This window comes from Bacillus sp. F56 (assembly GCF_001748205.1).
In the GTDB taxonomy this organism is placed as follows: Bacteria; Bacillota; Bacilli; order Bacillales; family Bacillaceae; genus Bacillus; species Bacillus stercoris.
On the sequence record NZ_BDFC01000007.1, the window covers coordinates 1 to 227,483 of the forward strand.

The window sequence follows — 227,483 nt, forward strand, 5'->3', positions numbered from 1 at the left end:
AACTGGAGATTTAGCAAAACGAAAATTGTATCCGTCTATTCACCGTCTATATCAAAACGGACAAATCGGAGAAGAGTTTGCAGTGGTAGGAGTTGGAAGAAGACCGTGGTCTAATGAGGATCTTCGCCAAACTGTTAAAACATCCATTTCCTCATCTGCAGATAAGCATATAGATGATTTCACGTCTCATTTTTACTATCACCCGTTTGACGTGACAAACCCTGGTTCTTATCAAGAGCTTAACGTATTGCTTAACCAGCTGGAAGATACATATCAAATCCCTAACAACAGAATGTTCTACTTGGCAATGGCTCCTGAATTCTTTGGAACAATTGCAAAAACATTAAAATCAGAGGGTGTAACAGCTACAACCGGCTGGTCCCGCCTTGTCATCGAAAAGCCGTTCGGCCACGATCTGCCAAGCGCACAGGCATTAAACAAAGAAATCCGTGAAGCGTTTACGGAAGATCAAATTTACAGAATCGACCATTATCTAGGCAAACAAATGGTTCAGAACATTGAAGTGATTCGATTTGCCAATGCGATTTTCGAACCGCTCTGGACAAACCGCTACATCTCAAACATTCAAATTACGTCTAGCGAATCACTTGGCGTAGAAGACCGTGCAAGATATTACGAAAAATCAGGCGCCCTGCGCGACATGGTGCAAAACCATATTATGCAGATGGTTGCCCTCCTTGCAATGGAGCCGCCGATCAAATTGAACACAGAAGAAATCCGCAGCGAAAAAGTGAAGGTGCTGAGAGCACTGCGCCCTATTGCAAAAGATGAAGTGGATGAATACTTTGTGCGCGGACAATATCAAGCCGGTGAAATTGACGGTATGCCTGTTCCTTCTTATACAGAAGAAGATAATGTCGCTCCTGACTCCAATACAGAAACCTTTGTTGCCGGCAAGCTCTTGATCGACAACTTCAGATGGGCTGGTGTTCCATTCTATATCCGTACCGGAAAACGAATGAAAGAAAAGTCCACAAAAATTGTCGTTCAATTTAAGGACATTCCGATGAACCTGTACTACGGCAATGAAAACAACATGAATCCGAACTTGCTTGTCATTCATATTCAGCCTGAAGAAGGCATTACGCTTTACTTAAATGCTAAAAAGCTTGGCGGTGCAGCACACGCGCAGCCAATCAAACTCGATTATTGCAGCAATTGCAATGACGAGTTGAACACCCCTGAAGCATATGAAAAACTAATTCACGACTGTCTTCTTGGCGATGCAACAAACTTTGCACACTGGGATGAAGTTGCCCTTTCTTGGAGCTTTGTCGACTCCATTTCTGAAACATGGGCAGCAAACAAAACCTTATCTCCTAACTACGAATCAGGCTCAATGGGACCGAAAGAATCAGATGATCTTTTGGCGAAAGACGGCTTGCACTGGTGGAATATATAATAAGAAAAAAGCCGAAAATGCTCGCAAGCATTTTCGGCTTTTTTGCAGCTGTCACAGAGGTATAGCACTCTCTTTAATAACAAAACCCCCCGAAGCTCTTGAGGTTCGGGGGGTTCTATTGATTACTTCATCCATTCAGTATGGAAAATACCTTCTTTATCAGTACGCTCATACGTATGAGCGCCAAAGTAGTCACGCTGTGCTTGGATTAAGTTTGCAGGCAGTACGGCTGTACGGTAGCTGTCATAATAAGCTAATGCGCTTGAGAATGATGGCACCGGCACACCTTGGGCAACTGCAAGTGAAATCACCTGGCGAAGCGCTCCTTGGTAGCTTTCTGCAATATTCTTGAAGTAGCTGTCAAGAAGCAGGTTGTCAAGCTCAGGCTCGCGATCGTAAGCTTCTTTGATCTTCTGAAGAAACGCTGCACGAATGATGCAGCCGCCACGGAAGATCATAGCGATTTCACCATATTTCAGATCCCAGTTATATTCTTCAGAAGCAGCTTTCATTTGGGCAAATCCTTGCGCGTATGAGCAGATTTTACTCATGAACAACGCTTTTCTGACCGCTTCAATCAGCTCTTCTTTATTTTCCGTAACAGGCTTCACTTCCGGTCCTGAAAGAAGTCCGCTCGCTTTCACACGCTCTTCCTTCATAGCTGAGATAAAACGCGCGAATACAGATTCAGTAATAATCGGAAGCGGAACACCTAAGTCAAGTGCGCTTTGGCTTGTCCATTTTCCTGTTCCTTTTTGTCCTGCTTTATCGAGAATCACATCAACAAGCGGTTTGCCTGTCTCTTCGTCTTTTTTCGTGAAGATGTCAGCTGTAATCTCAATCAGGTAGCTGTCAAGCTCTCCTTTATTCCATTCAGCGAAAACTTCATGAAGCTCATCAGCTGAAAGGCCCAGCACCTGTTTCAGAATGAAGTAAGATTCAGAAATCAGCTGCATATCTCCATATTCAATACCGTTGTGCACCATTTTTACATAATGGCCGGCACCATCAGGACCGATATATGTCGTACAAGGTTCTCCGTCAACTTTTGCAGAAATGGCTTCAAGAATCGGTTTCACAAGCTCATGTGCTTCTTTTTGTCCGCCAGGCATGATAGAAGGCCCTTTAAGCGCCCCTTCTTCTCCGCCGGAAACGCCTGTTCCGATAAAATGAATTCCGCTTTCAGCGAGTTCTTTGTTACGGCGCTGTGTATCTTTATAATATGTATTTCCGCCGTCAATTAAAATATCATCCTTCTCTAGATGAGGAAGAAGAGATTGAATTGTCGCATCTGTTGCAGTTCCCGCTTTAACCATTAATAAGATTTTGCGCGGTGTTTCCAAGGATTGGACAAATTCTTCAATGCTGTATGTGCCAACAACATTTTTTCCTTTTGCCTCTTGCAAAAACTCCTCAGTCTTACTGCTAGATCTGTTGTAAACAGAAACAGAAAATCCCCGGCTTTCGATATTTAAAGCCAGATTTTTACCCATGACCGCAAGTCCGATAACGCCGATTTGTTGTTTTGACATATTCTAACGTCCCTTCTGCAAACGTTTAATCATTTTAAAATTTAAATTAAAATAAAATGATATTTATAATAAAGAAATTACCATACTTTCACCCTTTTTTTCAAGCGATTCAGCTTTTCTTTTCATCCTGAAAAAAATCTTTATTAAAGCTTGTTCCCTTCATTTTGCTCTCCTCTTTTTTTAACCTTGCACCTTTTCTGATCAGTTTAGATCCGTACTTTTCATTCAGCTTTTCCATTATCTGCTGAATGGGCTCATCCCTCGCATCCTCATTAAAGCTGAACAAATCGAGCTGCTTATAGGCCTGCTCTTTTTCTACCAAATCGGTTCCGGTAATGCCAAGCAGCCTGACAGGATTTTTATTCCAGTGCTTAAAAAAGAGGTGCTCTGCTTCTTTCAAGATTTCATTTTTTTGATCAATCGGATTTCTCAGCGTGATGCTTCTCGTAATGGTTTTCCAATCTGCATATCTAATCATAATAAATAGCTTTGAAGCCATGACTTCCTTGCGCTGTAAACGGTCACTCACGGAAGCGGCAAGTTTTCTGAAAACGCCTAACAGCTCCTCTTCATCACTGGAATCATGTGAAAGTGTCGATGAGTTGCCGACGCTTTTAAATTCGTAAATGCGCTCCGGGTCAACCGGCGCATGATGAATGCCGTTTGCTTTATTTTTAAGGCGCGGACCGTTGATGCCAAGCAGGCGCTTCAGCGAGTGTTCATTAGCTGCAGCTAGCTCTCCGATTGTATGAATGCCAAGTCCTTTCAGTTTTTCCGCTGTCTTATTGCCAACTCCGTGCATCTCTCCAACAGGAAGCGGCCAAAGGATGTCGGGCACTTGCCTCTTTCTTAAAATCGTGATTCCAAGCGGTTTTTTCATATCAGACGCCATCTTAGCGAGAAATTTATTCGGCGCGATTCCTATGCTTGACGGAAGCAGCAGCTCTTTTTGCAATCTGCTTTGGATTTCTTTTGCCGTCTCCAGAGCCTGGCTGCTGTATGGTGTATCGGTCATGTCCATATAGCCCTCATCAATGGAGACAGGCTCCACCAGGTCAGTATATTCACGGAGAATAGTAAACATGGCTCTGGAAGAGTTTCTATAGCGGTCAAAATTCGGCGGAAGAACGATGAGCTCTGGACAATGGCGCTTCGCTTGCCAAACCGGCATTGTTGTTTTGACGCCGCGCGCCCTTGCTTCGTAGCTGCATGTCACCACAATGCCCTTTCGCTCCTTTACGTTTCCGGCAACTGCGACCGGCTTTCCCCGGAGAGCCGGATCATATGCCATTTCAACCGATGCATAAAAGCTATTCATATCAATATGGAAAATAATTCGGCTCTTTCCCGGCATAAACAAATCTCCTTTTCGTTCATTAGACAACGGCTTGTACATATAGTAAAATGAAGGTACTGAATGGATGTGATTAAAATGTTTGTGGAATCGATAAATGACGTTTTATTCTTAGTCGATTTTTTCACAATTATTCTTCCTGCTCTGACGGCAATCGGGATTGCATTCCTCTTACGAGAGTGCCGTGCCGGCGAACATTGGAAATCCAAACGAACAGATGAACATCAGACAGTCTTTCACATTAACCGAACAGACTTTCTTATTATTATATATCATCGCATTACAACTTGGATACGTAAAGTCTTCCGCATGAATTCGCCTGTGAACGATGATGAAGACGCCAGTTCTCTTCTTTTATAAACCGCATTTATAAAAAGGAGGAGAACAAAATTGCTAAAAACATATCAAAAACTTATGGCTATGGGTATCTTTTTGATCATATTATGCTCGGGCAATGCTGCCTTCGCGGCGACGAATCAGGTGGGAGGCCTCAGCAACGTAGGGTTTTTCCACGATTATTTAATCGAACCGTTTTCCGCGCTGCTTAAGGGGGTTGCCGGGCTGTTTCATGGAGAGTACGGACTCTCTATTATTCTGGTAACCATTATTGTGCGTTTGGTTGTACTGCCCTTGTTTGTCAATCAGTTCAAAAAACAGCGTATGTTTCAAGAAAAAATGGCGGTTATTAAACCTCAGGTTGACAGCATTCAGGCCAAACTGAAAAAGACGAAGGACCCGGAAAAGCAAAAAGAGCTGCAAATGGAAATGATGAAGCTGTATCAAGAGAACAACATCAATCCGCTTGCCATTGGATGCCTCCCAATGCTGATTCAGTTTCCTATTGTGATTGGATTTTATTACGCGATTCGCTCTACACCTGAAATTGCGTCACACTCGTTTTTATGGTTCAGTTTAGGACAATCTGATATTCTCGTGTCTCTTAGTGCGGGAGCTATGTACTTTATCCAGGCCTATGTCGCCCAAAAACTGAGCGCGAAATATTCCGCTGTCCCGCAAAACCCTGCGGCGCAGCAATCCGCAAAATTGATGGTGTTCATCTTCCCAGTGATGATGACGATTTTCTCGCTTAATGTCCCGGCAGCGCTGCCGTTGTACTGGTTCACAAGCGGGCTATTCTTGACAGTCCAAAACGTCGTCCTTCAGATGACGCACCATAAAAATAAAAAAACAGCCGCTCTTACTGAGCCGGTGAAATAATGAAGCAACCCCGCGCGACAAGCCGGGGTTGTTTTTTTGTTACTTGCGAAGCATTCACCGCGCCAGGCAGCCTTTTTTGTCATGGCTGAAGCAGAAATGGCCATCCTAAAAAAACAGCGGTCTCGTTTAAAAAGAAGGAAATCGGGAATACCTTTACTCACCTCCAAATGAAAGGAGCATATACGTTGACGGAACGCTTTCAGCAAAAAAACATTTCTGTGCCTGAAGGAATCTGGATCATGAGACAAACCTGGAATGATGTCTTATTTGCCCACTGGCCTGTTGATGTTTCTATCCTTCGCGCTTTGGTACCGTCCGTATTAGAATTAGATACATACAACGGACAAGCTTGGATCAGCATGCTTCCCTTTATGCTCACGAACCTAAGGGCGCGTTACCTTCCCCCCATTCCCGGTGCGCGTGCATTTCCTGAGCTTAACCTCCGCACCTATGTCACATATAAAGGCAAGCCCGGCATTTATTTTTTCAGCTTAGATGCCGATCATCGGCTGGCGGTTCTGGGCGCTCGCACGTTCTTTCATTTGCCTTATGTTCATGCTGATATGAAAGCTGAAAAAAACGATGATGACATTGACTATGTCAGCAAGCGGAGAGACGGCAGAGAAGCAGCATTCCGTGCCGCATACCGGCCCGTTTCAGCTCCTTTTACAGCGGAAAAGGATTCACTCGATTATTGGCTGACGGAACGGTATAGACTCTACACCGTCTACCGAAACAAACTCTATTACGAAGACATCCACCATCATCCATGGCTGCTGCAAAACGCTGAGGCGGAAATTTCAGTCAATACGGTGACAGATGCTCACGGCATTACGTTGCCAGAGGCAGACCCCTTGCTTCACTACGCTAAAAAACAGGACGTGTTATTTTGGCCGCTTAGGAAATGGAGCTAAAAAAACCCGATGCGGGAAATCGCATTCGGGTTTTCTTTTTTTATTTTGCCGCCTCTTCAATAATGGCAACAACCATTTCTGCCGTTTTGACGAGTTCTTCGATCGGCATTTTTTCATTCTTTGTATGAATTTGCTCATAACCGACAGCAAGGTTGACCGTCGGGATGCCATGACCTGCGATTACGTTCGCGTCGCTTCCGCCGCCGCTTGTTTGCAGCTCGCTTGGACGTCCAATTTTAGCAGCCGCTTTTTTCGCGATTTCAACAACTTGGTCGCCATCTTGATATTTGAAGCCAGGATACATGACTTCAATTTCGACTTCTGCGCGTCCGCCCATATCAGCAGCTGCCTCTTCAAAAGCAGCTTTCATTTTTTGAACCTGAGCTTCCATTTTCTCAGGAACTAAAGAGCGTGCTTCAGCAAGAATATGGACTTCGTCGCACACAATGTTTGTTTGCGTGCCGCCTTCAAATCGGCCGATATTTGCTGTTGTTTCTTCATCAATACGGCCCAATGGCATTTTTGAAATGGCTTTGCTAGCGATTGTAATCGCAGAAATGCCTTTTTCAGGTTCAACCCCGGCGTGCGCGGTTTTCCCGAAAATTGCCGCTCTTACCTTTGCCTGTGTCGGCGCAGCCACAATGATATTTCCGACTTTCCCGTCTGAGTCAAGGGCATAGCCGTAGGATGCTGTAATCATAGAACGGTCAAGCGCCTTCGCTCCGATCAGGCCAGATTCCTCACCAACTGTGATGATGAATTCAATCGTTCCGTGCTCAATGTTTTCTTCTTTCAGCACCTTAATCGCTTCAAACATTGCAGCCAGTCCCGCTTTATCATCAGCACCTAAAATCGTCGTGCCGTCTGTTTTGACGTAACCGTTCTCTACAACCGGTTTTACACCGTTACCGGGTACAACTGTGTCCATATGAGATGTAAAGTAGATCGTATCTGTTTGCTTTGTCCCTTTTAATGTGCAAATCAGATTACCGGCTCCGTGGCCAGTGATATCCATTGTATCGTCTTCTTTAACGTCCACACCTAAATCAGAAAATTTTCGTTTCAGCACTTTGCAGATTTCTGCTTCGTGTTTTGTTTCTGAATCAATTTGGACAAGCTCTAAAAACTCTTCCAGCAGGCGTTTTTCATTCACCATTTGTAAGTCCCTCCATATTAAAGCGGTATGTTACCGTGCTTTTTTTTCGGTCTCTCTTCTGTCTTATGTGCAAGCATATGAAAAGCTTGAATCAGTCTTCCCCTTGATTCTTCCGGCAAAATAATGTCATCAACCATTCCACAAGCGGCCGCTTTGTATGGGCCGGCGTTTTGCTTTTTGTATTCAGCTGTTTTTTGGCGTTTCGTCTTTTGCGGGTCAGCTGAAGCTCTGATTTCCTTTTCATACAAAATCGATGCCGCACCTTCTGGACCCATCACCGCAATTTCAGCATTCGGCCATGCAAATACAAGGTCCGCTCCGATTGCTTTGCTGTTCATGGCCACATAGGCGCCGCCATATGCTTTTCTGATAATGAGCGTGATTTTTGGGACAGTCGCTTCTGCATAAGCAAACAATAATTTTGCTCCGTGTCTGATGATTCCGTTGTGCTCCTGCTGAATACCGGGGAGAAATCCCGGGACATCCTCAACAGTCAACAGCGGGATATCAAATGCGTCACAAAAACGGATGAACCTTGCTGCTTTATCAGCAGCGTCAATCGTCAGGCTTCCCGCCAGATGCTTTGGCTGGCTCGCAACAATGCCGATTGCTTTTTCACCCAGCCTTGCAAATCCGATGACAATGTTCTTCGCAAAAAATGGCTGAATCTCAAAAAAAGACTGTGGATCGGCCAGCTCCTTAATCACCGTCCGAACATCATACGGCTTTGTCGTGTCAGCAGGCACGAGACGGTTTAATAACGGTCTGGAGGCCTCTTTCTCTGGTCTCGGCTCTGTTGTCCGGCCATTCAGCGGCAAATAAGACAGCAGTTTTTTCACCCCTGTCAGAACCTCCTTCTCCGTATGTCCGGAAAAGTGGGCGTTTCCGCTGACGGCATTATGTATCCCCGCTCCGCCTAAGCTCTCCGCATCGACCTGTTCCCCTGTCACTTTTTCAATCACCTTCGGGCCGGTAATAAACATCCGGCCGGTCTGTTCAGCCATAAATATAAAATCTGTGAGTGCCGGAGAATATACAGCGCCTCCAGCGCACGGCCCTAAAATAACCGATATTTGCGGAATGACTCCGGAATATAAGACGTTTCGGTAAAATATGTGACCGTATCCATCTAATGATACCACACCCTCTTGAATTCTCGCACCACCTGAGTCATTCAGCCCGATAATCGGCGCCTTATTTTTTGCTGCCAGGTCCATCAGAGCGCAGATTTTTTTGGCATGGGTTTCGCCAAGCGCCCCGCCGAATACAGTGAAGTCTTGCGCAAATACATAAACTGAGCGTCCGTCAATTGTGCCGTACCCTGTCACGACCCCATCCCCTAACATGCGCTGTTCTCTTGTTAACACTTGACTTTCCATGAAGGGGTGTAATTCGATAAAGCTGTTCTGGTCAAGTAGAAATATGATCCTTTCCCGGGCGGTGAGCTTTCCCTTTTGCCGCTGCTGAGCCTGCTTTTCCAGTCCACCGCCCTCTTCTGTCTGTCTGCGTTTCGTGTATAAATGATCAATGTGCTCATTCATGTTCATTGTGTTGGTCTCCTTTCGGTTCACAAAGCTCTACAAGAACACCATTTGTTTCTCGAGGGGAAATAAACGCGATCTTTTTCCCGTTCGCTCCCTGTCTTGGATACCTGTCAATCAATTGAACTTGCTGGTCAGACAAAGCTTTGAGCTGTTCAGATAGGCTGTTGCACAAAAATGCAATATGATGCAGCCCCTGCCCTTTCTTCTCCAAAAATAAACGGATGGGGCTGTCAGCTGTCGACGGTTCTATCAGCTCAAGTTTGACACTTCCCGCTTGAAAAAAAGCAACTTTCACCTTTTGCTCTTCAACCGTTTCTTGATGAAGAAATGCAAGCCCCAATACATTTTCATAAAAGCGTCTTGCATCTTTTATCGAAAAAACGGCTATCCCGATATGGTCAAGCCTGTTCATTTGCATCCCTGCTTTCGCTAATAGATATCGCTTGTCCGTCCATTCAAAACACGCTAAAATATAGACAGATTGTGTAAGGAGTGAAAATCATGTCTCAAAAACTGATGAAAAGCGTTTTGATCGTGATTTTGGGAGTTTTTATTCTTTCAACTGTACTCTCAGGAATCATCATGTTTTTATAACGATAAAAAAGCAGGGCAGCCTTATTCAATGGGAACATCCTGCTTTTTTATCAGAGCTTTATGCTCGATGGCAATCTCCTCAAAAGAGCGATTGTCGTCTGTGATCAGCACTCTCGTTCCTACTGGTATCGTTTGAAACAAATGAACGACCTCATCGTTATGCATACGTATACAGCCGTTTGACACAAATTTCCCTACTGATTCCTCTCGGTTTGTCCCATGAATTCCATAAATCCGCCCGTCCGTTCCTTTCGCGTCAAATCCGATCCATCTTGCCCCAAGCGGGTTGTCAGGAGATCCTCCTTCAATATTTTTCTTTCTGTAGTAAGGATTTTCCGCTTTTACCGTTACCGAAAACTCTCCTTCAGGCGTCAAATCATCTGTTTTTCCAGTGGCCACACTGTACACGCCTTCTACTTTGTTGTCGAGGATAACAGCAAGTTCATTTGTTCGCTTGTTGACAATAACATACGGATCACCCGGCAGCGGATTTTCGCCGAGCGGCCAAATCGGTGAAATCATCATTAAAATCGAACATAAGAAAAAACGCATAAGCTCCTCCTTTTTCATTAGGTTGACCAATGAAGGAAGAGCTCATGCGAATCATCCGAGTGATTTTTGCGCTTTTATTCCTTTAAAATAACTTTTAATCACTAAATATTGTTCCATTTCGCCGAGAAGATGGAAGAGAGCGGCTCTCGCTTCAAATTCCTCTCTAGTCGCTGGAAGCGGCATCTCCTCAAATTCTTTTCTCATGTCAGCAAGTCTTTTCAGAAATTTATACGCCGTGTTCCCAGGGTGTATCGCCTCCCGCAAATCGTGAATAAATTCAGCGATCATTTTTCCCTGATCTACCGTGATGGAGATCGATGTCACTTTAGGGAGAAGGCGTTCAATAATTTCAAATTGCTTTTCTCTCATTTTAAAATAATGATAATGCAGATTTTCGTAACGCAAAATGTGGTTTTGCACATCTCGATAAGCCAGGTTTTTGGCCTCCGTAATGAGCTGGTGCGTTTCCGGAATTTCTTTTCCTGACCAATCTTGCTCACCAGTTAACAAATACCGTTCTATTTCTGCGAAAATGACAGCAAAGTTATCCTCTATCTTTTTGCGGTAAGCAATCAGCTTCCGGTCAAGACTCGGCATATACAAGTTCATCAATAGAGCGACGCCGATGCCGACCGTAATCAGCTGAACTTCATTCCAGATGAAAGCAGGCGTGATACCGCCGGACATGTATAAATGAAGGATAATAACAGAACTGGTGACGATACCTTCGTTAATTTTTAACAGAACCGTTATCGGAATGAATATCAGAAGAAGCGCTCCGATCACAAACGGGTGGTAGCCAATGAGCTCGAAAAAGAGATAAGAAAAAACAATTGCCAGACAGCATGCCGCAAAGCGGGCCCATGACGCCTGAAGCGACCGTTTTTGTGTGATTTGAATGCACAAAATGGTGATGATTCCTGCTGATGCGAAGTTTTGCAAATGCAATAGCTGGCTTATATAAATAGCCAAAGCTGTTCCTAGCGCGGTCTTTATTGTGCGGTAACCAATTTTAAACATGTCGGACTCCATTTCTATTTGTTTCTTCAATAAAAAAGAAGAAGCGATCAGCCTTCTTCTTTTTTTCTATATTCTATAATATTTTCTCTAAAAAGTCCTGCGCTCTTTTGGATTTTGGCGAAAGAAAAAATTCCTTCGGATTGCCGTCCTCGACAATCGTTCCTTGATCCATAAACAGCACGCGGTCTGCCACTTCTTTTGCGAAGCCCATTTCATGTGTGACAATCACCATGGTCATGCCGGTTTCGACCAGCTCTTTCATCACCTGCAGCACTTCTTTGACCATCTCCGGATCAAGGGCGGAGGTCGGCTCGTCAAACAGCATGATATCCGGATTCATCGCAAGAGCCCTGGCAATCGCGACACGCTGTTTTTGTCCGCCTGACAAACGGTTTGGATAGTCATTTCGCTTTTCAAACAAACCGACTTTGCGGAGCAGGTCCTCAGCTTTCTCCTGTGCGGCCTGTTTTGATTCTTTTTTCACATTGACAGGCGCGTACATGATATTTTCGAGAACCGTTTTGTGCGGAAAGAGATGAAAATGCTGAAAAACCATCCCGATGTTTTCCCGAACCTTTAATGTGTTGGTTTTCGGCTTCGTAATCTCTGTATCTTTTATTGTAATGGTTCCGCCGTTTGGCTTTTCCAGCAGGTTTAAACAGCGTAGGAACGTTGATTTGCCTGAGCCTGAAGGACCGATCACGGCAACAACCTCGCCATCAGCGATTGTTGTTGAAATATTTTTTAATACTTCGTGTTTCCCAAATGATTTTGACAGCTTTTCAACCTTAATCATTGGATTTCAGCTTCCTTTCTACAGCCTTGCCGATAAACGTTAAAATCAAGACAAGCACGTAATAAATCAATCCCGCGATAATGAGCGGCTCAAGATAATTGTAAGTGGCGGCGCCAGCTTGATATGCGCGTCTCATGACATCACCAAGCCCGATGACGGTGACGATCGCCGATTCTTTTGTTAACGTAATTAATTCATTCACAATTGCAGGTGATATATTTTTGAAGGCCTGCGGCAAAAGCAGATCCTTCATCATTTTGCCGTACGGGACACCCAGTGCGACAGCCGCTTCTTTTTGCCCTTTATCAATGGCGTTGATTCCGGCTCTGATAATTTCCGATACATAAGCGGCGGAATTCAAAGACAATGCGACAACCGCAGCCCAAAACTGGTCAATTTGAAATCCGAGCAGCTGAGGAAGTCCAAAATAGACAATCATAAGCTGCAGCACTAAAGGTGTGCCTCTGAACACTGATGTATAAAAATCAGCGATCCAGATCAGCGGGCGGAATGTGCTGATCTTGCATAAGCTTAGCACAATACCGAGTATAAGTCCGATAATAGCAGATACAACAACAATTTTTAATGTAATTGCCAAGCCTTCTAATATAAAAGGAATTTGGGGGATCGTTGCTGAAAAATCCAAATTCATAGCCTTTGTCTCCTTTTCTTACAGGAAAAAAGATTTCCTATTCAATAAAAAGGCTCAACGAAAAAGTTGAGCCGCTTTTTTTACTTCTCGTCAGTGAACCATTTTTTCTTCAATTTCTCAAGCTCTCCGTTATCTTTCATTTCCTTGAGCGCTTTATTGAATTTGTCTGTCAGTTCACTGTCCTTTCTGAAAGCAATTGCTGAACCGGCCTCTTCCGCTTTCGCATCAGGAATCACGAAGCCCTGCAGGTCATCATTTGATTTGAAATACCCTTCTGCAACAATGTCTTCAATAATCGCGGCATCGAAGCGGTCAGATTTGATTTCCTGCACCAAATCAGAAATTCTGTTGCGGTCTTCTGTTTTAAAACCATATTCCGGAGAAAGCTCTTTCCCCTTCTCTTCCTGAATAGAGCCAAGCTGAACGCCAACCGTTTTTCCTTTCAGGTCTTTCAAAGATTGAATGCCGCTGTCTTTTTTGCTGACAATCATATGGTTCGCTGTGTAGTACACCTCAGAAAAATCAACTTGTTTTTTACGATCAGGCGTTGGGGTCATTCCTGACAGAACGAGATCAACTTGTTTTGATTTAAGCGCTGTAATTAAGCTGTTGAAGTCCATATCCTGCACTTCAATTTCATAGCCAGCCTTCTTCGCCAGAGCTTTTGCCAACTCCACATCAAAGCCGACAATATCATCGCCTTCTTTATATTCAAACGGTTTGTAATCCGCCGAAGTACCCATAATTATTTTTTTCTTTCCGCTTTCTGAACCTGAATTGCTTGAACCGCATGCAGTTAATGCAAAGGTGATGCAGGCAGCTACAAGTAATAAGAGTATTTTTTTCATGATCCATTTCCCCCATATTCATTACTTTTGGTGTATCTGAATATTTATTCGTTAATTTGTATTTTAAACAGTTTCTTATTTTTATGCAATACTATTTTTAAAAATTATCTTCAAGCTTATCTTTCCAGTGATCTCTTTTGATATTACTAGATAAAAATAAAATCACTGTACAATCCGATTGAATAATTCGTTAATATTTATTCATATACCCTTGGAATTTTATGCACAAAAAAACCCGGGATACTTTGAGTATCCGGGTTCTTCGTCTTATACTTCTTCACAATATTCTTCAAAGGCTTCCTGCAGCTTTGCCACTACGGCCATCGGCTCATGGCCTTCAATTTCATGGCGCTCTACCATTTTCATGATCTTTCCGTCTTTCAAAATCGCAAAGGACGGAGAAGATGGCGGATATCCTTCAAAATAGTCGCGCGCACGCGCTGTCGCTTCTTTGTCCTGTCCGGCAAAAACGGTTACGAGCTGATCAGGTCTTTTATCATAGTGAACGGAGTGGTATGCTGCCGGTCTTGCAATTCCTCCGGCGCATCCGCAAACAGAGTTTACCATGACGAGCGTCGTGCCTTTTTTCGTAAGTGCCGCGTCTACCTCTTCGGCTGTTTTCAGCTCGGTGTATCCGGCAGCTGTTATTTCTTGTCTCGCTTGGCGTACAATATCATTCATAAATAAATTAAAGTCCATGTTCAATGAAGACCTCTCCTTTTTCATCATCTGTTCTTATGATAGCAAGGAAACGTCCAAATCGGCAAATGACTTTGCTTCGCCGTGCACTTTTTTTGCTTTTCGTTTACCGCTTACAGAAAAAGGGGATTATATAACCAGAAGTAAAATAAAGGAGCAGTTGTATATGAGCCAACGGAAAGCATTACTGATCCATAACGGAAATGCCGGCAACAAAAATATAGAAAAAGCACTTGGTGCTGTCGTGCCGGTTTTATCTCACCATTTAGATGAAGTGATTATTAAACAGACAAAGAAAAAGGATGATGCGTATTATTTTTGCCGATCCATTGATGATTCTGTCGACACCGTCTTCATTCTCGGCGGCGACGGCACGATCCACCAATGCATAAATGCAATCAGCTCTCTAGAAAGAAAACCCGCGGTCGGAATTTTGCCCGGCGGCACATGCAATGACTTTTCAAGAGTGCTTGGCATCCCTCAAAATCTTGCAAAGGCCGCGGAAGCACTTATGTCAGGAAAAAAAACCAGCGTAGACGTATGTCAGATGAACGACCGTTATTTTTTAAATTTCTGGGGGATCGGCTTAATTGCAGAAACGTCGAATCAAATCAATGAAACAGAAAAAGCATTATTGGGGAAAATCAGCTATTTTACTAGTGCCTTGCGAACCGTCTCATCCGCTGCATCGTTTCCGATGAGATTAAAAATTGATGGAGAAGAAATTAAAGAAGAAGCCGTTATGCTGCTTGTGATGAACGGCCAATACATTGGAACGAACCGAATTCCTCTGCCCGATGCCAGTATTGAAGATGGCTTACTCGATGTCCTCATATGCCGCAACACCAACCTCACCGCGTTGCGGGAGCTGATGAGCATGGAACAGGGCGCAATTGATCGTTTTACCGGAGAGCTGTCCTATGTCCAGGCCTCTCGAATCGAGATAGAGACAGACAATGCCAAAAAGGCGGATATGGATGGAGAAGTTTATACACATACACCCGCAGTCATTCAGGTCCTGCAGCAGCATATCGACATGCTTGTTCCCGCAAATGATTAACTGTCTTAAGGGCTTAGAAAGATTTTGCAAATCCGTTGACTCTCCCCTAGGAGGAGGTCTTACAGTATAAGGGATGCACACTTGAAAAAGGGGAAGTCATATGGAGAAGAAAAATATTACCTTAACGATATTATTAACCAATTTATTTATTGCTTTTTTGGGGATCGGGCTTGTGATTCCAGTAACGCCGACCATTATGAATGAATTGCATTTATCAGGGACCGCGGTCGGCTATATGGTTGCCTGCTTCGCTATTACGCAGCTCATTGTTTCACCAATATCCGGGCGCTGGGTTGATCGCTTCGGACGCAAGATCATGATCGTGATCGGCCTGTTTTTCTTTAGTGTGTCGGAGTTTTTATTTGGCATTGGAAAAACAGTTGAGATGTTATTTATCTCCCGTATGCTGGGCGGTATCAGCGCTGCCTTCATTATGCCTGGGGTCACAGCTTTTATCGCAGATATCACGACCATTAAAACACGGCCGAAAGCGCTCGGTTATATGTCAGCCGCTATTTCAACAGGATTTATTATTGGTCCCGGCATCGGGGGATTTTTAGCAGAAGTCCACTCCCGGCTGCCTTTTTTCTTTGCGGCCGCTTTTGCACTGTTAGCAGCCATTTTATCAATGCTCACGCTGCGCGAGCCGGAACGGAACCCTGAAAATCAGGAGATAAAAGGGCAAAAGACAGGCTTCAAGCGAATTTTTGCACCCATGTACTTCATTGCTTTTCTCATTATTTTGATTTCATCTTTTGGTCTAGCATCATTTGAATCTTTATTTGCATTATATGTGGATCATAAATTCGGATTTACGGCCAGCGACATTGCCATTATGATTACAGGAGGAGCGATTGTGGGCGCTATTACGCAAGTCGTCTTATTCGACCGCTTCACAAGATGGTTTGGCGAAATTCTTTTAATTCGGTACAGCTTAATTCTCTCGACGAGTCTGGTATTCTTGCTGACAACCGTAAATTCATATATTGCGATTCTGCTGGTTACAGTCACCGTTTTTGTCGGATTTGATCTCATGAGGCCTGCGGTAACGACTTACCTGTCAAAGATTGCGGGAAATGAACAAGGATTTGCCGGCGGTATGAATTCAATGTTTACAAGTATCGGCAATGTATTCGGGCCAATTATCGGAGGAATGCTGTTCGATATTGATGTAAACTATCCCTTCTACTTTGCAACGGTCACCTTGGCTATAGGCATTGCACTGACGATTGCTTGGAAAGCGCCTGCACACCTTAAAGCCAGCACATGATCAAAAGCGTATTCTTTGTGTACTGCAAAGAATACGCTTCTTCTTTATACTGATGATAAAAAAGGAGTGATGGCATGAAGGAATCGTATTACTCAATTGGAGAAGTTTCAAAACTGGCAAACGTGTCGATTAAAGCGCTCCGTTATTACGATAAAATTGATTTATTTAAACCCGCCTACGTCGACCCGGATACCAGCTACCGCTATTATACAGATTCTCAGCTCATTCATCTGGATTTGATCAAATCATTGAAATATATCGGCACCCCTTTAGAAGAGATGAAAAAAGCACAGGACTTAGAGATGGAAGAACTGTTTGCTTTTTATACAGAGCAGGAGCGGCAAATCAGGGAGAAATTAGACTTTTTATCAGCACTGGAGCAAACGATTTCGTTGGTGAAAAAACGGATGAAACGGCAGATGGAATATCCCGCGCTCGGTGAGGTGTTTGTTTTAGATGAAGAAGAAATACGGATTATTCAGACAGAGGCAGAAGGAATCGGGCCTGAAAACGTGCTCAACGCCTCCTACAGCAAATTAAAAAAATTTATCGAATCAGCAGATGGATTTACGAACAATAGCTACGGCGCCACTTTTTCTTTTCAGCCCTACACCAGCATTGATGAAATGACTTACCGTCATATTTTCACGCCTGTACTGACGAATAAACAAATTTCAGCCATTACGCCGGATATGGAAATCACAACGATTCCTAAAGGAAGATACGTGTGTATCGCGTACAATTTTTCGCCTGAACATTATTTTCTCAACTTACAGAAGCTTATCAAGTATATCGCAGACCGCCAATTAACAGTTGTCAGTGATGTATACGAGTTAATTATACCGGTTCATTACTCCCCGAAAAAACAAGAAGAATATCGGGTCGAAATGAAAATACGAATCGCAGAATAATACTGCATAGAAAAAGAGCATTTTTGAAACAAAACTTCAAAAATGCTCTTTTTGCTTATTTAGTAAACAGATGTCTTTTGGTCAATTGATTCTAAAATTTGTTTCACTCGTCCCAAGAATCGTCCGCACACGAGACCGTCAAGCACTCTGTGATCTAAGGACAGACACAGATTAACCATGTCTCTGACAGCAATCATGCCATTTTCCATGACAACCGGGCGTTTGACGATGGATTCTACTTGAAGAATCGCAGCCTGAGGATAGTTGATGATGCCCATCGACTGAACAGAGCCGAACGAACCTGTGTTATTGACGGTAAACGTGCCTCCCTGCATGTCATCTGCAGTGAGCTTTCCATCTCTTACTTTTTTGGCAAGGCCGGTAATGTCTTTCGCAATGCCTTTAATTGTTTTTTCATCAGCGTTTTTAATTACCGGAACAAATAAAGAATCCTCTGTGGCAACTGCAATTGAAATATTAATATCCTTTTTCTGAATAATTTTGTCCCCCGCCCACATGCTATTCATTTGCGGGAATTCTTTTAACGCCTGAGCGACTGCTTTGACAAAAAAGGCGAAGAACGTTAAATTAAAGCCTTCTGTCTTCTTAAAGGAATCTTTTATACTGTTGCGATATGCAACCATATTTGTGACGTCGACTTCCATCATCGTCCAAGCATGCGGAATTTCTGTTTTGCTGCGCTTCATATTGGAAGCAATTGCTTTTCTTACGCCTGTGACAGGGATTTCTATATCACCTGCTGCAGACGCAGGATATGAAGTCTCTTCTTTTGGCTCAGGTTTTGGTGCAGACTTCGGTGCAGGAGCTGCTATGTTCGGCTCCTCAGCCTTCCGTTCTTGCACGCCGCCTGTTTCAATTAAGCGCTGAATATCTTTTCGTGTGATGCGCCCGCCGGCACCTGTTCCCGTCACTTGATCAAGGTCAATGCCGTGTTCACCAGCTAAACGGAGTACAGCTGGCGAGTAACGCTTCTTATTGGGCTGATCGGTTGCTTCGGCACTATTTGCAGCAGGCGTCCCAGCGGCTTCTGGCGCTTCTGGCTGTTCTTGTTTTTGTTCGATCGGATTCGCGCCTTCTGTTTCAACTTTGCAAATCACTTCTCCGACTTGCAGGGTCTGGCCTTCTTCTCCCACAAGCTCTGTTATCGTTCCAGTAAAAGAAGACGGAACCTCTGCATTTACCTTATCTGTCATGACTTCCGCGATCGGATCGTATTTGTTCACTTTATCACCGGGGGCGACAAGCCATTTGCTGATCGTCCCTTCTGTTACGCTTTCTCCAAGCTGCGGCATCGTCATTTGTTCAATTGCCATGATTGTATCCTCCTTACGTCTTTAAAACTCCGCTAATTCTCTCATCGCCGCTTCCACTTTATCAGGGTTGACCATAAAGTATTTTTCCATTGTCGGCGCATAAGGCATAGCCGGAATATCAGGACCTGCAAGCCGTTTGATCGGCGCGTCTAAGTCGAACAGACAATGCTCGGATATAATTGCGGCTACTTCGCCCATGATGCTGCCTTCTTTTGTATCTTCTGTGACCAAAAGAACCTTTCCAGTTTTGGACGCAGCTTCGATGATGGCTTCTTTATCAAGCGGGTAAACCGTTCTTAAATCTACCACATGCGCTGAAATGCCATCTTTTTCGAGACGTTCTGCAGCCTGTAAGGCAAAGTGGACACACAGGCCATATGTGATCACTGTGATATCGTCGCCATCCCGTTTTACGTCCGCCTTTCCGATTGGCAGGACATAATCATCTGCCGGAACCTCTCCTTTTATCAGGCGATACGCCCGTTTGTGCTCAAAAAACAGCACTGGGTCTTCGTCACGAACTGCGGCTTTTAAAAGGCCCTTGGCGTCATATGGTGTTGAAGGCATGACAATTTTCAGTCCGGGCTGATTGGCGAAAATCGCTTCGACTGATTGAGAATGATACAGGGCCCCGTGCACACCTCCGCCGTATGGCGCTCTGACGACAATCGGACAGCTCCAGTCATTGTTGCTGCGGTAGCGGATTTTAGCCGCTTCAGAAATAATTTGGTTGACCGCCGGCATAATAAAATCGGCAAACTGCATTTCAGCAATCGGTCTCATTCCGTACATTGCCGCTCCAATACCAACTCCTGCGATCGCAGATTCAGCAAGCGGTGTATCCATCACGCGTTCTTCCCCGAATTGTTCATAGAATCCGGCTGTTGCTTTAAACACACCGCCTTTTCTCCCTACATCTTCCCCAAGGACGAAGACGCGAGAATCTCGTTCCATTTCTTCTTTCATCGCCAAATTGATTGCATCAATATATGACATTACTGACATTTGTTCTTCCTCCCTACTTCGCATACACATAATCAAGCGCTGACTCAGGAGCTGCATAAGGGGCGTTCTCCGCTTCATCGGTCGCTTCATTAACGATTGCCATAATTTCATCCAGCATGGTTTGTTCTGTCTCATCGGACAGCAGGCCTGTTTCCTTTAAGTAAGTTTGATAAGTAAGCAGGGGATCACTTTTTTTCGCTTCCTCTACTTCTTCACGTCCTCTGTAGCTGCTGTCATCGTCATCACTGGAATGCGGTGTAAGGCGGTAAGAAATCGTTTCAATTAATGTCGGGCCTTCTCCTCTGCGTGCCCGTTCGCGTGCTTCTTTAACCGCTTGATAAACTTCCAGCGGATCATTTCCATTCACAGTGACGCCAGGCATCCCATAGCCTACGGCACGGTCAGAAATGTTCTCGCATGCGACTTGCTTATCGTAAGGCACTGAGATTGCGTATTTATTGTTTTCACACATGAAAATCACAGGCAGCTTATGAACAGCGGCAAAGTTTGCCCCTTCATGGAAATCGCCTTGGTTTGAAGATCCTTCCCCGAATGTAACAAAGGCTGCGATATCCTTTTTCTCCATCCGTCCCGCAAGCGCAATGCCGACTGCGTGCGGCACTTGCGTTGTAACTGGAGATGACCCCGTCACAATACGGTTTTCCTTTTGTCCGAAATGTCCCGGCATCTGGCGGCCTCCCGAGTTCGGATCCGCCGCTTTGGCAAATCCGGACATCATTAAGTCCTTTGCTGTCATGCCAAACGCGAGCACGACACCCATGTCTCTGTAGTACGGCAATACATAATCCATTTCACGGTCAAGTGCGAAAGCCGCTCCTACCTGTGCTGCTTCCTGTCCTTGACAAGAGATTACGAATGGGATTTTGCCAGAACGGTTTAACAGCCACATTCTTTCATCGATTTTCCTTGCTAACAGCATGGTTCTATACATATCAACGGCTTCCTGATCAGTCAGCCCTAGTGCTTGATGTCGGTTTTTACTCATTCAAGCCCCTCCTTTATGCTTTTAAAAATGAATGGCTTTGCCATCTACGGCAAGCGCTGCTTCTCCAATTGCTTCAGAAAGTGTCGGATGCGGGTGAATCGTTTGCCCGACCTCCCACGGCGTAGCGTCCAGCACTTTGGTAAGACCCGCTTCAGAAATCATGTCAGTGACATGCGGGCCAATCATATGAACGCCGAGAATATCATCGGTATCTCGATCCGCCACGATTTTGACAAAACCGTCGCTTTCACCGTATACAAGCGCTTTTCCAATCGCCATAAATGGGAACTTACCGATTTTGACATTATGCCCGTTCGCCTTCGCTTCATCTTCTGTTAAGCCGACACTGGCAGCTTCAGGGCTTGAGTAGATGCACTTCGGTACCAGCGTCGGATCAAGCGGATGCGGATTGAGGCCTGCAAAATGCTCAACAGCAATGATTCCTTCATGCGAAGCAACGTGAGCTAACTGCAGGCCACCGATTACGTCTCCGATTGCATAAATATGAGACTCCTTCGTTTGGCAGCTTTCATTGACTGAAATCACGCCATTTTCAGTGATAATATCGGTGTTCTCTAGGCCGATGCCTTCGATATTTGCTTGTCTGCCGATGGAAACAAGCATTTTTTCAGCAGAGTAGGTGGCGGTTTCTCCGTCTTTTTCCGCTTGTATGCTGATATCATCTGATGTTTTTGTCATTGTGTCAGGCAGCACCTTTGCCCCTGTTATGAACTGGATGCCTTTTTTCTTAAGAAGACTTTCCATTTCTTTTGAGATCTCTAGATCTTCAGTCGGCAATATGCGATCCGCGTATTCGATAACTGTTACCTTCACGCCAAAATCATGAAGCATAGACGCCCATTCGATACCGATAACACCTCCGCCGACGATAATGATTGATTTTGGCAGCTCCTCCATTTGAAGCGCCTCATCTGAAGTCAGTACAGACTTACCATCCGCTTCAAGGCCTGGAAGCATTCTCGGTCTTGATCCTGTTGCAATGATCACTTGTTTCGGGATCAGCATGTCATTTTCTTCGCCATTTCCCCGTTCAACAGAAATTGTTCCCGGCAGCGGAGAGAAGATTGACGGTCCAAGGATACGACCGTAACCTTTGTACACGTCAATTTTTCCTTTTTTCATTAAATGGTTTACACCCGCTGCAAGCTTATCAACAACGGCTTGCTTACGCTGCTGCACTTTTTCAAAGTTGAGGGACACGCCAGCCGTCTCTACTCCGAACTGGTCGGCTTCACGCGCTGTCCGGTATACCTCCGCGCTTCTAAGAAGCGCTTTACTCGGGATACAGCCTTTATGCAGACATGTTCCCCCGAGTTTTTCCTTTTCAACAACGGCTGTTTTTAAGCCGAGCTGAGCGGCTCTGATGGCCGCAACATAACCGCCAGTACCGCCGCCCAGAATGACTACGTCATACTCAGTTGCCATGGTGACTCACTCCTGTCTGTCTATTCAATACGATATTGTTTGGATTGCTCTTCGCCCTGCAATACTCTGAGCGCCCCTTGGGCAAGAGACTGCAGTTCATTTTCACCCGGATAGACTAAAACGTCTGAAATCCAATCTATGTATGATCTGATAGTAGAAACAAAGCTTTTGCCGTACGCAAGGCCCCCCGTCAGCACAATCGCTTCAACTTCACCTTTTAAAACCGCGCTGGCTGCTCCGATTTCCTTTGCTATCTGATATGCCATGGCATCATAAATGAAGCGGGCTTTTTCATCGCCCCCCTGAATCATTTGTTCCACTTTTACGGCATCATTTGTACCGAGATAGCCTAAAAGCCCGCCGGTGCCCACCAGTTTTTTCATGATTTCTTCTTCTGTATATTCTCCTGAAAAACATAGATCAACAAGATCCCCCGCAGGCACTGTTCCTGCACGTTCAGGACTGAACGGCCCCTCTCCATGAAGGCCGTTATTGACATCCACGACTCGCCCGCGGTCATGGACGCCAATTGTAATACCTCCGCCCATATGGGTAATAATCATTTTCATGTTCTCATATCGTTTGCCAAGAGAGGCTGCCGCTTTACGGGCGACAGCTTTTTGGTTTAACGCGTGAAAAATGCTTTTCCTTTCAATTTCAGGCATGCCTGAAACTTTTGCGAGCACTGACATTTCGTCTACGACAACAGGGTCGACGATATACGAAGGGATATTCAGGCCGTCAGCAATTTCCCGCGCGATAATGCCGCCGAGATTAGAAGCATGCTGGCCGGCGTAGCCGCTTTTCAAGTCCTCAATCATGTCATCATTCACTACGTAAGTCCCGCCTTCAATCGGCCGGAGAAGGCCGCCTCTTGCGCAGACTGCATCAAACTTTGAGATATTGATTCCCTGTTCATGAAGCGTTTCGAGAATATGGTTTTTGCGAAATTCATATTGATCAATAATTTGGTCAAATCGCTGCAGCTCTTCTATGTTGTGTCTCAATGTTTTTTCAAAAATGCTTCGTTCGTTATGAAAAACACCGATTTTCGTTGAAGTTGAGCCTGGATTAATTGTGAGAATGCGTTTTTCGTCATGTAGCACTTTCATAACCTCCAGATCAATTTCTTAACGTCTGCTTAATACACTGTGGCCGTTTTGCAAAAACTGGCTTCTTGAGCGGCGCATGCGTTCAATCCGTTCCTCTGCCAAGCGGTCAGCCGCTAAATATGCCGGAATGCCGTGACGCTGAGAAATCTCGAGTACACGCTCGATATTGCTATAAATGCCTTCTACTTTTTTCAGTGCGCGTTCAGCATTATAGCCGTAAAGCTCATCTGCGACGTTGATGACACCGCCCGCGTTAATCACGTAATCCGGTGCATAAACGATGCCCATTTCGTGAATTTGATCACCATGGCGTGTTTCTTTTAATTGGTTGTTGGCCGCACCTGCGATCACCTTCGCCTTCAGCTGTTTAATCGTGTCGTCGTTAATAGTCGCACCAAGGGCACACGGCGCGTAAATATCGCAGTCTTGTGAATAAATATCATCCGGATCAACTGCACGGGCGCCAAAATCTTCAACTGCACGCTGTACAGATTGTTTGTTGATATCCGTAACGATTAAGTTTGCCCCTTCTTCATGCAGGTGGCGGCAAAGGTTATAGGCTACGTTCCCAACACCCTGTACAGCAATGGTTTTCCCTTCAAGAGAGTCGGTTCCGAAAGCAGCTTTAGCTGCTGCCTTCATTCCTCTGTACACCCCGTACGCTGTGACTGGGGAAGGATTTCCGGAAGAGCCGAACGCAGGAGAAATCCCTGTGACATAGTCTGTCTCATCATGAATGATATCCATATCCTCGACCGTTGTACCCACATCTTCAGCTGTGATGTATCTGCCGTTCAGCCCTTGAATATAGCGGCCAAACGCGCGGAACATTTCCTCATTTTTGTCTTTGCGAGGATCGCCGATAATGACTGTTTTTCCGCCGCCCAGGTTTAAGCCTGCCGCCGCGTTCTTATAGGTCATGCCTCTTGCCAGTCTGAGCGCGTCTTCAATTGCAGCTTCTTCATTTTCATATGTCCACATTCTCGTTCCGCCAAGTGCTGGACCGAGTGTTGTATCATGAATCGCGATAATCGCTTTTAAGCCTGATTGTTCATCTTGGCAGAATACCAATTGTTCGTAATCATATTTCTCCATATATTTAAAAAGTTCCATGTTCGTTCCTCCTAATGTGTGTATTCTTTGGATGCGCATATTGCCAACGCAATGGAATACAGTTTATTTTCGGCAGAGTCCGCTCTGCTTGTTAAGGCAATCGGTGCTTTGGCTCCTGTAATGACAGCCGCCACGCTGGCTTTAGCAAAATAAATCAGTGATTTATATAAAATATTGCCGGCCTCAATTGTTGGGACGAGAAGGATATCTGCGTTGCCCGCTACGTCTCCCGAAATTTTTTTCTGAGCCGCGGCAATTTGTGAAACTGCGTTATCCAAAGCAAGCGGTCCATCAACAATACAGCCTTTGATCTGGCCTCTTTTGAACATTTGAGCCAGAGCTGCTGCATTCACGGTCGCTTCCATTTTTGGGTTCACCGTTTCGACCGCTGCCAGAGCAGCTGCTTTTGGCATATTGTTCCCTACTGCATGGGCCACATGAACGGCATTTTGCAAAATCTGCCGAAGCTCTTCCAGCGAGGGAGCGATATTCATTGCCGAATCTGTCACAAACATCAGCCTGTCAAAATCCGGTATATCAAAGACAGCCACGTGGGAAAGGACACTTGATGACCGAAGCCCCTCCTGTCTGTTTAATACCGCTTTAAGCAAAACAGAAGTCGGCACATTTCCTTTCATTAAAACGTCCGCTGTTTTATGATGTACAGCACGAACCGCTAATTTCGCCGACTCCTCAGGTGTATCGGCATGGACGATTTCCACTTGATGACCTTGCATGGATGATGTCAGCTCGTTCAGTTTTTTGCTGTCGCCCGTTAACAAAAAACGGGCGGATAGGTGCTCGGCAGCCAGCTTTACAGCCCGGATCACTTCCTCATCCTCAGCATGAGCAACCGCAATGGTCTTGTTTTTGTGCATCGACGCTTTGCCGATTAAATCTTTCAGCTTCATCTGCTACCACCTTTCTTGTTTCGACTCCACCTTTTATTATGCAAGTTCCGTGCCAGCTCTTAAGGGTGCTGTCATACCTGGTATATTGACACATTCGTGCAGAAGTTTGCGTTTATTCTGCAGATTATTGCATGCCTTCATTTGCAAGGCCATATTTATCCATTTTGTAATATAAATTCCGAATGCTGACACCGAGGGCTTTCGCTGTTTTTGTCCGGTTAAAATGATGCTTTTCGAGCGTTTGCTGGATCAAATGCGCTTCAAATTTTTCTACTGCGACAGACAGCTTTTCGCCTTCAATATCTGGAAAATCAAAACCTGTCCTCTGATCTGTGTCATTTTCTTTTTGCTCAAGTTCAAATATAGGCAAATGATCTTTTTCAATCCATTCCATATGCGGATTGAGAAAAATCATGGCTCGTCCAAGGACATTTTCAAGCTCGCGGACATTCCCAGGCCAATGGTAAGCAGATAAGGCGCGTAAGGCTTGCTGCGAGAGCCCTTTTACATTCCTGCCGTAATCCCGGTTGATCTTTTGGATAAGTCTGACGCTTAATGCTTCAATGTCCTCCAACCGCTGCCGCAAAGGCGGAATGGAGATGGGATAGCGGTTGATCCGGTAATACAGGTCTTCGCGAAACTTTCCATCCGCCATCGCCTTTTCAATATTTACATTTGTTGCCGCAATCACTCTGACGTTGACAGGGAACGCTTTCGTGCCGCCCACTCTGACGATTTCCTTTTCTTGAAGGACGCGCAGCAATTTGGCCTGCATATTTTGTGTCAGCTCACCGATTTCATCTAAGAAAATACTGCCGTTATTTGCTTCTTCAAATAAACCCTTTTTACCGCCCCGCTTCGCCCCTGAAAACGCACCATCCTCATAGCCGAACAATTCTGATTCAAGCAGGTTTTCAGAAAGGGCTGCACAATTCACGCGAATAAATTTATTGTATTTCCGGTCGCTTTCGTTATGGATGGCATGGGCAAACAGTTCTTTTCCTGTTCCTGACTCTCCGCGCAACAAAATCGTTGCCGGCGTTTTCGCACCGAGCTTCGCCTGCTCAAGCGCAACCAGCATTTGCTCGCTTTTGCCGATAATGTCGTCAAACGTGTATTTCGCTTCAAGCGTGCGAATAATTTGCCTGGCGCGGTTAAGCTCCGCTGTCAGCATTTTAATTTCGGACACATCGTGAATCACACCGACGCTGCCTTTCAAAATACCGTCCACAATCACCGGTGCTACATTGACGATGACCTCTTTTTCATTCGGGCCGACCTTCATTCTGACACCGCGGACAGGGCGTCTTGTTTCAAGCACCTTTAAATGCATGCTTTCGCCTTCGGAAATATCCGTGTTTGCAGGCTTGCCGATAACTTCTTTTTCAGATAGCCCGGTCATTTTCGTATATGCTTTATTGATTAGGAGCCCGATGCCGTTTTCATCAACGACAGAAATCGCCTCATCGGAGGATTGGATAATCGCCTCCAGCATCGTACGGACCTGCTTTAAGTTGGTCACTTCCTCCGCCAGCTCGACCGCATCGGTGATATCTTTAAACACACAAAGAGCCCCGAGCAGACGTCCGCCTTCATCAATAATCGGCAGCCTTGTGGTCACAATTTGCAAATGATCGCCTAAAAGCTGCTTCTGGTTGTATTCAGGCACTCTTGTTTTTAAAATTCGCGGCATCTTAGTGCTCGGAATGACTTCTTTTATTGGCCGTCCGATGACTTCCTCGCGTTTTTTCCCGACCATTTTTTCGGCCATATGGTTAAAGAGAATGATCTCTTCATTGATATCAATAAAAATCATCCCGTCATGGGTGGAATTAAAAATTCTGTCGTGTTTGTATGTTTGCTCTTTTAGCATTTGAATCAGGTGCTGCTTTTCTTCCATCAGCTGAAAAACGATGTATGCCATTTTCCCCGGCATGACAATGGTATCTTCATGCTTTCTTTGAAGGAGTTCGTCAAACACGGCTTGATCGCCGGTGGTATGAATGACGATATCCGGTTTTTGTTGTATGTAAGGTTTCCAATCAGATGAAACGGCAATCCCATACTGTTCTGCTTCTTTCAATCCCGGCGCCTTGGGGTCTTTGTCAACTACGGCAATGATATCTATGATGGCTGTTTTGATCAGAATATGTAATAACGCCGTTCCCCTTTTGCCGGCACCTACTATCAGTACCTTTTGCATCCCGATACCCCTTTGTATGAAAAAATTTGCACACCTATTTATTCCGTTGCAATAATTTGCACAACCCTATGTTACCACGTTTTCTTCTCTTGACAAAATATTTTTTCCGCTGGACAATAAAGGAAATGAAAAGATAAAGGGGTTTTCTGAAGATGAGCCGACTTCTTGCGCTTTTGATATTAGTCATCCCCGGGGCCATTTCCGCTTTAGGCATTAAACTGATGAGAGATACACTTTTCGGCCATGCAATAAAGCCATTTTCAGCTCTATGGCTTCAGGGATTGTCAGGATTCATCTTTTTCGCGATCGGCCTCTATGTGCTGGCCGGGTTCATTCTATACAGAGACAGAAAACGCAACCAAGTCAGCCCGCGATTCAGAAAACGATAACTGCAAAAAAGCCGGAGAATGCTCCGGCTTTTTTTGTCGCACTATTCGTCAGGCAAAACGGTCTTGGCAATCGTTTTATCTAATGCTTCATAGTCATAATAAGAGATGGTATCGTATAGTTCTTTTCGTGTCTGCAAATGATGAAGTCCTTCTTTTTGTGAGCCGTGCTCCTTCATCAAACCAAATATCCGCTCATAAGCTTTTGCCGCCGCTCGAAGCGAGGTGACAGGATATATCACCATGCGAAACCCCATATCTTCGAATTCATCGGCACGATAATACGGCGTTTTCCCAAACTCCGTCATATTCGCAAGGAGCGGAACGGAGATATGCTCAGCAAACTGGCGGAATTCATTCTCTGCCTGGAGCGCTTCCGGGAAAATCGCGTCTGCTCCCGCCTCAATGTAGGCCTCTGACCGTTTTATTGCAGCATCAAGCCCTTCCTGCGCCCTGGCATCAGTGCGGGCAACAACAATCAGAGAGGGCGCCGCTTGTTTCATGGCTTTTATTTTTTGCGCCATTTCCTTGATCGGAACGAGCTGTTTGCCATTTAAATGCCCGCATTTTTTTGGAAGCTGCTGGTCTTCTATTTGAACGGCTGCTACCCTGGCTTCAAGCATCTCCCGGGCGGTTCGGGCGGCATTTAACACACCGCCAAATCCCGTATCGATATCCACAAGCAAAGGCAGATCAGCAGCACGCACAAGGTCTTTGGCCCGATCCGCCATTTCTGCCGACGTAATGATCCCTAGATCAGGAAGTCCCCTGCTGGCTGTATAAGCTGCACCAGACAAATATATAGCAGAAAAACCGGCCTCCTTCGCGAGCAACGCTGCCATCCCGTCATGGGCGCCGGGAATTTGAAGAATGTCCGGCGCCGACATCAGCTTGCGGAAACGCCCGGCAAGCTCTTCTTGTGACGATTGCTGATTGACGATCCACGACATGACACAAATCCTCCTTTTACATGCAGAACATGTCTACGAATTCATTTACGCGCATCGTTTGTAAAGTCTCGCTGGTACAGCGCTCATAAATGTGTTTGCACTGTTTATCAGGAAAATGGCTTTTGAGATTGTCAGAAAACTTTTCCAGCAGTTTTGGCACTGCCTCCTCTCTTCGAAAACGATGGCCAAGAGGAAACTCACATTCCACCATTTCCGTGCTCGTTCCGTCTTTAAAATGAACCTGAACGGCATTTGAAATAGAACGCTTATCAGGTTTCAAATAATCCTCGGTATATGCTTTATTTTCAGTCACCTCCATTTTATCACGTAATTTATCTATTCTCGGATCACTCGCAGTTTCAGCTTCATAATGCTGTGCGGTGATATCACCAAAAAGCAAACCGATTGCTGTAATATATTGGAGGCAGTGATCACGGTCTGCCGGATTGTGAAGCGGGCCTTTTTTATCAATGATTCGGATAGCGGATTCATGCGTACTGATGACAATACGATCGATCTCATCAATTCGGTCCTTTACCCGCGGATGTAAAATAACGGCGCACTCTGCCGCTGTTTGAGCGTGAAATTCTGCTGGATAAGACACTTTAAATAACACATTTTCCATGACATAAGCGTCGAGCGGACGGGCGAGCTTGATCTCTTTCTTATTGAATAGAACGTCCTGGAACCCCCAACCCGGTGCGCTCAATGCTGTCGGATACCCCATTTCCCCTTTTAACGACATCAGCGCCAAATGAACACCTCTGCTCGTTGCATCTCCTGCTGCCCATGATTTGCGAGAGCCTGTATTTGGTGAATGCCGGTATGTTCTTAATGCTGCATTGTCAATCCATGCATTCGAAAGCGCATTTTTGATTTCTTCTCTCCCGCCGCCCAAAAGCTTTGCTGCAACAGCTGTTGTCGCAATTTTAACAAACAGCACATGATCAAGACCCACTCGATTCAGGCTGTTTTCTAACGCAAGGACGCCTTGAATTTCGTGCGCTTTAATCATCATCTCGAGTACGTCGCGTACCGTTAAAGGCTCTTTTCCTTCAGACAGCCTCACTCTTGATACATAATCACAAACAGCAAGGATGCCTCCCAAGTTATCGGATGGATGCCCCCACTCCGCTGCCAGCCACGTATCATTGTAATCGAGCCAGCGAATCATGCAGCCGATATTAAACGCTGCCCTCACAGGATCGAGAACATAGGACGTTCCCGGCACTTTGCTTCCATTTGGCACAGTCGTTCCTGGAACAATCGGCCCAAGCAGCTTTGTGCACTCTGGATACCGCAGCGCCAAAATCCCGCAGCCCAGGGTATCCAGCAATACATGCCCCGCTGTTGTATACGCTTCGGAACTTGTAATCTCTTTCTCAAGCACATAGTCTGTGATTTCTTCGATAACACGATCCGTTTTCTGCATTCTGCCAGCTCCTTTCATGATTCTGTTTGATATCGCAGGCCCATGTAACTGACACGGGGACGGAAGAGTCGATTATTGGAATGCTGTTCAATCACATGAGCGCATAAACCGGATGTTCTCGCGCTGAAAAAGACAGGCGTATATAAAGGGATCGGTATGCCGAGCATCCAATAAACCGGGGCAGCATAGTAATCCAAGTTCGGGTAGAGCCCTTTTTCCTTCTCCATCAGCCGCTCACCTGCTTCACACATCTCATATAAACGATGGTCACCGGCTTTATCGCATAATTGCTGCAGCGCCTCTTTCATCATGAGTGCTCTCGGATCCATTTTTTTCATATACACACGGTGGCCGAAGCCCATGATTTTTTCTTTTCTTTTCAGTTTTGTTTGCAGAAGTTGCTCAAATTCAGACGTCGTTTTTGCCTCCAAAAGCATATACATTACAGCTTCGTTTGCCCCTCCGTGAAGATTCCCTTTCAGGGAAGCGACAGCTCCTGTCAAAGCGCCATAAAGATCCGAGTGAGTAGATGCGATCACTCTGGCCGCAAAAGTTGAATTCGGCATCTCATGCTCACTGTACAGGACGAGCGACCGGTCAAAAATCTGTTCTTCCAATGAGGACGGCAATTTTCCTGTCATCATGTATAGAAAATTCGCACTGTAGGACAAGGATTGAAGCGGAAGAATCGGCTCTTTTTTATTGATGATCCTGTAGCTGGCAGCAGTGAGGGCAGGCATTTTCCCAAGAAGCTGATATGCGCGCTCCTTGTTAGCGGAAGGAGACCGATCATCAATTTGCCGATCATAACCGGCAAGTGCCGACAGGCCGGTACGCAGGCTATCCATTGGATGCGTGTGCTCAGGGAGCAGCTCAAGCAGACGGAGATGATTAGCAGGCAGGCTTGACGCACTGTTTATTTTACTTTCCAGCGTCTCTCTTTCACTTTCTTCCGGCAGCCTCCCTTCCAGCAATAAATGGACAAGCTCCAGATAACTTTTTGTTTTAGAAAGATCTATTAAATCATAGCCTCGTATCAAAATCTGGCTGGACTGCGTGTCAAGATAAGAAATGTGAGTTTCTGCTGCAATCACACCATCCAACCCTGGAGAGTAGTGCTGTTTCTCCTCCATATCCTCAACCTCCGTTTTTGCGTTTTTTTGGTTATCAGGTCCCGCCAAGCAAATACTTGGAAATAATCAGTCTTTGAATCTCATTCGTCCCTTCATAGATTTGCGTCACCTTTGCATCGCGAAGCAGCCGCTCAACGGGGTAATCCTTCATATAGCCATATCCCCCATAAATTTGGACGGCGTCTAACGCCGCCTTCACCGCTGCATCGGAAGCAAATTGTTTAGCCATAGACGCCTCTTTTCCACATGCCAGGCCGCGGTTATGGAGGTCTGCGGCGTGGTAGACAAGATGCCTTGCCGCCTCAGCCCTAGTCGCCATGTCAGCCAGCTTAAATGATATGCCTTGATTGGCTGCGATCGGCCTTCCAAATTGCACTCGCTGCTTCGCATAAGCAACGGCATGCTCAAGAGCCGCCTCTGCAATACCGAGCGCCTGTGCCGCAATGCCGATCCGCCCGACATTTAAGTTCGCCATGGCAATGTTGAAGCCGTCACCCTCTTTGCCAAGCAAATTAGCTTCAGGCACTTCTGCGTTATCAAAAATCAGTTCCGTAGTATTAGAGCCATAAAGCCCCAGCTTTTTTTCTTTTTTCCCAACGGTAAAACCGGGTGTGTTTTTTTCAACAATAAAAGCCGAAATCCCGTGCCTGCCTTGATCCGGAGCCGTTAAAGCAAATGTGATATAGATATCAGCTGCTCCGCCATTCGTTATGAATATTTTCGATCCGTTTAATACGTATTTGCCGTTCTTTTTAATTGCCGTTGTGCGAAGGCTTCCGGCATCCGATCCTGAGTGAGGCTCCGTCAGCGCAAACGCCCCTAAATGGTCTCCTGAAGCAAGCTTCGGTATATATTTCATCTTTTGTTCCTCATTGCCGAAGTACAGAATCGGATTTGTGCCGACCGAGGTATGAACGGAGAGAATCACGCCGACAGCCGCGCTGATTTTTGAAATCTCATGAATCGCCAAAATATAAGAAACAACGTCCGCCCCGGCACCGCCGTACTGTTCCGGCACCGGTATTCCCATCAGCCCGTGTTCGCCCATTTTTTTGATCAGCTGAAAGGGAAATTCGTCCGTTTTCTCCATAATTTCCGCAGCGGGAGCAATTTCTTTTCGGGCAAAATCACGCACCATTTTTCGCATCATGACTTGCTCTTGGGTTATATGCAACTCGGCCACCCCCGATGGAATTGACTTCAGGAAGTCCTCTCCTCATATTCATAAAAACCGCGTCCGCTCTTTTTGCCAAGCCAGCCTGCTTTTACATACTTGCGGAGCAGCGGGCAAGGACGGTATTTAGAATCGCCAAGGCCCGAGTGAAGAACTTCCATAATGGATAAACACGTATCCAGTCCGATTAAATCCGCTAATGCAAGCGGACCCATCGGATGATTCATGCCAAGCTTCATCACCTCGTCTATTGCCTCTGGCTTCGCCACTCCCTCATACACGCAATAGATGGCTTCATTAATCATTGGAAGAAGCACACGATTGGAAACAAACCCCGGAAAATCATTGACTTCAACCGGTGTTTTCCCCATCTTTTCCGCTAATGCCATAACATCTAAGGCCGTTTCCTCTAATGTAGCCAAGCCGCGTATTACTTCAACCAGCTTCATCACAGGGACGGGATTCATAAAATGCATGCCAATGACCCGTTGAGGCCGATTTGTCACAGCAGCGATCTCTGTAATAGGCAAGGAAGATGTATTGCTGGCCAAAATCGTATGAGGCGGGCAAATGCGATCAAGTGTTTTAAACATCATAGTTTTCGCCGCCATGTTTTCAGCGATAGCCTCAATCACAATGTCCGCATGCTCTGCCTCCTCAAGCGTTTGAGAAATCGAAATGCGGCTGATGACACTCTTCACTTCCGCCTCGGTCCTTTTTCCTTTCTCAGCGTCACGGGCCAGCTGTTTCTTCAGCCGCTTCAATCCTGCCTCCGCAGCTTCCGAACTCACATCGTACATCCGCACATAAAAGCCTGCGTCAGCAGCTGCTTGTGCAATGCCGCTTCCCATCTGACCTGCGCCAGCTACCATGATTTGTTTGATTTCCATTTAAATCCCCTTTTTCATCATGTTTTAATGAACCTGCACTAAGACGGCATCTCCTTGGGCTGCCCCACTGCAAATGGCGGCAACACCCAGTCCCCCTCCCCGTCGCTTTAATTCGTAAACGAGCGTCATGAGAATTCTCGCCCCGCTCGCGCCGATCGGGTGGCCAAGCGCGATCGCACCGCCGTTCACATTTACTTTTTCAAGATCGAAACCTACGATTTTTTCACATGTTAACACAACAGATGCAAACGCTTCATTTACTTCAAACAAGTCAATATCTTGGGCAGTTAAACCGTTCTTTTTCAGGAGCTTATTAATGGCAAACCCCGGTGCTGCCGCCAGTTCATGCGCTGGCATTCCCATAGTTGAAAAACCAAGAATTGTAGCCAGAGGCTGTTTGCCAAGCTCAGCTGCTTTTTCCTCCGACATCAGCACGAATGCGCCAGCTCCGTCATTGACCCCGGGAGCATTGCCGGCTGTGATCGAACCATCACTTGTATAAATCGGAGAAAGTTTCGCGAGCTGATCCAGACTTGTGTCACGGCGAATCGCTTCATCCTTATCAACAACGTTTGATTTTCCTTTTCGACCGATCCAGTTGACGGGAACAATTTCATCCTGAAATTTCCCTTCATCGGCTGCTTTAGCTACCCGCGCATGGCTTCTCAACGCCCATTCATCCTGCTCTCTTCGTGAAATTGAATATTCCTTGGCCGCTGTATTTCCGTGAACAGCCATATGCACTTCGTCAAATGCGCACGTTAACCCGTCATACACCATTAAATCCCTTAGCTCGCCGTCCCCCATCCGTGCTCCCCAGCGTCCAGCGGGAATGGCATACGGAATATTGCTCATGCTTTCCATCCCCCCGGCAACAAGTATGTCCGCATCCTGCGCCCGAATCATTTGATCACATAAAGTGACAGCGCGAAGACCCGAAGCACAGACTTTATTCAGTGTTTCTGACGGCACACTCCAAGGCATTCCAGCAAGACGGGCAGCTTGACGGGAAGGGATCTGTCCTGAGCCGGCCTGGACAACCATGCCCATGACATTTCCTTCTACATCATCTCCAGAGACTCCAGCCCGTTGCAACGCCTCCTTCATCACAATGCCCCCAAGCTCGGCAGCTTTCACCTCTTTCAATACTCCGCCGAATTTGCCAAATGGCGTTCTTGCAGCACTTACAATGACTGTTTTCCTCATGGTTTCACCTCATTCAGAAGATAGACAGCGCTTACAAATTCTAGTTGTCTTCTATGAATGTATGCTTTGAAACGGGCACGAATGTATGAAAAAAGAAGGCTGTGTCAACAGCCTTCTTCTAAAGCAACTATTCATTTTTCAGCAATGCCGCAGCCTTTGCAGGAAAATCGGTAAACATGCCGTCTGCTCCCAGTTCAATGAGGCGCTTCATATCTTCCGGCCGATTGACTGTATACGGTCTTACCTTAATCGAACTGCTCCTCATTTTCTTCAGCACTTCATCTGTGACCCCGGGGCTGTTTAGCTTCGGGTGATAGCCGGTAGCTGGAATAGACGCGATATATTGATCCGGCTGATAAAGCACATCTGCAGTTAATACCGCCCGTTCGATATGGGGCGCAAGCTGAGCGCACAGTGCTACACTTTCATGATTAAATGTGGATAGGATGACTCTCTCCTCTATATTGAATCGCTTCACTGCCTCCAGCACTTTTTCTTCCATTCCCTCATAGCGGATCACGCTGTTTTTCAATTCAATGTTGATGAGAAAATCCTTTTTTACTGCCCACGAGAGCACGTCTTCTAATAGTGGGACTTTCAGATCGCTGTACGCCTGATCATGACCAGCGGCCGCATTCGCAGTCTTGATCACATCATAGGCTGTATCCTTCACGAATCCTTTAAGCGATGTCGTGCGGTTAAGCCTTTCATCATGAATCACAACAATGCGTCCGTCTTTTGTCAGCTGTACATCAAGCTCTATCCCGTCCGCTCCGGCTTCAATTCCTTTTTCAAATGCAAGCATTGTATTTTCGGGAAAGTGTCCTGATGCCCCCCGGTGGGCAAAAATCTTTGTCATCGTTTCACCTCAAACCCTAAGTTTTCTCCATTATACTTATTTTGTCGGATCCACTCTAGGATTAAGGCTATATTTATCTACTGATCATAATAAGAATCAATGCCGTTGACAATCGCATCTGCGGCCTTTTGCTGGTATTCTTCATTTCCCAGCTTGTCCGCGTCAGAGCTGTTCGTGATAAACCCAAGCTCCGCCAACACACTTGGCATTTGTGAATATGTAATGACGTAAAAGTCTGATTCTTTCACGCCCCTGTCTCTCGTTTGTAAGGATGAAACGAGCTGCGACTGAATATCGGCTGCCAGACGCCGGCTGTTTTCCCCTTCATAATCAGATTGAAAATACGTTTCTGTTCCTGAAGCTGAAGCAACCCCGGAATTTACATGAATGCTGACAAAAAGATCAGCGTGATTGGCACTTGCCTTAGTCACTCTTTCCTCCAAGGTCAGAAAATGATCGTCTGATCTGGATGCAACAGGATTGGCTCCCTCCTCTTTCAGCTTGTCCGTCACATGCTCTGAAACAGCCAAATTAATATCCTTTTCAAAGAGCCCGTTTCCGACTGCTCCACTGTCTTCACCGCCATGTCCGGCATCAATATACACGGTTTTCCCTTCTATCGGCTCTGCCGCCTGTGCACAAGGCGCGAGCGTCAAAGCCAATCCGCACAGCGCCAAACTCCTCCATAACATTCTCAACTTTCTCCCTCCGGTCTTTTTATGACGAATTCTTTCGCAGCTGAATATCTTCCAGCTGTAAAGTCCCATTATCCTTCTTTGTATATTTCACCAAAACTTTTGTCTGGTCTGGCAAGGATTCACATTCATCACGTTTATCCTTCGGAACTTGTATCATGGTTTCTTCTCCATTAAGAGAAACCGCAATCGTATGAGGATCAGCCGAGCCAATAAATTTTCCCTCTTCGGTAAACCTTGGTGCTGAGTCATCCGCACTTGCTACACTGCATCCCGAAAGAAAAAGCGCAGTAAATAGCAAAAGAACCGTTTGTTTCACACGATCACCTCTTCCTGATGTTTGGCTTTTATCTTTGACCAGAATGGCGGATTTGTAAAGACAACATGAATGCAGGCGATCAAGTTCCATGATTTTCAAAAGGGCTATACGACCCGATCATTTCCTGTTGTTAGAAAGATAACGAGCAGTTTTGTCTATGAGGATGGCTCTAAATGAGGCGCTAATTAGAAAAAATTAGCGGAAAGAAGCAACTTTTTATTCATTTTTAAAAATTTGTGAATTGGGTGAGCAAATGGTTTGACTGCTAGATCAGCCAGGCGTAACCTTTGAAAGGATATTTCCTTGAAAAAATTCGTTCTGCTGCTGGCGGCCGCTCTCATCACATGCTCCATCGGCCACCAAATCAACGGCGGCTACAAAGACCCTGAAAAAGAGCGGCGAAAATATCACTCTGCACTCAAGATATTCAGCCGATAAAGCAGATCAATTGCATTAATTTTTACATATAGGCTAGAATATGTGCGAATCCAAACGAAAGAAGATGATCAAATGAATCCTAAGTATAAGCCGCTGTTTGAACCCTTCACGTTTAAAAGCGGTGTTACAATCGACAACCGGATTGCAGTCGCACCAATGACTCATTACGCTTCTAATGAAGACGGTACAATTTCTGAAACAGAGCTTGACTACATCATCCCTCGTTCAAAAGAGATGGGAATGGTGATTACAGCCTGCGCAAATGTCACACCGGACGGAAAAGCTTTTCCTGGGCAGCCGGCCATCCACGACGATTCCAACATTCCGGGTTTAAAAACATTAGCACAAGCCATTCAGGCACAAGGCGCTAAAGCCGTTGTGCAAATTCATCACGGCGGCATCGAATGTCCGTCTGAGCTCGTTCCTCAACAAGATGTTGTGGGGCCAAGTGACGTGTTTGATAACGGCAAACAAATCGCCCGCGCATTAACAGAAGAAGAAGCTGAACACATCGTAAAGGCGTTTGGAGAAGCGACAAGACGCGCCATTGAAGCCGGCTTTGACGGTGTCGAAATTCACGGTGCAAACGGCTACTTGATTCAGCAGTTTTATTCTCCAAAAACCAATCAGCGCACGGACCGCTGGGGAGGAAGCGATGAGAAACGATTAGCCTTCCCGCTTGCTATTGTTGACGAAGTGAAAAAAGCCGCTTCAGAACATGCGAAGGGCGCGTTCTTAGTCGGCTACCGTCTGTCTCCAGAAGAACCTGAAACACCAGGATTGACAATGACTGAAACCTTTACGCTTGTTGACGCTTTAGGGGATAAAGAATTGGATTATCTTCATATTTCACTGATGGACGTGAACTCAAAAGCACGCCGCGGTGCAGATCCAACTCGCACACGCATGGACTTATTGAATGAACGTGTCGGAAACAAAGTGCCGCTGATCGCCGTCGGTTCCATCCATTCCGCAGATGACGCGCTGGCCGTCATCGAAAACGGTATTCCACTAGTCGCAATGGGACGAGAAGTTTTAGTTGACCCTGACTGGGCGGTAAAAGTAAAAGAAGGCCGTGAAAAGCAAATCGAAACAGTAATCAAAGGCACAGATAAAGAAAAATATCATTTGCCTGAACCGCTATGGCAAGCCATTGTGAACACGCCTGGCTGGGTGCCTTATAAAGATTAATATGAAAAGACTGCCGAAACGCATTCGGCAGTCTTTTTTCCCTTTATATAAATAGTTTATGTACACACCGAAACAGCAAAAGAAAGAGCTCCCCACCTACTTCAAAAAGAAAATCTAGGAAAAGCCCATCACGCTTTCTTGTTTTTTTCTTTTTCATTCGTACGTCTCCTTTTTACATCAATACGTTTTACTTACGATTTTGCAGGAGAAAGGTTTCAATTTGATCCTGATTGTTTGTTTTTGATAATCCAAGCAGCGAGAACACATGAAACCATGACTGTAAATGAGATAAAGTCAATCAGGGTGCCTAGTAAGCGTGAATCTGTAATGATGTTCGAATTGACGCAAAGCGCAAGAATAAATAAAGCAATCAGCAGACCATATTTTTCAAACACATACCTCACTCCTTACGGAAAATAAATTTTTCATATCCATCACCTATGATAACAAATGTCCCCAAAAACAAAACGCCTCCTATTTATCAGCGCAAACCAATAAATAAAAGACGTTTGATTTAATTATCACATAATATCCACATGTTTAAGAAGCCTTATGTTCTAATCTAAGCTTATCCGCAACCATTGCAATGAATTCGCTGTTGGTAGGTTTAGCTTTTGTCATGCTGACAGTATAACCAAACAGCGAGGAAATGGAATCAATGTTTCCTCTGCTCCATGCCACTTCAATTGCATGGCGGATCGCTCTTTCTACACGGCTTGCGGTTGTGTTGAATTTTTTGGCGATGTCCGGATAGAGGACTTTTGTAATGCTGCCGAGCAATTCGATGTCATTGTATACCATTGAGATTGCTTCACGCAGATAGAGATAGCCTTTAATATGGGCTGGGACGCCGATTTCATGGATAATGCTTGTGATGCTCGCGTCGAGATTTTTCTTCTTTGGTTCAGGCTGGCTGCTGCGTATAATGCTGCTTTGCGATGATGGCGCACGATGCGTCACACTGCTGGCATTTCCGCTGACTTGGCGGATATGACCGACAAGGTTTTCCATATCAAACGGTTTGAGAATAAAGTAGGACGCGCCTAAATCGACGGCCTTTTTCGTGACATCTTCCTGTCCAAAGGCTGTCAGCATGATGACATTCGGCTGTTTTTTCAGATCTGATTCCCTCAGCCTCTCTAAAACCGCAAGTCCGTCTAAATGCGGCATAATAATATCTAATACGAGCACATCGGGATCTTTTTCTTTAAACAACGACAGGCATTCCTGTCCGTTATAAGCAACGCCGATCACTTCCATGTCTTCCTGTCCTTCTATATATTCACTCAACAGGCTTACCAGCTCTCGATTATCATCAGCAACACAAACTTTAATTTTCTCCACGTTTCTTCCTCCCCAAATGTAGTTAACAGGATTCACCCTTGCTACATGTTTACATTCGACAAAACCGCTATATACCCTCTAAAAAAATCATAATCACCAATATTAGTGGCATATCTTTGTTATTCTATGTTTTTCTCTGTTTTTCGACTAAAAATGAAATTTGACAAACAAGGAAACGTGAATTTGTCGAAAAATCTTCTTTTGTATATTTTACCGTATGTATTCTGAGAAGTGAAGAGGGATCAAAACAAAAAAACTGCCGGAAACTCCGGCAGTCAGCTTGCTTTTTCTTTTCCGTAAATATCGATTCCTGCTTCTGACAGCATCCATTCAATATGAACACCGTAGCCGCTTGTCGGGTCATTTACAAACACATGGGTGACAGCGCCGATCACTTTTCCATTTTGAATGATCGGGCTTCCGCTCATCCCCTGTACGATGCCTCCTGTTTCTTTCAACAGCCTTGGATCAGTAATTTTCAACACCATTCCTTTTGTCGCAGGGAATTTTTGCGGCGTTGTGCTGACGATTTCAATATCAAATTTTTCCACCTTGTCATCATCAATAACCGTTAAAATTTCAGCCGGCCCTTTTTTGACTTCAGTAGAAAATGCAACCGGCAGTGCTTGATCTGAAATATTGTTTTGAATCGGCTGATGCAGCGTGCCGAAAATCCCAAATGGGCTGTTTCTGTTAATATCCCCGATCGTTTTGCGTTCTGAGGAAAATCGCGCCAGTTTTTCTCCCGGATTACCGCCTGTACCTTTTTCAATTGATGTCACAGTGGATTTAACGATTTCTCCATTCTCCACCACAATCGGTTTCTTTGTGTCCATATCGGAAATCACGTGGCCAAGTGCTCCGTATTTTTTTGTTTTCGGTTCATAAAAGGTCATAGTGCCAATGCCGGCAGCAGAATCCCTGATATATAATCCGATTCTGTATTTGCCTTCTTGTTCATCCTTTTGTGGAATCAGCTTTGTTTTGATTTTTTGTTTGTCACGTTTGATCAGTAAATCTAAAGATTCACCGGTTTTTCCGGCCTTTTGGATAAATGGGGCTACATCATTCATTTTTTCAATTTTCTGTCCATTCATTTCAATAATGATGTCGCCCGATTCAATTCCGGCCGTTTCTCCCGGAGATTTTTTGCCTTCACTTGTATTGATTTGATGAAATCCGACGACAAGAACACCGACGGAATGAAGTTTTACACCGATTGATTGTCCGCCAGGTATAACCTTTAAATCAGGAAGAACTTGCACTTTTGTTTTTTTAATTGGAAATCCGGCAAGATCGTATACTAATTCTGACTCACCTGACTTTTTGCCTGTCACCTTAATTTCGTGCGGATCTTTCTTTACTGTAAACGCTTCTGACGATTCTGATGTCTGAGCGTTTACCGATAAGCTTGTTTCAATCGCTTGTGTTTGGGTTTCAAATACTCTCATTTGCGTTGGAATCAGTAAATACTCTTTTAGCGGTTTGCATAAACCTACACTTAATAACGAAACAAGGAGAATTAAACCTACTGCTTTTCTGATGTTATCGGGCATTCACTACTTCACTCTCCTCGCTCCTATCCCACACCTTCTTTATGACTTGCTGCTACATCATTTAATTTTGCCTTTTGGAGGCTTATTTATAACTGTCATATGAAGAAAAACATTGGATATACTGATGAACGAATGGATGTAAACAAAAAAAATAAGCTGCGCTTTTCGCGCAGCTTACCCAGTTGTTTTGACTTGATCCGCTTGTTTTAAAAGTTCTTTCGCATGGCGTTTCGTTAAATCGGTTACCTCGACACCTGCAATCATGCGTCCGATTTCCACTATTTTTTCCTGCTTAGAAAGCGGCTTGACACGTGTCGTCGTTCTGCCGTCTTTTAACTCCTTCGCAATATAAAGATGCGTATCGGCCATGGCAGCCACCTGAGGCAAGTGTGTAATACAAAGCACTTGTGATCCTATTGACACTTTATGAATCTTCTCAGCAATTGCCTGTGCGACCCTGCCGCTTACACCGGTATCAACCTCATCAAAAATGATCGATGTCACATCCTGCTGTGAGGAAAAAATGCTTTTTATGGCAAGCATCACCCGTGACAGCTCTCCACCTGAAGCGACTTTCGAAAGAGATTTCAGCGGCTCGCCTGTATTGGTTGAAATTAAAAACTTCACCAGATCGATCCCTTGTTCAGTCAGCTGAACAGGCTGGCCGTTTACAACCGGTGCCTCTTCATTGCGTGACGCTTGTCTGATTTTGAATTCCGTATCAAACGTTGATTTTTCCATGTACAGGCTTTTTAATTCCCGATGAATCTCATCAGCCAGTTTTTTCGCCCATGTTTTCCGGATTTGAGAAACATTTGCCGCCTCCACTGCGACATCCTTGCCAACGGAGTCAAGCTCCTTTTTCAGGCTTTGGAGGTGGCTGTCCCTGTTTTCAATTTGGTCAATTTCTTCTTCAATTTTAGAAGCGTATTCCAAAATGTCTTCGACAGTGGCACCATATTTTCGTTTCAGCTGTTTGATTTCATTGAGCCGCGTCTCAATATAGTTCAGGCGTTCCGGATCATATTCAAGCTCATCCAGCATATTTCTCATCTGAAATGTAGCGTCCTCAAGCAGATAGTAGGAGTTCGAAACACTCTCAGACAGTTTTTTCAGCGGTTCGTTAATATCAGATATATCTTCAAGCTGGGCTGATGCCATTCCGACCCAGTCCAATCCGCTCTGTTCACTGCGAAGCGCATTATATGCATTTTGCAGCGATTCATATATCTTCTCAAAGTTTGAAATTTGCTGACGCTCTTCTTGAAGCTGTTCATCTTCGTTGATCTCAAGCTTTGCTGATTCGATTTCTTCGAGCTGAAATTGAATGAGATCAAGGCGGTGGGCCATTTCCTGTTCGCTTTCAGAAAGCTGTTTTAGCTTTTTGAGCAGCTTCATATACCGCTGGTACCCTTCCTGATACGCTTGGAGCGCGCTTTCCACTTCGGCTCCGGCAAACTTGTCCAAGAGCTGGAGATGATTTTCGTCTTCCATTAACAGCTGGTTATCGTGCTGCCCGTGAATATCTAATAAAAGCCTGCCGATCTCTCTTAGCGAGGCAATCGTGACAAGCTTGCCATTGACACGGCAAACGCTTTTCCCGCTCGTGCTGATATCTCTTCTCATGATGATCATTTCGTCTGAAACGTCGATTCCCTGCTCAGCGCATACGCCTAAAACGGGATGGCCGCTCTCCAAAAGAAACAGCCCTTCAAGTTCTGCTTTTGCTTCCCCATATCTAACAAATTCAGATGATCCGCGGCCTCCGACTAAAAGAGAAATGGCATCTATAATGATGGATTTGCCGGCTCCGGTTTCTCCTGTTAAAACCGTAAGCCCGCGTTCAAAAGAAACCGTCAGTTCCTCAATAATGGCAAAGTTTTTAATCGATAGTTCAGCTAACAAACAGCATTACACCTCTTATCTTTGTTAGTTTTTCTGTTACAGCAGTTCAAGCAGCCTGTTTTTTACGCCTTCTGTATCTTCAGGAGTCCGGCAAATAATTAAAATCGTATCATCTCCGCAAATGGTCCCCATCATTTCATCCCAGTCCAAATTGTCCATCAGCGCCCCGATTGCCTGGGCATTGCCCGGCATCGTTTTCAGCACAATCATATGGCTTGCTGAGTCTATTTTCACAAATGCGTCCATCAATGCCCGCTTTAGCTTTGAAAGCGGATTGAAACGCTGGTCCGCCGGAAGACTGTATTTGTAAGAACCATTATTCGTAGGCACTTTTACAAGGTGAAGTTCTTTAATATCCCGTGATACCGTCGCTTGCGTCACTTTGTAGCCATCCTGCTTCAGCATGTCGACCAATTCATCCTGCGTTTCGATTTCATTGCTCGTAATGATCTCTCTGATTTTAATATGCCTCTGGCCTTTGTTCATGTAAGCACCTCTATTTCCAGCTTATCTGTTCTTTTATGTTATATGATTCTCTGCACATTGTACATGAATGCAGAAAAAAGGAATAATAGCGCACTATTATTCCGGTACATCTGCTTTTTTTTCTTTTAACGTCGTATGTGCCTCTTCTACAACGCGCATGATCTCTTCTTCCGGCAGTTCCTGACCTGCCTGTCCCTCTCCCGGCCAATACAAATGAAGGAGAAACTCAATATTTCCGTCTCCTCCCGTGATCGGAGAAAATGACAGGCCTTTACAGATATAGCCTTCAGCGGCAGAAAAACTGATCATTCGCTTGAGCACATCAGCATGCACTTTAGGATCTCTGACAATCCCTTTTTTGCCGACCGATTCCCGTCCCGCTTCAAACTGAGGCTTAACAAGAGCCATGCAGTCGCTGCCCGGTACGAGCAATGTTTTAAGGACAGGAAGGATGAGCCGCAAGGAAATAAAGGACACATCTATTGTGGCAAACTCCGGCATGCCCTTTGTAAAGTCTGCCGGTGTTGCATAACGGAAGTTCGTCCGTTCCATCACGACGACCCGTTCATCCTGTCTGAGCTTCCACGCAAGCTGATTATAGCCTACATCCACAGCGTATGACTGTTTAGCTCCATTTTGCAAAGCGCAGTCCGTAAAACCGCCAGTGGAGGAGCCAATATCAATCATAATTTTATCTTTGACAGAGACGGGAAATTCCTTCAGCGCTTTTTCGAGCTTTAAACCGCCCCTGCTCACATACCTCAGCGGGTTTCCTTTTACGATTAACGGAAGGTCGCGGTCAATTTTTTCTCCAGGCTTGTCCAAGCGGTTTTCGTTTGAATAGACGATCCCCGCCATAATGGCTCTTTTGGCTTTTTCACGCGTTTCCGCCAGCCCTCTTTCCACTAATAATACATCTAATCGTTCTTTCTTTGACGTCATGATCCAATTCCTTTGTGTGTCTTTGGCGGCATAAGTAATCTAATACGGTTTGCCACCTGCTGTTTTGTCAGTCCAATTTCCTCTAGAAGCGCGGTTACGCTTCCGTGTTCAATAAACCGATCAGGGATACCCATTCTGTCGATCGGTGTATGATATTCACCTTGATCATGAGCGAATTCTAAAATCGAGCTTCCGAAACCGCCTTCTAAGACCGCTTCTTCAATTGTTAAAATTGGCAAGCCTTCTTTTAGGATACTCTTCATCATCTTTTCATCAATCGGCTTAATAAAACGCGCATTCACAACGCGCACGGAAAGGCCTTCTTTCTGCAGCTCTTCGGCTGCCTCAATCGCCATTTCAATTGTTGTACCGAATGTTAAGATGACAGCATCGTTCCCTGGACGCAGCACCTCCCACGTACCGATCGGAATCGTTTTCAACTGTTCATCCATTTTTACGCCGAGTCCGTTTCCGCGCGGAAAACGCATCGCTATCGGACCTTCGTCATAGCTAAGTGCTGTATGAACCATGTGCTGGCCTTCATTTTCGTCTTTCGGCATCATTAAGACCATGTTTGGAATGTGACGCATAAACGCAATATCAAACACGCCTTGATGTGTCTCTCCATCTGCGCCAACGAGTCCTGCACGGTCAATACCAATAAACACATTGGCATTTTGGCGGCAGATGTCATGAACGACTTGGTCATATGCCCTTTGCAGGAAGGTTGAGTAAATTGCCAAAAACGGCTTCATACCCTGCATTGCCATAGCTGCAGCCATTGTTGCGGCATGCTGTTCTGCGATTCCTACGTCGAACATCCGGTCAGGGAATTCCTTTGCGAACCCTTCAAGCTTTGAACCGACAGGCATAGCCGGCGTAATGGCTACAATGCGTCCGTCCTCGCGCGCCATTCGCTGCACAGTTCCACTGACAAGGCCGCTCCATGAAGGAGCTGCGGCTTTCGGTTTTACAAAGTCACCGGTATTAATTTTGTATGGTCCGGTACCGTGCCATGTTCCAATTGTATCGGTCTCAGCCGGTTTGTACCCCTTCCCTTTTTTCGTGATGACATGCAGGAGAACAGGGCCTTTCGTTTTTTTGGCGTATTGAAGATTCTCAATCAGCTCATGATAAGAATGTCCGTCCACCGGGCCCAAATACGTAAAACCAAGCTCCTCGAAAAACATTCCGGAGACGAGCATGTATTTCAGGCTGTCTTTGACCCGTTCAGCTGTCGCGGCAAGCTTGCCTCCAACTGCCGGAATCTTTCTAAATAAGTATTCAAGCTCATCTTTGACCCACTGGTATTTCCCCGCAGTGCGAAGCCGTCCGAGCATAGAATGAATGGCGCCGACATTTGGTGCAATACTCATTTCATTATCATTAAGAATGACAATCATGTCTTTTTTCTCGTCGCCGATGTGATTAAGGGCTTCAAGCGCCATTCCGCCGGTCAGCGCGCCGTCCCCAATAATCGGAATAATATATTCATCCGTTCCTTTAATATCACGCGCAGCTGCCATTCCCATCGCGCCTGACAGAGAAGTCGAGCTGTGCCCGGTTTCCCAAACATCGTGCTCGCTTTCGCTCCGCTTTGGAAATCCGCAAAGCCCTTTGTACTGGCGAAGCGTCGCAAATTCTTTTCCGCGACCTGTCAGCAGCTTATGGACATACGACTGATGGCCTACATCCCATAAAAACTTGTCTTTCGGGCTGTTAAATTCCTTATGCAGTGCAACAGTAAGCTCTACGACACCTAAGTTTGGGCCGATGTGGCCGCCGGAAGCGGATAAACTTGTAATCAAAAACTGACGGATTTCATCACTTAATTTCTCTAATTCATCAATGGACATGTTTTTTAAAAACGACGGGTCCTGTATTGATAAAAGATCCAAAGCGGATCAACTCACTTTCAGCATGAATTTCTGCAATGACACATGTCTTCCAGAATGCCGAGCTGGACAATCATCTCGGACATAAAAAAAGACAAACGCGCTTTCCTTTTCATTTTTCATATAAACTGCTTACATTTTACCATATCTCGTGCAGCCGCTTCAAATTAGGATCGTTTTAGTGATCTCTTGCCGCAATTAAATCACAAAGCTCATACAAAAGGTCTTTTTGAAGAGAGAGTCCCCCGATTAATCGCTTCGCCTCTTTTATATGAGCATCCAATTTGCGTTTGGCCCCTTCCAATGAAAGAAGTGATGGGTAAGTCGATTTGTCATTTGTGGTATCCGAGCCGACACGTTTGCCGATTTTCTCTTCACTGCCTTCTAAATCTAAAATATCGTCTCTGATTTGAAAACCGATTCCAATGTGGCTGCTGAAGGTACGCAGGGTTTCAATGTCTTCCTCAGGTGCATCCGCCAAAATCGCGCCGGCGATTACACAAAAACCTAGAAGCTTGGCAGTTTTCCGTTCATGAATGGATTCGAGCTCTTCAAGCGTGACTTGGCGGTTTTCCGCTTCCATATCAGCTACTTGCCCTCCGACCATGCCCTCGGTGCCTGCCGCTGAAATCAGTTCATTGACAAGCCGAAGGCGCTTTTCTGCTGACACCTTGTCTGACACGTGGGAGGTGATGAGCTTAAAGCTTTCCGTGAGCAGTCCGTCACCCGCTAATACTGCTGTCGCTTCACCAAATACTTTATGATTTGTCGGTTTCCCGCGGCGCAAATCGTCATCATCCATGCATGGAAGATCATCATGAATTAGCGAATACGTGTGAATCATTTCGACAGCACAGCCGACCGGAATGCCGTCTTGTTCGCTTTTTCCATATGCGTTTAATACAGCCAGTACAATCAGAGGACGCAACCGCTTTCCGCCGGCCTCTAGAGAATACAGCATAGATTTCTTTAATGAGTCCGGCATATCAAGCTTTTCTGTATAGACAGAAAGCTGATTTTCAATTGTTTTTTTCCGGTCCGCCAGAAAACCCGTTAATTTATTTGTCACCTTCGTCTTCCTCCTGAACACTGAAAGGTGCCAGTTCGCCGTCTTCTTTTAAAATGAAGTCCATTTGCTTTTCGACTTTTTGCAGCTTTTCATGGCACATTTTGGATAAAGCCATGCCTTCTTGGAAATAGTTAATCGCTTGCTCTAGAGGCACATCCCCCTCTTCAAGCTTTGAGACAATGCTCTCAAGCCCTTTCATCGCTTCTTCAAATGTCATGTTTTCATTTTTTTTCACGTCTGTCATTTTTCTTCCCCTCTCTTTTCTAATACTTCACAGGCCAGCACGCCATCCGTCAGCTTCACTTCTAGCCGGTCCTTCTCTTCTATCTGATTGACACTTTTAATGAGTTTATCTTCTTTATAAGCAAGACTGTATCCTCTTTCCATCACTTGAAGAGGACTTAGTGCATTCAGCTTGCCAAGAACTGTTTGGAATTGGGAATGCAGCTGCTTCATTTGGATATTCATATTTTTTCTCAGCTGATTTGTTTGTTCCTCGTAGCGTGTTTTCGCTTGCTTCAGCTGTTCATGAGGATGCAGCGCCTCTAATCTGTACGTTTCCCGCTCCAACTGTCTGCTTTTCCGATCTAAAAGAGCGGTCAGCTGTGCTTGAAACTGCTGGTACGCGAGGTCAAACTGCTGCTCTTTTTGCGCATACAATCGCTTTGGAAAACGAAAGGCATAGGACGATTGCAGCGTTTGAATCCGTTCTTTTTTCTGGCCGAGATGCTGCTGCATCGCTCTTGTCATCCTGACTTCCGCTGTTTTTGTCCGTTCGATTAAATCAGTGGTATGAGGCACGGCAATCTCAGCTGCCCCTGTCGGCGTCGCTGCTCTGATATCTGCGACAAAATCACTGATCGTAAAATCCGTCTCATGCCCAACTGCCGATATAATTGGAATATTGGAAGCAAAGATTGCGCGAGCTACAATTTCTTCATTGAATGCCCACAGTTCTTCTATCGAACCGCCGCCTCTCCCGACAATTAATACGTCGCACATCTCTTTTTCATTTGCTTCTTCAATGCGCGCAACGATGGATCTGCTCGCATTTTCTCCTTGTACGAGCGCTGGAAGAACAATGACTTTCACAAGGGGATATCTTCTTTTTAGAGTTGTAATAACATCTCTGACAGCGGCACCCGTTGGAGATGTCACAACCCCGATTGTGGCTGGAAATGCGGGGATTTGTTTTTTGTAGCGGTCGTCAAATAAACCTTCTCCGGCAAGCTTCTTTTTTAATTCTTCGTACGCTAAATAGAGCGCTCCGACCCCGTCAGGCTGCATTTCTTTGGCATATAGTTGATAGTTTCCGCTCGGTTCATATACGGAAATTCCGCCTCTGACCAGCACTTTCATACCGTTTTCAGGTTTAAAAGGCAGACGCTCGCTTTGTCTCGCGAACATCACCGACTGCATTCTTGCGTTTTCGTCTTTCAAAGTGAAATAAATGTGGCCTCGTGTGTGTATCTTTACATTCGATAATTCGCCTTTAATCCAAATATTTTCTAGGTGAGGATCTACATCGAATTTTCGTTTTATATACTTTGTCAGCGCTGAGACGGTAACATACGCTGCTTCACCCATGTCTAAAAACTCCTCTCCTAAGCATTCCTGCACCATAACTAAAGAAAACCCGCCCTGGCTTTAGGAGCCTGAAGAAGCGGGTATCGTGCTCATATTCAAGGCGGGCAACACGCCCCGCCTGTGAATATCTCCAATTATCTATGATAACGTACGTTTCGCAGATTTAACAGTATTATGCGCAAGCATCGTGATGGTCATCGGACCTACTCCGCCTGGAACCGGCGTGATGAAGGATGCTTTTTCCTTTGCCCCTTCAAATTCAACGTCTCCGCAAAGCTTTCCGCTTTCCAGACGGTTAACGCCGACGTCAATGACAACAGCGCCCTCTTTGATCTGGTCTGCACTGATGAAGTTGGCTCTTCCCACTGCCACCACCAGGATGTCCGCTTTTTTCGTATGCTCAGTAATATTTTCTGTTCTTGAATGACAGTAAGTAACCGTCGCGTTTTCATTTAATAAAAGCTGGCCGACAGGTTTGCCGACAATGTTGCTTCGGCCGACTACAACAACCTCTTTACCGGAAAGGTCGATATTGGTTTTCTTCAAAAGCTCAACAATTCCATGAGGCGTGCAAGGGAGAAACGTATCTTCACCAAGCAGCATTTTCCCTACGTTTAACGGATGAAATCCGTCTACATCTTTATCAGGAGAGATACGTTCGATCACCGCTTTTTCAGAAATATGATCTGGAAGCGGAAGCTGAACGAGAATCCCGTGAAACTCAGGATCTTGGTTATATTGATCAATAATAGAAAGCAGTTCAGCTTCTGTGAGGCTGCTGTCAAATTGATCGAGCTTGAAATTCATTCCCATTGTTTCAGCCGCTTTTTTCTTTCCTCGCACGTAAGAGTGAGAAGCAGGATCATCTCCAATCAAAATAACCGCCAGTCCGGGAGTGACACCTTGCTTTTTAAGCTCTTCTACCTCTTTTGCCAATTGTTCGCGTTTTTCTCTAGCCGTTTCTTTTCCGTCGATGATTGTTGCAGTCATTTTCTTTCCTCCTATGATTGTTCAATATCAGATTTAATGTTAGAAAGAACCCCGTTTACAAACTTTGTCGCTTTGTCATCACCAAACCGTTTTGCCAGCTCAATCGCTTCGTTCATGGAGACATTCACCGGAATGTCTTCGGCATATGCCATTTCATATGCTGCCAGGCGCAAAATCGCACGGTCAACATTGGCTATCCGATCGAGCTTCCAATTCACCAGATGCTTGGAGATCATTTCATCCAGTTGGTCTTGGTGTTCCAATACCCCGTGTACAAGCTGTTCAAAGAAAGGATCTGTTTTTTCTTCATCCAGTGCGTGTTCTATGGCTTCATTCACTGCAATATCGCTGACATCAATTTGAAATAGTGCCTGCAAAGCTTTTTCTCTTGCTGTTCTTCTTTTCATTTTCTTTCTCCTTTGATCCTCTTTATCCGCTTGTCGTTAAGCCACAAAGAGATCATAACATATTTTTTTCGTATCCGCATATTGAAATCAAGGTTTTTTCACCCTATTACCGAATATTTTCATAAACCTTAATATGATCATTCGGATTTCACGTTCATGAAGAAACTCGGCTTTTGAGCCGGCTTTCTTCATGCTTTGAAATAAAGGGTAACGTGTAAAAAAACCAAAGGGCCGCCCTCCCCTTGGTTTCGTGTTAAGCCATTTACATTTCTTCGTCGATTTGGACTTCCTGGGCTTTTGTGTCAAATTGAATGCCGACGATGTGAATATTAATCTCGTTAATCGAAAGAGACGTCATATTTAATAAGGTTTGACGAATGTTTTCCTGAACGGACGCTGCAACTTTCGGAATCGAAACGCCAAATGTAACGACACAGTATACATCGATCGTAATTCCGTCATCCGCCAGGTCGACTTTGACGCCTTTGCCATGATTCACTTTGCCAAAGCGCTCGACGACGCCTGTCGCAAAGTTTCCGCGCATTTCGGCAACCCCATCAACTTCTGATGCTGCAATGCCGGCAATGACCTCAATGACCTCCGGTGCAATCTCAACCTTACCTAAATGCGTATCTTCATGATCCATTTTAAGCAAGCTGTTGTCTTTCATTCAATTCACCTCCGTAAAAATTATGAGCCCATTACATCATATGTTTCTAAAAATTTCGTATTAAACTCTCCGCTCACAAATGTTTCGTGTTCAAGCAGTTTTAAATGGAACGGGATTGTTGTCTCAATGCCTTCGATGACGAATTCGCTCAATGCGCGTTTCATGCGGGCAATCGCTTCATCCCTCGTTTTTCCGTATGTGATTACCTTTGCAATCATGCTGTCGTAGTACGGCGGGATGGAATAGCCCGGGTACGCAGCTGAATCGACGCGGACACCAAGACCGCCAGGAGGCAGGTACATTTTAATTTCACCAGGTGACGGCATGAAATTTTTACTTGGGTTTTCTGCGTTGATTCGGCATTCGATGGACCAGCCTTCAAATTCAACATCTTCTTGCTTAAGGTCCAGTTCCATTCCAGATGCAACCTTGATTTGTTCCTTAATCAGGTCCGTGCCCGTCACCATTTCTGTGACTGGGTGCTCTACCTGGATTCTCGTGTTCATTTCCATGAAGTAATAGCGCTGTTCATTGTAGTCATAGATAAATTCAACTGTTCCAGCACCTGTGTAGCCAACCGCTTTTGCAGCCTTTACTGCTGCATCTCCCATCTGCTCCCTGATTTCTGAATCAAGGGCTGGAGATGGTGATTCTTCCAAAAGCTTTTGCAGGCGTCTTTGGATCGAGCAGTCGCGTTCTCCCAAATGGATGGTGTTTCCGTAGTTATCAGCAAGCACTTGGATTTCAACATGGCGAAAATCTTCTATGTATTTTTCGATGTATACGCCTGGATTTCCGAATGCTGTTGCAGCTTCCTGCTGTGTAATCTTAATGCCATTAATCAGTTCCTCTTCAGTGCGGGCAACTCTGATTCCTTTTCCGCCTCCGCCTGCGGTGGCTTTTATAATTACAGGATACCCAATTTCATTAGCAAGCGAAACCGCTTCTTCCACATTTTCTATAATTCCCTGTGAACCCGGTACGATTGGCACGCCGGCCTGTTTCATCGTTTCCCGCGCAACGTCTTTTGTTCCCATTTTTGAAATGGCGTCAGCGCTCGGGCCGACAAACGTGACATTCACTTCTTCACATAATTCAGCGAAATCAGCATTTTCAGCTAAAAATCCATATCCCGGATGAATAGCGTCCGTGCCAGTCAGCTTTGCAACACTCACAATATTTGTAACGTTTAAATAGCTGTCTTTTGATGCTTTTGGCCCGATACAAAAAGCTTCATCGGCCATTTGAACATGAAGGGCATCTTTATCAGCTTCTGAATAAACAGCGACAGTCTCAATACCGAGCTCTCTGCAGGCTCTGATGATTCTGACAGCAATTTCTCCTCTGTTGGCGATCAATAGCTTTTTAATCATGTTCAGTCTCCTTACTCTGCTTTTACAAGAAATAGAGGTTGTCCGTATTCGACCAGCTGGCCGTTTTCTACTAATACTTCAACGATTTCGCCTTTCACTTCTGCTTCGATTTCGTTGAAAAGCTTCATCGCTTCTACAATGCAGACAACTGTGTTTTCATTCACTTTTGAACCGGCTGTTACATACGGACCAGCTTCCGGTGATGAAGATGCATAAAATGTTCCTACCATTGGTGAAGTGATTTTATGTAGATTCTCATCTTGCTTTGGTGCTTCTTGGGCAGGTGCAGGCGCTGCTTGCTGCGCTTGCGGCTGAACTGCCTGCGGAGCCTGTGCCTGTACAGGTGCTGCCGGCGCCTGCTGCATGACTTGAACAGTGCCTGCTTCGTGTTTTTTCAGTTTTAAAGATACACCTTCATTTTCATATACGAATTCGTCAATTGTAGACTCGTCAATTGCTTTAATCAGCTCGTGGATTTCTTTGATATTTAACATTCAATCGCACTCCTATGTATGAAATTTCTTTTTTTATAGGTTACTACTAAAAGTACATACTATGTTCATCTTACAGGAGCGGACTTTTGAATTCAACTCTAATATGATAGCAACGCAAAAAGCCCGCTTGTTTAGCGGGCTTTTTTCTCCTCATTCTTATTTAGAGGGTTCAAATGTGACAGCGACATCTTTCATTGTTTTGATTTCTTTTGCGACAAGGTCGATAATGGCTGTCGCCTTCGATTTGGAGTGTTTGTCTGATTTGACTGTAATATTGATTTTATCTCCTTCAGCATTGACGAGCGCATCCTCGTAACCTTGTGTTTTAATCAGCGTTTCCAGCTGTTTTTCTGTTCCTTCCACTTCACTGAGAGCCGTCATTTTATCGTATGCTTCGCTTTTCTCCTTGGCTGTTGCATCATCGCTTGACACAATGGCATTCAGCTCTTCTCTTTCTTTGCTTCTGGCATCTTCTAAATCAAGACGGTACGTCGTAAATAGATCATCATCGGCTGTTTCCGTAACAACAGTTCCTTTTTCACTGGCTTCAGCGGATGTTTCCTTGTCTGCTGATGAATCTTTCGTTCCCTTTGTTCCATCTTCTTTTCCTTTTTCAGTTTCTGTACCGCTTTTTTCCTTCGTGTCTTGCTTGGCAGGCGCTTTTTCAGTTGCGACCTCTCCACTGTCAGACGCGCTTTTTTCACTTTGCATTTGCACGGCGTTTTTGCTTTCCGGCGACATGATATAGTAGACGCTTAACACCACGACAAGACTGAGCATTGTTAATAGCCAAACGGTTTGTTTTTTAAGCATTTATGAATCCTCCTTTATTTTTTTAGGGGCAACCGCAACCCGGTGGCTTGGAACATCCAGGACCCGTGTCACCGCTTCAATAATGGTTTGTTTTATTTGAACGTTGTCCACTCCTTGAGCAACAACGAGTACACCCCGTATATCAGGTTTTTTCGTTTGGACGACGACTGGTGTTTCTTTATCGCCGTTTTTGATCATGACGATTTCTTCCTCCGATGTCTGGTCTGTAACACTTCTTGTTCCGCCTTCTTTGTCTGTTTCTTCAGTGGTCGTATTTTTGTTTGATTTGTTTTTTTCATATACTTTCAGGGACGTTGCATCAACATTCACGACAACCGAGACATCATCCACTCCAATGATTGTTTCAAGAATTTCTTTCAGCTGATTTTCGTATTCTTTTTCATAATCATCGATCGAGTTTTTAGGCTCGTCAGACTTTGAGGCTTTAAACACTTCAGCTGTTTTCTCTTTGCTGCCTTCAGAATTTTGTGAGGATACGGTCGTTATCGTTTTGGCGTTTTCTGTTTTCTCGGGTGAAGAAAACAACTGGCTGACAAGCATAAAGGAAACTCCGAGAACAAAAACGAACAGAAAGTAATGATATTTGGTCAGCTTCGGCTTTTCGCCGTCCTTCGTTTGTCCCGGAAGAAACTGCTTTTTCAATACATTCCATAATCCGTTTTTATTCATTGCTGACACTCTCCCCGCCTTCCATATGAACCGTAATTTTCTTACGTCCGATTTCCCAAATGTCCGCGAGCTGGGTTTGGATCTGTTTGGCTTCTTTTTGTTCGGCTGCTTCTTTCGTTACGTATGCATGATCTGTATCAATGTGGACCGGCGCGACCGTTTGGACCGTTTTTTCAGAAGACGGGGCCATATACACGCTGATTGTTTTAATATCCTCTTCTGAATCTACCTTTTCTCCTGCCGTGAGTTTGATGCTGCCTACTTTATATTCATCATGACTGAATCTCTCCTCCGCTTTCTTTTTTAGTTGGACAGCCATTTCTTCTAGAATATATGCGCGCTGGGAAGCTTGTATTTCTATTTTTTTTGAATTGATTTGATTTTTTATGTCGGCGGACTCTGATTGCTCGTTTTTTGTGAGGTATTCAAAGATGACTTCGGGATCTGTCTTGAAAAGTTTAAAAATTGGCGTAAGCATGACGACAATCAAGAGCAGGCTGACTACCATTTTTGCGTACTTTTGCATGCTGGAGCTTGGCAGCAGCATATCAATCACAATTGCAAATAGGATAAACAACACGATGGTGGTAAGCCATTCCGTTAAAAAACTCATTCGCCTGCCTCCTTTATTTCATCATCATCGTGAGGTTCCCGGCTGTGATTATGACAGTAAGGCTTAAAAAAAACATGAGGGACACAATGGCGAGAGCTGCAAAAATATAGATGACGCTTTTGCTGATGACGTCGAGGCAGGTGATGACGGGCCCGCCTCCAAGCGGCTGAAGAATCGCGGCTGCCAGCTTATAAATAAAAGCGAGGGAAAGCACTTTGATTGCCGGAAATGCCGCGATACAGATCAAAATAGCGACACCCAGAATCCCTACCGTATTTTTCAGCAGTAAGGAGGCGCTGATTACTGTATCTGTTGCGTCTGTAAACATCCGGCCAAGCACTGGAATAAAATTTCCGGTTATGAATTTAGCCGTCCTGAGCGTAATGCCGTCTGTCACTGCAGCTGAGGCTCCCTGAACAGAGATGACGCCGAGAAAGATGGTAAGAAAAACAGCCAGTGCTCCGATGGCGATATTTCTGAGCAGGTTGGCCAGCTGCGTTACTTTGTATTGTTCGGTCATTGTGCTGACAATGCTCAGAATCGCTGATAAGAAAATCAGCGGCATGACAATATTTTGAATCAAGAGACCGCTCGTGTTCATCAGAAAGAGGATAACAGGATGAAAGAAGGCAGCAGATACAGCTCCGCCTGAGGAAGCCAAAAGCGCCAAGAGGAGCGGAATGAGTGCCAGGATAAAGCTGGTCATCGTCTGAATGGCCTCAGTTGCATAATTGATTGCCACATGAAAGCTGTTCAGCGCAAGGATAATCAGCACCATGTACACAATTGAGTAAGCGACCTTACTGACAGTGCTTTGCTGAAACGCATTTTGCAAAAGCTGCAGAATGACGCAAAAAATCGTGAGCAAAATCAATGTGCCCAGCAGCTTTCCATTGGCTAGCACTTCATGGAACAAATAAGAAAAGAGAGCTTTCAGCCATTCTTGCGGTGAGAATGATTTATCGCCATTGATAAACTCGATTAAGCTGCCTTTTTGGCTTTCCGGCAGCAGTCCGCCGTATTCTGTCATAATATCATTCCAAAATTCTCCGATCTTATCTGTTTCAAGCGAGGCTGCTGTCCTTTCCGCTAATTGCTCGGCCGTTTCAGCATGATCTTCCGTTTGTTCGTGATTACCGGCTGCTTGTACAATTTCTGCACGCCCTGCTATGATCAGCACGGCCAAAAGCAAAACCCATTGAAAACGCTTCAATCTACCGCCTCCTTTCGGTTATGACATAGAAGGTATAAGTCCGAGAATCGTTTCGATAATGACGGTTAAAATAGGCACAGCCATAACGAGAATTAAAATTTTCCCCGCCAATTCTATTTTCGAGGCGATGGCTCCTTGACCGGCATCTTTTGTGAGCTGTGCCCCGAATTCAGCAATATAGGCGATTCCGATAATCTTTAAAATGGTTTCAACATAGACCATGTTGACATTTGCATTAATCGCGATTTTTTCTATCATTCGTATAATGTCGTAGATTTGGTCTACTAAATAAAGAAAAATGGCACATCCGGCAAAAACGACGATTAAAAACGCAAAAGTCGGCTTTTGTTCTTTTACTATTAAAGAAAGGAAGGTGGCGATCAGCCCTAAACCTACAATTTGAACAATGTCAATCTGCAAGCCCCCCTATCCTTGGAATAAAAACACAGCTTTTATCTTTTTAAATAGGTCATCTACAATGGTGGCCACCATAAATAAAATGTAGATAAAACCTAACAGCGTCACCCACTGAGCGTATTCTTTCTTGCCCATCTGATCCAATATCGTGTGTAAAAAAGCGACCACGATTCCCACTCCGGCGATTTGAAATATGACATTCACATCTACTCCCATTTTATTTTTGCTCCCCTCATGTTTACATCAATAGAAGAATGAGTAACAAGCCCGCTAAAAAGCCCAAACTTTTTATCATCTTTTCGTTTTTCGCTTGCGCCTGCTCAGCATCCGCTTCTGAGGTTTCCAAATGTGTCAGCGCCAGCTTGATGTGCTTTTGCTGTGAGATTCGATCATGAATCCCGAGCGTCTCGCCAAACTGCTTTAGCACCTCGTATTCGCTTTTTTTCAAAGACATGGTGTCCCATACCTTTTTTAAGCTTTGCTCCCACGCCGTTTTCGCGGAATCGCTTCCCTTTTCCAGCTGATCACTGAATGCGGAAAAAAGAGCTGAAACAGGCTGTGCGAGCTGCTTGGCAATCTGCTGTGAAGCGATATGAAGCGGTGTATGGCCGTACATGATTTCAGCCTCGAGGGATTGAAGCGCCGCACGCAGCTGACGGATTTGCCGCGGCCGTTCTGTATAAATCTTCGCCATCTCAAAACCTGTCCATGTTGTCGCTACCACAATGAATACTGCGCCCAGCAGCTTCAGCATGTTTTCACGCCCGGTGTCCTAGACAGCACATGTCCGTCTTTGTCATAAATACGACTCACTGTGCCCGGCCCTTTTGCTCTTGATAATTCCAAATAGCGGTCAAAGGCTCTTTCTTCCCACAATCGCTTCAATGAAGGCCGCTTCATGAGATCGGATATGCTCCAGCCATGCGCCGATACGATTACTGAAACACCTGCATGCAACGCCTCCAGAAGCGCATCTGTATCTTCCATACGCCCGATTTCATCGACAATCATCACCTCAGGACTCATAGATCGAATCATCATCATCAGCCCCTCAGCCTTCGGACAGGCGTCTAATACGTCAATTCTCTGTCCAAATTGATGTTGCGGAATGCCGCGAAGACATCCGGCAATTTCTGACCGTTCATCGACGATTCCTGTCTTTACGGGCAGCATGCGGTTTTTACCGGTGCTCGAGAGCCTCGCAAGGTCCCGAAGAAGTGTTGTTTTGCCGGTTTGGGGCGGCCCGATAATCAGCGTATTCAGCCAGCTGGTTTGATATAAGTATGGAAGCAGCGGCTCCGCAATCCCCAGCTTTTGCCTGGCAATTCGTATATTAAAAGATGCGATGTCACGGAGTCCTTTCACACCCCCGTTTTCCGTAATGACTCTGCCTGCCAGTCCGACTCTGTGGCCGCCTCTGATCGTGACATACCCTTTCTTCAGCTCTTCTTCAAGAGTATACATGCTATAGTTGCTGAGCCGGCTCAGGATCAGATGGGCATCCTCGGCCGTACCCGCATACGATAAAAAAACAGGTTGTCCTTTTCGAATCAATTCAATGGGGCGGTTGACCCGAATTCTGACTTCTTCGATTTCCAGCCATTGTTGTTCCGGTATTTCAGAAAGGGCGTTTTTCATGGATTCAGGGAGAACCTCAGCGATTTCATTCAACAGAGCCTCCTCCTTTCTACCGATTGGCTTCTTTAAAATGTATGATGTGAGGCAGACTTTATGACAAGCCTCTTCTTATTTATGAACACCCGCCAAAATCAAAACAACACCCGTAAAAATCAGAATCAGCTTTGCATACGAAAGCTGCCCGGCAATTTGGTAGATTCCGACTGTCATCGTAATGATAAAAATCAACGGCCCTACAATAGCAAGAATGCTGTTAACCACAACCGCCTTCCGGACATCGTTTGTCACAAGCATGATAATGGCTGCAGTCAGCTCAATCATAGAGGATAAAACTCGTAATCCCGCCATTGTTAAAACAGTAGAATTGATATTTCCAAGAAAAAATTTCATAGCACTCTCCCAACCTCCTGTTTTTTTATATGATATGCTCTAGCTTGCTGAAGTAGTCTTGTCATTTTCGTATAAAAGAAAGATTCTGTTTTTGGGCACAAAAAAAAGCCTGCTCCCAATTTGGGAACAGACTTCTTTTTTTCTTTCTATGCTCTTGAAACGTAAGAACCGTCTGATGTATTGACAACAAGTGTGTCGCCTTCATTCACAAAGAACGGCACGTTTACAACAAGCCCGGTTTCAGTTTTCGCAGGTTTTGTACCGCCTGATGCTGTATCACCTTTAATACCAGGTTCAGTTTCAACAACTTTCAGCTCAACTGTGTTTGGAAGTTCGATACCAAGTGTTTCATCCTGGTACATCATGATATGCACAGACATGTTTTCAAGCAGGTATTTTAATTCTTCTTCGATTTGAGTTGCGCTCAGTTCAAGCTGCTCATAAGAAGAAGTATCCATAAATACGTGCTGATCTCCGTTTGCATATAGATATTGCATTGTTTTTGTTTCGATTTGCGCTTTCGCTACTTTTTCACCAGCGCGGAAGGTTTTTTCCTGAATGGCGCCAGTGCGAAGGTTGCGAAGTTTAGAGCGGACAAAGGCCGCACCTTTTCCAGGTTTTACGTGCTGGAAGTCAACGACGCGCCAAATGCCGCCATCTACTTCGATTGTTAATCCTGTACGGAAATCGTTAACTGAAATCATGTTTAATGTCCTCCTATATTACAATCACAAAATAATAAGTTCTTTTGGGGAATGGGTGATTGTCCGGTTGCCGTTTTCTGTAATCACGATGTCATCTTCAATACGGACACCGCCTGTTTCTGGTATGTAAATGCCCGGCTCCACTGTGACCACCATGCCCGGTTCAAGGATAGCTGAAGATCTGACGGATAATCCCGGCGATTCATGAACTTCCATGCCGAGCCCGTGCCCGGTTGAATGACCGAAATATTCACCGTAGCCTTTTGCCGCAATGTGATCCCTTGTGAGGGCGTCAGCCTCTTTTCCTGTCATTCCCGGCTTAATATGTGCGACGCCGAGCGCCTGAGCATCAAATACAACCTGATAGATCTCCTTCAATTGATCACTGGGCTGACCAACAGCGACCGTACGGGTAATATCAGAACAATATCCTTTATAATAAGCGCCAAAATCAAGCGTAACAAGGTCTCCGCTTTCAATCAGTTTGTCACTGGCCACACCGTGAGGAAGGCTTGACCGAAGGCCCGAGGCGACAATCATATCAAAAGAAGAGCTGTCAGCTCCCTGGCTTCTCATATAAAATTCCAGCTCATTGGCAACAGCGATTTCAGAAATGCCGGGTTTCATAAACGTCAAGATATGTTTGAAGGCATCATCTGCAATCTTCGCAGCTTCCTCTAATATCTTAATCTCTTCACTAGACTTAATCAAGCGCAACTTTTCCACGGATTCAGCCACAGGCACTAATTCGGCCTCACTGATAACGGCGCTGTATGAAGCGTAAGTGCCATATGTCATGCTGTTCTGTTCAAAGCCGAGACGCTTGATGCCGAACGATTCCACAGTGTCGGCAGTGGTCTGAATCAGGCTGCCGCCATGTTCAATGATCTCAAAACCTTTTACCTGAACCTTTGCCTGCTCTGTATAACGAAAATCCGTAATAAACGCTGCTTTGTCACCCGATATAACAGCCAAACCCGCAGAACCTGTAAACCCTGTCATATAGCGTACATTCGTGCTGCTTGTAATCAGCATGCCGTCAATTCCCAGCTGTTCAAAAAGGTTTCTTAATTTCTCTAGCTTCATCCTTATTCTCCCCCTTGCTGGCTTAATAAGTAGCGAACAGCAAGCTTGTAGCCTTCAGCTCCAAGACCGACAATCTGCCCTTTCGCAACCGGAGCGATAACCGACTGATGCCTGAATTCTTCCCTGGCGTATAAGTTTGATAAATGCACCTCAACCACAGGAAGACTGATGCTTGAAACAGCATCCCTGATCGCATAGCTGTAATGGCTCAGGGCGCCGGGGTTCAGAACAATCCCGCTGTATTGCTCCTCAGCCTCATGTATCGCATCGATCAAATCACCTTCGTGATTAGACTGGAAGAAAGTGAGCTGGATATGTAAGGCTTCAGCAAATTGAAATAAATCTGTTTCAATATCGGTCAGCGTCTGGCGGCCGAATACTTCAGGCTCACGCTTCCCAAGCCGATTGACATTCGGTCCGTTCAAAATCAAAAAATGAGGCACATAATCTCTCCTTTTCGCGAGGGTTTCTCATGCAAAAAATGTTCACTTCTCGTGAACATTTTATCATACTGGAAAAGGTTTATACACTATTCTCTATGCATTCCCAGCGCACGTGCCAGCTTTTCCGAATTCAGCTCATTGTATTCAAATGAAATGGAATACCCGACAAACAGCCCGTAAAGCAAATAAATGCAAATCGTCGTAATAATGGTATCTGATGTCAGTTCGGTCACCGTGCGCACATCTGGAAAAATCGGATTAAAAACAAAAAACACGAGCAGCCAAAGCACCAAGCCGTATAAAATACCCGGCCACATTGTTTTTAAACGTTTCAATAGAAGAAAATAAAGAAACGCTGCGCCAATTGAAATCACTCCAATCAAAATGATGCTGATCACCGTTCCTAGTCCATGTTTTTTCCACTCTCCGAGCACAAACGGCTGCAAAATCATATTCGGGCTGATTTCAGAAAAATGAAACAAATATGCGATATAAGCAACGAAACTCCATAATACGCCTCCGCAAAAACCTGTTGCTGCCACCCTGCCGGCCATCGAAACAGGCGGCCCTTGCTTCTCATTCAATTCTTCATTTTGTTCTGTATCTTTTTCGCTTGTCATCATGGCACCTCCAGTTAAAGTGTGCCCAAAAAATGAAATGTCAATAAAAAAGCTCACACTTTTTGACAGCTGCGAGTAAAATTTGAAAATAACGGGTATAATGCATGTAGAAAAAGCAAGGCTATGGCAATTTTTCAGCCTGTCAATCTAGAGGTTTAGCGCTGTTTCCTGTACAATAGAGTGAAAGGAAATGGTTAGCAATCCTAAAGAAATAGGCAGGTTGATAATATGTCAAAACATAAAATTCCGCCCGCTTACGGCGGGCAGGCTGTTGTGGAAGGCGTTATGTTTGGCGGAAAGCACCATTACGTTACAGCCATCAGAAGAACGGATGGAAGCATGAACTTTTTTAAGCTTCCCCGCAAACACAACCCGAAACTGAACATCGTAAAAAAGATACCGTTTTTACGGGGGATCGCGGCCATTATCGAAGCGAGTGCAAACGGCACAAAGCATTTGAATTTTTCAAGCGAACGTTACGGGCTCGATCCATCTGAAGACGAGACACTTGAGCAGGAAGAAAAAAAATCGTCTGGACTGTCTATGTATCTCAGCCTCGCGGTTATCGGCGTCCTTTCATTTTTGTTCAGTAAATTCGTATTTACATTGGTTCCGGTTTTCTTAGCTGAACTGACAAGGCCGATTTTTTCATCGGACATAGCTCAAATCGCGGTTGAAAGCCTGTTTAAGTTGATTTTGCTGCTCGGTTACATCTATTTTTTGTCCATGACACCGCTCATTAAAAGAGTGTTTCAATATCATGGAGCCGAACATAAAGTCATAAACTGTTACGAACAGAATTTGCCAATTACTGTGGAGAATGTCCAAAACCAATCTCGGCTTCATTACCGCTGCGGATCAAGCTTTATTTTATTTACGATTATTGTCGGCATGTTTGTTTATTTACTCGTTCCGACAGATCCGCTTTGGCTGCGTGTGATAGATCGTGTCGCACTGATACCGGTCGTACTTGGTATATCCTTTGAAGTTCTGCAGCTGACAAACAAAGTGCGTGATATTCGCGGTCTGAAATTACTAGGGTACCCGGGACTTTGGCTTCAGCTGTTAACTACAAAGGAACCTAAGGATGACCAGGTTGAAGTTGCCATTGAAAGCTTTAACGAACTTCTCAGACTCGAAGAATTGTCTGAGCAAAATCAGAAGCCTTCTCACAACGTCATCTAAAATCCGTTGCCCTGCTACTACTTTCGGAGGTGGACAGTTATGAATCATCGTGTACAACCTATTGTTGCTGTATTAATTGCGCTGGGAGCGTTCGGTTTCCTCTATGTGCTGGTAACCAATCCCGGGGAAATGGCAAAAATGGCGGTTACCGTCATCGTGGCAGGTATCATTATTTATTTTATTGTGAAATATGTAATGAATCGAAATGCGGGCAGCGAAGGAGCAGCCTTTAAAAAAGCGGCGAAACAATCGCGGCGCCGGATGAAAGAACAAAAAGCAAAACACCGCGCCGGACATAAGGGACGTGTCAGCCACCTGCGAAGCGTTCCGAGCGCCAGCAAGCCTAAGCCGATGATTCTCAAGAAAAAAAGCCAGACTCAGCTGACTGTTATAGAAGGGAAAAAAAATAAAAAGAAAAACAGAGCGCTTTTTTAATAGGTCCACTGCTTTAAAAACAGCTCTGTCCGTCTTTTACCTAGCTCAATCAGGGCTAGTTTTTTTTGTTGCGTTAAATGAAAATCAGTCGCCATTACGTCATCAACAGGGAGAAAAATAATATTTTGTTCATAGCGTGATGCTATGTGTCTTGCGTCATGGGCATCCTTCATCGTTTCAAACAGGGCGCCGAACAGTTCGAAAGCGTTGCGGATATTTTTCTTCGGACGTTCCCTTTCACGCGGCGCAAGCGTCACACCGATCACAGGCCGCTTTCTTTCCTTTGAAAACAGCCAGATGGGGAAATTGCTTAACACACCACCGTCAACAACCGTGGCGGTGCCTGTGTCCGTTTTTAATTTTATCGGTTCAAAAAAATACGGAATGCTGCAGCTCATTCTGACCGCTCTGGCAACCGGGAACATATCGGGATTTAACCCGTAACGGGGCAAATCGTCCGGCAAAACAATCATGGTGCCGTTTGTCAGATCAGAAGCAATAAGGCGCAGAGACCCTTTCTGCAAATCGCCGAAAACCCTTATGCCTTTCGCTCTTAACAGATCAGCAATCCATTTTTCTATCGTATCGCCTTTGTATAATCCTAGACGCCAATATATGGACACCCACTGGAGCATTTTTAAGGGGAGAAAAGAGTACCTCTGATCCAGCAATTTCTCTCCGTCCACTTCTTCAATTAAAGCGTGGATTTCCTTACTGGTGTAACCTGACGCAATGAAAGCGGCAATAATGGCGCCCGCGCTTGTTCCCGCAACCCTTTTAAAACGGAAGCCTTTTTCCTCAAGCGCTTCATAAGCACCTGCAAGCGCAATGCCTTTTACTCCTCCGCCGGAAAACACACCGTCAATATACATCTCATTCCCTCCCCCTCCATCTGATCGTTTATTACCATTTTAAGAAAACACGCGAAGAAATAGACCAACGAATGACGGGCGGCGCCACCGCATCAAAAAAGACGGCCTCCTTTGAGACCGCCTTTTTACTGATTATGATGTTCTGTTTTCTTTTGGATTGATTTCAGATCTTTTTTACGGGTATCATCTTCTTCAAAATATTGAACAAGATCCCCGATGCGATCAATGCTGTTCCAGCTTAAATGATGTTCGATTCCTTCGACATCGTTATATATTTTCTCTTCATCAACACCAATGATTCTTAAAAACTGCTCAAGCAATTCATGTCTGTAAACCAGCCGTTTGCCTATTTTTTTCCCTTTAGACGTTAACACGAGACCGCGATATTTTTCATAAATTAAATATTCGTCTTTATCTAGTTTTTGAACCATTTTTGTTACAGAGGAGGGATGGACTGCCAATGCTTCCGCGATATCGGAAACTCGTGCATATCCTTTTTCTTCAATCAGCATATAAATCTGTTCAATATAATCTTCCATACTTGGTGTTGTCATCGAAACCCTCCCAAAAAGCACCTTAACTTTATAAACCATTACAAGTTTACACTAATGAACTTGAAAAAACAAGGATGCTCCGCGGGTCAAAAGCCCTGTTTACCGCTTATAATTCCATTCATCTGAAGCATACTTTGTTTCAGCCAAGTGATGAACGAAATCAAGCTCTTCCTGAGAAAGTTCGTACGGCTCCAGATGAATGTTAAGACCTGTTTCAAATCCTTCTTTAAAGGCTTTACGAGCCTCATCCATCGTCACCCGTTTTTCGGTGAGTTCATTAATGGCAACCGCTTTATTTTTGAAATTGCGCTGCATCCGCTCTCTTACTCTTTCACTTGGATATAAGAACAGATCGAACAGCTTGTCCTCATCTAAATCAAGAAGAATGGAGCCATGCTGAAGAATCACGCCTTTTTGTCTCGTTTGTGCGCTTCCCGCCACCTTGCGACCCTCAACCACTAGCTCATACCACGAGGGCGCGTCAAAACAAACGGATGACCGCGGATTTTTTAAGCTTTCTTTTTCTTTTTCGGTTCTCGGGATGGCAAAGTAGGCGTCCAGACCGAGATTTCTAAAGCCTTGAAGTATGCCTTCTGAAATAACCCGGTATGCCTCAGTAACAGTCGCCGGCATTTCGGGGTGCTCTTCCGAAACAATCACGCTGTATGTCAATTCCTGATCGTGCAGAACGCCTCTCCCTCCGGTCGGGCGTCTGACGAATCCGAGATTATACTTATGTACTGCTTCAAAATTGATTTCCTTTTTAATATTTTGAAAATACCCTACAGAAAGCGTCGCCGGATTCCAGCCATAAAAACGGATAACCGGGGGAATTTTCTTCTCGCTGTGCCAATATAAAAGCGCTTCATCAAGCGCCATATTGAATGCAGGACTTGCATTGCCTGAGTCTATAAACCGCCAAGTTTCTTTTTGCATTTTAAGACCTTCCTTACCGTTTTAATAGAATCAGTTTATCAAACTGCCGGGAAAATGAAAAATATTTTAGTTCCATTATAGATGACAATCACGCTGTGCTTTACTATAATAGTATTTGTCGAAAACGGCTCTATGACCTTGTTTTATGAAGCAGGGTTTTGATTTTATATGCTAAAGGAGTAGAATCACATTGTCTAATATGATCGTTTTGATTATTTTTGCTGCATTTATTGTCTATATGATTGCTTCATATGTTTATCAGCAGCGTATTATGAAAACACTTACCGAAGAAGAATTCCGCGCGGGTTACCGCAAAGCGCAGCTTATTGACGTTCGTGAACCGAATGAGTTTGAGGGCGGACATATTTTAGGCGCCCGCAACATCCCGCTGTCCCAGCTGAAACAGAGAAAAAATGAAATCCGTCCGGACAAGCCTGTTTACCTATACTGCCAAAACAGTGTCCGCAGCGGACGCGCGGCACAAACCCTGCGCAAAAACGGCTGCACTGAGATTTATAACCTAAAAGGCGGCTTTAAAAAATGGGGCGGAAAGATTAAAGCGAAGAAATAAAGCAAAACAGCTGTCTGGCAGACAGCTGTTTTTATTTATTTCTCTTCCACCTCGTATCTGAGCACCGGGTGTCTCGCCGCTTTTGTTTCATCCATTCGTTTTACAATCGTTGTATGCGGCGCCTCCTGAACAAGCTCCGGATTCTCCTCCGCTTCTTTTGCGATTTGAATCATAGCATCAATAAACGCATCCAGTGTTTCCTTTGATTCTGTCTCTGTCGGCTCAATCATGATGCATTCTTCAACATTAAGCGGAAAATAAATTGTCGGCGGATGATAGCCGAAATCAAGCAGCCGTTTTGCAATATCAAGCGTACGCACTCCCAGATTTTTCTGCCGCTTCCCTGACAATACAAATTCATGCTTGCAATGGCGGTCAAACGGAAGATCGTAATAAGGCGCGAGCTTTCTCATCATATAGTTGGCGTTTAACACTGCGTTCTCAGTAACAGCTTGTAACCCGTCAGGCCCCATGGAACGGATGTACGTATACGCTCTGACATTAATGCCAAAGTTGCCGTAATACGGCTTCACGCGGCCGATCGCATGAGGGCGGTCATAATCAAACGTAAAGCGCCCTTCTTTTTTGACTAAAACGGGTTTTGGCAAATACGGAATCAGATCTTGTTTTACGCCGACAGGGCCTGAGCCGGGGCCTCCGCCGCCATGAGGGCCTGTGAATGTTTTATGCAGGTTGAGGTGCACCACGTCAAATCCCATATCCCCAGGTCTCGCTTTGCTTAAAACGGCATTTAAATTAGCGCCGTCATAGTACAATTTCCCTCCCGCTTCGTGAACAATCTCCGCCATCTCTGTAATCTGTTCCTCAAACAAGCCGAGCGTGTTCGGATTCGTCAGCATAAGAGCTGCAGTTTCTTCATTCACTGCTCTTTTTAAATCCTCTAAATCAACAAGCCCATTTTCATTCGATTTCACCGTAACGGTTTCAAAGCCTGCTACTGTCGCTGATGCAGGATTCGTCCCGTGCGCGGAATCAGGGACAATGACCTTCGTCCGCTTGAAATCCCCGCGCGCTTCATGATAGGCGCGGATCATCATCAGCCCCGTCCATTCACCGTGCGCTCCGGCAGCAGGCTGAAGCGTTACTTCATCCATTCCCGTTATTTCTTCAAGGTGCTTGCTTAAATCATATAAAAGCTCTAACGCGCCTTGTACCGTGCTTTCATCCTGAAGGGGGTGAATCGCAGCAAAACCGGGAATACGCGCGATTTTCTCATTGATTTTCGGATTATATTTCATCGTGCAAGAACCGAGCGGGTAAAAGCCGGAATCCACCCCGTGATTGCGTTTGGAGAGCGCCGTATAATGGCGCATGATATCCAGCTCTGAAACCTCCGGCAGCGCTGCGTCTTCGTCCCGAATATAGGTGTCTGACAAGAGGCCCTCCAATTCGATTTCCGGTACATCGAGCTCCGGCAGACTGTAGCCGATACGGCCTTCTCTGGAAAGCTCAAAAATAAGTGCCTGATCCTGATTACTCATGGCGATCCCCCAATTCCTGAATAAGTGCGTCAATTTCTTCTTTTGTTCTCAGCTCCGTTACAGCAACCAGCATATGACAGTTTAGCTCCGGGTACGTCAGCCCCAGATCATATCCGCCAATCATTCCTTTTGCCAGCAAACGCTGGTTCACAGCTCTCACTGGTTCCTTCAGTTTGATGACAAATTCATTAAACATCGGCCCGTCAAACATAACGGTAAGGCCTGCTTTTTTTGCTTCTTGCTTTGCATAGTTGGCTTTTAAGAGATTTTGGCGGGCTATTTCTTTTACACCGTTTTTTCCGAGAGCAGTCATGGCCACTGATGCCGCCAGCGCATTTAACGCTTGGTTCGAGCAAATATTTGATGTTGCTTTATCCCGGCGAATATGCTGCTCCCTGGCTTGCAATGTAAGCACAAAGCCTCTTTTCCCGTTTTCGTCTTCCGTTTGCCCGACGAGGCGGCCCGGCACCTTTCTCATCAATTTTTTCGTAACGGCAAAAAAGCCGCAGTGCGGGCCGCCGTATGCTGAAGGAATGCCGAAAGGCTGCGCATCACCGACGACGATATCAGAGTGAAACTTGCCAGGTGGCGTGAGGAGGCCCAGCGCAAGCGGGTTGGCTGATACAATAAACATGGATTTCCCTTGATGAGCAATAGGCTCAATATCCTTTAACGGCTCGATCCGGCCAAAAAAATTCGGGTATTGAACGATCACTGCGGCTGTGTCCTCGCAAACGGTTTGGCGCAAAGCATCAAGATCTGTAACGCCATCTGCAGCAGGTACTTCAACAACTTCGATATACTGACCTTTCGCGTACGTTTTCAGCACTTCCCTCGATTCAGGATGCACGGTTTTTGATACAACGATTTTTTTCTTTTTCGTGTGGCCTGATGCAAGCATTGCTGCTTCTGCCAAAGCTGTTCCGCCATCATACATAGAGGAGTTGGCGATATCCATTCCTGTCAGCTCACAGATCATCGTTTGGAATTCAAAAATCGCCTGAAGCTCTCCTTGTGAAATCTCTGGCTGATAAGGCGTATATGCGGTATAAAACTCAGAGCGCGAAATGACATGATCCACAATGACAGGCTGATAGTGGTCATATACACCCGCTCCCAAGAAAGAAGCGTATTGTACGGTATCACGATTTTTAGAGGCCAGCTTTGTCAGTTCTCTTGTTAATTCCGTTTCTGATTTCGCTTTTTTGATTTGATACTCTTTTTTATATTTGACGTTCTCCGGTATATCAGCAAATAAATCATCGACGCTGCTTACGCCGATCGCGGCAAGCATTTCCTGTTTATCCTTTTCTGTTGCGGGCAAATAACGGTGCTTCATGTGTTGACTCCTCTCTCCAAGAAAAATATTAGCGTTTATAAAATGGTGTTTTGACAACCTTTGCTTTCACTAATTTTTTGCGAATCTCTACATCTACAACAGTCCCGATATTACTCGCTTCCGAAGCAATTAAGGCAAGGCCGACGTTTTTCCCTAATGTGGGTGACTGCGTGCCGGTTGTCACCTTTCCTACGGATTTGCCATTATGAAAAACTTCATATCCGTGCCGCGGTATCCCTTTGTCAATCATTTCGAGACCGACAAGTTTACGCTTCGCTCCGTTTTCTTTTTGTTCACTCAATACTGATTTCCCGAAAAAGTCAGACTCCTTTTTGTGCTTTACGGCAAAGCCTATACCTGCTTCAATCGGTGTAATATCCCGGGTCAGCTCCTGACCATACAGCGGGAGCTTCGCTTCAAATCGAAGCGTATCACGTGCTCCGAGACCACATGGAATCAGTCCATATGCATCCCCTGCATCAATGATTTTTTTCCAAATATGAACAGCATCATCACTGCGGCAGTAAATTTCATACCCGTCTTCACCCGTATAGCCAGTTCGGGAAATAAGCGCTTTGCAGCCGCTGATATCGGCTTCATCCATAAACGCAAACGGCTTTAAGGCAGACACATCTGCAGCTGTCAGATTTTTTAAGATTGCTTCTGCTTTCGGCCCCTGTACAGCCAAGAGCGCGATTTGATCTGACTGATTGTCAATCTGCACATCACCTGCTGCATGTTCTTTCATCCAAGCCAAGTCTTTATCTATATTAGAAGCATTAATGACAAGCAGATAGCGGTTTTCTCCTTTTTGATAGATAAGCAAATCATCGACGGTTCCGCCATCCGGATAACACATCGCCGTATATTGAGCACGTCCCGGTGTTAACGCGGAAACATCATTTGTCATCAGCCTTTGCAAAAAAGACAGACTGTCGTTTCCTGATACTTCGATTTCTCCCATATGGGATACATCAAACAAACCAGCTGCAGTTCGGACAGCCTCGTGTTCTTTTTTTATAGAAGAAAATTGGACAGGCAGCTCCCAGCCACCGAAATCAATCGTTTTTCCTCCATATTCCTTATACAGGTCAAATAACGGCGTTCTTTTCAGCATCTAATTCCTCCCCTTTTTCAACGGCGCAGCTAAAAAACATACAAAAAAGGACAGAGAAACACCTCATGTAAAATGAAGGTTCTCTGTCCTGGCACCTGAAAGTTTACTTTGCATACGCAAAGACGTCCCCTTTGGTGGTTTGCGCATCCGCGCAAACACTCTCCAGAGTTGCGTCGAGCAAGAGTTCTTTTGCCTGAGAGATTCACTCCGCAGTTTGCTCCTTCGGCGCCTGTATCCCGAGGTTTTCGGTCAGGTCTCTCCCCTTGCTGTCATTCGCTCATATTTTTATGCTGTTGTGGACATACTATAGCAATATCTTACATCCAAATACATACTCATATCCTACCATCATCACTATATGCTGGGCAACAGCAATTTGGGCAGATTTTTCTTATATTGTTCATCTTAAGAATCGAAGAATAAGAAAGGCGGTTTCAAAGCAATGAATGCAGAAATGATCTACGATGCAAAATGGCCTGAAGAATTTGCTGAAAGGCTGAAAAACGATGGCCCTTGGGCAAACTGGGAACTATACAAACTCTCTGCAGAAATCCAGAAAACATTAGCAATTCCAGAGTTTGAAGGCTTACGTGCTCCTTTATACCTGCCTTCCTTTACGCCGCTCCCACACCAGCTTGAGGTGGCGCAAAAAGTGGTTGAAAAAATGAACGGGAAAGCGATTTTAGCAGATGAGGTCGGTCTCGGGAAAACGGTTGAAGCCGGTTTAATTTTAAAAGAATATATGATTCGCGGGTTAGCAAAAAAAATTTTGATCCTTGTGCCCGCTTCCCTTGTGTCACAGTGGGTCAAAGAGCTTCAGGAAAAATTTTTGATTCCGGCTGTTGAACAAAAGAAAAGCTATGTGTGGGAACAATGCGATATTGTCGTCTCATCAATTGACACCGCGAAACGCTCGCCCCATCGCGAAATCGTTCTGTCAATCCCATATGACCTTGTCATTATTGATGAGGCACACAAACTGAAAAATAGCAAAACGAAGAACTATGAATTTGTCCGGAATCTCGTAAAAAAATATTGCCTGCTTCTTACCGCGACGCCAATTCAGAACCGTATCGAAGAGATTTTCAATTTGGTGTCCTTACTAAAACCGGGGCATTTAGGCAGCCAGAATCACTTTCAGGAGGAGTTCGCCAACAAGAAAACCAGTTTAGAAGCGCATGAACATTTAAAAGATCTTGTGAATAAAGTCATGATTCGCAATAGGCGGCATGATACCGGGCTGAATTGGAAACAGCGCCATGTTGAAACAGTACCGATTGAATTTTCTCCTTCAGAGCAGGCCCTTTATGATGAAATTTCCCGCTTGAAGGAAAGTATCAATAAGCCGGCCAGCATGTTCTCAATTATGACCTTGCAAAGAGAATGCTGTTCGAGCAGAGAAGCGGTATATATGACGCTGAAAAAAATGCTTGATCAAAAAGAGAAACAAGCACCTGCCATTGATGAGCATACGATTTCAGTTTTAATAGAGCGCATCAATCAAGTGACACAAAATTCTAAAGCGCTTCAAGTCGTTGATTTAATCAAAAAGATTGACGATAAGGTCATCATTTTTACAGAATACCGGGCAACCCAGATTTATTTGCAGTGGTTTCTTCAACAAAACGGGATCAGTTCTGTGCCGTTTAGAGGCGGATTTAAACGCGGGAAAAAAGACTGGATGAAGGACCTTTTCCGCGGAAAGATTCAAGTCCTTATTGCAACTGAAGCGGGCGGTGAGGGGATTAACCTTCAATTTTGCAATCACATGATCAACTATGACTTGCCATGGAACCCGATGCGACTTGAGCAAAGAATCGGAAGAATTCACAGGCTCGGGCAGGAGCGTGACGTGCACATTTATAACATGGCAACAAAACATACGGTGGAAGAGCATATTCTAAAGCTTTTATATGAAAAAATTCATTTGTTTGAAAAAGTGGTTGGCGAACTTGATGATATTTTAACGAAAATTCAAGTGAACAATTTTGAAGAACACCTTCATGACATTTTGTATCACTCAGCAACAGAAGAAGAAATGAAAATAAAAATGGATAACTTAACCTCATTTTTGTCTTATAAAAAACAGCAGCCTGCTGAAAAAAGAGGATCTTAGCCTGTAAGGAGGTTTTAGTAGTGAGACAGCGAGAGGTTCACGATTTTCTGCTGCGTTTTTTTCAAGCAAACAGCTGCCAAATCGTCGATCAAGGCTTAGGCTATATGACAGTACAGCTTACAGTTGAAATGGACAAACAGATCATGAACCGCCCTTTCTATTGGCATTGGCGTGAGAAGACAGGCGGTGATCCGAATCCAATGAAAATCACCTTTATTACAGATAAAGAAAATGCGCCAAAAGACCTAGATGGCGAATTTATATATTTTGGGGCCCCGCGCCTTTTTCAAATATTTAAAGCTGTTAAACAAAATGGGAGATTTACCAGAATGTATGAGAAAATTGAATCAGCCGGAGCCAAAGTCCCACTTCAGCCTTGGCTTGGTATAAATGTCACGATTTCATACCAGTCCGACATGAAAAAGGATAAGCTATTGTCACTAGGTCTTCACCTAGTCTCTGGAACGATTATTGAAGATTTTCAAAGCAAGCTGACCCAGCTTTCACTGACGTCTCAAATATGTGACTATTGCTTCACTATTTCACCTATGATCAAACCAGAAAGCGGGCTTAAACGTATGGAAAACTATATTTCCAAATCCGCTATGCAGGAGCCGTCCGACTGGGCGGAACAGGCGGTTGACAGGTGGAGAAATGATATGACATTGCTTGATAAGTTTTACGAGCATATAGAAGAAAAACCAGAAGAATACCATCTAGAAAAACAGGCGCTGAAAACGTTGTATCAACCAAAGATTTCAGTTGAAATTGAAAATGGCGGATTGTTTTATCTGCAAAATAATATTTCAAGCTAACTTTTTTACCATTCGACACCGTTCTCGTTTTTTTTAAGAAAATGCGATTATAATAAAAGTATATTGGAAAAAAATTCTGGTAATTGTAATGGCAAATGACTTCCAGAGACAAATGAAGCATACAATGAGTCATGGCCGGACTGGCTGAAATACATAAACAAGTATTTTAGGAGGAGAAACTGCATGAAAAATGCAAAACAAGAGCACTTTGAATTGGATCAAGAATGGGTTGAATTAATGGTGGAAGCCAAAGAGGCAAATATCAGCCCGGAAGAAATACGAAAATATTTACTTTTAAACAAAAAGTCTGCTCATCCTGGTCCGGCAGCCAGAAGTCATACCGTAAATCCTTTCTGAATGTGCTATAATATCACAAGGAAGGTGATGACATTGATTGGCCAGCGTATTAAACAATACCGTAAAGAAAAAGGCTACTCACTATCAGAACTAGCTGAAAAAGCTGGGGTAGCGAAGTCTTATTTAAGCTCAATAGAACGAAATCTACAAACGAACCCCTCCATTCAATTTCTCGAAAAAGTCTCCGCTGTTCTGGACGTCTCGGTTCATACTTTGCTCGATGAGAAACATGAAACCGAATACGATGGTCAATTAGATAGTGAATGGGAGAAATTGGTTCGCGATGCAATGACATCCGGGGTATCGAAAAAACAATTTCGTGAATTTTTAGATTATCAAAAATGGAGAAAATCCCAAAAAGAGGAGTAGTGCCTGAGCAGAGGCACTAACTCCTCTTTTGTCAATAAACATCGAGACGGCCCAGTATACAATATACTGGGCCGCCTCTTTTTATTGCTGTTTTTAATTTTTATCCTCGCTGTGCGCTTTTTCATTTTCTTTCACGTAACCATCTTTATCAGTATGGTCCTTTTTGATTGTCAGGCCGTTCCACTGTGTAGCTTCGAACGAGAATTGAAGCTTAATGGAGTTGCCTTGGTATTTATTTTGAACCATAAGCCCGTTTTCATCTTTTGTTTTATCATCTTTGAATTGGATCTCCATTTGAACCTGATCGAAATCAGTTGGTGTTTTTGGAACACCATCATATTCAGGAGCGGTTTTACCGTCAATTGTTGCTACATTGACTTTACCGCTTGCATGTAAGAATTTAGGGTCAATTTGTTTTTTAATTTTTTCAGCAGCCGCTGCATCATTTTTAGCAGACATCAAATACAAGTCTTTAAGGTTCGCATCATCTAAAATAATGTTTTTCGGGTAACCATTGCCGCCCTCTTTTCCAACTGTCAATAATGTCACTTCAAACTGGCTGAGAAAATCTTCCGGAGATGTATTGCTGCCGCCGTTTGCTTTAAAATCTCCATAATTAAGCGCCATTAAAACTTCTTTGATCGCAAGTGAGCCGTTATTTTCAAATTGGAAATCCTTTGTCAGCTTATCTCCCGGCTTTAGATTTGATAAGTTCACACTCGCTGAATTCTCTTTAGCAGATAAATCAAGCGTACCTGATGCAAAAGTAGCATCCTTTGATTTAATATCGTTAAATGCTGCCCATGTTCCTCCTCCAACTAAAGCTAATCCTAATGCCGCAGAAGCAACTCCTAAACTCAATTTCTTTTTCATACCCATGGCTAACTCCCCTTTTATTGAATATTTTTATATCGAAACCTGTTGCCAGGTTTACAACTGAGGTTAAGTGGACATGGTGCTGTCCTTTGTATCTGTTTCCAAGGCTTTTGTCTTTCTTTCAATTTCTCTAATGGCGCTGGTGATCGTCACAAAAGCGTACACTAGCAGCATCACGCCGGGAACAATTAATAAAATTGCCGTTCCAATCGGCTGGCTGGCAAAATGAAGCATATAGCCGGCATATGGAAGCTGAAAACCTGTGTATTGCGCGCGAACATTTTCGTCGGATACAGGCGCTGAATCGGCTGCAGCATTATTATCACCTTTTGTTTTAAATAACAAATGGTCTCCTTGCTTAGTTATGCCAACAATTCTGTGGGTGACCGCCGTATTTGCATCCTGCATAAATGTAATAACATCACCTTTTTGGAGCTCTTTCACATCAGTGATTTCTTTGACCAATATTAAGGAACCTGTATTGAACTCCGGCTCCATCGAACCTGACAGAACTGATTTCAGCGTGTACCCAAACACTGCCGGCTCTCCCCCGGATGAACGTGTTGAAATCACGACAAGTGTCAGCACTATAATAAGAGTAAAGATGATCACATATAGAATATTACTGATCAGCTTCATTGCTTTTTTCATCCTCTTCCCCGCTTTCCTTCTGATCTGTTTGAGTTTCATTTTCTTTTATTACAGCTTCTTGAGATGTTTCTTCTTTTATTGTTTTTTTCTGTATATCCTTTTGTGTTGTTTCCTTGTTGACGTGCGACTTCGTTTCTTTTTTAGGAACTGTCGGTTTTTCATCGCATTTTGCAAGCGTCATAGGCTCCGACCACTCAAATGTACTGCCGTCTGCCGGGTAGCCGGCCGGTTTATATACTTTAAATGCATAAATGCCGGGTTTCATTTTTTTCTTCGTCTCAATTTTATAAAGTGAATCGCCAATTTGATTGGAGACAAACCCTTTTTCGATCACATACCCATTCTTTAACGGTTTGCGGGCATTTTCCAGCTTACGAAGCTCCCACTTCCACTTTGATTTCTTAAGTTTCTCACCTGTATTTTTGAGCTCAGCAAATAAGGTAATAGGTGAGCATACAGTCCCTTTCGTATTTGTTTGATCTGATATGTGCAAATCACTTTGATCCCAGCGTTTATCATATTGGCAGTTTTGATCTGTATGCTGAAAGTCTTTACACGTTTGAAGTGAGACATCCAACGTTTCAATATCATGAAAAGCAGCGCTTGTATCATCGGAAAATTGTAAGCATATTGCGGCAGTCAGACTGAAAATGACTGAAAGCTGAAAGATAAGCAGCACTTTCAGTTTTGTCTTCGCCTTTTGCTGATTGCGAAACAATCGAAACATATCTTACCTCCTGTAAAACACTGTAACTTGATATGACAATCGTTCTCTTTAAAGAACTACACAAATAGAGTATAATCAACGATTTATAGATTTAAAAACATCAAATTCGACCATTTTGTTCGTTTAAAAGAATGATTTCGCCATATTACAAAGTCTCGCTCCATATTGCTCACGTTTTCAATTTTTTAGAAATTTTTGGGATTGTTATGTGAGAAATTAAATGCATATTCCGCTCTAATTTGGTAATAATAAACAAAGAAAGGGTGACAGCATGATGATCAAACAATGTGTGATTTGTCTATCTCTTCTCGTCTTCGGCACCGCTGCCGCTCACGCAGAAGACGCACCGCTCGTAACCGCCCGCCACATGTCCAAATGGGAAGAAATCGCTGTAAAAGAAGCAAAAAAAAGGTACCCGCTCGCACAGGTACTGTTCAAACAAAAAGTATGGGACCGCAAAAGAAAAGATGAAGCAGTGAAGCAATACCATTTAACTTTGAGGGAAGGGTCAAAAGAATTCGGTGTTTTTGTGACGATTTCATTTGATCCTTATAGCCAAAAGGTCAATAAAATTGCCATTTTAGAAGAATATCAATAAGGTCCTCCATTTTTGAAGGACCTTATTCGTTAATTTGCAGTTATTTTTTCCGCTTGAGCCAAAGACGGAAGCCATAGGGTAAAATACCGAACCACTGCTGGGAAGCAGGCGTTTTTGTTTCTTTCCGCACCTCTTTTCGTTCTTTTCGCTCATCTCTCGGAGTATCTATATATTTGACAAATTGCTGCGTCATATATTTCACATAATCATTCGTTTTCACGTGATCACCTCATCATTCAATTATTATGAAGTGTTATCTCATATGACTTTTTTTATACCCTTTCCACTGCTTTATTCTGTCCAGCTCAGCATTTTTTTCTGTTTTTGATCAAACACGATCAGTGCAGTTCTTTCTGTTCCCGACTCCGTCAACACTTTTAAGTTGATTTCTTTTTGCTCTTTTATTGATGTATCGTGAATATAATAAAAAACCTGTCCATATGGAAATTGCTGCGTACCCTTCTGCCCTTTCTGTTGCTCAAGGACATGCCGAATTGAAAGAAGCGCACCATTCTGAAGCAAATTCTCTCCTGTATATAACTCTTTCGTTTCCTTCTCAAACATGCAGCGTGAAATATATTGAGCAGCAGTAAAGTTCACGATTAACAGCACAAGCGCTGACACAAAAAGAACTGCTGGATAAATAAACCCCCTCGTATGGTACATTCACCCTCCTCCTAAATACGAATAAACCGGAAAAGAAGTTTGATACACTTTTTTCTCACTCTCAATTTTCAGCAAAACAACACCATTTTCAATATCAGCTTTCATAGCTGTAATATGATCTAAAATGGGAACATGCCCTTTGCCATCCACTCTTTTTCTTACCATAGAATGATAAACTTCAAAACGGATGTCTTGCCCGGAAAGGTTGGTGCAAATTAAAACGCTCCCATGCTCGGCTGTCTTAACTGCCTGTGACTCCTTGCATTCATTCATCATCTGTTCTATCGAAATCATCCATTCTTGCTGTGTGAAACCGCCATGCTCCTGCTGTCGAGATAAAAACAGATGGAAAATCGTCGCTAACGATCCTGATATGAGCAAAAAGACAGAGAGAGAAAATAATACGTTAAGAAGCGTGTAGCCATTCTGTCTGCAGAATGCTGAGGCAAAATGATTTTTCTTTATAAGCTGCCGCTGAGATACATACGTTTTGATATTCGCCCTCCTCCTCCCACGTCATAGCATAGGTCTGGTTGTTCTTTGTCATCGTTTTTGACGCGGCTCCTTCACCAGTCATGACATATTTGCTAATGCTCTCATTCATCATCTGATAACCGATTTCTCGTGATTCCGCCATATTTTCATCAGCTATCAGCTTGTCCCACAAGGGAACAACTGTCAGCAGCACAAACAGCCATAGGCTTAGCGCAGACATTGTTTCTATTGTAGAAAAACCTTTACTTCCTATCCACATTGACTCTCCCGCTCCCTAAATAAACTGTTATATCATAAGTCGCATAGCCTTTTACTTGTATTTTCCCACCTGCATTCGGGTGCCCTTTCTCATTAAATTCCAAACGGTCTTTTAATGTCAGCGGTTTTATAGAAAGTCCCATTGCATAAGGACGTTTAATTACCGTATCACCCATGACTAATTGATATTCTTTTTTGTGAAAGAGAATTTTTGTTCTTTGTTGACTGGAAATCGCAGTCTGCTGTGCGAGCATCATATCATTTTTCAGCTGCCATGCTGCCTGTCGGACAGCTGTATTGTCATAAGCAGGAGGAAGTGTGGTGAAGACGGCAATTAGGAGGATAGAGGTAATGCTTAACACAAGCAAACTTTCTAAAAGGGTAAACCCCTCCTCCTCGTTTAATTTAATGTTCAACCTTAACTTCTCCGCCAGTGATGATAATGCGCTTCCCATTTGGACAGACAGCATCCTTTTTCACATAGCCCTCTGACTGCAAATCGGCAAGGCTCGGAGTTTGTCCTTCATGATCAAGCTCAAAAGCAGTCATTTGTGCTTTAACCATGTTTTGTAAGCCTTCACAGCCCTTTTTTTGAATGGTTTGATTATGTTTTGTCACGTTCGGTATTGTAATTAAAAGCAATATCGAAATAATGAAGAGCACGATCAACATTTCAACAAGTGTAAATCCTTTTTCATTCATCAGCCTCTTCCTTTCACATCTGATTCATCATCTGATACATAGGCAAAAGCATAGATAAATACACAAGTAAGATCATTGCAGCAACAAATCCATAAATCATCGGCTGAAGGATGCCTGTCCATTTTTGCGCTTTATGTTCCAGCCGCTGCAATATGAACTGGCTGTATGTGAAAAGCTCACGATCTAGACGGCCGCTCAGCTGGCCATGGGATATGACTTTTGAAAAATCAGTTTCAAAAAAAGGGCTCCCACAAATAGCCGTTTCAATTGATTCACCGGCTTTTAGCCGTTCAATCACGTGTTCTGCCTCGTAGCGGTAGAAAGGGAGAAACGTTTGATGTTTAAATGCATGAAGACTGTCATAAATGGAGAGGCCTGAGTTTAAAAGGCTGCTTAGCTGCAAAGAAAAAAAGTAGCTGTTAAACAGTCTGACAAGCTTTCCGACAAAAGGAATCCTGACACAAATAAGCATTTTCCGAGCAGGTGATTTTTTCTTAAACACAAACCAATAATAAATCCCGATACCAGCTGAAAAAAGAATCAGCAAAATGATCACAAGATCAATATGCTGAAAAAAAGCAAAAAGCATATCGGTTGAACGTGAGGTTTCCATATTCATCGATTGATAGATACCGGAAAATTGAGGAATGATGATGGACTGTAACATATAAAACATGACAGCAACGGTGAAGATGAGGAAAAGCGGATAGCGCAGCACCCTTTTCAGCTGATCTGCCTGTGCAATTTTTCGTTCAAGCAGCTCTCCGCTCTGGATCATGGAAGCAGGCAGTTCACCATGTGTTTCAGCAAAATAACAAATACCTACAGCTTCCTTATGAAATGACAAACGCTTTAATACTTGATAAAACGGAGCTCCTTCCCTCAAACAAGTGACCGTGTCAGTCAAGTCAGCCGTCTGCCTCTTATTCATCTGAAGTTCCATCAGGCGCAATCCATCCAGAAGTGTATATCCGCTTGCCGTCATTTCTCCGAGCCGCTTTAATAACCGGGCCTGATCCTTTAACGGCCAGGTTTTTCTAATCTTTTTCATGATAAACCCACCGGTCATAGTTGTTTGTCGTTAAATAGCCGAGCGCAATTCCTTTTCTGATAATTTGACGAAGCGTTTGATATTGGTAATTTGCATGATTTCCTTTTGCCTCCTGTATACATTGCTGAAGGTTTTTCCCATAAAGAAGCTCATAAACGCTAGCTCTTCTGGTATTTCGTGACTGACGGCAATACACTGATGAACATCCGTTTTCACAAAATGGACAAGCCAAATCAACCAAGCGCTGAGCCGCTATTGCAATGACGGTCTGTTCAATTTCATTCATATTGATACCGAATTCAAGCAGCCTGTAAATTGCGCCCTTTGCATCTCTCGTATGAAGACTGGTCAGCACCAGATGTCCCGTCATCGCTGCCCGCACCGCAATTTCAGCTGTTTCCGCATCCCTGATCTCACCTAAAATAATCATATCGGGGTCATGGCGCAAAATTGCCTTCAGACCTGCGGAATAAGTTACACCGGCTTTTTCATTCACCTGAACCTGAAGAACGTCTTCGTCCCTAGTTTCAACAGGGTCCTCTAATGTAACAATATTTCGATTAAAGTGTTTTTTTGCGTATTGAACGAGAGAGTATAATGTGGTAGTCTTCCCTGAACCAGTCGGCCCAGTAAAAATGAGCATGCCATGGGAATGTTTTAAAAATGAGAGTAATGTGGCTCCTGTCTTTGGAAATAACGACAGTTTATCAATCGAAGGGATATTGTATTGAGGCATCACTCTGATCACGAGGCTTTCTTCATTAATTGTGGGAAGCGTTGACATTCTTAAATGAACATTTCCCTCTTTCAGCTTTAACGTAAGTGAACCGTTTTGTGGCTTTCGCCTTTCCCCTATGTCCATCGTAGAAAGAAATTTAAAATGTGAAATCAGTCTTACGCACTCTTCTTTTTTCATGTTCCTTTTTTTCAGCAAGGCATGATCGACCCGAAAATGAATGATAGCGTCTCGCTCCCTCGGCACGATGTGAATATCAGAAGCCTTTGTTAGATATGCCTCTTCAATCAAGTTTTTGCTTATCTTTTCTATTGAATCCAATTTGATTCCCTCTCCTTTCCATGCGTATTGTAGAAAAAGAAGAGGCGGTAATCAAACAGGAAAAACGTGATTTTGTGAAGGCGTTATATACTGAAAAATCAATTCCTGCTGGCAAAAAAAAAGACTTTCAGCTGGAATGTACCCCTTTCATTATTATTTTCCCAATATAAAAAAGCAGACATGGTCACCATGCCTGCTTCATTCCATTTTCATTATGCTGTTTTAGAAATTTCACTTAATGCTTCTCCGGCTTTTTGATCAGTATCTTTCTCAACAGAAAGATCGCCTAAGGCAACGATACCGGTAATGTGCCCATTTTCAAGGATCGGTAAACGGCGGATTTGATGCTTAGCCATAAGCTGCCCCGCTTCTTCAGCAGACATATCAGGGTGGCCCGATACGATGTCAGTGCTCATGATATCACTTGCTTTTGCATCCATCTGATTTTCAGCTAAGCATCTCGTCACAATATCCCGATCAGATACAATCCCCTGAAGCGTGCCATTTTCACAGATTGGAATAGAACCGACATTGGAGTCTCTCATCTTTTTCGCTAGTTCCGTGATTGAAGCGTCTGGCTCACAGCATTCTACATTCTTCGTCATAATGTCTCTTATTTTCATGTTCATTCCTCCTTTACCGTGTTCTATTTATTCTTTATCCGCTGCACAAAATATGAAACATCTTATAAGGTCCGCCTTTTTCGAGATTTCCTTTTCTTCTTCCGCTCCTGCAGCATATCTCCCGTCCAGCCTTTTTTCCTCAAATATAGGTAGATCAGAACCGTAGATGTGACAATCAATAAGAGAGAAAAGAGGTAGCCATATTTCCAATTCAGCTCCGGCATTACTGAAAAGTTCATTCCCCATAAGGCGCCCAGAGCTGTAATCGGCGTAAATAGCGTCGTGAAAATGGTCAATGCTTTTACAATTTCATTCCCCCTGTGTGAGGTAATGACTTCCTCTGAATGCAGCAGATTGTTCAGCTCCCCTTCAAATTCGCTGATGTATGTAAATCCTCTGTCAATTTTCTGATGTGTCCGCTGATAATCCTTTTTCCCTTCATCTTGAGGTAAAAAGGTTTCTTTCAATGCCATTTCAATTTTTTTGGCGCTTAATATTAAATTTTTCCAAATCATCAGTTCATGGCGCAGGAGATGGACACGGTTTAAAATGCTTTTGCTATTGTCATCTTTAATTTGCCATCGCAACTTTCTCAGCTTTACTTCAAATTCATCGACACCGATTAAATACGCATTCATTAGTTCGCCGAGAAGAATTAAAAACCCCTCTATCGCATTGTCCGCTCTTTCCATTTGCCGGACAACTTCTTTTCCTTTAATCTCTCTCAAAATCGCAAAGTCAAAGTTGATTGTGAAAAAATATTGCCTTGTGATATAAAAGTGAAAAACAGTATGGTCTTTTTCTTCACCAAGCCCCTGATCATAAACAATCGACCCAAATACCGCTTCATTATCCGTTTCAGTTGTATCTACTCGCAAAAAATTAACGTGATGGTTATTTTCAAACCACTTTTCACACTGAGGCCAGTGAGAAAAATGGATTAGATCTCTTGCCTTACTTCTTTCTTGAGGCCCCATTTGGTACCAAAACCAATCTTTTCCCGTATGTGCCTTCATGTCAAGCTCCTCCAAACTTTTGTTCTTTATACTTTAATTGCCCAATAACGGCGTCACTAAACCATTGTGCGGCTCTGACACATGTTTTATGAGCATTTTCAGGTGGTATGGAATGGAGAAAGACATCGGAAAAGGGAGGTGCATGCCTTCCTTGGAGAAGGCAGTTGTTTTGGAATTTGTCAATTTACTAGCAGTCGCTATTCTCATTTTGTTAACAGGATTTTTTGTCGCCATAGAATTTTCAATTGTAAAAGTGCGGCGATCCAGAATTGATCAGCTTGTCGCAAAAGGAAAGAAAGGTGCTAAAGCGGCAAAGCATGTCATCACTCACCTTGATGAATATTTATCAGCCTGTCAGCTGGGCATCACAGTCGCAGCTTTAGGATTGGGATGGCTTGGAGAGCCGACGGTGCAAACTCTGCTTCGGCCGCTTTTTCATAAAGCAGGCTTAAATGAATCGCTTACACACCTACTTTCACTCGTCATCGCGTTTTTAGCGGTTACGTATTTAAATGTCGTGATCGGGGAGCTGGCGCCAAAGAGTTTCGCCATTCAAAAGGCAGAGAGCATTACATTGTTGTTCGCTAAACCGCTTATTTGGTTTTATAAGATCATGTTTCCATTCATTTGGCTGCTGAACCACTCTGCCCGATTGATTACAGGAGTGTTCGGACTGAAACCGGCATCAGAGCATGAACTGGCATATACAGAAGAAGAGCTGCGGGTCCTATTGGCTGAAAGCTATAAAAGCGGTGAGATCAGAAAAAGTGAATTAAAGTACATGAATAATATCTTCACCTTTGATAAACGAATGGCAAAGGAAATTATGGTGCCGCGAAATGAAATGGTCAGTTTATCACTAGATGAAGACTCCATTTCAAATCTTCAGGAAACAGTCAAGCAAACAAAATATACGCGGTATCCAGTTGTAAGAGAGGATAAAGATAACGTCATTGGCGTGATCAATATGAAAGAAGTGTTGTTTTCCATGCTGACGAAAGATTTTTCACTCAAAAAGCATCAAATTGAACCTTTCGTTCAGCCTGTTATCCATGTCATTGAGACGATTCCTATTTATAAACTACTGCTGAAAATGCAAAAGGAACGCACTCATATGGCGATCCTAATAGATGAATACGGCGGGACTTCCGGTTTGGTCACTGTCGAGGATATTATCGAAGAAATTGTAGGAGAAATCCGTGATGAATTTGATGCGGATGAAGTGCCTCATATACGCGAACTTGGAAAGGATCACTATTTATTAAATGCAAAATTATTAATCACCGACGTCAACAGCCTGCTTGGTACAGATTTATCAGACGCGGAAGTAGACACCTTGGGCGGCTGGTTTCTGACACAAAACATAGACGCTGAGCCTGAAAGTGTCATCGAATATGACGGCTACTCTTTTAAGGTAAAAGACATCGACAGCCATCACATTTTATTTATAGAAGTAAAAAAAGCTGAATAGCCTGAGAAAGGCTGTTCAGCTTCTACTTTCAGAATGAATGGCAAAAGCATCAACACTCTTTTATTTTAAATCCTTTATTGGCCAGAGCTTTAGCAAGACTTTGTTCGGTTTTCACATTCGAAAAATCCAGACCCAGCTTCACGACAGTTTGGGCAATTTCCGGCCTGATTCCTGAAATAATCGTCTCAATCCCGAGCAATTTGGTGCTGTCAATCACTTTAAAAATTTGATAGGCCACCATGGTATCAACGATAGGAACGCCAGAAATATCTAAAAATAAATACGAGAGCTTTAACGCTGAGCACTGCTCCAGCACCGACTCCAAAATCGTCCTCGCTCTGTAGGTATCAATTTCACCGACAAGCGGAAGAATCCCTATTCCCTCAGTAATCGGCATAATCGGCGCACTCAATTCATTAATCATTTCTTTTTGCGCGTTTAATTGTATTATGGTCACCTGATGATATTCCTCCGTAAACACTTCGATGATCCTATCAATGTTTTGATTCAAGATCCGGCTCCATTCATAAAAATCCTGAATGCTGATTTCTTGAGAAGAAGCTTCGCTGAATTTTTGAATCCATTCAAACATAATGTACCTGAAGGCGTTAAACTGGCCGACACTTTCTGTTACCGTCACTTCATGAACGGCACGGTCTCTGGCGCATTGAAGAGACCATCGATTGAGCTCCTCCGTTACGTCTTCTTTTCCAAGGGATTTTGCTACGATGGTCACCAATAATTCATGTTGGTCTTTTAACTTTTGTGCTAGTTTTTGCTGATCTTTCGCCGAATACAGCCAGCTGCCTTTTGACGTACAAACTTCCAGCCATTGTTGCGTGATATCTTCTTTGTGCTCTGTTAAGTGCTGATCAAGAGCTGCCATCTTAATGAGTTACCTCCTGTTTTTGAAAATTATGCTTTATATGTATAACGCATCTGCCTTTACACATACTATGTTTACATTCAATGGGCTATAGCCAAGCGGTAAGGCAATGGACTTTGACTCCGTGATCGTTGGTTCGAATCCAGCTAGCCCAGTTTCTGAACAGGTGAAAAACCGAAGATAAGCTGATTCGTATAAATCAGCGGATCTTCGGTTTTTCATCATGCAGATTGATGAACCGTTTTCTTCTTTGATAATTTCAACAGTTCTCCCGGATTGTAACCGATCACCAGCTTTTTGTTATCCACTAGAATCGGGCGTCGCAAAAGCTTTGGCTTCTCGATTAAAAGTTCCAGCACCTCATTTACCGTCATTTCTTCGATGTTTAAATTTAAATTTTTGAAGGTCTGGCTTCGTGTCGCTAAAATTTCATCAATGCCTTCTGTCGTTAACGATAAGATGTACTTTAATTCATCTATTGTTGGGGTTTCTCTGAATAAGTGCCGTTCGTTAAATTCAATTTGATGTGCTTTAAGCCAATGTTTTGTTTTTCGGCATGACGTGCAGCTTGGGTATGAGTAAAAAGTTAATTGTTGTTCCATTGTTTATTTTCCTCCTCAGTTAACCATCTCTTTGTAGAATAACTACCCGGATCATTTTTCATTTAAACCATTTACAGAACTTTTTTCGGATTATTTTTTAAAAAATATTCATACATTAGAGAACGCAATCAAAAGGACAAATTCCATATGTATATTAATCATGAAAATGTTTACATTTCTAGGTGTGATCTATTATAATAACAGTCAGAGGGACTCTCGGGAGGGGATAAAAAATGAATCGCATGTTCCGGGTGTTAGGATTTTGGACGGGAATTTTTGCAGTCATGTTTTATTTAGGTGATATGAAAGATGCTTCCCTTTTATTTTTTGGACAGACGATTTTATTTGTGTTCCTATCGTATTTGAACTTAACTGAACGCATGTATATTTATATTTTTGGCGCTTATTTAACGATTTTCTTCGCCGGCTTTACATATTACTCAATTTTTATTATGGTGCCCGGCGGCGGAGGCCATTAAATGCAAAAAGAGACAAACCTTATCGGTTTGTCTCTTTTTTTACAATGAAAACCCATTTAAAAACGGATTTTGATCCTGCTCAGTCAGTACGTCTGTTTCAGGTCCATGGCCGCTTAACACCAGCGTATGTTCCGGCAGCGTAAGCAGTTTTTCATGAATGGATGTCAGCAGCGTCTCTTGATCGCCGTCTATTAAATCCGTACGCCCTATACCGCCTTGAAACAGGACATCTCCGGAGATGACCAGGTCTGCGTCTTTCACATAGTAAGACACACTGCCTGGTGAATGTCCCGGCGTAAATAATGTTTCCAAATGAAACGGCCCGATATTCAACTCACCGTCGCCTTCAATCAGATGATCTGCAGGCTTAGCTGTAACCTCTATCCCTCGCAGCATGCCGGAGCCGTTTAGAGAGGCATCCGTAAGCCAATTTTTTTCATTTTGATGTAAGTAAACAGGAATATCCCATTTTTCTCTCACTTCATCAAGCGCTCCAATGTGGTCAAAATGGGCATGTGTAAGCAAAATGGCTAAAGGCGTCAGCCCTTTTTCTTTTATGTATTGATTGATTTTATGTCCCTCGCCGCCCGGATCAAAAATCAGGCATTGATCATCACTGATGAGAAAATATGCGTTCGCTTGAATCGGCCCTACTGGCATTCGTCTCCATTTCACTATTATCACCTCTTTCTTTTTTATGATCTTATTATGAGGGTTTTTTAAAAAAGATTCAAACAATCGCAATGAAAACGCTATCGACAAACCTATAAAAAACAGGTAGAATAAGACTGGAAAGAATTGCAGGTTTTTCAATGTAAAGGGGGCTGTGTTATGTTACTTGTCGTGATTTTCGGCCTTGTCGCTCTTTTCGCTTTATGGGGAGTCTTGCGTTCTGTTAGAAATAAAAATATACTCGGGTTTTTATTAGCCGGCGCCACCTTATTTGTCTTTGGCTGGTTTACCGTGATGACCGTCATAAACAGCGGCTATCCAACCGCACATTAAAACCTGTATCCGATAGGATACAGGTTTATTTTTATGGCTGTAAATGTTTATTGACACTTTCTATTTTGCTCTCAAGCGTCGTTTTTTTGTCACGTCTGTCATCAATGCGGATATTCGTTGCCACTCTGTGCAATCCTTTTTGAAATGGCGCTTCGTGAATGGCCTGAATGACTGTGAAAAGGTCACTGAGTTCACCTTCAATCAGCGTATTCATCGGTGTCAGCTGATATTTGATTTTCCCTTCAGCTTGATATCCTTCTAAAATCTTTTGCACATCGGCCACGTAAGCACTGACACTGGGTGTTTCCGTACCGATTGGGATAATGGTCACATCTGCGATAGCCATCGTTACTCCATCTCCTTTTGATCAATAATGAGTTGCTTCGTTTTATGTGATTTCAATAAAATGATTTGCTCAAAATGAAAGCCGTATAACGCATATTTCCCGTTCGGAGATATTTGAATCGGCTCCATTTCCCGCAGAGAGACTAGATCTTTTGTCTCTCCCGATGCCACAGTGATTGCAGCAAGCTTATAAGCATCACCGCTTTGTTTGAACGTATAAAACAGGCCTCCCGCTTCATCATAGTCATACTCCATTGGAGCCAAACTTGTATATTTCGTTTGGAGCGGCCATTTCACTGTAACAGGTGATTTTGTATGCAGCGTTTCAAACTGATACGTCCCTTTCCCTCCGGAAGCTGGCTTCACAGTAAAACTCATTTGATGGAAAGAATCGAAGAAAAGAACGTTATCCTCAAGCTTTTGCTCCGTCTTAGAGGCTGTATTAAACGTATATAAAGGCCCTGTTTTTTCGTCTCTTCCCTCTTTTACATAATCAAATGTATTTTTGGATGTCCAATGAATGAACGGAACCTGTACCGGACTTAAGAAAGACTCATCTTTTTTAGCATTCACCTGATATGTATGGAAATCCCAGTTTTCGCTGAATTCCGTCACCATTATTTGATAAGGATCATACTGATTCCAAGCAGCCTCCAGTTCATATGTTTCGTAATCTTTTTCGTAAAGCGTCTCTCCGTCTGCATTAAGCAAAACCATTGCTGTCTTTTGGCTATGTGTGATTTGCAGCAGAATCATCTGCTCCCTCGCATTGATTTGAACATCAACGATTTGACCATCCGTTTGATAGAGCTTTTTCGCTTTGCCTGTAAAGATGCGGTACGCAAAAAGCTCTGTTTTCGTCGGATTAGACGCAGTATATAAAATGGTGCTGTTATTCAGCCAGCCTTCCGCCCCGTCCGCTTTTTCCGCGGACAGCGGTATGATATCTTTATCCTCATCTTTTGCCGCCGATGCCTGTTTTTGCTGCTGATGAGATGGTTCGCATGCCGATAAACTAAACAGCAATGCCGACAGCAGAATGAAACAAACTGATCTCATCAGCCTTCCCCTCCGATCCTCTTTATTGTCTCATATTTGCTTCGGCAGAAAAAAGAAAAAGTTTTAGTTACTCATGAAAAAATAACGCTCTCCACAAGATGCCGTTTGTGGCGTTATATATATGTGAAAACTGCTGAAACGGCAAAGGATTTCGGCCTTTTCCAAGTTCCACCGTGTACCCTTCTTTAAAATAGTGGTGAATAAACCAATCGCGAAATCCCGCGTAGCTGTCTATATCCCTTACTCCCTTATAAATGTTCCCGCTTATCTCCTCAAAATCCTTTATAACAGCGGCAGATTCTTCAGGCTCAAGGCCTTTATAGCCCCAATAAATTTCTTCCCCTTGAGTATGGAGAGCCAGCAGTCTGTCAGGCGGATTCTCCGTTATCAGCCGGTACATCGCAATGGATTCCGGCTCTGTAAGCGGAGAGATTCCCGGAAAATCGCGGTAGCTGGGTGCTGTCGGTTTTCGGTATTTTTCAATTTCCCATAACGAAGGGAATTGCTTATTTAAATCAACCCCGTTTATGTTCGCCTTCCATTCATTAAAATTCGGACGATGTTCATTTAGCCTTTCGAGCTCATCTCTTCTGGCTCCCATAACTTCTGATCCGTTTAAGACAAGATCAACGCCATCCGGATTGACAAGAGGAACGAGGGATAAGGATGTACTGCTAAACAGCTGTATGGGAGAAAAGCCGAAGAAGGGCGAGTTGCGGCATAATGACATACAGTATTCCTTAAACCATTTTAGCAGGACAGACGTAGTAATCCACTCATTCGCATGAAATGATGCATTCATATGGACCTTTTTTACGGTATGCTCCCCACCAGCCTTCAGCTCCCAGATAGGCCTTCCGAGTACAGAACGGCCAATTTCCCTGCATGAGACAAACGGAAACACATCAATGATCTTCTTTATTTCCTCTTCAACAGCTGAATCATCGTAGATTTTCTCTTGCTCAATCCAGTTATCAGAAAAGTCCAGCTGCCGAGGCTGTAAAAAACGCTTTATGTCCTGTATGGTTTGAAGCTCTTTGCCACTATGCTCTTCTATCACATAACCAGGGCAATACAATTGGTGTTCCTGTGCGGTACAATTTGCACGTCTAAGCAATTCCTCGTCTATCTTCAGCTCTCTCGCCACTCTGGACAAATTGTTCTTGATCTCAGGCTTCACCGTAATAAACGCCATCATCATCCCCCTTTTTTGTTACTATATGACAGCGCATTAAAAAAAAGAAAGCCTCCCGCTCACTTTGATGCGGGAGACATTGTAATTACGATACTTGATCAAGCATTTGTTTTTCTTTCCGTTTTGACGAATTGTCCAGCCTTTTCTGATCATAAAATCGCAACAAATCTCCATAAATGATTTCATCAGAAAGTGATAGCTCTTGTTTCGCTTTATCAGCAAATGCTTCACATTGTTGTGTCTCTTCTAACGGTTTTCCCGTCTCTTTGTCATAACACGCACCGTCTGTATATACAACCTGATCCGTGATAAAGCTCCCGTCCCGTAGCACCGTAAAGTCCAGTTTTTCGTCCGAAAGCAGATCGTTGCCAAATTGAATTTGATCTTTCGTATCAATTCCTAAAAGATTCATCAGCGTCGGCCTGATATCAATCTGCCCGCCTACTGTTTCAATGGTTTGCGGCTTTTTATCGGTAATACCCGGAATATGAATGACAAGCGGCACTTTTTGGAGCTGCACCTCTTCAAATGGGGTTATTTCTTTTCCTAAAAACTGCCCCATCGCTTCATTATGGTTTTCCGATATACCATAATGGTCACCGTATAATACAATAACAGAGTTGTCGTATAACCCGTCTTCCTTCAGCTTTTCGATAAACCGTTTCAGCGCCTCATCCTGATAACGCACTGTCGGAAAATACTTATTTAGCGTCTGGCTGCTTGAATCATATTCATCAATCAGTTGATCCTCTTCATCAAGATCAAATGGGAAGTGGTTCGTCAATGTGATCAGCCTCGAGTAAAACGGCTGAGGCAGATTTTTCATCAGCTCTGAAGACTGCTCAAAAAATTCTTTATCCTTTAGTCCCCAGCCGACTGAATTTTCGTCCATAACATCATACGAGTTACTATCAAAAAACGAATCATATCCAAATGAGTCGTACATTAAATCACGATTCCAAAAGCTTTTATTATTAGCGTGAAGCACCGCTGAATAATATCCGCTGTTTTTCAAAATTTCAGGAGCTGCCATATATTGATTGCCCGCATTCGTAAAAAACACGGCACCTCGTCCAAGCGGATACAGTGAATTGTCCACGATAAATTCAGAATCCGAGGTTTTCCCCTGGCCTGTTTGGTGGTAAACATTATTAAAGTTGTAGCTCTGTTTTATAAAGTCATTCAGAAAAGGCGTGATTTCTTCTCCATTCACTTTTTCATTAATCACGAAGCTTTGCGTCGACTCTAAGGATACGAGAATGACATTCCTTCCTTTTGCAGCGCCGAATAACTTTTTGTTGGCATCTTTCGCATTAGCGGTTACATAGTTTTCAATTTCCGTCAGGCTGTTGCTATCTGCCAACGCTCTCTGTGCGGATTGCTTTGACTGAAGAACACCGTCGTAAATATGAAAATTAAACAGGCTAATGTTTTTAACAAGCATTTCTCTGTCAAATGAGCGTGTCAATAGCTGAGGTCTTTCCGCCTCAGACAAGCCCAGATTGAAGAAATAAACAGAAGCAACGAACAAAAAATAAGCCGCCCGTTCATTTTTCGTAGAGGGAATGTCCGATTGAAAAGCTTTTTGCCGGATGTAAAGCCATATTAAAACCACAATATCTACACCCAATAGGAGGTCTGTCGGTTCAAGAAGTGTTCCTATGCTGCTTCCGAGATCACCCATATTGCTCGTTTGAAAAAGAACAGGGATTGTTAAGAAATCATTGTAAAAACGGTAAAAAACCATATTAGCCAGCAATACAAACGTGACAAGACAGCTCATCGCGATAATGTAACGATTTCTGTTTTTGCCTTTTAAAAACAGGCTGAGGCCAAAAATAAGCAACAAAAAACTCAATGGGTTGATAAACAGAATAAATTCCTGTGTTAGATTGTCGATTTTAATATGAAAACTGGTTTTGTAAACAGCATACGTTTTCAGCCACATCAATAAAATGGCAATCAGCATAAATGAAATCTTCGAAAAAAACGTTTTTCGCATTTCAACCTCCTATGCAGCACGCTCAAAAAAATCAGTCAATTCCCAACATTCTCATTAACACATCAAATTAAATCTTAACCTGAGCACAACAAAAAATCAATTTCATTTACACATTTTTAACAATTTTGGTGTTTTAGCCATTCGTTTTTAGCGATCCAAGCGCCTCCAATAACGCCGGCATCATTTCCAAGTGCTGCGATTGAAATATCAGCAGCTTGGGCTGCCCGCGGAAACGCGCATTTGCGGAATGTTTTCTCAACTTTTGATCTCAGCAGCTCTCCGGCTCTCGATACGCCGCCGCCAAGAACGATTTTTGACGGATTAAGCGAGCTTGCCAAATTTCCGAGCACCAAACCAAGGTGCTTGGCTACATAATCAACCACCTCAAGGGCAATTTCATCATTTTCACCAGCCGCTTCAAACACATCCCGCGCTGACAATTGTTCAGTTGCTTTTAAACGTGTCGTCTGCTTAGCATTCGCTATTTTTTCTTTTGCAATTCTTACAATTCCTGTTGCCGATGCAATGGTTTCGATACAGCCCGTCTTGCCGCAGTTGCAAGGCGCTCCGCCTTCAGGGATGCTGCAAATATGGCCGATTTCTCCGCCGGCGCCATTTATGCCATGTACAATTTCACCATTTGCAATAATGCCGCCGCCAACTCCTGTGCCAAGCGTCACAAGAATGACGTCCTTCGCGCCATCACCCGCTCCCTTCCACATTTCCCCGAGCGCAGCAATATTCGCGTCATTTTCTATCACTGCTGGGATGCCGGTCTCTGTCTCCAAATGGTTTTTTAAAGCGTAATTTTTCCATCCTAGATTTACGGTTTCATAAACAACTCCTGCCGCCATATCTACAGGACCCGGTGCGCCCATTCCGATGTATTTAATGAGGTGCTTCGGTTTTTGCAGCTCATCCAGCTTGCTGTCGATTGTTTTTGCAATTGTAACGGTAATGGTGTCGCCGGTTTTATCAGTCGGGACTTCCCATTTATGCTGAATTTCACCATATTGATTAATAAAAGCGAGTTTAATCGTCGTTCCTCCCAGGTCAATGCCCGCAAACCAAATCTCATCCATTTTTATCACCTTAGCCTTTATAAAAATCTCTTAACGTTTTTTGTTTGTTCCAATTCTTTTCGAAGGACAGCTGCCGCTCTGGCCCACTGCTCCTTTTCAATCATGTGGTTCATGTATAATTCCTTTAATTCATCTAACATAAACTCAATTTCAAGCTCTCTGTCTCCAAAATAAACAATGTGGCCAAACGTTTTTAACAGCTGCTGCACATCATAAAATGTATTCATTTTTCCTCACCATTTCTTGATCTTAACTTAACATAAGCGTATTCATATGGAAGCGGTCCGTCAAGAAGAAAACGCTGACAAAAAAGCCTGCCCCCTTACCCTATTCCGCCTTTATGATTCTTTATTGTTTTCAATTTGCTGCTGAAGCTCTTTGTAGCGCTTCTCCTTCGGCTTCAGTTTTACAGCCGTTCGGATCGCCTTTTCTGCTTGGCCAAGCTCATTTTTTTCCACATACAATACGGCTAAATAGTAATATGAAGCATGGTCTTTAGGTTCTTTTTTCACTGCTCGTTCCAAAAGGGAAATCGCCTGATCATATTCGCCGAGTTGAATATCAGAAACCGCCAGGATTTTCAACAGATCGGCAGAGGCATCTTTTTGCTCTGCTTCTCCGTTTAGCAATTCCGTTACTTCTTCATACTTTCCTTCCTGATAAAGCTCGCTTGCCTGCTGAATCAGCGCTGACTCCTGGTGGGAAGGCGAATGCAATCCGTAATATAAAAATCCAGCCGCCAAAGCAATCAGTATAACCGCTGACAACAATCTTTTTCCCAAGGCTCCGGCTTTGGGCAGCCCCAGTGCTGCAGCGGCGAAAAAGCCGCCAATCAAGCCGCCAATATGTCCCGAATTATCAATATTCGAAACCGCAAAACCAAAGCCCAGATTGATGATAATAATGACAATAATATTGGTTCCTATAGTTCTCAAAAACATTTTCCGATTTGACAAAGCTACATACAACAGTGCGCCTAAGCATCCGAATATGGCTCCTGATGCGCCTGCTGAAGGATACGGGCTGAACACAAAGCTCGCAATCGATCCCGTAATGCCAGCCGCCAGATAAATCAGCAGAAACCTGCCCGATCCATACATGCGCTCAACCGCTGTACCAACCGACCATAAAGCCAGCGTATTAAAAGCTAAATGCGCTATGCCAATGTGAAGCACGATCGGTGTCAGAAGACGCCACCATTCTCCTTGTGCAATCAGGCTGTTTTCCTTTGCTCCAAAAGCGACCAGCGTCTCCGTATTTGTGCTGCCCCCGTTTATTTCGAGCACGAAAAACATCAGGACCTGAAGCGCAATAAATAAATATGTAAAGATGGGTTTTCCGTTTTGAAAAACCGCCGCTTCAGTTTTTCTCTGTTCTTCTTGTTTCTGCACTAACGAAAGGAAGCATTCCCTTGCCATTTGCGTGTCTTCAAACGAATCGTGTTCTTCTGTACGAAATGATGGAAAAACCGCTTGAAGATCATCTCGTAGCATCGATCCTCTAACGATCACAGGCTCAACTGACACAGTTCCCTTCTCAAAAGGTCGTTTGGAAATTTCTTGCCAGTCATCAACAGGGGCTTCAGTTGAAAAAAATACATTCAGCAGCTTCATTCTTCGTCTGCCCAATTGATTTCTGACTCTTTCTACTCGTTCGGCCTGCTCTTCGATGTCTCTAACCATTTCTTGACGGAAATCAAGATCGTGCTTATACAGACGAACTAGATCATGAGAGGACTTGTCCGGTGCTTCCAGCCATATTTCATCTGACTCGCCGGCTTGTATGACGCCATACCCGCTTTTCACCAGGTGCGTTGCCACTTTCCAATATGTATACTCCAGCAAAAACATATTTACCGCTCCAATAGTTTTTTTCCATTATAACAGCTGGCGGTCCGAAACGCCTACTGAAAGCAAAAAATCCCGTTTTTCACGGGATTTTAGAAAGCTTGCTGTATAAACTTATTGCGGATAAACGGAATTCTTAAAAACAAATGGATAAAAGACCGCCTGATTCCTGGCTGGCTGAGTACAGTATTCATAAGACGGTAGCGATTTTGATAAAACATGACGGCAGAAACAGTAAAAATGGCATAAATCAAAAGTTTTTTCATGATATCCCTCCTGCCAATAGGGTTTGTTATTCTACCTGATTTATTCTCGAAAAAGAGGCAGGAAAGTTATGAATAACAAGAAATGATGCGATCCTCTGTTATCAGCTTATGTACCGGCATGTCATGCGGCAGACGGGGTACGTGCGCAAACAGCTGACACTCGAAAAGCAGAGAGACTGACTTTCCTTCATATTTACTTAAAAAACGATCATAATAGCCGCCTCCAAAGCCGATCCTAAACCCGTTAACATCAAAACAAACACCTGGAACGATCACCAAGTCAATTTGTGATTGGTTTACTTCTTTTGTTTTTTCAATTATCGGCTCAAGGAGTCCGGCGTAAACGGTTTCGAGCTGATCATCAGTCTGATATGCGCGAAATTGCATTTTCTTCGTGTCCGGGTGGCATTTTGGGATGCAAACTTGCTTTCCTTCCTCCCAAGCCTGCTCAATGACCGGACGCGTCGGTATCTCTAGTCCTCTGGAAATGGTGACGGCAATGGTGCTGGCATTTTGCCAGTCCGGCAGAGAAAACAAATCCTTATACATACGTTCCGTTTTTTGAAGCAAATCTTCATTTGATAAAGCAGACAGTGCCTCCATCGTCTTTTTTCTTAATTGTGATTTCATCTCTCATCCCCCTCGGAATAGAAAAAAGCCAGAACCTTTTTCAAAGCTCTGGCTTTTTTCTTACACCTCAAACAGCAAAGCTGTTATTTTGTTTCACGGTGTAACGTAGATTTTTTATCACGTGGGCAATATTTTTTAAATTCAACGCGGTCTGGATTATTGCGTTTGTTCTTTTTAGAAATATAGTTACGCTCACCACATTCAGTGCAAGCCAAAGTAATATTAACGCGCATTATTTTCCCTCCAAACTAAAATCATTTACTTATTCAGACTTATATATAATACCACTATAATGGACGGAATGCTAGGCTGTTTTTCAATGAATTGCTGAATTATTGATGATACGCTCATAAAGCTGCACATATGATGACGTAATGAGTCGGGGGTGGTGGAGCTTAAACACTTGTTGTCTGCCAGCTTCCTTTATCCGGCGGGCTTTTTCCCGGTCTTTTAAAAAACGGTCCAGCAGATCCGCCGCTTCCTGTATGTGCGTAAAATCAGCGATGATTGCCGTTTTGTCATGAACGGCATAATCACAAAAACCACCCGACTGAGAAACGACAGTCAGCACACCTTGTTCCATGCTTTCCTGTGCGGCAAGCCCAAACGGTTCATAAGAACTAGGGAAAACAGCCATTTCACAGTGAGACAGTAACATTCTAATGTCTTTCCTATTCAGAAACGGCAGGAACATGACTCGATCCTTTAGGTTCAAAGCCGCAGCCAATTTCTCATAGGAGGACAGAGACGGACCCTCCCCAGCCAGCACTAGATAGAGGTCAGGCTGCCGCTGCTTCAAGATGGCAAACACCTTTAACAGCTGAGAAAATCCTTTTTCCGGAACGAACCTTCCATATGAAAAGAGGAATCTTCTATTTATACTTCTTGGGATTTTCCCCTTCTCTTCCTCCATAGATGCAGGGCTCGGGATAACGGTTGTTTTTTTATGTGCTGCCTTATTTAAAGACTGCTTCATAAATGTGCTTAATACGATCAAAGCATCGGCGGACTCTATAAGGAGCTCTTCGGTCTTGAGCCTGTATGGGTGTGGGACTTCTCGGCACACCTTCTTCCTTTCGCTTTCAAGACCGTGGATTGTCGCAGCAAGCGGAAGGCCAAGCCGTTGTTTCAAATACTGGGCGGCAGGGGCTGTTGTGTCATCATGAGCATGAATCAGATCAAAGCGTTCATTGCCGGATAACACCTGGCGAACCATTGTAAAGTTGGCCTCGGCTATGTAATCTTCAAACTTCGCATATGAAGACAACTGCCCTCTCGGAGTACAAACCGTCATGTTGATATGAGGATTTAAATAGGAAATGAGACGGTTTAAATGGACACCGAGCCCGCTTTTCGGCTCATCGGGATGTTCGAGTGAAAGCATGAGAATGTTCATCGTTCTTTTTCTCCTTCTCCATAACAGGTGTATGCAGAAAATTGCGCCTCCCACCTGGTGTGCGCCTCCTCAATCTGAAAGCTGTTTATATGGCGAATCCCATTTTCTTCAAGATAGATGTCGTCTGTGCAGGCAAGCTTGAGAGAGACATTCATAGAGTTAACCATTCTGTATTCAGCCCGATATACAGCATCACCAGCCGCCTGTCCAATCGTCCATTCCCCTTTATCATACGGTGTGCGTTTAGTCCTGACAGCTTCGATATCTTTTCTTTTGATGACAATGCGCAATTCTTTCATCATATCCTGCGTTTTTTCGAAAAGGACCGCTTCAGCCAGCCGCATTGTTTCTTCTGAGATTTCCCAGCATACGGTCAAGGTGTGAGCGTTTTGAATGTTCATGTCGAATGTGTCCCTAAAAAAAGAAAGCTTATGTCGTATATTATAGGGCAATGGGTGTTTATCCATGGACTCCTAACATTCTCCTCTCCTATCGTTCACTTAGTGATCCTATTAAACCATTACATAGAGAAGAAGCAAAGAAAGATTTCTCGACAAAATCTCGTTTTTTTCGCGAATTCCTTTAGAAACTATTGGTTTTATGGTATAAAAAAGAAGGATAAAAAAAGAATAGAAGGTGATGAAACGTGGAAATTGCTATTATTGCGTTGTTTATCGTCAGTATAGCGCTAATTGCATTCTCATATTCTCAAAGAGACCCGATGAAAGATGTAGAACAAGAGCTCGAAACTCTGCAGCTTTCTGCGATGCAGGAAATTTACAAGCTCAAAAAGAAAATGACCGTGCTTGAGGAAGAATTACTGGAAACAAACCTTGTCATCCGCAAATCAAAGCAGAGTGACATCAATCAAAAAATCGCTAAACAAATACTTTCTAAATATAATAACGGCATGTCCGCTGAAGCGATTGCTAAAGCTGAGCATGTATCAGTGGAAGACGTAAATACGATTATCAAAGATAACGAGAAGGTGCTCGTATGACAAAACGGGGCATTCAGGCATTTGCTGGCGGCATCATTTTAGCTACAGCCGTTCTTGCAGCTGTTTTTTATCTGACTGACGAAGACCAGGCCGCTGCTGTAAAAGAAAATAAAACAGTAACCGAACAAGACGTGAACAATTACCTTGATTCTAAAAAAATGGTTTCTGTGAATCGCGATGAATATCAAAAACTTCTCGATTCAAAAGAGAAATCCTTGACCAATGACAGCGAATCAGACACGAAAACAGACAAGGTCAAAACGTACAAACTGAAAATTAAAGACGGCATGAGCACTGCAGATGTATCTGCTCTTCTTGAAAAAGAAGGCATTATCTCCTCGGCTCAAGACTTTAATGACTATGTCATTGATGCCGGCTATCACAAAGAAATCCGTGCCGGCGAGTTTAAAGTAAAATCAGATATGAGCTTTAAAAAGCTCGTAAAAACGTTAACACGATAAAAAACAGGCTGAAAACTCAGCCTGTTTTTTTCACCCAAACTTTCCTGTAATGTAATCGAGGGTTCTTTGGTCCTGCGGGTTAGAGAACATTTTATTCGTATTGTCGCATTCAACAAGCTCGCCCATATAGAAAAAGGCGGTTTGATCAGAAACCCTTGCTGCCTGCTGCATGTTATGCGTGACAATGACAATCGTATATTTATTTTTCAGCTCAAGAATGAGTTCTTCAATTTTTCTTGTTGAGATTGGATCTAATGCAGATGTCGGTTCATCCATCAGCAAAATATCTGGATTGGTCGCAAGTGCCCTGGCGATACAAAGACGCTGCTGCTGGCCGCCTGACAAGGAAAGAGCGGACGTATGCAATCGATCCTTCACCTCATCCCATAGCGCCACGTCTTTCAATGATTTTTCCACAATTTCTTGAAGCTTCTTTTTATTTTTGGTGCCGTGGACTCTCGGTCCGTAAGCCACATTATCAAAAATAGATTGGGGAAACGGGTTCCCTTTTTGGAATACCATACCGATATTTTTTCGCAAATCCACGATATCCACTTTATCCTTTAAGATGTTGCTGCCATTATAGTTCAGCTCACCTGCAAGCTTTACATTCGGCGTCATTTGAATCATTAAATTCAATGTTTTGATAAAGGTCGATTTCCCGCATCCCGATGGCCCGATAATCGCCGTGACCTCGTTTTCATGTATGCTCAAATTGATATTTTTTAAAGCATGATGCTGTCCATACCATAAGTTCATTCCATTGACTTGATAGACTTCCTGTTTCATTACAGCTTCGGTAGCAATGCTCATTGCCGCCCTCCTATCCGAATTTCCCGTTAATATAATCCTCTGTCTTTTGCTGTTTCGGACTCGTGAAGATCTGTTCAGTCTGTCCATATTCTACAAGCTCGCCATTTAAAAAGAATGCCGTCCGATCAGAAACCCGCAGAGCCTGCTGCATATTGTGTGTGACTATAATAATCGAGTATTCTCTTTTCAATTCTGTTATTAATTCCTCTATTTTTGCATTTGAAATCGGATCAAGCGCTGAAGCTGGTTCATCAAGCAGAAGAACAGCCGGCTTCATCGCAAGCGTTCTCGCAATGCACAAACGCTGCTGCTGGCCGCCGGATAACGAGAGTGCGGATGAATGTAAACGATCCTTCACCTCATCCCAGAGCGCTGCTTTTGTTAAACTCTCTTCCACAATTTGATCTAAAGCCGCTTTATTACGCTCTCCGGCATATTTCAATGCATGTGTGATATTTGCATAGATCGATTTCGGAAAAGGATTTGGTTTTTGAAAAACCATTCCGATTTCTCTTCTCAAGCTGACGACGTTAATATTGCCGCCCAATATATTTAATCCTTCATAAAGGATTTCACCTTCAGCTCTTGCAGAAGGAATTAAATCATTCATTCGGTTAATATTTCTCAAAAAAGTAGATTTTCCGCATCCCGACGGCCCAATTAAAGCAGTCACCGCATTCTTTTCAATATCCATGTTCACATGATGAACCGCTTGTTTATTTCCGTAAAAAATAGACAGGTCTTTGACCTCGAGCACGTGGTTCTGCTTCGGAACAATAACAGCTCGCTCAGGTTTTTCTTTTACCATTTGTTCAGACATGTTTTTCGCCTCTTTCCGTACTAATTTGCCGTAAGCTTTTTGTAGATTATCGTGCCAAGCCATCTCGCTGCGAGATTAAACACAAGAACAGAAATCACCAGCACAGCAGAACCACCATTGGCAATCGCTTCAGCATCCGGAATCATTCCTTGCGTATTTACGTTCCAAATGTGGACCGCAAGTGTTTCAGCGGGCCTGAAAATATTAAGCGGCGATGTTTCCGAAAACGGATTCCACTCCGTAAAATTAAGACGCGGTGTTGTCAGGCCGGCTGTAAATAATAATGCTGCCGCTTCTCCGAACACTCTTCCTGACGCTAAAATGGCTCCAGTAATGATAGAAGGGATCGCACTTGGAATTAAAACGGTTTTTACAGTATGCCAGCGTGATACCCCTAAAGCGAGAGAGGCTTCCTTCAGATCCTTAGGGACTGAACGAATCGCGTCTTCTGTCACACGCACCATGACAGGAAGGTTAAAAACAGTTAACGCAAGCGCCCCGCCTATGATCGTATATCCCCAGCCTGTTAAGTTGACAAACATCAATAATCCAAACATCCCAATGACAATAGACGGGAGAGATGAAAGCACCTCGATACATGTTCTGATGAAATCAGTCACTTTATTATTAGGCGCATACTCAGCCATGAACACTCCGCCTCCCACACCGAGCGGGATTGTAATCAGCATCGTAATCAATAAAATATAAAAGGAGTTAAACAGCTGGTCGCGTATGCCTCCTCCGGCTGCAATGGCGCTCGATTTTGTCGTAATAAAATGAAAACTGAGCTGAGAAACACCGTTTATAATAATATAGGAAAACAAACCTACTAAAATGGCAGCGATAATGGCTGCACACAAACCAAACATTCCGGTCGCCAGTTTATCTGTTATTTTGCGGTTCATTACACTTTCCTCCTAGATGACAAGTAGCGAATAAGCAGGATGAACAAGAATGACATCGCCAGAAGCACAAGCCCCATTGACCACAGCGTATTGTTTTCAACACTTCCGTATGTGGTGTGGCCCATATTCAGTGTGATGATCGTTGTCAGCGTTCCCGCAGTGTCAAACAGGCTTTCCGGCAATACTCTTGTATTTCCTATGACCATCTGAACAGCCAAAGCTTCACCGAACGCCCGAGCCATGCCTAACACAACAGCTGTCATTAATGTTGGAAAAGCCGCAGGCACAAGTACTTTTCTGATCGTCTGCCATCTCGTCGCACCAAGCGCGTAAGAACCCTCTCTTAAGCTCTTCGGAAGAGAAGCCATTGCGTCAGCAGAAATTGATGTAATGGTCGGCAGAATCATGACGGAAAGGACAATCGTTCCCGCCAATAAACTGTGTCCTGTCCCGCTCGATTTAAACTGGGCGATAAACGGCACCAATACTGTAAGACCTATGAATCCATAAACAACAGATGGAATGCCGACTAAAAGCTCAATCACAGGCTGCAGCACTTTTTTTCCCCAATTCGGGGCAATCTCTGTCATAAAAATCGCTCCTGCAATGCCAAGCGGTGCAGCGATCAGAGCAGAAAGAATCGTTACTGCAAATGAGCCAAAAATAAATGGCAGCACTCCGTATTTCGGATCACTATCTGTAGGATTCCAATTTAAGCTCGTTAAGAATTCAATTGGGCTTACACCATTTACAAGAAAAGATTGCAGCCCCTTAATGCCGAGGAAAATGGTGATCGCCACAGATGCCGCAATCATAATGAGCGCACATGCTGTCACCATCATTCTTCCACGCACTTCATCCAATTGCCGATTTTGCCTCGAGCTGATTAAACGCTCGCTCACAGACATATTTTCTCTATTGTTTATCATTTTTTACACTCCTATGAATGTGTTAAGAGGAGAAACGGTTGTCCCCGCACTCCTCTTTTTATTAAGATCAGCTTTGCTTCCCTTTGGCATCACGTGTCACTTTCATATCAGTAACCGGAATGTAGCCTTGGTCAGTAACAATGCTTTTTTGAATGTCTTCACTCTTTAGATAATCGAGAAACGCTTTAGCTAAACCTGTCGCTTCACCTTTTGTATAAGAATGCTGATAAGCCCAGATTGGATACTCGCCAGTTGCTACATTTTTCGCTTCAGGCTTAACTCCATCAATAGATAGCGCAGTTACTTTGTCATCTGTTAAATATGAGAATGCAAGATATCCAATCGCTCCCGGAGTATCAGCAATGATCTTTTTCACTGTGTTGGAGGAATCTTCAGTAATGCCTTCTGCAGGTTCTGCTCCATCAAGCGCATACTTCACAAATGTAGCACGTGTGCCAGAAGAATCAGGACGGTTTACAAGTGTAATCTTTTGGTCTTTGCCGCCAAGCTCTTTCCAGTTTTTGATTTTGCCAGTGAAGATTTTTTTCAATTCATCTTTTGAAATATCCTTCACACCAGCATTAGGGTTTACAGCTGCTGCCATACCAACTACTGCGACTTGATGATCGACAAGCGCTTTTGCATCGATGCCTTCTTTTTCTTCAGCAAAAACGTCTGAATTCCCGATCTGAACAGCTCCTTCTGAAACTTGAGAAAGCCCTGTTCCAGAACCGCCAGCTTGTACCTGTATATCAGCATCAGGGTTTTCTTCCATAAATTTTTCCGCGGCAGCAAGTACTAGCGGCTGCATAGCCGATGAACCAGAAATGGTTAAAGAACCTGATGCCTTTTCTTCTCCTTTTGCAGAATCGCTATTCGATTTTTTACTTTCTCCTGCATTTCCGCATGCAGCTGCAATCATCATAAAAGCAGCCATCAGAAGCATAAGCACCAATTTGTTTTTTTTCATTTCCTGAATTCCCCCTGCGTATAATGTGTAATTTGTCCTACACGTATAGAGTAAAGGTTCTATGTAAAAAGGGTTTGAATCGAATGTTAAGGTTTTGTAAATCAATGCGTTTTTTTGTATAAAAAAAACGCCCACATTATGTGAGCGTTTCTTTTTAGTTATCAGAAGACGTTGTGTTTTCTGCATTTTCTTCGATTTTGTTTTTATTCTTTTGTTGCGTATCTTCTTTGTCCTGCTTCGATTTCAGCTCAAAATATTTATCCATTACTTCCCTGCCGATTTCGTTTGTGATGCTATATTTAGCGCTGTAATCAATATAAGCCCAAGGGACTACTACAGAGATCGCAATCTCAGGATTATCAGCCGGTGCATAGGCAACAAGTGTCGTATTATAAGTCGATGTTCCTGTTTTTGATTTATCAGGTCCATCATAGAACGATTGTGCTGTTCCTGTTTTACCGGCAGGCTGATATGACGCTGAAGCAAATTGGCTGGCAGCTGTCCCTTTTGTCATCACCCGTCTGAATCCGGCCTGAACCTCTTTAATATATTCACTCTTCATGTCGATTTTATTCAGCACTTCCGGCTGAACGGATTGTACGACAGCACCGATCCCTCTTTTAGCATCAGGTTCTCTGACTTCCTTTACAAGCTGAGGCTTTAAGCGATATCCGCCGTTTGCAATCGTTGATACGTATTGCGCGAGTTCCAGCGGTGTATACGTGTCGTATTGGCCGATCGCATAGTCAAGCAAGAATCCCGTCAATCTGTCTGTTCCTTTATAGCCTGTCATTTCATTCGGAAGATCAATTCCAGTTTTGACACCTAATCCAAATTGGCTGAAGTAATTACGGAACGTATCAAAGGCCGTCGTATCAATCGGTAAAGCTTGGTGCGGTTTATATTCACCTTTTCCGAGCGCGATCGCAGTTTTAAACATAAATACGTTGGAAGACTGCTCTAAGGCTCTTTGAATATTGACCGGACCTAAGTTAGTCCATGACTTTTTACCGCGTTTATCCTGACCAATATATAAAGGTTCATCTTGAAAAACAGTATTCAGATTGATGGCTCCGGTTTGAAGGCCTGTCAAGACTGTTGCGCCTTTGACTGCTGAACCCATGGCGTAAGATGACGTCATTGTACCTAAAGCATAATCATCAATTTTATATTTCCCATTTTCTTGTTTAATCTGCTTGCCTGCCATTGAAAGCACTTCACCGTTTCTTGGGTCCATCATAACAACGAATGCCCGGTCTAACAATTGAGTGCTTGGTCTTGCTTTAGCAGATTTGAGGTTCTTCTCAATGATTTTTTCCACTTCTTTTTGCAAATCAATGTCAATCGTAAGTACGAGATCTTTACCGGCTTTGCCTTCAGATACCGTTTTTGTTCCCGTGACATTGCCGTTTGAATCTGTGATATTTTCGACTTTGGCTTTTTGGCCCTGCAGAAGGCTTTCGTATTGGTATTCCAAATAGCTTTTTCCGACCCTGTCATTACGGCTGTAGCCAAGCGACAGATAATGGTCGAGCAAGTTGGACGGCAATCCTTCATTAGAGCTGGAAACACTTCCGAGCACTGAGCGAAGAAGGTTTTTATACGGATATTCACGTTCCCAATCGGAGGTGACATCAACACCCGGCAGTTCGTCTAAATGTTCACTTACCACTGCCATTTCCTTCGCTGATACATCTTCGTTTTTGATATATTGAGGGGTCAATGCATAGCCCGAATCCATCTGTCTTTTGATAGCGAGGATCTGCATATCTTTATCCGTCAATTCATTCAGCTGCTTATCAGTAATCCGTTTTAGCTGAAGCTGGTATAAATCGTCATCGGATATTTTTTTGTCTTCAACCTGCTGTCTTTCTTTAGAGCTAATCAGCTTTTTTGCTTCTTTCGGTCTAGTCAAAATCCAATAATCTTTTTTATCCCGTTCTGTTACTTTTTTTGTATCAACTTTGATCATGTCAGACAGCTTTTTTGCGATCTTTAAGCGCTGTTCTTGCGTGGTCGATTTAGATCTTGTGTATGTGATTGCATTTAAAGCCTTATTTGTCACAATGGCATTAAAGTTTCGATCATAAATTTTCCCGCGCGGCACCGCCGAGCTGACTTCACTTTGTTCCTGCTTATTCGCTTGATTTTTGTAATCATCGCCTTGCACGATCTGCTTGATGCCCAATTCCACAATGATCCAGGTGAATATAACAAAGGCAGCTAAAAATAAAATATTCAGCCGGATCGGAAGCGACTTCTTTTTCTCTTTATGATTTTGTTTTTTTGGTTTATTTCTCCTCATAACATCACCTTTTTCTATTTACAGAAAGAAAAGACACTCAGTAAGAGTGCCAGTTTTCATTTTAAAGGTTTTTTCGACTTTTTTCTACAGATAACCCCTTTTTGGCAAAAAAATTATCTCTCGCCTTTTAAAAGGGTCGGTTCTGTTACCCGTTTTTGGCCGTCTTCTTCCATGGTTTCATTTTCCCCTTCCTTCTCCTTAAAACGGATATCCTTGACAAAGTAATAAATCAAAGGATGTCCTATACCTAATATCGCAAGTGACAAAGGAATTCCCACGTCCTCTTTCAGAAGGGCCACGATCAGGAGGAAGCATAAAATCGAAACAATTCTGCCAGCGTTCAAAAACATTTCCCTTAGCACGATATATTCAATTCTTGCTTTTCTGGCATGCCTCGCGCGCCCTATCACATCATATGTAAGTGATACATATGGCACAAGCAACAGAGGATAGCCGATGGCAATAAAAACGCCATACGTTAATAATGTCGAAAAGCTCATATGAAACAGAATCAAAAACAGCGCGCCATACAAAATAAGTCCGCCCAGCAAAATCGATTTTTTTCTGGCCTTTTTCTTAATCAGCCTGGATGCAAAGTAGTAGGCAAAGAAGGAAACAGCTGAATTGACAAGGCCGAATGTACCGAGGGCAAGTTCGCTGTTTGTCTCAATAAATACAAACACACTGATTAAAAAGACAAAAATCCCTTCTCTCAAACCCTGAAAAAAATGCGCATTCGTAATTCTCCGCCAATTCATATTGCTATGGCGCTCTCCAAATACTTTGCTCAGCATAAAACGGCCCTTTGATTCTCTCCGTTTTAAGAAAAAGCTCATCACGACAGCGAGGGCAAATAAGCTGAGGGAGAGACTAAAAATGACTGTATAACCCGTATTATTTTCAAGCCTTGAGATCACGAATCCCGCTACAATCGGGCCGATCATTCCTGCAGAGGAAGACAGAATGCCCATAAACCCGTTGAAAAAGTCTCGCGTATCCGGCTCTGTTATTTCAAAGGTCAGCACGTTAAACGCTAGCCAATAAAAGCCATAGCCCACTCCGAGCACCGCTCCGATCAGCACGAGACGGCTGGCCGCCGTTTCTCCGGCTAAAAGCACACTTAAATAAAAGGCAGCTAAGAAAATGACGCCGAATCTTAAAATAAACACCCTGTCTATTTTTTTGGCTAACCGTCCAGCCAAATAAAAGGTTATCGGCTGCATTGTCACAACGGATAAATTATATATCGCCAAATCAATAAATTTCCCTGACTGCTTCCAAAGATACACATTAACAAATGTATTGGACAGTGCAATTCCCAGCGAGTAAAGCCCGCCAATGGTCAGCAGAAAGAGTAACCCTTTGTTTACGTCTACATCGCCTATCACTTTTTTTAGTTTGCTCATTACTGACTCCCCTTTACTATCCCTTAGTCTGTCTCACTCAAACTGAGATATGTAAAAAGAAGACATAAAAAAACAAGGTCCTTTATTGAGGACCTTGTTTGTGTCATTATTTTGCTTCGCTGTATAGACGAGCCACTTCATCCCAGTTTACAACTTTCCAGAAAGCTGAAATGTAATCAGGACGGCGGTTTTGATAGTTAAGATAGTAAGCATGCTCCCAAACGTCAAGACCCAAGATAGGCGTTTTGCCTTCTGAAAGTGGAGAATCTTGGTTTGGCGTGCTTGTGATTTCAAGTTTGCCGTTGTTCACAACAAGCCATGCCCAGCCAGAACCAAAGCGTCCAGCCGCTGCAGCTGCGAATTGCTCTTTGAATTTGTCAAAGCTTCCAAATACACTGTTGATCTCTTCAGCAAGCGCGCCAGTCGGTTCGCCTCCGCCGTTTGGAGATAAAAGTGTCCAGAATAATTTGTGGTTCGCGTGTCCGCCGCCGTTGTTGCGGACTGCAGTGCGGATGTTTTCAGGAACAGAATCAAGATCTGCAACAAGCTCTTCAACTGATTTGTTTGCAAGAGCAGTGTTTCCTTCAACCGCTTTGTTTAAATTTGTAACGTATGTGTTGTGGTGTTTCGTATGGTGAATAGTCATAGTTTCCTTGTCGATATGCGGTTCTAAAGCATCGTACGCATATGGTAATTCTGGAAGTTCGTAAGCCATGATAATTCCTCCTTAATATATATGTACTGAAATGCCGCTTCACAGCGAGCCTTTCTTCATTCAATGTAACAAAAGAATGCATTGTAATCAATGAAAAAGCTCACAATTTGGCTCATTTCAGCGGACATATTTCACTTTAACCGATAATCAGCACCATTAAACCTCCCGCCAGTATTTCTTATAGGACCGTCCATAAAAAATATCCGATCATCAAAAGCTGTATGATGCCCTTTGCAATGACGCCTGTTAAAAAACCAATGAGTGAACCGAGGCCAATTTTAAACGCTGACTTTAAGTCCTTCTGATGGACGATAAGTTCTGCACAAACAGCACCGATAAACGGACCCAATATGATCCCTGCAACCGGAATGACAAAAGGTCCGATTAATAAACCGATCGTGCTTCCCCATATGGCGGCCTTGCTTCCTCCGAACCTTTTCACTCCAAGCAGATTAGACACGTAATCTGCCGCGAATAATACTGCAGCAAAAACTGCCTCAACGAGCCAGAACATATAGGAATACGGACTGAATGAAAATAAAAATCCGTATAATATAAATCCGGCAACAATAAATACTACACTCGGAATAACAGGATACACCAGCCCGATAAAGGCGATGATAAAAACCGCTGCAATTAACAGCCAATACAACATATCCATAGTTTCCATCCTCCCATTTTACATCTGCCTTCTTCATATCTTCCTTGTATTCACACGCATGCAACGATACAATAAGCAACATATATTAGTTTAGCTAGGAAGTGAAGATAGTGAATGTGTTTCAGCTTTTCATTAAAAGTACATACTCTCCCCGTGATATTGCAAAAACAAGATTTCAAGGAATCGGTAAAGCGATTCTTTATGTATTTTTGCTCTCTGTCCTGTTTGCAATCCCTACCGCTTATTATGTAAGTACAGGGACCGTAAAATCAATGAATGGCTTTAAAACTGTTTTAAACAAAGATTTCCCTGATTTCACAATTTCAAACGGCAAACTTCAAACGGATGAGAAAAAAGCCACGGAATCTCAGGCAAATGGTTTCGTTATCGTGTTCGATCCGACAGACTCCTATGACATTGAACAAATTGAAGCAAAGCAAAACGCAATCGGCATCCTTCAGAACAAATTTGTTTTGGCCATTGACGGACAAGCCCAAGAAATGCCTTACTCAATGATGCCGTCAGAGTTACAGAAAAAAGATGTCATTGCAGGTTTAAACCAAAATAAAGCGATGATCGTAACTGTTCTCTCAGCACTTATTTTTCTCGTAACAGCTGCGGGGAAATTTATTGAAGTGTCATTCTTAGCGCTTATCGGGTTAATCATTAAGAATTCGCAGAAAAAACATCTATCCTATCATCAGCTTTGGAAGCTTTCTGCTTATTCCATCACCCTTTCGACTGTATTCTTTACAATCATGCGGGCATTAGAAGCAACCGTTCCAAGTGAATTTTTGCTTAACTGGTTTGTCAACTTTGTCATCCTGTTTCTCGTTTTAAAAGAGATTCCGTCCAAAAAAGCTCCTGTATAAACCGAGACTGCATTCGCAGTCTCTTTTCTTTTGTCATGATTCTAAATGGACAAGCATACTATGGTATAAAATTTCGTATGCGGGAGGAAAAGCGATGAAGCGTCTCACCTTAGTATGCAGTATTGTTTTTATTCTTTTTATTCTTTTTTATGACCTTAAAATTGGAACGATACCCATTCAGGACCTCCCTGTCTATGAAGCATCAGCAAAAACTGTTTCACAAGAACCAGCATATAAAACGGTGAAGGTAAAGCCGGGTGATACGGTTATGTCGATAGTCGGGTCAGCAGGTTCCCCAGATGACATTGTAAAGGATTTTGAAGCACTGAATCCGAATGTGAAAGCCAACGCCATTCAAGCCGGAACAGCGTACAAATTCCCGGTCTACCCTTAATTTAACGTTAATTTCTTGTCAGTTCGGCGAAGACACTGTTACAATGTAATTTGTAAAATAAATTCACATAAACCATACTAGAATTGTTATATCTAGAAGCGGCAACTACAATTAAGGAGCGATTGCAAGTGAGTGAAATCACACATCGTACAAAAACGCGTCCCGTCAAAGTGGGACCTTTAACAATAGGCGGCAACAATGAAGTTGTCATCCAAAGCATGACAACAACTAAAACACATGATGTAGAAGCAACGGTTGCGGAAATTAACCGTTTGGCTGAAGCCGGATGCCAAATTGTTCGGGTAGCATGTCCGGATGAACGGGCGGCAAACGCCATTGCGGATATTAAAAAGCGCATTTCCATCCCTCTCGTTGTTGACATACATTTCGATTATAAACTTGCGTTGAAGGCCATTGAAGGCGGCGCAGATAAAATCCGAATCAATCCCGGCAACATCGGCCGTCGCGAAAAAGTGGAAGCGGTTGTTAAAGCGGCCAAAGATAAGGGCATTCCGATCAGAATCGGGGTAAACGCAGGTTCACTTGAAAAACGGATTTTAGAAAAATACGGTTACCCAACTGCCGACGGAATGGTAGAAAGTGCACTTCATCACATTAAAATTCTTGAAGATCTTGATTTTCACGATATTATCGTCAGCATGAAGGCATCTGATGTGAACCTTGCGATCGAGGCCTATGAAAAAGCGGCAAAAGCGTTTGACTACCCGCTGCACCTCGGCATCACCGAGTCAGGAACACTGTTTGCCGGCACAGTAAAAAGCGCAGCAGGGCTCGGCGCCATTTTAAGCAAAGGCATCGGAAACACCCTGCGCATTTCATTAAGCGCAGACCCTGTGGAAGAGGTAAAAGTAGCAAGGGAGCTTCTGAAATCTTTCGGTTTAGCCTCCAATGCTGCCACGCTCATTTCATGTCCGACTTGCGGCCGTATTGAGATTGACCTGATCAGCATTGCCAATGAAGTGGAAGAGTATATCTCTAAGATAAAAGCGCCCATTAAAGTGGCTGTTCTCGGCTGCGCTGTAAACGGGCCTGGTGAAGCGAGAGAAGCTGATATCGGAATCGCCGGCGCACGCGGTGAAGGGCTGCTGTTCCGGAAAGGAAAAATTGTCCGTAAAGTTCCCGAGGAAACGATGGTTGAGGAACTCAAAAAAGAAATTGACATTCTTGCTGAGGAACACTATGCAAAGCTTGAAGCTGAAAAAGCAAATTTAAAAGAAGAAACACAAAAAGCTTGACGGGAACCCGTCAAGCTTTTTTGTGTTAGAAAAATGGAATAATAAATATTCCAAGCACTAATGAAACGACACCGATACCCATTGCCCAAGCACCCAGACCTTGAGCACCTCTTCTTCTTGCGATATAGCCGACAATAATACCGGCAGCTCCCAATAAAACAGGCAGTACAAACAATGAAATAATGGACAAGGCTAAAGCAATATATCCTATTCCCCGTCCTTCATTGACATTGCCGCCGCTGCGATCGTTATCTCGGTCATTGCTGCGGTCAGCAGCACGATAAGGCTCTGCAATTTCAGCAGCTGTTTCCTCAAAAAAACCGTCATTGTCGCGGGTAATATTTGTTCCTTCAGATCCATGATCAACATAGTAACTGTTGTTATCACGCTTTTCGTAATCGTATGCCACCTTCAATTCCCCCTTCTGTTTTATTAAAGGAGCTTTTATAGTTTGATCCATTTTGCCTGATTCATGTTTGCTAAACTTTTCTGTTAATGTCAATTGTTTATGTTACACTTGAAAGGATGAAACTGAAGGAGTGTGGGCATGTTACGCTTAGGAATAGATATTGACGGCACAATTACGGCTCAGGATACATTCGTCCCTTATTTGAACCGTTCGTTTAATCTTTCCATTTCATTAAACGATATGACGGATTATGATTTAACAAAACTGTTAAACATTACCCAGGAAGAATTTTGGGATTGGATGAATCAAAATGAAGCGATCATATATAAGGAAGCATTGCTTGCACAGCATGCAAAACAGTCACTTGACCTCCTCAAAGAGGAGCACAAGCTTATTTATATTACAGCGAGACGGACTCATTTAACTGATGTTACCTATGAATGGTTTGACAGACAAAACATTCATTATGATCACATCGAACTCGTTGGCGGTCATCACAAAGTTGAAGCGGTCAAAAACCATAACATCGACCTGTTTTTTGAAGATCATCATGGAAACGCCATGATGATTGCGAAGGAAGCCGGAATTCCGGTGATTTTGTTTAATTCCCCTTATAATCAGCTTCCGATTGATTCAAGCATCATCAGAGTGAACAACTGGCTGGAAGCCGTCCAATGGATAAACAACAACAAGCACCATTTGATACGTGTCAATAACTAAAAAAGGAGCCCAAACCGGGCCCCTTTTTCATATATATTCATTACGCAGTAGTGTTTTCTTGGTTTTCCGCTGTACAATCAGGGCAAGTGCCGTAAATCTCAAATTTATGCCCGCTGACCTGATAGCCATCCAAATCATCACAAAGCTTGTCCATCGGACATGATTCAATTTCCTTTGTTTTGCCGCAGGCAAGACAAATAAAATGATGATGGTGATGAGTGAATGAACACTTAAATCGGAAGAGCTTTTCACCAGACAGCTCAGTTGTTTCCAAAATCCCAAGTTCTTCATATAAAGAAAGGTTTCTGTAGATTGTATCAAAGCTTAAGCCTGGATAATCATCATTTAATGCAGACAGTACGTTTTTAGCGGTAAGATATCTGTCTGAATCAGCAAAAAGCTGCAGCATATCCTCCCGTTTGTTTGTATATTTATATCCGTTTTCTTTTAGTAGGTTCAGCGCTTCTTGTACGTTCATGAAGGGTCCCCCTTTTCGCTTTGCTTAAGAACGTATCCCATGTATGAAAAAGAAAATGGCAGCTGTCTGTCAGCAAGCCATTTTCTTTACCGCAGATAAAATTATACCCATAAAATGAATAAAAGTAAATGAAAGCCTAGTGGATTGCGTTTTTGAATTTTCCGCCTCTCGTTTCATGAGTATTCATAATTGTGATGAATGCATTTTGATCAACTTCAAACACGATTGATTTGAGCTTTGTCACTTCCAGCCTTGTGACAACCGCGTAAATCACGTCCTTTTCTTCGTCCGTATATCCGCCTTTGCCCTTCAGCTTTGTTGTTCCCCGGCCGAGACGGTGCAAAATAGCATCCGAAATCTCATCATACTGATCAGATACAATAATGACCGCTTTTGTTTCATCAAGCCCTTGGATGACGGCATCAATGGTTTTCATCGCAATGTAATAAGTCATGAAAGAGTACATCGCTTGCTCAGGACCAAACTCAAAACCAGCCCAAATGAAAATGAAAACATTGATGAGCATAACGAACTCACCCACTGAAAAAGGCAGCTTTTTCGTCAGCAAAATACCGAGGATTTCAGTGCCATCCATTGAACCTCCGTTTCGTATAACGAGCCCGACGCCAAAGCCGAGCAAAAGACCCCCGAACACAGTAGCCAAAATAGGCTGGGTTGTAAAGGCTTCTACATGGTGAAGTGAGGATTCAATAACGGCAAGCCCGACAATCCCTATAAACGTAGAGACAAGGAAGGTCTTACCGATATATTTATATCCGAAGATCATAAAAGGAATATTTAATATGACAACGAAAAAAGCGAAATTCAGAAAGGGGTTTGATATAAAGAGGTGGTCTAAAATAAGTGATACACCGATGATCCCGCCATCAATAAAATCATTGGGGATTAAAAATAATTCGATACTTACAGCCGCAGATGCAGCTCCAGCCAGAATCATAAAGACCCTGAAAATAAAATGGGAAAATGTTTCTCTCTTATGTTGTTTTGTTGGGGTCATAAAATCTCCTTTCCTGCAATAACTATTTTAAATACATTATAAATCTATTTTACCATTAAACACTGACACATTTTACTGATTTGCCCATACATTAAGTCTGGAGGTGGAATGATCGATGATTTTATTTCAAAGAATTATTTTGCAGCGGCTTAATCAGGCTACTGCTGACGATTTGCTGAAGTACTCAAAACAATACGGAATCAGCTTAACAAGATCGCAGGCCGTTGAAGTGGCGAACCTGTTAAACGGGAAAAATGTAAACATCTTTAATGAGAGTGAACGGATGCGGCTGTTGAAACAAGTAGAGACAATTACATCGAAAGAAACAGCTCAAACCGTTAATGAACTATTCAAACAATTCACAAGCTAAAAAATGGGGGTGTTATCCCCCATTTTTTATTGCTGTAAAATCTTTTCGAGCAATGTATCATCAAATTGTTTTTCTTTCAGCATTTCGATCTCAAAACGGTATGGCGGTTTTTTGTTCTTTTTATCCTCACCTACATACGGTGTTTCTAGAATTTTAGGAATGTCTTTTAACTGCTCATGGTGAACAACATATTGCAGAGCGTCAAAACCTATTTCACCAAAGCCGATATTTTCATGGCGGTCTTTTCTCGCGCCTTTGATGTTTTTGCTGTCATTGATATGAAGTACTTTAATACGGTCAATGCCGACGATTTTATCGAACTCACTCAGCACCCCGTCAAAGTCCTCAACAATGTTATACCCGGCATCATGTGTATGGCACGTGTCAAAGCACACTGACAAATGCTCATTGTGTGTAACGCCTTCGATAATCTGTGCAAGCTCCTCGAAGCTTCTGCCGCATTCTGATCCTTTACCTGCCATTGTTTCTAATGCAATCTGGACATTTTGTTTTGGATCAATCACTTCATTTAAACCTTCAATAATTTTTTTGATGCCGGCTTCAGCTCCTGCTCCTACATGAGCGCCAGGATGAAGGACAATTTGCTTCGCTCCGATGGCCGCTGTCCGTTCAATTTCAGAACGAAGAAAATCAACACCCAGCTCAAAAGTGGACGGATTTGTCGTGTTGCCAATATTAATAATATAAGGCGCATGTACGATAATCTCGTCAATGCCGTTTTCTTGCATATGTTCCCGGCCTGCTTCTATATTTAAGTCTTCAATTTTCTTTCGGCGCGTATTTTGCGGTGCGCCTGTATAGATCATAAACGTGTTCGCCCCATAAGAGACTGCTTCCTGGCTTGCTGCCAGAAGCATATGTTTTCCGCTCATAGAGACGTGTGAGCCTATTCTCAACAACAGGTTCCCCTACTTTCTTTTCTTAGATTGGTTTCTTCTCTGTTTTTTCTTGATTTTCTCCATCTCATAGCTCATTTTCTTTTTATATCCAGGCTTAACCTTCTTCGGCTTTTTCACGAGACGATGAGCAATTTCATCTGCTTCGTTCGGCGTTTTTTTACGCTTTTTGCGGCGCTGGCGGTCATCTCCTTTTTTCCATTCGCCCTTTTCAAGCTCTAAGTAATCAAATTCGATGCCCATTTTCTCAAGTTTTACTAATGCATCCTCATCAGAAAGCTCATAAATGGTCATCGCTTGTCCTGATGAGCCGGCTCGAGCCGTTCTGCCCACACGGTGAACATAGAAATCGAGATCATCCGGCAGCTCATAGTTGATAACGTGGCTGACACCTTTAATATCAATGCCTCTTGCAGCAAGGTCAGTTGCAATGACATAAGTGAATTCCAGATCATTGATCTGCTTCATGACTTTTTTCCGCTCACGTGGTGTTAATCCGCCGTGCAGCAGGCCGATTTTCATGCCTTTGCCAGTCAGATACTGGGCAATATGGTCAGCCGTGTTTTTCGTGTTGGCAAACACAATCCCCAGGTATGGATTCAGATGCGACATGATGTCAAAAAGGAGCTTGTCCTTGTCACGATGTTTCGAAGGGATAAGGATATGCTCAATTTTCGCAGCAGTCACCTGCTTTGGCTCCACATGGGCGTATTTTGGATTTTCCATGTATTTCTTTAAAAATGGTTTCAGCTTTTCCGGTATGGTCGCTGAGAACACAAGCATTTGCAGATCCTCAGGCATACGGGAACCGATGTAATCTACATCTGCAAGGAATCCCATGTCCAGCATTAAATCCGCTTCATCAATAACAAGAGCTTCCGCTTTATGAACACTTAACGCCTGTTCTTTGATTAAATCAGCAATCCGTCCGGGTGTACCGACAACAAGATGCGGCTGTATTTTCAATTTATCAATTGATTTTTGTTTGTCGGTGCCTCCGATAAAACATTTCGAGCGAATCTGACTTCCTTCTTCACCCTGCGTGATTTTAAGCGCTTCCTGATAAATCTGGTTGGCAAGCTCTCTTGTCGGAGCCGTAATAACAACCTGAACGACATCCTTAGCAGGATCGATTTTGTTTAATAAAGGCAGTAAATAAGCGTGGGTTTTTCCAGTTCCCGTCTGAGACTGGCCGATGACGCTTTCTTTTTTTAGCACTGCAGGAATCAGCCTTTTCTGGATATCAGTCGGTTCGTAAAAACCAAGGCGATGTACTGCATCTATAATAAACGGTTTCAATTCATAAAGTTCAAATTTCGTTTCTTTCATTTTTCCCAGCTCCTTAAAGCGGCACATTATGTGTCCATCATCACATTATACCCGATTTCGCTTAAAAACACCACGTTTGCAAGGCGTTTGTTTTATTCAGTTATGTAAAGCAAATACCGCAGCCCCTGCATATTCTAATAGCAGAGAGAGCTGAAAGGAGGTACAAGTATGTTTTCACCGCAGCAGCCAATGAGAAATTATCCACAGCCCGGACCGCCCCGCCCTATGCCAAATCAGCGAATGATGGGGAGAAGACCGCCTAATATGCGAGGGCCTTCATTTGGAGCACAGCAGCAGGGTTTTCAGCAAGCGGGACAATTTCTTCCTCAGGCAAATGCCGGAGCGAGAAATGGTGCGGGCGGAGGCTTAAAAGGGATGCTGTCAAAGTTCCTCCCCGGCGGAGGAGGCGCTGGCGGCGCCGGCGTTCCCGGCGTTCCTGGAGCAGGTGCAGCAGCGAGCGGAGGTGCAGGTCTGCAAGGCATTCAAAATATCGCCAATCCTGCATCTTTATCCAGTATGCTTGGAAATGTGCAAAAAGTACTCGGCATGGCGCAGCAAGTCACCCCTATGATCCAGCAGTACGGCCCTTTAGTCCGCAATCTGCCGTCATTGATGAAGCTGTACAGCCAATTAAGTAAAAGTGATGATACAGAGACAGAGAGCGATGAGGAAAGTAAAAAACAATCGGATTCAGATGAATCATCAGAAAAAGAGAAAGAGGATGAAACAAAAACCTCAGACGGGAACAAAAAATCAAAACCAAAAAGTTCTTCTCTGCCTAAGAAATCAAAAACACCTGACAATAAAGAGCAAGAATCAAAAACATCTGCTCCGAAGAAAAAAGAAGCTGCCTCTCCTGCCCCAAAAAGAACATCAGGCAGTTCAAAACCGAGATTATATATTTAACATTCTTTGATATCTGAAGTGAGATTGGCTATAATGAGATCAGAAGAATGCAAGAATAGAGCCGTTTGATTACGGCTTTTTATATTGCCTTTACTCACTTCAGTATTGGAGGACAACCGAAAATGGACGTAATTAAAATTTCGCCGCGCGGCTATTGCTATGGCGTTGTTGATGCTATGGTCATTGCCAAAAATGCGGCACTAGATAAAAGTTTGCCAAGACCCATCTATATACTCGGGATGATTGTTCATAATAAACACGTCACTGATGCGTTTGAAGAGGAAGGGATCTTTACATTGGACGGCTCTAACCGTCTGGACATTCTAAAGCAGGTTGACAAAGGAACTGTCATTTTCACTGCGCACGGTGTTTCTCCCGAAGTCAGAAGAATCGCAGACGAAAAAGGATTGGTAGCAATTGATGCTACATGTCCGGATGTGACGAAAACTCATAATCTAATCTTAGAGATGAAAGAAAAAGGATATCACGTGATCTATATCGGCAAAAAAGGGCATCCAGAGCCTGAGGGAGCCGTTGGCGTAGCGCCGGAAATCGTTCACTTAGTTGAAACAGAAGAAGATGTAAAAAACCTTGATATCCAAGCAGATAAGTTAATCGTGACGAATCAAACAACCATGTCTCAATGGGATGTTCACGACATTATGGAGCTTGTCAAAGAAAAATATCCTCATGTCGAATATCACCAAGAGATTTGCCTTGCTACTCAAGTGCGGCAGGAAGCTGTATCAGAGCAGGCGAAAAAAGCGGACTTAACAATCGTTGTCGGAGACCCGAAAAGCAACAATTCAAATCGGCTTGCACAAGTGTCAGAGGAAATAGCCGGCACAAAAGCATACCGGATCGGCGACTTAAGCGAATTAAAGCTTGAATGGCTGAAAGGCGTTAATACCGTTGCAGTTACAGCGGGAGCTTCAACACCTACGCCGATCACAAAAGAAGTCATTCGCTTTTTGGAGCAGTTCGATCACGAAGATCCATCAACTTGGACAACTGATCACAATGTACCGCTCAAAAAAATACTTCCAAAAGTAAAAGCAAAAAACTGAGGCTGTAAAAGCCTCAGTTTTTTTATAGAAATGTAAATGGATTTGTATCTGTTTCAGAAACAAAGATATTCACGTCATATTTTTTATCATTACACATTGATGTCAGTTTTCTCGTGACGCCTTCTTTCATGATTTTTTCCACGTAATGGCCCGGATCAACCACATTCAGGCCAAGCATCATCGCATCATGGGCCACATGGAAATATAAATCTCCTGTAACGTAAACATCGGCGCCCTTTCGTTTTGCATGGTGAATATACTTGTTTCCATCTCCTCCAAGAACAGCTACCTTTTTCACCATACTGTCAGCATCCCCCACCATTCTGACACCATTGACATCAAGCTTGTCTTTCACATATAAAGCAAATTCCTTGAGCGTCATCTCATTTTTAAGGGTTCCGACATGGCCGAGCCCTTTTTCGGCGGAAGACTGTTCAACAGGATAGATGTCGTAAGCGACTTCTTCGTATGGATGGCTTTTTATCATTGCATTGATAACAGCTTTTTCGATGCTTTTAGGAAATACAGTCTCAAGCCTTACTTCATGAACAAGCTCAAGCTCTCCTACTTCACCGATAAAAGGCTTAGCTCCGTCCAATGGCTTGAAGCTGCCGATCCCTTCAGACGAAAAGGCGCAATGGCTGTATTCGCCGATATGGCCGGCGCCAGCATTTCCAAGCGCGGCTCTGACCTGCTCTTCATATTCCTTCGGCACGTAGACGGCCAGCTTTTTTAGAGGATCCGTATAAGTAGGCGCCAGCACTTCCGTCTCACGCAGCTCTAGTGCTTCAGCAAGCAAATCATTCACGCCGCCGTCCGCAACGTCTAAATTTGTATGAGCTGCATAAACAGCAATATCATGCTTCAAACACTTTTCAATTAACCTTCCGGCAGGCTGATCTGTTGAAATATGCTTGAGCGGCCGAAAAATAGGAGGATGGTGTGCAATAATCAAATCAACCTCTTTTTCAATCGCTTCATCGACAACGCTCTCCAACACATCAAGTGTAACCATCACATTTTTAATCGGTTTGTTTAAGGTGCCGATTTGCAGGCCGATTTTATCTCCTTCGACCGCATAGGCTTTCGGGGAAAATTGTTCAAACAGCTGGATGATCTGCTGCCCATTTACGCTTTTAGCCATGATCGATTACCTCCTTTAACAGCTCCATTCGATCGGAGAGCTCCTTTAATTTTTGTTTATTTTGCTCTGTGCCTGCGGCTTGTCTAATCTGCTCATAAATGTTTTGAGTGTGCTGAAGCTCTTGTTTCCACTTTTTCAAAAAGACAGCATTTTTTTCTTTTGCCAAAAAAGGGCCGACGAGCATTCCGGCTGATAAAGAAATACCGGCATAAGCCGCATCTCTGTCTCCCGCTTCGGCTACCAGCACCTCATAGCACTTTCCGTCCTCTTCAAGGATTACCTCATCTATCAGCGCATACCCTTCTTTATAAAGCCACTCCCTGATATGAACAGCATGAATATTCGGCTGTAAAATAAGGCGTTCCTTCCCCGTTAATTTGTCTTTACCCGCTTCTAAAATGTGAGCGATCAAAGCCCCGCCCATTCCGGCAATCGTAATGGCATCAGCTTCACCTTTTTTAATCACTTCCAGTCCGTCTCCCTGTCTTACAGAAATACGAGAGTCTAAACCTGATTTTTCAACCTGCCGCTTTGCAGACAAAAACGGGCCGTCTGTTATTTCTCCGGCAATCGCTCCGCTGGCTTTATGATTCAGCACCGCATAACAAGGAAGGTATGCGTGGTCAGAGCCGATATCGGCCATCACAGCTCCATTCGGTATGTATTCCGCTACTGTTTGCAATCGTTTAGATAATTTTAATTCGTTCACTTGTCATCACAACTTTTCTCAATCATTTTTTCCTTTACTATCATATAAAAAATCAGCTCGGAATCCAAGCTGAAGCAAATGATTTTGAGATTATTTCTTTTGATGCGAGTCTGTACGCGGCAGTCAAAAATAAAAGGCTGTCGAGAACATCTCGGCGGCCTGTGAATGTATAAAGAGAAATATGGTTCTTTTATTTAATTTTTGACACCCACTCTGCCATATCATCCAGCTTATCTGCCGGAACAAGACCGGAAGGCATTCCATTACCGCCTTTTTCGATCTTTGTTTTAATTTCAGCGACATCTTTCTTATCCCCTACACCTTTTAAGCTCGGACCCGAAACACCTTCATAATTTTCACCGTGGCATGTGATGCAGTTTGCCTTGTAAATTTCTTCTGGTGAAGCGTTTGCATCTTTCTTTTCAGCAGATTTGCTTTCTCCTCCGCTTGCAATCTCTCGAGAGTCATCAAGTCCTTTTACTGATAAAAAGAAAGTTAGACCAATTCCTAAAACAGCGATCAGTAAAAATGGAATAAGCGGGTTCCATTTCATTTCCCTTCCCCCTTTTTGATCCTTCCCCCTATGTAAACACTTCTAATTCTAACTTATTTTAACAAAAAGTAAATGGATTGCTATACAAAAGTTTTTTATTCACACTTTATACAAAATTGAATAGAGACATGCCTATTTCTCTAATATCCTTTTTATTCTATTGTATAATGTATTGTATACGCTTACAATAGAAAATATGGAATTAGATTTTGAAATTTTTCATCACAATGTTCATTTGCAAATGACATCATTTTTCAGTAAAATAAAGGCATATTATCCATATATCTTTTTTAAAAAAAGAAGAACGGATCTGCAAGACCCGTTCCATCTTATTCGAGGAAATCTTTCAAACGTTTACTTCTGCTAGGATGTCTTAGTTTCCGCAACGCTTTGGCTTCGATTTGTCGAATACGCTCTCTCGTTACTCCAAATACTTTGCCGACCTCTTCTAATGTTCTTGTACGGCCATCATCAAGACCGAATCGAAGACGCAATACATTTTCTTCACGATCAGTTAACGTATCAAGTACATCTTCCAGCTGCTCTTTTAACAGCTCGTATGCGGCGTGATCTGAAGGTGAAGTTGCTTCTTGGTCTTCAATAAAATCACCAAGGTGTGAGTCATCCTCTTCACCGATCGGTGTTTCCAGTGATACCGGCTCTTGTGCAATCTTTAAGATTTCGCGTACTTTTTCAGGCGTTAAATCCATATCTTCCGCAATTTCTTCAGGTGTTGGTTCTCTGCCTAAGTCTTGAAGCAATTGACGCTGCACACGGATTAATTTATTAATGGTTTCCACCATATGAACGGGAATCCGGATCGTTCTCGCCTGATCGGCAATAGCGCGTGTAATCGCCTGTCTGATCCACCACGTAGCATACGTACTGAATTTATAACCTTTGCGATAATCAAATTTTTCAACGGCTTTCATCAGACCCATGTTTCCTTCTTGGATCAGGTCGAGGAACAGCATACCGCGTCCGACATACCGTTTTGCGATACTGACAACAAGCCGCAGGTTCGCTTCAGCCAATCTGCGTTTAGATTCTTCGTCACCTTCTTCAATCTTTTGAGCGTAGGCGATTTCTTCTTTTGCAGATAGAAGGTTAACCCGACCGATCTCTTTTAAATACATACGAACTGGGTCATTGATTTTAACGCCAGGCGGTACACTTAGGTCATTAAGGTCAAATTCTTCTTCGGCTTTGGCAAGCTGCTGAATATTAGGATCTTCTGTTTCTTCATTCTCACTAATTAATTCAACACCTTGTTCACCTAAAAATTCATAATACTCATCCATTTGGTCTGATTCAATTTCAAAGCTGGACATACGCTCAGCGATTTCTTCATATGTCAAAACGCCACGTTTTTTACCAGACTCTGTTAATTGCTCTTTTACTTGGTCAAATGTTAATTCTGTCTCGTGGGTTTGTTTATCAGCCATTATGGATCCCTCCTTCCAAAGCTTGCAACGAATTCTATAAGCGGTATGATTCTTATTCGGTCCATTCAGGCGTTTTCTATATGAACTGCCTTTAACAAATGTGCGAATAATGAAATGACAATTCATGATGAGGTTAAGCGATCTATTTGCTCCTCCGCAAGGAATCATTGCCAATAAATGCTCCTCATCAGTTTTCCAGTTATTTTAAAGATCGGTTCAATGTAACGATTTCTTGAGCCAGAGAAGCAGCTCTTAAAAAATCTTTTTGCCTTTCGGCTTCGGCTCTTTCCGCCTCTTTTTCTTTTATCATTGACCAATTTCTTTGATTCAACACTTTTTTTACATAATCTGATAACTCAGCTTCGCTAAGCTCTTGATTAACCTGAAGCATTAATATATCAGACAAGAGCTGGCTTATATGATCATCTGTCACCCTGGCCATCAGATGCTGGGGCGTCAGCTCGGCTCCCTCTTCATAAAAAGCATAAAGATGAGCGGCTAATGCTCGGTGCTCATCAATATTAAATTGAAACCCTACCCGGTCAATCACTTTTTTGATGACGCTCCGATCTCGAAGCATGTGAGCGAGTAACAGCCTTTCTGCATTTTCATACGCCGGGCGCAAACGTTTTTGCCTTGCTTTTGTCGTCAAATGCGCTCGCCGTGTTTTTGTTTCACCGCCATTGTCAGCAGGTTTGTTTTGCTTGCTGAAAACAGACAGCTGCTCAGTTAAAGACTCCTGTGAAAGCGAAAACTCTGAAGCAAGCTGTTTTACATAGACTTCCTGCTCTAGAGACCCTGAAAGCGTGCTGATTTCTTTCAGTACGTCTTTAATGTAAGCCAGGCGATCGCCTTCATCGGACAGGTTCTTTCCTTTTCGGAAATATTGCATTTTAAATGCCATTACGGTGACACTGGCGTCAATAATGTCGTTTTTAAATTTTTCCCCGCCGAATTTTTTGATGTAATCATCAGGGTCCAATCCGTCAGGAATCATTGCAACTCTGACTTTGCACCCTTTTTTTTGCAGAAGCTCCGAAGCTTTTAAGGTGGCTTCATAACCGGCTTTATCAGAGTCATAGCAAAGAATGATTTCTTCGACGTTTCTTCTCAGGATCTTGACATGATCATCTGTAAGAGACGTTCCCATCGTGGCTATGCTTTCTTTTACACCCGAGCTTACAGCCGATATGACATCGGCAAACCCTTCAAATAAGACTGCTCTTTCCTGCTTTCTGATATGAAGTCGGGCCTTATAGAAATTGTAAAGCAGTTTACTTTTATGAAAAAGCGGGGTTTCAGGACTGTTCATATACTTAGGCTGCTGGCTCCCAAGAGCCCTGCCTGAGAAAGCAACAACAGCCCCGTGATGATCATGGATCGGAAACATGACACGGTTTCTGAAGCGGTCGAAATATCCGCTTCCGTCTTCGCGTCTGATCAGAAGACCCGCTTTTTCCATTTGCGCCTCACTAAATCCCCTCTTCACAAGGAATTTCGTGATAAAGTCCCAAGAATCAAGAGCATAGCCAATCTGAAATTCATCAATCAGCTCTTTCGTAAAGCCTCTGGAAAGCAGATAATCCAGTGCATCTTGACCTTCTTTTGTATTTATTAACAAATGATGGTAAAATTTCTTCAGGAGCTCATGTGCCTCAGCCATTTTTTGATCCCCAGAAGACTCTGGCCGAGCTTCGGAATGGACTGTTATATCATCTGGAAAATCAATTTGGTATTTGTCAGCAAGGTGAGAAACCGACTCGGCAAATGAATAGCCTTCCATCTGCCTTAAAAAAGAGAAAACATTGCCGCCCGCTCCGCAGCCAAAGCAATGAAAAATCTGTTTGTCGGGCGATACGGAAAACGAAGGTGTGCTTTCTCCATGAAAAGGACAGAGTCCAAAGTAGTTTCGGCCTTGCTTTTTTAATTGAACATAATCACCTATGACTTCAACGATATCTGCCGACTTTTGCACCTGATCCACAATTTCATCTGGTATCCGATTTCCCATCTTATAACACTCCGTCGTACATTATTCGATGCTTTAGTGCAAAATCCCTTCATCGTTCGACAGGATTTTTTGCAGCAGTGTAATAAATCGTTCTCGATCTTCTTTATTCAATTTTTTAGGCCCTTTGGCGTAAACGCCTTTTCTCCTTTGTTTGCCGGAAAAATGACGGCTCTCAAGAGCAAAATCAATCGTGTCTTCTTTGTAAAGACGACCTCTTTCCGACATAACGGAGACATTTCTGTTCAACAGCAGAGATGCTAATCCGATGTCCTGCGTCACAACAATATCTCCCGGTTTTACGTGATTTGCGATATATATATCAGCAGCTTCTTTATGAGGATCAACATACTTCCATTTTTCTTCATTGCTTCTGGAAAGCTGATAATGTTCAAATGAAGCGACAAAAAGAACTTGAACTTCATACTCGGATGCTGTTTGTAAAATTTCATCTTTTACCGGACAAGCATCAGCATCGACAAAAATCGTCTTTTCTTGTTCATTAAGAAGAGTAATTCTCCATCCCTCCATTAAACTCCTGCATAAAAGCAAGCAAAATCGCACATCCTTTATTATTGCGGATGTATATGAATTTGTCGAAAAATTTCCGGGAGAAATTCTTGACATCTTACCCATAATAGTTTATTCGTATCACACGATCCTTAAACCTAAAATTAATCATTTTATCACAATTTTTTATTATAATACAAACTTCACAAAGATGCTATTGTTTTTCATTATTCCCTTTTGGCATAGCCAAAAACCCAGGATAGAGCGTCCTGAGTTATAAGTTTTTTGTTTTGAGATGATGGATAATATTCGCTGTTTCCTCAACCGCTTTATTTGAAACATCAACAACCTGGCAGCCGATCCGATCCACAATCTTTTCGAAATACTCCAGTTCCTCTTTGATTCGGTTGATATTTGCATAAATCGCTTTATCATTAAGCCCGAGTGATTTTAAGCGTTCTTTTCTGATATGATTCAGTTTATCAGGGCTAATCTTTAAGCCGATGCATTTTTTCGGATCAACGTTAAAAAGTTCTTCCGGTGGATCAACCTCAGGTACAATCGGCACATTGGCAACCTTCAGGCGCTTGTGTGCGAGATATTGAGACAGCGGTGTTTTAGACGTTCTTGAAACGCCGATCAAAACGATATCAGCTTTTAAAATCCCTCTTGGATCACGTCCATCATCGTATTTAACTGCAAACTCGATGGCCTCCACTTTTTTGAAATAATCTTCATCAAGCTGGCGGACCCGCCCCGGTTCGTATTTCGCTGTTAAACCGTAGGCCGTTTCCATTTTATCAATTAACGGGCCGATAATATCATAATATAAAACATTTGCTTTTTCCGCTTCGGCAATCAAATATTCTCTGATTTCCGGCACTACGAGTGTAAAACAGATAATGCCCCCGTCTGCCTTTGCAAGTGAAATCACTTCATTGATAGTGCCTATATCTTCAACATAAGGAATTCTTCTTACATGTGTATCATCCGCCGATCCGTTAAATTGGCTGAGTGCTGCTTTTACTACCAATTCGGCCGTTTCACCGACGGAATCCGATACAACATAGATGATGCGGTTATTCATATTATCCCCCCGTTAGTTTGCAATCTTATAGGATTTCATTTTCCGATAAACTGACAAGTATTTTTGTCATATTTGTTTTTGTCACTCTGCCGATTACTTCAAAGCCTTTATCGGTATCTTTGATGACAGGCAGCGCATCAATTTGTTTTTCTATTAAGTGCTTTGCAATGTCCATTACATAATCCTCACGTCTGCACACCGTAATGTTCGGCATCCTTGTCATGATGATGTGAACAGGGACCGATGTAAGCTCCTGCTGGCCAATGCTCGCTCTGAGCAAGTCCTTTCGTGAAAGCACCCCGACTAAAACAGCATCGCGGTCCACCACAAACAGAGTACCTACATCTTCTAAAAACATGGTGCAAATCGCATCGTACACAGAAACGTTTTCGTGAATCACTACGGGGATAGATTGAAAGTCTTTCACCTGAAGCTTTTTGAGTTTATCCGCCAAAAGCTGTGTGCCGGTTTTTCCCGTATAGAAATAACCGACTCTCGGGCGCGCCTCGAGGAATCCTGACATGGTGAGTATGGCTAAATCCGGACGCAATGTCGCCCTGGTTAGGTTCAGCTTTTCTGCAATATGCTCCCCTGTAATCGGCCCGTTTTCTTTTACAATCTGCAAAATATGTTCTTGCCGTTTATTTAGTTCGATCGTACTCACCACCTTTTCACTTCATAGCTATGTAAAGAAATAATAATCCATATTATAGCGTAAATATCTTGTAATCAAACAAAAAACTTATAAATGGGGAAAAGACGATTACCGATCACACAGCAACCGCCTTTTCTCTCTTTATTTTACAATAAGGGCATTCATATTCGCAAAGGACTTGATCTCATCCGCCAAGCTGACCATTTGCGCTAAACGATTTGCCTTTAATGCCTCATTATCCGCTATAACCATTGTATGGTCGAAGTAAGCATCAATCGGTTCTTTTAAGGCTGCAAGTGAAGCAAGCGCCGCCTCGTAATCTTTTTTGCTGAAGTTTTCCTGCAGATTTTGCTTCGCTGTTTGGTAGGCATCAAACAGCTTTGCTTCGTATTCATTTTCAAACAGATCAGGCTGAATGTCTCCGCGGACTCCTTTTTTGCTGATAGAGATCACTCGGCCTAACGCTTCAGCTGTTTCCTTAAAGCCAGGTGCACCAAGCTTTTGTTCCAGTACTTGCGCTTTATGCAGCGCTGAGTATGGCTCAAGCTCAGAGCTTTCCAGCACGGCGTCGATAACATCATGTCTGATTTGTTCAGCATTCAAGACATATTTCAGGCGCTGAGTGAAGAAATCTAGCAGTTCATTTTCTTTATCAGTTTGAACGAAAGTAAGCAGCTCTTCAAATGAAATTCCCCAGTTGCGGTCAAGAAGAATCGCAACAATGCCGCTTGCCTGGCGGCGCAGTCCGTAAGGGTCCTGAGAACCGGTCGGAATAACGCCGATTGAGAAGAATGAAGCGATTGTGTCAAGCTTATCCGCCATTGCTACAACAGCTCCTGTAAAAGTAGAAGGCGTTTCTCCGCCAGCTGATCTAGGCATATAATGTTCATTGACTGCCGCAGCCACAGCTTCATCTTCACCAAGCATTCTCGCATACTTTTCGCCCATAATTCCTTGAAGTTCAGGGAATTCATATATCATATGCGTGACAAGGTCGAATTTAGAAATTTCAGCAGCTCGCTTCACATGTTTTAACGTATCTCCATCAGCCTGGAGACGAACGGCAAGCTTCTCTGCGATTGATGTGACTCTTCTAACCTTATCAGCTAGAGAACCAAGCTCTTCATGGAACACAATGTTTTCAAGCTTCTTCACGTTTGCATCAATGTTCAGTTTCTGATCTTCCTTGTAGAAGAATGAAGCATCAGACAAACGCGCGCGCAGCACTTTCTCATTGCCTCGAGCCACATTTTCGATCGCGTGGCTGTTGCCGTTTCGGACTGTGATAAAGTGAGGCAGCAAGTCACCGTTTTTGTCTTTGACAGGGAAGTAGCGCTGATGCTCTTTCATTGTCGTGACAAGCACTTCCTCAGGAATTGACAGAAACTCAGATTCAAATGAACCGTAAAGAGCTGTCGGGTATTCTACTAAATGATTCACTTCATCAAGAAGGTCTTCGTCAACCGGAATGCTCCAATTGTGTTCTGCAGCCATTGCTTCCAGCTGAGATTGAATCATTTGCTTTCGGACGTTAGGATCAGCAATAACATGCTGTTCTTTCAGCTGCTCTTCATAAGCTGAAGGTGATTCAATTGATACTTCATGTCCGAGAAAACGGTGTCCCTGTGTTGTTCGTCCAGATTCAACGTTTGTGATCGAAAATGGAATGACATCCTGTCCAAATAAAGCGACAATCCATTTGATTGGTCGGATATAACGCAAATCTTCATTTCCCCAGCGCATGTTTTTCGGGAAATGCAAGCTTGTAATTAAACCGCTCAGTTCTGGCAGAAGCGATTTCGTTTCTTGGCCGGCTTGGAATTTTTGCACGAATACATACTCTGTGCCTTTTACTTCTTTGATGTACAGGTCTTCCACATTCGCGCCTTGGCCTTTTGAAAATCCGATTGCCGCTTTTGTCCAGTTTCCGTCTGCATCTAGGGCAATTTTTTTCGCAGGTCCTTTTGCTTCCTCTTTTATATCATCCTGCTTTTCTGCAACATCCTTAACGAACACAGCAAGACGTCTCGGTGTATTGAAGAGCTTCACATCACCGTGAGTAATATTTTTTTCTTTAAGCCAGCCTGTCAGCTTCTCGCCAAGCTGAACCATGCTTTCATTCAAAAAGCGCGCCGGCATTTCCTCTAATCCGATCTCTAAAAGTAAATCCTGTTTACTCATGAGAAGAACCCTCCCCTTTAAGCATTGGGAACCCTAGTTTTTCTCGTTCCTCATAATAGGTTTTTGCTACTTTTCTAGCTAAATTCCGCACTCTTGCGATATAGCCCGTCCGCTCGGTAACAGAGATCGCACCTTTGGCGTCAAGCAGATTGAAGGTGTGCGAGCATTTCAGCACATAGTCATATGCAGGATGAACAAGTCCGTTATCCATTTGCTTGATCGCTTCTTTTTCATATGTGCTGAACAGTTGGAACAGCATATCGACGTCTGACGTTTCAAATGTATAAACGGAATGCTCATATTCAGCCATCATGAATAAATCTTTTACTGTAAACCCTGTCGTCCATTCCAAGTCGAAAACATTTTCTTTATCCTGGATATAAGACGCGAGACGCTCGATTCCATACGTAATTTCTACTGAAACCGGTTTACATTCAAGTCCTCCGACCTGCTGGAAATACGTAAATTGTGTAATTTCCATTCCGTCAAGCCATACTTCCCAGCCAAGACCCGCACAGCCTAAAGACGGATTCTCCCAGTTGTCTTCAACAAAACGAATATCGTGCTCAAGCGGATCAATTCCGAGAGCCCGCAAGGAATCTAAATACAGCTCTTGAATGTTATCAGGAGACGGTTTGATAATGACCTGGAACTGATGATGCTGATACAATCTGTTTGGGTTCTCCCCGTATCGGCCGTCTGCAGGGCGTCTTGAAGGCTCTACATAAGCCACTTTCCACGGCTCAGGGCCGATGCTGCGCAAAAATGTATACGGGCTCATCGTGCCGGCTCCTTTTTCTACATCGTAAGCCTGCATAAGCACACAGCCCTGACTGGACCAATGCTTTTGCAAGGTAAGAATCATGTCTTGAATATTCATTTCAAGCACCTCCACTTTTCTTTCATAAAATGACTGCGGCAGCAACCAAAAAACTCCCGTCTCTATGCTTGCCTGCCGCAAACATAGGGACGAGAGTTCTCCCGCGGTTCCACCCTAGTTGCTGAGAATAAAATCCCAGCCTCTTTTTTAAAATTGCTCAAGAATGCCTTTCGTTGCGTGCTCATCCTTAGCTTACACCGCCCTAAGGTCGCTTTCATGAGGTAAACGCAAGTACTTCTTTCTCTCACTGCAACATATTTTATAATAAATGATCATATAAAAAGATGGACCAGATGTCAACTTTTGTTTTCACCCATAAGATGTTTCATGCTTTCCATTTGATCTAAAAAGCGCTTTGATTTTAAATATAACCCTGAATATTCTTCGTAATACAAATCAATCACTTGCTTTAATTCAGCTTTTGTTTCCTCTTTTAAGGACACATTGCCCAGCCTCGACAGATCGAAGTAATAAAAGAGTCTCAACAGCCTTGCTGTTTGCGGTTTAATCGGAATCCTGTAAGGATCTTTTTCAAAACAGCGATGGCATATAAAACCATTATCACGGACAGAAAAGTGAAAAGTTCCGTCTTGGCTTTTACAATGTACACAATGATTCAGCTCAGGATACAGCCCCATGACACCGAGCATCTTCATTTGAACAATGAAGGTGATAACATCCGGATCTGTTCCTTCATTCAGCTGTTTTAGTGATTCTAATATAAATTCAAATAAATAAGGATTTGGCTTTCTTTCCTCTGTGCCTCTGTCGACTAATTCAGCAATATATGCGGCATAGGCTGTTAAAAACAAGTCTTCCCTGATGCCTCTCATGCTGAGGATCATTTCCCCCTGCTGAAGCGTTCCGAGGCCTGATGTTTTTTGCATTAAAAATGAACCATACAAAAAGGGCTGGCTGACTGCTGATAAACGGCTGTTCGGTTTTTTGGCGCCTCGTGCCATAACACCTATTTTTCCGTGTTCTCTTGTCAGTAATGTTACGATTTTATTCGTCTCTCCGTAATCATTTGTGCGAAGAACGATCCCTTCACATTTTGTCAGCATTTCCGCACCTTCCTAAAGCAGGAGCGGCCAAGAGGTTTATAAAATTGGATAATCAAATCGGGCTAGCTCGTCTTCTAGTTCTTCGGGTCTTTCCATGTTCTCTTTTTCCAGTTCTTTAAAAAGAAGATACGTATCAACATTTCCTGTTTGAGAAAATACGTTCCAGGTAAAATTCAACACAAGAAACCCACCTTTCTGTAGTTAAACTAGCTTACCTAAATTCCAAATTCTTACCTTTATCTTGACCAGATGTCCTCCATTTCATGTTAAACAAAATTTGCTAATGTATCCCTGTTCCTGTGAGATAATGTCCCACACGGCAAGAGATTAATATTCGTCCTCTTTAAAGCCAAAATCGCGAAGCTGGGACATTTTATTGCGCCAATCTTTCTGCACTTTCACCCACAATTCAAGGTAGACACGGGAGCCTAACAGTGCTTCAATATCCGCCCTCGCTCTTTTTCCGACCTCTTTCAGAAGACTTCCTTTTTTACCAATTACGATGCCTTTCTGGGAATCCCGTTCGACCACAATCGTTGCCGCTACATGCACAGAACCGTTGTCCTGCCCTTTGATGGATTCGATGGCCACCGCAATGCTGTGCGGGATTTCTTCTCTCGTCAAATGCAGCACCTTTTCCCTGATTAATTCAGAAATGATAAATCGCTCTGGGTGGTCGGTGACCTGATCACTCGGATAGAATTGCGGCCCTTCCGGCAAATACGCTTCAATCTGAGCGAGCAATGTTTCGATATTATTTCCTTCTAGAGCAGAAATCGGAACAATTTCCTTAAAAGGATAACGTCCGCGGTATTCGTCAATTAACAAAAGCAATTGGTCGGGATGAATTTTATCAATTTTGTTTACGATTAAAAATACAGGCGTAGACATCTGCTGCAATTTCTCAATGATGAATTCGTCGCCTTTCCCGTAGCCTTCCTCGGCATTGATCATAAACAAGATCAAATCAACTTCTTTTAATGTATTTTGCGCCACTTTCATCATAAAGTCCCCGAGCTTATGCTTAGGTTTATGAATCCCTGGTGTGTCAATAAAAATGGTTTGTGATGTGCCTGTCGTTAATACCCCTTGCACCTTGTTTCTCGTCGTTTGGGGCTTATCGCTCATGATCGCGATTTTTTGCCCTATGACTCTGTTCAAAAATGTAGACTTTCCTACGTTTGGTCTTCCAATAATGGATACAAATCCTGATTTAAAGCTTTCGTTCGTCATGTAAATCCTCCGATGAAAATGCGCCTGGCAGTAATTCTTCCACAGTCATTTCTTTTATTTGTCCTTGTAAATTAGTCAGTACGACAACAACGTCCTTTGTGCAAAGCTCAGAAATCACCTGGCGGCAGGCTCCGCACGGAGATACCGGTCCAGGGGTGTCAGCCGCAACGGCCAGCATCTGAAACTCTGTATCCCCTTCAGAAACAGCTTTAAATAAAGCGGTACGCTCAGCGCAATTGCACATGCTGTATGCGGCGTTCTCAATGTTACAGCCTCTGTACACTTTTCCATCCTTGGTAAGAAGAGCGGCTCCTACTTGAAACTTGGAATACGGCGCATATGCCATATCACGCGCTTTTAAAGCTTCTGTTATTAATTCTTGTCTGTTCATGTGTACATTCCTCTCTTACCTATAATGGTACCGCTATCACTTTATATTTTACATAATCGCGCGCTTTTTTTCACGCCCATTTCTAAAAATGTAAAATAAATGTAAGAATTTTCAACCATTACAGCTTTGGCAAAAAAATAAGTAAACCAATGATACACGAAATGACGGCAAAAACGCAAACAGCCCCGGCGGCAGCGTCCTTGGCCGCTTTAGCAAGAGGGTGATGTTTGTCAGTTATTAAATCAACCGTATGTTCAACGGCTGTATTTAAAAGCTCAAGCGAAAACATTCCGCCAATCAAAAGGAATATAATCACCCACTCTATCGTGCTGAGTCCTACAAGGAAGCCGCAAATGAGAACAACGCAGGCGGCTGCGGCATGAAATTGGAAATTCCGCTCCGTCCGCGCTGTTTTCCAGATTCCCCGGCCTGCATGCACGAAGCTTTTGTAGAATCGCTTCAGCTCATTTCTATGATCTCTTGAGTCCATAAGCGTCCAGCAAATCCTTTTGCTTAGTAAACATCTCCTCTTCTTCCTCTTTCGTCATATGGTCATATCCTAAAAGGTGCAGAAATCCGTGTACGGCAAGAAATCCGAGCTCTCTTTTAAAAGAATGATTATACTCCTCTGCCTGCTCTCTTGTGCGATCGGCACTGATGATAATATCACCTAAAACCGGAGGCATCTCCGCGCCCACGATTTCGACCTCGCCTTCTCCCTCTTCTTCAAGAGCAAATGAGATGACATCTGTCGGTGTATCCTTTCCCCGGTATTCTTTGTTAATCTGCTGTATGTCATCATTGGTAACGATCGTGACAGAAACCTCAGCCTGATCCTGAACGCCTTCACGCTCAGCAGCAAATTGAAGCAGATTTTCTACTTCTTTGAGCATCTCTTCTGAGACGCTTCCTGTTTCATCAACGATATCAATCAGTAAACTCATCTATTTCACCTTCTTAGTAGCCTCCGGATATTCAATCCGGGAGTGGAAAATTCCTTTTAATGTTGCACAGAGCGTTTTTGCGATTGTATCCAGCTCTTTAAATGTCAAATCGCATTCACTGAACTGTCCGTCCTGAAGCTTATCGGATATAATACCCCGGACAAGCTTTTCAATTCGTTCAGGATTTGGGTTATGCATGGATCTGACGGCCGCTTCAACACTGTCGGCCACTGATATAATTGCGGCTTCCTTTGACTGCGGCTTCGGCCCCGGATAACGGAACTCTTCCTCTGTAATCTGGTCGCCTTTTTCCTTCGCTTTATAGTAAAAAAACTTTAAAAGCGAGGTTCCATGATGCTGCTCAGCAATATCGACAAGCTCTTTCGGAAATTTATAGCTTCTCAGCATATTCGCACCGTCTGTCGTATGCGAGATGATAATATTTTTACTCAGCTGAGGAGACAGTTTATCATGCGGATTGTCAATATTCATTTGGTTTTCAATAAAATATTGCGGGCGCTTTGTTTTTCCGAGATCGTGATAATATGCGCCGACTCTTGCAAGCAAACCATTAGCCCCAACCGCTTCACAGGCTGCCTCTGATAAATTTGCGACCATTACACTGTGATGATATGTACCTGGTGTTTCTGTCAGTATTTTGCGCAATAGCGGATGGTTAGGATTAGACAGCTCAAGCAGCCTCATGGTGGATAAAATGCCAAAGCCCGTCTCAAAAAACGGCATCAGGCCGATGATTAATACCGATGAAGCAAACCCCGACACAACCCCCATGAGCATTAACGTGCCGATTTCAAGACCCGAAAGCGCGGTGTTCTGGATCAATAATAAGGATAGAACGACAACCATATTAATAAACGCCACGAAAAGTCCGGTCTGCAAAATTTTTGACCTTGCATTATGTTTTCCTAAAAATAAAACGCCTGAAATACCGCTAATCAAATAATAAATTCCTATGACATAATTGAACGTTCCTGTCACACCCTGATTAAACATCATACTTCCGCAAATCGCAAGAATGATACTTCCCAAAATGGCAATGCGTTCATTCATCAGCAGTTTGATTAAGATGGCCCCGGCCGCAATGGGAACGAGATAGCCGATATTATTATATTCCATCTTCTGAAACAAACTGACAACCTCCATGATCACAAGCAAAAGTGTTGTGATAATAGAGAATAGCAGAATGGATTGGTTTTTAAACTTTAGGTTTTGTTTCTGTTTTTCAAAATAATATACAAGTGTTGCAATGAACAGTCCGATCATAATCAATAGCCCGCTGATCGGCTTAAAGAGATTTGAGTTATTTAATAACCCGGTCAGCTCAAGTTTTCTGTACACTTCCCGATCAATAAGGTCATTTTCTTCCACGAGCACTTGCCCCTGTTTGATTTGAACTTGCTGGACATTATCTGACGCTTCCTGCCGCTTTGCCTCTGTTGCTTTCGGATCGAAGACGTAATTCGGAATAATAGCAAAACGCCCGATTTCTGTCGCAGCTCCCAAGTATTTAGATGGAATAGAATTGCTCTTTAGCTCTTTTTCCACTTTATCCTTTGCATCAGATAACTTATCCGAAGGGATTTCACTGCTCATGACCGTATTTACCGCGGTAATGACCGTATCTCTTACAAAAGAAAAGTCTTCACTGTCTGCTTTCAGCAATGTCTTGATGGAATCCTCGGATATGGAATCATTCACATCTGACGTCAATTTATCCTTTACGGATTTGACCATTGATTTTTCCGATGGGGATTTGCTGCTTTCTTCCGATGATTTTTTCACTTCACTGATACTGTCGAATATTGATGACACAAGGTCTATCCGATTATCTGTGTATTCTTTTTTTAATGTATATTGATCCTCAACCGCGTCCTCAGCGGCTTGCTTTTTTTCCTCCGTGGCTTTTTGATCTTCCACGGTTGCCGGAGCATAAATGGTCTTGTCGCTGACTGAAAACAGGTCCAAATCAAGTGTTTCCGGCTTAACATGTACAAAGAGCAAAGCAAACATAATGGCAGCCAGCAGAAGATACAGCAGTACATGCATGGAGCGGGCATTTTTAAAATTGCTCCATTTTTTTGAGCTGCTTTTGGTCTTAGCCTTCTTTTTCAACACAAGAACCTCCTCTTGAAACATCAAGCCCACAAGCAATCATAAAAATGACCCGATAACGCGCGATCGGGTCATTCAGCATTAATTTTGCTTATCGTATGCTTCAATAATTTTCGCAACAAGCGGATGTCTGACCACGTCTGTCTGGTCTAGCTCAATCATAGAAATGCCGTCTATTCCTTTCAGCATCTCCTTCGCTACTGCAAGTCCCGATTTGACGCCTTTCGGCAGGTCAATTTGGCTAACGTCACCTGTAATGATCATTTTAGAGCCAAAACCCAGTCTCGTCAAAAACATTTTCATTTGAGCAGGCGTGGTATTCTGTGCTTCATCAAGTATAACATAAGCATCATCGAGCGTCCGTCCCCTCATATATGCAAGCGGAGCAATTTCAATGATGCCTCTTTCCATCAGACGTTCTGTATGATCTGCCCCAAGCACATCATGGAGAGCGTCATACAGCGGGCGCAAATAAGGATCTACTTTTTCTTTTAGGTCACCTGGGAGAAAACCGAGGCTTTCACCGGCTTCCACGGCAGGCCTTGTTAAAATGATTTTTTTAATATGTCCGTTTTTTAAAGCATGGACTGCTTTTACGACAGCCAGGTACGTTTTCCCGGTTCCCGCCGGGCCAATGCCGAATACAAGGTCATTCCGCTTCATAGCGGCCACGTATTCCCGCTGTCCCATTGTTTTTACACGGATTGATTTGCCTTTTGCGTTTTTTGTAATTTCTTCTTCATACATGCTTTCAAAGTATTCAAGTTCATTCTTCTTTGCCATTTTGATGGCGTAAATCACATCACGTTCAGAGATCTCTATCCCCTTGCGAATTAAAGCGAGGAGTGATCCCAGCAGCCTGTCTGCAATCTGAAACGATTCATCATCGCCTGAAACATAAATCGTTTCGCCGCGCGTAATGATATTTACATTCAGATCTTTCTCCATCAATTTCAAAAAAGAATCTTGGTTCCCGAAGAGTGAAAGCGCCTCGTCCGGGTTTTTCAGTTTTTGATTCATCGCAAGTAAATGTTCTGTCATTCTTCAGTCTCCCTGACAATAGGTGTGGTTTGAACGATATCTTCTATAACTTGGTAGAGAATAATCAACTTTACTTTACCATTCTCAACAGTCTGGTGCAAAACTTTTTCACTTTTCACCTCGCCGTTTTCGCCTATTTTATCCTCTACATCCTGTTTACCCAATTTAATGCCTTCTTGAACTGCTTCTTCTTTTGTATATTTTCGCAAAGCCTCTTCACTTTCTCTTGTTTGCTCTTTGACATAGGATACAGGGAGATTAAATCCGAGAAAATGAAGCGAGTGCTTTTCTTGTTCTGTTTTTGGATGCTTCAATTCCTCTTTTTTAAACGTCATCCCCCAGATCGGGATTGCCAACGAGCCAAAAGAAAGCTTGTGCTTTGTCCTTACTTTGCCCGTATAGACGTTAAATAATGTTTCAAGCGGAACTGTCACTTCTGATCTATACCAGGTTTCTCCGTAAATTTCTGCTTTTGAGGCGACTTCCTGCTGATGGTCTTCACTGCCGATCAGCCCAGAAACAAGCAGCTGTCCCTTTTCAACATGGTCGTGTATGGCGGCCATGGGCTGTCCTTTTTGCACAAACATTCTCGTAATGGTTGCTTTCTTTTTGGCGACAATATTGCGCGGGCTAACATACTTTTCTTTTTCGGGCTCATTTTTCTCCACAACTTTCATGTGAATGGTCGTCCCCTTCAGATCAACGCCGACCCAGGTGATATTGTCTATTCCATTGGTTAATGATTTCTGTATTTTTTCGGGCGACATCATTAAAAACTGCAGCCGGCCCTTTTTGACGCCGATTTCATTAAGATGCTGCCTCATTTGATGCTCTGTTTCAGGCTTAGCGCCTGTCACATCAATTTTCCACACCATATTGGAAAGCAAAAACAAAAGGATGAAAAAAATCGCAAAACCGATCGTAAACCCTATATTCAGCTTTGATTTCAGCAACAGGAAGGGAAAACCCTTCCGATTGATAAATCGGGCTTTACATTTAAATTTACTTCTCACCCGCCGAAAGGCATGTACATCCTGAAGCTGTATATATAACGATACGGCTTCTTTCTTTTTTTTGACATGAAAGACTGGAATCCCCTGTCTTGTGCATTCATTAAGGAGCCGCTCAATCCCTCTTCCCGTCAATTCAAGCTGGACCTTACCCGAAAAAAAAGACAGCCATTTATTTTTCACAACATTTCCCCCTCGGCTTTATGACTCAACATATCGAACGACATCAATCGTACCCTCCAAAAGTATTTCTTCCGGAAGAATCGCCTTGATGACAAAATTTTTACCAGATATGATGCACTGGCCCTGCTTCAGCATCAGCCTCACTTCATTCTCGCTGAAAAGCAAAAGGCCTCTGTGGTTTTCTATGTAGATATGAAGTCTGCCAACCATTGTAATCCTCGGCAGATCCATCATAACGTCCGGGGGAATTTCCAATGCTCTTGTCAGCCAAGCTTTCACACGATTCTTTCTTTGCCCCATACAAAAAGAACCCCCTTTCATCTCATATGTATGATTTGAAAGGAGGTTCTAACACTTTAATTTTTACGGGCCGGGCGCATCGTATGATGAGGTTTTTTCGCCCTTGGAGGCCCGAATACCTCTCCTAGAACGATCCCCTGTACCACGGTGTCTTTATTCACCTGGAGCATTTTTTGTTTTGTGTATACCGCTTTTTGTTTGGCAGCAGTAAGATCTCGTTCCAGCCCTTTCAGATTTCTTTCTGTTTCCCTGCGTCTTTCTTCCGCTTCCCGTCTTGCCTGTTCCATGCGGTTAGGGATAGGTGCAGGAGCTTCTTCTTTTGACTGCTTCTTTTGAGGGGAAGCAGTTTGCACCTGTTGAGGTATTTTTCTTTTTTGGCTGTTTTGCTTTTCTTCTTTGCTCTTTTTGCCGAAAATCGCAGAAATAATTCCGATGATCGCTGCAATAATAAGCGGATTTGTCAGTAGATCTTCCATCAGCGTTCTCCCTTCTTAGAGAGATTATGATTTGCGGTCTTCATCCGACGGGTCTTTCGTCAGCTTGCCGAATGAATCACGCATATCTGTGTCAGCATCAATGTTCTTGATATTCATGTAATCCATGACGCCAATATTCCCTTCACGCAAGGCTTCCGCCATCGCAAGCGGCACTTCCGCCTCGGCTTCTACCACTTTCGCGCGCATTTCTTCTACGCGGGCGCGCATTTCCTGTTCTTGAGCGACAGCCATTGCACGTCGTTCTTCCGCTTTTGCCTGCGCGATGTTTTTATCAGCCTCGGCCTGATCAGTTTGTAAAATCGCACCGATGTTTTTACCGATGTCAACATCAGCAATATCAATCGAGAGAATTTCAAATGCCGTTCCTGAGTCCAATCCTTTTCCTAGTACCGTCTGAGAAATCATGTCGGGGTTTTCAAGCACTTTTTTGTGATTTTCGGATGAACCGATTGTAGAGACGATCCCTTCACCGACACGGGCAACAATGGTTTCTTCCCCCGCTCCCCCGACGAGACGTTCGATATTCGCTCTTACTGTGATTCTCGCTTTCGCTTTCACTTCAATACCGTCCATGGCCACACCGGCAATGAACGGCGTTTCAATGACCTTAGGATTAACGCTCATTTGAACAGCTTCCAATACATCCCGGCCGGCAAGATCAATGGCAGCACAGCGCTCGAATGTGAGTTCAATGTTAGCTCGCTGGGCGGCGATAAGCGCGTTGACAACTCTGTCAACATTACCTCCGGCCAGATAGTGGCTTTCTAGCTGGTTTGTTCCAACATTCAGTCCTGCTTTATGCGCTTTAATCAGCGGGTTAACAACCCGGTTCGGTATGACGCGGCGAAGCCTCATCCCAACCAGGGTGAAAATGCTGATTTTCACTCCGGCTGCTAAAGCTGAAATCCAAAGCATTACAGGCACAAATGTAAAAAATACAGCCAAAACAATGATCGCGACTGCGACAATTGCCAGAATCATAAATGTTGACGGATCCATATAACTTCTCCTCGTTTCTATTTAAATTTCTCTCACGACAATACGTGAGCCTTCTACTTTAATCACTTTTACTTTCTTATCTTTTTCTGTAAACGATCCCTCCGAAACAACGTCAAGGCGTTCATCGTCAATAATGACGGTACCGGAAGGACGCAGCGGTGTAGAGGTTATACCCACCTTTCCCATTAGGTCCGTGCGCGTTTGATTTGATACGTAGCCGCTCTCCGTATTTGTAGAATCATTTAATATCAATTTTCTAAAGAATTTCATACGCTTTCCCAACACCCTTGTCAGTAAAATAAAAGCTGTAATTGAAACAGCTGTGGCGATCAAGAGAGAAACCGCCATGACAGTGAAGCTTCCCGCGGCTAAAAACAGGCTCACAATAATCGACCCCAAGCCAAGTAAACCAATGATTCCTCCAGGAAGGAAAATCTCAAGCAGGATGAGGATCACCCCTGCGATAAAGAGGAGAACCGTCTCATACCCGGCAAGGCCTGCTGCGAGATGACCGTAGAAAAACAGCAATAACGCAATAAATCCAGCCGTTCCAGGGAGACCGACACCCGGGGAAAAAAGCTCTACTGTCAGACCTAAAAAAGCGATAGTCAGCAGAATGGGGACAATGACCGGGCTCGTCAGCCATCTTGCTGTTTTTTCAGCAAAGCTTTCCTTTGCATAGCTGATCTGCGCTTTTTCGAACCCAAGCTTCTTTACGAGCGCGGATACATTGTCAGCAGTGCCTTCTGAATAGCCTACCTCCATCGCCTTGTCTGCGTTAAGTGTCAGCAGATCTCCCTTAGGCGCGCCGACTTCCTTGGCATCTATATCCGGGTCAGCCATTGCGAGCGCATATTTTGGATCGCGATTATTTTTCACTGCGGCATCTTCCATCTCTGCCAGCCAAAGTGATTCAGCTTTTTGGTCAGCGGCATTGCCTTGGCCATCAATAATCGCGGCGGCTCCCATTTTTCCGCCAGGCGGCATATAAATGTGATCGGCTTGCAGCGCAATGTATGCACCAGCAGACAACGCGCGTTTGTTTACATATGCAGTTACGGGGATCTCGCTTTCGGTGATCACATCCGCCATATCAATAGCAGATTTGACTAATCCCCCCGGTGTATTGATATCAAGAATAATGTGGGCTGCATGTGCATCCTTTGCATCTTGTAACGAACGGGACAAAAACGAGGCGAGACCCTGTTCGACATTTTTCTCAACCGGGATCACATATACAGTTTGTTTTTCTGCTTTTGCGTTCAGCTGTACGCCAAATAAAGAAAGTAAAAATATACTCAAAAGAACAGCACGGAATCCTTTGATTTGAAGCAAGGGCTGTGTATCCCTCCTTCCTTTTATAATAAGTGCCTTCTCTTCATACGTAACAAATGTATCAAAGGTTTCATTTTTTTATGTATAAAAAAAGACATCTCTCTTAGAAAGATGTCCTTTTCTTTGCCATTTAAGACAGTTGACTGCTCACAAGCTTATTAATTAAACTTCCGTCAGCTTTACCTTTTACTTTAGGCATAATTGCCCCCATCACTTTGCCCATGTCCGCTTTTGAGCTCGCACCGACCTCTGCGATGGTTTCATTTACGATTGTACGCAGCTCTTCTTCTGACAGCTGCTCAGGTAAATAAACTTCTAAAATGTCCAGCTCTTTTTGAACTTTATCTACTAAATCTAAACGATTAGCGTTTGAAAATTCCTGGAGGGAGTCTTTACGTTGCTTAAGTTCACGAGAAAGGACAGTGAGTTCCTCATCCTCGGTCAAACTGTCTTTCTTAAGCTTAATTGCTTCATTTTGAAGTGAAGCCTTAACCATTCGAACGACAGTCAGTTTGTCTTTCTCACGGTTTTTCATATACAGCTTCATATCCTGGTTGAGACGCTCAAGAAGACTCATAAATCCACCCTCTTTTAGAATTTGCGTTTTCTAGCAGCTTCAGACTTTTTCTTGCGCTTTACGCTAGGCTTTTCATAAAATTCACGCTTTCTTGCTTCTTGCAAAGTACCTGTCTTTGATACACTGCGTTTGAAGCGACGAAGAGCATCTTCAAGCGATTCGTTTTTTCTAACGACCGTTTTTGACATTCTCTTTCCCTCCCTCCGAATACACCAATCGACTACCTTTAAGTTACACATATAAACATGTACTTTGACATTATAATATAAGCCATCAGTCAGGTCAACTAAGTGAGTTCACTTTTCCGTCATGAGTGAGACTGCCTGTCTATATAATGATGGAAAGGGGTTGGTGAATAGGATGTTGATTCTGATCAGTTTTACAGCTCTTATATTATTCTTTCTCGCAGGCATGAATATGCTTCGAAAAGGCTTAATATCGATGGCGTACTCAAAAATTGAAGACCGTTTGCTATTATTTACGGACCACCCGCTAAAAGCGTTTCTTATCAGCATTGTATTTACGGGGATACTTCAGAGCAGTTCAGCCTTTATGGTCATTGTCATCGGCTTTGTCAGTGCGGGCGTTCTTTCTTTTAAGCGGACGATACCGATGATTCTGGGGACAAATGTTGGCTCTACTTTTACAACTGAATTTATTGCCATAAAAATGGATATTTTGATTTGGGTTCTTTTAATAGGCGGTTTATTGTTTTTTCTGACTGGCAGGTATCCTTTAAAACAGCTGGGAACAAGCTTCCTCGGATTGGGCATCATCTTCTTTTGCATCAGTGGATTCAGCCACCTTGCCGGGCCGCTGACAAAGCTGAAAACGGGAGCCGACGTTTTATACCACGTTAACGATTCAAACTGGTCAGCTTTGCTCATCGGAATGGTGTTAACTGCCATCATTCATTCCAGCTCTGTCTGTATCGGTATTTTAATGAGTTTTATGAATGAAGGGATTATCGGGCTGACACAGGCGATGAGCGTCGTGCTCGGATCAAATATCGGGACATGCATTACAGCTGTCATGGCGGCTGTATCCGGCGGATATGCGGCGAAACAGACAGCGTATGCCCATGTGGTGTTTAATGTGCTAGGCGTGGCTCTAGTATTGCCTTTTCTGACCGCAGCGACTGGCTTTGTAGAACAGTTATCACCCGATCCCGCACAAAGGATCGCGCATTTCAGCCTTTTATTTAATGTGGTGACAGCCCTTTTATTTCTTCCGCTTACAAACTTGTTTTACCGCTTCATTCACTTCCTTATCCCAGCTAAATAAAAAAACCGGTACATGTCATGTAAATGCACCGGTTTTTAGGTTAAGAAGACAAACGCATATGTTCCGTTATTTCGTCCTCAACAACACGGACAAATTGGCCTTCATTGTAAGGATAGCCTGCTTTTAGAATTTTGACTTTCACGATTTTGCCGATCATATCTTCCGTTCCTTTGAAAACAACCTTCATATAGTTGTCTGTGTAACCGACAAACATGTTCTCTTCTTCTGTTTCCTTAAACGCTTCTTCAGGAATGATTTCAAGCACTTCATTTTCATACTGAGATGCGTATTCCTTCGCAAGCTGGTCAGAAAGAGCAATCAGGCGATGCACACGTTCATTTTTGACGTTTTCATCCACTTGATCTTCCATTCGCGCAGCCGGCGTTCCTGTACGTTTGCTGTAAGGGAAAACATGCAGTTCAGAGAATTGATGTTCTTTAATAAAGTTATAGGTTTCCATAAATTCTTCTTCTGTTTCGCCAGGGAACCCTACAATGACATCAGAAGTAACAGCTAAGCCCGGCAGTGCTTTTTTCAGTTTGTTTAAACGGTCAGCAAAAAACTCCATCGTATATTTACGTCTCATCCGTTTAAGCACTGTGTTAGATCCCGATTGGATAGGAATATGCAAATGGTTCACAATCTTATCTGAGCGGTCTAAAACCTCGATCACTTCGTCTGTGATTTGGCTGGCTTCGATTGAAGAAATTCTGATCCGTTTCACGCCTTCAACACGTGTGTCTAATTCGCTCAAAAGCTTAGCGAAGTTGTAATCTTTCATATCTTCGCCGTAACCGCCCGTGTGAATACCTGTAAGAACAATTTCTTTATAGCCCGCATTGACAAGCTGCTGCGCTTGTTTAATGACTTCTTCAGGGTCGCGGGAGCGTAGCAGGCCGCGCGCCCACGGAATGATACAGAATGTGCAGAAATTATTGCAGCCCTCTTGTATTTTCAATGACGCTCTTGTCCGGTCCGTGAAAGCAGGCACATCGAGCTCTTCATATACTCTTGCTTTCATGATGTTGCTGACGCCGTTAATCGGCTGGCGTTCTTCACGGTATTGGTCAATGTAGCCAAGCATTTTTTCACGGTCCTGTGTTCCAACTACAATATCGACACCAGGGATCGCCATAATCTCAGCAGGTGAGGTTTGCGCGTAGCAGCCTGTGACACAGATGACACCGTCAGGATTTTGACGAATGGCGCGTCTGATCACTTGGCGGCTTTTTTTATCTCCAGTATTAGTTACTGTACATGTATTAATGACATATACATCAGCTGTTTGTTCAAAGTCTCTTCTTTCATAGCCCGCTTCTTTGAAAAGCTGCCAGATTGCTTCTGTTTCATAATGGTTGACTTTACAGCCAAGCGTATGGAAAGCAACAGTTGCCATTACTGATCACCTCTTAATAACTCTGTTTGATAAGAAATCGCACTCAACGCATATAGCGGAGCGGTTTCTGTCCTTAAAATTCTCGGTCCAAGGCCGCACGGCACACCGTCTTTTTCAGTGAGCCGTTCAACCTCCGCTTCTGTTAAACCGCCTTCGGGACCAAATACGATCAAAAGAGATGATCCTTTCGGAAGGCTGCTTACAACCGCGCTGAATGCGCTTATTTCCCCTTGCTTCGATGACTCCTCGTATGCAACGACACATTTATCGAAATCCTGCATCCTTTGAAGAAGCTGCTGAAAAGAATGGACATCCATCACTTGCGGCACTTCGTTACGGTACGATTGTTCAGCCGCTTCCTTCGCAATTTTCGTCCATCTTTCCCGCTTTTTCTTCGCCTTTTTGTCATCCAGCTTGACAACAGAACGCGCGGCTTGGAAGGGAATAAAGGCATGGGCTCCGAGCTCAGTCCCCTTTTGGATAATCCATTCAAGCTTATCTCCTTTCGGGAGGCCGCTCGCAATATAGATCTTTATCGGAAGCTCTCTGTTTTCATTCGTCCATTCTATCACAAGGCAGGACACTTTATCTTTGGAAACAGATTGAAGTTCACATTTTGCCTCGAAGCCGTCTTGAGAGCAGCAGATGATCTGATCTCCCTCATTCATTCTCATCACGTTTACAATATGATGAACATCTTCGCCGGTAATCGAAAAAGCCGGCGCTTCCTCTATTTGCTGCTTCGTGAGCTCGATAAAATATCGTTGCATACGCTGTGACACCTACTAACTGTTATTTTTTCGCAATAATGCTGACCCAATCTTCCATTGAAAGGATTTCTACAATGGTGAAGCCAGCTTGTTCCAATGCTTCTTTTACTTCTTGTTTTTTATGGCCGATGATACCTGACGTAATAAAATGTCCGCCTTCTTTTAACAGGCTGTACGCTTGTGAAGTAAAGCGAAGAATGACTTCAGCCAAAATGTTGGCCACAATCACATCATGTTCACCTTCAATCCCGTCTAACAAGTTGTTTTGCTTCACTTGTGCAATATCGCTCACTTTGTTCAGCTTAAGATTGAGGCGTGCACTTTCTACAGCTACAGGGTCAAGATCGTAGGCATGAACCGATTCAGCCTCAAGCATTGCAGCCGCAATACTTAAAATTCCGGAACCTGTACCAACATCAATCACCTTATCACCCTTTTGCACAAAGCGTTCAAGCGCCTGAATGCAGAGCACGGTTGTTGGATGTGTCCCTGTGCCGAAAGCCATTCCCGGGTCCATTTCAATAATCAGTTCATCAGTATGGACCGGCGTATATTCCTCCCACGTCGGCACAATTGTAAACTTTTCAGAAATTTTCACAGGATGATAATACTTTTTCCAGGCAGTCGCCCACTCTTCTTCATTTACTTCAGAAATAGTGATGTGGTTTCTGCCCAAATCAATATTGTAAAGAAGGAGATTATTAATCGTTTCTTTAATGCCGTCTACAGTTTCGCCCAGAAAACTGTTAACCGGCAGATATGCTTTGACAATGACACCCTCATCTGGGTAATCATTGGGGTCGAGCTGGTAGATTTCCCCGTACACATTCTCACGTTCTTTAATTAAATCAAGCGGGTCCTCTATCACAACCCCACTTGCACCAGCTTCATGCAATATATTTGAGATAGGTTCAACCGCTTCATGTGTTGTGTGAATGCTTAATTCGGACCATTTCAAAACTACCAACTCCTCATCCAATAATTAATCGCCTTTAAACGCGCGTTTTACCTTGTCAAAGAAACTCATTTCCTGTTCGTCAGGCAGGTTTCCGCTGACTTCGGCAAATTCGCGGATAATGTCTTTTTGTTTATCTGTCAGGTTTGTCGGCGTAACGACGCGGACGACGATATGCTGGTCACCCTGTCCATAGCCCCTGACATTTTGAACGCCTTTTCCTCTTAATCTGAATTTCGTTCCTGTTTGTGTACCGGCTGGAATTTTCAATTTCACTTTTCCATGCAGCGTCGGAACTTCTACCTCATCTCCAAGAGCAGCCTGAGCAAACGTTAACGGCATTTCACAGTAAATATCATCGCCATCACGCTCGAAGAACTCGTGTGCCCGTACATGGAACACGACAAATAAATCCCCGGCAGGGCCGCCGTTTACTCCTGGTTCACCCTGTCCCGAGAGACGAAGCTGCTGTCCGTCATCTACACCGGCTGGAATTGTCACGTTGATTTTTTTGCGTTTTTTGATTTTTCCTTTGCCGCCGCAATCCGCACATTTGTCTTTAATAATTTTGCCCGTACCTTCACAGTGGTGGCAGACCCGTCTGTTCACGACTTTTCCAAACGGCGTATTTTGCTCCACGTTTAACTGGCCGGAGCCTCCGCAGTGGGAGCACGTTTCCGGGTTTGTTCCAGGTTTCGCACCTGAGCCTTTACATGTGTCGCACGTTTCCTCGCGCGGAATTTCAATCGTTGTTTCTTTACCGAAAGCGGCATCCTCAAACGACAAGGTCATCGTGTATTGCAAATCGGCACCTTGGCGTGGTGCGTTTGGATCTCTTCGTCTTGTGCCTCCGCCGAAAATACTTGAAAAAATATCATCGAAACCAAAACCGCCGAAATCGCCGCCGCCAAAACCACCGCCGCCGAAGCCTTGGTTAGGATCAGTGTGCCCAAATTGGTCGTAATGCGCACGTTTTTGGTCATCTGACAGCGTTTCGTACGCTTCTTTTACCTCTTTAAATTTTTCATCTGATCCGGCTTCTTTGTTAATATCAGGATGATATTTTTTTGACAGCTTCCGATAAGCTTTTTTAATTTCATCCTTTGAAGCGCTCTTACTTACTCCCAGCACTTCATAGTAATCACGCTTACTCATCTCGCTTCACTCTCCCGAATTTCTCACATAAATTAGATTGTATCATTTTGAATTATGATTTTTCAATTCCTTTTATCCCGGGCAAGAAAAAAAGTCAAAGCCAAGAGATGCCTGACTTTGACTTTCTAATCATTGAATCAGATTATGAAATGTGTTCTTTTCTGTCAGCCCCGGTAGCGGGACTGACTTTAAAAAGAATTTATTTTTTGTTTTGGTCGTCGTTTACTTCTTCGTATTCAGCGTCGACAACGTTGTCATCCGCTTTGCCTTCAGCGTTTGCTCCGCCTTGAGCTTGCTGTGCTTTAGCAGCTTCTTCATAAAGCTTCATAGAAAGCTCTTGGACGATTGTTTGAAGCTCATCTTTTTTCGCTTTGATCTCTTCAAATTCGTTTTTCTCAATCGCCGCTTTTAAAGCGTCTTTGGCATCATTGGCTTTTTTCACTTGTTCTTCGTCCACTTTGCCTTCAAGATCTTTTAATGTTTTCTCAGTTTGGAAAACAAGCTGATCTGCTTCGTTGCGGACTTCGATTTCTTCTTTTTTCTTCGCATCAGCGTCAGCATTTTCTTCCGCTTCTTTTACCATTCGTTCGATCTCATCATCAGAAAGACCTGAAGAAGATTTGATTGTAATATTTTGTTCTTTTCCTGTGCCTAAGTCTTTCGCTCTTACGTTTACGATACCGTTTTTGTCAATATCGAAAGAAACTTCGATTTGCGGTACGCCGCGCGGTGCTGGCGGGATATCAGTAAGCTGGAAGCGGCCGAGTGTTTTGTTGTCGGCAGACATTGGGCGCTCACCTTGCAGAACATGGATATCAACAGCTGTTTGGTTATCAGCAGCAGTTGAGAACACTTGAGATTTGCTTGTCGGGATCGTCGTATTGCGGTCGATCAGTTTTGTGAACACGCCGCCCATTGTTTCGATACCGAGAGAAAGCGGTGTAACGTCAAGAAGAACCACGTCTTTTACGTCACCTGTGATAACGCCGCCCTGAATCGCAGCACCAAGCGCTACAACTTCATCCGGGTTTACGCCTTTATGTGCTTCTTTTCCGGTTTCTTTTTTGATTGCTTCTTGTACGGCAGGGATACGAGTTGATCCACCGACAAGGATGACTTTGTCGATTTCGCTTGCAGAAAGCCCTGCATCTTGAAGCGCTTGACGGACAGGACCCATTGTGCGCTCTACTAAATGAGAAGAAAGCTCTTCAAATTTAGCGCGAGTTAATGTAAGTTCAAGGTGAAGCGGCCCTGCTTCTCCAGCTGTGATAAACGGTAAAGAAATTTGCGTAGAAGATACGCCGGAAAGATCTTTTTTCGCTTTTTCAGCTGCGTCTTTCAAACGTTGAAGCGCCATTTTGTCTTTTGACAGATCAATGCCGTTTTCTTTTTTGAATTCAGATACAAGGTGATCGATGATGACTTGGTCAAAATCGTCCCCGCCCAGACGGTTGTCACCGGCAGTTGAACGAACTTCGAATACACCGTCGCCAAGTTCAAGGATTGAAACGTCGAATGTACCGCCGCCAAGGTCGTATACTAGGATCGTTTGATCTTCATCTGTTTTATCAAGTCCGTATGCAAGAGCTGCTGCAGTCGGCTCGTTGATGATACGTTCTACTTCAAGACCTGCAATTTTACCAGCGTCTTTTGTCGCTTGACGCTCAGCATCGTTAAAGTAAGCAGGAACTGTGATAACTGCTTTTGATACTGTTTCGCCAAGATAGCTTTCAGCGTATGATTTAAGGTGTTGAAGGATGATAGCAGACACTTCTTGAGGAGTGTAATCTTTCCCTTCAATTTCCACTTTATAGTCAGTACCCATATGGCGTTTAACAGACATGATTGTGTTAGGGTTTGTGATAGATTGGCGTTTAGCCACTTCCCCTACTTGGCGTTCGCCGTTTTTGAATGCAACAACTGATGGCGTTGTGCGGTTTCCTTCAGCGTTAGCAATAACTTTAGGCTCGCCGCCTTCAAGCACTGCCACACATGAGTTTGTTGTTCCTAAGTCGATTCCGATAACTTTACTCACTTGAATAACCTCCTGCTATGTAATTATTGATTCACTTTGACCATGGAAGGGCGAATGACGCGATCCTTCAGCTTATAGCCTTTTTGCATTTCCTCAACAACAATGTTGGAGCCGTAATTTTCGTCTTCAGCCTGCATAACGGCTTGGTGCAGATTAGGATCAAATTCCTGCCCTACAGCTTCGATGGCTTCGACGCCTTCTTTTTTCAAGGCTTCTACGAGCTGACGGTGGACCATTTCCATTCCCTGGAGCAAACTTTTCGTCTGTTCATTGTCGGTTTCAACCTGAAGCGCTCGTTCAAAGCTGTCAAGAGCCGGCAGCAAATCAGTCACGATATTTTGAGAACGGTATTTTTGAGACGCTTCCATCTCTAAACGGCTGCGTCGTTTATAGTTTTCAAAGTCTGCTTGAACACGCAAAAGTTTGTTTTCTTTTTCCTCAAGCAAACCTTGCAATTCGTTAATTTGATTTTGAAGAAGTTCGCTTTCATTTGTTTCCTCTTGCTGTTCATCAGCAGCAGCTTGTTCTTCAATGATTTCTTGCTCTTCTGTTTCGTTTTGTTCAACGGTTTGTTTTTCTTCTGACATTGTGTTCACCTCCCTCAAAGTGTAAGGAGAAGAGCAGGCGCTGCCCTTCGATAAAATTTGCCAAAATTCCCTTATTCATCATACAGATTTGTTAATGCTTTTGACAAGTCCGAAGTCACATGCTGAAGCAGGCTGACAACCCTGGAATAATTCATGCGAGTCGGACCGATGATCGCAATTGAGCCGATCTGCTTCTGGTCAACGGAATAAGATGCCGTAATCAGACTGCAGTTTTCCATCTCTTCATAGTCGTTTTCTTTTCCGATTTTAATCGAAATTCCCGTGTGCGGGGATTGAACCAGCTTGAGAACATCCTGTTCCTTCTCAATTAATGAAAGCAGCGACCGAACTCGGGTAATATCATGGAACTCCGGCTGATTTAGCATATTGATTTTTCCGCCAAAAAACAACTTTTCGACGTGATTTGTGGAATGAAAGGTTGATCGAAGCGCATCGAGTATATTGTCATAGTTCTTAATGTGCTGTCTTAGGTACATGACAACTTCCTTAAATATGCGCTCATTCAGTTCATCCATTGGAACGCCGCTTAAACGGTCGTTCAGTATATTTACCAGTTTTTCAATATCAGACAGATCCATTTTGGTCGGAAAGTTAATCGTTTTGTTTTCCACATGCCCCGTATTGGTAACGAGAATTGCTACCGCCATATCAGGCTGAATCGGTATGATTTGAATCTGTTTAAGGTAATTCTCACTCAGCTTCGGCCCGAGTACGATGGATGTGTAATTCGTCAGATCGGACAAAATTTGCGCTGATTTTTGAACTGTCTTCTCCAGCTCGAAAATTTTCTCTTTGAAGATCGAGTGGATTTGGTCCAGGTCGCTTTTCGTCAGTTTAACGGGTGACAGCAAATGGTCAACATAGTACCGATACCCTTTTTCTGACGGAACACGCCCTGAGGATGAATGGGTTTTTTCAATAAAGCCCAATTCCTCCAAGTCAGCCATCTCGTTTCTAATTGTTGCAGAGCTAAATGTGATTTCATCTTTTTTCGAAAGAGTTCTCGATCCTACCGGCTGTGCCGATTTAATAAAATCGTTGATTATAACCTGAAGGATCAGCAGCTGACGATTTGTTAACATCATCATCACCTCTGTTAGCACTCTCAATAAGCGAGTGCTAATTCTATAACAAAAGTATCAAACCACAAGAAAAATGTCAATTATAACTCACCCAAAAAAGCGCCAAAAACTTCATTGCCTAATAATTTCCCTTGATGGGTCAAATAAACGGCAGACTCCGAATTGTGAATCAGCCCTTTTTCAGCAAGGTCTTTTAATACGTTTGGGAAAAGTCCATCCAGGGAACGGCCGTATTTTTCTGCGAATCGTTTTTTGCTGACTCCGGCTGTTTTTCTCAAACCTAAAAACATTTCTTCCTCAATCTGTTCTTCTGTTGTCACTTCATGTGTATCTCTGTACGGAAAACCCTTTTCAGCAATCAGGTCAATGTAATGCTTAACAGGTCCGACGTTCACTGTTCGTGTGCCGCCGATATATCCGTGGGCCCCTGCTCCGAAACCAAAATATTGTTCGTTGCTCCAATACGTCAGATTGTGCTTGGATTCCATGCCCGCCTTAGCAAAGTTGCTGATTTCATATTGATGAATATCGTGAGCTTCCATCCGGCTCATCACCATCTCATACATTTCAGCTTCCTGCTCCTGCGGCGGAAGATGAAGCCGCCCTTTTTGCATCAAATTATAAAATACCGTTTTCGGTTCTACAATAAGGGAGTATACGGAATAATGCTCGGCATCCAGTGATAAAGCAGTGTTTATGGAATGTTCCAGATGCTTGAGGGTTTGCCCCGGGAGCCCGAACATTAGATCAAGACTGATATTCTCAAAACCGATTTCCCGCGCTCTTTCAAAAGAGGCGAATACATCTTTTTGCTTATGCACTCGGCCGATTTTTTCTAACAGATCGTCTTCGAATGTTTGAACACCAAAGCTGAGGCGGTTTACGCCTGCTTCTTTTAATATCTTTAATTTCTCTGCGGACAAGTCGTCCGGATTCGCTTCTACCGCAAATTCCGATAAGTCGCTTGATGGCTTCAGCACGCGATTGACCATGTCCATCAGCTTTTTGAGCTGTTCCTCAGACAAGGAGGTCGGCGTGCCTCCTCCGATAAAGATCGTTTTGAGGTCTGGCTGCCCAGTTTTTGCTAATGTATTTATCATTTCCTGTTCGAGTGCGTTTAAATACTCGTCGACAGGCTGACTTTGAATAAAATATTTATTGAAATCGCAGTAGTGGCAAATATGCTCACAAAATGGAATATGGATATAAGCTGATTTCAACGGATTCACCTTCTTTACAGAAAGAAGCCGCAGTACAGGACTGCGGCGGCTTCTATTATTTTTTCGGACTGTCGTCCATTTTCAGGACCGCCATAAATGCTTCTTGCGGCACTTCAACTGAGCCGACCTGCTTCATTCGGCGTTTTCCTTCTTTTTGTTTTTCAAGAAGCTTTCGTTTCCGCGAGATGTCCCCTCCGTAACATTTAGCCAATACGTTTTTACGCATTGCTTTTATGGTAGAGCGGGCCACGATTTTCTGGCCGATCGCCGCTTGAATCGGTACTTCAAAGTGCTGGCGCGGAATAAGTTCTTTCAGTTTTTCAACGATCACTTTTCCGCGCTCATATGCGTAATCACGATGCACGATAAAGGAAAGGGCATCGATTTTTTCACCATTCAGCATAATGTCCATTTTCACAAGCTTGGACGGTTTGTAGCCGATCAGTTCATAATCAAAGGACGCATAGCCTTTAGTGCTTGATTTCAGCTGGTCAAAAAACTCATAGACGATTTCCGCTAATGGCATGTCATAGACAATGCTGACACGATTTGCGTCTAAATATTGCATATCAATGAAGTTGCCGCGTTTTCCTTGGCAAAGCTCCATTACAGCGCCGACATAGTCATTCGGCACCATCATCGTCGCTTTTACGTATGGCTCCTCAACCCGTTCGATCTTTTGAGGGTCCGGCATGTTGGAAGGGTTGTCGACAACGACCTTTTCGCCGTCTGTCATATACACGTCATAGATAACACTTGGCGCTGTCGTAATCAGGTCAATGTTGAACTCACGCTCAATACGCTCCTGAATGATCTCCATGTGGAGCATGCCTAAAAATCCGCAGCGGAACCCAAATCCAAGCGCTTGCGAAGTTTCCGCTTCATATTGAAGGGAGGAATCATTCAGCTCAAGCTTTTCAAGGGCCTCCCTTAAATCATTGTACTTCGCTGTATCAATCGGATACAAACCACAGTACACCATCGGGTTTAGCTTGCGGTATCCCGGCAGCGCTTCTTCTGCAGGATTGGCAGCGCTCGTTATTGTATCACCGACACGTGTGTCACCGACATTTTTAATTGATGCAGTCAGGAAGCCTACATCACCGACAGTCAGTTCATTTGTCGGAGTCGCTTTCGGCGTGAACACGCCGACCTCTGTTACTTCGAATTCTTTGCCGGTTGCCATCATTTTGATTTTTTGACCCGGCTTTACCGTTCCTTCTACAACTCTGATATACGCCACGACACCGCGGTAGGCATCATAAAGCGAGTCGAAAATCAGCGCTTTTAGCGGTGCCTCTGGATCTCCGGTCGGAGCGGGCACCTTTTCTACGATTTGCTCTAAAATCTCCTCAATCCCTATTCCTGCTTTTGCGGAAGCAAGCACGGCTTCTGACGCATCAAGGCCGATAACGTCTTCTACCTCTTGGCGTACGCGTTCCGGTTCGGCGCTCGGAAGGTCGATTTTATTGATGACCGGAAGGATTTCAAGATCGTTGTCAAGCGCTAAGTAGACATTGGCGAGCGTCTGCGCTTCAATCCCCTGGGCTGCATCCACGACTAGAATCGCTCCCTCGCAGGCAGCAAGGCTTCGGGATACTTCATACGTGAAGTCGACGTGTCCCGGCGTGTCGATCAGATGAAAAATATATTCCTCTCCGTCTTTTGCTTTATATTTAAGCTGAACAGAGTTTAACTTAATGGTTATGCCCCGCTCACGTTCAAGATCCATAGAATCGAGCAATTGTTCTTTCATTTCTCGTTGAGTGATTGCCGACGTTTTTTCTAAAATACGATCCGCTAAGGTCGATTTTCCGTGGTCAATATGGGCAATGATAGAGAAATTCCGTATTCTCGACTGCCTCTCTAAACGCTTTTCTTTATCTGTCACAATCTATCACTCCTACTATTAAACGCAAAATACACTAGCTTAGATTATATCAATAGGATTGTAAAGATTCAATGTAAAACAAGAAAGAGAAAAGGTCCCCGTCATATCTGGGCTGCTTTTCTCTTCCACATACCTATTGATTCATATCCCGTATCCATTCATACATTGACTGGGCAGTATTGGTTACGGTATCCGAAAGCGCTTTTCCGGCTTTTGAGAACATATTGAATGTTTCCACCTGTTCAAGCTCTTTTTGTTTTTCTTCTAAATCTTTTGCTGTGACTGTTTCTCCTAGAATCGAGGCTTCTTTTTCATTCCCTTTTCCGTCGGTGAGCGTAAACGCCCCCTTCAGTGAAGGGTCATGATAGCCTTTCATACTCAGCATCCCGTTGTTTGCCTGCTGCATGCCAAACAGAACGCCTAAAAACATGATTGTAACAAGCAGTAAGCACTTTCCAAAGTATGCAATCAAATCAACCACCTATTTCTTATTGTTTTTTCGTCTCACCGCTCTTCGCGTTGACCTTTTCAGCATCCCAATACATTTCGCTGAATACATCCGCTGCCGCGTTAGCCGCACGCTGCAGCTCTTCGAGATTATTATCTACTCCGCCAAATTCGAGCAAAAGCGCTCTGTCGGTTAAATCTTGATTGTAAACACCGTTATCGCCTGGCGAACCTTTGGAAAAGACACCTGTACTTAGTCCAGGGTATTTTTTCTCCATCAGTTTATGAAGCTCGCTCGCAATTTTATAGTTTTCTTCGAAGTTTTTGCTTTTTTTCCCGACGACAAAGGATACCCTGGCATAGCTTTTCCCTTTAATCGTTGCGGTCGTGTCTTTTTTGCGTCGTGAGTCTCTGTGGATATCAATGATATATTGCAGATTTTTATTTGTAGTGAGAGCGTCTTTCACGACCGGTCTTGATTCATCATAAGACCTTGCATAGTTTAAGCCTTTTTTATTCAATTTCGACTGTATATCGGTTTTATTCACTGTGGCTCCGATACCTTGGGATTCAAGCGCTTTTCCGAACATATCTCCTACAAGCGTGACGTTGGCTTTAGAATGGCGCGCCATATCAGGATTAGTCTCGCCTTTTAATAGAGGGAGATATGATTCCGTATTGTGCGTATGATAGATAAACACGACCTTTTTGTCACCTGTTGTTTGTTTCGGCGGATCTTTTTGCCCATTGTCTGATTGCGACTGCTGTTTTTCAATCTCTGCCAAATTCGCTTCTCTTTCTTCTTCCATCACCTTAGACGGCGGCGGCGATTCCGCAGGCATATTCGTATAATCCGTGCCTTGTCCAGCTAATAGAATCTCGGTATCAAATTGTGCAAACCCCGGCAGCTCCCGGCCGAGAAAGCTCCGCGGATCTTCGAGGTTAATGCTCGTCGCCAGCTTTAAAGATAGACGCGAAAGATGAAATGAGCTGTCGGTTTCAGAAAGGTCAGAAGCAAAATAATGGTTTTCCATCCGCAGCAAGTGTGCAAACACGTCACCCGGCAATTCTTCAGCAATCCCATAAAAAGAGTCGGACGACGGCCTGAGTTCCGGCCGGAGAGACGTCAGCACACCGGATAGAACAAAAATCACGATAAGGCTTACGATAAATAGAAAGATGGCTTTTACCGCTTTCCCGCCATTTACCGCAACAACAATTTGTCTGTTTCTGCGTTTATTTCTCATTGAATCCCTCCAGCGCTTGTCTAGTAATTACTCTATGAACAAGCTAGAGGAAGTAGAACTGTTTAGTGATTGTAGGAGCCTTTGTTTTCTTGTGATACTTTTTCATGAAGCGCTGTGTTTAATCCGTTCGCCAAAACATTTGCCATGTCATCGATAAATGAATCGACTTCCTTCGGCGTAACCATTAAGTTGTGCCCTAAAGGCGAAAGCACCTCGTGAATAAGCTGCCGTTTTTCATCTTCATGAAGGGTTCCGACAATACCCAGAAACGATTGGCGCTGCTTTTCATCTGGAAGATCTTCTTCAGTGAGCACTTTCTTTTTCCCAAACGTCATGCCAGCTGGAACAAGTGATCTTGACGGACTGTTATCCTTCATTTCTCTGCCAAAATGTTTTAATATGTAGTCCACCGTGTCGCTGGCAATTGTCACGGCGTCAACTACTGTCGGAACACCGATAGCAATCACCGGAACACCAAGTGTGTCTTTGCTTAAATCTTTTCGTTTATTCCCCACCCCAGATCCTGGGTGAATGCCTGTATCCGATATCTGAATGGTTGTGTTGACCCTTTCCACCGCCCGTGCCGCCAATGCGTCAATAGCAATGACAAAATCAGGCTTCGATTGCTCAATCACACCTTTAATAATGTCGCTTGTCTCGATTCCTGTAATCCCCATGACACCCGGTGCAAATGCACTGACAGGCCTATACCCTTCCTGTACGTTTTCCGGCTGAAGCTTAAATAAGTGCCTTGTTACCAACAGATTTTCTACAGCCATCGGCCCAAGCGCGTCAGGTGTCACGTTCCAGTTGCCGAGCCCAACGATCAAACAGCTCGCATCTTTTGAGATATTAAGGTTTTCAAGAAAAGCCGAGAATTCCTCTGCAAAGACAGCAGAGACCTTTTCCTGCATTTCCGAATCATTCTCCCTGATTCCCTGTGCCTCCAGCGTTAAATAGCGCCCTTCTTTTTTTCCCGAAAGCTCCGCGCCTTCCTTTGTAACATCAACTGTGCGGATTTTAATGCCGCCGTGATCACGCTCTTTTTCAATAAATCCTTTAATTTCTTTTGTCGGCACAGCCTGCTGATTGGCCATTGCTTCCTTCGTTTCCACTGCCAAATCGGTACGTATCAAATACTGATTCACATCCAGCTCACTCTTTTTCATACAGGGGCCTCCTTCACATTAAGTACCTATATTGTTGCCATTTGCTGAATGAATCATGCTAAAAAGAGAGCCTTCAATGAAAAATACTTTACATTTATATTGCAATCTAAAGATGTGTTTGATAGAATACAATTTGTTCTATTGTGAAGAAGATTTAACCTTAAGACACTGTGCTACAGGTTGTATCTTAGGAGGTGAAACACATGCCAAACATTAAATCAGCGATTAAACGTACAAAAACAAACAACGAACGCCGCGTTCATAACGCGACAATCAAATCTGCTATGCGTACTGCAATCAAACAAGTTGAAGCTTCTGTTGCCAACAACGAAGCTGACAAAGCGAAAACTGCTCTTACTGAAGCAGCTAAACGTATTGATAAAGCAGTGAAAACAGGTCTTGTACACAAAAATACCGCAGCTCGATACAAATCAAGACTAGCGAAAAAAGTGAACGGACTTTCTGCATAATATAAAAACGATCCTCAATAATGGGGATCGTTTTTTTCATTTCTTTTTAACAGCTGTAAAAGGAACAGTTCGAGCAGGAGCTGCTTGTCCTTTTTACCGGTTTTCATCTCATAGTCCATGACGGCAAGCTGCTCAATGATAGAACGGAGCTCCTCCTCTGAAAAAAGCCTCGCTTGATCCATCGCCAGCTTTACCCGAAATGGGTGAACTTTTAGATTAGAAGCGATTTGTTTTTGTCCGTACCCCTGTTCCGCAAAGTACTTTGTCTGCAGAATCAGCCGGAACTGGTTCGAAATAAGCGCCATGATCTTGATCGGTTCTTCATTTTGTTTAAGCAAATCATAAAAAATTTGCAGACTCTCAGTTCGTTTTCGGTTGACGATTTTATTGATCAGCTCAAAAATATTTTGTTCAAGGCTTCTAGCAACAAGCATTTTCACATCATCCAGCGTAATTTCTTCACGGTCTCCAATAAACGTGCAGAGCTTTTGAATCTCCTGAAAAATCGATGACAGATGTCCATTCACAAGCAGAACCAAATGCTCCGCCGCTTCAGTGCCAATTGTTTTTTGCTCTGTTTTTGCAAGGTTGACAGTAAAGTCTGTTGTCTCCTTTGCGTTTAATTCCTTCGCCTCCATCATAAACGCGTGCTTCTTTAACGCTTTCGTCAGCTTTTTCCGCTCATCAAGCTTTTCATACGGAGCAAGCAGGACAAAAACTGTATAAGGCGCAGGCGATTGTATATACGATTCAAGCGCACTTATGTTGTGCTCCAGTTTTTCTTTTTTCTTTTCACCTGTTAAAAAATATGGATTTTTGACAATGACAAGACGCCGCTCCCCCATAAACGGAAACGTTTCAGCATCTGCAATCGCTTGATCCAGCGGGTCCTCTTCCAGATCAAAAACAGATAGATTGAAATCCTTTGTCTCCTGATCAACGACCGTCTGTCTGATCCTGCTGACGGTTTCCTGCAGCAGATATGTCTCTTTTCCGTATAAGCAATAAACCGGATGGACATCTCCTTTTTTCAGGCTTTTCCACACATCAAATACCATTGTTGTACGACTTCCTCTCTTTCATCATCCCCTTCTATCCTAAATTGAGTTTACAAAATAGTAAAGAGGAAGCCTGACTGCTGCTTCCCCATTTATATTAAACGCCTGTTCGCAAGCCCCCGGGACAGCTTGTAAAAAGGCGATAATCACCAGAACAGAAAACGTTACCTAAGCTTCTAGATTTTTCAAAACGATTCGATTATACTTAAATCAGTCAGGAGGGATAAAGTTGAATGATTTTGAAAAAAACGTTCAAAGCAAACGAAATGATGCTGTAGACTCAGCTGTTGGTTTTGTTGTGTCCTTCGGATTTTTCGCCTTCTTGTTTGTCATGGCAACGGTTATTCACCTGGTTGGTTCATAACAGCGACTGCCCGGGCTGCTGATTTCTCGGCAGTCTTTTTTTAGTTCGTCTCTGTTATATCTGATGTATCATATGGAGGATAGACAGAAAAGGTTCCAACTCTGTTTTGATATCTATATTGGATCGTTCCGTTTTGATCTGTACGCAGCACACGGATAGAATGTCTCTGTAATATCTGCAGAACTTCTTGATGAGGATGGTGATACCGATTGTTTTTCCCGGCTGAGATAATGGCCGTTTTCGGCTGAAGCTGTTTGATGAATTCTTCACCGGTAGAGCCTTTGCTCCCATGATGCCCCACCTTTAACACATCTGCTTTTATATTCGGAAACACCTTCATCACCTCTTGTTCCCCTTCTTTCTCCAGATCACCCGTCAAGATCCAGCTCATACCGCCCATTTCCATCCATAGAACGAGAGATGAATTATTTTTGCTTGCCGGATCAGGCGCTTCCGGTGACAGTACATGGAACTGCAAATCCTTTATTTGCAATACATCGCCTCGCTTCACCTCTTCAATTGCCACTCCCTCTTCTTTAGCTGCCTGCAGCACTTTTTCATCTTTAGGTTCAGAAACGAATCCTTTCGGAATCACGAGGCGCTTTACTTTGTGGTGCTTCAGCAAGGTCTCCGCCTCTCCGATATGATCTTGGTCAGCGTGCGTCAGAATTAAAGCATCAAGCTGGTTGATTCCCTTAGCAGTTAAAAATGGAATCAGCACCTTTTCCCCCAGTGAAAACGGATGTTGTTTTTCACGCCAAGGCTCTGACGAGTAAGACAAAGTGCCGCCAGTATCGATTAAGACATGTCCCCGCTGATGCGGAGCACCTACATACATGCTGTCCCCCTGCCCAATATCAATCATATCCACTTCTCCTTCGGGACTAAGACGCGGAGATGCAAAGAGAAGAAACAGCACCGAGCAGCAAATGCCGCTGGTTACCATCAACTGAGAAAAGGAGCGTTTTTCAATCGACATCAGCAATAGGATGATAGTCACTGTGAATAAAAAGAGAAGAACAGGCACGGGACGTGCGATGATAAGCGTGAACACATCAATATCTGCGATTTTTGTGATCAGCTTATTGGCCCAGCTTATCAAGAAATCAAACCAACTGAAAAACAATCTGCCAAATGAAGAGGAAAGACTTAATAGAAGAACACCTGCTACAGCCCCCGGCAAAATACAGAACGTATAAAATGGAACCAACAGCATATTCATCGGTATGCTGATGATTGAAAACTGATGAAAATGATACAGGAGAATCGGAAGCGATCCGAGCTGGGCGATGAGTGATACAATTGCCAGCTGACCCATGGAGGTTTTTATCTGCTGAAAAATAGAAGAGGAAAGAATTAAAGAAAAACTGACGGCGAACGATAGCTGAAAACCGGCTTCAAAGAGATGATAAGGATTGAAGAGCAGAAGGGCGATATATGAGAGACAGATTGCCGTTGCCGAGCGGACACGCCATTTGACGAGACTTCCAGCTAAGTAAACACCTGACATTAAAACGGCGCGAAGCACTGAAGGAGCAGCGCCGGTCAACATCACATAGAGCGGCAGAAATAATAGCAACAGAATTGACGCCTTTTCTCTTGTTATACCGACACGGATCATGATAAAAAACAATCCCGCTGTCAAAATCCCAACGTGGAGCCCTGAAATCGCCAAGAGATGGACAACACCAAGCTTTTGATACGCGGTAAGCACTTCGTCCTCCACATAAAATCTGTCACCAACTGTAAGTGCCTGTACAATTCCTGCCGAATCAGGAGGCAGCAGGCTGTTTGTGAATGATATGATATGTTTTCTCAAGCTGAGCACCTTATACTTGAAATTTTCAGGTTCGCTGCAGTTTTGGATAGACGTGACAGAGTAGTTCCAATGAATATGCTGCCGATAAAGATACTCGTTATAATCAAATGCACCCGGCACAGTTGCGTGATTCGGTTCTTCCAATGTACCAGTCAACTCACATGACATTCCTGATTCTATGTATAACAGCTTTTCTTTTTCATCAGCAGACTGAATGCGATACGCAGCAGCCCATTTTTCCTTATCAGGTGTCTTAACGATCATAGACATACGGTCGCCGTCAATTTTGGGAATAGTGTCAATCACTGCCTTGAAATGATAGGTTCCCTGCCGATAGGAAGAGACATTCTGAGAATCTGTGACTGCATACAGTACAAAAAACAATATAAAAGAGAAGAAACAAACAATAATGAGAAAAGCGTGCCTCGTTTTGATTAAAATGATGAGGAGAAAGAGGATGAATAGAAAAGTAGCGGGGAAATAAGCGGCGGCAGTAATTCCAGCCGTTGCCGAAGCTGCCGCCAAAGGCAATAACAAACGCGAATTACGCATTCATCACACGTAGCTCGTGAAAAGTGTATTCGCCTGTTCATGTATCTTTTTCAATTCTTCCTCCGCTAAACCGGCATCGGCCAATTTCCCTATAAGACCCGCTACAAATGAAAGCTTTTCCCTGTTTTTCAAATCAACGATCATTTCATCGAGTTCAACCTGTTCAACAGTTACACCCGCCTGTTCAAATAATTCCTGCGCATACGGATTTGTTTTGTAATCCTCAGCATAATAAACCGTTTTGATACCCGCTTGAATAATAGATTTGCAGCATTGAATGCACGGATAATGCGTCACATAAATCTCCGCTCCATCAGTCGGTACCCCAAACTTAGAGCATTGTAGAATCGCATTCATTTCAGCGTGAATCGTTCTTGCACAATGATCATCTATCATTAAGCATCCTTCGTCGGCACAATGCACGCCGCCGGCGATTGACCCGTTATAGCCTCCTGCAATCATGCGTTTGTCTCTGACTATAGTAGCGCCGACAGATAATCTCGGACAGGTGCTGCGCAGCGCCAATAAATGGCTTTGAGCCATAAAGTATTGATTCCATGATATTCGTTCCACGTTGTTCCCTCCAAATGTTGTGTTGCCTGACCTTTAGTTTACCTATCATAATGCATGACCGTCAAATCACTTTACTGAAATGGAAGACTTTATTTTCTCAAATGACTTTTCGCCTATTCCTGAAACCTTCGTGATATCTTCAATAGTCTGGAAACGCCCATTTTCTTCCCGGTATGCAATAATAGCTTCAGCTTTGGATGGCCCAACCCCTGAGATACCTTGTAACTCCTCTACGGTGGCTGTATTGATATTTACCAGCTCCCCCTTCCCTCCACCGCTTTGGACAGCTCCTCCGGCACCCTGTTGCCCTGCTGTTTCCTCCCCTTTTTTCGGGATGTACACCACTGTCCCGTCCTGCAGAATCTCCGCCAAATTCACTTGCACTTCATCTGCTTGCTCATTGGTTCCGCCTGCTTTCTCAATTGCCTGAGATACTCTGTCCCCTGTTCGCATTTCATAAACGCCAGGATGCTGAACAGCACCTTTGATGTCTATCACAATTGCTTCGCTTGACTCATCTTTGACTGCTTCCTGCTTTACCTCCGTATTTACCGTCTCAGTTGGTACAGCCTGCTTCACCGGCTCTTTGTTTCTCCCGCTGGCCAGAAAGATCATAATTGCTGTGAAAACAGCTGCAGAAGCCGCTAAAATCATTGCTTTCTTATGCTGATTCAACCAATTCATCGTGCATGTTCCCCGCTTTCGTCATATTTTATTTTCATAACACATATGGTTTAGAGGATAATAGCTCAAAGGAGGGGAAACCATTGAAGGTAGGCTTTATCGGCACAGGAAATATGGGTACGATCCTTATAGAATCATTTATTGAATCAAAAGCAGCCGATCCCTCAAACATGACAATCACAAACCGCACAATTGAAAAAGCGTTGCACATAAAAAATCGCTACAACAGCATCAACGTTACCGAAAGTCTCGAAAAGCTCGTTTCTGAAAACGAAATGATTTTTATTTGTGTTAAGCCGCTTGATATATATCCTTTATTGGCAAGAGCGTTACCTTATTTAAGAAAAGATCATATTCTCATTTCAATTACAAGCCCCGTTCAAACCGAACAGCTCGAACAATATGTGCCGTGTCAAGTGGCACGAGTGATCCCAAGTATTACGAACAGGGCGCTGGCAGGTGTTTCTCTCGTCACTTTCGGCACAAGCTGCGGCGAATCTGCAAAAGCGAAAATCAATGGGCTGATGCAGCATATTTCTCATCCGCTGCAAATTGAAAGTGACATTACGAGAGTTGCATCAGACATCGTAAGCTGCGGCCCCGCTTTTATGAGCTATCTGATTCAACGGTTTATAGATGCAGCTGTTTCGGAAACGTCAGTGTCTAAACAGGACGCGATTTTGATGTGTAAGGAAATGCTTATCGGAATGGGAAAACTGTTAGAAACCGAATTGTACACCCTGCCTGCATTACAGGAAAAGGTTTGCGTTAAAGGCGGTGTAACGGGAGAAGGCATTAAAGCGCTGGAAAGCGGTGTGCAGGATATGTTTCATCGGGTATTTCAAAATACTCATATGAAGTACGAGGAGGATATTTCCGCAGTGAAAAAGCAGTTTCATGTGTAGGCGAGTATGTCATACTTTTGTCTGTACTGCAAAAGCATAAAAAAGCATTTTAAAAAACCATCGTTTTAGGAAACGATGGTTTTTGGTTTCTGCGCCTTGAAAAATAGGCGTTCTGATTGTGCTGATGGCTCGGAATCCGTAAAATCAGCTGTCACGTGATGGAGCTGAAAGCCGCAGTTCTTCAGCATTTCTTCGTATTCATCCACTGGGAACGTTCTTTGCTCGTGTGTCTCATCAAAGCGGTCATATGCTTCTCCGTTCCAAACAAAAAACGACATATCATGAATGACAGAAAGCTCTTCACTTCCAGCAAAGCTCTGCCAAATATAGCTGATATCTTCGTCCTGGTCAGCAAATGTGCTATCCGGAAAAACTTCCGCAATTTTATAAGATGAATGAACATCAAACAGCAAAATGCCTCCGGGCTTTAACACCCGAAACACACTTTTAAAGGTTTGGATTACATCATTTTTTGTTTTTAAATAATTTAATGAGTCACAGCATATCGCAACAGCATCAAACTGACCGTCAAAGCCGGAAATCTCTCTCATATCCTGCTGAAGAAATAGAATAGGCTGGCTACTAGATACCTTTTGCTGGGCGAAGGAAAGCATCTCCTCGCTGAGGTCGATGCCTGTAACCTCGAAACCTTTTTCGGCAAGCCGGATAGAGATTTCTCCCGTGCCGCATGCAAGATCAAGAACACGGCCTTTTTCCGGGAGAGATGCATCAATCCATTTTGTCCATTGATCATAAGGCGCGTGTGACATCAACTCGTCATACACGCTTGCAAAGCCTTGATAAATCATTGGTTCATTCCAAGGTCAAGATCTGCGAGCGGAGCGTCTCCCCACAGCTTTTCAAGGTTATAGTAGCTTCTTTCGTCCTTGTGGAAGACATGAACAATCACATCGCCAAGATCAACGAGCACCCATCTTGCTTCATCAAAGCCTTCCATCTTTTTGACTTGAATGCCGTTTTCATCAGCCTGATCCTTGATTTCACGGGCAATCGCCTGCACCTGTTTATCTGAATTTCCGTGGCAGATCAAAAAATAATCAGCAACTAGAGAAATGCCTTCCATATCCAGTGCTAAAATATCCTCTGCCCGTTTATCATCGCATGCCGCAGCTGCGAGCTTTAAAATGGCCTTTTGGTTCATTCACAAATTCCTCCTGTTCAGTTGCCAGACACAAGCCAGTTATATGTTAAAAATGTGTCTGGAAAAACCGGTTGATTTTTTTTCATAAGAAAAACCATTGTATTTTTAATGGACTGAATCAGCGCTTGATTCAAATCAGTTTCAGCAAGCTTACGCACCTCATCGACACCGGGAAATGCCCGATTAGGCTCAATGTAATCAGCAACGTAAATGACTTTTTCTAAAAGTGTCATGCCAGGGCGCCCTGAGGTATGATACCTGATGGCGTCAAGAATGTCTTCATCTTGGACACCCGCTTCTCTTTGGACCAAATACGCGCCGACCGGAGCGTGCCAGAGCTCCGGATTATGATCCAATAAATGCGCAGGCATTTTTTCTCGCGCAATAATTTGTTTCATTTCTTCTTTTGGGCGGAATTTAGCATAATCATGAAAGATCGCCGCTGTTTCCGCTTTTTTAGAATCGGCTCCAAAACGCTCCGCAAGTTCGATCGCCGTGTTCATCACGCCAATCGTGTGGATATATCGGTGTTCGGTCAATTGCTGCTTCACGCATGCAAGTGCCTCCTCACGATTCATATAAACCATTCTCCTCTACATACTTCTTCACTTTATCAGGGATTAAGTAGTCAGTGGGCTTCTTGCTTTTAAACCGTTCCCTTATCATAGTTGATGATACCTCAAATTCCGGAACGTCTGCAAAGAGAAGCGGATAAGGGGTTTCAACATGAAAACCGGGGCGCTTTACTCCAATAAATTGAATGAGGTTCAGCAGCTCGTCCAGCTTATACCATTTCGGCAAATATTCAATCATATCAGCACCGATAATAAAGAACAGCTGATCATTTGGATAACGCTGCTTCAATAAAGAAACGGTATCAAAGGTATATGATGGCCCTTCTCTTTCCATTTCAACAAGCTCCAGCTTAAAGGACGGATTGGATTGAATCGCAAGCTTCAGCATTTCCACGCGATGAAAGCTGTCGGTATAGTCTTCGTCCTGTTTATGCGGCGGAATTTGATTGGGCATAAACCAAATTTCATCAAGCCCCGCCTGGTACAGCACCTCATTCGCCATTAAGAGGTGACCATTATGCGGAGGATCAAACGTGCCTCCGAAAATTCCGATTTTCTTCATTTCAACCACCTTAAGGAAGCTCGATTTGTTTATTTTCCTTTGATTCCTTATATAACACAATTGTATTGCCGATTGTCTGCACCAATTGAGAGCGGCTTCCTTTTACAAGAGCGTCCGCCACATCATTTTTATCCTCTTCGCAATTCTGGAGAACACTGACTTTAATCAGCTCTCTCGCTTCAAGTGCCTCAGCAATTTGTTTAATCATGTTGTCGTTTACTCCGCCTTTACCTACTTGAAAAATCGGCGTTAAATGATGCGCTTTTGAACGCAAAAAACGTTTTTGTTTACCTGTTAACATTCTGTTCCTCCTAATTTTCCTATTACAATTGATCTCATTTTTTCAATATCAGGCTCTTGTCCAGTCCACAATTGGAAGGATAAAGCCGCCTGTTCAACAAACATGCCCACACCATCGAGTGTTTTTAAGCCTTTTTGGCTTGCTTCTTTTAAAAGGGCAGTCTGAATTGGATTATACACGATATCACATACGACAGCACTGTTTGCGGCACGCTGTAATGAAAGAGGCACTTCATCCACGTTCGGATACATGCCCACTGATGTTGTATGGATGATCACATCATACTGCTCAAGACGTTCTTCTGCTTCTTTTATGCTTAATACTTCTTTATTGTGAAACGAAGGAGTGGATTCTGTAAGCCGCTTTGCTTTTTCCAGCGTCCGGTTGCAAATGTCAAATTTTTTTGGGCTATTACGGACAATTGTTGTAAAGATGGCTCTCGCCGCTCCGCCCGCGCCGATCATTAAAAATGACAGTTCAGAGATGGGCTTGTCTAATACCTTCATTAATGACTTCACAAAGCCTTCCCCGTCGGTATTGTATCCGACAAGCTTGTCTCCCTCTCTTCTGACCGTGTTTACGGCACCAAGCACTTTTGCACTCTCATCAATATGATCCAAATAATCCATAATAGAAACCTTGTGCGGGACAGTCACATTGATTCCGTGTACGCCTAGAGCTTTTATTCCCTTTACCGCATCCTCCAGATCATTCTCTTCCACCTTGAAGGCATGATAATGCCCGTCAAGCCCAAGATCTTTCAATGATGCGTTATGAATATCAGGTGACATGGAATGGCCAATCGGATTTCCGATAACCCCGTACAGCTTTTTCATACTCCTCTCCCCTTTTCTTAAATTAATGAGCGCCGAACAAATACATGAACGCCTTTTGGAGCGTATGCAGTTACCTTTTTATCGGTGTCATGGACAGTAACCCAGCCTAACCCAGAGAAAACGATATCTGTCTTTTTGTCTTTTATCGTAAACGTATGGGCGACCAATTCCGGAAACTCATCCATTTCATCTTTACCCGGAGGCGTGAGCAATTCCCCTGCATGCTTTTCATAAAGCGCATCTGCATTTTCAAGTTTTGTTCTATGAATCATCAGCTCATTTGGCATATAGCAAATAAAAGGAGATCTTTCCCCAGACACATAATCGAACCTTGCAAGTCCGCCAAAATACAGTGTTTGCTGATCATTAAGCTGGAAAGTGCGAGGCTTCAGCTCTTTTTTAGGGGATAGTATTTTCAGATCCTTCTTATTGACATAATGCGCCATTTGATGGTTGTTGATAATTCCCGGAGTATCATAAAGCGCTGAGCCGTCATCCAGCGGAATTTCAATCGCATCAAGGGTTGTGCCAGGAAATTGGGATGTTGTAATAATATCTTCTTCACCTGACACTTCTTTAATAATCCGGTTAATAAAGGTGGACTTCCCTACATTTGTACATCCAACAACATAGACATCTTTGCCGTTGCGGTAATGCTCAATCGCATCAATGACTTCTTTGATTCCCTGGCCGCGTCCCGCACTGACCAAAAATACGTCAACCGGTTTTAAGCCCAGCTCTTTCGCTTCACGTTTCATCCATTGGATCAGACGCTCTCTTTTCAGTGACTTAGGCAAAATATCCGCTTTATTGCCAATTAATAAGATAGGGTTCCCCCCCACCAAGCGCTGCAGCCCATTAATCCAGCTGCCGTTAAAATCAAAAATATCAACTATTTTTACGACAAGAGAGTCCGTTTCCCCAATACCGTGAAGGATGTTCAAAAAATCATCATCCGTTAAGGAAACATCTTGTATTTCATTGTAGTTTTTCAGTCTGAAGCAACGCTGGCAAATCACATTTTCTTTCGTAAGCGATGCAGGCGGCGCGTACCCCAGACCTGTTTTGTCCTCGGTTTGGATTGCAACTCCGCATCCGATACAAACAACCTTTTCCATTTCTTACTCCTCCCACTGAATGTGCCCTTTTCGTTTGAGAGCACTCAGTATTCTGCGTTCAACCTGGCGATTAAAGCGCGTAATGAATCCGTCAGAGGAAGCGACAGGCACGACCAAAATCGTATGGTAGCCGTTTCGGTTTCCCCCGAGTACATCGGTCAGCAGCTGGTCTCCGATGACCACGCAGTCCTCTTTTTTCAGCTCCATATTGCGCACCGCTCTATTAAAGGCTTTACCCATCGGTTTTCTTGCTTTATAAATGAATGGGATTCCAAGCGGTTCAGAGAAAAGTTTCACTCTTCTTTCATTATTATTAGAGACGATTGTCACTTTAATGCCGTGTTCCTTCATTTCTTCAAACCACTCGATCAAGCGCGGCGTCGCGTTCGGCCTGTCCCATTCAACAAGCGTATTATCCAGATCAGTAATAATCCCTTTTACATTTCGTTCCTTTAATTTTTCAGGTGTAATATGAAAAATATTTTTTACAAACTCGTCAGGTAAAAAAAACTTTTTTAACAAAACCCGCACCCTTCCCTTTTCTTTCTCCTTAATATGATTGTCGAAAAAAATCGAACTTGCGCCTAAAGAAAAACTGAGCAAAAAAATTTCGACAAAAATTGGGTTTCTTCACCAGGTGTGGATAAATTTACACACACTATCCACTCTTATTACATCACTCTTTAGACAAATTATAAACACGATACTCACAAGTTATCCACTTTTTGGTGTGGATAACAGAACGATTGTTCTTATATTCATTTCATGGTAGATTAAAGATAACTTCAACCTCAGATAAACGCAACTTATCATTGTATGCGTTAAGATCATGAATGATTCCAACTTTTAAGGAGGTGCCTCTCCCATTAATTGGGTTCCTAGCATGAGAAAACTGTCTGATGAATTACTAATAGAATCTTATTTCAAAGCCACCGAGATGAATTTAAACCGTGACTTTATCGAGTTAATTGAAAACGAAATAAAAAGAAGATCGCTCGGACATATTATTTCCGTATCTTCTTAATAGGAATTTGTCTATTTTTTCCGGGCGTATTTCCTTTTTTTACTCAGATGACTGATATTATATCACTTCGGCTGCGCGCTTTACTACTATTTTCAGCAAAAAACACCCCTAAAAAGAGGTGTTTTAAAGGGCCGGTTATTATGCTAACCAGTATATGCCGCCCACAACCAGGAGAACAACAACTAAAACAACAATAAAAGCGTATCCATATGCTCTGCCTGCGCCATACATGTGAAGCGCCTCCTTAATAAGGTTTTATAACAGCCTATGTAGGAGAAATAAATCGGACTAGGCGGTTGTCCGGCTCAACGCTGCAGAATCTGCCCATCTTGTATTCCTTCATATACGATCCTTGCCCCTTTAGGTGTCATATGATTGCCTGAAGGATCTATAAGACCGGATTGGATAAGCGCTTCATCAGTTGCTTTTCCGCCGTCTGCTTCTATAAAATGCTTCCAGTTATCTACAAGAGGGACATTCAGGCGCTTCGACACATCTCTTGTAATATCGTTGTATGAGTCGTGCCATTTCCTTGCTCCGCCTTTTGGTTCAAAAGCAGCTGCTTTATATCTGGAATAGTAAAACAGATGATGCTTCCCATTACCTTCTATAATTGGAATACACGTCATTAAGATTGGCTTGATCCCGTGTTTTCTGCTTTCTTCGATAAAATAAACCAGATTTTCTCTAAAACGCTGCTTCGACACTCTCGGTTTTCCCTCAGTCAGTATGGCGGCGTCATTTGTGCCGAACATAATAAACAAATACTTCGGTTTTTGATCCAGCACATCTGTCTGAAACCGAAGACGGGCATCCTCTGTCGTCTGCCCTCCGATTCCCGCATTGAGTATATCAAGGTTACCGCGTTCAGCTGTTTTAAGTATATTGACCCACTGTTGTGCTTTTGGATAATCGCGATAATCCCAATTAGAGCCACGCGTATTGCTGTCACCAAAAGCTACAACGTCTTCGTATCCCATTCCCTCGCACCCTGCTGTAACGAACAACAGAAGGAAAAGGATGATAAAATGTTTCATCTTTACACCCCCAAAAGCCTCACCTTAATGTTATACCTCTGTTTCCCTTCGTTCAACGAAGAGTTTTTTTGCTAACACTGTTTTTTCCTATAGTTAACGTGTCCCCCTCAGTGAATATCATTCTGCTTTCATTGCGGCGCAGCAGATGACTTTTTATTTTTAAATTCCCTTCTCTCTAATCTGAAAAACACACAAACCAAAGGAAATAAATAGGCTAAGATACAGCTTATCCCTTAAGGTTATGGTTACCCTTTCTATCTCCCCTATGTTAAGAAAACAGAGAGATAGACGGACAGCCTTTTTTATGAACTAAAAAGAATTGTGTTCTTAACCTGGTTTTCAGTTGAACGGCTGAAATGGCACCAGTTATACTAATTTAGATGACGGAGATTTTGGCTCCTGACATCATCTAAGTTGGGAGTGACATAGACTATGTTAAAAAAGGGAATAGGTATACTTGTGATTATCGCTATCATTGCAGTCGGTTTTTTTCAAAAAGAAGCTTGGCTTGATGCAATCAAAGCAGGGGGGATATTTTCCGTTTTATTTAGTATGCTGCTGATTGCTGTCGATGTTTTTTTCCCAATAGTGCCGTTTGCTTTAGTTGCTGCTTTAAATGGCGCTGTGTTCGGGACGGCAAATGGAATTTGGATTACACTGACCGGCTCAATGCTTGGTACAATATTGCTGTTTTTTCTCGCCAGGTACAGTTTTAGAGATTGGGCCAGAAGAAAAGTTCAGGCATATCCTGCCATACAAAGCTACGAGGATTCCTTCAACAAAAATGCTTTTACCGCTGTTTTATTAGGAAGGCTGATACCGGTCATACCTTCCCTTATAATGAACGTGATCTGCGGACTGAGTCAGGTTCGCTGGCATGTTTTTTTCTTTGCATCTTTCATAGGGAAAATCCCCAATATTGTTGTTGTCACCATTGCAGGTGCCAACTTCACCAGCAATAAATTATTGTCTATCAGCATTTACGTTGCGTATATTCTGATCATCATGCTGGTCATATATAAAAAGTTTCCTCATCTTCTGAAGGTGCCAAAAAAATAAGGAGGCTTGTTCGCCCCCTTACTTTTTTTCCGTCGCATGGCCTCCAAATTCATTTTGAAGAGCAGCGACATGCGACCACCGGAGTTGCGGTCTGCAGATCAAGCGTGGTTTTCGCCGTCCGTTTCCCTTCACCTATGGATCATTTTTCAAAAATGTCCGCTTCCCGCTTCCGACGGCGGTGTCCCGAAAAAGCGGTTCTACAATCTCCCATGCTTTATGATCACCCCCCACCATAAAACAGGCTCCATGCCATGCGCCTTCATTCCGCCCGCCGTACCGGCATCGAGATAATGGATACCGCTTCTTTCATTTAATTGTAGCGGTGATCGATTCTTTTTAATGATAATCATATCGACTTTTCTTAATAAAGGTCAAACATCACGCAAAACTGCCTCATCTCTATGAATTGCTTTCCTATGTTTATTTTCCCTAAGCCGATTAATCCGATTTTCATGCCTGTTCTTCCTGATTGTCAAAAGCCTTTACTTTTTATGTTCCCTTTGTAGTTGACACGCAGAAAACAAATGAAACTACATCTTCTGCCCATTTTAATATGTTTTTCATGACCGGCTGTACCTGCCAGTTCCATTTCGGAACCCTCTTAAATCCATAATTTTTACTTTATCCTTGATTTACCATCTCGTTGAGTTAAAATATGGGAAGAGGATTTTCAGTAAAAGAAGGTGTCATGTTGCAGAATCAATCTCATACTCTTATTGGTGTTACGAAAACCGCTATATTCTTTTTATACGCTGCATTTGCAATGATCGGTCTTACCATCGGGTATTTTATCCCGCAGATTGCGAAATGGGCATTATCCCTTCCGTGGATTCCTTTTGAAGGACCGCTTCGGCTCATCACCTCTTTTCAGGGATCAACAGCTGCATTTATCACTGCTCTTCTCGGTATGACTGCAGGGATTTGGTTCGCTCATTCTGTTAGTGCAATGCTGCTGTCTGTCAAGATTACAGATCACACAGTGGAATTCATGAAAGGAAAAAAAGTGCAAACAATTCATTCCGGTGACATCGCTCTCGTGTTTATGGATCACAAACGGCTTGTCCTCCTAGGAACAGCCGGATATGAATTGGTACGGGAAGAAATTGATGAAAAACCAGTAAACGTTGAGAAGGCCTTTAGACAGCATCATTACGAATGGGCAGCAGATGGTGATCCGTTTACAGATCAATTTCGTCGATGGATTCCTAATGCACCTGACCTATCACAAGGCGCCCATGCCTTATTAAAAGCTCGTCACAAAGCGCTGGAGGACGAACAAAAAGACGATATTGAAGAATTCCGTCTCGAACTGGCACAGCTGGGCATTGTTGTACGGGACGAAGGCACACGCCAATATTGGCGAAAAGCAGAAACCTATCCCCCGAACATTCAGCACGGCGAAGGGTTGTAACAACAGAGGTTCAAGAAAGAGCCTCTTCTTTACTACTGCACAATAAACAGCACTCTGGTGCCGTCAGGATAGCTGCTCATTTGATTCCCTACCCATGAGCCAGCCCCGCGATTATCAGAAGGCGTCACATATCGGACATCAGCTCCTGCGCCGCCTTCCTCGCAGACCGCCATCGGCCACTCATCCCGATCATAGCCCGGCTTCGTCGGAATACCCTTTAATGATTCCTCCCGCCTTTTGTCTGCTCCATCTCTATCTATGGTGCAAATCTCAGAATGTCCCTCTGCAATCGCATCTCTAATATGATCGCCTGTTTCCGGATAACGAGACAGCGGAAAATATAACACTTTGTCATACAAAGAAGCGCCTTGGATCTGCTGCGGAACCATTACACAAAGAAGAACTGCTGCAGCAAGAAACAGGCCTGCCATCCATTTTTTCATTCCCATCCCCCCATACATTTGTTCATTTCAATGTATGGGCGCATGATAAAAATTATTGTTAACATTTGAAGTTAATATGCTGTTTACAAAAGCCCAGGCTCCCATGCGAGAAATTTCCCGGTACAGACACAGACAGCCTCCCGCCCACATACATTTACATATAGGCTTTTGCCTACATACTTTTGTGGAGGTGACGATGGTGACAGGTGTTTTCGCAGCGCTCGGCTTTGTTGTTAAAGAGCTTGTCTTTTTAGTATCTTACGTGAAAAACAATGCCTTTCCACAACCGCTCTCAAGCAGCGAGGAAAAAAAATACTTAGAGCTTATGGCTAAAGGGGATGAACATGCCAGAAACATGCTGATTGAGCATAATCTTCGCTTGGTCGCCCATATTGTGAAAAAATTTGAAAATACAGGTGAGGATGCAGAGGACTTAATCTCCATCGGAACGATCGGGCTGATTAAAGGAATTGAAAGCTATTCCGCTGGTAAAGGGACAAAGCTGGCGACGTATGCTGCGAGGTGTATTGAAAATGAAATCCTCATGCATTTGCGCGCATTGAAAAAAACAAAAAAAGATGTGTCCCTTCACGATCCGATCGGGCAGGATAAGGAAGGGAATGAAATAAGCCTGATTGATGTTTTGAAATCTGAAAACGAAGATGTGATAGACACGATCCAGCTCAATATGGAGCTTGAAAAAGTGAAACAATACATTGACATTTTAGATGACCGTGAAAAGGAAGTGATTGTCGGGCGGTTTGGACTTGATTTGAAGAAGGAAAAAACGCAGCGTGAGATTGCCAAAGAACTCGGGATCTCGCGCAGCTATGTATCGCGGATTGAAAAGCGGGCGCTGATGAAGATGTTTCATGAGTTTTATCGGGCAGAGAAGGAAAAGCGGAAGAAGGCGAAGGGGAAATAATGCAGAAGAGGCCGGATCTCATATTCCGGCTTTCTCTATTTTACTAAAGTTTCTTTTAAAAGAAATAGAGAAAGAGTTATGAACATCATTTTTGTTATCACTGATAAGCTCTCCAGAAAATCCTTCATCGGCATACTTCAGCACATAGTCCCTGCTTTCTTTAAACAGGCCTCAATTTGGCTGTCAATGCTCGATCCCTTGATCGCTTGTTCCTCGGTCGATACCCTTACATATATTGCTATCACCCTGGATCTCCTTCCTATAAAGTTTTATTAAATAATGATAGCAATCGTTAATGCATTTGTCAGCTTGCGGTCCCTCGATGATTATTACCTTCATAAAATGCATCACCCCTTGGGTATGCTATGTAACAGCTGTTTGTCCAAATGAGGTGATTTTCAGTATGAAAACAAAAAACCGATGGCTTGAACCATCGATCTGTTTTCTATATCACTGGGCCTTCAATATAGTAAATCTATCTCATTGGTTATGAAAGCTTATTTTCATTACACATTCTATATTCATTTGTTATCATTTTTAAACGTTTATATAATTATGGTAAAAAACGAAAAAAACAATAAATGTCCATCCAAAACTTTTTCATCTTATTTATTAAGAATTTTAACCTCTTCCTTGTAAAATAAAGAACGATTTTCATCTCCAGACAATTAAAGCTATATCATCGGGGATATGTCTGTTAAAGTAGCCAATAAATCCATTCAGATATCCACTTACAACCACAATTCAATTTGATCCAGATTTCTGAGCTGACATTAAACAGCTAAATCTATAAATACTGATTAACAATATTTTATTCTGTTCCAGTTCCCATTCACAATTAGGACATTTCGGCGGCGTATCGGCATAAAGTGAACTAATTTATTAATGTTCAACAACAGAATTTCGTCTATTGGCAATAAAGAATCCACAAATCATTGCAAGAATGGCCATCGCCCACCAGAACGTTGAGATCGCTTGATCATGATCGATGATAATCAAACGAATGACAGCTGTGATGCCTATATAAATGAAGTAGCGAAGCGGGAAATGAAAGTCTGATTTAAAGTATTTTATAATCAAAGCAATGAACTCAAAGTACATGAAGAATATAAGCAGTTCTCCAAGCATCTCATAATAGCTGTCCACTTTGTTGAACAGTGACTTGTATACGAATAGCACAATGTACCAAGTCTCGCTGATCAGAAGTGCGCTTAAGGCTAACGCCAGGAAGAACAGACAGACATTGAGAAGCGCTTGTAACAGGTAAGGCACCTTTTTGAATTTGTTGGAAAATCTCATCATGTTGTCTCCTAATTTCAATATATTCGGTTTTTATTCTCAGCCTACATCTTGGTGTTCCAAAACCGTAGCACAATGTAGTACTTAGAATTCTTTTGTATACTGTGAAACTGCCCCTGCATGCGGGACATCATTCGCGCAATGCTTCTTTCACCGAGTCCGTTGCTTTCCGGTGTTACATTCTCAAGTTTAATCGTATTGCTAACATGAATCTCGAATATTTCTTGATCCGATACAAACGTGATGCTGATTTCTTCTTTCGGATCTGCGTATTTAAATAAGTTTGACATCACATTATCAAATACACGACCAAGCTCCTCCACATTCACGTTAATATAGGTTTCCGGCAGCTCGCCTGAAATATGGACCCGGAAATGCTCCTGATGAAGGATAGCAATCTGATCTGATATTAGATCGTAGATCACTTCTTTCACTGCAACGGTCTCCAGGTCGGCCCCAGGTTCCTTGTTCAGTAGGAAATACGCAAACAGATTGTCAGATAAATTTTTTAATTGCAGTGCTTTACCATAAGCATTGGCTACATACCGATCTTTGCTGGCACCCGCTTCGCCTCCTTCTTTTTTGGCAAACTCCAGATTCATGATCAGCGACGTCAGCGGTGTGCGCATATCATGCGACATTTCGGTAACCAGGCTGCGGCTCTCTGCTTGCAATTCCTCGATAGCTTTAAGTTTGTCCAAGAAAGCTTTCCGCAGATCCTCAATGCTCTTTGCAATCATCGCTAATTCATCATGCCCTTTTATCGTCATCTCGTAATCCAGCTGGCCCCCTTCAAGAATATGAATCTCTTGGTGAAGCGTTTTAAGGTAGCGAAGACTTTGGCGAATGCCGAAGAGAACAATGATTAAAAAGATGAGAGTTGCACCGAGCAATTCCAATGTAAAGGCCAGATCATAATATCGGGAAGAGTAGAAACCGTCGATAATGACTCGTCCTTCACCATCGCTGAACTTGACCGGATGTGAATGATTTTGAGCATACTGAGTCAGCTTTTCCTTTCCATAATCCGATTCGGAATAAATGGAATCATATTGCAGCTCTTGATCCTTGAATATGGTGAGGTTAATGTAATTTTCTTTTTTGACCCACTCGCCAAACGCTTTTCTATCCGATGTAGACAACTCATTTTCTGAAACGTACTGACTGAATTTTTGAATGTATCTCGCTGACTCCTTGTGATAATACTCATCCGAACTCAGGTATCCCTCGATCAGGTCATCTGTAATCTTTTGCAACGTCAGAAAGATCACACCACTCACAATCGCAGCAACCATGATCAGCAAAGCCAGTTTTTTGGTTAGCGTAAATTTACGATGCGCCAAATCGATATCCTCTTCCCCATTCAGTTTTTATATAAACCGGACGTGCCGGATCATCCTCAATTTTGGAGCGCAGCTTTCGAATATGCACCATCACCGTATTGTTGGAACAGTAAAAATAAGGCTGTCCCCACACACTCTCATATATATTTTGAGCAGAAAATATTTTGTTGCGTTTGCTCATCAGCAGTTTCAGGATACGATATTCCAGATCTGACAGCTTGATTTGCTGCTCCTCTTTCCAAACCTCATTAAATTCTTCGCTCACTCTTAGTTTGCCCCCGATAAGAAATGTTTCTTTCTGTTTCTTCTTTTCTTGATAGATAGTATATCTGCGTAATTGAGCAATCACTCTAGCGTGAAGTTCCTCTTCTGAGAAGGGTTTAGTCATATAATCATCGCCGCCGGCGAGTAATCCCTCAGTTTTATCGAGTGTACTCGATCTGGCCGTCAGAAACAGAATCGGGACGTTAGAGGTTTTCCTAATGTGCTGACAGGTTTCGATTCCCGAAATGCCTGGCATCATAATATCCAAAATAACCAAATCAAGCGAATCATCCACAAGTTGCAATGCTCCCTTTCCATCCTTGGCTTTTAGCACCTCGTAGCCTGCACGCGTAAGGGATTCCTCCAAAAGATCACAAATATCCTGATCATCCTCTACGACTAATATTCGATGGGTCATGTCTCTCTCACCTCATGATCTTGATGTTAATTCTCGTGTGTCCTTACTATATATCGTTCATAGTAATAAGTACGTTATAAGATACTACGTAAACCTTAACAATTTATGAAAGCTGATACTCGCCACAAATTTGTCACATTTTCTAAAAAAATGATGACTCTTCATAAATTGTTAAGATTCGGTCTTTATATTTATCCATTGTAAGGCTTAGGCTTTTCAGATCCGAACCACACATTGCAATGATAAATGGAAAAGGAGCATTGATATGACTGTACAAAAAGAAGGACACGGGCAACCGGTGAGTCTGCGGGAACGGGTTCATTTTCTGGACATCGTACGCGGATTTGCCTTGCTGGGCATTATTATTGTCAATTATTTTCTGATCGTAGATTCAGTAAAGGGATTCGAAATGGCCTCCAATGACGTACTGCACAATCTGGTTTCCTGGTTTGCCGAAGGAAAATTCGTTACGTTATTCTCCTTCCTGTTCGGAGTCGGGTTTATGATCTTTATGGATCGAGCCGCGCATAAGGTAGATAGTCCCAACAAGCTGTTTGCCCGCAGGTTATCTATCCTGTTGGGATTTGGCATTTTGCACATCACATTTGTTTGGGTCGGTGACATATTGGCCTTTTACGCCGTAAGTGGCTTCCTGTTACTCGCCTTCTATATACGCACGGCCAAAACGGTGCTTAGATGGATTATTGCACTTATCGTGTTTCAATTCCTGACTCCTGTTTTCACAATGTTGTACAATATCATCAATACTGCAGGGTCAAAAAACCTGAATTTTTCAGAGTTTACTTTGTTTAGCCACACAAGCCTTACCTACATGGAATCCATCAGCACTCGGTGGACAGATATGGTCACGATGGCTGCTAGCTCTTTCCCTATGATCTATTCCATGTTTCTCATGTTTCTGCTGGGCTTGTACTTTGTTAAGATGGAATTTTTCAAAGACATGGAAGCGAAAAAGCCTATATGGAAGCGTATCTGGATCATTAGCACAATCGCTTTTCTAATAACACAAAGCAGTATATTGCTAGACATGTTTAATTTTTCGGACATTTCCTCTGTCTTGGGTCAAAATGGCGGCTTAACCGGAAGTATGTTTTATATGAGCACTTTTGCAATGCTGTTTCTATACGTTCCTCAGCTGCGAGGCCCTATGATGATATTCACCAAAGTTGGACGGATGTCATTGACCTGTTATCTGCTTCACTCTATCATTGGAACAGTTCTGTTCCTCAGGTACGGATTCGGTCTTGCGGATCATATTCAATCCGCCGGCACGTTCATGTTCAGCCTGGCCGTGTATTTCGTGCTTATGATCTTTAGTACATTGTGGTTGAGACGGTTTAAGTACGGTCCGATGGAATTAATATGGCGCAAGCTGACGTACGGCAAAGTAAGCGAGCGCTCCAAAGCAACTCCACATGCGGCAAAATCAATTCAGAAATAACCCCTTTTCCCAGATTGCACGGACTTCAAATTAGTTGTTGACGGAAGTGGGTATTAAACGGACAGATTTGAATAGTATGGACTGGTTATTTTTATATCATTAAGTGCTTCTTTGGGCTAAACCAGACAGAAATTTCGCCAGATTTTACTCAATGTGCATAGGTCGAGATCGAATCTAAAATGAATCTTTTGCGCATTCCTATAGTCGGCGACACATTCGACTATTTTTGTGATTAGTGATAGAGAAAATTTGAAAAGAATGACTAATCCCGCGGAAGAAACTTTTTGTGAAAAGGGCTCGTAGAATAGCTGGAATGTTTCTACTGAACGACTTGACTCGATATTTTAGCAAATGAAGGAGTGAGCAATCATGAAAACAAAAAAGGAACCTAAAGTTATTCTGGAACTAGCAAAGGAGTCTGATCAGCCAGAATTCCAAAAAAAATTACAAGAAGCATTTGCGATCGCAGTGATTGAAACGTTCGGTGATTGCGAAGATGGACCGATTCCATCGGACAATGATGTTCAGGAGTCTTTCAATGCTCCCGGTGCAGTGGTATATCATATTCTTCAGGATGGTAAGAAGGTCGGTGGTGCAGTATTACGTATCAACAGCCAAACACATCATAATTCGCTAAATTTATTCTATGTGTCTCCTGAATATCACAGCCAAGGGATTGGTCTTTCTGCTTGGAAAGCCATTGAAGCACAGTATCCGGATACTGTGCTTTGGGAAACCGTGACACCTTATTTTGAAAAACGAAATATCAACTTCTATGTGAATAAGTGTGGATTCCATATCGTAGAGTTTTACAATGAACATCACTCTGATCCGCCTATGCATCGCAATGGACGCGAAGATGACAAGCCCCTGCCGGATGATGATGACTTTTTCAGATTTGTAAAGATTATGAAAAAAAAGGACTAAACAATTGAACACGGCGAGATGCCGCTCAACCTAGTAAAATCATATCTTTTTTACAAAAACCTTTATTTATAGCACCGAGAGATTTCATTTACACTAATATGAACGATTTGTTATTAGTTCTGGGCAGAAAATGGGTTTGCATTGAGTTAGTTAAAGGATCAATCACGTAATAACTGATCAATAGAAGGTTAATTAAAATCCATAAATTCTTCAATACAATCTTTGAAAAAAACCTTAGTTTAATATGATGTTCTTTTTTAAGACTCTGATAAAATTGAATGCAGATAAATACTAAAAATTATAGGAAACCCTAATATTCATTATCTCAATTATTGTTTAACTAATTGGTGATTGTAACCGTAAACTCATATTTATGAAAAGTTATACCATCCGAAAATTTTCCGATTCAAGTCTGTTTAACCAGTTGTGAACCAATGAATTAAATACATCGGTTTGTTCGATTTGCAGGTTGTGACCAGCCATATCAAGCACTGCAAAAGTTGCCCTTGGATAATCTTCGATTAGTCGCCACGCATCGTGGTATCCGACTACATTGTCCTGACGTCCTGTGATAATTAGCGTGGGATATTCAAGTTTAGATGAAATATCGAAGGTAAACCCATATCCATTTTGACGAATGTTGTTTACGAATTCATAATTTGTTTGTTTAGAAGGAAGTAAAATTTCATCTCGAAACCTCTCCCATTCAGTTTTACCTTGCACAATCCCCATGGAGCAAAATTCATCCGCCTCCTCTGAAGACAAATGTGATATCAAGTCGCTGTCTCTTTTTAGAACAGTCTTCTGCGGTACTACCCTTTCATCGAATTCGGGTATAGTTAATGGTGCCATCAGAAGTAATCCACGAACTGTTTCCTGACGTGAACGAACTATACCTCTGGCAATGTACCCTCCGTATGAATTACCACAAACAATAAACTGTTGACCAGGAATAATCTCGTCCAAAAGACGCAAAATCGCATCTAAAATATCATCAGAGTTCTGAATAGACGGTTGCGGCTTAGAAAACCCCATACCTGGTAAGTCTATGTATATTCTCTTCCAACCGCTTCGTTTCTCGAATAACGGTTCCATTGCATTTAACATCACCTGATGGTCAAGTGTCCAACCATGCAGCATAACGATCGGATATCCCTCTCCAATTACTTTATGGTAAATCGACATGTATTTGTTTCCCCTTCCCTGTAATCCTAATGTTCCGATATGAACATTTAATCACATTTATCACAATTTTAACAAACTTCCTTGTCAACTGAACTTGGTAAGTTGAACAAAGGTTATACAATGAATTTTTGACAATCGCAAACTGTCATATGTATCCCTCATATCAAATACAAATGATGTTAATAGAAACTCTTTGATGTGTTGTTTAGTGCTTCCGTTATTGCAATTATCGACAAATAAGAACCAAGCAAAGTAAATGTCGAGATACTTTGAAGCCATATCTTTATAACGGTCTATCCACTGTTTTAGATGGGAATAGAGACCATTGACATTGTTGTGGTAATAAAAAAGTTATTGCGGTCTCACCGAAAATTTAAATTGCGGTGCCCTATTGCCTTTTTCTGCGAAAGAAAACTTGTTAATATTTACATTACTAGTAGAGTTAAGGGAAGGGTGAATATCTTGATATCAATCACATCAGCTGAAGTGGGAATGAAGATTAATGAATGGCATAGGCATATTCAAAAATTTAACGTTACGGATGCTGAAATGTTAAAGGCTGAAATAGAACGTGATATAGAGGTTATGGAAGAAGATCAAGACTTGCTTATTTATTATCAACTAATGGCCTTTCGCCATAAAATTATGTTGGAATACACGCTGCCATCTGATGAAAACCGAATGGAACTTTCAGAATATTTAAAGAAAATCGAAGGGCATAAGAAGAAGCTAGACAATATGCGGGCGTATTATTATAACTTCTTCCGCGGAATGTATGAGTTTAGAAACGGTGAATACACAAAGGCCATTACATATTACAAAAAAGCTGAACGCAAAATTCCAACGATCTCAGATAAGATTGAAAAAGCGGAGTTTTATTTTAAACTGTCTGAAGTCTATTATCATATGAAAATGACACACATTTCGATGCATTACGCTGAGCTTTCATACAACATCTATAAGAAACACGAGCTTTATTCTGTTCGGCGTATACAGTGCCATTTTGTCATTGCCGGTAACTATGATGACCTTGAAAATCATGAAAAAGCTCTCCCCCACCTTCAAGAAGCTTTAAAAGGTGCCGAGCTGCTTAAAAGTAAAAATACTCACATCTATGCCACTGCATTTTTCAATCTCGGCAACTGCTATCACAAAATGGACAACTTAAATAAGGCTGCACGTTACATCGAACAAGCTTTGGTTCAATACAGAAAAATAAACTCTGACGTACTTCCGCAAGCTTATCATGACCTAGCGTTGATTTATTTTAAACAAGGCAAAAAAGAACAAGCAATGGATTGCTTCCGCAAAGGAATCAGAAGTGCTGTAGATTTTAAAGACGAACTTTTTATGAACTTATTTGAAGCATTAGACGTTCTTTATATAAGAAATGGCGATACACCTAAACTCCTCAACATTTTCTCTCGTTTAGAGAATGGCAAAGGATACCCTTATCTGGAAGATCTGGCATTGTTAGGAGGCAACCTTTTCGATTATAATGGAAAAATAGAGGATAGTATCATCTGTTTCAAGAAGATGGTATATGCTCAAAAGCAAATATCGAAAGGGGAATGCATGTATGAAATCTAAATTGTTTATCAGTTTATCCGCCGTTTTAATTGGACTTGCCTTTTTCGGATCTATGTCTAATGGCGAAATGAAGGAAGCATCCCGGAATGTAACTCTAGCACCTACTCATGAATTCCTTGTTTGATTCGATAAACAACATTAGTTCTAATTCCCTTTAGCCGTTTCATAACGGCTTTTTCTTATTTTAGCCATGAAAAGCATTTCACAAAAGCTGGTCAAACCCCAAAAACTAGATCAAAAGCACACAGATCGAATGATTCATTCCCCCCCTTTGATCCACACAACACTTAGTTTCATCATTCTTCCATGGTAATATTTTGTTATACAATTAAATGAGAGGATATGATTATGAAAGTCTTTGAAGCTAAAACACTTATGTCTGAAGCTACAGATCGGGCCAAAGAATATAAAGAACTAAGGACGCAAATGGTCAACCTGAGAAAAGCTTTACAAAGCGTCGCTAAACTGGACGACAGCGAATTCTCAGGTAAAGGCGCTAACAACATTAAAGCATTCTATTACGATCATGTTGGTGTCACTGATCAATGGATCGATTACATTGACATGAAAATCGCATTTTTTAACAACATTGCTGGAGCTGTTGAGGACAAAGGTCTCTCTGATACTTATATTGAAGAATCTTTTCTAGAACATGAACTGGCTAACGCCCATAAAAAATCAAAGTCAATCATGTCTGAACAGAAAAAAGCCATGAAAGGTATTCTAAATGACATTGACGACATCCTTCCGCTCGACTTGTTTTCAACAGAAACCTTCAAGGATGAGCTTGCAGATGCCAATGATAAACGTAAAAAAACAATTGAAAAACTAGGTGATCTTGACGAAGATTTACTGACAGAATATGCTATGTCAGAACCAAATGAACAATTCATCAAGTCAGATTTTCAAAAGCTCCAAGAAGCAACGGGCAAAGGTAAAAACGCTACGCCCATCCACTACAACGCTAAGGCGTACCGTGAGAGTGATATACATAAGAAAAAAGGCGATATTGAGAAACGCACAGAAGCTTATTTGACGATTAAAAAGAAAGAAGAAAAAGAACGGGAAATCAAAGAATTACAGAAAAGGCTCAATACGTTGGTTGATGATCCTGACGAGTATCTAAAAGTTGCTAAAGAGATTGGATACGACAACCTCACCACTGAACAACAAGAGTATGTTAAATCCCTCGAGTTTTGGGATAATCCTCTTCGAGCGACCAAGGATATTTTGAAAGAGCAGATTGACGGTGTATATGAGGGTTTATTAGCCGGTATAGATAATACAGAGAAGACAGTTAAAGAATATTTAGCCCCTATAGATGCAGCGGGTAAAAAATATCTAGGTCCTGTATATGAATACTATAAAGGCAAACAAATGGCATATTATGATTTTTCGAAGGAAACTGGTGAAGGACTTTTAGGAATTGCAAAATTCGGGATCGATCTCGGTTTAGATCCAAAAGGAACGATAAAGTCCGTTTTTGAATTCGACTATAAAAAAGCCTGGGATTCTACTTGGGATGAGGTAAAAGAAAGCTGGGACAAAAACTTTGTACACGGAGATATGTATTCACAATCGCACTACACCACATATTTCACTTTAAATGTAGCCAGCTTATTCATATCAGGCGGCGGTGGTGCTGTTACAAAGAGTGGATCCGTCGTTTCAAAGGTGGGGAAAGTCGCAGAAGAGGGAATCAGCAAGTCGGGTAAAAAAGGGGTAAACAGTGCCGGGAATGTTGGTAAATCTGCATCAAAAAAAGTAGTAAAAGACACCAAAGACTTTGGAAAACTTTTCAAAAAAGGTTTGGAATCAATACCAAATCCTTTTGCTAAAGAACTTCTGTTAGCTAGCGATGTTCCTATAAATGTGCTAAACTTACAAAAATCTGGACAAGATACAATTCAACAAATTAAAAAGTCTTTTGATGTTGATCATGGTTCTAAGGGAAATGCTAATAGTAGTAAGGTAACCAGTGAAGCTAAATCAGTATCGAATATGAAAGAATTTTTTAATGATGAATTTGGAAAAACTATAAAAAACAATGTTACAAAAACAAAAAATCAATTCCAAGGCCAATCAATCTATGAAGTTAATAAAAAATTAGATAATCCGTTTCTGAAAAAAGGCGATAGATTTTATTTAGATAATTTGCACAAGGATCATTTAGAAGTTTTCGATAAAAGAGGAAATTTAAGAGTAGTGTTGAATTTGGATGGAACATTGAACGAAGTTAAGACTAAGAATGCCATTGGAAGAAAATTAAAATAGGTGGTTATGATAGATGAAAAATATTGATAAAATTTTTAGTGCTTTAAAAGAATTGAATGAAAAATATAATAGTACATTAATTTCAACAGAAGAACTTTTAGAAGAAGAGGAAAATATTAAAGAACTTCCGCAAATAGATGAAAGAATGAATAAAATTTTAGCTAACTTAAGCCAAATTGAAGATAAAGACAAACTAACTTCTGAATTACTACAGTTACATTTAGTAATAGGTGATATAGAATGGCAGTTTGACCAAATACATGAGATGGTTAGACAGGTAATAGAAAATATTGAGGATTAATATTATAAAAAAGGCCCTCTTTTCAAGAGGGCCTTTCTTATTTCAAGAACTCTTCAAGTTTCGCTTTAGTTTTTGACTCTTAAAGTCTGAATAAACATTATTAATAAAAATAAAATACCTCAGCAGCATTCTTGAACCCAAGTAAAGCCGCTAAGGTACTCTTTTCAAATTCACAAAACTAAAAAAGAAAGTCTACTCTACTATTATTTTAAACTCACCTTCTAATTCCTCTTGAACCTCTTGCAAAACTTCTAATACATCATCAGCGTATGAACCTAAAAACTTTTTACTCAACTCAAAATTTCTCCAAACTAAAGTTTGCGGCAATTCTATCCACCCTGTAAGGCAATCCCATAAAGCGTCTAAATTTTTCCCATAGTAGTCTGGGAAATTTAATTTATCTTTTAGTGCATTATGTAACCCTTCTTTATTTTCAAAGTCTTTTCCATCTACAACTATTTTTTTCATTAAAAATTATGTCCTCCATTATTTTAACTTAACAAACGTTTTATAATGATCTGTTGTTTTATATATTAATCTATCATTCGAATAGAGTAATCTGTCATTCCCTCTGTAACCTGTGGTATAGTTTATATCAGCTTCACGCCACACTCTATTTTTAGCTTCAGGAAGACACTTTTCTCTGTTTTTGTATATATCTCCCCCGATACTTTTACCCGGTGCTACTTTTGATAAATTACCTTTTTTGCTTTCCCATCCTAATTTTTTTGCTTCTCCTTAGTTATGTAATTATCAGGACATCGTCCATTTTTCGCCTAAAATCGGAAACTTCAGTACAGCTATTAAGTACTTTCTTTGCCTTAACGCTACTCTCTACATATTTTGTGCTTTTGTTAGTTTTTGATACAGTTCCTGCTAATTTTCCTGAAACCTTAGCGTTAACTCAATGTCCTGAATGATAAACCGTCAGCGACCTTCTTGTTGGGGCATGGGGGTCTTTGATCTTTTCATGTATTCGGTTTACGGCTTCAATTGTTGTCTTATTCAAACCCAAAGTTGAGCAGTGTTCTACTTTTTATTTCAGGGATTGGAGGACTTATATGCATTGACTGGTTTTACTTAATACCAGCTGTATAACAGAAAAGAACCGCAACTGGCGGTTCTTTTAGTGTATATTCTTATTTTGAATAAACTGCTTCACTATTATTGGACAGTACCATAATCAAAATCAATATCTTTCTTGTCTAATTCCCCCTTAACATTTTTAGCATAGGTCATGGTTAAATGTACGTTTTTATCTATCCACCAAGTTCCATCATCAGTATTCGTATCCCAAGTAACATCTATATCCCTGCCGAAATTCTCAAAAAACACCAAATCCCCAACAGCTGCTGTTTTTCCGTGGATCTTGTAATATATTAGAACAATTTTCTTATAAAATATACCTGTCCCGTGCTTTACGATTGTTAAACTATAAGGCTTATTAGGATATTTCTCTTCAAGTATAACTTCAGGATTTAAAAATATAACATAACAAATGAATAGAATTGGTACAATCATTAACCTTTTTAAGAAATTTTTTATTGATATTTAACCCCTCCAACAGCATACTGATAGCGATATAAAAAAACAGCTCAGTAAATGCCATACTGGTACTTTCTTTGATTTTTAAATTTATTTTCTTATGTAGCTATCGCTATCCGTTAGTTTAATTAGAATTCAAATAATCCAAGACACGGTCAACTCTTTCATTGACTGAGTGATCGCCTTCAATCTTTAGCACTGGACAAGATAAATCTGCCATCCAATGTTCGTGTAATGCTTTACTTCTAACTTCCATTCCAGCAGTGTCATATAAAGAAGCCCATTCTAAAAATGCTTTTGATTGTTCATATTTACTGCCACCGGCTAACACTTCATTTCCATAACGCTGAAATTCCCTATGCTTTAATCTCTCAAGCCGTATATCTTGTGGAATCCATAAGAAGACGACAAGGTCAAAATAACTTTTTAGATTATCGCCCCAGCCACACACTGCACCAGAAAGAATCCATTTCTCATTTATTGTTAAGTCTTTTTCAAGCAACCTTTTTCTTTCAGGAATTTCTCTTTTTTTAGTGAATTTATCTAACCAATAGTAATTATCAGTATCAAGATGCGTATGAGGCAAACGCTTTGATAATGCAGCACCCAATGTTGACGTTCCGGCACCAGAGGCTCCCAATATGTGAATATTTTTTTTCATACTTCCCCCTCCTTATTAAGCAACCAAACTCCCTGTTTGTTGCATAAGGTACTTACTATTATTTTGACATAAATCCCTAAAGACCTTTACTTTTCTAGAGAAATCCAGATGCGTGTTAAAATCATCATACTTACGATAACAGTCCTTATTAAATGGATTCATTCCCTATCTACTTGGACGCATTTCCTATGAAAAAAAGTCATGATTTCCCTATAATATTTAAACGAATCCCATTTTTAGATTGTCGTCTTTAAGGAGTTTTTTCATCTTGAGGTATACAAACAGTCATTTAGAGAATTGGATCGAAAGCTTATATGGAAGATTGATATGACAGAGTCTGAACAAATTAATTTTGAACGGATTGCCGAAGCTTTAGACATCAGGCTTTCATTTAAACCTGTTACAAGCTTCGCACTTAAACACAGCGGAACTTATAACATATGCTTGGACAGCCGAAATGTATCGCGGATTGAAAAGCGGGCGCTGATGAAGATGTTTCATGAGTTTTATCGGGCGGAGAAGGAAAAAGCGGAAGAAGGCGAAGGGAACATCATTTTTGTCATCACTGATATGCTCTCCGAGAAAGACAGTCTGGATCATAGCAGATGATTTGGCTTATGGGGCCTTACTGACACCCTCCCTTAAGCAGTTCAAAGCCGGACGTTCTAACAGCTCTCCAGAAAAGCATTCATTGTCAAACTTCAGAGCATCCTCGTTCCTGCTTTCTTCATGCAGGCTCCGGTCTGGCTGTCGATGCTCGCCCTCTTGATCGCTTGTGCTTACACGACACCCTTACAACATTTCCATTTTCAATTATAGCCATCGTTAATAACATTGTTCAGCTTGCGGACCCTCTTATGATTATCACCTCATAGAATGTGCATCACCCCTTGGCAATGCTATGTAACAGCTGTTTGTCCTAATGAGATGACCTTCACTAGGTAGGATAAATAAAAAAACACCAAATGTGTTGTTGGTAAGTTATATTGACTCCATCTGAATACCCTTTAAGTAGTTGCTTTATTCACAAATAGATTAGAAGTCCTCAGAACAAGACTATAAAGATATAGCTTGCGGTATACCAAATAAAGAAAATCATACTCGATAATAAATCATAAAGAAAGAAGGTGATCCCATGCCCGCACAATAGACCCAATGCTGAGAAGTCTCCTTACTTAACATGCTCACAACCGTGTAAACTGGTGCCCTTGGGGAGAAGAAGCCTTCGAAAAAGCGAAACACGAAAACAAGCCGATTCTTGTCAGCATCAGTTAATTCGATCTGCCATTGGTACCATGTCTCTCTTAAAATAACCACAAAAGGCAACCAGTTTCAGCTGCCTTTTAATAATTTCATTGCAAATTTTTAGAAATCTAGATTCAAAAACTTTTTCTCTTCTAATTTAAATACTGTTGTTTTTTCTTTTGTTTCACTCCATTTTATCTTGACCTCTAATTTGTGTCCCTTAATATCTTCCTCAATTCTAATCAATTCAAACTCATTAAGGAGATACTTTATCACCAACTTTAAATAATAATGGAATAAGTGCTAATAAAATAATTCCTACAACCAACGTAGATATTATTAACTCCTTCCATACAATCAAATTCTTTAAAAACATTTGATAAATGACTAATGAGTTTACTGGAATATTAAGCAATAAGCCCGTGAGAAGTCCAGGTGCATACTTTTTCATTAAAACAGTTGCGATAAGATGTGGAAAAATAGCGTTGATAACCATAGAACCTAGAAAGCCAATGAAAATCCATTTTGCAATATCTGATTCTGGCATATATAAAAAACCAAATGCAGATAAATAAGCCAACATAGTTATAACAATGACAGCAAAATGAAATTCATTCGAGGTTACTGGCTTTTGAAACTTTGAAGGTTGTTGTGACCACTTAGGTAACAAAATAGCCTCCTCAATATTATGTAGTGTAATAGCAAAACAAAAAAACATTACGAAATAAACCATCTATCATTCCCTCCTCAGTGCCACGTCTCTTAAAGGAATCAACCAATATGGGTTGGCAACATTATATTACATATGAGGGTGATATGATATGGTGTTAAAAGACAGCAAAAGCTGCCTAAGTAGTTGCTTCTTTTTTATATGCTTAATAACGTGTTGTTGGTGCCATGTCATGATATTCAAATATAATAACTCTAAAGCAAACAAAGATACCCATATAGTTTGGCATCTTCTTTTTAGTTCGAATCCCTCAACAAAAGTGGTATATTATCAGTTACAAAAGCACGCCGTTTCAAGCATTTGAAATCATGCCATACAGCCTATTATACAAAATTGACATAATTTATATTAACTCATTAATACCCATTAAACCAATCAGGATTAAAACATTTAAAAAATGATCAAAGGTGAAGTTATGGTTTTTTTATTTTCTTAACGTTGTCCTAATTCCACTGGACGCCACTAAGTCAAATGTATTTCAAGGTACTATAGTCAAGACTTGTCCAAGTCACCATTATCAAAATGAATTTTATCAAATACTTGGAACATTTATTGAACATGGCCAAGTGTCATAACATTAATAAGAAACCAACGAGTGATGAATCTTTTAATCTTTCATTTTACCCGCTGACTCATATCAGCTCTAACCAAATTTTAATAGCTGTCGCACTTATTAATAGCGCTAAAATCCATTGCAGGAATTTTGTATTTACTTTTTGCCCAACTGATGCGCCAATAGGAGAAGCAATTAAACTAGCAATCATAAGAACCAGAGCTGGTACAAAAAGAACCTGGCCCGTGATTACTTTTCCAACTGTTGCGCCAATAGATGAAAGAAATGTAATCGCAAGAGATGAAGCGACTGTGATTCTAACAGGAATATTTAAAATTGATAACATAAAGGGGACCAGGATAAAGGCGCCGCCAGCTCCTAAAACACCCGATACACCACCAATGATAAACGCTAGGGACGAAGCCAACCATTTATTAAATATCACTTCTTTGTCTTCGCTTTGTTCTTGTCCTTTTTTAGGTATAAACATTAAAATAACTGCTAAAATAGCCAGAATACCGTATATAAAGTTAATTCCTTTTTCAGATATATAATGAGAAAAGTAACTCCCCAATACACTCCCTAAAAGGATGCTGCTTCCCATGTAAATAATTAATGCTTTATTTAGAAGACCACTCTTACGATAAGCCCAAACACCGCCAAGTGTCGCAAAGAAAACTTGAATAGCCCCTATCCCTGACACTTCATGGGCAGTTAATGACATCACTCCCATTAAAGAAGGAATGTACAATAGCATTGGATAATTAATAACTGCTCCGCCAATACCAATCATTCCAGAAATAAAGGCACCAATAAACCCTATAGTGAAAAGAGTTGTGATAAAGGCAATATCCACTTTGGTTTCCTCCTTTCAAAGGAAAAGGGTATCTTTTTATTCGATACCCTTTCCATTCATTAGCCTTTTTTAATCCAGAATTTCAATACATCGCCTTCATCAGTTTGCTCTAAAAGGTCATGCCCGCCTGATTTAGACCAAGCTGCAAGATCACTTTTAGCTCCCTTATCTGTTGCATGCACTTCTAATATTTGACCTGATTCCAGTTCATTCATCGCTTTTTTTGTCCTGACGATTGGCATTGGGCATGCCAGGCCTTTTGCGTCTAATACTTTATCTGATTTCATGTTCATCTCTCCTCTTTTTAATAGAAACTTGTGTTACCGTATTGCACAGCGGTTTGGACCAATCTCCATTTCACGCTGTTTTTCTTCATCTGGGCTGATTTTCCCCATGTTTGTTTCTCGAATCTCTTGGTATGCATTTGGTTGCGGAGGCAAATGATCTGTTACTAGGTGTCTAAATTCTGTTTCATCCGCAATGTTCAAACCATGGTTCTCGCTAAATAACGTGCTTAGTTTTTTACCAACACTTCCATTCTCATTTAGCTCGTCAATGATCATAAAGTGTGCAGGTAATACAATTAAATCCTTTGATAACGACTTGTAACGGCTATAAAGCGTTTTTCTTAAATCTCCTACCCAATCTTCTGCCATACCGGCTAAGTCTGGTCTGCCAATTGAATCAATAAACAAAATATCACCTGAAAGAAGATACAGATCATCGACAATGAAAGAAGTGGACCCAATCGTGTGCCCCGGAGAATAAATCGGTTGAATTTTAATCTTTGTATTTCCAATGATCATGTCATTTCCTTCTTCCAACGGCTGATAATCGAATGCCACTTCTTCAGCATCTTTAGGCGGTAACCAGTAGGTTGCTTTTGTTTTTTCAGCAATGACTCTGCCGCCTGAAATATGGTCCGCGTGAAGATGTGTATCAAATACGTGAGTAATCTCCGCACCCTTCTCTTTCGCAAAGTCTATAAAAATATCCGCCATACGTGTCGCATCAATAATCGCCGCTTCACCATCGGAAATGACCATGTATGACAGGCAGCCTTTACCGATTCGAACAAACTGATACATCTCACCGCCATCTTTTAAATCCCCGACTTTTACCGGCTCTAAATGTTCGCTCCATGCTTTCATTCCGCCCTTAAGATAGGATACAGAATGACCTGCTTCAGAAAGCATTTCGGATACCATGACGGATGAACCTTCTTTTGCACAAACGACCAGCACTTCTTTATCAGAAGGAATTTTCTCCAAGATATCTTCTACGCCATCTAAAAGATCGAAATACGGTACATTTAAATAGTCAAAATAATGTCCTTCAATCTTCCAATCGTTAAAATCATTTTCATTACGCACATCCAGGATAAATAAAGATTCTTTGTTAAAGATTTTTTGTGTGACTTCTTTTGCGGTAAGTGCTTGAACGGTCATGTTTACATGCCTCCTTTTTCTGTTTTACCAGTCCAATCCCGCATACCGGGGACAACATTAATAACCTTTTTAAAACCTTGTTTTTTCATGGTTTGGGCCGCCATTTCACTTCTTCTTCCCGAATGGCAGATAATATAAATTTCATCATTTTTGTTTAATTCGTTAGAGCGCTTTTCCACTTCACCTAGAGGGATATGCACAACTCCAGGAATATGAGCATTTTCATACTCCTCTATCTCTCGTACATCTAAAATGTTAAGAGACTCGTCACTATCCACTTTCTGTTTGAAAGCTTCTAATGAAATCTCAGGAATTGAAGCTGCATTTTCTGCTGAAAGCTCTCCTCCTTTTCGAAGAAAATGACGAAGTATTTCCCCCTCTGCTTCAGTACCTAGATATTCATGACCTGTACTATTTGCCCATGCTTCCAGATCTGCTGTAGAACCTTTATCTGTCGCTTGAATTTCCAATACTTCACCAGCTTTTAAATCCTTCATACTCTTCTTCGTTTTTACGATAGGCATTGGACACGCCAAACCTTTAGCGTCTAGTACAATATTTGCTTTCATCATTTTTTCCTCCTCTTCTCATATAGGGGTGGGGGTATATAAATATGCAAAAAGCTTCCCTCTAGAAGTTAATACCATGTATTCATACCCCCTTTTATATTTGTGATGTTTTTAAATCCTTGTTTCTTCAATATGTTACTTGCCTTTAAACTTCTCATTCCGCTTTGACAGATAACAAAAACTTCTTTGTCTTTCGAAAGCTGATTAGTTAGATGAGGCAAGTTAGTCAAGGGAATATTTTTGAACCCTTTAATATGCCTTGTACGAAACTCATAAGGTGTTCGCACATCTATAAACTGTATGTCTTTATTTTTCAGCTCTGACTTTAAATCAGCAGTTGTTATTTGTTTAACACCTTGCAATGATAAAAAACGTCGAAATACGAACCATAGTAAAAATAAAATGAGTAAGATATTGAACATTACGCCACTATCCATAGTGTAGTGTTATAACCTCCCTTCATTTATTTAGCAATGAGTAACATTAGATAAATAAGTTGACACTGCCTTCCTCAGCATCTGCCAAATAAGCTGCTACACCAGCATAGTCGATATCATCTAATAGTTCTTTTTCCTGTAAACCAAGAAGATCCATTGTCATCGTACAGGCTACGAGCTTTACCCCCTGTTCTTGAGCCATCTCAATCAACTGAGGCAAAGTAAGTGCATTATGCTTTTTCATCACATTTTTAATCATTTTAGGGCCCATACCTGCAAAGTTCATTTTAGATAAACCCATCTTATCAGCACCACGAGGCATCATCTTTCCAAACATTTTTTCAAGAAATCCTTTTTTCACTGGAATCAGCTCTTCTTTACGTAAAGCGTTTAATCCCCAAAAAGTATGGAAGATCGTCACTTCATGATCGTAGGCAGCTGCACCATTTGCAATAATATAGGCTGCCATTGCTTTATCATAATCCCCGCTAAATAAAACAATTGTTGTGCGTTTTGTTTGTTCTGTCATGTTTATTCTCCTAACTAATTACCCCTAGGGGTATAATCGAAGTCAAAAAAATTTTTTCGAAAGATCTGCTATTATTCAACTCTTTAAATACCGGTAGGGGTATAATATAACGCATATAAAAATTCGTCAACCTTAAATATAGGTTGATGAATTTTTATCGGCTCTTTACCAACAAGTCGACTGCTTCTTTTACTAAATTTTGTGTGTCTTCGCCTTTTTCTAAACTTTCACGAACACAATGTTCAAGGTTTGTGCTCACTATTAAACCCATCGCTCGATCGATAGCATTACGGGAAGCTGCTAATTGGGTCACAACCTCTCTACAATCTTTTCCTTGTTCCATCATAGTCAATACACCTTTAATTTGTCCTTCTATCCGTCGTAAGCGGTTTTTAATCTTTTGATCATACTCCATATATCAATGAAATCCTTTCTTTCATTTATTTTTACATTTACATGCTGCCAGTTCATAACTGTTTACATGGATACCTTTGCGCTTTAGAAAACGCACTCCTAAATTTAATTCCACCCGATCACGAGCTATTATGTGTATTTTATCACGTGGGATCTCTAAATAAAAACGTTTTAGATACGCATATGGGATGTTTAAAATAATATCATCCGAAAAATTGGGTACATCGTTATAATGGCGAATATCTAATATTGTCATGTCCATAGGCTTTAATTTATCTTTATGGATACAAGAGATTCCGGTTATAGGATAATAACGTCTATACGTTGCAATGATAATCACAAAAATAAGCAGGAATGCAATAACTAAATAATTGATACGAGTTACACCACCTTATTAACTCTTTGTTATTCACAAAACAATAATATACCCCCGTAGGTATATAGTCAAGTGTGAAAGTTACTTTCTTTGAGTTGATAGATTCTTTCGATAATACCAATTCTGCAAAAAGTGACTCGAATAAAGAAATAAGCCGATTTTATTAAATCGACTTTATTTTATCAATTACTTTTAAAATTAGCACAAGACTGCTTGGATATTACATTGGGTTTCATTTACATAAAAACAATTCTTAGGTACTGGTTCCCTATGTTTCATGCTGGATGTGACTCCAATTACATAGAATTCTGTGAATATCTATGCTAACCTTCCGCAGCCACTGCATCTGCTTTAGTTTCATGAACTGTACCAAATGGATGGTTAGGAGGAGCATAAATGGAGTAAAGTTTTAATGGCGTATTCCCTGTATTCATCACGTTGTGCCAAGTGCCGGCAGGTACAACAATGGCAGAATCATCATAAACATTTCTTTGAAAGTTCAAATGATCTTTGCTCTTTCCCATTTTGACGATCCCACGCCCCTGCTCAATCCGTAAGAACTGATCGACGTTAGGATGGATTTCTAAACCAATATCTTCTCCAATACCAAGACTCATCAAAGTAACTTGAAAATGCTTTCCTGTCCATAAAGCAGTACGGAACGTATTGTTTTGTTTTGTGGCTCGATTGATATTTACAACGAATGGTTTTGGTCCATAATCCTTCAAGAGAAGGTTTCTATCTTCATATGAAGAGCGCAAATCGGCACATCTGTGTACGTGCTCCATCTCATTTGGAATAGTCCAATAAACAGATCTTCCATCGTTATACATCGGTACAGTCACATAATAATAACATTGAGGCGAAAAAGGGTAATAGTACATTTTTTGATCCCCACAATTTTAAATTTTTGTGATAGTATCCTATGCATTTATTAAGGGAGTGTGCTAAATCAAGAAAACTCATATTAAACACAAAAATGGAATGTTCGATCACCGTTTGATTCACGGATGAATAATTTATCACCGACTTTATAATCGTTTTCTGGATGTTGAATTTCACTAGCCTTTGTTAAACAAGACATCGAATACATCGGATGACACTTTTATATGATGGATTATCAAAGGTCGACGCTCCTAAATGGCTTTTGAACATTTACATAGTACAACAACAGAGTATACGGAATTCTGTTGTTTGTCCCCCCTATCCCAGCTCTTTTAGATTTATCTCTTTGGATGCGCTAGAAAGTTTGTAAATCTTTTTTACTTATCTTCACCTATATTTCCTAATCCAGACAAACGTGTTTGTGTTTGTCTAAATTGAGGTTTGCAAAATTCCTAAGATAATCTAAGTAGGCTATTTTGATTTAGCTTGGAATACACACTGCCATCAGAAAAAAAGAATAGAACTGCCATAATATTCTGAATAAAATAGACAATATGCGGGCATATTATTATAACTTCTTCCGCGGGATGTATGAGTTTAGAAACGGTGAATACACAAAGGCCATTACATATTACAAAAAAGCTGAACGCAAAATTCCCACGATCTCCGAAAGATTGAAAAAGCTGAGTTTTATTTTAAGCGAAATCTATTATCATATGAAAATAACACATATCTCAATGCATTACGCCGAGCTTTCATACAATATCTATCAGAAACACGAGCTTTATTCTGTCAGACGTATACAGTGCCATTTTGTCATTGCCGGCAACTACGATGACCTTGAAAATCATCAAAAGCTCTCCCCCACCTTTAAAGATTTGGGTGTTTATGTTTTACGTCTATTTTAGAACATAAAAAAGTCCAATTTCTCAGCTTTGAATTTAAGAAATTGGGCTTTTTTCGTTACTCCAGAAAGTTGTCATTTAAAATCAAATAGCCAGATATTACAACATCCTTAATTCACTAAATTGTTCTTCACTAACCTCTCCCGATACTTTGTGTTTCTTCGAAATCTCTTTTAAAATCTACAATTGTAATACCTTATAAACCTATTGTTCAAATAGGTCTGTGACTGCACCTTTTGATGCTGCTGATACTAAGCGTGCATACTTTCCCAGTGCTCCTGTTGATACTTTTAGTTTTGGTTGGGTCCAATTATCCTTACGGTGTTGCAATTCTTCTTCTGTAATGTTGAATGAAATTTCCTGACTTTCACTATCAATGGTTACGATATCACCATTTTTAAGAAAAGCAATTGGACCACCTACTTGTGCTTCAGGTGCAACATGTCCAATTACAAAACCGTGAGATCCACCAGAAAATCTTCCATCTGTAATCAGGGCAACTTCACCGCCTAGTCCTTTTCCTACAATTAAAGCTGTTACTGACAGCATTTCAGGCATTCCAGGTCCCCCCTTTGGACCCGAATATCTAATAACAAGAACATCCCCTTTTTTTATCTCATTACGCATAATGGCTTCTGTTGCCGCTTCTTCACTATCATAAACCTTAGCTGTACCAATAAATCGTGATCTTTTCATACCAGACATTTTAGCAATCGCCCCATCAGGAGCTAAGTTGCCTTTCAATACAATTAATGGTCCATTAGGCTTTAATGGATTATCAAAAGAGCGAATAACATCTTGATCTTGATCCAAGTCCTTAGCTTCCGCTAAGTTTTCTGCTAATGTCTTACCTGTAACGGTTATACAATCACCATGAAGGAGTCCCTTCTCAAGAAGAATCTTCATGACACCTGGAACCCCACCTATATTATTTAGGTCTTGCATAGCATATCTTCCACTCGGTTTTAAGTCTGCGATATGAGGGACTCTTTTGCGAATACGTTCAAAATCATCATAGTTTAAATCTACTTCAACTGAATGTGCTATCGCGAGAAGATGCAAGAAAGCATTAGTTGAACCTCCCAGAGCCATGACAACCGTAATCGCATTTTCAAATGCTTTTTTGGTCATGATATCTCTAGGGAAAATACCTTTTTCTAGAAGATCAAGAACCCTTTTGCCAGCTTCTTCACACTCAATAGCCTTATTCGGGGATATAGCAGGAGTGGAAGATGAGCCAGGAAGACTTATTCCCATCGCTTCAGCAGCCGCTGCCATTGTATTTGCTGTGTACATTCCACCGCAAGCCCCAGCTCCAGGACATGCACTGCATTCAATTTTATGTAATTCATCTTCCGTAACTTTACCATCATGGTATTTACCAACAGCCTCAAAAGCACTTACAATATCCACCTTATCTCCATCTAACTGTCCAGGTTGAATGGTCCCCCCATAAATATAAACAGCAGGTAAATTCATGCGTCCTATAGACATTAAACAGGCAGGGGTATTTTTATCACACCCACCAATTGCAACAATGCCATCAAAACGCTCTGCATTTGTTACAATTTCAATTGTATCCGCAATAGCTTCTCGGCTAGGCAAAGAATAAGACATGCCATGATGTCCCATGGAAATGCCATCTGAAACGGTAATGGTATTAAAGATTAAAGGTGCGCCCCCATTATCCTTGGCGCCCTTTTTTGCTTGTATTGCCAAATCATTAATATGCATATTACAAGGAGTTACTTCACTCCATGTACTCGCTATTCCTATCATTGGCTTTTTAAAATCTTCATCTTGAAACCCAACAGCTCTCAACATGGCACGATTAGGTGCTCGGTTCACACCCTCACTAATGACTTTACTACGAATTCTCAAATCTCTTTTATTACTCATTATTCTCTTTCTCCTTAAATAATTTAGTTAGTTCATGCATCGGTCTGATTACATTTTGTTTCATTAACTCCGAAACTCTTTGTACATCTTTATTTTCTAAAGCAGTTATTATGGACTCATGTTCATTTACTGAATTTAAAGTTTCTTTGATAGGTTGTTTTAAAAAGACATATTTAAATCTTCTAATATGAATTTGTAGGGATTCACTAAACGAAGCAATGTATGGATTTTCCGATATTTCTATAATTAAGTTATGGAATTGTTCATCTAGTTCCATTGCCTGATAAGGTTGTCCACTTTCAATTGCCTTTTTAAACTGTATATTTAATTCTCTTAGCTTTTCTATTTGCTCAGGTAAAATGTTATTTGCAGTATATTCAGCTGCCAATGCATGAAGAGATGCAAGCGTAGGATATAAATGAAAAATATCACTCTTCTGAATATTCGAAACACGAGTTTCCTTACCTGGATACATTGAAACCAAGCCTTGAACTTCTAAAAGTTGAAAAGCTTCTCTTATAGGAGTTCTACTTACAGCCAAAGATTCTGCGAGCTCGGCATCTATTAGCTTCTCACCAGGTTGTAGAGTACCGTCGATAATCCATCTCTGAATTTGGGAAAGTGCTCGTTCTTTAGCAGTCATCCGAACTGGTGAGGAAAAATTTTTAGGTACTGGCATTTGTATCACCTCAATTAAATTATTGTTACATGTAATATATCGCATAAATATATCGCATGCAATATTTTCAGAAAAATTTATTTTTTCTAACACACCTTGTTGTTCTTTTTTATAATAAAAAGCACATCTCATTAAAAAGCGAGACATGCTTACTGTTTAAGTAACCTATTTCATGCTTGTCTATAAATATTTTCACGAAATTATGGTTTGTATTGAATCGTCAAGAACCCTTTCGGCAACATTTAAGAATGCACTTACTGCAGGGGATATCCACTTATCCTTATGCCAAATCACTTGAGTCTTGAAATTTGGATTCGACATCTTCAATGGAAGAGAAACCAATTCTCCTCTCTCAAGTTCGGATTTAACAGCGACTTCAGGTAAAAAACCTATTCCCATTCCCGCCATAGTACACTGCTTGATAGCTTCGGCACTGCAAAAAACCATGTCAGTTATTCCTTCGATCCCTTTTCTCTCCAGTAACTGGTCAAACAATGTACGGAATGTACATCCTTTTTCCGTCAGCAGGAATACTTCGTCTTGAAGATCTGTGCCGCTGATTTTTTTCCTTTTGGCAAGAGGATGATCCAATGAGACTAGAAGTCGAAATGCCTCACTCCTTAATGTTTTTGAAAGGAGGCTTGTCGTAACGAGCGGTTCATCCAAAAGAAACACTACATCAGTCTTCCCTTCATAAAGACTTTGTTTCAATTGTTCATTTGGAAAGGAACGGAACATTAAACGAACACCTGGATATAAGGATCTAAACTCTTTTAAAAGGGCAGGTAATCGGTAGGTTAAAACTATCTCATTGGCACTAAACGTAATGGTGCCTGTTATTTCATTATTTTCTTTAACGGCTAGCTTCGCCTCTTCGAGATCGTTTAAGACTTTTTTCGTATGTATGAGGAATCTTTCTCCTATTTCTGTAAGGATGATTTGTTTTCCCAAGCGGTCTATTAGACGAACGCCCAACTCTTCCTCCAAAGCTTGTATTTGCATGGTGACATTGGATGGTACATAGTTGAGGACTTCAGCTGCTCGTGTAAAGTTCAATGTGGAAGCAACAGTTTGAAACGTGATTAACTGGCGAATCTCCATTTTAACCCACCTAACATTCATTTATTTTGAATATTATCATCAATTATAGTTAATTTACTTGAATTGTATCAAGTCTGTATACTTTTATCTAGAAAGGGGTCTTAGAAAACGAGGAGATAAAACTCAGCCCTTTCCAAATCAACTAAGGTGGTGTTACTTTGAGTGCTTATCTAGTTATTGATATTGATATTACTAACCCAGATAACTTCAAAGAATATGAAGATCGTATTTTTAGTGTCGTCAATCATTTCGGTGGTTACCCCATCGTTCAAGATGACAACACAACTGTCATGGAGGGAGATTGGAAGCCTAAAAGACTTGTGATTCTCAAGTTTCCTAGTAAACAGAACATTGAAGCTTTTTTCAACTCGGAAATGTACGAACCTTTAAAGAAAATAAGAAGGGCAAATACCGTAGGAAAGGCAATTGCTGCAGAAGGTTTATAGTTTATAAATCCATTTTCAAAAAAGCAGACGAGACTTTTCATTGAGATCGAAAGGATATTTGAAAGATGATAACGAAGGGCAGCAAAATCCTTGGTATCATTGATACGGCCGAGAGGACTTGAACCTTCACGGATTATTCATCCACTAGGCCCTTAATAAAGTGGGAGTACATATTCAGTTACAAATGCCTGTTATTTCACGCATTTGTCGTCATTCATTACACTCATTTACATTTTTTTATTCATTTTGGGCACAAGTTCAGCAATCCATCCGAATAAAAAAGGAAGGTCTAATCACCTTCCTTTTTATGCATTAACTCGACCTGCGCAATTTTTAAAACTCCATTTGAAGCATTGTCTTCATCCACGAAGTGGGTTTTTAATAAGCCAATCTCCAAAACCACTAAATTCTTCATTGAGAGATGTACCTCACAAACAGTCAAATTGAGTATGTAGAAGAAAAATTAAAAATCAAGTTCCCGACAGATTACAGAGAGTTCATTAAAGACCAAAATGGATGTTTCCCTATAGATAAAAAGGTCGTTTTATTTCAAGATTCTCGAGAATCAATCAACAATTTACTGAGCATCGGAGATCCTACTCGACCAATTGATCTCCTTATTACAATTGATAATGTTAAAGACCAGTTAGTTGATAAGATTATACCTTTTGCTACAGATGCAGGGGGAAACCTCTTTTGTTTTGATTACAGAATATCTTCTCCATGAACCCGTAATTGTTTTTTGGATCATGAGATCGCTAATGAAAGTATAGCTTTTTATTTCGAATACCCAACAGTATACTCTTATTTAAAAGCTTGTTGAATCCGCCTTTAAATTAGACAAATCCGCTTAATAATCAGTAATTAATGCCAGTAATATAGAAGTGAATGAGGAAAAAAGGTTAGAGTTTACTTCGATGATTGGAGGATAAAACGATGTTCAAGATTAAAGAAATTTCGGAGAAAACCGGAATTACCCCACATACTCTTCGATTTTATGAACGAGAAGGAATACTGCCATGCGTCAAGCGCGACTCGAGTGGCAATCGATTGTATGACGAAGAGAGTATGGAATGGTTGAATTTTATTCTGGCGCTGCGAGCGACGGGCATGCCACTTGCCGAAATCAAGAAATATGTGGATTTATACCGAGAAGGCGAGAACACACTTACCATGCGTAAACAAATGATGCTTACGCACAAGGAAAAAGTGGAGAAGGAACTCTCGAAGACTATTAAATATTTGGAGCAAATCAATTACAAGCTGGCACTTTATGACATGCAGGAAAAAGAATTGAACAAGATGCTACCCTAGGATTCCGTCGTGCAACATTTCGCTCTAAAGTGGAGAGCGTTTTACGGGATGAAGACCTGTTTTTTTGATTCATACATTAGAGTGAACTCTAATGTATTTTATACATTCATTCCCTTTTTTACCCTCTTTTATTATCCTTCATCACCTAAAAACCATGGATATGTGGGGATTACGCCTATGAGAAATATTTTAATTATTGAGGCTTGACTTATAGCAAACTCAAATTGATAACCTAGAATCAAGCCAGCGATGAGTGGCTAATAAAAGGACAAAGGGGAATCACACATGAATGCAAAAGTAGCAATCATTACAGGTGCAAGCAGTGGAATGGGAGCGGCTACAGCTAAACTTCTCGCTCAACACAATATTAAAGTTATGCTTGCCGCTCGCCGAGAAAACCGATTGCAGCAGTTGCAAGAAGAAATCCGTAACGCTGGAGGCGAGGCCAGCTACAAGGTGACTGATGTCACTTCGCGCGCTGACGTTGAAGCATTGGCGGATGAAACCATTAAAGTCTATGGTCAAATCGACATATTGATTAATAATGCTGGCATAATGCCTCTTTCGTTCTTCAGAAATTTGAAGGTTGACGAATGGGAGAGAATGATTGATGTGAATATTAAAGGCGTTCTCTACGGGATGGCGGCGGTATACAAACATATGGAGGACCGTAATGAGGGACATATTATTAATTTCTCGTCCATTGCGGGACACATCATCTTCCCTTCAAGCTCTATTTATAGTGCGACCAAGCATGCTGTACGGGTTTTAACAGAAGGTATGCGAATGGAATTGGGACACACGCAAAATATTCGGACGACGCTCATCTCCCCCGGCGCAGTGGAGACCGAACTGTACGATACCATAACCGATAACTCCATTTATCCGGCATTGGAGAAATTGGGGAGCCAGGAATGGAGTCAACTTGATCCAATCGACATTGCAAGAACCATACTGTTTGCTATCCAGCAGCCGAAGAACGTAACCATTAACGAACTGATTGTTCGCCCCACGTCTCAAAGCTTATAAAAAAGAGCAGTAAGTTCAAGCTATTCCAAACAGAGTAGATTTTTGGAGAGAGAGCCTCTGATATGAGGGTTCAAGCACCTTGCAAGTTAAACAACCAGTCATCGATAATCAATCGGTAACTGGTTGTTTTTTAAATGATTTCGAAAACACCCTGTATAGCTAGGGATTTTCGAAACCATTAAAAAAGTCCCTTACGAGTTCTTTAAGCAGCTGCGCCACAAACTTGTTGGCCAGATTTTCAGCAGCGTAGTATTTAGCGCCTCCTGAATCGTTATCGCATATGTCAACGCCGATAGACTTGCGGTTCCCAGTGCCGTTTGTACCGTCACCTGTATGTGGGCTCGCTTTTATGTAACCAGTTTATATTCTTCTTGGGCACACAATAGTAACAATTTTTCCATATCAACATCTCGTAATCTTACACCTCCTTAACTTGAAGGAGGATTTTGGCGTATGTATTTTCATACCCGTCAACTACCATCTCATCCAGCATATATTCCTCATATGCATTTTCCCCTATTTGCATTCCATTCTTTTCAATGAACTCAATGATTCTGCGATACGCCTCTTCAGTGTTTCCGCCTATTTCATATCCAACTGCATACAGGCCTTTTGGCCGCACATGATAATTTATGTTCTCTATCCCATCTTTTACTTTTATATAAAAGTAACTGTAATTGTAGAAGTCTTTTTGTAATATTTGTTCCCGTGCAAAGATTCCGCCTATCGGATATCCTTCATCTAATTCATATTGTTGAACTTCATGAATGAGTTCTGAAATGGCAGCCACATATTTTCGTTCTGGTAAGTTTAATGTGTTTCGGCTTAACATGAATGTTTCTTCATGTAAATACTCAAATGAAATTGAGGAAAAATCAGTCTCAAGTGCTTGTTCAGTAAGCGCTACTTTTGTATGTAAGATCGTTTGCAGCTGTTTAAGCTCATTTATTTTTTTATCAATCTCAACAGATTTTTCTTTTAGAACATGCAGGATCTTATCTGGTGTTTTCCCTTTTATTAGACACTTTATTTCTTTTAACGGAACGCCAAGCTCTTTAAATAGTCTGATGACTTGAAAAATCTCAAATTGATGATAGGAATAATATCTATACCCATTTTCTTTTTTTATTTCCGGTGAGAATAGACCAATCTCATCATAATGAAATAAGGTTTGTTTTTTTACACGGCAGAGCTTTGAAAACTCCCCTGTTGTGAAATACTTCCTCACATCTTCGCCCATAAAAACCTCCTTGACTATACGGTAACCATATACCTTATGATTTGATTGTACTTGAAAAAAGCTTCAAGTGAAAAGGATAGGTAAAAGGGTTCAATTGAGTAAAGGGGAATTTAAATGAAAAAATCAATAAGTGAGCAAAAAACGATTTTCATTATACTATTGAGCAACATCTTCGTAGCATTTCTTGGTATCGGTTTAATTATTCCGGTTATGCCTTCTTTTATGAAAATCATGCATTTATCCGGCAGCACTATGGGTTATCTTGTTGCGGCTTTTGCCATATCTCAGTTAGTTGCGTCACCTTTTGCAGGTAGGTGGGTTGACCGTTTCGGCAGAAAAAAAATGATTATTCTCGGGTTGCTTATATTCAGTTTATCAGAGCTGATTTTCGGATTAGGGACCCATGTTTCAATCTTTTATGTTTCAAGGATATTGGGTGGCATAAGTGCGGCTTTTATCATGACCGCGGTAACAGCATATGTAGCTGATATGACAACCCTAAAGGAAAGGTCAAAGGCTATGGGGTATGTTTCTGCTGCAATTAGCACAGGCTTTATCATTGGGCCTGGTGCGGGTGGATTTATTGCCGGCTTTGGTATCCGCATGCCGTTTTTCTTCGCCTCCGCCATCGCGTTAATAGCAGCTGTCACTTCCGTTTTTATACTAAAAGAGTCATTGTCAATAGAAGAACGCCATCAACTCTCATCTCATACAAAGGAGTCAAATTTCGTTAAAGACTTGAAGAGGTCCATACATCCTGTCTATTTCATTGCATTTATTATCGTCTTTGTAATGGCTTTTGGTTTATCAGCTTATGAAACGGTATTCAGCTTGTTTTCTGATCATAAATTTGGCTTCACACCAAAAGATATTGCAACCATTATTACGATTAGTTCCATTGTGGCGGTAGTTATTCAAGTTTTACTTTTCGGGAAATTGGTCAACAAACTTGGAGAGAAAAGAATCATTCAGCTATGCTTAATAACCGGAGCGATCTTAGCTTTCATTTCTACTGTTATGTCAGGATTTTTAACTGTTTTGCTTGTAACTTGTTTTATTTTTCTGGCGTTCGATTTGCTACGTCCGGCCTTAACTGCTCATTTATCCAATATGGCCGGTAACCAGCAGGGTTTCGTAGCAGGCATGAACTCCACGTACACCAGCCTGGGAAATATATTTGGCCCCGCTCTAGGCGGTATCCTATTTGATCTTAACATTCATTTTCCTTTCCTATTTGCAGGTTTCGTTATGGTGATCGGCCTTGGTCTTACAATGGTTTGGAAAGAAAATAAGAATGATGCTGCAGCTTTACATTAATTTATTCTCTATAAAGGCAAGTCATTTGGATGCAGGGAATGCCCCTGGTTAGGCACAATAAGATAAGGTACTTAATTTGATAGGCTACATGTTGCTTGACTTGAATATAGTAATGCTGAGTTTTAGCAATATCAATTCCATCTGCCATCACCTTAAGCCGCAGCCTAACCGGGGGATAAGAAAAATAAGGAGAATGTGTATGAGTATAAAAATAAAAGCAGTAACTGATGATAATCGTGCTGCCATTCTTGATCTGCATGTCAGCCAGAATCAACTATCATATATTGAATCTGTAAAAGTATGTTTAGAGGATGCGAAAGAATGCCCCTATTATAAACCTGTCGGGCTTTACTCTGAAGGAGATCTAGTCGGTTTTGCAATGTATGGATTGTTTCCCGAGTATGATGAAGATAATAAAAATGGACGAGTTTGGCTTGACCGATTTTTTATCGACGAACACTATCAAGGAAAAGGATTAGGGAAGAAAATGCTTAAAGCTCTCATTCAGCACCTTGCTGAGCTATATAAATGTAAGAGAATTTATTTAAGTATATTTGAAAATAATATTCATGCTCTTCGCCTTTATCAAAGGTTTGGATTTCACTTTAATGGTGAACTCGATTTTAATGGCGAAAAAGTAATGGTAAAAGAGCTATAGATACCCAAGCCTCCTTCGTTTGCTGAGAAACGTTTCTTCATTACAGGAAGCTGACTCATCATTGGCTATATGCATTATCTCTAGGATAAGGCCATGTTATACCTTAAAAAGCCTGGATGAAACATTCAGTTCATCTCAGGCTTAAGTGATCTCATTAGAAAAAAATATTTCATGTGTTATCCGAATGTTAATCTCTTTTAAAGAGGAGCGTTGGTAATCGTTAATGAGTCTCTTTCTCTGTATGTAAAACAGATTTAACTGCTTCTTCAATCTCCCTATAACCAGTACATCTGCAAATATTGGACTGCAGCCAATCTTTTATCGTTTCATCGCCAGCGTTCGGCTCAGTATTCACTAAAGCATGACAATTCATTAGAAAACCTGGGGTACAATAGCCACATTGAAACGCAAATTTCTCAATAAAAGCCTTTTGGATTGGCGTATTTATAAGTCCTTCAATTGTAGTAATATCCTTACCTTCACCTTCTACTGCAAGCATCAAACAAGATTTCATCGGTACTCCATCTATTAATACCGTACAGGCGCCACAATCGCCATTTAAGCAGCCTGGCTTTGAACCAGTTAATCCAAGACGAAGACGAAGGGCATATAACAAAGTATCGGCTGGTCTGACAGTAATCCGTCTTTCCTTGCCATTTATTTTTAATGTAATAGGGTTAGACATTTGGGCCTCCTTCTAATTCATGTAAGGCATCCAAGATTGCATGTTGCAAGACAAATATTCGATATTCACTTGAGCCTTCTACATCATCAAGAATGGGTTTGGGCAGATACTGTAAAGACCTGCGCACTCTGTCTTCTAATGAATAGCTTTTATCGTTGAACATTTTCTCCATTTCAATAGAACGAAAAGGAAATGGACATACGCCGCTAAAGGCCATTCTAACCTCTTCATCTTTTTTCAGTGCACAAACTGTCACCAATGGATACCCAACATTCCACTGTTGTCTTCTTTTTATACTTACAAATGGCGATTCTATATACGTTCGATCTATAAGGATATGAAATAAAAAATCCCCTTTTTGTAATTGTATTTCCCTGTTAAATACTTTATTAATAGGATGGTAACGAAGCCCTGCTCTCCCTGCGACTCCTACCAAACTATCGGAAATTAACAACGGTAAGACTGCCTCACGGTAATAGATGTTCCCACAAATATTTCCACCCAGGCTGATTTTATTTCGAGCCGTCCGGTCCGCGATTTCACTTACTGTTTTACTCAATAACGGAAACGGATTTTCTTCCTCCACTTTCGTTAATGACACACCTGCTCCCATCACTAGATACTTTTCATGAAAACGGATGGTATGAAATTCCGGAAGTGCGTTAATATCTATAGCTGCATCCGTATAGATGAGATTCAACCTTCCTAATGTTATGATTTCTGTGCCGCCGGAATAATACATTGGTGTTTTCTTTTCGGCCGCAAGAGAGTGAAACAGGCGGGTTGTTTCTTGAATGGTCTTCGGTTTAAAATAGTCGAAATCAAACGGTATCATCTTTCCACCCCTCTTGCGTCCTCCATAAATGTTCAGGAATCAGAGGAAGTTGATTCAATTGGACACCTAAAGCAGTGGAAAGGCAATTTCCCAATGCTGCCGGCATCCCCAACAGTCCGTGTTCCCCGCCGCCGCGCGCTCCATAAGGCGCAATCACATGCGGTGTTTCAACAAATTCAATGATATATTCAGGCTGCTCTCCATAGTGAAGGGGGCGGTATGTTCTAAGCTGAGGATTTAATACTCTGCCGTATGAATCAAATACAAAGGTTTCTCTTCCTCCAAATGCAATTCCCATACTCATCCCCCCCATCACTTGACCCCTTGCCGCTTTTTCATTCAGTACAGTTCCTATATCCACAACAGAATAGGCTTTTGTAATTCGATACGTATAATCCCGTTTATCTAATTCAACTTCAATTCCCTGAGCGCCTACAGCCCACTCGGGTCCCGGCTTTCCTTTTCCTGTTTCTTGGTCTAAATTCGTCATCCGGGTTAATGTGTAGTTGCCGCTCGCAATGATTTGGCCGCCAATGGTATTTCCATTTGGAAATGTATATCCGTAAGCAATGTCTTTTATTTCAACATTCACATTAGGATTATCTAAAAAATAAACCTTTCCATCAGCCACCTCTAATTCCTCAACAGGAACTCTTAACACACAAGATGCCACGTCCTTAAGCTTTCGAATGGCTTCCTCCGCTGCATTCAGTACAGCTCTTCCTCCCATTAAAGTCCCTCTGCTGCCTACAGTTTTCCAATGCTCAGGTGTTGTTTGGGTATCGATAAGCATTTTTACATGAATTTTGCTTATGTCCATTTTCATTCGTTCCGCTAAGATTTGGGCTAACACTGTTTTTGTCCCTGTTCCAATTTCCACTACCCCTGACATCAAATTAATGCTTCCGTCAGGATTAAAGGTTAAAATAACCCCGGACGTTGCATTTGTATCAAATGTTGACGTTTTCCAAATACAGCTGATCCCCTTTGCCCGTATCTTCCGATCACCGATTTCAATTCTCTGTCCCTCATCCCAATTCATTAATTCCTTCAATCTTTCAATACATTTTGGTACATTTCCAACCGTGCTTGAATTGAGAAGAACTTGAGTAGGTGTAGTATCACCAGGACGAATGGCATTTTTATAGCGAAGTTCTAATGGATCCATGTTTAGCTTTTCTGCCAATACATCCATTGTTCGCTCAAAGGCAAATAAAACTTCAGCATGACTATAGCCTCTAAATGCACTGGGATATGGATGATTCGTATACATACAATATGAATCACACCATATATGATCGATCGCGTATGGACCCGTACAATCAACCACTCCAGCTCGACTGACGTCAACTCCTTTATCGGAGTATGCTCCGCCATCAAATAAAAACTGAATGTCTGCCGCCTTTAAGATGCCATCTTTTGTTGCTCCTAATTTTACGATGGCATCCAATCCGATATGAACAGGAGATGTGATCATATCCTCTTCTCTTGAATTAAATAATTTTACGGGCTGGCCACCAACTGCTTTTGATGCCAAATATGCAATAACCTCTAACTGAACTGCTGCTTTTCCCCCGTACGCCCCTCCTACTAAAGGGGTTTTGACGATAACCTTTCCAGGTTCAATTCCAAAATACCATTCCATTAATTTTTTAATGGCAAAAGGAGCTTGAGAGGATGTGGTGATGATAATCTCTCCATCCGCTCGAATTTCAGCAATCGAGCATCTTGTTTCCATAGCAGCGTGATCAGAAGGATTAAAGGAAATTTGAAACTCTGCTACCACATCACTTTCCCTAAACCCGTCTTCTATATTTCCTTTTCTGATTTTATCTTGGTTTGCGATATTTGTCTTCGGAACCGGGTATACACCTTCCTTCTTCTCATAGCGGTCCAAATGTTCATGGACGAGGGGAGCATTCTTCTGGAAGGCCGCACGGGGGGAATTTACGACAGGAAGAGGTTCATAGGACACTTTGATGGCATCCGCCGCCTTTTGAGCTATGATTGGATTTTCCGCAACAACTACAGCAACTGGCTCACCATGGTATCTAACTTTTTTATAAGCAATCGGCGACCTGTCTTTAATTTCTTCACCTACAAGCGGAAAAGGTTCATCACCCAATATCGCTTTCACTCCAGGAATCTTCCAAGCTTCTGAAAAGTCTATAGAAGCAATATTCGCATGGGCATACGGACTAACCAACATTTTTGCGTGTAATGTCCCTGTTTCTTGAAAATCATTTGTATATTTCGCCTTTCCTGTCACTTTTTCAAGGGCCTCTTTTCGTATAACACTTTTCCCGATATACTCCAACTCATTCACTCCCCGAATTTATTCAGTAGTAAAGTGTAATCTTTAACTGTATCTACGTCATAAAAAAGCAAAGGGTCTTGGAAGTTGATCATTTTTCCCGTATTTAAAATACGTTCACGGATGACATACCGAGCGCCTTGATCTCCCTTTAACTGATGTAACACTGGAAAACATTGATTTGAAAATAAGATAGGGGGCATAGGCAGATGTTGATTTTCAGCAGCTATAAATGAATAGTGGTGCTCTCTTTGATAGGAATCAATTAACGTATTGATGATATCTGTGGTGACAAATGGCTGATCTGCAAGAAGAATGATAACGGCATCAGCCTCATACTCTACTGCTCTTTTTAAACCACATTGTATGGAGTGGCCCTGGCCCTTACCCGCTTGCTCACATTCCACCTGACTCCACTTATTTGACATAGGATATAAAAAGAAAAAAGCCGAAAGCCAATGCAGTGAATCTCCCTTTCTCGTGATAACGAAAATATGATCTAATTTAGATAACAAGGCATTTTTAAGAGCCATACTTCCTAGGGAGGCTCCATTAAGAAATAAACTTCGCTTATCTGTTCCCATACGTCTGCTTGTACCAGCTGCCAAGTATATGGCTGCTGTTTTCATGAGGTAGACCTTTGTTTTCGCATGTTTTTAATCATCTCGCCAACAATGCTTATAGCAATTTCCTCGGGGCCTTGTGCCCCAATGGGAAGTCCAATTGGGGAATGAATATCTTCTGGAATCTGAGCCCCGCCTAATAGTCGTTCCGTTCGCCTCCTAGGGCCTAATACACCTTTATAAAACACATCCATATTTTTAAATTTATGTAAAATGATCTGATCTTTTTGAAAGCTGTGTGTCATTATGACGATAAAATCCCTTTCTGTAATGCTCAGACCCTCCATTACTTCTTCCAGTACTCCTACAATCAAATCGTCGGCTTTAGGAAAATGGCCGTTATGACATAAAGAAGGACGCCAATCAATCACTGTGACATGAAAGCCTATACCAGCTGCCAAAGAAACTAATGGCTTCGCATCTTCCCCTGCTCCAAAGACATATAAACAAGGTTTTGGAACCATCTGATGGATAAAAAATAAATCAGACGTATATTCATCTCTTTTGATTCCCTTTTCTGTATCATAAAGGGGATTCTGATTTCTCAGTTTTTGAATACAGCCTAGCTCCTTAACATCCCCAGTTCCAAACACGCTGCCATCTTCAACGATATACATATCTTCCCTTGGCTCTAATCTTTTAGTGAATCGTTTCATTCGAGTAACAGACTTTTTTATATCTAAGCATTTCTTTACTGTCCTAAGATTTCTTTCTAATTCCCCTTTTACAGGCTCGAGTAAAACCGTCAAAACACCATTACAGCCAACTCCCTGTCCCCACGATAAATCGTCCTCTTCACTCATATCAAAATGAACAATCAAGGGCTCTCCTGTAGTCCAAACTTGCTCTGCCCTTTCAACAAGATCCTCTTCTAAACAACCGGCAGATAACATGCCAACTCTTGTTTTGTCCCCTAAAATTAACATGGAGGCCCCTTCTTTTTTATAAGCGGACCCCTCTACTTTAATTATGGTAGCCAATACCATAGCATTCTTAGAATTGGCGACTACATCCAAAATCCGGTGTATATCATCCATTTTATTCCCCCGCTTTTACCTCATTACATCTACATCTGTATATCCATATTCTTTTTTCGAAAAAATATTATAGGTTTTTCAGCAATTTTGTCGTTTCTAAAAAAAAGAGTCTTTATAGACCTTATGATTAGGCGGTGGATACAACATCAGTTTTGAACGAAGAGATTCCAATAGCATGTTGTGTTTCCAATCGTTTATTTGCCCCTGTTGTATTCCTTTAAATTCCTCAAAAAATTCACTTAACATTTTTAAATCATTGCCCAACTCCATTTTGTCACTTGAAGATAAAGTCCCTTCTTTTTCCCATTCTTTTAACGTTTTCGCGATATTTGATACATACTCATATCCTGCATTCATCTTTTGCATCTGCATTTGATATCTTGAGAGAATGATTTTATGCTTTTTTCTGATTGGGTTGAATTTTACGCTCTGAGAAGCCGTTTGTAACATTTCTTTTGTCGCATGCAGCTCCTGTAGGAGATGGTTCATTTTATACTCCATTAAGTTCCCTTTTCCTTGTCCCCACTCTAATTGAACCCATTTGGACAGTTCTAAAAGTATGTCAGAAAGCTGATGAGCTAATGTTTGAAAAGATCCGGCTGCCTTTTTTGTAAAGTCTGGCGGAAAAAGTAACATATGAATCAAAATAGCGATAATGACTCCAATAATCGTATCGATGATCCGATCTATCACATAATCTTTAGATGTTCTTTCAAACGTAAATACTAATAAAATGGTGAGGGCAACCTGATGTAAAACCGTTTCATCTAATCTTAACCACTTTGCAATGTAGGTCCCGCCTAACATTAAAAGACCCAATATCCAACCATTCATATGTAAATGACTAACAAGATAGGCTGTTAACATGACCCCGATTGCCGTTCCCACAATCCTGTGAAAAGAAAATCGAATCGACTTATCGATGGTCGTTTGCAAACATAATATAACAGATAGAGGTGCTAAATACGGGTGTTTAGAGCCCACTAGTTTTGCCGCTTCCCAAGAAACAGCAGATGCAATAGCCATTTTCCAGACTAAGGATGTTTTGTTTTCAATTTTTTTCTTCCCCACATACTCTTCCTCCTTTCAGCGAACCTTTTCCATTAGGTTTCTTTACTCAAAAGATTTTATACTGTCATATTAAAAAAACTATTATTGGACCATACGACATTCGGCTACTCATTTTTTCAGAGGAATATTGATCATTTTGTAACTTAAATAACAATTGAATTTCTCCTATATAGACTCATGCCGTGTTACATTTTTTCCATCTCCACATATCTTTAAAGTAAGGTGTAAATATATTCAGGAGGAGATATTCAGTGGAAGAAATGGGCATGGAGCCATCCCAACTTTGCAGGGAATTTGCAAGGATTCTCAATTCAACACCTAGTGTCGTAAATGGTGTATGTACGGCTACAAGATTTCGAAACAACATTCATCCAGTGGTACTTGGAAGAAGAGCAGAAGCATTTCCTTTTATTCCTCAAGCTTTTTCATTTGAAAGCATGGATCGGAATGGCAGAGCTTTATGTCTAGGTGAGACTGTTTTACTTCAAGAAGAAGTAAATCCGTTTATGAGTGAGTTACGCGAATTTGGTATTATTGTAACTGCCGTTCATAACCATTGGCTGTTTGATAAGCCACGTCTGATGTTTATGCATTTTGAATCAATAGACGAACCTCTCACATTTGCAAGAAAAGTCAGGGAGGCTATGAAAGTTCTTATCAAGAGAACAGTCCGTGCGGAAGCAAAAGTTGATGGTGAAATGATTCAACAGCATGGTCTTTGTGACGAATTCAACGATATTTTAGGTGGAACCATGCATACTTTTGAAAATGGAATTTGCACAGTGATGAGATCACGAACGAATATAAAACCAAAAGTACTGGGAAGACCGGGAAGATCATTTTTACTCATTCCTCAGTTGTTTTCATTTGAATCAATGACAAAAGATGGCCGCGCTCTTTGCAGTGGTGAAACCGTGATTCTTCAAAAAGAAATCAATCCATTTATTAGTGTGCTTCGGGAACATGATCTGATTGTCACGTCACTTCATAATCACTGGTTGTTTGATAAACCAAGACTGATGTATATTCATTTCGAATCTATTGATAAACCTATCAACTTCGCATTAAAAGTAAGAGATGCTTTAAAAGTTCTTACTGATAAAGAAGTTAGAGGTTAACATGATTTTGCGCAAAAAAAGCGATTTAAAAAATCGCTTTTTACATATACTAAATGAGCCCTTTAATGTAGTGGAAGGGTATTACAACGGGCATTATCAGTCAGTCATTCTTCAGTTCATCCTACTATTTGGGAGGCAACCTTACGTGCTACACATTTAGCACGGGAAGTACGGCAGAAGGTTGCACAATCAGTGAGCCAGGGTACCTCTTATTAATATGGCAAGAGATACAACAGCGATACCTTTGCGGCTTTACACCGTAACATAACGACACTTACTCACACAAAAAATAGAGCAGTAAACTTGTGAGTTACTGCTCTACTCAATTTATTCACCGTTCATTTGTTTTACAATGTATTCAGCATCATTTCCAACGCCTTGAAGCAATGCTGAACCTCGCCTATGCTGCCAAGGCAAACCAATAAAGTACAATCCCTCTATAGGTGAAACACCTCTATGATGTATGATTCGATTTTCTTTATTCAAAACACCTTTTATTTTTATCCAACTAAGGGGATTCCTAAAACCTGTAGCCCAAATAATATTATTTACTTCTAATGAAGATGCATCATTAAAAACGATTTCATTTTCCTTTCCCCCTATGACTCTTGTTTTTAAGATGATCTCCCTCTGTTTTATGGCATGTTTACATTCGAACCCAAATATTGGATCGCCTTTCTTTTGAATGAATTTTCCTAATATTGATGTATGACTTGCATGTAAAACTCCTAATTTATCAAACCACCAAAAGATGCTTCTTTTTCCAATCAATAAAGGGAAATAAACTGGTTTAGTACTACAAGCTAAATATGTAACTCTTTCTTTGGATAATTCAACAGCTATCTGAGCACCACTATTCCCCCCACCAACTACTAGTACATTTCCATCTACCAATTGTTTTGAATTCTTATATTGTGACGAGTGTAATTGATGAATATTACTGGCTAAATCCTTTGATATTGATGGAATATGAGGGGTATGAAAAGGACCTGTAGCAATGACAAGATTCTTCGCTTGATATTCTTCTCTATTGGTTTTTATTAAGAAATGATTCTTTGATTTTAGGACACTTATTACTTCTGTCCGTAATTGGATTGGGATTTCAAATTTTTCAACATATTTCTTTAGATAAGCAACAATTTCATTTTTTGAAGGAAATCCATGCTTTTCTCCTTCAAGATGCATTCCAGGCAATGAGCTATACATTCGAGAAGTAAATAAAACCAATGAGTCATACCGATCTTTCCAGCTCTCCCCAACCTCATGGCTTTTATCCAAAATGAGAAACCTTTGGCCGGTCTGCTTAAGATAATACCCTATTGAGATTCCTGCTTGACCAGCCCCGATTACGATAGTGTCGTACATATTAAGCCCTCCATCAATTTTATATTGTCAGTAGACAAAATCTGCAAAATGCTATTGATCTCCTCACTATATAATGAGAGAAAAAATTTAATGGTGATGGTGGTCAAGAGGCTTCTCAATTTTGGCCTGACAAAGGATCGTATTATCGTGATGATTCGCTTCGGTTTCCATTTGTATGGTTACATGCGTAATGCCTTTATGCTCAAGCTTATGTTCAATTTTGCGTAAAATATTTTCACTTTCTGAAATGGTTAGTTGATCGGCAACAACAGCGTGGCAGGAAAGAGCATTTAATCCACTTGTGATAGACCATATGTGTAAATCATGAATGTCTTGAATTCCCTCTGTCTCTTTAATTGTATGAATAATGTCAGTGACATCGATATTTTCTGGTGTTCCTTCCATTAATACGTGAATAGCATCTTTAGTCACATTGTAACCGCTTCTTAAAACAAGAATAGCCACAATGACGCTCGCCAATGGGTCTGCCCAGCCCCACCCAAAGAAGATGATAAGTACGGCAGCTAAAATGGCGCCTACAGAGCCGAGCATATCGCTTAACACATGTAAATAAGCTCCTCTTATGTTCAGGTTACCCTCTGTGTCTCCGCCTCTCAGCATAATCCATGCAACCAATACATTCACAATTAACCCGATAATACTAATCGTAAGCATGCCAGTTGTAGCAACTTCCGGTGGATGAGAGAAACGTTCGATTGCTTCATAAATGATGTAAAGGGAAATAAGAATTAATGCAACCCCGTTTATCACCGCAGCGAGAATCTCAAATCGTTTATATCCGAATGTCTTATTGTGGCTTGCCTTCTTTTCAGCTAATCTAAAAGCAATCAGGGCAACCATTAATGAGATTGAATCACTCAGCATATGGCCTGCATCTGATAAAAGCGCCAGACTATTTGTTGAAAATCCGCCTATAGCTTCTATCATCATATAACCTGTAATGATGATAAAAGAGAACAATAAAACTTTTTTATTGGCTCCTTCGGTATGATTATGACCCATAAAAATCTCCTCCTTAACGAAAGTTTGTTGATACATATGTAGTTATGATGTTGCATCTGTTATTGAGCATTCTAACGTGATGCAAAATAAGTATATGAATGTATGCTCATATATGAATATAAGTTTTTTACATTGAAATGTCAAAATATTTTTTATGAAAATTCCAGATTAGTCTTTAATCTTCCCCATATCGCTTCACAAGAATCATCGTTAGCATATAAAAAGAGGAGCAAACTCATGGTTTACTCCTCTAACTTGGTAATGCTATGTTTGTCTCGGGCAGCTTACACGCACACAGCATTGGGAGCATGTATGGATGCTTTTAAGAGATTCAATACATAAATAAAAACATACCAAAATCAATTTGGTATGTTTTCTTCTTGATATAGATCCTCTGCAAATGATCTTTCTCAATTTCTCTTACTTCTAATTTTATGTGTATCAAATATAGAACAAGCAAATCAATTAGAAGCGTTAAAAGGTCATCTATAAAAAGAGATCATTTAACTCCTGGAACTCTTCTGCCATGTTCATTACGTCGTCCCGCCTTCGAAAAGCTGTACGGGCAAATACGTTTCAAGTGGTAAATCATCAAATTCGCCTTCAATTTGTTTTTCTAAAATCTCAATGGCTGTTTTAGAAATTAATTCAATCGGCTGTTGGATTGTAGTCAATTCCGGCAGAATAGCCTGAATGGTTTCTGTACCGTCATAACCAATCACTTTTAATTGACCTGGAACGTCTTTTCCACGTTTTTTGGCTTCTGTCATGACTCCGGCAGCCATGATATCATCACTGGCAAAAATGCCGTCAACTGCAGGCTGTTCATCGAATAGTTTTGAAATGATGTTCTGGTAGTCTTCATGAAATGACACTTCATATGTAATAGGCTGTCTTCCGTGCTCACGCATTACATCTTCATATGCTTTTCTCCTGAGATTTGCAGGCGTTTCAAGTTCAATCGGCCCATTGATATGAACGATATGCTGACAGTCCTTTTCTATCAGCAGTTCTGCTGCCTTTTTGCCTCCATCAAAGTTGTCTGAGCCGACAACAGGAACTGTTTCCGATAAGTAATGGTCGATCGCGACAATCGGAAGATTTTGCTGGTGATAATTGAGTATTCCACGGTTGTAAGTGACGGCGATGACGCCATCCACTTGATTTCTAATCAGCATTTCGAGATATTTTTCTTCTTTATCTATTCGATTTAAACTGTTGCAAAGCAGCAGTTTATAGCCCATGGAAGTGCAGATGCTTTCAATATAAAAGGCGAGTTCGCCGAAAAACGGATTGCTGGAGTTTGGAATGATAAGCCCTATTAAATTGGTGCGTTTTCTGAACAAAGAACGGGCCAAATCATTTGGAAAGTAATTGATTTCTTCCATCGCCTTGTAAACTTTATCTTTTGTTTTTTCGCTAATATAGCCGCGATTATTTAATACCCTTGAAACCGTTGTAGATGAAACTCCCGCTATTTTTGCAACATCATGAATGCTAGGCTTCATTCCCTTTCCCCCTGCTTTACTGAAATGGCTTACAATACTCGTCACGCACTTATTTTAGAGAATCAGATTGACATGTGCAAGGATTTTCCATAAATCAAATGGCTATACACCACATTGTTCTTTATATTTTGAATTGTACATAAATTTATGTCAACCGGTTGACACATGAAACCGGTTGACATACAATTCTTCTTGAAAGCGCTTTTACAATTTGTGCAAAAGGAGGGAAAGTAACGAATATGAAAAGATTGATGTTAGGAAGTTTGTCTCTGTTGCTTATGTGTGCCATCTGGGGCTGTAACAAAAGCGAAAGTGCAAATAGCGGCGGAAAGAAAATGATTTCGATGTGGGTGCATGTATCTGATGATAACGAGGAAGGAAAGATTTACAAAAAAAGGGTGGATGCCTTTAATAAAAAGTACGCTTCAGAAAATATCGAGGCAAAAATTGAATTCATTCCTCGAAGCGGAAACGGTGGAGGTTATGAAGACAAAGTGAATGCGGCATTAACAACGAACACCCTGCCTGATGTCATCACTTTGGACGGACCAAACACTGCGGCTTATGCAAAATCTGGCGTTATTGCACCTTTGGATGAGTATGTTAAAGACCAGAAAGATTTATTGCCAAGCATTAAGCAGCAAGGCACCTATCAAGGTAAACTGTATGCCATCGGCGTCAGTGAATCGTCGGTTGGCATCTACTATAACAAAAAAATGCTTAAGGATGCCGGGGTTGATTTGAAAACGCTGCCAACAGTAAAAGACCCTTGGACATGGGAAGAATTTCTTGCGCTTTGCAAAAAGCTGAAACATAAATATGATAAACCAGCCATCGATATGCAATTACAGTCGAAAGACGAAATGTTGACTTATGCTCTCTTACCGTTTGTTTGGTCAGCTGGCGGGGATATCCTTTCAGAAAATGGGAAGAAAGCGGATGGTGTCTTTAACAAAAAAACAACCGTTGAAGCGATGACGTTTATACAAACGATGCTTAAAGAGGGCTATACAACACGCACTCCTGTCAAACAAGCGTTTGAAACGGAGAAATACCCGATGAAGATGAGCGGCGTGTGGACAATAACCGATCTGAAAACAAACTTTTCCAACGTCGATTATGGAGTAATGCCATATCCTGTATCACCAAAAACCAAAAAGCTTGTCTCTCCTTCGGGAAGCTGGCAGTTCGCCATGACACAAGCGTCTGAAAATAAAGAATGGGCAGCAAAATTAGTAGATTGGATGACTAATAAGGATTCCAATATTGAATTGAGCCGATCAATCGCCGCTCTGCCTGTACGTTATTCATCAGAGAAAGTGCTGACAAAAGAATTTTCTGATGAAATGAATGTCTTTATGCAGCAGCTGAAACAAACAGGCCATGCTCGTCCGGTAACCCCAGCATATCCGCAGGTAACTCGAGCATTTCAACAAACAATCGATGATATTAGCTTTTATGATCAAAATCAGGATATTCAAAAAGTGCTGGATACACGTGTAAAAGAAATGCAATCTGCCATTGATAAGGCAAACTAGCAGGTGGACGCCATGAATAAAACAATATTGAAAGAGACTGGACAGGCCCTTCCATTAAAAAGAAAAACAGTGAATAAAATACGCTGGCGGGAAAACGCAGTCGCATATATGTTCTTAGGACCGGCGCTGCTTATTTTATTCATGTTTCTTGTGATTCCTTCTATCATGGCTGTGTACTACGCATTTACAGATTATTATTTGTTGACGCCTGATTTGCGTCAGTTTATCGGCTTTGATAATTTCATCAAACTTTTTCAGGACCCAATATTCTTAAAAAGTTTGGGCAACACCGTTACATTTGTAGTCTTTTTGATACCGCTACAGATCGGGGCAGCGCTCGGGCTTGCCCTCCTATTGAATAAAAAGCGCAAAGCCAACGCTTTTTTCAAAGTCGCATACTTTAGTCCTGTCGTCATGTCATTGGTTGTCATCTCCGTTTTGTGGATGTACTTGCTAAATCCAAATGAAGGAATGATCAATAATGTATTGGCGCACTTCGGTCTATCACCACAGCCTTTCTTGACGAGCCCTAAGCAAGCAATCTTTACGATCGTTGCCGTTTCCGCTTGGCAGGGAGCAGGTTTTCAGATGCTGATTTTTTTAGCTGGTTTGCAAAACATTCCCGAGGATGTCTACGAGGCGGCGCAATTAGATGGCATGAATAAATGGCAGCGTTTTATTTACATTACTTTACCTTTGTTAAAACCGACATCTGTTTTTATCTTTATCACCACGCTAATCAGCGCGTTTAAACTCCTTGTTCAGCCCATGGTCATGACCCAGGGCGGACCAGTCAATTCAACGATGACGGTTGTCTATTATATTTATCAAACTGGATTTACCGATCGGATGGTCGGATATGCAAGCTCAATCGCGCTCTTATTTGGAACGATTATTGGATTGGTGACACTCGCACAACGCAAGCTTGTTAAGGAGGATGAAGACCAATGAGACGTAAGTTCGGGCCTTTGACAATTCTGGAGTATACGTGTCTTGTTCTGCTGGCAGTTCTATTTATCTTTCCGCTCATTTGGATGATTGCATCCTCAATGAAGCCGGAAGCGGAAATTTACAACAACATGAACAGCTTCAAAGCATTTCTGCCCTCTTTTCATCTGGCAGAATGGTTTTCGTCCTATAGGGAAGTGCTGACTCGTTTTGATTTGCTTATGTATATTGGCAACAGTCTTTTTTATGGTTTGTGCGTAGCAGCTGGATCTGTTGTAATTAACGGAATGGCAGGGTTTGCATTCGCCAAACTGCAATTCACAGGGAAAAAGTTGCTCTTTGGCATTTTGTTAGCGCTTTTAATTATACCGTTTGAAACGATTTTAATCTCACAGTTTACAATTATTCATAAAATCGGTCTGGTCGATACACGTCTTGCTGTTATTTTGCCGGCATTAGCGGGGGCATTCAATATTTATTTGTTCCGAAACTTTTTCATGGCAATACCGGAGGAAATGATTGAATCGGCCAAGCTTGACGGGGCAAATACATGGCAAATCTTCTGGCGGATTATGATACCGATGTCTAAACCAGCTGTCGCCACAGTCGGAACCTTAGCCTTTATCGGCAGCTGGAATGATTATATTTGGCCGCTAATGGTTTTGACGGATAAGTCGAAATTTCCGATTCAAGTTGCGATTACTGCTATCAACAGCACAGAACCTGTCTACACAAATCAAGTTATGGCTGTATTGACGATTTCCACCATCCCATTGATCTTGATTTATATTGTGGCTCAGCGCTACATTTTGGAAGGCCTTAGCGGTTCAGGGACTGGTATAAAATAGATATCAATGTCGGGTTAAAGGAGCTGTAGAAATGAAAGGCTCAAAAAGTCTGTATTGGAAACTGAGTGCTTATCTCTTCTTTTTCTTTTTCACATGGTCTTCCAGCTACTCTTTGTTTGCGATTTGGTTGGGACAGGAAGTCAAATTGAATGGGTCGGCGACTGGGATTATCTTTTCTGTAAACGCTATCTTTACATTGTGCATGCAGCCTTTGTACGGCTTTATCTCTGATAAACTTGGGCTGAAGAAAAACATATTATTTATCATTAGTGTACTTATCGTTTTTACCGGCCCGTTTTATATCTTTATCTACGGACCTCTTTTACAATATGATGTCTTCCTTGGCGCTATTGTCGGCGGTATTTATCTAGGAACTGCTTTTCTTGCGGGAGTTGGCGCTATTGAAACCTATATTGAAAAGGTCAGCCGAAAATATCAATTCGAATACGGCAAGACAAGGATGTGGGGTTCACTCGGCTGGGCGGTAGCAACTTTTTTTGCAGGACAGCTGTTCAATATCAATCCGAATATCAATTTCTGGATTGCTTCCCTTTCAGCAGTCATATTGGTGGCCATTATTATGTCCATAAAAATTGAGATGACGGATTATGATAAGAAAAGAGCGGATTCGATCCGGTTAAAAGACGTAGGAGGACTCTTTCTATTAAAAGACTTTTGGTTTTTAATGTTGTACGTAATCGGGGTGACATGCGTGTACGGCGTCTATGATCAGCAATTCCCGATTTACTACGCTTCTTTATTTCCCACATCGGCTATGGGGAATCAGATATTTGGATATTTAAACTCATTTCAAGTATTTATTGAGGCAGGTATGTTGTTTCTGGCCCCCTTTATCGTTAATAAACTTGGCCCTAAAAAAAGCTTGATTCTCGCGGGGTTTTTGATGTCTTTCCGTATTATTGGGTCTGGAATTGTCATCGGGCCGTTCGGAATTTCATCGATGAAACTAATTCATGCTTTAGAATTGCCAATCATGCTGATTGCGATTTTCAAATATTTAGCCGCGAATTTTGATACACGTCTTTCATCCGTTCTTTACCTTGTCGGCTTTCAATTTGCATCTCAAGTAGGTACATCGATTTTCTCTCCGATTGCGGGTGGTTTATACGATAGTATAGGGTTCCGTCACACATATCTTTTCATGGGAACTGTGGCTTTGTGCTTCACAATTATTTCAATTTTCACTTTATTAGATTCGAAGAAAGGTATTGGATATGCTTCACCTTTTCAAAAAAACAGATATAGAGAGGATGTCACAAATGGATAGAATCAAACAGGCAGAAGAAGCGTTGAAAAAAGCGGAGGAAAAGATGAACACTCGTTATCGATTAGGGTATCATATTATGCCTCGGGCAAACTGGATAAATGACCCGAACGGTCTTATACACTATAAAGGAGAATACCATGTTTTTTATCAGCATCATCCGTATGATGAGAATTGGGCACAAATGCATTGGGGCCATGTAAAAAGCAAGGATCTCATTCATTGGGAACATCTCCCGGTCGCTTTAGCTCCCGGTGACTCTTTTGATAAAAGCGGCTGTTTCTCAGGAAGCGCAGTAGATTATAACGGAAAACTTGCTTTAATTTATACAGGGCATAATGTGATAGATCAAGAGAAAGACATTTTCTATCAAAATCAAAATATCGCTGTCAGTCAAGACGGGATCGTGTTTGAAAAGCTTCAGGAAAACCCTGTCATTGCGAAGCCGCCGGCAGACAGCTCCCGCCATTTCCGCGACCCCAAAGTATGGAAGGATCGTAACAGCTGGTATATGGTAGTCGGAAATTCAACGAAAGAAAACGTCGGACGAGTTATTTTATACCGCTCGCCTAATTTGCGAGATTGGGAATACAAAGGTGTTCTTGCCCAAAGTGATGGAAATCTCGGCTATATGTGGGAATGTCCTGACTTCTTCGAATTGGGCGGCAAACATGTCTTGCTGATATCTCCGCAGGGCATTGAGGCAGACGGTGATTTATATAATAATTTGCATCAAACCGGCTATTTAATCGGAGAATATAATGGTGAAACAAACAAATTTGTGTACGGTGCTTTTACAGAGCTGGATCACGGCCATGACTTCTATGCTGTACAAACGTTATTAGATGATAAAGGACGCAGAATTGCCATCGGCTGGATGGATATGTGGGAGTCCGAGATGCCAACAAAAGCAGATGGATGGTGCGGTGCTTTGACATTACCGAGAGAATTAACATTGCGGGATGATCATAAAATTTTGATGAATCCAGTGGAAGAAACTAAGTTGTTGCGAAAATCAAAACATCTGGACTGTGCTAATCAGTTGATTTCAGAGAATTACCTGGCAAAAACAGCCGAAGAGCTTCTTGAAATTCAAGTTGTGTATGACTTAACAGATTGCAGTGCCGAATCAGTAGGGCTGAAAATTCGCGGCCTTGAAGAAGAAGAAACGGCTATCAAATACAGCATAACTGATCATAAGCTCTCACTCGATTGCTCTAAGATGGGGAAACCGCGAGACAGTGTGAGACATGCGCCGCTAGAAGCAAATGGAAAGCTGACACTGCGTGTATTTGTTGACAGATCCTCGATCGAAGTATTCGCAAACCACGGAGAAATAACGATGACTAGCCGCATTTACCCGAAAAAAGATCGATTGGGCATTGAGCTTTTTTCTGAGAAAGGCGCTGTAAGGGTTGAGGAATTCACTTATTGGACTTTAAAAGACATCTGGAAGGAAAATGAATCACTTGAAGAAAATATTTTGCATCGGTAAAACACTGATTGATTTCATTCCAGAGCTTTATTTCGGCTAGGAAAGAAATCAAAGAAAAATAAAAACCTAAAAATCCTTCACTCCTATGAATTGGAGGAAGTTCAGTCATGAATCCAGGAGTTACGATAGATAACAATGTGGTTATTGCTGCTGGTTCTGTTGTTGCTAAAAATGTGCCAGATAATGTTGTGGTTGGGGGCAATCCTGCTAAATTAATTAAACATCTCGAATTATAATACACTAGCGTTTCGATCCATAAAGGAGTTTGATCCTTAAATCAGTAAGGCTTTATTTTGTTTCATCAGCTGAAACATCTAAAATGAGGTAACTGAATGTACCCCTCCCCTTCTGCTACAGAAGGGGTTTAATTGTCCTAGCCATCCCATATATCTTAATGAATGAGCCAATCAAGGCGAAGGGCAGGCTATTTGTGCAGCGCCCTTCCTATTGGAAAGGCGCCTGCCGCTTTATTATTAAATGTTTTCATCAGTGAGTTTTTATAAAATCATTTATTAATTGATCAGTTGTTACTATTGTGGCAAATTCATCATGCAATGTAGCTAGAGATATATTATGAATAGTCGCCGCATCATAATATGTACCATTTTGGTCTCTCATTCCGAAGGCTGCTGTTGCATCTGAAATCAGGTATGTATCAAACCCCAAATTACCACTCATTCTTGTGGTTGTTGATACACAGTGAGGCGTGGTTAAACCAGTTATTACTACAGTTGTTATTCCATTTAATTTTAAGAATTCTTCTAAATTCGTACCAATAAAGCTGCTATTTACTTTCTTGGTTATAATGACTTCTTCATCCATAGGCTTAACTATTTCCTTTATAACAAACCCTTCATTCTCTGGATGGAATAAAGAATGAGGTTTATCAGAAGTGTGTTGTATGTATATGACTGTCCATCCTTTTTCTCTCCATAATTTCAGTATTTTACTAATGTTTTCTTCCGCCTTTACGTTATTTCGTTCCCCCCATTTTTTATCATCGAAGGCTTTTTGTACATCCACAATGATTAAAGCTTTTTTCTTTTCTTCCACAAGATACCCTCCTACGCAGAATTTCTATTTATTACTACATTTTAAATACAAATTTTACTTTTGTACAATTGTTTAATGATGAATTTCAAATGAGCGCCTTCCTTATTGGAAAATGCGTTCTAAACTGCAACTGTGTCCAAGCCATTAACCGCCAATAATCTAATCTGGGAACCACTGAATCGACAGCGAATAAGAAAAAGCACTCTCATAAGGAGTGCTGAAATGAAAGACTATTGATTTAGAAGCCATTTGATACGCTCAGCTGAAATGATGTAGTGCAGTATGATAAGACATAAAAAGATAATGCCCACTGGTTTTAAGTGACTAAAATAAAGCGCTGCAACAGCCATTGCAAAGATCAATAATTCAATAACTAACCTTGTTATCCCGTTCACAGGTATTACAGTTTGTCCACTTCGACTAGGATCATGAGGTACTGCAAATACAGACCAGACAATCATAACTGCAATAGGTAAAACCAAAGTGAAAACATATTTAAAATAACCATTAAAGCTTAACCAAGCAAACACCCCTATGGAGATTAGTGCAGCGATTTCAAGGATGAATCTTAAAAGTAAATTAGCCTGATTCAGTTTTTCCAACTCCTCTATTAAAAACACCCCCGTAGGAGATGCTCTTTCTCTCCTTTATTTCAGTGTATAAAAACTTTTCTGTTCTTCCTCTTTAGATTCAATTGTGGTTTTCGGCGAGGTTACCTCCATTTTTGAAGAGATGATACCGACTGCTGCAGTTACCAATGCTCCGATTAATAGAACGATGATAAGTATAATGAAATATGACAACTTTCCCCCTCCTATCCAGTTAATTATCCAAATAATCAGGAGGTTGTCTACGATTTGCAGAATTTGTCGAACGAAGTAATGACTATGTTGACCTCGCTTCTCGCTGGGAGGCTTTACTCATTGTATGAATTTAGGTGGTGACGCGGTAATAACCTGCCTTCCAACATCATATCGGGCAGTTAAAAAAAGACATGGATTTTGTTAGAGGAATCTATAGAGCTATGCGTATCTAGAAGATTTGACAGCATGAAAAATCATACCTACATCATTGGTGCGGAAGGTCATTGTTATTTGAAGCGTTTGGAAAATATCGTTGATAAACGCACAAAAAAAGAACATGTTTTGAAAAGAGAATGATCAAAACATCTTCTAATATGTTGTCATAGCGTAACTTTTTTATAAAAAGTTTGATTACATTTTCGGGGCTTCCAAACCAAATTTTGTCCATTCTTCTTTTGCTGGACCATAAATACCTGGAACAGTTAAACCTGCTTGTCTCATGAGAACAGTCATTTGTCCTCGATGGTGATTTTGATGTTGAATCAAAAACATCAAAAGTGAACCGTTAGGCATTTGTTGTCCAATAAAGTTGATATTTTCTTGAAGTGTATGGTCAGTCCATTGGGTTTTTAATGCCTGTACAAATGCATTACTGGCTTGATGATAGCTGTCAGCAATAAACTGAGCAGAAGTTGGAACAGGATAATCCTCAGCTGGGGCTTGGAACGTTAAGTCTGTGTTTGAGGTAATGATGCGAATGGCAGCAACGGTATGCCAAGCAATACGGCCTAGAGTCCAATTTTGTGAAGTTATTTCTTGTTTAAGTGATTCATCAGTCAGACTATTTAATAGTTTCTGTGTAGCATCTGCTTCGAACTCCCAAGATTTCAAAAAATGCTCTAAGGTTTGAAACACAAAAATCCTCCTTTTTATTCTTTTGTTTTTTCTATATCTATAGGTTTATTATAATGCACCATTTCGTTAAAAAGAACAAAAATTTTACAAGCGTGCTGCCTAGTAAATGAATCACTGAAAAACTCCATGCTTACACTAACATGCTGATAAGCTCGTGAATGCATATATCCATTATTAATGGAAAGTATAGTATGAGTGAAATAAAAACAGGAACTGATGATAATCATACTGCAATTCTACATATCAGCCAGAATCAAACATCATATGAAGACGATCTATATTCTTATCACTTTACTGAGCAATAAATACCTTCCGTATACTTAGTGATACCTTCATCGTAATCAGGATACTTATATGCAAGACTTTCTGATACAGCTTTTGAATACTTTCTAAATAATGCATAGCAAGTAAATAAAGACTTCCACATTTCTTGATACCCACTCATAGAATAGGTAGACATGAGTTCTTCCCATTCTTTATTTGAAAGGTAACGTTTCATAAACTTATAGTTCTTCCCCATACTAAATGAATACCCTTGCTGGGATGCGATATGCCAAGCCATCATTCTCAATAGATTAGGACGGACGATTTCATTTAAATGATCAATGGCAAAAAGGATTTCATTTCTTGCTAATCCTTTGACTACGTAAGTCGAAACCATCCAGAACTCATTACAGCAATCATCAAATTCCCTTGCAGTCGGTTTTTTCGTCCAATATTGGCGGTCATTTGGGGTCACTTCATAGCTGATGAACGTATCCTTATCGAGCAAGACCTTAACCAAACCATCGTTATTAGCAAAATAATCTTCTGCTTCACGAATTGGAATAAGGGTTAGATCTACTTTGTTGCCATCCTCAAAAAGAATAATGTATGAAAACCAATTACCTAATTCGGGAGGGAAAAGCTCCATATCTTCGGGTTTTTGCATCATAATACGCTTCCCAAAGATTTCAAGCCACTGATCATTTTCTTTAAAAGATTCTATATCAGTTACAAAATAAGAAATGTCATAATCTTGGAAGTTGTCGGGGCGAATATGTTTGTTTGTACGTGACCCTTCTAAAGTGACCAATCGGATTCTCTCATCGTTCAAAGCAAAGTCTAAAAACATGTCCATCATTTCCTGTTCACTTCGCATTGCATGTATTCCTCCGTTTCAGACTTTTCTTTATACAGCCTAACATCTAACTCTAAAACCGAATATTGATTTTATTATGAAATAAAGATTTTTCATTATCAATGGATGTCATCCATATCGCCGTGTTATTTTTGTGCACGTCATATAGATTTTTTTACTCTTGAATGAAATAACCTTATGTATATGACCCACGCACGAAATGATTTATTCTTCTAAGCTTTAGTTTACATGAAGTTCTCTTATTATTCTTTCGTATCAACCATGTTTATCAGGCGAAAAGACAATTCCATTACCCCTGCTTTAACTGCTTTTTTAACGAATATGAGAGATCATTTTCAGAAAAACATTGGTTGACAAAAAGAAGGAAAACGATATATTTAAGCGAATACGAGTTTTTGAGGAAAATGAGAAATGACACTTTTTCAAAAGTCATGTCTTAACGGGGGGATTCGGTATGAATGAATTTATGAAGAAGCTTTCCTTAACAAAACCGATTATTCAAGCTCCAATGGCTGGCGGCATTACAAAGCCGCAACTGGCATCTGCTGTTTCAAATCAAGGGGCTCTTGGTAGTTTAGCATCGGGGTACCTTAAGCCAGAACTGCTAGAACAACAAATAAAAGAAATGTTTGAGCTGACAGACGCTCCTTTTCAAATTAATGTGTTTGTTCCGCTAGGTCTAGAAATGCCGCCAGAAGACCAGGTTAAAAAGTGGAAAGAAAACATACCGTTAGCGAATCAAGTAAATCAATTCACACCTGTGCAAGAAGAGTGGGATGATTTCTATCAAAAAATTGATATGATTTTAAGATACAAGGTAAAGGCTTGCTCATTCACTTTTGATCTGCCTCCGGAAGACGCAGTCAAGGAGCTAAAAACTGCTGGATGCTGTTTAATTGGAACCGCTTCAACAGTGGAAGAAGCATTGTTAATGGAGGAACGGGGAATGGATATCGTCGTCCTTCAAGGAAGCGAAGCCGGTGGACATCGCGGAGCATTTTTACCTTCCAAAGGTGAATCTGCCATAGGTTTAATGGCTCTGATTCCACAAGCAGCAGATGCATTGAGTGTACCTGTCATAGCTGCTGGGGGAATTATAGACCACAGAGGAGTAAAAGCAGCTTTAACTCTTGGAGCCCAAGGCGTTCAAATTGGGTCTGCCTTTTTAATTTGTCACGAGAGCAGCGCACATCCAGTGCATAAACAGAAAATACGAGAGGCAAACGAAGCAGATACAAAGCTTACGAAACTATTTTCAGGTAAAGAGGCCAGAGGAATCGTAAATAAATGGATGGAAGAAAAAGAACAGTATGAGACACAAACCCTTCCGTATCCTTATCAAAATACACTAACAAAGGCAATGAGACAGCAGGCTTCACTTCAAAATAACCATGATCA

The 227,483-nt window shown here is 42.2% G+C and carries 247 protein-coding genes, 1 tRNA gene, 14 pseudogenes, 1 riboswitch and 1 other annotated feature (1 of these 264 running past the window's edge); of the genes and pseudogenes, 64 read left to right on the forward strand and 198 right to left on the reverse strand.

From position 1 onward, the window contains the following. On the forward strand, positions 1–1,423 hold a 1,423-nt coding region (zwf, locus tag BFW96_RS11105), incomplete at its 5' end, for a glucose-6-phosphate dehydrogenase (RefSeq protein ID WP_234698034.1). A 122-nt stretch (positions 1,424–1,545) separates the two neighbouring features. On the opposite strand, the gene gndA is transcribed toward zwf, so the two are convergent. After that, positions 1,546–2,955 (reverse strand): NADP-dependent phosphogluconate dehydrogenase, encoded by a 1,410-nt coding sequence (gene gndA, locus BFW96_RS11110; RefSeq protein WP_014664518.1) that lies wholly within the window; start codon positions 2,953–2,955, stop codon positions 1,546–1,548. A gap of 109 nt (positions 2,956–3,064) precedes the next feature. Continuing rightward, positions 3,065–4,309, reverse strand: a complete 1,245-nt coding sequence (locus BFW96_RS11115) for a DNA polymerase IV (protein ID WP_069839446.1) — start codon at positions 4,307–4,309, stop codon at positions 3,065–3,067. A gap of 72 nt (positions 4,310–4,381) precedes the next feature. Between BFW96_RS11115 and mifM the strand changes: the two genes are divergently transcribed. From mifM to BFW96_RS11130, 3 genes are all read left to right on the forward strand, one after another. Continuing rightward, entirely contained in the window at positions 4,382–4,669 is a 288-nt protein-coding gene (mifM, locus tag BFW96_RS11120) for a membrane protein insertion/folding monitor MifM (protein ID WP_080478337.1), read from the forward strand. Between the two features lie 30 nt (positions 4,670–4,699). Further along, complete coding sequence (locus BFW96_RS11125) at positions 4,700–5,527, forward strand: membrane protein insertase YidC (protein WP_069839447.1); 828 nt, start codon at positions 4,700–4,702, stop codon at positions 5,525–5,527. 185 nt (positions 5,528–5,712) lie between these two features. After that, entirely contained in the window at positions 5,713–6,441 is a 729-nt protein-coding gene (locus BFW96_RS11130) for a YqjF family protein (protein WP_069839448.1), read from the forward strand. Positions 6,442–6,481: 40 nt separating this feature from the next. Here the strand turns inward: BFW96_RS11130 and BFW96_RS11135 are convergent, their stop codons facing one another. From BFW96_RS11135 to mce, 3 genes are read right to left on the reverse strand one after another with little or no spacing between them, the layout of a single operon-like run. Continuing rightward, on the reverse strand, positions 6,482–7,597 hold the full coding sequence (locus BFW96_RS11135; RefSeq protein ID WP_003230352.1) for a tripeptidase T: 1,116 nt from the start codon (positions 7,595–7,597) through the stop codon (positions 6,482–6,484). A gap of 17 nt (positions 7,598–7,614) precedes the next feature. Continuing rightward, positions 7,615–9,138, reverse strand: coding sequence for an acyl-CoA carboxylase subunit beta (locus tag BFW96_RS11140; protein WP_083252882.1), 1,524 nt, complete (start codon positions 9,136–9,138; stop codon positions 7,615–7,617). After that, positions 9,131–9,553, reverse strand: a complete 423-nt coding sequence (gene mce, locus BFW96_RS11145; protein ID WP_014664524.1) for a methylmalonyl-CoA epimerase — start codon at positions 9,551–9,553, stop codon at positions 9,131–9,133. Before mce ends, BFW96_RS11140 begins: the two co-directional genes overlap by 8 nt. An 89-nt stretch (positions 9,554–9,642) precedes the next feature. On the opposite strand from mce, the gene prli42 reads away from it, so the two are divergent. Next, entirely contained in the window at positions 9,643–9,735 is a 93-nt protein-coding gene (prli42, locus tag BFW96_RS21660) for a stressosome-associated protein Prli42 (RefSeq protein ID WP_041521370.1), read from the forward strand. Positions 9,736–9,756: 21 nt separating this feature from the next. On the opposite strand, the gene BFW96_RS11155 is transcribed toward prli42, so the two are convergent. From BFW96_RS11155 to brxB, 6 genes are all read right to left on the reverse strand, one after another. Continuing rightward, positions 9,757–10,287, reverse strand: a complete 531-nt coding sequence (locus tag BFW96_RS11155) for a L,D-transpeptidase (RefSeq protein ID WP_014664525.1) — start codon at positions 10,285–10,287, stop codon at positions 9,757–9,759. Between the two features lie 51 nt (positions 10,288–10,338). Continuing rightward, positions 10,339–11,307, reverse strand: coding sequence for an aromatic acid exporter family protein (locus BFW96_RS11160; RefSeq protein ID WP_014664526.1), 969 nt, complete (start codon positions 11,305–11,307; stop codon positions 10,339–10,341). A 73-nt stretch (positions 11,308–11,380) separates the two neighbouring features. Then, positions 11,381–12,103: an arginine ABC transporter ATP-binding protein ArtM gene (gene artM / locus BFW96_RS11165; protein ID WP_014664527.1), complete on the reverse strand. Its 723-nt coding sequence runs from the start codon at positions 12,101–12,103 to the stop codon at positions 11,381–11,383. Continuing rightward, positions 12,096–12,755 (reverse strand): arginine ABC transporter permease ArtQ, encoded by a 660-nt coding sequence (artQ, locus tag BFW96_RS11170; RefSeq protein WP_014664528.1) that lies wholly within the window; start codon positions 12,753–12,755, stop codon positions 12,096–12,098. The genes artM and artQ overlap by 8 nt, the downstream gene beginning before the upstream one ends. A gap of 80 nt (positions 12,756–12,835) precedes the next feature. Beyond that, positions 12,836–13,603 (reverse strand): arginine ABC transporter substrate-binding protein ArtP, encoded by a 768-nt coding sequence (gene artP, locus BFW96_RS11175; protein ID WP_014664529.1) that lies wholly within the window; start codon positions 13,601–13,603, stop codon positions 12,836–12,838. A 267-nt stretch (positions 13,604–13,870) separates the two neighbouring features. Then, entirely contained in the window at positions 13,871–14,308 is a 438-nt protein-coding gene (gene brxB / locus BFW96_RS11180) for a bacilliredoxin BrxB (protein WP_041053557.1), read from the reverse strand. A 160-nt stretch (positions 14,309–14,468) separates the two neighbouring features. On the opposite strand from brxB, the gene BFW96_RS11185 reads away from it, so the two are divergent. The 3 genes from BFW96_RS11185 (at position 14,469) to bmrR (ending at position 17,543) form a co-directional block, all read left to right on the forward strand. Then, on the forward strand, positions 14,469–15,362 hold the full coding sequence (locus BFW96_RS11185) for a YegS/Rv2252/BmrU family lipid kinase (RefSeq protein ID WP_069839450.1): 894 nt from the start codon (positions 14,469–14,471) through the stop codon (positions 15,360–15,362). Between the two features lie 100 nt (positions 15,363–15,462). Then, positions 15,463–16,632, forward strand: a complete 1,170-nt coding sequence (gene bmr / locus BFW96_RS11190) for a multidrug efflux MFS transporter Bmr (RefSeq protein WP_069839451.1) — start codon at positions 15,463–15,465, stop codon at positions 16,630–16,632. 74 nt (positions 16,633–16,706) lie between these two features. Beyond that, positions 16,707–17,543 carry a multidrug efflux transcriptional regulator BmrR gene (bmrR, locus tag BFW96_RS11195; protein WP_014664533.1) on the forward strand — a complete coding sequence of 279 codons (837 nt, stop codon included), beginning with the start codon at positions 16,707–16,709 and terminating at the stop codon, positions 17,541–17,543. Between the two features lie 59 nt (positions 17,544–17,602). Here the strand turns inward: bmrR and bfmBB are convergent, their stop codons facing one another. The 8 genes from bfmBB to BFW96_RS11235 all read right to left on the reverse strand — a co-directional run bounded on the left by bfmBB (position 17,603) and on the right by BFW96_RS11235 (position 27,673). Next, positions 17,603–18,877, reverse strand: coding sequence for a branched-chain alpha-keto dehydrogenase complex dihydrolipoyllysine-residue (2-methylpropanoyl)transferase (gene bfmBB / locus BFW96_RS11200; RefSeq protein ID WP_069839452.1), 1,275 nt, complete (start codon positions 18,875–18,877; stop codon positions 17,603–17,605). Between the two features lie 21 nt (positions 18,878–18,898). Continuing rightward, positions 18,899–19,882: a 3-methyl-2-oxobutanoate dehydrogenase subunit beta gene (gene bfmBAB / locus BFW96_RS11205; RefSeq protein WP_069839453.1), complete on the reverse strand. Its 984-nt coding sequence runs from the start codon at positions 19,880–19,882 to the stop codon at positions 18,899–18,901. A gap of 13 nt (positions 19,883–19,895) precedes the next feature. After that, positions 19,896–20,888, reverse strand: a complete 993-nt coding sequence (gene bfmBAA / locus BFW96_RS21495; protein WP_040082690.1) for a 3-methyl-2-oxobutanoate dehydrogenase subunit alpha — start codon at positions 20,886–20,888, stop codon at positions 19,896–19,898. 21 nt (positions 20,889–20,909) lie between these two features. Further along, positions 20,910–22,334 carry a dihydrolipoyl dehydrogenase gene (gene lpdA / locus BFW96_RS21500; RefSeq protein WP_069839454.1) on the reverse strand — a complete coding sequence of 475 codons (1,425 nt, stop codon included), beginning with the start codon at positions 22,332–22,334 and terminating at the stop codon, positions 20,910–20,912. 20 nt (positions 22,335–22,354) lie between these two features. Further along, positions 22,355–23,446, reverse strand: a complete 1,092-nt coding sequence (gene buk / locus BFW96_RS11220) for a butyrate kinase (RefSeq protein ID WP_069839455.1) — start codon at positions 23,444–23,446, stop codon at positions 22,355–22,357. Positions 23,447–23,464: 18 nt separating this feature from the next. Beyond that, positions 23,465–24,559 carry a branched-chain amino acid dehydrogenase gene (gene bcd / locus BFW96_RS11225; protein WP_069839456.1) on the reverse strand — a complete coding sequence of 365 codons (1,095 nt, stop codon included), beginning with the start codon at positions 24,557–24,559 and terminating at the stop codon, positions 23,465–23,467. An 11-nt stretch (positions 24,560–24,570) separates the two neighbouring features. Beyond that, complete coding sequence (yqiS, locus tag BFW96_RS11230) at positions 24,571–25,470, reverse strand: phosphate butyryltransferase (protein ID WP_069839457.1); 900 nt, start codon at positions 25,468–25,470, stop codon at positions 24,571–24,573. A gap of 124 nt (positions 25,471–25,594) precedes the next feature. Next, positions 25,595–27,673 (reverse strand): sigma-54 interaction domain-containing protein, encoded by a 2,079-nt coding sequence (locus tag BFW96_RS11235; RefSeq protein ID WP_069839458.1) that lies wholly within the window; start codon positions 27,671–27,673, stop codon positions 25,595–25,597. A 152-nt stretch (positions 27,674–27,825) separates the two neighbouring features. Between BFW96_RS11235 and BFW96_RS11240 the strand changes: the two genes are divergently transcribed. Then, on the forward strand, positions 27,826–28,062 hold the full coding sequence (locus tag BFW96_RS11240; RefSeq protein ID WP_014664541.1) for a DUF2627 domain-containing protein: 237 nt from the start codon (positions 27,826–27,828) through the stop codon (positions 28,060–28,062). 41 nt (positions 28,063–28,103) lie between these two features. On the opposite strand, the gene prpB is transcribed toward BFW96_RS11240, so the two are convergent. From prpB to BFW96_RS11285, 9 genes are all read right to left on the reverse strand, one after another. After that, positions 28,104–29,009 carry a methylisocitrate lyase gene (gene prpB, locus BFW96_RS11245; RefSeq protein WP_069839459.1) on the reverse strand — a complete coding sequence of 302 codons (906 nt, stop codon included), beginning with the start codon at positions 29,007–29,009 and terminating at the stop codon, positions 28,104–28,106. Between the two features lie 16 nt (positions 29,010–29,025). After that, complete coding sequence (locus BFW96_RS11250; RefSeq protein WP_083252871.1) at positions 29,026–30,441, reverse strand: bifunctional 2-methylcitrate dehydratase/aconitate hydratase; 1,416 nt, start codon at positions 30,439–30,441, stop codon at positions 29,026–29,028. Positions 30,442–30,455: 14 nt separating this feature from the next. Continuing rightward, entirely contained in the window at positions 30,456–31,574 is a 1,119-nt protein-coding gene (gene mmgD / locus BFW96_RS11255) for a citrate synthase (RefSeq protein WP_069839461.1), read from the reverse strand. 34 nt (positions 31,575–31,608) lie between these two features. Then, positions 31,609–32,748, reverse strand: a complete 1,140-nt coding sequence (locus tag BFW96_RS11260) for an acyl-CoA dehydrogenase (protein WP_069839462.1) — start codon at positions 32,746–32,748, stop codon at positions 31,609–31,611. 26 nt (positions 32,749–32,774) lie between these two features. Next, positions 32,775–33,638, reverse strand: coding sequence for a 3-hydroxybutyryl-CoA dehydrogenase (locus BFW96_RS11265; protein ID WP_069839463.1), 864 nt, complete (start codon positions 33,636–33,638; stop codon positions 32,775–32,777). A gap of 24 nt (positions 33,639–33,662) precedes the next feature. Then, the gene (locus BFW96_RS11270) at positions 33,663–34,844 is read right to left on the reverse strand and encodes an acetyl-CoA C-acetyltransferase (RefSeq protein ID WP_069839464.1); all 1,182 of its coding nucleotides are present in this window, start codon (positions 34,842–34,844) and stop codon (positions 33,663–33,665) included. A 127-nt stretch (positions 34,845–34,971) separates the two neighbouring features. Beyond that, positions 34,972–35,703 (reverse strand): glycerophosphodiester phosphodiesterase, encoded by a 732-nt coding sequence (locus BFW96_RS11275; protein WP_069839465.1) that lies wholly within the window; start codon positions 35,701–35,703, stop codon positions 34,972–34,974. Between the two features lie 77 nt (positions 35,704–35,780). Then, entirely contained in the window at positions 35,781–36,401 is a 621-nt protein-coding gene (locus BFW96_RS11280; RefSeq protein ID WP_083252872.1) for an N-acetylmuramoyl-L-alanine amidase family protein, read from the reverse strand. Between the two features lie 19 nt (positions 36,402–36,420). Next, entirely contained in the window at positions 36,421–36,717 is a 297-nt protein-coding gene (locus BFW96_RS11285) for a hypothetical protein (RefSeq protein WP_069150774.1), read from the reverse strand. Between the two features lie 297 nt (positions 36,718–37,014). On the opposite strand from BFW96_RS11285, the gene BFW96_RS21505 reads away from it, so the two are divergent. Beyond that, entirely contained in the window at positions 37,015–37,155 is a 141-nt protein-coding gene (locus tag BFW96_RS21505) for a hypothetical protein (RefSeq protein ID WP_371326433.1), read from the forward strand. A gap of 72 nt (positions 37,156–37,227) precedes the next feature. Beyond that, positions 37,228–38,346 (forward strand): NADH-dependent flavin oxidoreductase, encoded by a 1,119-nt coding sequence (locus tag BFW96_RS11295; RefSeq protein WP_069839468.1) that lies wholly within the window; start codon positions 37,228–37,230, stop codon positions 38,344–38,346. A 215-nt stretch (positions 38,347–38,561) separates the two neighbouring features. Here the strand turns inward: BFW96_RS11295 and BFW96_RS11305 are convergent, their stop codons facing one another. The 28 genes from BFW96_RS11305 to BFW96_RS11445 form a co-directional block, all read right to left on the reverse strand. Further along, a complete protein-coding gene (locus tag BFW96_RS11305) occupies positions 38,562–38,741 on the reverse strand; it encodes a hypothetical protein (RefSeq protein WP_014664554.1) in 180 nt (59 codons plus the stop codon). A gap of 145 nt (positions 38,742–38,886) precedes the next feature. Continuing rightward, complete coding sequence (gene spo0A, locus BFW96_RS11310) at positions 38,887–39,690, reverse strand: sporulation transcription factor Spo0A (protein ID WP_003226427.1); 804 nt, start codon at positions 39,688–39,690, stop codon at positions 38,887–38,889. Between the two features lie 275 nt (positions 39,691–39,965). Further along, on the reverse strand, positions 39,966–41,246 hold the full coding sequence (gene spoIVB / locus BFW96_RS11320; protein ID WP_069839469.1) for a SpoIVB peptidase: 1,281 nt from the start codon (positions 41,244–41,246) through the stop codon (positions 39,966–39,968). Between the two features lie 174 nt (positions 41,247–41,420). Then, a complete protein-coding gene (recN, locus tag BFW96_RS11325) occupies positions 41,421–43,151 on the reverse strand; it encodes a DNA repair protein RecN (RefSeq protein WP_069149850.1) in 1,731 nt (576 codons plus the stop codon). Between the two features lie 36 nt (positions 43,152–43,187). Further along, positions 43,188–43,637 (reverse strand): arginine repressor ArgR, encoded by a 450-nt coding sequence (gene argR / locus BFW96_RS11330; protein WP_003230265.1) that lies wholly within the window; start codon positions 43,635–43,637, stop codon positions 43,188–43,190. Between the two features lie 96 nt (positions 43,638–43,733). Continuing rightward, positions 43,734–44,579: a TlyA family RNA methyltransferase gene (locus tag BFW96_RS11335; protein WP_069839470.1), complete on the reverse strand. Its 846-nt coding sequence runs from the start codon at positions 44,577–44,579 to the stop codon at positions 43,734–43,736. After that, the gene (gene dxs / locus BFW96_RS11340) at positions 44,576–46,477 is read right to left on the reverse strand and encodes a 1-deoxy-D-xylulose-5-phosphate synthase (protein WP_069839471.1); all 1,902 of its coding nucleotides are present in this window, start codon (positions 46,475–46,477) and stop codon (positions 44,576–44,578) included. The genes BFW96_RS11335 and dxs overlap by 4 nt, the downstream gene beginning before the upstream one ends. A gap of 175 nt (positions 46,478–46,652) precedes the next feature. Further along, on the reverse strand, positions 46,653–47,543 hold the full coding sequence (locus BFW96_RS11345) for a polyprenyl synthetase family protein (protein WP_069839472.1): 891 nt from the start codon (positions 47,541–47,543) through the stop codon (positions 46,653–46,655). Beyond that, entirely contained in the window at positions 47,533–47,787 is a 255-nt protein-coding gene (locus BFW96_RS11350; RefSeq protein ID WP_003226409.1) for an exodeoxyribonuclease VII small subunit, read from the reverse strand. Before BFW96_RS11350 ends, BFW96_RS11345 begins: the two co-directional genes overlap by 11 nt. After that, positions 47,784–49,130 carry an exodeoxyribonuclease VII large subunit gene (xseA, locus tag BFW96_RS11355; protein WP_069839473.1) on the reverse strand — a complete coding sequence of 449 codons (1,347 nt, stop codon included), beginning with the start codon at positions 49,128–49,130 and terminating at the stop codon, positions 47,784–47,786. Before xseA ends, BFW96_RS11350 begins: the two co-directional genes overlap by 4 nt. A 138-nt stretch (positions 49,131–49,268) precedes the next feature. After that, positions 49,269–50,120: a bifunctional methylenetetrahydrofolate dehydrogenase/methenyltetrahydrofolate cyclohydrolase FolD gene (gene folD / locus BFW96_RS11360; RefSeq protein ID WP_003226403.1), complete on the reverse strand. Its 852-nt coding sequence runs from the start codon at positions 50,118–50,120 to the stop codon at positions 49,269–49,271. 11 nt (positions 50,121–50,131) lie between these two features. Next, complete coding sequence (gene nusB, locus BFW96_RS11365) at positions 50,132–50,527, reverse strand: transcription antitermination factor NusB (protein ID WP_003230256.1); 396 nt, start codon at positions 50,525–50,527, stop codon at positions 50,132–50,134. A 262-nt stretch (positions 50,528–50,789) separates the two neighbouring features. Continuing rightward, entirely contained in the window at positions 50,790–51,197 is a 408-nt protein-coding gene (gene yqhY / locus BFW96_RS11370; protein WP_003230254.1) for a fatty acid biosynthesis protein YqhY, read from the reverse strand. A 20-nt stretch (positions 51,198–51,217) separates the two neighbouring features. Continuing rightward, positions 51,218–52,570, reverse strand: a complete 1,353-nt coding sequence (gene accC / locus BFW96_RS11375) for an acetyl-CoA carboxylase biotin carboxylase subunit (protein ID WP_014664563.1) — start codon at positions 52,568–52,570, stop codon at positions 51,218–51,220. 11 nt (positions 52,571–52,581) lie between these two features. Continuing rightward, positions 52,582–53,064: an acetyl-CoA carboxylase biotin carboxyl carrier protein gene (accB, locus tag BFW96_RS11380; protein WP_003236898.1), complete on the reverse strand. Its 483-nt coding sequence runs from the start codon at positions 53,062–53,064 to the stop codon at positions 52,582–52,584. A gap of 156 nt (positions 53,065–53,220) precedes the next feature. Then, entirely contained in the window at positions 53,221–53,877 is a 657-nt protein-coding gene (spoIIIAH, locus tag BFW96_RS11385; RefSeq protein WP_003230250.1) for a stage III sporulation ratchet engulfment protein SpoIIIAH, read from the reverse strand. Then, entirely contained in the window at positions 53,878–54,567 is a 690-nt protein-coding gene (spoIIIAG, locus tag BFW96_RS11390) for a stage III sporulation protein AG (RefSeq protein WP_069839474.1), read from the reverse strand. It lies immediately after the preceding gene. Further along, positions 54,560–55,180 carry a stage III sporulation protein AF gene (gene spoIIIAF, locus BFW96_RS11395; protein WP_069839475.1) on the reverse strand — a complete coding sequence of 207 codons (621 nt, stop codon included), beginning with the start codon at positions 55,178–55,180 and terminating at the stop codon, positions 54,560–54,562. Before spoIIIAF ends, spoIIIAG begins: the two co-directional genes overlap by 8 nt. Positions 55,181–55,193: 13 nt before the next feature. Beyond that, the gene (gene spoIIIAE / locus BFW96_RS11400) at positions 55,194–56,393 is read right to left on the reverse strand and encodes a stage III sporulation protein AE (protein ID WP_040082661.1); all 1,200 of its coding nucleotides are present in this window, start codon (positions 56,391–56,393) and stop codon (positions 55,194–55,196) included. Positions 56,394–56,411: 18 nt separating this feature from the next. After that, the gene (gene spoIIIAD, locus BFW96_RS11405; RefSeq protein WP_003230228.1) at positions 56,412–56,813 is read right to left on the reverse strand and encodes a stage III sporulation protein AD; all 402 of its coding nucleotides are present in this window, start codon (positions 56,811–56,813) and stop codon (positions 56,412–56,414) included. A 6-nt stretch (positions 56,814–56,819) separates the two neighbouring features. Then, positions 56,820–57,026, reverse strand: coding sequence for a stage III sporulation protein AC (gene spoIIIAC / locus BFW96_RS11410; protein ID WP_003153142.1), 207 nt, complete (start codon positions 57,024–57,026; stop codon positions 56,820–56,822). Between the two features lie 22 nt (positions 57,027–57,048). Next, positions 57,049–57,564 carry a stage III sporulation protein SpoIIIAB gene (spoIIIAB, locus tag BFW96_RS11415; RefSeq protein ID WP_069839476.1) on the reverse strand — a complete coding sequence of 172 codons (516 nt, stop codon included), beginning with the start codon at positions 57,562–57,564 and terminating at the stop codon, positions 57,049–57,051. Continuing rightward, a complete protein-coding gene (gene spoIIIAA / locus BFW96_RS11420; protein ID WP_069149854.1) occupies positions 57,558–58,481 on the reverse strand; it encodes a stage III sporulation protein AA in 924 nt (307 codons plus the stop codon). The genes spoIIIAB and spoIIIAA overlap by 7 nt, the downstream gene beginning before the upstream one ends. 75 nt (positions 58,482–58,556) lie before the next feature. Continuing rightward, complete coding sequence (locus BFW96_RS11425; RefSeq protein WP_014664571.1) at positions 58,557–58,838, reverse strand: YqhV family protein; 282 nt, start codon at positions 58,836–58,838, stop codon at positions 58,557–58,559. Between the two features lie 146 nt (positions 58,839–58,984). After that, on the reverse strand, positions 58,985–59,542 hold the full coding sequence (efp, locus tag BFW96_RS11430) for an elongation factor P (protein ID WP_003226377.1): 558 nt from the start codon (positions 59,540–59,542) through the stop codon (positions 58,985–58,987). 24 nt (positions 59,543–59,566) lie between these two features. Continuing rightward, entirely contained in the window at positions 59,567–60,628 is a 1,062-nt protein-coding gene (papA, locus tag BFW96_RS11435; protein ID WP_014664572.1) for an aminopeptidase PapA, read from the reverse strand. Positions 60,629–60,630: 2 nt separating this feature from the next. Then, entirely contained in the window at positions 60,631–61,071 is a 441-nt protein-coding gene (aroQ, locus tag BFW96_RS11440; protein ID WP_014664573.1) for a type II 3-dehydroquinate dehydratase, read from the reverse strand. An 86-nt stretch (positions 61,072–61,157) separates the two neighbouring features. Further along, entirely contained in the window at positions 61,158–61,694 is a 537-nt protein-coding gene (locus tag BFW96_RS11445) for a YqhR family membrane protein (protein ID WP_080478246.1), read from the reverse strand. A gap of 225 nt (positions 61,695–61,919) precedes the next feature. Between BFW96_RS11445 and BFW96_RS11450 the strand changes: the two genes are divergently transcribed. Together BFW96_RS11450 and BFW96_RS11455 are read left to right on the forward strand one after the other, a co-directional pair. Beyond that, positions 61,920–62,876, forward strand: coding sequence for a DUF1385 domain-containing protein (locus tag BFW96_RS11450; RefSeq protein ID WP_014664575.1), 957 nt, complete (start codon positions 61,920–61,922; stop codon positions 62,874–62,876). A gap of 39 nt (positions 62,877–62,915) precedes the next feature. Continuing rightward, the gene (locus BFW96_RS11455) at positions 62,916–63,311 is read left to right on the forward strand and encodes an SA1362 family protein (RefSeq protein ID WP_014664576.1); all 396 of its coding nucleotides are present in this window, start codon (positions 62,916–62,918) and stop codon (positions 63,309–63,311) included. On the opposite strand, the gene BFW96_RS11460 is transcribed toward BFW96_RS11455, so the two are convergent. The 3 genes from BFW96_RS11460 to lipM form a co-directional block, all read right to left on the reverse strand. Continuing rightward, positions 63,308–64,183 (reverse strand): patatin-like phospholipase family protein, encoded by an 876-nt coding sequence (locus BFW96_RS11460; RefSeq protein WP_014664577.1) that lies wholly within the window; start codon positions 64,181–64,183, stop codon positions 63,308–63,310. The two genes, BFW96_RS11455 and BFW96_RS11460, sit on opposite strands and share 4 nt — an antisense overlap. A 125-nt stretch (positions 64,184–64,308) precedes the next feature. Further along, positions 64,309–64,737: a transcriptional regulator MntR gene (gene mntR / locus BFW96_RS11465; RefSeq protein WP_014664578.1), complete on the reverse strand. Its 429-nt coding sequence runs from the start codon at positions 64,735–64,737 to the stop codon at positions 64,309–64,311. 99 nt (positions 64,738–64,836) lie between these two features. Continuing rightward, entirely contained in the window at positions 64,837–65,673 is an 837-nt protein-coding gene (gene lipM, locus BFW96_RS11470; RefSeq protein ID WP_014664579.1) for an octanoyltransferase LipM, read from the reverse strand. A 190-nt stretch (positions 65,674–65,863) separates the two neighbouring features. Between lipM and BFW96_RS11475 the strand changes: the two genes are divergently transcribed. Continuing rightward, on the forward strand, positions 65,864–66,244 hold the full coding sequence (locus BFW96_RS11475; RefSeq protein ID WP_014664580.1) for a rhodanese-like domain-containing protein: 381 nt from the start codon (positions 65,864–65,866) through the stop codon (positions 66,242–66,244). 35 nt (positions 66,245–66,279) lie between these two features. Here the strand turns inward: BFW96_RS11475 and gcvPB are convergent, their stop codons facing one another. Genes gcvPB through gcvT form a run of 3 tightly spaced genes read right to left on the reverse strand, consistent with a single transcriptional unit; the run spans position 66,280 to position 70,202 of the window. Further along, positions 66,280–67,746, reverse strand: coding sequence for an aminomethyl-transferring glycine dehydrogenase subunit GcvPB (gcvPB, locus tag BFW96_RS11480; protein WP_069839477.1), 1,467 nt, complete (start codon positions 67,744–67,746; stop codon positions 66,280–66,282). Next, a complete protein-coding gene (gene gcvPA, locus BFW96_RS11485; protein WP_069839478.1) occupies positions 67,739–69,085 on the reverse strand; it encodes an aminomethyl-transferring glycine dehydrogenase subunit GcvPA in 1,347 nt (448 codons plus the stop codon). Before gcvPA ends, gcvPB begins: the two co-directional genes overlap by 8 nt. Positions 69,086–69,113: 28 nt before the next feature. After that, positions 69,114–70,202, reverse strand: a complete 1,089-nt coding sequence (gcvT, locus tag BFW96_RS11490; RefSeq protein WP_069149859.1) for a glycine cleavage system aminomethyltransferase GcvT — start codon at positions 70,200–70,202, stop codon at positions 69,114–69,116. 171 nt (positions 70,203–70,373) lie between these two features. Continuing rightward, positions 70,374–70,475: riboswitch (glycine riboswitch) on the reverse strand. 169 nt (positions 70,476–70,644) lie between these two features. On the opposite strand from gcvT, the gene BFW96_RS11495 reads away from it, so the two are divergent. The 4 genes from BFW96_RS11495 (at position 70,645) to sinR (ending at position 73,859) form a co-directional block, all read left to right on the forward strand. Continuing rightward, entirely contained in the window at positions 70,645–72,318 is a 1,674-nt protein-coding gene (locus tag BFW96_RS11495; RefSeq protein ID WP_069149860.1) for a DEAD/DEAH box helicase, read from the forward strand. Positions 72,319–72,338: 20 nt separating this feature from the next. Next, a complete protein-coding gene (locus BFW96_RS11500) occupies positions 72,339–73,133 on the forward strand; it encodes a YqhG family protein (protein WP_069839479.1) in 795 nt (264 codons plus the stop codon). A 183-nt stretch (positions 73,134–73,316) separates the two neighbouring features. Beyond that, on the forward strand, positions 73,317–73,490 hold the full coding sequence (sinI, locus tag BFW96_RS11505) for an anti-repressor SinI (RefSeq protein ID WP_003230187.1): 174 nt from the start codon (positions 73,317–73,319) through the stop codon (positions 73,488–73,490). A gap of 33 nt (positions 73,491–73,523) precedes the next feature. Further along, on the forward strand, positions 73,524–73,859 hold the full coding sequence (gene sinR, locus BFW96_RS11510) for a transcriptional regulator SinR (protein WP_003226345.1): 336 nt from the start codon (positions 73,524–73,526) through the stop codon (positions 73,857–73,859). Between the two features lie 93 nt (positions 73,860–73,952). Here the strand turns inward: sinR and tasA are convergent, their stop codons facing one another. The 3 genes from tasA to tapA all read right to left on the reverse strand — a co-directional run bounded on the left by tasA (position 73,953) and on the right by tapA (position 76,113). Further along, positions 73,953–74,738, reverse strand: a complete 786-nt coding sequence (gene tasA / locus BFW96_RS11515; protein ID WP_014664586.1) for a biofilm matrix protein TasA — start codon at positions 74,736–74,738, stop codon at positions 73,953–73,955. A gap of 63 nt (positions 74,739–74,801) precedes the next feature. Then, positions 74,802–75,374: a signal peptidase I SipW gene (gene sipW / locus BFW96_RS11520; protein WP_083252883.1), complete on the reverse strand. Its 573-nt coding sequence runs from the start codon at positions 75,372–75,374 to the stop codon at positions 74,802–74,804. Beyond that, positions 75,358–76,113 (reverse strand): amyloid fiber anchoring/assembly protein TapA, encoded by a 756-nt coding sequence (gene tapA / locus BFW96_RS11525; protein ID WP_069839481.1) that lies wholly within the window; start codon positions 76,111–76,113, stop codon positions 75,358–75,360. The genes sipW and tapA overlap by 17 nt, the downstream gene beginning before the upstream one ends. A 271-nt stretch (positions 76,114–76,384) precedes the next feature. On the opposite strand from tapA, the gene BFW96_RS11530 reads away from it, so the two are divergent. Then, positions 76,385–76,711 carry a YqzG/YhdC family protein gene (locus tag BFW96_RS11530; protein WP_014664589.1) on the forward strand — a complete coding sequence of 109 codons (327 nt, stop codon included), beginning with the start codon at positions 76,385–76,387 and terminating at the stop codon, positions 76,709–76,711. A 40-nt stretch (positions 76,712–76,751) separates the two neighbouring features. Here BFW96_RS11530 and BFW96_RS11535 read toward each other — a convergent pair whose 3' ends face one another. The 10 genes from BFW96_RS11535 to corA all read right to left on the reverse strand — a co-directional run bounded on the left by BFW96_RS11535 (position 76,752) and on the right by corA (position 82,579). Then, complete coding sequence (locus tag BFW96_RS11535) at positions 76,752–76,931, reverse strand: YqzE family protein (protein ID WP_014480252.1); 180 nt, start codon at positions 76,929–76,931, stop codon at positions 76,752–76,754. Positions 76,932–77,002: 71 nt separating this feature from the next. Then, positions 77,003–77,377 carry a competence type IV pilus minor pilin ComGG gene (gene comGG / locus BFW96_RS11540; RefSeq protein WP_069839483.1) on the reverse strand — a complete coding sequence of 125 codons (375 nt, stop codon included), beginning with the start codon at positions 77,375–77,377 and terminating at the stop codon, positions 77,003–77,005. Beyond that, the gene (locus BFW96_RS11545) at positions 77,378–77,758 is read right to left on the reverse strand and encodes a ComGF family competence protein (protein WP_014664591.1); all 381 of its coding nucleotides are present in this window, start codon (positions 77,756–77,758) and stop codon (positions 77,378–77,380) included. Between the two features lie 25 nt (positions 77,759–77,783). After that, positions 77,784–78,131, reverse strand: a complete 348-nt coding sequence (gene comGE, locus BFW96_RS11550) for a competence type IV pilus minor pilin ComGE (RefSeq protein ID WP_040082640.1) — start codon at positions 78,129–78,131, stop codon at positions 77,784–77,786. Next, positions 78,115–78,546 (reverse strand): competence type IV pilus minor pilin ComGD, encoded by a 432-nt coding sequence (gene comGD, locus BFW96_RS11555; RefSeq protein WP_069839484.1) that lies wholly within the window; start codon positions 78,544–78,546, stop codon positions 78,115–78,117. Before comGD ends, comGE begins: the two co-directional genes overlap by 17 nt. Then, a complete protein-coding gene (gene comGC, locus BFW96_RS11560) occupies positions 78,536–78,832 on the reverse strand; it encodes a comG operon protein ComGC (RefSeq protein ID WP_003230162.1) in 297 nt (98 codons plus the stop codon). The genes comGD and comGC overlap by 11 nt, the downstream gene beginning before the upstream one ends. Positions 78,833–78,845: 13 nt before the next feature. Beyond that, positions 78,846–79,883, reverse strand: a complete 1,038-nt coding sequence (gene comGB, locus BFW96_RS11565) for a competence type IV pilus assembly protein ComGB (protein ID WP_069839485.1) — start codon at positions 79,881–79,883, stop codon at positions 78,846–78,848. Then, the gene (gene comGA / locus BFW96_RS11570) at positions 79,870–80,940 is read right to left on the reverse strand and encodes a competence protein ComGA (protein WP_069839486.1); all 1,071 of its coding nucleotides are present in this window, start codon (positions 80,938–80,940) and stop codon (positions 79,870–79,872) included. The genes comGB and comGA overlap by 14 nt, the downstream gene beginning before the upstream one ends. A gap of 212 nt (positions 80,941–81,152) precedes the next feature. Beyond that, the gene (locus BFW96_RS11580) at positions 81,153–81,563 is read right to left on the reverse strand and encodes a CBS domain-containing protein (RefSeq protein WP_041521379.1); all 411 of its coding nucleotides are present in this window, start codon (positions 81,561–81,563) and stop codon (positions 81,153–81,155) included. Between the two features lie 62 nt (positions 81,564–81,625). After that, positions 81,626–82,579, reverse strand: a complete 954-nt coding sequence (gene corA / locus BFW96_RS11585; RefSeq protein WP_040082632.1) for a magnesium transporter CorA — start codon at positions 82,577–82,579, stop codon at positions 81,626–81,628. Positions 82,580–82,721: 142 nt separating this feature from the next. On the opposite strand from corA, the gene BFW96_RS11590 reads away from it, so the two are divergent. Further along, entirely contained in the window at positions 82,722–84,050 is a 1,329-nt protein-coding gene (locus tag BFW96_RS11590) for a hemolysin family protein (RefSeq protein ID WP_069839709.1), read from the forward strand. Positions 84,051–84,099: 49 nt separating this feature from the next. Here BFW96_RS11590 and BFW96_RS11595 read toward each other — a convergent pair whose 3' ends face one another. Beyond that, positions 84,100–84,936 (reverse strand): STAS domain-containing protein, encoded by an 837-nt coding sequence (locus tag BFW96_RS11595; RefSeq protein WP_069839487.1) that lies wholly within the window; start codon positions 84,934–84,936, stop codon positions 84,100–84,102. Positions 84,937–85,020: 84 nt separating this feature from the next. Between BFW96_RS11595 and BFW96_RS11600 the strand changes: the two genes are divergently transcribed. Further along, positions 85,021–85,091, forward strand: a tRNA-Gln gene (locus tag BFW96_RS11600). Between the two features lie 66 nt (positions 85,092–85,157). On the opposite strand, the gene mgsR is transcribed toward BFW96_RS11600, so the two are convergent. After that, complete coding sequence (gene mgsR, locus BFW96_RS11605) at positions 85,158–85,538, reverse strand: transcriptional regulator MgsR (RefSeq protein WP_014664601.1); 381 nt, start codon at positions 85,536–85,538, stop codon at positions 85,158–85,160. Between the two features lie 233 nt (positions 85,539–85,771). On the opposite strand from mgsR, the gene BFW96_RS11610 reads away from it, so the two are divergent. Next, positions 85,772–86,017, forward strand: coding sequence for a DUF2626 domain-containing protein (locus BFW96_RS11610; protein WP_003226300.1), 246 nt, complete (start codon positions 85,772–85,774; stop codon positions 86,015–86,017). A gap of 39 nt (positions 86,018–86,056) precedes the next feature. Here BFW96_RS11610 and BFW96_RS11615 read toward each other — a convergent pair whose 3' ends face one another. Beyond that, a complete protein-coding gene (locus BFW96_RS11615; RefSeq protein ID WP_069839488.1) occupies positions 86,057–86,692 on the reverse strand; it encodes an MBL fold metallo-hydrolase in 636 nt (211 codons plus the stop codon). 156 nt (positions 86,693–86,848) lie between these two features. On the opposite strand from BFW96_RS11615, the gene BFW96_RS11620 reads away from it, so the two are divergent. Further along, positions 86,849–87,022, forward strand: coding sequence for a DUF2759 domain-containing protein (locus tag BFW96_RS11620; RefSeq protein ID WP_003230141.1), 174 nt, complete (start codon positions 86,849–86,851; stop codon positions 87,020–87,022). A 31-nt stretch (positions 87,023–87,053) separates the two neighbouring features. Here the strand turns inward: BFW96_RS11620 and BFW96_RS11625 are convergent, their stop codons facing one another. The 12 genes and pseudogenes from BFW96_RS11625 to BFW96_RS11680 form a co-directional block, all read right to left on the reverse strand. Continuing rightward, positions 87,054–87,368 (reverse strand): MTH1187 family thiamine-binding protein, encoded by a 315-nt coding sequence (locus tag BFW96_RS11625; RefSeq protein WP_014664603.1) that lies wholly within the window; start codon positions 87,366–87,368, stop codon positions 87,054–87,056. Between the two features lie 2 nt (positions 87,369–87,370). Continuing rightward, positions 87,371–88,426 carry a YqgU-like beta propeller domain-containing protein gene (locus tag BFW96_RS11630; protein WP_069839489.1) on the reverse strand — a complete coding sequence of 352 codons (1,056 nt, stop codon included), beginning with the start codon at positions 88,424–88,426 and terminating at the stop codon, positions 87,371–87,373. Positions 88,427–88,493: 67 nt separating this feature from the next. Further along, positions 88,494–89,624 (reverse strand): M14 family metallopeptidase, encoded by a 1,131-nt coding sequence (locus BFW96_RS11635; protein WP_083252873.1) that lies wholly within the window; start codon positions 89,622–89,624, stop codon positions 88,494–88,496. Positions 89,625–89,706: 82 nt separating this feature from the next. Next, a complete protein-coding gene (locus tag BFW96_RS11640; RefSeq protein ID WP_069839491.1) occupies positions 89,707–91,623 on the reverse strand; it encodes an LTA synthase family protein in 1,917 nt (638 codons plus the stop codon). Between the two features lie 116 nt (positions 91,624–91,739). Then, positions 91,740–92,705 carry a glucose kinase GlcK gene (glcK, locus tag BFW96_RS11645; protein ID WP_014664607.1) on the reverse strand — a complete coding sequence of 322 codons (966 nt, stop codon included), beginning with the start codon at positions 92,703–92,705 and terminating at the stop codon, positions 91,740–91,742. Positions 92,706–92,715: 10 nt separating this feature from the next. Next, positions 92,716–92,932, reverse strand: a pseudogene (locus BFW96_RS11650) (YqgQ family protein). A gap of 111 nt (positions 92,933–93,043) precedes the next feature. Next, positions 93,044–94,555, reverse strand: a complete 1,512-nt coding sequence (gene yqgP, locus BFW96_RS11655; protein ID WP_069839492.1) for a rhomboid protease YqgP — start codon at positions 94,553–94,555, stop codon at positions 93,044–93,046. 89 nt (positions 94,556–94,644) lie between these two features. Continuing rightward, positions 94,645–94,818: a hypothetical protein gene (locus BFW96_RS11660; protein ID WP_069839493.1), complete on the reverse strand. Its 174-nt coding sequence runs from the start codon at positions 94,816–94,818 to the stop codon at positions 94,645–94,647. A 66-nt stretch (positions 94,819–94,884) separates the two neighbouring features. Beyond that, a complete protein-coding gene (locus BFW96_RS11665) occupies positions 94,885–95,448 on the reverse strand; it encodes a 5-formyltetrahydrofolate cyclo-ligase (RefSeq protein WP_069839494.1) in 564 nt (187 codons plus the stop codon). An 83-nt stretch (positions 95,449–95,531) separates the two neighbouring features. Further along, positions 95,532–95,681, reverse strand: coding sequence for a 50S ribosomal protein L33 (gene rpmG, locus BFW96_RS11670; RefSeq protein ID WP_003153056.1), 150 nt, complete (start codon positions 95,679–95,681; stop codon positions 95,532–95,534). 83 nt (positions 95,682–95,764) lie between these two features. After that, positions 95,765–96,844: a glycosyltransferase family 4 protein gene (locus BFW96_RS11675; protein WP_069839495.1), complete on the reverse strand. Its 1,080-nt coding sequence runs from the start codon at positions 96,842–96,844 to the stop codon at positions 95,765–95,767. After that, on the reverse strand, positions 96,841–97,311 hold the full coding sequence (locus BFW96_RS11680) for a hypothetical protein (protein ID WP_069839496.1): 471 nt from the start codon (positions 97,309–97,311) through the stop codon (positions 96,841–96,843). Before BFW96_RS11680 ends, BFW96_RS11675 begins: the two co-directional genes overlap by 4 nt. Positions 97,312–97,490: 179 nt before the next feature. Here BFW96_RS11680 and BFW96_RS11685 point away from each other — a divergent pair, with 179 nt between their 5' ends. Next, on the forward strand, positions 97,491–97,844 hold the full coding sequence (locus BFW96_RS11685; protein ID WP_014477348.1) for a hypothetical protein: 354 nt from the start codon (positions 97,491–97,493) through the stop codon (positions 97,842–97,844). Then, the gene (locus BFW96_RS11690) at positions 97,841–98,305 is read left to right on the forward strand and encodes an endolytic transglycosylase MltG (protein WP_069839497.1); all 465 of its coding nucleotides are present in this window, start codon (positions 97,841–97,843) and stop codon (positions 98,303–98,305) included. Before BFW96_RS11685 ends, BFW96_RS11690 begins: the two co-directional genes overlap by 4 nt. Positions 98,306–98,335: 30 nt before the next feature. Here the strand turns inward: BFW96_RS11690 and pstB (BFW96_RS11695) are convergent, their stop codons facing one another. The 9 genes from pstB (BFW96_RS11695) to BFW96_RS11735 all read right to left on the reverse strand — a co-directional run bounded on the left by pstB (BFW96_RS11695) (position 98,336) and on the right by BFW96_RS11735 (position 107,829). After that, on the reverse strand, positions 98,336–99,118 hold the full coding sequence (pstB, locus tag BFW96_RS11695; protein WP_040082619.1) for a phosphate ABC transporter ATP-binding protein PstB: 783 nt from the start codon (positions 99,116–99,118) through the stop codon (positions 98,336–98,338). A 10-nt stretch (positions 99,119–99,128) separates the two neighbouring features. After that, positions 99,129–99,938, reverse strand: a complete 810-nt coding sequence (pstB, locus tag BFW96_RS11700) for a phosphate ABC transporter ATP-binding protein PstB (protein ID WP_014664617.1) — start codon at positions 99,936–99,938, stop codon at positions 99,129–99,131. Between the two features lie 20 nt (positions 99,939–99,958). Continuing rightward, a complete protein-coding gene (pstA, locus tag BFW96_RS11705) occupies positions 99,959–100,843 on the reverse strand; it encodes a phosphate ABC transporter permease PstA (RefSeq protein ID WP_069839498.1) in 885 nt (294 codons plus the stop codon). Beyond that, positions 100,843–101,772, reverse strand: a complete 930-nt coding sequence (pstC, locus tag BFW96_RS11710) for a phosphate ABC transporter permease subunit PstC (protein WP_014664619.1) — start codon at positions 101,770–101,772, stop codon at positions 100,843–100,845. The genes pstA and pstC overlap by 1 nt, the downstream gene beginning before the upstream one ends. A 67-nt stretch (positions 101,773–101,839) precedes the next feature. Beyond that, positions 101,840–102,742, reverse strand: a complete 903-nt coding sequence (locus tag BFW96_RS11715) for a phosphate ABC transporter substrate-binding protein (RefSeq protein ID WP_069839499.1) — start codon at positions 102,740–102,742, stop codon at positions 101,840–101,842. 154 nt (positions 102,743–102,896) lie between these two features. Next, positions 102,897–105,047: a penicillin-binding protein 2A gene (gene pbpA, locus BFW96_RS11720; RefSeq protein WP_040082614.1), complete on the reverse strand. Its 2,151-nt coding sequence runs from the start codon at positions 105,045–105,047 to the stop codon at positions 102,897–102,899. A gap of 113 nt (positions 105,048–105,160) precedes the next feature. Then, positions 105,161–106,453 (reverse strand): MFS transporter, encoded by a 1,293-nt coding sequence (locus BFW96_RS11725; RefSeq protein ID WP_014664622.1) that lies wholly within the window; start codon positions 106,451–106,453, stop codon positions 105,161–105,163. A gap of 106 nt (positions 106,454–106,559) precedes the next feature. Beyond that, a complete protein-coding gene (gene sodA / locus BFW96_RS11730) occupies positions 106,560–107,168 on the reverse strand; it encodes a superoxide dismutase SodA (RefSeq protein WP_069839500.1) in 609 nt (202 codons plus the stop codon). Positions 107,169–107,346: 178 nt separating this feature from the next. Then, positions 107,347–107,829 (reverse strand): DUF456 domain-containing protein, encoded by a 483-nt coding sequence (locus BFW96_RS11735; protein ID WP_014664624.1) that lies wholly within the window; start codon positions 107,827–107,829, stop codon positions 107,347–107,349. Positions 107,830–107,939: 110 nt separating this feature from the next. On the opposite strand from BFW96_RS11735, the gene BFW96_RS11740 reads away from it, so the two are divergent. The 3 genes from BFW96_RS11740 (at position 107,940) to ispG (ending at position 110,351) form a co-directional block, all read left to right on the forward strand. After that, entirely contained in the window at positions 107,940–108,701 is a 762-nt protein-coding gene (locus BFW96_RS11740; protein ID WP_040082611.1) for a DUF1189 domain-containing protein, read from the forward strand. Positions 108,702–108,795: 94 nt separating this feature from the next. Beyond that, positions 108,796–109,095 carry a LysM peptidoglycan-binding domain-containing protein gene (locus BFW96_RS11745; RefSeq protein WP_040082610.1) on the forward strand — a complete coding sequence of 100 codons (300 nt, stop codon included), beginning with the start codon at positions 108,796–108,798 and terminating at the stop codon, positions 109,093–109,095. Between the two features lie 122 nt (positions 109,096–109,217). Beyond that, complete coding sequence (gene ispG / locus BFW96_RS11750; RefSeq protein ID WP_080487989.1) at positions 109,218–110,351, forward strand: flavodoxin-dependent (E)-4-hydroxy-3-methylbut-2-enyl-diphosphate synthase; 1,134 nt, start codon at positions 109,218–109,220, stop codon at positions 110,349–110,351. A 25-nt stretch (positions 110,352–110,376) separates the two neighbouring features. Here the strand turns inward: ispG and BFW96_RS11755 are convergent, their stop codons facing one another. Continuing rightward, positions 110,377–110,766 (reverse strand): DUF308 domain-containing protein, encoded by a 390-nt coding sequence (locus tag BFW96_RS11755; protein ID WP_080478340.1) that lies wholly within the window; start codon positions 110,764–110,766, stop codon positions 110,377–110,379. A gap of 132 nt (positions 110,767–110,898) precedes the next feature. Here BFW96_RS11755 and BFW96_RS11760 point away from each other — a divergent pair, with 132 nt between their 5' ends. Then, a complete protein-coding gene (locus tag BFW96_RS11760; protein ID WP_069839501.1) occupies positions 110,899–111,480 on the forward strand; it encodes a hypothetical protein in 582 nt (193 codons plus the stop codon). 40 nt (positions 111,481–111,520) lie between these two features. On the opposite strand, the gene zur is transcribed toward BFW96_RS11760, so the two are convergent. Further along, complete coding sequence (zur, locus tag BFW96_RS11765) at positions 111,521–111,958, reverse strand: zinc uptake transcriptional repressor Zur (RefSeq protein ID WP_004398578.1); 438 nt, start codon at positions 111,956–111,958, stop codon at positions 111,521–111,523. A 136-nt stretch (positions 111,959–112,094) separates the two neighbouring features. Next, positions 112,095–112,976 (reverse strand): YitT family protein, encoded by an 882-nt coding sequence (locus BFW96_RS11770; RefSeq protein WP_014664630.1) that lies wholly within the window; start codon positions 112,974–112,976, stop codon positions 112,095–112,097. A 115-nt stretch (positions 112,977–113,091) separates the two neighbouring features. Here BFW96_RS11770 and BFW96_RS11775 point away from each other — a divergent pair, with 115 nt between their 5' ends. Then, entirely contained in the window at positions 113,092–113,346 is a 255-nt protein-coding gene (locus BFW96_RS11775; RefSeq protein WP_014664631.1) for a DUF2624 domain-containing protein, read from the forward strand. Positions 113,347–113,372: 26 nt separating this feature from the next. Here BFW96_RS11775 and BFW96_RS11780 read toward each other — a convergent pair whose 3' ends face one another. Both BFW96_RS11780 and cshB read right to left on the reverse strand, forming a co-directional pair. Then, positions 113,373–114,266 (reverse strand): deoxyribonuclease IV, encoded by an 894-nt coding sequence (locus BFW96_RS11780; protein WP_069839502.1) that lies wholly within the window; start codon positions 114,264–114,266, stop codon positions 113,373–113,375. Between the two features lie 9 nt (positions 114,267–114,275). Further along, positions 114,276–115,592: a DEAD-box ATP-dependent RNA helicase CshB gene (gene cshB / locus BFW96_RS11785; RefSeq protein ID WP_041521384.1), complete on the reverse strand. Its 1,317-nt coding sequence runs from the start codon at positions 115,590–115,592 to the stop codon at positions 114,276–114,278. Between the two features lie 168 nt (positions 115,593–115,760). On the opposite strand from cshB, the gene BFW96_RS11790 reads away from it, so the two are divergent. Continuing rightward, positions 115,761–116,498: a YqfQ family protein gene (locus BFW96_RS11790; RefSeq protein ID WP_014664634.1), complete on the forward strand. Its 738-nt coding sequence runs from the start codon at positions 115,761–115,763 to the stop codon at positions 116,496–116,498. A 122-nt stretch (positions 116,499–116,620) separates the two neighbouring features. Continuing rightward, positions 116,621–117,565 (forward strand): 4-hydroxy-3-methylbut-2-enyl diphosphate reductase, encoded by a 945-nt coding sequence (locus BFW96_RS11795; RefSeq protein WP_069839503.1) that lies wholly within the window; start codon positions 116,621–116,623, stop codon positions 117,563–117,565. A 22-nt stretch (positions 117,566–117,587) separates the two neighbouring features. Here the strand turns inward: BFW96_RS11795 and BFW96_RS11800 are convergent, their stop codons facing one another. The 25 genes from BFW96_RS11800 to rpsU all read right to left on the reverse strand — a co-directional run bounded on the left by BFW96_RS11800 (position 117,588) and on the right by rpsU (position 140,632). Beyond that, positions 117,588–118,709, reverse strand: coding sequence for a Nif3-like dinuclear metal center hexameric protein (locus BFW96_RS11800; RefSeq protein WP_069839504.1), 1,122 nt, complete (start codon positions 118,707–118,709; stop codon positions 117,588–117,590). Continuing rightward, on the reverse strand, positions 118,702–119,352 hold the full coding sequence (trmK, locus tag BFW96_RS11805; RefSeq protein ID WP_069839505.1) for a tRNA (adenine(22)-N(1))-methyltransferase TrmK: 651 nt from the start codon (positions 119,350–119,352) through the stop codon (positions 118,702–118,704). The genes BFW96_RS11800 and trmK overlap by 8 nt, the downstream gene beginning before the upstream one ends. Before the next feature lie 256 nt (positions 119,353–119,608). After that, entirely contained in the window at positions 119,609–119,971 is a 363-nt protein-coding gene (gene cccA, locus BFW96_RS11810) for a cytochrome c550 (protein ID WP_040082599.1), read from the reverse strand. Between the two features lie 329 nt (positions 119,972–120,300). Continuing rightward, complete coding sequence (gene rpoD, locus BFW96_RS11815; RefSeq protein WP_003226225.1) at positions 120,301–121,416, reverse strand: RNA polymerase sigma factor RpoD; 1,116 nt, start codon at positions 121,414–121,416, stop codon at positions 120,301–120,303. A gap of 199 nt (positions 121,417–121,615) precedes the next feature. Beyond that, positions 121,616–123,427 carry a DNA primase gene (gene dnaG, locus BFW96_RS11820; RefSeq protein ID WP_069839506.1) on the reverse strand — a complete coding sequence of 604 codons (1,812 nt, stop codon included), beginning with the start codon at positions 123,425–123,427 and terminating at the stop codon, positions 121,616–121,618. A 33-nt stretch (positions 123,428–123,460) separates the two neighbouring features. Then, a complete protein-coding gene (locus BFW96_RS11825; RefSeq protein ID WP_014664640.1) occupies positions 123,461–123,955 on the reverse strand; it encodes a YaiI/YqxD family protein in 495 nt (164 codons plus the stop codon). Positions 123,956–124,208: 253 nt separating this feature from the next. Further along, positions 124,209–125,021: a pyruvate, water dikinase regulatory protein gene (locus BFW96_RS11830; RefSeq protein WP_014664641.1), complete on the reverse strand. Its 813-nt coding sequence runs from the start codon at positions 125,019–125,021 to the stop codon at positions 124,209–124,211. A 25-nt stretch (positions 125,022–125,046) separates the two neighbouring features. After that, positions 125,047–125,685 (reverse strand): transcriptional regulator CcpN, encoded by a 639-nt coding sequence (ccpN, locus tag BFW96_RS11835; protein WP_003237058.1) that lies wholly within the window; start codon positions 125,683–125,685, stop codon positions 125,047–125,049. Positions 125,686–125,817: 132 nt separating this feature from the next. Beyond that, positions 125,818–127,857 (reverse strand): glycine--tRNA ligase subunit beta, encoded by a 2,040-nt coding sequence (gene glyS, locus BFW96_RS11840; RefSeq protein WP_069839507.1) that lies wholly within the window; start codon positions 127,855–127,857, stop codon positions 125,818–125,820. Further along, the gene (gene glyQ / locus BFW96_RS11845; protein WP_040083765.1) at positions 127,850–128,737 is read right to left on the reverse strand and encodes a glycine--tRNA ligase subunit alpha; all 888 of its coding nucleotides are present in this window, start codon (positions 128,735–128,737) and stop codon (positions 127,850–127,852) included. The genes glyS and glyQ overlap by 8 nt, the downstream gene beginning before the upstream one ends. Before the next feature lie 82 nt (positions 128,738–128,819). Further along, positions 128,820–128,994: a binding site (T-box leader), on the reverse strand. A gap of 39 nt (positions 128,995–129,033) precedes the next feature. Further along, positions 129,034–129,801 carry a DNA repair protein RecO gene (gene recO, locus BFW96_RS11850; protein WP_014664644.1) on the reverse strand — a complete coding sequence of 256 codons (768 nt, stop codon included), beginning with the start codon at positions 129,799–129,801 and terminating at the stop codon, positions 129,034–129,036. A 36-nt stretch (positions 129,802–129,837) separates the two neighbouring features. Continuing rightward, the gene (locus tag BFW96_RS11855) at positions 129,838–129,981 is read right to left on the reverse strand and encodes a YqzL family protein (RefSeq protein WP_003230053.1); all 144 of its coding nucleotides are present in this window, start codon (positions 129,979–129,981) and stop codon (positions 129,838–129,840) included. A 147-nt stretch (positions 129,982–130,128) separates the two neighbouring features. Next, a complete protein-coding gene (gene era / locus BFW96_RS11860) occupies positions 130,129–131,034 on the reverse strand; it encodes a GTPase Era (protein ID WP_014664645.1) in 906 nt (301 codons plus the stop codon). After that, a complete protein-coding gene (locus BFW96_RS11865) occupies positions 131,015–131,425 on the reverse strand; it encodes a cytidine deaminase (protein WP_014664646.1) in 411 nt (136 codons plus the stop codon). Before BFW96_RS11865 ends, era begins: the two co-directional genes overlap by 20 nt. A gap of 118 nt (positions 131,426–131,543) precedes the next feature. Continuing rightward, on the reverse strand, positions 131,544–131,915 hold the full coding sequence (locus tag BFW96_RS11870; RefSeq protein ID WP_069149890.1) for a diacylglycerol kinase family protein: 372 nt from the start codon (positions 131,913–131,915) through the stop codon (positions 131,544–131,546). Continuing rightward, positions 131,896–132,369 (reverse strand): rRNA maturation RNase YbeY, encoded by a 474-nt coding sequence (ybeY, locus tag BFW96_RS11875; protein ID WP_014664648.1) that lies wholly within the window; start codon positions 132,367–132,369, stop codon positions 131,896–131,898. The genes BFW96_RS11870 and ybeY overlap by 20 nt, the downstream gene beginning before the upstream one ends. Then, positions 132,370–134,505, reverse strand: a complete 2,136-nt coding sequence (gene pgpH, locus BFW96_RS11880) for a cyclic-di-AMP phosphodiesterase PgpH (RefSeq protein WP_080488017.1) — start codon at positions 134,503–134,505, stop codon at positions 132,370–132,372. It abuts the gene before it with no gap. 78 nt (positions 134,506–134,583) lie between these two features. Continuing rightward, positions 134,584–135,543, reverse strand: coding sequence for a PhoH family protein (locus BFW96_RS11890; RefSeq protein WP_014477373.1), 960 nt, complete (start codon positions 135,541–135,543; stop codon positions 134,584–134,586). Continuing rightward, positions 135,540–136,736, reverse strand: a complete 1,197-nt coding sequence (yqfD, locus tag BFW96_RS11895; protein ID WP_069839509.1) for a sporulation protein YqfD — start codon at positions 136,734–136,736, stop codon at positions 135,540–135,542. The genes BFW96_RS11890 and yqfD overlap by 4 nt, the downstream gene beginning before the upstream one ends. 18 nt (positions 136,737–136,754) lie before the next feature. Next, entirely contained in the window at positions 136,755–137,036 is a 282-nt protein-coding gene (gene yqfC / locus BFW96_RS11900; RefSeq protein WP_003237082.1) for a sporulation protein YqfC, read from the reverse strand. A gap of 56 nt (positions 137,037–137,092) precedes the next feature. Next, positions 137,093–137,512, reverse strand: coding sequence for a hypothetical protein (locus BFW96_RS11905; protein WP_040082590.1), 420 nt, complete (start codon positions 137,510–137,512; stop codon positions 137,093–137,095). A 24-nt stretch (positions 137,513–137,536) separates the two neighbouring features. After that, positions 137,537–138,532: a flotillin-like protein FloA gene (gene floA / locus BFW96_RS11910; protein ID WP_014664652.1), complete on the reverse strand. Its 996-nt coding sequence runs from the start codon at positions 138,530–138,532 to the stop codon at positions 137,537–137,539. 21 nt (positions 138,533–138,553) lie between these two features. Continuing rightward, positions 138,554–139,867, reverse strand: a complete 1,314-nt coding sequence (locus tag BFW96_RS11915; RefSeq protein WP_069839510.1) for an NfeD family protein — start codon at positions 139,865–139,867, stop codon at positions 138,554–138,556. 130 nt (positions 139,868–139,997) lie between these two features. Continuing rightward, positions 139,998–140,444 carry a GatB/YqeY domain-containing protein gene (locus BFW96_RS11920; protein WP_003230022.1) on the reverse strand — a complete coding sequence of 149 codons (447 nt, stop codon included), beginning with the start codon at positions 140,442–140,444 and terminating at the stop codon, positions 139,998–140,000. A 14-nt stretch (positions 140,445–140,458) separates the two neighbouring features. After that, positions 140,459–140,632 carry a 30S ribosomal protein S21 gene (rpsU, locus tag BFW96_RS11925; protein ID WP_003152957.1) on the reverse strand — a complete coding sequence of 58 codons (174 nt, stop codon included), beginning with the start codon at positions 140,630–140,632 and terminating at the stop codon, positions 140,459–140,461. Positions 140,633–140,804: 172 nt separating this feature from the next. Between rpsU and BFW96_RS11930 the strand changes: the two genes are divergently transcribed. After that, positions 140,805–141,728 carry a Na/Pi symporter gene (locus BFW96_RS11930; RefSeq protein ID WP_069839511.1) on the forward strand — a complete coding sequence of 308 codons (924 nt, stop codon included), beginning with the start codon at positions 140,805–140,807 and terminating at the stop codon, positions 141,726–141,728. Positions 141,729–141,768: 40 nt separating this feature from the next. Here the strand turns inward: BFW96_RS11930 and mtaB are convergent, their stop codons facing one another. The 12 genes from mtaB to gpr all read right to left on the reverse strand — a co-directional run bounded on the left by mtaB (position 141,769) and on the right by gpr (position 155,703). After that, entirely contained in the window at positions 141,769–143,124 is a 1,356-nt protein-coding gene (mtaB, locus tag BFW96_RS11935) for a tRNA (N(6)-L-threonylcarbamoyladenosine(37)-C(2))-methylthiotransferase MtaB (RefSeq protein WP_069839512.1), read from the reverse strand. Further along, positions 143,124–143,894, reverse strand: coding sequence for a 16S rRNA (uracil(1498)-N(3))-methyltransferase (locus BFW96_RS11940; RefSeq protein WP_069839513.1), 771 nt, complete (start codon positions 143,892–143,894; stop codon positions 143,124–143,126). The genes mtaB and BFW96_RS11940 overlap by 1 nt, the downstream gene beginning before the upstream one ends. A gap of 22 nt (positions 143,895–143,916) precedes the next feature. Further along, positions 143,917–144,852: a 50S ribosomal protein L11 methyltransferase gene (prmA, locus tag BFW96_RS11945; RefSeq protein WP_004398884.1), complete on the reverse strand. Its 936-nt coding sequence runs from the start codon at positions 144,850–144,852 to the stop codon at positions 143,917–143,919. 24 nt (positions 144,853–144,876) lie between these two features. Continuing rightward, complete coding sequence (dnaJ, locus tag BFW96_RS11950) at positions 144,877–146,004, reverse strand: molecular chaperone DnaJ (RefSeq protein ID WP_069839514.1); 1,128 nt, start codon at positions 146,002–146,004, stop codon at positions 144,877–144,879. Between the two features lie 199 nt (positions 146,005–146,203). Continuing rightward, entirely contained in the window at positions 146,204–148,039 is a 1,836-nt protein-coding gene (gene dnaK / locus BFW96_RS11955) for a molecular chaperone DnaK (RefSeq protein WP_069839515.1), read from the reverse strand. Between the two features lie 23 nt (positions 148,040–148,062). Continuing rightward, on the reverse strand, positions 148,063–148,626 hold the full coding sequence (gene grpE / locus BFW96_RS11960) for a nucleotide exchange factor GrpE (protein WP_014664659.1): 564 nt from the start codon (positions 148,624–148,626) through the stop codon (positions 148,063–148,065). A gap of 71 nt (positions 148,627–148,697) precedes the next feature. Next, positions 148,698–149,729, reverse strand: a complete 1,032-nt coding sequence (hrcA, locus tag BFW96_RS11965; protein ID WP_040082581.1) for a heat-inducible transcriptional repressor HrcA — start codon at positions 149,727–149,729, stop codon at positions 148,698–148,700. An 80-nt stretch (positions 149,730–149,809) separates the two neighbouring features. Continuing rightward, a complete protein-coding gene (gene hemW, locus BFW96_RS11970) occupies positions 149,810–150,949 on the reverse strand; it encodes a radical SAM family heme chaperone HemW (protein ID WP_040082580.1) in 1,140 nt (379 codons plus the stop codon). 55 nt (positions 150,950–151,004) lie between these two features. Beyond that, positions 151,005–152,840, reverse strand: a complete 1,836-nt coding sequence (gene lepA / locus BFW96_RS11975) for a translation elongation factor 4 (RefSeq protein WP_069839516.1) — start codon at positions 152,838–152,840, stop codon at positions 151,005–151,007. A gap of 133 nt (positions 152,841–152,973) precedes the next feature. After that, positions 152,974–153,312 (reverse strand): YqxA family protein, encoded by a 339-nt coding sequence (locus tag BFW96_RS11980; RefSeq protein WP_014664663.1) that lies wholly within the window; start codon positions 153,310–153,312, stop codon positions 152,974–152,976. A 16-nt stretch (positions 153,313–153,328) separates the two neighbouring features. Next, complete coding sequence (gene spoIIP / locus BFW96_RS11985; protein WP_069839517.1) at positions 153,329–154,534, reverse strand: spore autolysin SpoIIP; 1,206 nt, start codon at positions 154,532–154,534, stop codon at positions 153,329–153,331. 62 nt (positions 154,535–154,596) lie between these two features. After that, positions 154,597–155,703 carry a GPR endopeptidase gene (gene gpr, locus BFW96_RS11990; RefSeq protein WP_069839518.1) on the reverse strand — a complete coding sequence of 369 codons (1,107 nt, stop codon included), beginning with the start codon at positions 155,701–155,703 and terminating at the stop codon, positions 154,597–154,599. 203 nt (positions 155,704–155,906) lie between these two features. Here gpr and rpsT point away from each other — a divergent pair, with 203 nt between their 5' ends. Beyond that, the gene (rpsT, locus tag BFW96_RS11995; RefSeq protein ID WP_003229989.1) at positions 155,907–156,173 is read left to right on the forward strand and encodes a 30S ribosomal protein S20; all 267 of its coding nucleotides are present in this window, start codon (positions 155,907–155,909) and stop codon (positions 156,171–156,173) included. A 14-nt stretch (positions 156,174–156,187) separates the two neighbouring features. Here rpsT and holA read toward each other — a convergent pair whose 3' ends face one another. Next, positions 156,188–157,231: a DNA polymerase III subunit delta gene (gene holA, locus BFW96_RS12000; RefSeq protein WP_014664666.1), complete on the reverse strand. Its 1,044-nt coding sequence runs from the start codon at positions 157,229–157,231 to the stop codon at positions 156,188–156,190. A 39-nt stretch (positions 157,232–157,270) separates the two neighbouring features. Further along, entirely contained in the window at positions 157,271–157,384 is a 114-nt protein-coding gene (locus BFW96_RS21510; protein ID WP_134975484.1) for a hypothetical protein, read from the reverse strand. Between the two features lie 76 nt (positions 157,385–157,460). Between BFW96_RS21510 and BFW96_RS12005 the strand changes: the two genes are divergently transcribed. After that, positions 157,461–157,595, forward strand: a complete 135-nt coding sequence (locus BFW96_RS12005) for a YqzM family protein (protein ID WP_003229983.1) — start codon at positions 157,461–157,463, stop codon at positions 157,593–157,595. A 40-nt stretch (positions 157,596–157,635) separates the two neighbouring features. Here the strand turns inward: BFW96_RS12005 and BFW96_RS12010 are convergent, their stop codons facing one another. From BFW96_RS12010 to BFW96_RS12020, 3 genes are all read right to left on the reverse strand, one after another. After that, positions 157,636–159,966, reverse strand: coding sequence for a DNA internalization-related competence protein ComEC/Rec2 (locus BFW96_RS12010; RefSeq protein WP_069839519.1), 2,331 nt, complete (start codon positions 159,964–159,966; stop codon positions 157,636–157,638). A gap of 3 nt (positions 159,967–159,969) precedes the next feature. Then, complete coding sequence (locus BFW96_RS12015; protein WP_014664668.1) at positions 159,970–160,539, reverse strand: ComE operon protein 2; 570 nt, start codon at positions 160,537–160,539, stop codon at positions 159,970–159,972. Positions 160,540–160,605: 66 nt separating this feature from the next. Beyond that, positions 160,606–161,223: a helix-hairpin-helix domain-containing protein gene (locus BFW96_RS12020; protein WP_069839520.1), complete on the reverse strand. Its 618-nt coding sequence runs from the start codon at positions 161,221–161,223 to the stop codon at positions 160,606–160,608. Positions 161,224–161,306: 83 nt separating this feature from the next. Here BFW96_RS12020 and comER point away from each other — a divergent pair, with 83 nt between their 5' ends. Then, positions 161,307–162,128: a late competence protein ComER gene (gene comER / locus BFW96_RS12025; RefSeq protein ID WP_069839521.1), complete on the forward strand. Its 822-nt coding sequence runs from the start codon at positions 161,307–161,309 to the stop codon at positions 162,126–162,128. Between the two features lie 65 nt (positions 162,129–162,193). On the opposite strand, the gene BFW96_RS12030 is transcribed toward comER, so the two are convergent. The 8 genes from BFW96_RS12030 to BFW96_RS12065 are packed head-to-tail and all read right to left on the reverse strand — an operon-like array spanning position 162,194 to position 167,204. Beyond that, positions 162,194–162,937, reverse strand: a complete 744-nt coding sequence (locus BFW96_RS12030; RefSeq protein ID WP_014664670.1) for a class I SAM-dependent DNA methyltransferase — start codon at positions 162,935–162,937, stop codon at positions 162,194–162,196. After that, entirely contained in the window at positions 162,934–163,290 is a 357-nt protein-coding gene (rsfS, locus tag BFW96_RS12035) for a ribosome silencing factor (RefSeq protein ID WP_014664671.1), read from the reverse strand. The genes BFW96_RS12030 and rsfS overlap by 4 nt, the downstream gene beginning before the upstream one ends. A gap of 17 nt (positions 163,291–163,307) precedes the next feature. Further along, complete coding sequence (gene yqeK / locus BFW96_RS12040; protein ID WP_014664672.1) at positions 163,308–163,868, reverse strand: bis(5'-nucleosyl)-tetraphosphatase (symmetrical) YqeK; 561 nt, start codon at positions 163,866–163,868, stop codon at positions 163,308–163,310. Next, on the reverse strand, positions 163,858–164,427 hold the full coding sequence (locus tag BFW96_RS12045) for a nicotinate-nucleotide adenylyltransferase (protein ID WP_014477393.1): 570 nt from the start codon (positions 164,425–164,427) through the stop codon (positions 163,858–163,860). Before BFW96_RS12045 ends, yqeK begins: the two co-directional genes overlap by 11 nt. Before the next feature lie 10 nt (positions 164,428–164,437). Then, positions 164,438–164,728, reverse strand: coding sequence for a ribosome assembly RNA-binding protein YhbY (yhbY, locus tag BFW96_RS12050; RefSeq protein ID WP_014664674.1), 291 nt, complete (start codon positions 164,726–164,728; stop codon positions 164,438–164,440). After that, the gene (gene aroE, locus BFW96_RS12055) at positions 164,722–165,564 is read right to left on the reverse strand and encodes a shikimate dehydrogenase (protein WP_069839522.1); all 843 of its coding nucleotides are present in this window, start codon (positions 165,562–165,564) and stop codon (positions 164,722–164,724) included. The genes yhbY and aroE overlap by 7 nt, the downstream gene beginning before the upstream one ends. A gap of 17 nt (positions 165,565–165,581) precedes the next feature. After that, on the reverse strand, positions 165,582–166,682 hold the full coding sequence (yqeH, locus tag BFW96_RS12060) for a ribosome biogenesis GTPase YqeH (protein WP_069839523.1): 1,101 nt from the start codon (positions 166,680–166,682) through the stop codon (positions 165,582–165,584). Between the two features lie 3 nt (positions 166,683–166,685). After that, positions 166,686–167,204: a YqeG family HAD IIIA-type phosphatase gene (locus BFW96_RS12065; RefSeq protein ID WP_003226126.1), complete on the reverse strand. Its 519-nt coding sequence runs from the start codon at positions 167,202–167,204 to the stop codon at positions 166,686–166,688. 361 nt (positions 167,205–167,565) lie between these two features. Between BFW96_RS12065 and sda the strand changes: the two genes are divergently transcribed. Beyond that, entirely contained in the window at positions 167,566–167,706 is a 141-nt protein-coding gene (gene sda / locus BFW96_RS12070; RefSeq protein WP_003226124.1) for a sporulation histidine kinase inhibitor Sda, read from the forward strand. 305 nt (positions 167,707–168,011) lie between these two features. Here the strand turns inward: sda and BFW96_RS12080 are convergent, their stop codons facing one another. After that, positions 168,012–168,743 (reverse strand): SGNH/GDSL hydrolase family protein, encoded by a 732-nt coding sequence (locus BFW96_RS12080; RefSeq protein ID WP_014664678.1) that lies wholly within the window; start codon positions 168,741–168,743, stop codon positions 168,012–168,014. Positions 168,744–169,175: 432 nt separating this feature from the next. On the opposite strand from BFW96_RS12080, the gene BFW96_RS12085 reads away from it, so the two are divergent. Beyond that, the gene (locus tag BFW96_RS12085; protein WP_069839524.1) at positions 169,176–169,802 is read left to right on the forward strand and encodes a TVP38/TMEM64 family protein; all 627 of its coding nucleotides are present in this window, start codon (positions 169,176–169,178) and stop codon (positions 169,800–169,802) included. 18 nt (positions 169,803–169,820) lie between these two features. Here BFW96_RS12085 and BFW96_RS21105 read toward each other — a convergent pair. Then, positions 169,821–170,256 (reverse strand): annotated as a pseudogene (locus tag BFW96_RS21105) (NAD(P)-binding domain-containing protein). 234 nt (positions 170,257–170,490) lie between these two features. On the opposite strand from BFW96_RS21105, the gene BFW96_RS12090 reads away from it, so the two are divergent. Next, the gene (locus BFW96_RS12090; RefSeq protein ID WP_069839710.1) at positions 170,491–171,213 is read left to right on the forward strand and encodes a YqeB family protein; all 723 of its coding nucleotides are present in this window, start codon (positions 170,491–170,493) and stop codon (positions 171,211–171,213) included. A gap of 32 nt (positions 171,214–171,245) precedes the next feature. Here the strand turns inward: BFW96_RS12090 and nucB are convergent, their stop codons facing one another. Continuing rightward, the gene (gene nucB, locus BFW96_RS12095) at positions 171,246–171,656 is read right to left on the reverse strand and encodes a sporulation-specific Dnase NucB (RefSeq protein WP_069149902.1); all 411 of its coding nucleotides are present in this window, start codon (positions 171,654–171,656) and stop codon (positions 171,246–171,248) included. A gap of 196 nt (positions 171,657–171,852) precedes the next feature. Between nucB and sigK the strand changes: the two genes are divergently transcribed. Beyond that, the gene (gene sigK / locus BFW96_RS12100) at positions 171,853–172,581 is read left to right on the forward strand and encodes an RNA polymerase sporulation sigma factor SigK (protein WP_013308023.1); all 729 of its coding nucleotides are present in this window, start codon (positions 171,853–171,855) and stop codon (positions 172,579–172,581) included. A gap of 102 nt (positions 172,582–172,683) precedes the next feature. On the opposite strand, the pseudogene BFW96_RS21110 reads toward sigK, so the two are convergent. The 5 genes and pseudogenes from BFW96_RS21110 to yrkP form a co-directional block, all read right to left on the reverse strand. After that, positions 172,684–172,784 (reverse strand): annotated as a pseudogene (locus BFW96_RS21110) (recombinase family protein); the annotation flags it as partial. Then, positions 172,742–172,920 (reverse strand): annotated as a pseudogene (locus BFW96_RS21885) (hypothetical protein). The pseudogenes BFW96_RS21885 and BFW96_RS21110, both read right to left, overlap by 43 nt. A 543-nt stretch (positions 172,921–173,463) precedes the next feature. After that, positions 173,464–173,880, reverse strand: a complete 417-nt coding sequence (gene psiE, locus BFW96_RS12110) for a phosphate-starvation-inducible protein PsiE (protein ID WP_003246154.1) — start codon at positions 173,878–173,880, stop codon at positions 173,464–173,466. Between the two features lie 44 nt (positions 173,881–173,924). Then, entirely contained in the window at positions 173,925–175,223 is a 1,299-nt protein-coding gene (yrkQ, locus tag BFW96_RS12115) for a two-component system sensor histidine kinase YrkQ (RefSeq protein WP_069839526.1), read from the reverse strand. Further along, positions 175,210–175,905 carry a two-component response regulator YrkP gene (gene yrkP / locus BFW96_RS12120; RefSeq protein WP_069839527.1) on the reverse strand — a complete coding sequence of 232 codons (696 nt, stop codon included), beginning with the start codon at positions 175,903–175,905 and terminating at the stop codon, positions 175,210–175,212. The genes yrkQ and yrkP overlap by 14 nt, the downstream gene beginning before the upstream one ends. Positions 175,906–176,170: 265 nt before the next feature. Between yrkP and BFW96_RS12125 the strand changes: the two genes are divergently transcribed. After that, positions 176,171–177,367 (forward strand): DUF418 domain-containing protein, encoded by a 1,197-nt coding sequence (locus BFW96_RS12125; RefSeq protein ID WP_069839528.1) that lies wholly within the window; start codon positions 176,171–176,173, stop codon positions 177,365–177,367. Positions 177,368–177,736: 369 nt separating this feature from the next. After that, positions 177,737–178,294, forward strand: coding sequence for a GNAT family N-acetyltransferase (locus tag BFW96_RS12130; protein WP_069839529.1), 558 nt, complete (start codon positions 177,737–177,739; stop codon positions 178,292–178,294). 381 nt (positions 178,295–178,675) lie between these two features. Here the strand turns inward: BFW96_RS12130 and BFW96_RS12135 are convergent, their stop codons facing one another. Then, entirely contained in the window at positions 178,676–179,479 is an 804-nt protein-coding gene (locus BFW96_RS12135; RefSeq protein WP_069839530.1) for an alpha/beta fold hydrolase, read from the reverse strand. Positions 179,480–179,563: 84 nt separating this feature from the next. After that, positions 179,564–179,824, reverse strand: a pseudogene (locus tag BFW96_RS21115) (hypothetical protein); the annotation flags it as partial. A 117-nt stretch (positions 179,825–179,941) separates the two neighbouring features. Here BFW96_RS21115 and rapE point away from each other — a divergent pair. The 4 genes from rapE (at position 179,942) to BFW96_RS12155 (ending at position 183,644) form a co-directional block, all read left to right on the forward strand. After that, a complete protein-coding gene (gene rapE, locus BFW96_RS12140) occupies positions 179,942–181,069 on the forward strand; it encodes a response regulator aspartate phosphatase RapE (RefSeq protein ID WP_069839531.1) in 1,128 nt (375 codons plus the stop codon). Further along, positions 181,059–181,193, forward strand: coding sequence for a phosphatase RapE inhibitor PhrE (gene phrE / locus BFW96_RS12145; protein WP_014114495.1), 135 nt, complete (start codon positions 181,059–181,061; stop codon positions 181,191–181,193). Before rapE ends, phrE begins: the two co-directional genes overlap by 11 nt. Before the next feature lie 224 nt (positions 181,194–181,417). Beyond that, positions 181,418–183,343 (forward strand): ribonuclease YeeF family protein, encoded by a 1,926-nt coding sequence (locus tag BFW96_RS22090; protein WP_069839532.1) that lies wholly within the window; start codon positions 181,418–181,420, stop codon positions 183,341–183,343. A 13-nt stretch (positions 183,344–183,356) separates the two neighbouring features. Next, on the forward strand, positions 183,357–183,644 hold the full coding sequence (locus BFW96_RS12155; RefSeq protein ID WP_040082400.1) for a hypothetical protein: 288 nt from the start codon (positions 183,357–183,359) through the stop codon (positions 183,642–183,644). A 192-nt stretch (positions 183,645–183,836) separates the two neighbouring features. Here the strand turns inward: BFW96_RS12155 and BFW96_RS12160 are convergent, their stop codons facing one another. The 4 genes and pseudogenes from BFW96_RS12160 to BFW96_RS12170 form a co-directional block, all read right to left on the reverse strand. Then, on the reverse strand, positions 183,837–184,112 hold the full coding sequence (locus tag BFW96_RS12160) for a barstar family protein (RefSeq protein WP_069839533.1): 276 nt from the start codon (positions 184,110–184,112) through the stop codon (positions 183,837–183,839). An 18-nt stretch (positions 184,113–184,130) separates the two neighbouring features. Further along, positions 184,131–184,316 (reverse strand): annotated as a pseudogene (locus BFW96_RS21120) (ribonuclease domain-containing protein); the annotation flags it as partial. Positions 184,317–184,808: 492 nt separating this feature from the next. Then, the gene (locus BFW96_RS12165) at positions 184,809–185,165 is read right to left on the reverse strand and encodes a hypothetical protein (protein WP_069839534.1); all 357 of its coding nucleotides are present in this window, start codon (positions 185,163–185,165) and stop codon (positions 184,809–184,811) included. Positions 185,166–185,313: 148 nt separating this feature from the next. After that, the gene (locus BFW96_RS12170) at positions 185,314–185,850 is read right to left on the reverse strand and encodes an ATP-binding protein (RefSeq protein ID WP_069839535.1); all 537 of its coding nucleotides are present in this window, start codon (positions 185,848–185,850) and stop codon (positions 185,314–185,316) included. 268 nt (positions 185,851–186,118) lie between these two features. On the opposite strand from BFW96_RS12170, the pseudogene BFW96_RS12175 reads away from it, so the two are divergent. Next, a pseudogene (locus BFW96_RS12175) lies at positions 186,119–186,378 on the forward strand (ImmA/IrrE family metallo-endopeptidase); the annotation flags it as partial. A gap of 651 nt (positions 186,379–187,029) precedes the next feature. Continuing rightward, positions 187,030–187,150 (forward strand): annotated as a pseudogene (locus BFW96_RS22095) (DUF255 domain-containing protein); the annotation flags it as partial. 201 nt (positions 187,151–187,351) lie between these two features. On the opposite strand, the gene BFW96_RS12180 reads toward BFW96_RS22095, so the two are convergent. The 11 genes and pseudogenes from BFW96_RS12180 to BFW96_RS12230 all read right to left on the reverse strand — a co-directional run bounded on the left by BFW96_RS12180 (position 187,352) and on the right by BFW96_RS12230 (position 194,244). Next, positions 187,352–187,828, reverse strand: coding sequence for an HXXEE domain-containing protein (locus tag BFW96_RS12180; RefSeq protein WP_069839536.1), 477 nt, complete (start codon positions 187,826–187,828; stop codon positions 187,352–187,354). Positions 187,829–188,457: 629 nt separating this feature from the next. Next, positions 188,458–189,234: a sulfite exporter TauE/SafE family protein gene (locus tag BFW96_RS12185; RefSeq protein WP_069839537.1), complete on the reverse strand. Its 777-nt coding sequence runs from the start codon at positions 189,232–189,234 to the stop codon at positions 188,458–188,460. A 59-nt stretch (positions 189,235–189,293) separates the two neighbouring features. Beyond that, the gene (locus tag BFW96_RS12190) at positions 189,294–189,521 is read right to left on the reverse strand and encodes a sulfurtransferase TusA family protein (RefSeq protein WP_012116896.1); all 228 of its coding nucleotides are present in this window, start codon (positions 189,519–189,521) and stop codon (positions 189,294–189,296) included. Between the two features lie 33 nt (positions 189,522–189,554). Then, positions 189,555–190,713: pseudogene (locus BFW96_RS12195) on the reverse strand (MBL fold metallo-hydrolase). Beyond that, positions 190,685–191,254, reverse strand: coding sequence for a sulfurtransferase TusA family protein (locus BFW96_RS12200; protein WP_069839539.1), 570 nt, complete (start codon positions 191,252–191,254; stop codon positions 190,685–190,687). The pseudogene BFW96_RS12195 and the gene BFW96_RS12200 overlap by 29 nt, the downstream one beginning before the upstream one ends. A gap of 65 nt (positions 191,255–191,319) precedes the next feature. After that, positions 191,320–191,688 carry a rhodanese-like domain-containing protein gene (locus BFW96_RS12205; RefSeq protein ID WP_069839540.1) on the reverse strand — a complete coding sequence of 123 codons (369 nt, stop codon included), beginning with the start codon at positions 191,686–191,688 and terminating at the stop codon, positions 191,320–191,322. Between the two features lie 46 nt (positions 191,689–191,734). After that, the gene (locus tag BFW96_RS12210) at positions 191,735–192,217 is read right to left on the reverse strand and encodes a DsrE/DsrF/DrsH-like family protein (RefSeq protein WP_024572226.1); all 483 of its coding nucleotides are present in this window, start codon (positions 192,215–192,217) and stop codon (positions 191,735–191,737) included. Between the two features lie 154 nt (positions 192,218–192,371). Beyond that, the gene (locus BFW96_RS12215) at positions 192,372–192,632 is read right to left on the reverse strand and encodes a metal-sensitive transcriptional regulator (RefSeq protein ID WP_003237170.1); all 261 of its coding nucleotides are present in this window, start codon (positions 192,630–192,632) and stop codon (positions 192,372–192,374) included. A gap of 21 nt (positions 192,633–192,653) precedes the next feature. Further along, entirely contained in the window at positions 192,654–192,971 is a 318-nt protein-coding gene (locus tag BFW96_RS21900) for a sulfurtransferase (RefSeq protein WP_080375751.1), read from the reverse strand. A gap of 359 nt (positions 192,972–193,330) precedes the next feature. Next, on the reverse strand, positions 193,331–193,891 hold the full coding sequence (locus BFW96_RS12220; protein ID WP_069839541.1) for a cupin domain-containing protein: 561 nt from the start codon (positions 193,889–193,891) through the stop codon (positions 193,331–193,333). Positions 193,892–194,127: 236 nt separating this feature from the next. Further along, complete coding sequence (locus tag BFW96_RS12230) at positions 194,128–194,244, reverse strand: hypothetical protein (RefSeq protein WP_139123539.1); 117 nt, start codon at positions 194,242–194,244, stop codon at positions 194,128–194,130. A 134-nt stretch (positions 194,245–194,378) separates the two neighbouring features. Here BFW96_RS12230 and BFW96_RS12235 point away from each other — a divergent pair. Then, positions 194,379–194,770 (forward strand): annotated as a pseudogene (locus BFW96_RS12235) (aspartate phosphatase); the annotation flags it as partial. Between the two features lie 231 nt (positions 194,771–195,001). On the opposite strand, the gene ilvD reads toward BFW96_RS12235, so the two are convergent. From ilvD to BFW96_RS12250, 3 genes are all read right to left on the reverse strand, one after another. Next, positions 195,002–196,696, reverse strand: coding sequence for a dihydroxy-acid dehydratase (gene ilvD, locus BFW96_RS12240; RefSeq protein WP_069839543.1), 1,695 nt, complete (start codon positions 196,694–196,696; stop codon positions 195,002–195,004). Next, entirely contained in the window at positions 196,689–197,375 is a 687-nt protein-coding gene (locus tag BFW96_RS12245) for a GntR family transcriptional regulator (RefSeq protein WP_069839544.1), read from the reverse strand. The genes ilvD and BFW96_RS12245 overlap by 8 nt, the downstream gene beginning before the upstream one ends. Before the next feature lie 192 nt (positions 197,376–197,567). After that, entirely contained in the window at positions 197,568–198,476 is a 909-nt protein-coding gene (locus BFW96_RS12250) for a LysR family transcriptional regulator (protein ID WP_069839545.1), read from the reverse strand. A gap of 158 nt (positions 198,477–198,634) precedes the next feature. On the opposite strand from BFW96_RS12250, the gene BFW96_RS12255 reads away from it, so the two are divergent. From BFW96_RS12255 to BFW96_RS12270, 4 genes are all read left to right on the forward strand, one after another. Then, a complete protein-coding gene (locus BFW96_RS12255) occupies positions 198,635–198,922 on the forward strand; it encodes a DUF1330 domain-containing protein (protein ID WP_069839546.1) in 288 nt (95 codons plus the stop codon). Between the two features lie 421 nt (positions 198,923–199,343). Next, on the forward strand, positions 199,344–199,649 hold the full coding sequence (locus tag BFW96_RS12260) for an SMI1/KNR4 family protein (protein ID WP_234698035.1): 306 nt from the start codon (positions 199,344–199,346) through the stop codon (positions 199,647–199,649). Between the two features lie 209 nt (positions 199,650–199,858). Then, positions 199,859–200,236 carry a MerR family transcriptional regulator gene (locus BFW96_RS12265; RefSeq protein WP_069839547.1) on the forward strand — a complete coding sequence of 126 codons (378 nt, stop codon included), beginning with the start codon at positions 199,859–199,861 and terminating at the stop codon, positions 200,234–200,236. A 285-nt stretch (positions 200,237–200,521) separates the two neighbouring features. Then, the gene (locus BFW96_RS12270; RefSeq protein ID WP_069839548.1) at positions 200,522–201,265 is read left to right on the forward strand and encodes an SDR family oxidoreductase; all 744 of its coding nucleotides are present in this window, start codon (positions 200,522–200,524) and stop codon (positions 201,263–201,265) included. A gap of 198 nt (positions 201,266–201,463) precedes the next feature. On the opposite strand, the pseudogene BFW96_RS21905 reads toward BFW96_RS12270, so the two are convergent. Beyond that, a pseudogene (locus BFW96_RS21905) lies at positions 201,464–201,601 on the reverse strand (N-acetylmuramoyl-L-alanine amidase); the annotation flags it as partial. 82 nt (positions 201,602–201,683) lie between these two features. Next, complete coding sequence (gene bltR / locus BFW96_RS12275) at positions 201,684–202,505, reverse strand: multidrug efflux transcriptional regulator BltR (protein ID WP_069839549.1); 822 nt, start codon at positions 202,503–202,505, stop codon at positions 201,684–201,686. Positions 202,506–202,619: 114 nt separating this feature from the next. Between bltR and blt the strand changes: the two genes are divergently transcribed. Both blt and bltD read left to right on the forward strand, forming a co-directional pair. Beyond that, positions 202,620–203,822, forward strand: a complete 1,203-nt coding sequence (gene blt / locus BFW96_RS12280) for a multidrug efflux MFS transporter Blt (protein ID WP_069839550.1) — start codon at positions 202,620–202,622, stop codon at positions 203,820–203,822. A 199-nt stretch (positions 203,823–204,021) separates the two neighbouring features. Beyond that, entirely contained in the window at positions 204,022–204,480 is a 459-nt protein-coding gene (gene bltD, locus BFW96_RS12285) for a spermine/spermidine acetyltransferase (RefSeq protein WP_069839551.1), read from the forward strand. A 220-nt stretch (positions 204,481–204,700) separates the two neighbouring features. On the opposite strand, the gene BFW96_RS12290 is transcribed toward bltD, so the two are convergent. The 6 genes and pseudogenes from BFW96_RS12290 to BFW96_RS12315 form a co-directional block, all read right to left on the reverse strand. Next, positions 204,701–205,165, reverse strand: a complete 465-nt coding sequence (locus BFW96_RS12290) for a (2Fe-2S)-binding protein (protein ID WP_069839552.1) — start codon at positions 205,163–205,165, stop codon at positions 204,701–204,703. Next, positions 205,158–206,000: an FAD binding domain-containing protein gene (locus BFW96_RS12295; RefSeq protein WP_040082383.1), complete on the reverse strand. Its 843-nt coding sequence runs from the start codon at positions 205,998–206,000 to the stop codon at positions 205,158–205,160. The genes BFW96_RS12290 and BFW96_RS12295 overlap by 8 nt, the downstream gene beginning before the upstream one ends. After that, entirely contained in the window at positions 205,987–208,317 is a 2,331-nt protein-coding gene (locus BFW96_RS12300) for a xanthine dehydrogenase family protein molybdopterin-binding subunit (RefSeq protein ID WP_069839553.1), read from the reverse strand. The genes BFW96_RS12295 and BFW96_RS12300 overlap by 14 nt, the downstream gene beginning before the upstream one ends. A gap of 5 nt (positions 208,318–208,322) precedes the next feature. Next, positions 208,323–208,943 (reverse strand): NTP transferase domain-containing protein, encoded by a 621-nt coding sequence (locus BFW96_RS12305; RefSeq protein WP_069839554.1) that lies wholly within the window; start codon positions 208,941–208,943, stop codon positions 208,323–208,325. Beyond that, positions 208,940–209,974: an XdhC family protein gene (locus BFW96_RS12310; RefSeq protein ID WP_069839555.1), complete on the reverse strand. Its 1,035-nt coding sequence runs from the start codon at positions 209,972–209,974 to the stop codon at positions 208,940–208,942. Before BFW96_RS12310 ends, BFW96_RS12305 begins: the two co-directional genes overlap by 4 nt. 67 nt (positions 209,975–210,041) lie before the next feature. Then, positions 210,042–211,000: pseudogene (locus BFW96_RS12315) on the reverse strand (FUSC family protein). 296 nt (positions 211,001–211,296) lie between these two features. Here BFW96_RS12315 and BFW96_RS12320 point away from each other — a divergent pair. Continuing rightward, positions 211,297–212,163 carry a DUF1259 domain-containing protein gene (locus BFW96_RS12320; RefSeq protein WP_014664722.1) on the forward strand — a complete coding sequence of 289 codons (867 nt, stop codon included), beginning with the start codon at positions 211,297–211,299 and terminating at the stop codon, positions 212,161–212,163. A gap of 327 nt (positions 212,164–212,490) precedes the next feature. On the opposite strand, the gene BFW96_RS12325 is transcribed toward BFW96_RS12320, so the two are convergent. From BFW96_RS12325 to BFW96_RS12335, 3 genes are all read right to left on the reverse strand, one after another. Further along, complete coding sequence (locus BFW96_RS12325) at positions 212,491–213,528, reverse strand: flavin-containing monooxygenase (protein ID WP_069839556.1); 1,038 nt, start codon at positions 213,526–213,528, stop codon at positions 212,491–212,493. Between the two features lie 87 nt (positions 213,529–213,615). Next, positions 213,616–214,551, reverse strand: a complete 936-nt coding sequence (locus tag BFW96_RS12330; RefSeq protein ID WP_069839557.1) for a cation diffusion facilitator family transporter — start codon at positions 214,549–214,551, stop codon at positions 213,616–213,618. Positions 214,552–215,084: 533 nt separating this feature from the next. Then, positions 215,085–216,059, reverse strand: a complete 975-nt coding sequence (locus BFW96_RS12335; protein WP_069839558.1) for a LacI family DNA-binding transcriptional regulator — start codon at positions 216,057–216,059, stop codon at positions 215,085–215,087. A gap of 239 nt (positions 216,060–216,298) precedes the next feature. Between BFW96_RS12335 and BFW96_RS12340 the strand changes: the two genes are divergently transcribed. The 6 genes and pseudogenes from BFW96_RS12340 to BFW96_RS21150 all read left to right on the forward strand — a co-directional run. Continuing rightward, positions 216,299–217,597: an ABC transporter substrate-binding protein gene (locus tag BFW96_RS12340; protein ID WP_069839559.1), complete on the forward strand. Its 1,299-nt coding sequence runs from the start codon at positions 216,299–216,301 to the stop codon at positions 217,595–217,597. A 12-nt stretch (positions 217,598–217,609) separates the two neighbouring features. Continuing rightward, the gene (locus BFW96_RS12345) at positions 217,610–218,548 is read left to right on the forward strand and encodes a carbohydrate ABC transporter permease (RefSeq protein WP_069839560.1); all 939 of its coding nucleotides are present in this window, start codon (positions 217,610–217,612) and stop codon (positions 218,546–218,548) included. After that, on the forward strand, positions 218,545–219,393 hold the full coding sequence (locus tag BFW96_RS12350) for a carbohydrate ABC transporter permease (protein WP_069839561.1): 849 nt from the start codon (positions 218,545–218,547) through the stop codon (positions 219,391–219,393). Before BFW96_RS12345 ends, BFW96_RS12350 begins: the two co-directional genes overlap by 4 nt. Before the next feature lie 31 nt (positions 219,394–219,424). Further along, positions 219,425–220,681, forward strand: a complete 1,257-nt coding sequence (locus BFW96_RS12355; protein WP_069839562.1) for an MFS transporter — start codon at positions 219,425–219,427, stop codon at positions 220,679–220,681. Further along, a complete protein-coding gene (locus BFW96_RS12360; protein ID WP_069839563.1) occupies positions 220,674–222,173 on the forward strand; it encodes a glycoside hydrolase family 32 protein in 1,500 nt (499 codons plus the stop codon). The genes BFW96_RS12355 and BFW96_RS12360 overlap by 8 nt, the downstream gene beginning before the upstream one ends. A 110-nt stretch (positions 222,174–222,283) precedes the next feature. Then, positions 222,284–222,409: pseudogene (locus tag BFW96_RS21150) on the forward strand (acetyltransferase); the annotation flags it as partial. A gap of 250 nt (positions 222,410–222,659) precedes the next feature. On the opposite strand, the gene BFW96_RS12365 reads toward BFW96_RS21150, so the two are convergent. The 5 genes from BFW96_RS12365 to aadK all read right to left on the reverse strand — a co-directional run bounded on the left by BFW96_RS12365 (position 222,660) and on the right by aadK (position 226,085). Next, complete coding sequence (locus BFW96_RS12365; RefSeq protein ID WP_069839564.1) at positions 222,660–223,226, reverse strand: cysteine hydrolase family protein; 567 nt, start codon at positions 223,224–223,226, stop codon at positions 222,660–222,662. A 230-nt stretch (positions 223,227–223,456) separates the two neighbouring features. Continuing rightward, entirely contained in the window at positions 223,457–223,828 is a 372-nt protein-coding gene (locus tag BFW96_RS12370; RefSeq protein ID WP_083252885.1) for a YrdB family protein, read from the reverse strand. 45 nt (positions 223,829–223,873) lie between these two features. Further along, positions 223,874–224,029 carry a hypothetical protein gene (locus tag BFW96_RS21725; RefSeq protein WP_014664730.1) on the reverse strand — a complete coding sequence of 52 codons (156 nt, stop codon included), beginning with the start codon at positions 224,027–224,029 and terminating at the stop codon, positions 223,874–223,876. A gap of 411 nt (positions 224,030–224,440) precedes the next feature. Further along, complete coding sequence (locus BFW96_RS12375; RefSeq protein ID WP_014664731.1) at positions 224,441–224,944, reverse strand: DinB family protein; 504 nt, start codon at positions 224,942–224,944, stop codon at positions 224,441–224,443. Positions 224,945–225,230: 286 nt separating this feature from the next. Beyond that, positions 225,231–226,085 carry an aminoglycoside 6-adenylyltransferase AadK gene (gene aadK / locus BFW96_RS12380; RefSeq protein ID WP_069839566.1) on the reverse strand — a complete coding sequence of 285 codons (855 nt, stop codon included), beginning with the start codon at positions 226,083–226,085 and terminating at the stop codon, positions 225,231–225,233. 243 nt (positions 226,086–226,328) lie between these two features. Here aadK and BFW96_RS21515 point away from each other — a divergent pair. Both BFW96_RS21515 and BFW96_RS12385 read left to right on the forward strand, forming a co-directional pair. Next, positions 226,329–226,439, forward strand: a pseudogene (locus BFW96_RS21515) (LysR family transcriptional regulator); the annotation flags it as partial. A gap of 100 nt (positions 226,440–226,539) precedes the next feature. Continuing rightward, positions 226,540–227,483, forward strand: partial view of a nitronate monooxygenase gene (locus BFW96_RS12385; protein ID WP_069839567.1) — the 5' portion only. Its footprint extends 100 nt past the window's final position; only the first 944 of its 1,044 coding nucleotides appear in the window; it begins with the start codon at positions 226,540–226,542; its stop codon lies off the right edge, out of view.

What these genes read in the sequence shown, in the direction of transcription:
- yhbY (WP_014664674.1), bottom strand. Translation starts at nt 164,728, where the DNA reads ATGTTAACAGGTAAACAAAAACGTTTTTTGCGTTCAAAAGCGCATCAT.
- BFW96_RS11920 (WP_003230022.1), bottom strand. Translation starts at nt 140,444, where the DNA reads ATGAGTCTTCTTGAGCGTCTCAACCAGGATATGAAGCTGTATATGAAA.
- bltR (WP_069839549.1), bottom strand. Translation starts at nt 202,505, where the DNA reads ATGGGCGAAGATGTGAGGAAGTATTTCACAACAGGGGAGTTTTCAAAG.
- BFW96_RS11350 (WP_003226409.1), bottom strand. Translation starts at nt 47,787, where the DNA reads ATGACAGACGTGAAAAAAAATGAAAACATGACATTTGAAGAAGCGATG.
- BFW96_RS12360 (WP_069839563.1), top strand. Translation starts at nt 220,674, where the DNA reads ATGGATAGAATCAAACAGGCAGAAGAAGCGTTGAAAAAAGCGGAGGAA.
- BFW96_RS12045 (WP_014477393.1), bottom strand. Translation starts at nt 164,427, where the DNA reads ATGAAGAAAATCGGAATTTTCGGAGGCACGTTTGATCCTCCGCATAAT.
- gcvPB (WP_069839477.1), bottom strand. Translation starts at nt 67,746, where the DNA reads ATGAGTAATCAGGATCAGGCACTTATTTTTGAGCTTTCCAGAGAAGGC.
- mce (WP_014664524.1), bottom strand. Translation starts at nt 9,553, where the DNA reads ATGAACAGGCTTGACCATATCGGGATAGCCGTTTTTTCGATAAAAGAT.
- BFW96_RS12010 (WP_069839519.1), bottom strand. Translation starts at nt 159,966, where the DNA reads ATGCGTAATTCGCGTTTGTTATTGCCTTTGGCGGCAGCTTCGGCAACG.
- BFW96_RS11890 (WP_014477373.1), bottom strand. Translation starts at nt 135,543, where the DNA reads ATGACAGAACATTTACTTGCGATGAATCAAAAACTGAAAAACCCGGAC.
- yqfC (WP_003237082.1), bottom strand. Translation starts at nt 137,036, where the DNA reads ATGGGGCAAAGAAAGAATCGTGTGAAAGCTTGGCTGACAAGAGCATTG.
- pstC (WP_014664619.1), bottom strand. Translation starts at nt 101,772, where the DNA reads ATGATAAACAATAGAGAAAATATGTCTGTGAGCGAGCGTTTAATCAGC.
- sipW (WP_083252883.1), bottom strand. Translation starts at nt 75,374, where the DNA reads ATGAAGCTGATCAGTAATATTCTATATGTGATCATCTTTACTCTTATT.
- BFW96_RS12210 (WP_024572226.1), bottom strand. Translation starts at nt 192,217, where the DNA reads ATGACAGAACAAACAAAACGCACAACAATTGTTTTATTTAGCGGGGAT.
- BFW96_RS12080 (WP_014664678.1), bottom strand. Translation starts at nt 168,743, where the DNA reads ATGAAACATTTTATCATCCTTTTCCTTCTGTTGTTCGTTACAGCAGGG.
- BFW96_RS11790 (WP_014664634.1), top strand. Translation starts at nt 115,761, where the DNA reads ATGTTTTCACCGCAGCAGCCAATGAGAAATTATCCACAGCCCGGACCG.
- rsfS (WP_014664671.1), bottom strand. Translation starts at nt 163,290, where the DNA reads ATGAACCAAAAGGCCATTTTAAAGCTCGCAGCTGCGGCATGCGATGAT.
- BFW96_RS11140 (WP_083252882.1), bottom strand. Translation starts at nt 9,138, where the DNA reads ATGAATGAGCACATTGATCATTTATACACGAAACGCAGACAGACAGAA.
- BFW96_RS11795 (WP_069839503.1), top strand. Translation starts at nt 116,621, where the DNA reads ATGGACGTAATTAAAATTTCGCCGCGCGGCTATTGCTATGGCGTTGTT.
- hrcA (WP_040082581.1), bottom strand. Translation starts at nt 149,729, where the DNA reads ATGTTAACAAATCGTCAGCTGCTGATCCTTCAGGTTATAATCAACGAT.
- BFW96_RS22090 (WP_069839532.1), top strand. Translation starts at nt 181,418, where the DNA reads ATGAAAGTCTTTGAAGCTAAAACACTTATGTCTGAAGCTACAGATCGG.
- glyS (WP_069839507.1), bottom strand. Translation starts at nt 127,857, where the DNA reads ATGAGTAAACAGGATTTACTTTTAGAGATCGGATTAGAGGAAATGCCG.
- yqiS (WP_069839457.1), bottom strand. Translation starts at nt 25,470, where the DNA reads ATGAAGCTGAAAGATTTAATCGGCAAAGCGTCGATGCACAAAAACAAG.
- mtaB (WP_069839512.1), bottom strand. Translation starts at nt 143,124, where the DNA reads ATGGCAACTGTTGCTTTCCATACGCTTGGCTGTAAAGTCAACCATTAT.
- era (WP_014664645.1), bottom strand. Translation starts at nt 131,034, where the DNA reads ATGACGAACGAAAGCTTTAAATCAGGATTTGTATCCATTATTGGAAGA.
- BFW96_RS11265 (WP_069839463.1), bottom strand. Translation starts at nt 33,638, where the DNA reads ATGGAAATCAAACAAATCATGGTAGCTGGCGCAGGTCAGATGGGAAGC.
- lpdA (WP_069839454.1), bottom strand. Translation starts at nt 22,334, where the DNA reads ATGGCAACTGAGTATGACGTAGTCATTCTGGGCGGCGGTACTGGCGGT.
- gcvPA (WP_069839478.1), bottom strand. Translation starts at nt 69,085, where the DNA reads ATGAAGCACCGTTATTTGCCCGCAACAGAAAAGGATAAACAGGAAATG.
- BFW96_RS12215 (WP_003237170.1), bottom strand. Translation starts at nt 192,632, where the DNA reads ATGGAGTATGATCAAAAGATTAAAAACCGCTTACGACGGATAGAAGGA.
- efp (WP_003226377.1), bottom strand. Translation starts at nt 59,542, where the DNA reads ATGATTTCAGTTAACGATTTCCGTACAGGATTAACAATCGAAGTAGAT.
- nusB (WP_003230256.1), bottom strand. Translation starts at nt 50,527, where the DNA reads ATGAAAAGAAGAACAGCAAGAGAAAAAGCTTTGCAGGCACTATTTCAA.
- rpmG (WP_003153056.1), bottom strand. Translation starts at nt 95,681, where the DNA reads ATGCGCGTTAATATTACTTTGGCTTGCACTGAATGTGGTGAGCGTAAC.
- pstA (WP_069839498.1), bottom strand. Translation starts at nt 100,843, where the DNA reads ATGAACCGCAAAATAACAGATAAACTGGCGACCGGAATGTTTGGTTTG.
- BFW96_RS12165 (WP_069839534.1), bottom strand. Translation starts at nt 185,165, where the DNA reads ATGATTGTACCAATTCTATTCATTTGTTATGTTATATTTTTAAATCCT.
- BFW96_RS11185 (WP_069839450.1), top strand. Translation starts at nt 14,469, where the DNA reads ATGAGCCAACGGAAAGCATTACTGATCCATAACGGAAATGCCGGCAAC.
- BFW96_RS12160 (WP_069839533.1), bottom strand. Translation starts at nt 184,112, where the DNA reads ATGAAAAAAATAGTTGTAGATGGAAAAGACTTTGAAAATAAAGAAGGG.
- artP (WP_014664529.1), bottom strand. Translation starts at nt 13,603, where the DNA reads ATGAAAAAAATACTCTTATTACTTGTAGCTGCCTGCATCACCTTTGCA.
- accB (WP_003236898.1), bottom strand. Translation starts at nt 53,064, where the DNA reads ATGTTAAATATCAAAGAAATCCACGAGCTGATTAAAGCAATTGACGAG.
- spoIIP (WP_069839517.1), bottom strand. Translation starts at nt 154,534, where the DNA reads ATGAGAAATAAACGCAGAAACAGACAAATTGTTGTTGCGGTAAATGGC.
- BFW96_RS11775 (WP_014664631.1), top strand. Translation starts at nt 113,092, where the DNA reads ATGATTTTATTTCAAAGAATTATTTTGCAGCGGCTTAATCAGGCTACT.
- BFW96_RS11450 (WP_014664575.1), top strand. Translation starts at nt 61,920, where the DNA reads ATGTCAAAACATAAAATTCCGCCCGCTTACGGCGGGCAGGCTGTTGTG.
- grpE (WP_014664659.1), bottom strand. Translation starts at nt 148,626, where the DNA reads ATGTCAGAAGAAAAACAAACCGTTGAACAAAACGAAACAGAAGAGCAA.
- BFW96_RS11630 (WP_069839489.1), bottom strand. Translation starts at nt 88,426, where the DNA reads ATGAGATCAGTTTGTTTCATTCTGCTGTCGGCATTGCTGTTTAGTTTA.
- phrE (WP_014114495.1), top strand. Translation starts at nt 181,059, where the DNA reads ATGAAATCTAAATTGTTTATCAGTTTATCCGCCGTTTTAATTGGACTT.
- buk (WP_069839455.1), bottom strand. Translation starts at nt 23,446, where the DNA reads ATGAAAGTGCTACATGACGAAAAACGCATTCTCACAATTAATCCAGGC.
- BFW96_RS12305 (WP_069839554.1), bottom strand. Translation starts at nt 208,943, where the DNA reads ATGAAAACAGCAGCCATATACTTGGCAGCTGGTACAAGCAGACGTATG.
- BFW96_RS11825 (WP_014664640.1), bottom strand. Translation starts at nt 123,955, where the DNA reads ATGGAGGGATGGAGAATTACTCTTCTTAATGAACAAGAAAAGACGATT.
- prpB (WP_069839459.1), bottom strand. Translation starts at nt 29,009, where the DNA reads ATGTCGTGGATCGTCAATCAGCAATCGTCACAAGAAGAGCTTGCCGGG.
- BFW96_RS11455 (WP_014664576.1), top strand. Translation starts at nt 62,916, where the DNA reads ATGAATCATCGTGTACAACCTATTGTTGCTGTATTAATTGCGCTGGGA.
- BFW96_RS12085 (WP_069839524.1), top strand. Translation starts at nt 169,176, where the DNA reads ATGTTAAAAAAGGGAATAGGTATACTTGTGATTATCGCTATCATTGCA.
- sigK (WP_013308023.1), top strand. Translation starts at nt 171,853, where the DNA reads ATGGTGACAGGTGTTTTCGCAGCGCTCGGCTTTGTTGTTAAAGAGCTT.
- BFW96_RS12260 (WP_234698035.1), top strand. Translation starts at nt 199,344, where the DNA reads ATGTACCTCACAAACAGTCAAATTGAGTATGTAGAAGAAAAATTAAAA.
- BFW96_RS11725 (WP_014664622.1), bottom strand. Translation starts at nt 106,453, where the DNA reads ATGAGCAAACTAAAAAAAGTGATAGGCGATGTAGACGTAAACAAAGGG.
- BFW96_RS12220 (WP_069839541.1), bottom strand. Translation starts at nt 193,891, where the DNA reads ATGTACTATTACCCTTTTTCGCCTCAATGTTATTATTATGTGACTGTA.
- BFW96_RS11830 (WP_014664641.1), bottom strand. Translation starts at nt 125,021, where the DNA reads ATGAATAACCGCATCATCTATGTTGTATCGGATTCCGTCGGTGAAACG.
- psiE (WP_003246154.1), bottom strand. Translation starts at nt 173,880, where the DNA reads ATGAGATTTTCCAACAAATTCAAAAAGGTGCCTTACCTGTTACAAGCG.
- BFW96_RS11580 (WP_041521379.1), bottom strand. Translation starts at nt 81,563, where the DNA reads ATGAAAATAAGAGACATTATGACGAAGAATGTAGAATGCTGTGAGCCA.
- BFW96_RS11800 (WP_069839504.1), bottom strand. Translation starts at nt 118,709, where the DNA reads ATGGCTAAAAGCGTAAATGGGCAGCAGATCATCCAGCTGTTTGAACAA.
- BFW96_RS11235 (WP_069839458.1), bottom strand. Translation starts at nt 27,673, where the DNA reads ATGCAAAAGGTACTGATAGTAGGTGCCGGCAAAAGGGGAACGGCGTTA.
- comGG (WP_069839483.1), bottom strand. Translation starts at nt 77,377, where the DNA reads ATGTACCATACGAGGGGGTTTATTTATCCAGCAGTTCTTTTTGTGTCA.
- yqeK (WP_014664672.1), bottom strand. Translation starts at nt 163,868, where the DNA reads ATGAATCGTGAGGAGGCACTTGCATGCGTGAAGCAGCAATTGACCGAA.
- BFW96_RS11625 (WP_014664603.1), bottom strand. Translation starts at nt 87,368, where the DNA reads ATGGCTATCGCAGATGTGACCATTATCCCAATCGGTACGGAAACACCC.
- BFW96_RS11870 (WP_069149890.1), bottom strand. Translation starts at nt 131,915, where the DNA reads ATGGACTCAAGAGATCATAGAAATGAGCTGAAGCGATTCTACAAAAGC.
- bfmBAB (WP_069839453.1), bottom strand. Translation starts at nt 19,882, where the DNA reads ATGTCAGTAATGTCATATATTGATGCAATCAATTTGGCGATGAAAGAA.
- holA (WP_014664666.1), bottom strand. Translation starts at nt 157,231, where the DNA reads ATGGTATTTGATGTGTGGAAAAGCCTGAAAAAAGGAGATGTCCATCCG.
- BFW96_RS11660 (WP_069839493.1), bottom strand. Translation starts at nt 94,818, where the DNA reads ATGAAAAAACTTTTGATTTATGCCATTTTTACTGTTTCTGCCGTCATG.
- BFW96_RS11930 (WP_069839511.1), top strand. Translation starts at nt 140,805, where the DNA reads ATGTTGATTCTGATCAGTTTTACAGCTCTTATATTATTCTTTCTCGCA.
- cccA (WP_040082599.1), bottom strand. Translation starts at nt 119,971, where the DNA reads ATGAAATGGAACCCGCTTATTCCATTTTTACTGATCGCTGTTTTAGGA.
- bltD (WP_069839551.1), top strand. Translation starts at nt 204,022, where the DNA reads ATGAGTATAAAAATAAAAGCAGTAACTGATGATAATCGTGCTGCCATT.
- BFW96_RS11250 (WP_083252871.1), bottom strand. Translation starts at nt 30,441, where the DNA reads ATGCAGAAAACGGATCGTGTTATCGAAGAAATCACAGACTATGTGCTT.
- BFW96_RS12155 (WP_040082400.1), top strand. Translation starts at nt 183,357, where the DNA reads ATGAAAAATATTGATAAAATTTTTAGTGCTTTAAAAGAATTGAATGAA.
- BFW96_RS12290 (WP_069839552.1), bottom strand. Translation starts at nt 205,165, where the DNA reads ATGTCTAACCCTATTACATTAAAAATAAATGGCAAGGAAAGACGGATT.
- BFW96_RS11735 (WP_014664624.1), bottom strand. Translation starts at nt 107,829, where the DNA reads ATGGATATGTTGTATTGGCTGTTAATTGCAGCGGTTTTTATCATCGCC.
- BFW96_RS11940 (WP_069839513.1), bottom strand. Translation starts at nt 143,894, where the DNA reads ATGCAACGATATTTTATCGAGCTCACGAAGCAGCAAATAGAGGAAGCG.
- mmgD (WP_069839461.1), bottom strand. Translation starts at nt 31,574, where the DNA reads ATGGAGGAGAAACAGCACTACTCTCCAGGGTTGGATGGTGTGATTGCA.
- BFW96_RS12020 (WP_069839520.1), bottom strand. Translation starts at nt 161,223, where the DNA reads ATGAATTGGTTGAATCAGCATAAGAAAGCAATGATTTTAGCGGCTTCT.
- BFW96_RS12355 (WP_069839562.1), top strand. Translation starts at nt 219,425, where the DNA reads ATGAAAGGCTCAAAAAGTCTGTATTGGAAACTGAGTGCTTATCTCTTC.
- accC (WP_014664563.1), bottom strand. Translation starts at nt 52,570, where the DNA reads ATGATTAAAAAGCTATTGATCGCCAACAGAGGAGAAATTGCTGTCAGA.
- aadK (WP_069839566.1), bottom strand. Translation starts at nt 226,085, where the DNA reads ATGCGAAGTGAACAGGAAATGATGGACATGTTTTTAGACTTTGCTTTG.
- BFW96_RS11865 (WP_014664646.1), bottom strand. Translation starts at nt 131,425, where the DNA reads ATGAACAGACAAGAATTAATAACAGAAGCTTTAAAAGCGCGTGATATG.
- gcvT (WP_069149859.1), bottom strand. Translation starts at nt 70,202, where the DNA reads ATGCTGAAAAGAACGCCGTTATTTGACCTGTATAAGGAATATGGAGGA.
- BFW96_RS11240 (WP_014664541.1), top strand. Translation starts at nt 27,826, where the DNA reads ATGAGCCGACTTCTTGCGCTTTTGATATTAGTCATCCCCGGGGCCATT.
- zur (WP_004398578.1), bottom strand. Translation starts at nt 111,958, where the DNA reads ATGAACGTACAAGAAGCGCTGAACCTACTAAAAGAAAACGGATATAAA.
- gndA (WP_014664518.1), bottom strand. Translation starts at nt 2,955, where the DNA reads ATGTCAAAACAACAAATCGGCGTTATCGGACTTGCGGTCATGGGTAAA.
- BFW96_RS11680 (WP_069839496.1), bottom strand. Translation starts at nt 97,311, where the DNA reads ATGGATAAACACCCATTGCCCTATAATATACGACATAAGCTTTCTTTT.
- BFW96_RS11610 (WP_003226300.1), top strand. Translation starts at nt 85,772, where the DNA reads ATGAATCGCATGTTCCGGGTGTTAGGATTTTGGACGGGAATTTTTGCA.
- BFW96_RS12345 (WP_069839560.1), top strand. Translation starts at nt 217,610, where the DNA reads ATGAATAAAACAATATTGAAAGAGACTGGACAGGCCCTTCCATTAAAA.
- yrkP (WP_069839527.1), bottom strand. Translation starts at nt 175,905, where the DNA reads ATGACCCATCGAATATTAGTCGTAGAGGATGATCAGGATATTTGTGAT.
- artQ (WP_014664528.1), bottom strand. Translation starts at nt 12,755, where the DNA reads ATGAATTTGGATTTTTCAGCAACGATCCCCCAAATTCCTTTTATATTA.
- blt (WP_069839550.1), top strand. Translation starts at nt 202,620, where the DNA reads ATGAAAAAATCAATAAGTGAGCAAAAAACGATTTTCATTATACTATTG.
- spoIIIAC (WP_003153142.1), bottom strand. Translation starts at nt 57,026, where the DNA reads ATGGGAGTAGATGTGAATGTCATATTTCAAATCGCCGGAGTGGGAATC.
- gpr (WP_069839518.1), bottom strand. Translation starts at nt 155,703, where the DNA reads ATGAAAAAGAGTGAGCTGGATGTGAATCAGTATTTGATACGTACCGAT.
- bfmBAA (WP_040082690.1), bottom strand. Translation starts at nt 20,888, where the DNA reads ATGAGTAAAAACCGACATCAAGCACTAGGGCTGACTGATCAGGAAGCC.
- ilvD (WP_069839543.1), bottom strand. Translation starts at nt 196,696, where the DNA reads ATGAGTAATAAAAGAGATTTGAGAATTCGTAGTAAAGTCATTAGTGAG.
- artM (WP_014664527.1), bottom strand. Translation starts at nt 12,103, where the DNA reads ATGATTAAGGTTGAAAAGCTGTCAAAATCATTTGGGAAACACGAAGTA.
- glcK (WP_014664607.1), bottom strand. Translation starts at nt 92,705, where the DNA reads ATGGATGAGATTTGGTTTGCGGGCATTGACCTGGGAGGAACGACGATT.
- BFW96_RS11530 (WP_014664589.1), top strand. Translation starts at nt 76,385, where the DNA reads ATGATGATCAAACAATGTGTGATTTGTCTATCTCTTCTCGTCTTCGGC.
- BFW96_RS12135 (WP_069839530.1), bottom strand. Translation starts at nt 179,479, where the DNA reads ATGTCGATTTACCATAAAGTAATTGGAGAGGGATATCCGATCGTTATG.
- BFW96_RS12265 (WP_069839547.1), top strand. Translation starts at nt 199,859, where the DNA reads ATGTTCAAGATTAAAGAAATTTCGGAGAAAACCGGAATTACCCCACAT.
- corA (WP_040082632.1), bottom strand. Translation starts at nt 82,579, where the DNA reads ATGAAGGCACATACGGGAAAAGATTGGTTTTGGTACCAAATGGGGCCT.
- spoIIIAB (WP_069839476.1), bottom strand. Translation starts at nt 57,564, where the DNA reads ATGCTGAAGCTGCTGGGCGCAGTATTCATTGTGGTAGCGACAACATGG.
- sodA (WP_069839500.1), bottom strand. Translation starts at nt 107,168, where the DNA reads ATGGCTTACGAACTTCCAGAATTACCATATGCGTACGATGCTTTAGAA.
- bfmBB (WP_069839452.1), bottom strand. Translation starts at nt 18,877, where the DNA reads ATGGCAATTGAACAAATGACGATGCCGCAGCTTGGAGAAAGCGTAACA.
- yqgP (WP_069839492.1), bottom strand. Translation starts at nt 94,555, where the DNA reads ATGTTTTTGCTGGAGTATACATATTGGAAAGTGGCAACGCACCTGGTG.
- recO (WP_014664644.1), bottom strand. Translation starts at nt 129,801, where the DNA reads ATGCTGACAAAATGTGAAGGGATCGTTCTTCGCACAAATGATTACGGA.
- BFW96_RS11295 (WP_069839468.1), top strand. Translation starts at nt 37,228, where the DNA reads ATGAATCCTAAGTATAAGCCGCTGTTTGAACCCTTCACGTTTAAAAGC.
- BFW96_RS11115 (WP_069839446.1), bottom strand. Translation starts at nt 4,309, where the DNA reads ATGCCGGGAAAGAGCCGAATTATTTTCCATATTGATATGAATAGCTTT.
- BFW96_RS11445 (WP_080478246.1), bottom strand. Translation starts at nt 61,694, where the DNA reads ATGATGACAAGCGAAAAAGATACAGAACAAAATGAAGAATTGAATGAG.
- folD (WP_003226403.1), bottom strand. Translation starts at nt 50,120, where the DNA reads ATGACTGCAACAATCATCGACGGAAAAGAAACGGCTAGAGAAAAACGC.
- floA (WP_014664652.1), bottom strand. Translation starts at nt 138,532, where the DNA reads ATGGATCCGTCAACATTTATGATTCTGGCAATTGTCGCAGTCGCGATC.
- BFW96_RS12170 (WP_069839535.1), bottom strand. Translation starts at nt 185,850, where the DNA reads ATGAAAAAAAATATTCACATATTGGGAGCCTCTGGTGCCGGAACGTCA.
- prli42 (WP_041521370.1), top strand. Translation starts at nt 9,643, where the DNA reads ATGTCTCAAAAACTGATGAAAAGCGTTTTGATCGTGATTTTGGGAGTT.
- BFW96_RS12325 (WP_069839556.1), bottom strand. Translation starts at nt 213,528, where the DNA reads ATGTACGACACTATCGTAATCGGGGCTGGTCAAGCAGGAATCTCAATA.
- BFW96_RS11335 (WP_069839470.1), bottom strand. Translation starts at nt 44,579, where the DNA reads ATGACGTCAAAGAAAGAACGATTAGATGTATTATTAGTGGAAAGAGGG.
- BFW96_RS12090 (WP_069839710.1), top strand. Translation starts at nt 170,491, where the DNA reads ATGTTGCAGAATCAATCTCATACTCTTATTGGTGTTACGAAAACCGCT.
- pstB (WP_014664617.1), bottom strand. Translation starts at nt 99,938, where the DNA reads ATGTCTGAACAAATGGTAAAAGAAAAACCTGAGCGAGCTGTTATTGTT.
- BFW96_RS11690 (WP_069839497.1), top strand. Translation starts at nt 97,841, where the DNA reads ATGACAAAACGGGGCATTCAGGCATTTGCTGGCGGCATCATTTTAGCT.
- BFW96_RS12350 (WP_069839561.1), top strand. Translation starts at nt 218,545, where the DNA reads ATGAGACGTAAGTTCGGGCCTTTGACAATTCTGGAGTATACGTGTCTT.
- BFW96_RS12190 (WP_012116896.1), bottom strand. Translation starts at nt 189,521, where the DNA reads ATGAAATCAGATAAAGTATTAGACGCAAAAGGCCTGGCATGCCCAATG.
- BFW96_RS11620 (WP_003230141.1), top strand. Translation starts at nt 86,849, where the DNA reads ATGTTACTTGTCGTGATTTTCGGCCTTGTCGCTCTTTTCGCTTTATGG.
- mgsR (WP_014664601.1), bottom strand. Translation starts at nt 85,538, where the DNA reads ATGGAACAACAATTAACTTTTTACTCATACCCAAGCTGCACGTCATGC.
- BFW96_RS11715 (WP_069839499.1), bottom strand. Translation starts at nt 102,742, where the DNA reads ATGAAAAAAAACAAATTGGTGCTTATGCTTCTGATGGCTGCTTTTATG.
- comGB (WP_069839485.1), bottom strand. Translation starts at nt 79,883, where the DNA reads ATGAAAAAGATTAGAAAAACCTGGCCGTTAAAGGATCAGGCCCGGTTA.
- BFW96_RS11590 (WP_069839709.1), top strand. Translation starts at nt 82,722, where the DNA reads ATGCCTTCCTTGGAGAAGGCAGTTGTTTTGGAATTTGTCAATTTACTA.
- BFW96_RS12330 (WP_069839557.1), bottom strand. Translation starts at nt 214,551, where the DNA reads ATGGGTCATAATCATACCGAAGGAGCCAATAAAAAAGTTTTATTGTTC.
- BFW96_RS11595 (WP_069839487.1), bottom strand. Translation starts at nt 84,936, where the DNA reads ATGGCAGCTCTTGATCAGCACTTAACAGAGCACAAAGAAGATATCACG.
- BFW96_RS11675 (WP_069839495.1), bottom strand. Translation starts at nt 96,844, where the DNA reads ATGAACATTCTCATGCTTTCACTCGAACATCCCGATGAGCCGAAAAGC.
- yqeH (WP_069839523.1), bottom strand. Translation starts at nt 166,682, where the DNA reads ATGGAAAAGGTTGTTTGTATCGGATGCGGAGTTGCAATCCAAACCGAG.
- pstB (WP_040082619.1), bottom strand. Translation starts at nt 99,118, where the DNA reads ATGAGCATTGCTACCGAAGCTGTAATGAAACAGGAAGTCTATCAAGTC.
- pbpA (WP_040082614.1), bottom strand. Translation starts at nt 105,047, where the DNA reads ATGAGGAGAAATAAACCAAAAAAACAAAATCATAAAGAGAAAAAGAAG.
- rpsU (WP_003152957.1), bottom strand. Translation starts at nt 140,632, where the DNA reads ATGTCAAAAACGGTCGTTAGAAAAAACGAATCGCTTGAAGATGCTCTT.
- xseA (WP_069839473.1), bottom strand. Translation starts at nt 49,130, where the DNA reads ATGGGTGAAGCAGCGTATGTTACCGTCTCAGCGCTGACAAAGTATATA.
- BFW96_RS12200 (WP_069839539.1), bottom strand. Translation starts at nt 191,254, where the DNA reads ATGATGAAAGCAAATATTGTACTAGACGCTAAAGGTTTGGCGTGTCCA.
- BFW96_RS11160 (WP_014664526.1), bottom strand. Translation starts at nt 11,307, where the DNA reads ATGTTTAAAATTGGTTACCGCACAATAAAGACCGCGCTAGGAACAGCT.
- BFW96_RS12245 (WP_069839544.1), bottom strand. Translation starts at nt 197,375, where the DNA reads ATGCCAGTACCTAAAAATTTTTCCTCACCAGTTCGGATGACTGCTAAA.
- spoIIIAF (WP_069839475.1), bottom strand. Translation starts at nt 55,180, where the DNA reads ATGAGTTTTTTAACGGAATGGCTTACCACCATCGTGTTGTTTATCCTA.
- tasA (WP_014664586.1), bottom strand. Translation starts at nt 74,738, where the DNA reads ATGGGTATGAAAAAGAAATTGAGTTTAGGAGTTGCTTCTGCGGCATTA.
- BFW96_RS12295 (WP_040082383.1), bottom strand. Translation starts at nt 206,000, where the DNA reads ATGATACCGTTTGATTTCGACTATTTTAAACCGAAGACCATTCAAGAA.
- BFW96_RS11635 (WP_083252873.1), bottom strand. Translation starts at nt 89,624, where the DNA reads ATGATGGCGTTTATTACGGTGAAGCCTGAGATCAAGAACAATTTGTCC.
- ybeY (WP_014664648.1), bottom strand. Translation starts at nt 132,369, where the DNA reads ATGAGTTTACTGATTGATATCGTTGATGAAACAGGAAGCGTCTCAGAA.
- BFW96_RS11745 (WP_040082610.1), top strand. Translation starts at nt 108,796, where the DNA reads ATGAAGCGTCTCACCTTAGTATGCAGTATTGTTTTTATTCTTTTTATT.
- BFW96_RS11495 (WP_069149860.1), top strand. Translation starts at nt 70,645, where the DNA reads ATGAATGCAGAAATGATCTACGATGCAAAATGGCCTGAAGAATTTGCT.
- BFW96_RS11425 (WP_014664571.1), bottom strand. Translation starts at nt 58,838, where the DNA reads ATGAAATTTTTTCTTGGAAATATCAATTCTACTGTTTTAACAATGGCG.
- aroE (WP_069839522.1), bottom strand. Translation starts at nt 165,564, where the DNA reads ATGAAAAAGCTGTACGGGGTTATCGGAAATCCGATTGGCCATTCCATG.
- BFW96_RS12250 (WP_069839545.1), bottom strand. Translation starts at nt 198,476, where the DNA reads ATGGAGATTCGCCAGTTAATCACGTTTCAAACTGTTGCTTCCACATTG.
- argR (WP_003230265.1), bottom strand. Translation starts at nt 43,637, where the DNA reads ATGAACAAAGGCCAGAGGCATATTAAAATCAGAGAGATCATTACGAGC.
- trmK (WP_069839505.1), bottom strand. Translation starts at nt 119,352, where the DNA reads ATGGCCGATATCGGCTCTGACCACGCATACCTTCCTTGTTATGCGGTG.
- BFW96_RS11770 (WP_014664630.1), bottom strand. Translation starts at nt 112,976, where the DNA reads ATGACCCCAACAAAACAACATAAGAGAGAAACATTTTCCCATTTTATT.
- sinI (WP_003230187.1), top strand. Translation starts at nt 73,317, where the DNA reads ATGAAAAATGCAAAACAAGAGCACTTTGAATTGGATCAAGAATGGGTT.
- BFW96_RS12125 (WP_069839528.1), top strand. Translation starts at nt 176,171, where the DNA reads ATGACTGTACAAAAAGAAGGACACGGGCAACCGGTGAGTCTGCGGGAA.
- BFW96_RS11665 (WP_069839494.1), bottom strand. Translation starts at nt 95,448, where the DNA reads ATGAAATCACAATTAAGAAAAAAGACGATGGAGGCACTGTCTGCTTTA.
- bcd (WP_069839456.1), bottom strand. Translation starts at nt 24,559, where the DNA reads ATGGAACTTTTTAAATATATGGAGAAATATGATTACGAACAATTGGTA.
- BFW96_RS11640 (WP_069839491.1), bottom strand. Translation starts at nt 91,623, where the DNA reads ATGCGAAAAACGTTTTTTTCGAAGATTTCATTTATGCTGATTGCCATT.
- yqhY (WP_003230254.1), bottom strand. Translation starts at nt 51,197, where the DNA reads ATGAAAGACAACAGCTTGCTTAAAATGGATCATGAAGATACGCATTTA.
- BFW96_RS12310 (WP_069839555.1), bottom strand. Translation starts at nt 209,974, where the DNA reads ATGGATGATATACACCGGATTTTGGATGTAGTCGCCAATTCTAAGAAT.
- BFW96_RS11135 (WP_003230352.1), bottom strand. Translation starts at nt 7,597, where the DNA reads ATGGTGAATGAAAAACGCCTGCTGGAAGAGTTTTTAGAGCTTGTCCAA.
- BFW96_RS12270 (WP_069839548.1), top strand. Translation starts at nt 200,522, where the DNA reads ATGAATGCAAAAGTAGCAATCATTACAGGTGCAAGCAGTGGAATGGGA.
- lipM (WP_014664579.1), bottom strand. Translation starts at nt 65,673, where the DNA reads ATGCAAAAAGAAACTTGGCGGTTTATAGACTCAGGCAATGCAAGTCCT.
- BFW96_RS11905 (WP_040082590.1), bottom strand. Translation starts at nt 137,512, where the DNA reads ATGGAAGATCTACTGACAAATCCGCTTATTATTGCAGCGATCATCGGA.
- BFW96_RS11760 (WP_069839501.1), top strand. Translation starts at nt 110,899, where the DNA reads ATGTTACGCTTAGGAATAGATATTGACGGCACAATTACGGCTCAGGAT.
- papA (WP_014664572.1), bottom strand. Translation starts at nt 60,628, where the DNA reads ATGAAGCTAGAGAAATTAAGAAACCTTTTTGAACAGCTGGGAATTGAC.
- BFW96_RS11155 (WP_014664525.1), bottom strand. Translation starts at nt 10,287, where the DNA reads ATGCGTTTTTTCTTATGTTCGATTTTAATGATGATTTCACCGATTTGG.
- spoIIIAG (WP_069839474.1), bottom strand. Translation starts at nt 54,567, where the DNA reads ATGAATAAAAACGGATTATGGAATGTATTGAAAAAGCAGTTTCTTCCG.
- BFW96_RS11270 (WP_069839464.1), bottom strand. Translation starts at nt 34,844, where the DNA reads ATGAGGAAAACAGTCATTGTAAGTGCTGCAAGAACGCCATTTGGCAAA.
- BFW96_RS12205 (WP_069839540.1), bottom strand. Translation starts at nt 191,688, where the DNA reads ATGGATAGTGGCGTAATGTTCAATATCTTACTCATTTTATTTTTACTA.
- BFW96_RS12130 (WP_069839529.1), top strand. Translation starts at nt 177,737, where the DNA reads ATGAAAACAAAAAAGGAACCTAAAGTTATTCTGGAACTAGCAAAGGAG.
- dnaG (WP_069839506.1), bottom strand. Translation starts at nt 123,427, where the DNA reads ATGGGAAATCGGATACCAGATGAAATTGTGGATCAGGTGCAAAAGTCG.
- mntR (WP_014664578.1), bottom strand. Translation starts at nt 64,737, where the DNA reads ATGACAACACCAAGTATGGAAGATTATATTGAACAGATTTATATGCTG.
- BFW96_RS12335 (WP_069839558.1), bottom strand. Translation starts at nt 216,059, where the DNA reads ATGAAGCCTAGCATTCATGATGTTGCAAAAATAGCGGGAGTTTCATCT.
- BFW96_RS12340 (WP_069839559.1), top strand. Translation starts at nt 216,299, where the DNA reads ATGAAAAGATTGATGTTAGGAAGTTTGTCTCTGTTGCTTATGTGTGCC.
- nucB (WP_069149902.1), bottom strand. Translation starts at nt 171,656, where the DNA reads ATGAAAAAATGGATGGCAGGCCTGTTTCTTGCTGCAGCAGTTCTTCTT.
- comGE (WP_040082640.1), bottom strand. Translation starts at nt 78,131, where the DNA reads ATGTGGATAGGAAGTAAAGGTTTTTCTACAATAGAAACAATGTCTGCG.
- spoIVB (WP_069839469.1), bottom strand. Translation starts at nt 41,246, where the DNA reads ATGCCCGATAACATCAGAAAAGCAGTAGGTTTAATTCTCCTTGTTTCG.
- rpsT (WP_003229989.1), top strand. Translation starts at nt 155,907, where the DNA reads ATGCCAAACATTAAATCAGCGATTAAACGTACAAAAACAAACAACGAA.
- BFW96_RS12180 (WP_069839536.1), bottom strand. Translation starts at nt 187,828, where the DNA reads ATGGTTTATTTCGTAATGTTTTTTTGTTTTGCTATTACACTACATAAT.
- dnaJ (WP_069839514.1), bottom strand. Translation starts at nt 146,004, where the DNA reads ATGAGTAAGCGTGATTACTATGAAGTGCTGGGAGTAAGTAAGAGCGCT.
- BFW96_RS11275 (WP_069839465.1), bottom strand. Translation starts at nt 35,703, where the DNA reads ATGACAAAGATTTTTGCCCACCGGGGGGCATCAGGACACTTTCCCGAA.
- sda (WP_003226124.1), top strand. Translation starts at nt 167,566, where the DNA reads ATGAGAAAACTGTCTGATGAATTACTAATAGAATCTTATTTCAAAGCC.
- BFW96_RS12030 (WP_014664670.1), bottom strand. Translation starts at nt 162,937, where the DNA reads ATGATTTATCAAGGCTTTGCAAGCGTGTATGACGAGTTGATGTCACAC.
- BFW96_RS11460 (WP_014664577.1), bottom strand. Translation starts at nt 64,183, where the DNA reads ATGTATATTGACGGTGTGTTTTCCGGCGGAGGAGTAAAAGGCATTGCG.
- tapA (WP_069839481.1), bottom strand. Translation starts at nt 76,113, where the DNA reads ATGTTTCGATTGTTTCGCAATCAGCAAAAGGCGAAGACAAAACTGAAA.
- comGC (WP_003230162.1), bottom strand. Translation starts at nt 78,832, where the DNA reads ATGAATGAAAAAGGATTTACACTTGTTGAAATGTTGATCGTGCTCTTC.
- cshB (WP_041521384.1), bottom strand. Translation starts at nt 115,592, where the DNA reads ATGAAAGAAACGAAATTTGAACTTTATGAATTGAAACCGTTTATTATA.
- bmrR (WP_014664533.1), top strand. Translation starts at nt 16,707, where the DNA reads ATGAAGGAATCGTATTACTCAATTGGAGAAGTTTCAAAACTGGCAAAC.
- glyQ (WP_040083765.1), bottom strand. Translation starts at nt 128,737, where the DNA reads ATGAATATTCAAGACATGATTCTTACCTTGCAAAAGCATTGGTCCAGT.
- bmr (WP_069839451.1), top strand. Translation starts at nt 15,463, where the DNA reads ATGGAGAAGAAAAATATTACCTTAACGATATTATTAACCAATTTATTT.
- rpoD (WP_003226225.1), bottom strand. Translation starts at nt 121,416, where the DNA reads ATGGCTGATAAACAAACCCACGAGACAGAATTAACATTTGACCAAGTA.
- spoIIIAH (WP_003230250.1), bottom strand. Translation starts at nt 53,877, where the DNA reads ATGCTTAAAAAACAAACCGTTTGGCTATTAACAATGCTCAGTCTTGTC.